We start from the raw sequence: 225,296 nt of genomic DNA, 5'->3' as shown, positions 1-225,296 counted from the left end.
TGGGCGTCGGCAAGGTGTGTGCGGTCTCCGGGAAGCCGTGGCGCGACAAGCTGAAGCGCCATCCGCAGAACTATGTGGTGCTGCCCCGCCAACCTTGGCTGGACGGGATCAACTCGGGCAAGGGCACGGTCCGGCAGTTCGTCGCCGTACCCCTCGGGCTCGGCGCCACCGTCGAGGGCCAGGTCACCGGCGAGGAGCACTGGGGCGGCGTACAGCTCCAGTCGTTCACGCTGAACGAGCGGGCGCTGGAGCGGTGGCGCGAGGAGCAGCGCCGCCTGGCGGCCGAGCGCTCGGCGCGCATGCGGTCCGCGGGTTACGGAGGAGCCGTGCCGCAGGCTGCCGGGGCACCGCCGATGCCGTTCGCCGCCGCGGCGCCGGCCGGCGGGGCGCCCGTCCCCGCCGCCGCGCCCGCGATGGGCCTGGGCGTGGGCGGTTCGATGCGCCAGGAGGTCTACAAGGACGACCGCCCCGACTCCGACTGGTCGCCGACCCCGGCGGCCCGCGTCTTCGTCCACCTGGTGACTCCGCCCCAGTGGCGCCGTATCACCGGCGAGGCCCCGCCGCCGTCCCCCGTCGACCGGGCCGCGTACAACAGGGCCGGGCTGCCCTGGTTCGACTACTACGACGAGGACGGCAAGGACCTCGCGCCCACCGACACCCTCGAAGGAGTCAAGCCGGTGGGGGAGTGGCTCGGCGACGACCACGAGCCCTGGGAGCCGACGAAGCCGGGCCAGGTCCATCCGCTGGGCGACCCGGGCAAACCCGTGTCCGACGGCGACTGGTGAGACAGCACCCGTCTCACCACCCCGATCACCGCCCCAAGCGCCATGGGACCGGCGCCTGAACCACCGCCGATACGGCCGGAGGTGTGCGAGTCCACCCGCACACCTCCACCGGCCCTCGAGGGGGAGCCCTTCCACCCGGTCGCTCTCACACGCTGTCGTCCACTTCCCCGACGCGCGTGGCGAGCACCTGCCATCCCGTGGCGTCGTCGTGCACCCAGGTCCGCGTGCACAGGACCCGCGCCTCGAACGGCTTGCCGTCACAGGTGCCTTGGGCCGCGAGGACGGTCCGCGTGACCCCTGTCGCGCCGACCACCGTCGCGACCGTCTCCTCCGGCTCGATCCGGTCGACGACGAGGGTGCCCTCGCCCAGCGCCGCCGCCTCGTGGTCCCCGGCGTGGCAGCGCCCGTCGGGACGCACCGACACCAGCTGCGGGTGGAGCAGACCGCGTAACGCCGCCAGATCGCCGTCCCGTACGGCATGTCTCAACTGGCGCTCGGCCGCGAGGAGATCCGCGGCGGGGAACTCGTCCCCGCGCTGCTTCGGTACGCATCCGATCTGTTCCACAGCCCACCTCTTGTGTCGGGTGGCGCACTGTATCCGGCGCGCCACCCCAGGCCGAAGTCGCCCACGGGGGCGCGCAGATGCACGGGGGCGCCTCATGCCTCGGATGCGTCATTGTGGCTGATCAGACCGCCCGCCGCAGCCGGATCGGGGTCGCTTCCCCTGGGAGTGGACTCGAACCCGGCCGCACGGGTGAGGCGCCGCCGGTTCCGGGTGCCGTGTGGTCAGCGAGGCCCGGCGGGACGTGCTGCCACGGCGACGGGGCGTGCTGCCACGGCCAGCACCATGAGCACCGCGGCGCAGCCGCCGAGCACCATGAGCGCGGACGGCGAGGTACGGTCCAGGACGAGTCCTCCCACGAGCGCGCCCATGGAGATCGTCGCCTGGAACGAGGCCGTGAAGAGGACGGATGCCGCTTCCGGGGCCTCCGGAGCCGCCTTCGCGAACCAGGTCTGCGACGCGACCGGTACGGCGCCGTACGCGACGCCCCACACGATCAGGAGCAGCAACGCGCCGGCCTTCCACCCGCCCAGCACAGGAAGCAGGAGGGTCACCGCGGCGATCAGGGCGGCCGCGAGTCCGAAGACGGCCCGCGGATGACGGGTCACCCAGGCCCCGCCCAGGAAGTTGCCGAGGATGCCGGCGGCACCGTAGAGCAGCAGGAACGTGGTGATGAGTCCGCTGCCGGCGTCGGTGACCAGTTCCAGGAACGGTGTCACGTAGGTGTAGGTGCCGAAGTGGGCCAGCACGACGAGGAACGTCAGCAGGAGGGCGAAGCGGGTGTGCGTGCTGCGGAGCATGCCGCCGAGCACGCTCAGCCGGGTGGCCTGTACGGGAGGAAGCGGCGGCACGAAGACGAGCAGCATGACCAGCACGCCCGCGGTCAGAACTCCCATGACGGTGAAGGCCGTTCGCCATCCGGCGAGGTCACCGATGAGGGTGCCCGCCGGGACACCGAGGACGGAGCCCAGCGGAACGGCGGAGAAGATCACGGCAGTTGCTCTGCCGACCGAGGCGGGCGGCACCAGCCGAGCCGCCAGCCCGGCCCCGATCGACCAGAAGCCGCCGATCGTGATCCCGACCAGGATCCGGGAAACCAGGACGAGCCAGTAGGCGGGTGCCGCGGCGGCGAGGAAGTTCGCCAGCGCCAGCAGGAACATGAAGACGCAGAGCATCACCCGGCGGTCGAAACGTGCCGTGGCCACGGTGACGAGGGGAGCGGCGACCGCGGCCAGGAAGCCCGGCATGGTCATCGTCAGCCCGGCCATCCCGTCCGAGACGGTGAAGGCGGAGCCGATCGAGGTGAGCAGTCCGATCGGCAGGATCTCGGTGGTGACGATGACGAAGATGCCCAGCATGACCGAGACCACGGCCGCCCACCCCCTCAGCGGGGACCGAGGAGGTGGGCGGTGGTCGTCGACCGGCGTGGCCGTGGTTGCCTGCATGGCGTCCCGTCCTGTGGAGGCGGCGGATGTCGCGATCAGTCCAGCAACTCCCGGTGAGAGGTGGCTGGCGGATTCGCGACCGCACCCTTGGCTTCCACGGGTGACGTCGGATTCCCGCCGACGCCGGTGGCCGCCGTGGTGCGGCGCCGCGGCCCCGGCTGCGGCGAGGCTCAGACGGACCGGTGGTACTGGTCCGGCACGTGCACCTCGCCCCCCAGCTCGCGGGCCGCGAGGCGGGCGAAGGACGGGTTGCGCAGAAGTTCGCGGCCCAGGAGCACCGCGTCCGCCTCGCCGTTGGCGATGATCTTCTCGGCCTGCTCCGGCTCGGTGATCAGGCCCACCGCGGCGACGGGCAGCCCGGCCTCCTCCTTGACTCGGGTCGCGAACGGCACCTGGTACGAGGGGCCGACCGGGATGCTGACCTTGGGTGCGAGGCCGCCCGTGGACACGTCGAGGAGGTCGACGCCGTGCTCCTTGAGGACCGAGGCGAAGCGCACGGTGTCGTCCGCGGTCCAGCCGCCCTCCTCCAGCCAGTCGGTGGCGGAGATGCGGAAGAACAGCGGCTTGTCCTCGGGCCAGACCTCCCGTACGGCGTCCACGACTTCGAGGGCGAAGCGGGTGCGGTTCTCGTACGAGCCGCCGTACGCGTCGGTGCGCTTGTTGGCGTGCGGGGAGAGGAACTCGCCGATCAAGTACCCGTGTGCGCCGTGGATTTCGACCACCTCGAAGCCGGCGTCCAGGGCGCGCAGGGCCGCCGCGCGGAACTGGCCGACGATCTCCTCGATCTGCTCCACGGTCAGTTCGGCGGGCGTGCGGTCGTCCGCGGCGAACGGCACCGGGCTCGGCGCGAGCGGCTGCCAGCCGTGCTCGGACTCGTCCACCTGCTTGCCGCCCTTCCAGGGCTGCGCGGTCGAGGCCTTGCGGCCCGCGTGGGCGATCTGGATACCGGGCACGGTGTGCTGCGACTTGAGGAAGTCCGTGATCCGGCGCAGCGCCGCGACCTGCGTGTCGTTCCAGATGCCCAGGTCGTGCGGGCTGATCCGGCCCTCGGGGCTGACGGCGGTGGCCTCGACGAGGATGAGGCCGGTGCCGCCCGCGGCGCGGGCCGCATAGTGCGCGAAGTGCCAGTCGTGGGCGACGCCCGCGTTCGGGCCGAAGACCTCCGCCGAGTACTGGCACATCGGCGCCATCCACACGCGGTTGGGAATGGTCAGCGACCGCAGGGTGTAGGGCTCGAACAGTGCGCTCACGGCGGGCTCCTTCGGCAGTGGGGCGGAGATCGGGTGGTACGTACGGGACGGCCGGAGGCGGGTGCCGCCCGGCTGCTTCGTACGATACTCACCGTACTACGAGAGATGTCAAACTACGAGACCTCTCGTACAATGAACTCCGCAGCGACCGCCGGACCGGGCGGCGCCCACGGATCGGGAGGCAGCGTGACCACCGCGACGAGCAGCCGAGAGCTCGCCCACCCCGAGCGCGACGAGATCCGCCTCGAGGCCGTCCTGCACGCCCTTTCGGATCCGATGCGGCTCCAGGTGGTGCGCGAACTGGCCGAGGCCCAGGGCGAGTTGTCCTGCTCCTACTTCGACCTGCCGGTCACCAAGTCCACCACCACGCACCACTTCCGTGTGCTGCGCGAGAGCGGGGTGATCCGGCAGGTCTACCGCGGTACGGCGAAGATGAACGGGCTGCGCCGCGAGGATCTAGCCGCGCTCTTCCCCGGACTTCTCGACAGCGTTCTCGACGCGGCTGCCCGGCAGGAGCGGCGGCTCACCGGCAGCTGAGCCCGCGTCCGAGACCGCGGCCGCACCCTCGGGCGGACCGGCCTCGCCTTCGCCCCGCCCGGGATGGATCGCGCGGTCCGAATCGCCTCCCGGCCGGTCGTCACGCGGCTTGCCCCCGGGCAGGTGGTTGAAGAGCAGGTTCAGGGCGATCGCCGTGAGGCAGCCCGCGCTGATCCCGCTGTGCATGACCGTCTGGAACCAGTCGGGGAACTCCTCGTAGATCTCCGGCACGCCGACCGGCAGCATGCCCACGGCCACCGACACCGCGACGACCGTGAGGTTGTGGTTGCCGCGGAAGTCCACGGTCGCGAGCGTGCGCAGCCCCGTGGCGGCCACCGTCCCGAACATCACCAGCCCCGCACCGCCGAGCACCGGCGCGGGGATCGCCGCGACGACCGCGCCCAGCTTCGGCAGCAGGCCGAGCAGCACCAGGATCACCCCCGAACAGGCCACGACCCAGCGGCTGCGCACCCGCGTCATGCCCACGAGCCCCACGTTCTGCGCGAACGCGGTGTACGGGAAGGTGTTGAACACACCGCCGAGCACCGTCGACAGACCGTCCGCGCGCAGACCGTCCGACAGGTGTCGCGGCTCCACCTTGCGGCCGGTCATCTCGCCCACCGCGATCATGTCGCCGGTGGTCTCGGTCATGATGACCAGCGCGACCACCAGCATCGACACCACGGCAGCCGCCTCGAAGGTGGGCGCACCGAAGTGGAAGGGCGTGCTGATCCCGAGCCAGTCGGCCTGGCCCACGCCGCCGAAGTCCGTGAAGTCCAGCGGTATCGCCACCAGGGTGCCCACGAGGATGCCGACGAGGACCGCGATCCGGCTCAGGAACGGCGGTGCGTACCGCTGCACGCCCACGACCACCACGAGCACGAAGGCCGCGAGGCCGATGTTCTTCGGCTCGCCGAACGAGGGTGATCCCGCGCCGCCCGCCACCCAGCGCCCGGCCACCGGCAGCAGGGTGACGCCGATGATCAGGATCACCGTGCCCGTGACCAGCGGCGGGAAGAACCGCAGCAGTCGCCCGAAGATCGGCGCGAGCAGCACCATCGCGAGCCCGGAGACGATCACCGCACCGTAGATGGCGGGCAGTCCGCCACCCTCCGTGCCGATCAGGACCATCGGCGACACGGCCGCGAACGTGCAGCCCTGCATGATCGGCAGCCGCACGCCGAAGCGCCACACCCCGACGCACTGGAGCAGAGTCGCCACCCCGCAGATCAGCAGATCGGCCGTGATGAGATACGCGAGATCCGCGGGCGGCAGCTTCATCGCGCCGCCGACGATCAGCGGCACGGCCACCGCGCCCGCGTACATCGCGAGCACGTGCTGGAGACCGAAGGCGATCAGCTTGCCGCTGGGCGGCACCTGATCGACGGGGTGCTTCTCGTTCGCCGCGGCGGATGAGGGAGCAGAAGCCATAGGGCACTCCTGAACTGGCAGAGGGGACAAGGCTGTTCATGTGCAGGGGGAGCGGTGCACGCGAGTGGGGAGGCGGGACGCCTCGCGTGAGTGGGGGTGCACGAGACCGTAGGCGGCCTGAACAGTTTGTTGATTACGCGGATGTTGCCGCGCTGTGTCGGCGATCGCCAGACCCTTGCAGCGAGTTCGGGGGACGAGCGGTGGGGGCGGTGCGGCGAAGGCGGGGCCGGAGACCCGGGATCAGCCGGCCCGGTCCTCGCGGGCCGCCGCCAGCAGCGCGTCCCACTCGCCGATCTTCACCGGGCCGCGCCCGAGCGAGGCCCCGAGCGCGGCCTCGGCCCGCTCGATCGCCTGCCACCCGGTCCACTCCACGGGCCGCAGACCGGCGGCGCGCAGCCCCTCCAACGGGTCGGTCCTGACCGCCTGTTGTACGAGGCCGGGGGCGTCCTCGAGCAGGGAGCCCACGGTCTCCTTGGCGCAGGGACGGTTGGTGCCGATGACCCCGGTCGGGCCGCGCTTGATCCAGCCGGCGACGTACTCCCCGGGCGAGGGCACGCCCTCGCGCAGCACGCGCCCCGCGGCGTTCGGCACGACGCCGCGCTGCTCGTCGAAGGGGAGTCCGTCCAGCGGGATCCCGCGGTACCCGACCGAGCGCAGGACGAGTTGCGCGCCGATCTCCTCGTACGCGCCCGATCCCGTCACCCCGCCCAGGCCGTCGGGCAACGTCCGTTCGAAACGCACCGCACGCACCCGGCCGCCTTCGCCGAGGAGCTCCACCGGCCGCAGGAAGAACCGCAGATGGATCCGCCGGGACCGGCCCTGCGCCGGGCGGTCCGCGAAGGCGCGCAGGGCCTCGACGTTGCGCCGGCCGGCGGCGGGCAGCCCCGACGGGTCCGCGAAGTGCGGGTCGAGCGCCAACTCGGCCGGATCCACGAGCACATCGGCGTCCGCGAGCGAGCCGAGCTCGCGCAGTTCCTTCGTGGTGAACTTCGCCTGAGAGGGCCCGCGCCGCCCCACCATGTGCACATCGCGCACCCGGCTCGCCGCCAGCGCGGCCAGCGCCGCGGCCGGCATGTCCGTCCCCGTCAGCTCGTCGGCGCCGCGGGCCAGGATCCGGGTGACGTCCACCGCCACGTTGCCCACGCCGATCACGACGGCGGACTCGGCCGCGGCGAGCGCACCGTTCCAGTGCGCGTCGGGGTGCGCGCTGTACCAGGACACGAACTCGGTCGCCGACCAGCTCCCGGCCAGCTCCTCACCGGGCACGCCCAGATGCCGGTCGGTCGCCGCGCCCACGCAGTACACGACCGCGTCGTACAGCCGCAGCAGGTCGCGCGCCGCGATGCCGCCCGGACCGATCTCCACGGCCCCGAGGAAACGGACCCGTTCGTCCTGGAGCACCGTCCGCAGGTTGTTCTGCAGGGACTTGATCTTCTCGTGGTCGGGGGCGACGCCGTACCGGACCAGACCGTACGGGCAGGGCAGCCGGTCGAGTACGTCGACGCGTACCGGCACGCGGTCCTGCTGGACGAGCGACTGGGCGCTGTACACCCCGCTCGGTCCCGATCCGACGACAGCGACATGAAGCACGGTGAGGCTCCTCCCGCGGGATGCCTTCAGCATCGCACTCCCGTACGGGAAGGGGGAGATGTGCGCGGCGCCTCGGGGGAGGTGTGCGCCACGGCGCGGGCAAGGCGTCGGGGGAGATGTGCGGGGACGCGCGGCGAACGAGGGTGAAGGCTCGCGTGCCGTCACTGACCGAGAGTGATCGTCCAGATACGGTTCTGATGTGCTCAATGGATCATTTGACCCGGAATTTGATCAGAATCGTCCGCATCAGGTGACCTCCGTGCAGCCCGCGTGGGAGGTGCGCGGGCACGGCACCGCATCCACGGGACGGCAGCGGGGGGAGGCGGGCGAGGCAGGACCGGCTCGCGAAGAGGCCGGGCAAGCGGCCGGACAAGGACCGGCCGAGGGCGCGCTGCCCCCGTGGTTCGACGTACGCGTGACCTTCGGGGAAGGCGCGTACATCGATGTGCTCGCCGTGGCGGGCGAGACCGGCATCTCGATCGAGGACATGCGGGCCAGGCCGCCGCTGCCCCTGGGCGGTTTCGCCGCCCTGACCGACTGGCTGTCCGGCCCGCTGGAGGAGGCCTGTCGCGCCGTGGTCGCGGACCCCGCGCCCCGCCCGCCCGCCGCGGAACCCCGGCCGGCGGCGGACGGAGGCCGGCGCGATCACCGCAGGTCACGCCGTACGCAGCCACGTGGCAAGGACGCCCGGCTCGTGGCGGCCGAGGCCTACCGGGCGGCGCAGGCCGAGAGCCGCGATCCGGTGCTCGCGGTGATGGCCGCGACCGGACGCAGCCGCCGCCGGGCGCTGCGCCTGATCGCGGGCGCACGCGACGCGGGCCATCTCGCGCCGCGCCACAACCGCCGCTGACCAACACGCCGTACATGCAAGGGCGTTGGCGTCAGGCCATCCCGCGCATCCGGTCGACCTCGCTGGCCTGCTGGGCCATCACGTCGGCGGCCATCTCCTCCAGCTGAATGTTGTTCCCGCCGGAGAGCAGCTCCTCCGCCATGGTGATCGCGCCCTGGTGGTGCGTGATCATCAGCTTGAGGAAGAGTTCGTCGAAGGCCGCGCCCTTGGCCGCCTTCAGGTTCTTCATCTGCGGTCCGGAAGCCATGCCCGGCATCGTGTGGTGATCGTGGCCCTCGGTCTCGCGCGGACCGCCGTTGTTCTTGACCCAGGCCTCCATGGCCTCGATCTCCGGCCCCTGCGCCGCGTGGATCCGCTCGGCGAGCTTCTTCACCGCGCCCGACTTCGCCTGCTTCGGGGCCAGTTCGGTCATCTCCAGCGCCTGCCGGTGATGCACGATCATCATCTGCGCATACGTGAAATCGGCCGAGTTGGGCGTATCGTCCTCGGCCCGCTTCTTGGCCTCCTCGGGCGAGATCTTCTCGGACTTCTCGCCCGGCTTGCCCGGCGCGATCACCGAAGCCCCGCCCCTGTCACCGGACTTGGCCTCGTCCTCGCCGCCACCGGAGTCGCAGGCTCCGAGCAGCAGTGCACCGGCGAGCGCCACCGCGGCCGCGGCGCTGATACGCCGGTGCGGGGATCTGTGACGAAGCAGCACGGCAACCTCCTGGAACAACGGGAACGTTGGCGTCCGTCCTAGCACGAGCGCGGGCGCCGAAGATCAAAAACTTCTATTACAAGTGCGTTGCCATCTGTTGAGATGTGCATGGCGAGCACGATACTGCCGTTGTCCGTGAACCGTTCAACTACGAACGGCGACTTGGGAGGACAGAGTGAGCCAGCAGAACCGACCCCGTGCCCGGCACAGACGCCTCGGCGTCGCAGCCGCCGCATTCGGGCTTGTCGCCACCCTCCTGACCGCAGGTCAGGCCGGCGCCACCCCCGACCCGGGCGACACCCCCGCCTCGCCGAAGGGGGTGTCCAAGAGCGATGCCGCGGACACCCGCGAGGCGATAGCCAGCGGGGACATCCCCGGCCAGGACGAGATCGTCCACTCCGACAACATCGAACACGTCACGAACATCCCGAAGGACCTGCTGCCGGGTACGAACTCGGACCTTGCCTTCCAGGGCAAGTACGCGTTCGCCGGCAACTACGACGGCTTCCGGATCTTCGACATCTCGAACCCGAGGAAGCCCGAGACGGTCGCCCAGGTCCTGTGCCCCGGTGGTCAGAACGACATCTCGGTCTCCGGCAACCTGGTCTTCCTCTCCACCGACTCCTCGCGCAGCGACGACTCGTGCTCCAGCACCTCGCAGCCCGCGACCGAGAAGTCGTCGTGGGAGGGCATGAAGATCTTCGACATCAGCAACATCCGCGAGCCGCAGTACGTGGCCTCCGTGGAGACCGCGTGCGGTTCGCACACGCACACGCTGGTGCCGGAGCGCAAGAACGTCTACGTGTACGTCTCCTCGTACTCGCCGAGCACGACGTTCCCGGACTGCCAGCCGCCGCACGACGGCATCTCGATCATCAAGGTGCCGCGCAAGGCTCCCGAGCAGGCCAAGGTCATCGACTTCCCCGTCCTGTTCCCCGGTGAGGGTCCGGACGGCGGCGGCAACCCGGGTGCGCCCACCAACCCGGGTGTCTCGAAGACCACCGGCTGCCACGACATCACCGTGCTGCCCTCCAAGGACCTCGCGGCGGGCGCGTGCATGGGTGACGGCATCCTCTTCGACATTGAGGATCCCGAGCAGCCGAAGATCATCGACCAGGTCCAGGACAACGTGAACTTCGCGTTCTGGCACTCGGCGACCTTCAACCAGAAGGCCAACAAGGTCGTCTTCACCGACGAGCTCGGCGGCGGTTCCGGTGCCACCTGCAACGCGGCCATCGGGCCGAAGCGCGGTGCCAACGGCATCTACGACATCGTCGGCAAGGGCGACAAGCGCAAGCTGGTCTTCCGCTCGTACTTCAAGATCGACCGCCACCAGGCCGACACCGAGAACTGTGTCGCCCACAACGGCTCGCTGATCCCGGTCAAGGGCAAGGACCTCATGGTCCAGGCCTGGTACCAGGGCGGCGTCTCGGTCTGGGACTTCACCGACTCGAGCAAGCCGAAGGAGATCGGCTACTTCGAGCGCGGTCCGCTGTCGACCACCACGCTCCAGACGGCCGGTTCGTGGTCGGCGTACTACTACAACGGCTATGTCTACTCCAACGACATCGCCAAGGGCTTCGACGTCCTGAAGATCAACGACCGTCGTACGGATCCGGCGAAGCGGATCCGGCTGGACGAGCTCAACGTCCAGACGCAGCCCGACTACTTCGACCGGGACTAGCGGTCCCGCTCAGGACGCGGACGGCCCCAGCGCCGACCGCTCTCTGAGTCCGGTTCCGCCGGGCGCCTCGCCGCCCGGCGGAACCCCCAGCTCCCACGCGAGCCCGTAGCGGCGGAACAGTTCGGCCCGCAGCGGCTCCAGCGGCATCGGCGCCCCCGGCAGCAGCAGGGCGAACACGGCGCCCATCAACTGCGCCCGCAGCAGCGGGTACTCGCGGTCCACGTCGAGCGCCCCATGCCGTACGCAGGTGTCGCGCAGCAGCTCCGCGAGCCGCTGCTGCTCGGGGCACTGCACGAACCCTTCGGCCTGGAGAATCCCGGCCATGTGCGTACGCATCAGCACGGGCCGGTCGGTCGCCAGGCCCAGGATCGCGTCGATGGCACGGGCCAGGCGCTCGTCCCCGTCCGTCGTGACCGGCTCGCGCTCGAGCGCCGCGGCGAGCGTGCGATGCATCAGCCGGTGCACCGCGGACTGGAGCAGCTGCCGCTTGCCGGGGAAGTAGTACGAGACGAGCCCCCGTGCGCAGCCGGCCCGGTCGGCAATGTCGCCGAGCGTCGTGGCCTCGTACCCGCGCTCGCCCACCAGCTCGACGGTCGCCTGCAGCAACCGCTCGCGGGAACGCCGCCGCAACTCCTCGTTCACGGCTGCGCTGCGCGGGGACAAACGGAAACTCCTGCGTTGACTGGCTCGGAGCCAACTATACTCAGCGTGCACTGAACGGGCCCCTGCGTGGGCTCCCCAGTGCTGCCGTCCGCCCGGGCGACGCGGGGGATCGTCCGGACGGGCGGCATTGCCTTGTCCGGGACGCGTGTCACCCCAGGTCAGGCGGAGGGCGAGGCGTCAGCCGCCCGTCGGGTACCGCACCCCGGTCGCCCGCTCCGACTCTTCCCACAGCCGCCGTGCCGTTTTCGTGTCGTGCGAGCGCACGCTCGTGGCGACCGTCTCCGGGTGGCCGTTGCGCTGGAAGAGGCCGTCCGGCCCGATGCAGGTGCCGCCCGCCGCATCCGCGGCCGTCGCCGCGTACAGCAGCGGGAGTGCTCCCATCGCCGGCGGCTGCGCCCGGCCGCCCGCGAGGAGCCTGCCCTGGAACGAGGTGTCGCGCCGCTGCCCCTCGGTGGCGGCCACGCCCGGGTGGGCCGCCAGTGAGATCGGGCCTGGCGTCCGGGATTCCGGGTCAGGAGGCGGGGGCCCTGCGTTGTCGAAGCGGCGTTCCAGCTCGTATGCGAAGAGCAGGTTGGCCAGCTTGGACTGGGCGTAGGCGAGCCAGCGCTGATAGCGGCGGCGGGTGAAGTGCAGGTCGTCGGGGCGGACCCGGCCGAGGCGGTGCAGTCCGCTGGTGACCGTCACGACCCGGTCGCGGACGCGGTCGAGGAGCAGGCCGGTGAGGGCGAAGGGGCCCAGGTGGTTGGTGCCGATGTGGCGCTCGAAGCCGTCGGCTGTCACGGAGTGCGGGACGGCCATCACGCCCGCGTTGTTGATCAGTACGTCGACCGGCTCCGTCAGGCCTTCGGCGAAGGTGCGTACCGATGCGAGGTCCGCCAGGTCGAGGTGCCTGACCTGCACCGGGCCCTGCGCCGCCGCGGCCACCGCACGACCACGCTCCTCGTCCCGGCACGTGAGGATCACCTCCGCACCGGCCGCGCACAGCGCAAGGGTCACCTCGGCGCCCAGTCCGCTGCTCCCGCCCGTGACGAGGAAGACACGGCCTCTTTGGGGCGGAATGTCCGCTGCTGTCCAAGGAGGCATGGCCGGTCTCCCCTCGCCGCGACGCCGGTTGCCGCCAAGTCCCCAGTCTCTTCCTGCCGGGACGGTGCGGCTAGCGGCCGCGGGGGACCGCCTGCGGGGGAGTGCTGTCGGGAGTGCTGGCGGAGGTGCGTGCGGTGCGGGCGAGGCGTCGGCGGGCCCCGCGGTACATCAGCCAGGCCGAGAGAACGCCCGGCAGACAGTGCACCGCCAGTACGCCGATCACATGCGGTCCGCCCCAGTCGTCGGCGTACGACGAGGGGTCGCCGAAGTCGATCACGAAGGGCTCGACGACGGCGCGGGCGATGAGGAAGGTGCCGAGGAGCACACCGAGGGCGAGGGCGATCTTGCGCATGAGGACTCCTGGTCTCGCGGCGCATCGGAGCGCGCCGACTCTTCGACGTTAGAGTCCGTCGATCACCGGCAGAACCCGGCTGACCAGGAGCTTTCCCTGGGGGAAAACCCCCGGGGCGGGCGCCTCAGGCCGCTTCGAGCACACCGCCGCGCACGGCGGCCGCCCACTCGACGACCAGGCCCGCGTACTCCTTGCGCTGCTCCTCGCTCAGCCGGCCGCCGGAGCACAGCATCAGCCGCCGTATCTGCTCATTGAGCTCTTCGGCGGACCGAGTGGGGCGCGGACGTGGAGTGGAGGACATGTGAACGAGCTTAGGGGTCGGGTATGACAACGCGCTGAGAAAACTCTGGGTTCGCCACCTGTGCAAGAGCCGCCCAACCGCCTCTGACCTGCTGATTCGAGCCTGAGAGGGCTTTCAGGCGCGGGAGTTGTGATGTTCGCCTCGCCACCCGGGATCAACGCCCGCTCCGCTGCGGCCGTCTCCATCAGGTCTCCATAAGGGACAGGTGAGTTGTCCCCGGTCGTCCCAGGGTGAGTCCGCTGCGTCAGACCGGTTCGGTCACGTCGCCGCGTACGGCTGCCGCCCAGGCGGTGACCAGCCGCTCGTACTCCGCGCGCTGCTGCTCGTCGAGCCGGCCGCCCGCACGCGCCCACAACGCGCGGATCTGCTCGTTGAGTTCGGCAGACCGCACGGAGTGCGTGGCGGCTTCGCGGGACATGCCACCACCTTAGGGCCTGGCGCGACGGGCGCCGTGGGCCCAGAGGCCGGGTGGACCGCGAGCGGTGCCAGGGGCCAATGAGTCCCGCGGGGTTCGGTCCGCGGAATCCCGCGGGTTCAGGCCGCCGACGCATCCACCAGATCGAGCACGGGCAGCAGCTGACCGGGACGCTCATGCGCGGGCAGGTGGTCCACGAAGTGCACCGCGCAGCCGAGTTGGGCCGCACCGCCGTCCGCGCGCCGGTCGTCCCCGACCATGAGGGTGTCCGCGGGCGCGACACCCAGCCGTTCCAGCGCCACGGCGAACAGCCGGGGGTCGGGCTTCTGGATCCCGTGTTCGTACGAGAGGACATAGGCGTCGACATACGGGTCGAGGCCGTGCTCGCGGAAGACCGGCCGCAGGTCCCAGCCGATGTTGCTCACGACCCCCACGAGCACCCCGCGCTCCCGCAGCCCTTCGAGCACCCGCACCGTGTCGGGGTACGGGCCCCACGCGGGCGGTGTCCTGTGGCGGTCGTAGAGGGCCTCGTGCAGGTGCGGCGCCGGCAGACGCACGACGTTGGACAGGCCCGTGTATGCGGCGCGGTGCTTCTCCGCGCTCTCGTCGCGCACCTCCCACAGCTCGCGCAGATGCTCCGGCACGCGAGGGTGCGCGGTGCCGCCGGGCAGTGCGCCCACGTGGTCCAACTCCGCGGCGCAGCGCAGGAACTCCGCCTCGGACAACTCCGTCCCCGTCTCGTCGAGCACGGCCCGCAGCCAGGCCTCGGTGCTCTCGATCCGCAGCAGGGTCCCGGAGAAGTCGAAGAGCACGCCCTTGATCGCCATGAGACCGATCCTCGGCCGCGGCCGGCGCCACGGTCAAGCAGGAGGCGCAGAGGCCCACGCCCGTGCCCGTCAGCCCCGAACGTCCTCGCGCCTGCCCACGCCCGTGTGCGTCAGGCCCGCTCCTCCGTGCGCCGGTACACCCCCACCGCGACCACCACCGTCAGGAGCCCGAGCAGCCAGCCGCCCACGACGTCGCTCGGCCAGTGCACGCCGAGCCAGATCCGGGTGAGGCCGACACCGATCACGGACACCAGCGCGAGGGTCACCGCCGCCACCCAGGCGGCACCTTCGACCCCGTGGCGCCGCAGCAGCCACAGGAGCAGCCCGCACGCGACCGCCGCGGTCATCGCGTGGCCGGACGGGAACGAGGCGTAGTGCGCACTGTCGAGCGGCTCGCGCCACTGCGGCCGGTCCTTGCCGACCAGGGCCTTGAGTCCCTGCTGGACGAGCGTGCCCGCCGTGCACGTCACCGCGAGCAGCACGGCAAGGCGCCGCGCTCCGCGCAGCCACAGCCACACGGTCACGACCGCGCACAGGGTTCTGAGCGTCCAGGGATCCCAGACCCAGTCCGTCATCACGCGGTTGAACTGCGTCACTCCGTCGAAGTCGTGCGCCCAGCGGTGGACGGTCCGCGAGAGTCCCGTGTCGAAACTCTCGAGCGGAGGCCAGGCGAACACCACGAGGGCGAGCAGGACGGCCGAGAGCGCGGCGAGGAGCCCCGCGAGCGGGGCGGGACGGATGAGGTGTGGGGGACGACGTGACATGGGCTGATCTTTCCCGAGTACCCCTGGTGAGGGCTAGCCCAGCGCGCTGAGCCCCGGCACGAAGGCCACGAGAAGGGGGATCACGGGCACGAGCGCACCGGCCGCCGTCAGCCGCAGCCGACGGCCCGCGGTCAGCCGGGGTTTGGCCGACAGCAGCCGGTTCACGCGCTGCGGCACCTCGGCGTGCGCGGTCGGGCAGGGGCCGAACACCCCACGGTGTTCGTTGAGTTCGACGAGGGCGAGCGCGATCGTGAGCCGCCCGAAGCGGCGCGAGGCCACGTCGTCCGCGGCCAGTTCCACCAGGCGGTGCATCTCGTCGCGGAAGGCGGCGAACACCGGCACCTGCGGGAACCCGTTCGCGAGCGCCGAGGAGCAGTGCAGCAGCCAGTCGTGGCGCGCCGTGACATGGCCCTGCTCGTGCGCGAGCACGGCATCGAGCTGGCGCCCCTTCAGGCGCCGCAACGCGGCCGTGGTGATGGCCAGTTGAGGGGCCGTGCCCGGCAGCCACCAGGCGTCGGGGCGCTCGCCCTCGATCACCACGAGCGGGTCGCTGCCCGGCTCCTCGCCCGGCAACAGCGGGGCGCGCAGCCGCAGTTCGGTCCGTGCCGCGCGGCGCCGCGCCCGCGCCCGCAGCACTTCGCGGGTCAGCATCGCCCCGGTCCACAGGCCGCCGCACGCGAGCAGGACCGCGAGCCCGGCCGCCCACGGACCGCCGGCCCCGAAGGCGTACGCCTCGACCACGCCGGTCGGCGCGGGGGCGAACACCCGGCCGCGCACCTGGTGCCAGGCGCCCGAAGCGCTCAGGAGCATCGAGAGCAGACAGCACAGAAGCACCGCGGCCACCACGCACTGCCATATCCACAGCGCCACCACCGGCTCGCGTTCCGGCCACTTGGCCCGGGCGAGCAGACGGGGCGCCAGCACGGCGGTGAATGCGCCGAGCAGCAGGAGGACGGCAGGGACCATCATGCCGCCCAGCCTAGGAGGGGGCGGCTACCCGGCGGTACGGGCCGCGCGGCCAAGTGACGGACGCCACGGAGTCGTATGCCGGAAACGTCCGTTGTGACCCCGTCGCGGTGCCGGGCCCGCCCCGGATCCGGCTCCGCGGGCACTCCGGAACCGCTCCGCAGTCACTCCAGAGCCACTCCACAGCCACTCCGGAACCCCTACATCGTCAGCAGCATCGCGAACATCGCGATCCCCATGGACAGCCGGCAAGCCATCGCCAGCTCTGTCCGGTCACCCCACCCCGTGCCCGCGCCCGGCCCCCCGCCCGCCGCTGTGGCAGACCCCGGCACCGGACTGCCGGCCGCCCCCGCCGGCATCAGCCGCACCCCGGAGCGCAGTACGTACGCGGCGTAGTAGACCAGCAGCGCGCCGGTCAGGAGCGGCACGCCGCCCGCGCCGTGGTGCCCGCCGGACGCCATGGCCAGCGCCATGTAGACCATGGCCAGGGCCCCGACGAGATGGTGCAGATGGTGGGCGGCCCGGCGCGCGCGGCCCACCTCGTACGCGGCCGCGGCGCCGAACACCGCGACGTACGCCCACCACAGCGCGGCGGGCTGCGTGAGCACGGCCGCGGGCACCGCCATGAGGGCCATGCCGAATCCCATCAGTGCCTCACCGCCCGCGCCGGTCCGCTGTGCGGTCACCGGACTGCGCATCCGCAGCAGGCAGTACGCCCCCATCGCGGCACATAACGCGACAAGCAGCCAGCCTGCCGACGCCGGTCCGTGCACGGGCACCTCCCAGTTCGACGGTGTCGTGAGGTCGATGCCCGCAGTCGGGGGGTCGTACGCGGCGCACGGGTGTACACAGGGGAGCGCAACGGGGAGCCCGGTGGGCCACGGGGACGGCGCGAGCGGCGGTGGGGGAAGCGGTGGGGACGGAACCGTTCGGGTTGCTGATCGTGGCGGCGGGGGTGGTGCTGATCCTGTTCGGGCTGCTCTGGCGCGGACGGGTCCGGCGGCCGTTCGCACCACTGCGCGCCCTGGAGGCGCAGGACCGTATCTTCGCGCGTGAGCTGCGCAGAGCTGCGGACATGGCGATCGCGGCGGCCCGCCGCCAGGCCGCTCCCGACGAACCGGCGATCATCCGCGTGGACGATGTGATCCGCGTGATGACCGCCCAGTTCGGCCACTACCCGGTGCCGCGCGAGCAGGCCGCCGCCGCACTGCGCGAACGCTTCGAGGCGGGCGCCTGCCGCACGGACTGCCTGACGGACGCGTACGACTAGGGCGCCGGGCGCGAGACGTCGTACGTGACCTCCGGGACCGCACCGGACCGCGCCGGCCGCCTCGCCGGACCCGCACGGAAAAATCGGATGCCAACGGGCGATCCCGTACAGCTAAGTTGGGCCCGTGGACGAACTCGCCCTCCTGAAGCTCTCCAACGGCCCCGTCACCCGCACCCGTCTCGTGCGCGACCTGAGCGCCCTCGGACTCGGTCCCGGGGACAGCGTGATGTTCCACACGCGGCTCTCCGCCCTCGGCTATGTGACCGGCGGCTCGCAGACCCTCATCGACGCGCTGCGCGAAGTCGTCGGCGACCAGGGGACGTTGATGGTGACCTGCGGGTGGAACGACGCCCCGCCGTACGAGTGGACCACCTGGCCGCCCGACTGGCAGGAGGCGGTGCGCGCGGAGCACCCGGCGTTCGACCCGGAGCGCGCCGAGTGCGACCACTCCTTCGGCCGGCTGCCCGAGGCCCTGCGCCGGCAGCCCGGAGCCGTGCGCAGCCGCCACCCCGACGCGAGTTTCGCCGCGCTGGGCGCCGCGGCGCACCGACTGATGGACGACCACCCCTGGGACGACCCGCACGGACCGGACAGCCCGCTCGCGCGCCTGGTCGCACTCGGCGGCAAGGTCCTGGTGCTCGGCGCGGGCCTCGACTCGCTGACCGTGCTGCACCACGCGGAGGCTCTGGCCGATGCGCCGGGCAAGCGTTTCGTGGACTACGAGCAGCCCATCCTCGTGGACGGCCGGCGCGAGTGGCGGCGCTTCCACGACATCGACTCGGCTGAGGGCGCGTTCGACTACACGCCCGTGGTCGGACCGGAGCGCGACGCCTTCGAGGTCATCGGGCAGGAGTTCGTGGCGTCGGGCGGCGGTGTGCGGGGCCTGGTGGGGGCCGCCGAGAGCCACCTGTTCGACGCCCGCGAACTCACCGCCTTCGGCGTGGCATGGATGGAGGACAAGCTGCGCCGCTGAACGGCCCGGGCGCCCGGCGGTTGTTTACTGGGCCCATGACCGACAAGCGCAGCGCGGGCCTGCTGCTCTTCCGCGAGACAGGCGGGCGCATCGAGGTGCTGCTCGGGCACATGGGCGGACCGTTCTGGGCCCGGCGCGACGCCGGTGCCTGGTCCGTCCCGAAGGGCGAGTACACCCCGGACGAGGAGCCGATGGCCGCGGCCCGGCGCGAGTTCCAGGAGGAGCTCGGACTGCCGCCGCCCGAGGGCGCGTTCCTGCCGCTGGGCGAGGTCCGGCAGTCGGGCGGCAAGACCGTCACCGTGTGGGCGGTCCGCGCCGACCTCGACCCGGACACCGTGGTGCCCGGCACCTTCCGGATGGAGTGGCCCAAGGGGTCGGGCGTGCTGCGGGAGTTCCCCGAGCTCGACAGGGTGGCGTGGTGGTCACTCGACGACGCGGCGGACAAGCTCGTGAAGGCGCAGACCGTCTTCCTGGCCCGGCTTGCCGACCTGCTCGCCTGACGGGCGGCCCGTCACGTCGGGGGTGCGCCACCGCCCGCAGCGCACCCCACCGGCGGGGCCCGTCAGGTGGCCTTGATACGGAACACGCTGCCGCTCTGCGCGAGCACGTACAGCGCACCGTCGCAGCCCTGCGCGAACGAGACGACCTCGCCGCCGCTCACCCCGAGGTCGGTCACGCCGGTCACCTTGCCGCCGTCCACCGTCAGGGCCCGCAGCGTGCCGTCGCAGTAGTCGCTGAACACATACCGGCCCTTGAGCGCCGGAATGTCCTTGCCTCGGTACACGTACCCGCCGGTCACCGAGCAACCGAGACCGGTGCGGTCGTACTCGTACACCGGCGGCACATGGTTCGCGGGCTCGGTGCCGCCGCGGAACGGGTGCGTGCCCTCCATCTGCGACCAGCCGTAGTTCTCACCGCCCTTGCTGCTCGCGGGCGCCCGGTCGATCTCCTCCCAGTCGCTCTGCCCGACGTCCCCGATCCACAGGTCGCCCGCGGTCTTGTCGAAGGAGAACCGCCACGGATTGCGCAGCCCGTACGCCCAGATCTCCTCCTTCGCGCCGGGCTCGCCGACGAACGGGTTGTCCTCGGGGATCGCGTACGGTGTGCCGCCGCGCGGGTCGATGCGCAGGATCTTGCCGAGCAGCGTGCCGAGGTTCTGGCCGTTGCCGTGCGGATCGCCGCCCGAACCGCCGTCGCCGAGCGCGATGTAGAGGAGGCCGTCGGGTCCGAACGCGATGTCGCCACCGTTGTGGTTCGCGTACGGCTGCGTCTGGGTGAGGACGGTGCGCCGTGTCTCCGGCCGGAGCCTGCCGTCCCGCACCGCGAACTCGTCGACGGTGCTGGTGCCTTCTAGATCCGTGTACGAGATGTAGAAGTGCCGGTGGCCGGGGGAGAAGGCGATGCCGAGCAGCCCGCGCTCCCCGTCGGTGGTGGTCTCGGCGGAGATGTCGAGCACGGGCGTGCCGAGCCCCTGCTTGCCCAGGATGCGCACGGTGCCCGCCCGTTCGGCGATCCAGAGCTGTCCGCGGGGTCCCGCGGCGCCGGCGATGGGGTTCTGCGCCTTGGCCACTTCTTCGAGTGCGACGGCCGGGGCGCGGTGGGGTGCGACCATCGAGGCGCTGGAGGGAGCGCCCGCCGGGGCGGCGGACAGGGCGGGGTGGGACGAGAGGGCCAAGGACGCGGCGAGTGCGATGGTGCCGATGACCGCCGAGGTTCTGGTGCGTACGTTCACCGTGATCCTCCAGGAGCGACGAGGGGGCACCTGGCTGCTCGGGCAGGGAAGAGGTGGTGTCGACCGTGCCGGCACGCAACGAGGTGGGGGGATTGAGTGCTACTGGCCACGGGAGAGGATACGGGGAAGGGCGTGATTGGTGTAGACCAAGAGGCGTATGGCGCGTAATTCCCGCCGGAATGGCGGGAATTGAGGGCCGGTCCGAGGCGTCGGCAGGAACCGGCCCCGCACCCGCCCGCGTCAAGGCGGGCATGCGCCGACTCACACGCACCCTGCCCGCGGCCGCCCTCGCGCTGGCCGTGGGCGGATGCGGCTTCCTCGTGGACACGGCCGACGACGGCCCGGGCGAGCGCACGGCCTTCGTCGAGCTCGGCCCGCTGGCCATGAGACCGGACCACGACCTCCGCGGCACGCGGCTCGGCCCCCGGGGCGAGGCCGAGCGGCTGTACGCCGCCCTCGAAGCGGCGGAGGCCGGCAAGCTGCCGCAGGTCCGCAAGGCGCTGACCGTGACACCGGCCGACGGCGAGGTGGGCCTCGCAATCGTCCTGCCCGGGTGCCGCAACACCGGAGCGCGCCTGGCGGTGAAGGGTCGTACGGTGTCGGCCGAGCTCACCGGCGGCGAGAACGTCAACTGCGGCCAGGCGGAGTACTTTCTGGCCACTTTCGAGATCCCCGCCGGTGACCTGCCGGACAACTGGACCTCGGGCGCCACCCCCTAGCACCCGCAGCTCCCTCAGGGCCGGTACCGCAGCGGATGGTCCGCAGGCACCTCCACGACGGCGATGCGCACCCCGTCCGGATCGGCGACCCACATCTCGACCAGCCCCCACGGCTCCCGCACGGGCTCGCGCAGGATCTCGACGTCGCGGGCGCGCAGCTCCTCGTGCACGGCCCGGACGTCGGCCACCTGGAGCCACAACTGGAGCCCGGGCGCAGGCGGTTCGGGTGACCGGCCCGCGACCTCCAGGAACCCACCGCCCAGGAAATACACAGTGCCGCGCTCGGGCCCCGTACCGAACTCGCGGTAGATCTCAAGACCCAGCGCACCGCCGTAGAACGACCGGCTGCGCTCGGGATCGGTGGGACGCAGCAGCACGCGGCTGCTCAATACATGGACCATGCTCGTCGAGGCTAGCCCCCGCGGGTTACGCTCACGGCCTCGCTGCAACTCCTCCTGAAAGGCCCGCCCGCATGGACACCCGCCCCGTCTCCGGTGACCTGGCCTTCCGCGACGCCACGTACGCGGACGTGGACGCGCTCGTCGCGCTCGTCGAGTCCTCGTACCGCGGCGATGCGAGCCGCGCGGGCTGGACCACCGAGGCGGACCTCCTCGACGGACAGCGCACCGACCCCGACGGCGTGCGCGCGGTCATCGACCAGGAGGGCAGCCGCCTCATGGTGGCCCTGCGCGAGGGCGAGCTGGTGGCGTGCTGCCAGCTGGAGAACCGCGGCGAGGCCGCCTACTTCGGGATGTTCTCCGTGCGGCCCGGGCTGCAGGGCGCGGGCCTCGGCAAGTCCGTGCTCGCCGAGGCCGAGCGCTTCGCGGCCCAGGAGTGGGGCGTGCGCGAGATGCAGATGACCGTCATCGCGCAGCGCGAGGACCTGATCGCCTGGTACGAGCGGCGCGGCTACCGCCGTACGGGCAGCTACACCCCGTTCCCGTACGGCGATGAGCGCTTCGGCATCCCGCGCCGCCCGGACCTCAAGTTCGAGCTTCTCGTCAAGCCGCTCGCGTGACCGTGCGCGCGGCCTGCCGCTGCACGCCCCGACAGCGCGGCGGTTCCGTGGCGGGATCGCTCAGGCCGTGAAGCGGCCCGTGCGCTTGATCTCCGGGTAGTCGGTGGTCGCGCCGTCGAGTTCCAGGGCGCGCACCAGCCGGAGGTGGTCCTGGGTGTTGACCACCCAGCCGATCACGCGCAGGCCCTCCTTGCGGGCCAGTTCCACCGTCTCCAGCGTGAGCCGGCGGATGTTGAGCACCAAGGCGCCCGCGCCCACGGCGACCGCGCGCTCCACCACGTCGGTCCCGTAGCGGCTGGCGACCAGCGCCGTGCGCACCCCGGGGACCAGCTTGGCCATCTCGGCCAGCGCCTCGTCGTGGAAGGACAGCACCTCGACGCGGCCCACGAGGTCGCGCCGGTGCATCACCTCGGCGAGCGCCCGCGCGGCCGCGACATCCTTGATCTCGGCCTGGAGCGGCGCCCGTACGGCGTCGAGGACCTCCTCGAACACCGGGATGCGCTCGCCCTTCCCCGCGTCCAGCTCACGCAGCTCCGCGAGCGTCTTCTCGGCGATCGGACCCCTGCCGTCGGTGGTGCGGTCCACCTCCGCGTCGTGCATGACGACCAGGGCGCCGTCCTTGCTCAGATGCAGATCGAGCTCGACGACGTCCAGGCCGGCACGCTGTGCGGCGATGAAGGAGCGGAGCGTGTTCTCGGGTTCCACACCCATGATTCCGCGATGACCGATGGTGACGAAGTTCAAGGTTCACTCGCTTCCGTCGACGGGCGGCTCTCGTGCTGCACGGGCAGCAGCCGCGTGTCAGCAGTCCCGTACCCCACGCGGCAGCCCGCAGCCTAACGGCCCGCCACGGAGATGAACCCGGACGTGCGGGGCGGAACGGAGGCGTCCGCTCGGGCTCCGGCGATGCCCAGGATGAGGCCGGTGATCACGGCGGCGACAAGAACGGCACGGGTACTCACGGTGGCGGCGCTCCGACGGCGGACGGGGACGGGATCCCCTGTCCTAGCGCCGCGCGGCCACGCCCGGCCAATCCGCGTCACCCGTGGGTGGGCGAGTCCCGCGCACTTTGACGCGGGCGCGCGGAGGCGGTCGCGGCGCGGTGGCTACGAGGGCAGCTCGTCCAGGTCCGTCAACATCGCCTCGGCCAGCTCCAGTTCGGAACGCAGCCGCCGCTCGGTCCAGCGCAGCGCGATCTGCGGATGCGCCCAGGCCTCCACTCCCTCGGCCTGCGCGGCGGCGTCCGTCACCTCTTTCAGCTCGCCCTTGGTGCGCGCGATGTGCTCCACGACCAGCTCCCGCAGATGCGCGGGAGACGTCAGATGCCCCAGCCACACCCTCAGGAGCAGCGGATGCTTGAGCACCGCGGCGCCCGCGTCCTGGGTGGTGCCGGCCCAGTCCGCGAGTGCCTCCCGGCCGGCGGCGGTGATGGCGTACGTGCGCTTCGTGCGGGGCGCCTCCGCGCCCGAGCGGCGCGAGGTCACGTAACCGAGCGACTCGAGCCGTCGCAGCTCGGCGTAGATCTGGCTGATCGCGGGGGACCAGTAGAAGAACCGCAGCGAGGCGTCGGCCCACTTCTTCAGCTCGTACCCCGTCCGCTCACCGGGGAAGGAGAGCAGCCCGAGCACGGCCCAAGCGGTCGGCGGCAGGGCGCGGCCGGCCTCCGGGGTGCGGTCCGGCGGCGAAAGGTGCTGATCAGCCATGCGCGCATTCAAGAGGGGCCGGTGCCCGGATGCAATCCCTGTGTCGTATCCCTTGCCACTTCGAGACCTGACGGCTAGTCATATAGCTATTAGGCATACGGCGCCGGGTCCCGCTGCGTGGGCCCAACTCCCAGGAGGAACCGTGAAGTTCTCCGTGATCTTCGAGGCCCAGCTGGCGGACCCGACGGTGGAGCGCGAGCACCAGGTGATCCGTGACTGCGTGGAACAGGCCGTCTACGCCGAGGAGATGGGGTTCGACCGGATCTGGGCCGTCGAGCACCACTCCCTCAAGTGGTACGCGCACATGAGCGCCCCGGAGATCTTCCTGACCTGGGTGGCCGCGAAGACCAGCACCATCCGCATCGGGCACGGTGTGGTGTGCATGCCCTTCAACTTCAACCATCCGGCGCGCGTGGCCGAACGGGCCGCCATGCTCGACCTGCTCTCCGGCGGCCGGCTCGATCTCGGCGCGGGCCGCGGCGGCACCGAGCAGGAGACCTCGCTGTGCGGAGTCGACAAGGAGCGCACCACGCAGGAGGTCGAGGAGGCACTGCGGATCATCGGCAAGGCCTGGCAGGAGGACGAGCTCGAGTACCACGGCGAGCTGATCGACATCGACCCGCACCCGATCCTGCCCCGCCCGCAGCAGACCCCGCACCCCCCGCTGTTCCTGGCGTGCAGCCGCGCCGACACCCTGCGCCAGGCCGCCGAGCTCGGCATCGGTGCGCTGGTGATGGGCTTCGCCGGGCCGCAGTCCATCAAGGAGATGCGCGAGGCCTACGACAGCGCGTTGGCCGGCCGGGACAGCTCGCGCTTCGTCTCCTCTGTCGTCAACGATCATTTCTCCGTACTGTGTCCGACGATCGTTCTCGACGACCGGGAGACGGCGCAGCGGATCGGCATCCGCGGGCAGCGATTCTTCGCCCAGTCGATCGGTCACTGGTACGGAGGGGCGGGCATCCCGGATGAGGCCGTGGTCGAGGGCGCCGACGAGGCCGCGGCCATGCGCGAGGCCGCCGAGCAGGTCGTGGCCCGGCTGCACGAGCACAACATCCCCGTACGCCCCACCGCCACCGCCACCTTCAACGCGGACCACGCCTACGGCACCGCCGAGGACGCCATCGCCTACGTCGAGCAGCTCCGCGACGCGGGCGCCGACGAGATCATGTGCCTGATCCAGATGGGCACGGTCCCGCAGGAGGCCTGCATGGAGACCATTCGGCAGTGGGGCGAGAAGGTCATCCCGCACTTCCGCTCCGAGCGGACCCCGCGGCCCCGGAGTGGGCAGGCCTCGCTTGAGCGCCGCGAAGAGCAGCCTCCGCGGCACCGCGAAGTGCAGCCTCCCCAGCACCGCGAAGAGCAGACCCCGCAGCAGCGCCAGAAGGAGAACCGATGAGCGCCGAACCCGAGACGGCCCCCGCCGACCCGCACCGCCAGGTCGTCGGCGAGGACGGGCTCAGCCCCGAGGCCCGGGTGTTCGCCGACCTGATGACGGCCGCCGTACCGCCGCTGGGCCGCGAGGTCACCGACGCGGCCGAGGCCCGCCGCCTCCTGGCCGCCAACCCGAAGCCGGACGTGCCGCCCCTGGAAGTCGGCTCGGTCGAGAACCGCACCGTCCCGGGCCCCGAGGGGGCGCCGGAGATACCCGTACGCATCTATCTGCCCGATCCGGTCGAGGCGCCCGGCCCCCGGCCCACCGTCGTGTTCTTCCACGGCGGCGGGTGGACGATCTGCGACCTCGATTCCCACGACGGGACCGCCCGCGCGCTGTGCCGGGGCGCGGGCGCGGCGGTGGTGTCCGTGGACTACCGGCTCGCCCCGGAGAACCCCTTCCCCGCCGCCGTCGACGACGCCTGGGCGGCGCTGGAGTGGGCCGCCGGACACGTGGCCGAACTGGGCGGGGACCCGGACGCGCTGGTGGTCTGCGGAGACAGCGCGGGCGGGAACATCGCGGCCGTGACCGCACAGACCGCACGCGACCGCGGACTGCCCCTCGCGCTCCAGGCGCTGGTCTACCCGATCACCGACGTCTCGCGGACCTGGGACTCGTACGAGCGCTACGCCACGGGCTACTTCCTCACCAAGGCCTCGATGCTGTGGTTCAAGGAGCAGTACGTGGCGCCCGGCTCCGACCCCGCCGACCCGCGGGTCTCCCCGCTCCGTGGCGACCTGGCGGGCCTCGCCCCCGCCCACATCGTGACCGCCGGCTGCGACCCGCTCGCGGACGAGGGCCGGGCCTACGCCGAAGCCCTGCGCACCGCCGGCGTGACGGTCACGGCGGGCCATTTCCCCCGGATGTTCCACGGCTTCTTCGGCCTCGCGGACCATCTCGACGACGCCCGCACCGCACTGGCGGGGGTCGTGGACTCCATCGCCGCCACAGTGTCCGACAGGAAGAATTCCGGTGGCGACGGGGGTGACGCAGGATAATTTCCCGAGGCCCCTCTTGTGGTGGAGAACCTCGCATGCATACGGTGTCTTTACGCGAGGTTCTCCCGTGGAGGAAGTGGCATGACGGAAATTCTTGTGCAGGACGCAATCGGGGGAGTCGTTCCTCCCGCGGACCGGGTGGTGGAGCACCCGGCCTGGCCCATGCTCAAGGATGCGGTCGAGACGCTCAGGGTCTGGCAGTCCGCGGACGGTTCCGTCGACTTCACCGCCGCGGGCGCTCCCTCGAAGGGCGAGGTCGACTCCCAGGTGGAGCGCATCGTTTCGGGCGTGGAGCAGCTCGCCCCGCTCCTGCCGCACGACGCCGCGTACCTGACGGCCCTCACCGCGGATCTGCGCCGCTGGGTGGCCGGCGGCTGTGAAGTCCCGGACTTCCTGGACTCGTTGCTGGCCTTCCAGCCCGCGGCGCACCGCGCCGACGGCCTGCAGCACCTCGTGGTTTTCCCGATGTACACGCAGAACGGGAACCCGGACCGCAACTTCGAGGCGGTCGTCCTCAAGATGGTCTGGCCCGAGTGGCTCGCCGAGCTCGAGCGGACCCGCTACGACAACCCGCTGTTCTGCGGCATCACCTTCGAGGACTTCACCTCGGGCTACGACACCAACTCCGCTGTGCTCTTCCCCGAGACCATCGCCGTGCGCGAGGCCCCCGAGCGCTTCAGCTGGGGCGGCATCTTCTGCGACCGCGAAGCCGCCCGCTTCCGCAAGGTCACCGAGGCCGCCGTCGGCATCCTCGGGCTCGAACTGCCCGCGGACATCCAGGAGATGATCGGCGACCAGGAGCGCTGCCAGGAGGCCTTCGTCCTGTGGGACATGGTCCACGACCGCACCCACAGCCACGGCGACCTGCCCTTCGACCCCTTCATGATCAAGCAGCGCCAGCCGTTCTGGATGTACGGCCTGGAGGAGCTGCGCTGCGACCTCACCGCCTTCAAGGAGGCCGTGAAGCTGGAGGCCGAGGGCGTCCCGCAGGCGCGCGACGTGCAGTTCGCGGTCCTGTTCGACCGGATGTTCCGCTTCCCCGTCACCGGTGAGCGCGTGCGCAACTACGACGGCCTCGGCGGCCAGCTGCTCTTCGCCTACCTCCACCAGCACGACGTGCTGCGCTGGACGGACAACAAGCTGCACATCGACTGGCAGCGCGCCCCCGAGATCACCAACCAGCTGTGCACCGAGATCGAGGACCTCTACCGGGCCGGCATCGACCGCCCGAAGCTGGTCCACTGGTTCGCCGCGTACGAGCTGGTCTCGCGCTACCTCTCCCCGCACCCGGGCTCGCGCTGGGCCAAGGGCCCCGACGCCCTCGACACCAGCCTGCCGCCGCGCAAGCTCGTCGACGAGGTGCTTCCGGACGAGTTTCCGCTGAGCATGTTCTATGAGGCGCTGTCGAAGAAGCTGAAGTCCGTGATCGCCTCGACCAAGGGGATCACCGCGTCGAGCGTCGAGCAGGTGGCCGCGTGAGCCATCCGCGCGCGGAGGTGAGGGCCATGAACGGAAACGGGAACGGGACGCTGAACGGCGCCGTGATCGCCGTGGCGGGCGCCGCCGGAGCGGCCGGCCGCGCCACCCTGCTGCGCCTGGCCGAGGCCGGCGCGACTGTGGTGGCCGCCGACGCGGACGCCGCGAAGCTCGCCGAGGCCGTGGACGCCGCGCGCTATGCGCACGGCGGCGCCACAGTTACGGGCGACACGGTGGACCTCCTCGACCTGGAGGCGGCCAAGGCCTGGGCCGACCGCACCGAGAAGGAGTTCGGCCGGATCGACGGCCTCGTGCACCTCGTCGGCGGCTGGCGCGGCAGCTCCTCCTTCATGGAGACCGACCTCGACGACTGGACCTTCCTCGACCAGCTCCTCATCCGGACCGTCCAGCACACCTCGCTGGCCTTCCACGACGGACTGTTGCGCAGCCCCATCGGGCGCTATCTGCTGATCAGCGCGGCCGGCGCGAGCAAGCCCACCGCGGGCAACGCCGCGTACGCCGCCGCCAAGTCGGCCGCCGAGGCCTGGACCCTGGCCCTCGGCGACGCCTTCCGCAAGGCGGGGGGCGAGGAGGGCCCGACGGCGGCGGCTGTCATCCTGATCGTGAAGGCGTTGGTGCACGACGCGATGCGCGCCGAGCGGCCGAACGCGAAGTTCGCGGGCTTCACGGACGTCAAGGAGCTGGCCGAGGCCATCGCCGGAGTCTGGGAGCGGCCCGCCCCGGAAGTGAACGGAAAGCGCCTGTGGCTGACCGAGCAGCCGTGACCAGCCCCACCAACCCGCCGAGAACCGACGCCAAGCGCCACCATGATCCGGAGATACGCGGCTTCGCGAGCGACAACTACGCGGGCGCGCACCCCGAGGTCATGGCGGCCCTCGCCCTCGCCAACGGCGGCCACCAGGTCGCCTACGGCGAGGACGACTACACGGCGCACCTGCAACAGCTGATCCGCGCGCACTTCGGCGCGAGCGCCGAGGCCTACCCGGTCTTCAACGGCACGGGCGCGAACGTCACGGCGCTCCAGGCGCTGACCGACCGCTGGGGCGCAGTGGTCTGCGCCGAGAGCGCGCACATCAACGTGGACGAGGGCGGAGCGCCAGAGCGGGTCGCCGGCCTGAAGCTGCTCACCGTCCCGACGCCCGACGGCAAGCTCACCCCCGAGCTGATCGACCGGCAGGCGTGGGGCTGGGAGGACGAGCACCGCGCGATGCCGCAGGTCGTCTCGATCACGCAGAACACCGAACTGGGCACCGTCTACACGCCCGAGGAGATCCGCGCGATCTGCGAGCACGCCCACGAGCGCGGCATGAAGGTGCACCTCGACGGCGCCCGGATCGCCAACGCGGCCGCCTCGCTCGACGTCCCGCTGCGCACCTTCACCTCGCGCGCGGGCGTGGACATCCTGTCCTTCGGCGGTACGAAGAACGGGATGCTCTTCGGAGAGGCGGTCGTTGTCCTGAACCCGGACGCGGTCAGGCACATGAAGCACCTGCGCAAGATGTCCATGCAGCTCGCCTCCAAGATGCGCTTCGTCTCGGTGCAGTTGGAGGCCCTGCTGGCCAAGGACCTCTGGCTGCGCAACGCACGGCACTCCAACGAGATGGCCCAGCGCCTGGCCGAGGGCGTGCGGGCCGTGCACGGCGTGGAGATCCTCTACGAGGTCCAGGCCAACGCGGTGTTCGCGCGGCTCCCGCAGGAGGTCAGCCGCCGCCTCATGGAGCGCTACCGCTTCTACTTCTGGGACGAGACCGCCGGCGACGTGCGCTGGATGTGCTCCTTCGACACCCGCGAGGACGACGTGGACTCGTTCGTGGCGGCGCTCAAGGAGGAGATGGCGCGCTAGCCGCCCCTTCTCACTAGCTGCATAGGTATGCGATCGACCGTAAATACATTGACCCTCGGTCGATCGCTTACCTATGCTCGCGTGCCATGGAGCTGATCCAGCAAAACCCAGACCTCTCTGCGTACTTGGCGGCGGACGACGTCATCGACCTTCACCATCCGCTCGTACGGGAGACCGCGGCGCGTCTCGCGAAAGAGGCCGCCGATTCATACTCATACGCCCAGGCGGCCTTCGAGTTCGTTCGGGACACGATCCCGCACTCGGCCGACACCGGTGATATGCGTGTCACCTGGCGCGCGTCCGACGTCCTGGAGCAGGGCACCGGGATCTGCCACGCCAAGGCCCACGCGCTCGCCGCACTGCTGCGGGCCGAGGACATCCCGACCGCGCTCTGCTATCAGCGCCTCACCTGTGACGCCGGTACGGGCTGGTGCGTGCACGGCCTGATCGCCGTCCGCTTCCACGGGGCGTGGCACCGGCAGGACCCTCGCGGAAACAAGCCCGGCGTCGATGCGCGGTTCTCCCTCGACGGCGAGCGGCTGGCGTGGGTGCCGGACGCAGAGTCCAGTGAGGTGGACTATCCGGTACTGTTCGATGTACCGCATCCGGCGGTGCTCGACATTCTGCGCAGCGCCCCGGACCGGCCGTATCTGTGGGAGAACCTCCCGGACTCGCTCACTCTCTAAGGCAGGTCATGCCCGTCCAGCTCACGGTCGCCGACGAGGTCCGCAGCCTCGCGCCCGGCTTCCACCACGTCGTCGTCGAAGCGTACGGCCTCGTCAACACGCCCAGTACGCAGGCCAGTTCGGACCTGCTCGACGAAGCCACCCGCAGGCTCACCGAGCGGCTCGGCGGCCGCGCACCGCACGAGGATCCGCACATGGCGGCCTGGCGCGCGGCCTACACCGCGTTCGGCGCCAAGCCCAGCCGCACCAGGAACTCCGCGGAGGCGCTGGCCAAGCGGGCGCTGAGCGATGCGGGGTTGCCCCGGATCAACACGCTCGTCGATGTCTACAACGCGATCAGCGTGGCCCATCTGATCCCGCTCGGCGGCGAGGACCTGGACCGCATCCAGGGCGGCATGCGGCTCATCCGCGCGAGCGGCACCGAGGACTTCGTGACCGTCGCCGGCGGCGAGCAGGTCGTGGACCATCCCGAGCCGGGCGAGGTCGTCTGGTGCGACGCTGAGGGAGTCACCTGCCGCCGCTGGAACTGGCGGCAGGGCCCGCGCACCTGCCTCGACGACACCTCCGTCAACGCCCTGTTCCTGCTGGAGGGCATGGGGGAGCACGCGGGCCTCGAAGCGGCCGCCGCCGAACTGGCGGAGCTGCTCGAGAAGTTCAGCCCCGGCGTCCGCCTGACCGTGCACGACCGGGCGTAATCGCGCCTTCGCTCAGCCGGCCTCGGCCTCGCGCGCCTTCGCGGGGGCCGGGGCCGTGCCGCCCAGGTGGGCGGGCACCCACCAGGTGTCCTCGGCGTCCTTGGGGCGCACGGGGTAGGCGCGCTGAGCCGCCTCCAGAAGCTCCTGGACCCGGTCCTTCAGGCGCCGCGTGATCGCGCCCGCGAACTGGTCCTTGGGCGCCTCCACCGGCTCGCCCACGCGGATCGTCACCGGGATGTGGGAGCGCTTGAAGTTGCGCGGCCTGCCCTTGGTCCAGATGCGCTGCGTGCCCCACAGCGCCACCGGGATCAGCGGCACCCCGGCCTCCTGCGCCAGCCGCGCCGCACCCGACTTGAAGCTCTTCAGGGTGAACGACGTGGAGATCGTGGCCTCCGGGAACACCCCGACGACCTCGCCCTTGCGCAGCGAGTCCAGCGCGTGCGCGTAGGCCTGCTCGCCCTGCGCGCGGTCCACCGGAATGTGCTTCATCCCGCGCATCAGCGGCCCGGACACCTTGTGCCGGAACACGGAGTCCTTCGCCATGAACCGCACCAGGCGCTTCTGCGGCCGGGCGGCGAGCCCGGCGAAGATGAAGTCCATGTAGCTGATGTGGTTGCTGACCAGAACGGCGCCGCCGGTCCGCGGAATGTGCTCCGACCCCTTCAGGTCGATCTTCAGATCCAGCGCCTTGAACATGGTCAGCGCCGCTCCGATGACCGGGCGGTACACGAGTTCTGCCATGGGTGTCGGAGACCCTTCCGTAGGCCAGGGGCGGGTCGCCCGGGCTCGAAGTTACGCGCCCGTAGGTTTGAGGGCTTGGCGAGATCGTGCCCCATGGGGACCGGTTCAGCCACCCTGAACGCCCCCGGTGGCGAGAGATTCTCATCACGTACGCGGGCGGAACTCTCGCCGTACACCGGCAAAACACCCTGTGAGCTCGGGAATCTTCGCGGCGCCGAGCGCGCTGCACCAGGCAGCGGCGGCAAGGAGGATCAGGTGGAAACAGGGCGAACGACGCTCACGGCCGGGCAGTTGGGGGCGGAGCTCGGGGAGCGGCCACCCTCGTGCAGTTCTCCAGCGCGTTCTGCCAGCCGTGCCGCGCCACCCGGCGGATCCTCGCCGACGTGGCCGCGATGGTCCCGGGGGTGAGGCACATCGAGATCGACGCCGAGGACCACCTGGACCTGATGCGCGCCCTGGAGATCGACCGCACACCGACCGTCCTGGTCCTCGACGCCCGCGGTCAGGTCGTACGCCGGGCCGGCGGCCAGCCCCGCAAGGCGGACGTGATCGCCGCGCTCGGGGCGGCGGTGTGACGAGGGACGGGCACCGCGTGAGTCTTCTCCCAGATACCCGGGGCGACTTGACTGCATCGGGCACCTATCGAAAGCCTGAGGTCATGCCCGACCTCGCCGACCTGCAGCGCGCCCTGCCGCATCCCGCCGCACCCGTGCAGCCCGGTTCGCCCGAGCTGCTGCGGTCGGTCTTCCGGCGCCATGCCGCGGGGGTCGCGGTGATCACCGCCCAGGGGGAGCGGCCCGTCGGCTTCACGGCCACCTCGCTCACCTCGGCCGCCGCCGAGCCGCCGCTGGTCTCCTTCGTCGTGGGCACGGGCTCCTCCAGCTGGCCCGTGCTCGCCGAGGCCGAGCACGTCGGCGTGCACATACTCGGCGAGCACCAGCGCGAGCTCGCCGCGCGCTTCGCCCGCACCGGCGCCGACCGCTTCGCGCCGCCCACGGCCTGGCGCCCGGGCCCGCACGGCGTGCCCGTCCTCGACGGCGTCCTCGCCTGGCTCGGCTGCCGGATCCTCACGCGCGTCCCCGCCGGCGACCACCGCCTCATCGTGGCCGAAGTGGTGGCGGGGGACGCGTCCGGTGAAGGGCTCCCGCTCCTGTACCACGGGGGCGGGTTCAACGGCCTGCGCGACACGTGAGACGCGACCTGTCCGCAGTGTGACCAACCTCCGCCGCGCGTGCCTGGGCACTCGCGGCCCCAGCCCATACGATCCGTTGGCAAGGTCACAGTTCCAAGCGCTTGCTCAGCGGGTAAGTGCAAGGTGTACTGACTAGTAACATTCCGAGCGGAGCACAGGGCGCCCCGTCCGGGAACCGCCGCTCCAGGCGCCTATGCTGCCTGGTACGAGGCAGCAGCCAGCCCAGTTCAAGACGATGCAGTAGGAGAGCCGGCGTGAGCTTGAGGATCGTTGTCTGTGTGAAGTACGTGCCCGACGCCACCGGCGACCGGCACTTCGCCGATGACCTGACCGTCGACCGCGACGACGTCGACGGCCTCCTTTCGGAGCTCGACGAGTACGCGGTCGAGCAGGCGCTGCAGATCGCCGAGGACGCGGACGACGCGGAGATCACCGTGCTGACCGTCGGTCCCGAGGACGCCAAGGACGCGCTGCGCAAGGCGCTGTCGATGGGCGCCGACAAGGCCGTCCACGTCGAGGACGACGACCTGCACGGCACCGACGTCATGGGCACCTCGCTCGTGCTCGCCAAGGCCATCGAGAAGACCGGCTACGACCTGGTCATCTGCGGTATGGCCTCCACCGACGGCACCATGGGTGTGCTGCCGGCGATCCTGGCGGAGCGGCTGAACGTCCCGCAGGTCACCCTCCTGTCCGAGGTCTCCGTCGAGGACGGCACCGTCAAGGGCCGCCGTGACGGCGACACCGCCTCCGAGCAGCTCGAGGCCGCGCTGCCGGCCGTCGTGTCGGTCACCGACCAGTCGGGCGAGGCCCGTTACCCCTCCTTCAAGGGGATCATGGCCGCCAAGAAGAAGCCGGTCGAGGCGCTCGACCTCGACGACCTGGACATCGACGCCGACGAGGTCGGTCTCGAGGGTGCCTGGACCGCCGTGGACTCCGCGGCCGAGCGTCCGGCCCGCACCGCCGGCACGATCGTCAAGGACGAGGGCGAGGGCGGCAAGCAGCTGGCCGAGTTCCTCGCGGGCCAGAAGTTCATCTAGGCCTTACGAGGTCATGGCTCGCAGAGCCCGGTAACCGCCCCCAAAAGCTTCGTACTTGCAGGAGAGAAGAAGTCCCATGGCTGAAGTTCTCGTCTACGTCGACCACGTCGACGGCGCCGTCCGCAAGCCCACCCTGGAGCTGCTGACCCTGGCCCGCCGCATCGGCGAGCCGGTGGCCGTGGCCCTCGGCAACGGCGCCGCGGACACCGCCGCCGCGCTCGCCGAGCACGGTGCCCCCCGCGTCCTGACCGCGGACGCCCCGGAGTTCGCCGACTACCTCGTCGTACCGAAGGTGGACGCGCTGCAGGCCGCGCACGCCGCCGTCTCGCCGGTCGCGGTCCTCGTGCCGTCCTCCGCCGAGGGCAAGGAGATCGCGGCCCGCCTCGCGGTCCGTATCGGCTCCGGCATCATCACCGACGCCGTCGACCTCGAGGCCGGCGACGAGGGTCCGGTCGCGACGCAGTCCGCGTTCGCCGCCTCCTTCACCACCAAGTCCCGTGTCTCCAAGGGCACCCCGGTCATCACGGTCAAGCCCAACAGCGCCGCCGTGGAGGCCGCCCCGGCCGCGGGCGTCGTCGAGGCCCTCGAGGTCTCCTTCTCGGCCGGTGCCACCGGCACCAAGGTCGTCTCGCGCACCCCGCGCGAGTCGACGGGCCGCCCCGAGCTGACCGAGGCCGCGATCGTGGTCTCCGGCGGCCGCGGCGTCAACGGCGCCGAGAACTTCGCGATCATCGAGAAGCTGGCCGACTCGCTCGGTGCCGCCGTCGGCGCCTCGCGTGCCGCCGTCGACGCCGGCTGGTACCCGCACTCCAACCAGGTCGGCCAGACCGGCAAGTCGGTCTCGCCGCAGCTGTACATCGCCTCCGGCATCTCCGGTGCGATCCAGCACCGCGCCGGTATGCAGACCTCGAAGACCATCGTGGCCATCAACAAGGACGCCGAGGCCCCGATCTTCGACCTGGTCGACTACGGCGTGGTCGGCGACCTCTTCGAGGTCGTCCCGCAGCTGACCACGGAGATCGAGTCCCGCAAGGGCTGAGCTCGCGTGTGAGGGCCCCTGGATCCGTTCCGCGGATCCGGGGGCCCTCGGTCTGTTCACGGCAGGGACAGGCGCGCCTGGACGGGCAGATGGTCGCTCGGGAACTGTCCGTCGAGGCGGAAGGTGTCGATCTCGGCAGCGTGCGTGCGGACGCCGGGCGAGGTGAGGATCCAGTCGATCCGGTCGCCGTCCGGCACGAGCGGTTCGTAGCCGTGGAAGGTGGCGTACTGCTTTCCTCGCTGTCCGGCCGCGTCCCACGTGTCGACGAGGCCCGCGGCGAGGAACGCCTCGTACACGGGGTCGGCGTGTGCCGGGACGTTGAAGTCGCCGGTCAGCACCACCGGCAGCGAGGGATCGAGGTCGCCGAGGCGACGCAGGATCAGCTCGGCGGAACGCTCGCGGGCCACGGCGCTCGACACATCGAGATGCGTATTGACCACGTAGAACTCCCCGCCCGTCCACAGATCCCGCAGCCGCACCCATGTCACCATGCGGACCGAGCTGCCGCCCCAGGTGTTGGAGCCGATGACGTCCGGGGTGCCGGAGAGCCAGTAGTGCTCGTACTCCACCGGGGCCAGGTGCCCGGTGTCGTAGAACACCGCCATGAACTCGCCGCGGCTGCCGCCCTCGCGGCCCGTGCCGATCCACGCGTAGCGCCCGCCGAGGTCCGCCTCGATGTCCCGCAGCTGCTGGAACAGCCCCTCCTGGGTGCCGATCACGGCGGGACGGGACGTGCGGAGCAGTGCGGCCAGGGCCGGGCGGCGCTCGGGCCAGCTGTTCGGGCGCCTGTCGCTCGCGTAGCGCAGGTTGAAGGTCATGACATCGGTCGGCACGCGGACTCCTTGCGTAGCGGTCACCATGGCTCCATGGAGACGATGCCCCGTATCCCGCGGGCGGCAAGAGGGTGTTGACCGGCGGGAAGCTCGCCGGATAACTTCGCTATACGGATTGTTGATTCCGTGGAGCGGAAACTCGCAGCCCCGTCGGCCCGACCGGCGAGGCCGACGGAATCGACGGGACAAGAAAGCGGAGGGTGCGGGAATGGGTCAGCAAGAGCAGGTGGCGACGAGCCTCGCGGGTGCGTTCAGCGAGGAGATCAGCGCTTCCCTCGCCCCGGTGGACGCGGAGCTCGAGCGCCGCTACCCGGGAGACCCCGGCACCCGCCAGCCCGTGCACACGGTCTACGTACCCGGTGAGGTGTTCCAGGCGGACACCATACGTTCCTGGGGCGACCAGGCCCTCGCCTCCCTCGACGAGCACGCCCCCGACGCCGAGACCTTCGCCAAGGTCCTCGGCCTGAGCGACGAGCTCGCCGCGCCGGTCTACGACCGCGTGCGCGCCAAGCTGGAGCGCGAGCCCGTCGAGGACCTGCGCGTGGACTTCGAGGACGGCTACAAGGGCAAGGACGAGGACGGCGACGCCGCCCGCGCCGCGCAGCTGATCGCCGACGCGTACAAGAACGGCACCGCAGCCCCGTACATGGGCATCCGTATGAAGTGCATGGAGGCCCCGGTCCGCGACCGCGGCATCCGCACCCTCGACGTCTTCCTCACCGGCCTCATGGAGGCCGGCGGCCTGCCCGAGGGACTGGTCCTCACGCTGCCGAAGGTCACCTACCCCGAGCAGGTCACCGCGATGGTGCGCCTGGTCGAGCAGTTCGAGAAGACCCGCGGCCTGAACCCCGGCCGGATCGGCTTCGAGATCCAGATCGAGACCAGCCAGTCCATCCTCGGCGCCGACGGCACCGCCACCGTCGCGAAGATGATCGACGCCGCCGAGGGCCGCGCCACCGGTCTGCACTACGGCACCTTCGACTACAGCGCCTGCCTCGGCGTCTCCGCCGCCTACCAGGCCAGCGACCACCCGGCCGCCGACCACGCGAAGGCCATCATGCAGGTGGCCGCGGCCGGCACCGGCGTGCGCGTCTCCGACGGCTCGACCAACGTGCTGCCCATCGGCACCACCGAGCAGGTACACGAGGCCTGGCGCCTGCACTACGGCCTGACCCGCCGCGCCCTGGCCCGCGCGTACTACCAGGGCTGGGACATGCACCCGCGCCACATCCCGACCCGCTACGCGGCCGTGTTCGCCTTCTACCGCGAGGGCTTCGAGGCCGCCGCCAAGCGCCTGGCCGCCTATGCCAACCACGTGGACGGCGCCGTCATGGACGAGCCCGCCACCGCCAAGGCCCTCGCCGGCTACCTGCTGCGCGGCCTCGACTGCGGCGCCCTGGACACCGGCGAGGTCACCCGCCTCACCGGCCTGACGCTGGCCCGCCTGCAGACCTACGCGGGCCCGCGCCGCGCGGACCTCACGGCCTCCGCGAAGTAACTCCCGCGCCCGGCAGGGCCACTGGGACGCAACTCCCGCAGCCGGCATGGCTGTCACCGCTGCCCCGTAGTCTGTACGCGACGTGTCGCAGGTGTACGGACGGACGGGGCAGTGGTGTCTTCGGGGGACTCGGGCCGCTCGACGGGGGAGAACGCGGGCGAAGGGCGGGTGCTCGCCGGCAGATACCGGGTGCTGGCGCAGCTCGGGCGCGGTGGCATGGGCGTCGTGTGGCGCGCGTACGACGAGATCCTCGGCCGTGAAGTCGCCGTCAAGGAGCTGCGCACCTACTCGGACGCCGCGGCCCCCGAACTCGACGCCCTGCGCGTCCGGATGCAGCGCGAGGCCCGCGCCGCGGCCCGGGTGCGGCACCCCGGAGTCGTCGCCGTGCACGACGTGGCGGAGGCCGACGGCCGCCCGCTGATCGTCATGGAGCTGATCGACGGGCCCTCGCTCGACGCCGTGCTGCGCGAGCGCGGCCCGCTGACCCCGCGCGAGGCGGCCGGGATCGGCGCCGAGGTGATGGAGGCACTGGCCGCGGCCCACCGCGCCGGAGTGCTGCACCGCGATGTGAAGCCGGGCAACATCCTCCTGGCCGCCGACGGCCGGGTGCTGCTCACGGACTTCGGCATCGCCACCATGGAGGATCCCGGCGACGGCTCCTCCACGCACCTCACGCGCAGCGGCGAACTGGTCGGCTCCCTCGACTACTTGGCGCCCGAGCGCGCCCAGGGCCAGGACCCCGGGCCCGCTTCCGACGTCTGGGCACTCGGCGCGACCCTGTACGGAGCGGTCGAGGGCTCGGTGCCCTTCCGCCGCACCTCGACCTGGTCGACCCTGACGGCGATCGTGGTCGAACCGCTGCCGGAACCGGTGCGCGCAGGCCCGCTCACCCCCGTACTGCAGCAGCTGATGGCGAAGGACCCGCAGGCGCGCCCCGACGCCGAGACGGCGGCCCGGCTGCTGCGAGAGGTCGCCGAAACGGCACCCGACGACGTACCCACCACGTCCTTGCGCCCGATGCCAAGCGCCCCTGCCGGGGGACCGGTGCCGACCGAGGTGAACCGGCCCGGTCCCGTGCCGCAGGGGTTCGGGCCGCCGGAGCCCTGGCAGCAGCCGGTGCCCGTCGTGTCCTCGACGGCCGGCCCCGCGCCCGCCCCCGCGTCCCGACGCCGGGGCCGGGCGGCCCTGGTGATCGCGGCCGCGGTCGCCGTGCTCGGCGCGGCGGGCGGTGGCTATCTGCTGCTCAACAGCGCGGACAAGCCCGGGAGTTCGGCCTCACGTCAGGGAAGCGCGGGAGCCGGGAGCGAGCCCTCGGGCGACAGGAAGCCGACCAACGGCAGCGCATCGCCCCGCGGCAGCGGCTCACCGAAGCCCGACGCCTCGAAAGGCGACGGCAAGGACTCGCCCGCGCCCTCGAAGCCCGGTGCCGAGGGAGGCACCACGGGTGGCGGGTCGGACGACTCAGGTACGGGCAACGGCGGGTCGGATACGGGAGGTTCGGGGAGCGGTGGCTCCGCGTCCGGCGGGTCAGGGTCCGGCTCCGGTGGCACCGACGGTGGTACGGGCGGTGGGTCCGCGACCGGGGGCGGCGGCCCCGCGCCGATGTGCGAGCCGATCGGCGGCGGCAAGTACAACTGCCGGGTGTGGCGCACCGCGAAGTCCTATACGGCATCGGGCAGCGAGGCGGGCATCCTCAACGCCGGCACCAACTACTTCTACTGCCAGTCGAATCTGGGCCGCCGCGAGACGCACGGCGAGTGGACCAACGTGTGGTGGGCGAAGACGGACGACGACAGCGGGAACACCGGCGTATGGGTCAGCGACGTCTACATCGAGGGCGGCGACAACGACGCTCCGGTGCCGGGGCTGCCTGTTTGTCCGTGAGACTCGTCTGTCCGTGAGGTCTGCCTGTCTGGGAGGCCCGTCTGTCCGTGAGGCCTGCCTGTCCGGGAGGCCCGCCTGCCCTTGCGGCCCGCCTGTCCGAGGCCGGCCGGGACGCCCGTGTGCCGCCTGACGCCGCTTGCCAGTTCGGCCCGCCGGCCTGTGCAGCTCGCCTGCGTGTGACGTCCACCTGCGTGTGGAGCTGACCGGACCGTGAAGCGCGCCTGCCCGTGGAGCTGGCCGGACCGTGCAGCCCGTCCGGCCGTGGTGTGCGGCTGACCGGAGGGCTGGTCGTCGACCGGTGCGGGGGGTCGGTCCGCCCGGGACGTCCGCGTACCGCAGGCGCCCTTCGCGCGTCCGTACGGTACTCGGCCGTACGTAACCCATGACGCCACGTGCCCGTGGGCGACTCCCGCCAACAGCCGCCCCCAGTACGTGACTTCGGGTCGCGCCGCCGCCCACGGGGCGCAGTCGGAGCGCCTCGTGGCCCGCCCCCTCACTCCGCCGGCGGCAGCTCCCCCGAACCGCGGGTGATCAGGCGGGTCGCCAGCTCGATGCGTTCCGGCGCCGCGTCCTGGCCGCCGTCGAGGCGCCGGAACAGACGTTCCGCCGCGGTGCGGCCGAGCGCCGCCGCGTCCTGGGCGATGACGCTCACGCCCGGCTGCAGGAGGTCCGCGAGCTCGAAGTCGTCGAACCCGACGAGGGCGACCGGCCGGGACAGGCCCGCGAGGACCCGTACGACCGTGACGGTCACACGGTTGTTGCCCGCGAATACGGCCGTCACCGGAGCGGGACCCGACAGCATCGCCTCGGCCGCCGCGCGTACCCGCTGTGCGTCCGTCGTGCCGAGCGACTCCCACGCCTCGTCGACGGGCAGGCCGGCGTCCTCCATCGCCGCGCGATAGCCGCGCAGGCGCTCGGCCGCGGTGTGGATGCGCGGCTGGTCGCCGATGAACCCGATCCGCCGGTGCCCGTGCGCGATCAGATGGGCCACACCGTCGCGCGCCCCGCCGTAGTTGTCGGACAGGACGGTGTCGGCGTCGATGCGTCCCGCCGGACGGTCCACGAACACCGTGGCGACCCCGGCCTTGATCTCCGGCTCCAGATAGCGGTGGTCGTCCCCGGCGGGGATCACCACCAGACCGTCGACCCGGCGCGCGCACAGCGCGAGCGCCAACTCCTGCTCACGGTCCGGGTCCTCGGCGCTCGAGCCGTTGATGAGCAGCGCGCCGTGGGCCCGCGCGACCTCCTCGACCGCACGGCTCAGCGGCCCGTAGAACGGGTCGGCGAGATCCTCGAGGACGAGACCGATGCTGGCCGTGCGGCCCTTGCGCAGCACGCGTGCGCTGTCGTTGCGCCGGAAGCCCAGCGCCTCGATGGCCTCCTGGACGCGCCGCTCGGTGTCCGGGGTCACGCCCGACTCGCCGTTGACGACACGGGAGACCGTCTTGAGCCCGACTCCCGCGCGTGCGGCCACGTCCTTCATCGTCGGCCGGTTGCCGTAGCGGCTCTCGGTCCCCCTGGCTGTCTCCGCCACGAATGCCGTCCTGTCCTCAAGTGCTCGGTGCGCATGCTGTTCCGTCGTATGCGGACCCATGACCCGGCCCCCGCCGCCCCGCCGGCCGGTGCGCGCCGCAGAAGGGCGGGCACCGCGGTCACGGAGCGGGAACCGGGCGTGCACCCCGGTCAGGGGCTGAACACCGAGGCAGGGGCTCACGGTCTCGCATACGTGTGGCGTCGAGCATAGAGCCTAGACAACGTTGTCAGCGCGGGAGAGACTGTCGATCTGCCTCTGCGACCTGGAGAACCTGCCTCTCCGGGCGTCAGACGAGCTCTCACCGACCTGGAGACGGACCGTGACGCAGAACGAACTGGTGGCCGCGCTGGACATCGGCGGCACCAAGATCGCCGGCGCCCTCGTGGACAGCGCGGGCCGGATCCTGGTCCGGGCGCAGCGCCCGACGCCCGCCCGGGAGGACGGCGACACCGTGATGCGCGCCGTCGAGCAGGTGCTCGGCGAACTCACCGGCTCGTCCCTGTGGTCCCGCGTGCGGGCGGTGGGCATCGGCAGCGCGGGGCCCGTGGACGCCTCGCGCGGCACCGTCAGCCCCGTCAACATCCCCGGCTGGCGCGGCTATCCGCTGGTCGACCGGGTGCGCGGCCTCAGTGGCCGGCTGCCCGTCGAGCTGATCGGCGACGGCGTCGCGATCACCGCGGCCGAGCACTGGCAGGGCGCGGCCCAGGGGTACGACAACGCGCTGTGCATGGTCGTCTCGACCGGGGTGGGCGGCGGCCTGGTGCTCGGCGGCAAGCTGCACCCCGGCCCGACCGGCAACGCGGGCCACATCGGACACATCAGCGTGGACCTGGACGGCGACCCCTGCCCGTGCGGCGGGCGCGGCTGCGTGGAGCGGATCGCGAGCGGCCCGAACATCGCGCGCCGCGCCCTGGAGCAGGGCTGGCAGCCGGGCCCCGACGGGGACACCACGACGGCGGCGGTGGCCGCGGCGGCCCGGGCCGGCGACCCGGTGGCGCTGGCCTCGTTCGAGCGCGCGGCGCAGGCCCTCGCCGCGTCGATCGCCGCGACGGCCAGCCTGGTCGAGATCGAGATCGCGGTGATCGGCGGGGGAGTGGCCAAGGCCGGCGACGTCCTGTTCACGCCGCTGCGCCGGACCCTGCGCGACTACGCGACCCTGTCGTTCGTGCAGAACCTGACGGTGACGCCGGCGATGACCGGCACCGACGCGGGTCTGGTCGGCGCGGCCGCGGCGGCGCTGGGGAGCGGTACACGCATGAAGGCGGGCGCACCCGCCTAGGGGTCGAGGACGACTGACGGTTTGCCAGCGCTCCGATCATTTCCCGGCAGGTGATACGGCCGGGAATGCCGGACGCGGTCAACTTCCCTGGCGGCGGCGCCGGTTGGGAATTGTCATATCCGTGACATGCCGCGCGTTTCCGGTAGGCGCTGTTGGAGTCTGTTGGAAGAGAAGCGATAACAGTTCTCCCGTGTCCTGTCGGAAGCCTTGACCAACCCGCAGGTTGGCAGTGTGATCCAAGCCTCACGTTCGGTTGTGTTGGGTTCGCCCGGCCGTTGTACGCGTCCGACGAGGAGAGGGTCATGGCACAGTCATCGCTCACCGATCACGGGACCTTCGGCAGCACACCCGGCCATCGCGCAGAACATCGGATGTCCCGGCGAACTCTGCTGCGGGGCACGGCGATCGGGGCCGGCGCGGTCGCCCTGCCGTCGCTCCTCACGGCGTGCGGCGGCGGCCCGGCCGACGCCGGCAAGACCATCGCCCTCGGGTCCAACGCCTCGGACCCGGTGCCGAAGAAGGCCTTCGCGGAGGCCTTCAAGGCGTACGAGGAACAGTCGAAGGACGACCGCAAGGTCAAGGTCAACACCGTCGACCACAATTCGTTCCAGGAGAACATCAACCGCTATCTGCAGAGCACGCCCGACGACGTGTTCATGTGGTTCGCCGGCTTCCGCATGCAGTTCTTCGCGAAGAAGAATCTGCTGCACGAGATATCCGATCTCTGGTCCGGCTTCGACGGCTTCTCGGACGCGATCAAGGACCAGTCCACGGGCGAGGACGGCAAGCAGTACTTCGTGCCGTATTACTACTACCCGTGGGCCGTCTTCCACCGGAAAAGCGTCTTCCAGAAGTACGGCTACGAGGTGCCGAAGGACCTCGACGCCTACGTGGCCCTGGCCAAGCAGATGCAGAAGGACAAGCTCGTCCCGATCGCGTTCGCGGACAAGGACGGCTGGCCCGCGATGGGCACCTTCGACTACCTGAACATGCGCATCAACGGCTACGCGTTCCACAAGTCCCTGATGGCCGGCGAGAAGGCCTGGAACGGCAAGGAGGTCAAGGAGGTCTTCGACACCTGGCGCCGCCTGATGCCGTATCACCAGGAAGGCGCCAACGGCCGTACCTGGCAGGAGGGCGCGCAGTCCCTGCAGAAGGGCCAGGCCGGCATGACGGTGCTCGGACTGCCGCACCCGGGCCAGCAGTTCCCCGACGCGGACAAGGAAGACCTCGACTTCTTCGCCTTCCCGGAGATCGATCCGGAGCACGGCCAGGACGCGGTCGAGGCGCCCATCGACGGCTTCCTGCTCGCCCGCAAGGGCAAGAACCTCAAGAACGACAAGGGCATGGCAGCGGCCAAGGACCTGCTGAAGTTCCTCGCCACGGCCGAGGCCGAGAACATCTACCTCCAGCACGACCCCAACAACATCGCGGTGCACGACGGCGCGGACACGGGCAAGTACTCCACGTTGCAGAAGAAGGCCGTCGATCTGGTCTCCGGCGCCAAGCAGATCTCGCAGTTCCTGGACCGCGACACCCGCCCCGACTTCGCCTCCACGGTGATGATCCCGGCGATCCAGACCTTCATCGGCAACCCCCAGGATGTCGACGGGCTCGTCAACGACATCGAGCGGCAGAAGAAGACCGTCTTCGCCTCCGACTGACCCTCAGTGCCGGGGCTGCGGCGGCATCCGCCGCGGCCCCGGTGCGTGACGTTCCGGGAGTCCCCACCCGTGTCGCTCACCACCACGCGGGGCGGCCGACGGCAACGGCCGCGCGGTACACGGCGGTTCAACCGCCGCGACCGCATCGTGCTCGGCATCCTCCTCGGCCTCGCCGTCCTGGTCGACCTGTTCATCGTCTGGGGCCCGACCCTCGCCTCCGTAGGCCTCTCCTTCACCAGCTGGGACGGCATCAGCGAGATCAGCTGGGTCGGCCTGGACAACTACCGGACCGCGTTCACCGAGTACCCGCAGTTCTGGCCCGCCGTGCGGCACAACCTCATGTGGCTGGGCTTCCTCGGCCTCGTGGCCACGCCGTTCGGGCTGTTCCTCGCCGTGCTCATCGACCGGGGCGTGCGCTTCAGCCGCTTCTACCAGTCGGCGATCTACCTGCCGGTGGTCCTGTCGCTCGCCATCGTCGGGTTCATCGCCCAACTGGTCTTCTCCCGCGACCAGGGCGCGCTCAACGCGCTGCTCGGCCGCCAGGACAACCCCGTCGACTGGATCGGCGACCCGGACCTCAACATCTGGATGGTGCTGCTCGCCGCGGCCTGGCGGCACACCGGTTACGTGATGATCCTCTACCTGGCCGGTCTCAAGGCGGTGGACTCCTCGCTCAAGGAGGCGGCCGCGATCGACGGGGCGAACGAGCGGCAGACCTTCTTCAAGGTGGTCTTCCCGACGCTCAGGCCGGTCAACGTCGTGGTCATGGTGATCACGGTGATCGAGGCGTTGCGCGCCTTCGACATCGTCTACGCCATCAACCGGGGCAGAAACGGCCTGGAACTGCTCTCCGTGCTCGTCACCGACAACATCATCGGCGAGGCGAGCCGGATCGGCTTCGGTTCGGCGATCGCCGTGGTGCTGCTCGTCGTCTCCCTCGGCGTCGTCGTCACGTACCTGGTCCAGGAGCTGCGAGGGGAGAAGGACCGATGAGCGTCGCACCCGCCCCCGCGCCGACCGCCGCCACCGAGCGGGTCTCCGCGCCCGAGTCCCGGCCGCGTCGCCGCGGCCGCTGGGGCACGCAGATCTTCCTCACGGCCGTCTCGCTCGGCTTCCTCGCCCCGCTGCTGCTCGCCGTGTACGCCTCCTTGCGGCCGTACGACGAGACGGCCGAGGAAGGCTACTTCTCGCTGCCGAAGTCCCTGTCGTTCGACTACTACCGGCAGGCGTTCACCGACTCGGAGATGACGAAGTACTTCGTCAACACGCTGCTCATCGCGGTGCCCGGGGTGCTGATCGTGCTCTTCCTCGCCTCGTTCGTGGCCTTCGCGGTGTCCCGCCTGAACATGCGCGGCGGCATCGTCCTCGTCATGGTCTTCACGGCGGGCAACCTGCTGCCCCAGCAGGTGATCATCACCCCGCTCTACGCGGTCTTCAACAAGATCGAACTGCCCTACTGGATGTCGGACTCCTACCTGATGTACGACTCCTACTGGGCCGTGCTCGCCGTCCAGATCGGATTCCAGCTCGGCTTCTGCGTGTTCGTGCTCGCCAACTTCATGCGGACCCTGCCGAAGGAGATCGTCGAGGCGGCGATCGTGGACGGCGCGGGCGTGTGGACCCAGTACTGGCGGATCACCCTGCCGCTGTGCCGCCCCGCCCTCGCGGCCCTCGGCACCCTCCAGTTCACCTGGATGTACAACGACTTCCTCTGGGCACTCGTCTTCATCAACACCGGCGACAAACTCCCCATCACCTCGGCCCTCAACAACCTCTCGGGCCAGTTCTTCACCGACTACAACCTCCTGGCCGCCGGCTCGGTGATCGTCGCCGCCCCGACCATCATCGTGTTCCTGCTGCTCCAGCGGCACTTCATCGCGGGGCTGACGTTGGGGTCGAGCAAGGGGTAGGGGCGGTGTGCGGTGCGGTCGGCCGTTTTCCGGTGCGCGATCACGGCCGCCACTCGTCGCGACAGCCGGGCCGGTCCGCGTAGGACAGGGCGAGGTCGCGAAGGTCCGGACAGGGCCAAGGCTCACCGTCGTACAGGCAGTCGTCGGCGTCGTCCCAAGGGCGCCCGGGATCTCCTTCGGCGGGGCTCAGGACGTGCCGTGCCAGGATGCGCCGCTTGGCCTCGATCTCGCGCAGCACCCGCGCCGGATCGTGCGCAGCGATATGACATGCCGCGGCAACCGGAACCTCCATGGCGTGCGCGATGGCGAACTGCGGCAGGAGGCCGACGTGTTCCGTGGGGAACCGTTCCACGCTGCGCAGCGAGAACCCGAAATTCTCTGCCTCGTCGGTGAGGAACTCGGACCGGGACGGGTCGGGCGTCACCGGTGTGTCCGACTCGGGATCCACCCAGTGCCAGTGCACGCCGCCGGCAACCGGTGCACTCTCGAATCGGCGGCTGGCCTCGGTCGCGATGCGGGCGTCTTCGTCGATCTGGCGGCCGAGCCACTCCACGAGATCACTCATCCTGCGCTGTCTCCCTCTCGAGCCTGGGGCCGCAGAGGCCTCACTAAGCGGGTCACAGGCTGGACAGAGCGATCCATGCACCGAGACCGAATGTGAGCAAGGGAGCGCAGAACAGCAGCAGCAGGCTCGCGCCGTTGTCCTTCGCGCTGAACAGCAGCCCGGCGCCGAGCCGCACCAGCGGCGTGCCCACGAAGGCGATCAGCACACCGATCAGGATCCCCATCATCCCCACCCCTCAACGGCCGCTCCCCAGCGGCACTTCGGCAGATCGTAGACGACATGCCACCGCCCGCACGGAGCGTGACTTCCGCATCGTCGAAGGCGCCGGCTGACCCCGGTCGGGAGGTGGGGGAGGGCGTCCGGCGGCCCGGCGTGTACGGCTCGGCGACAATGGCTGCGCAGAGCAGTGACCGTCAGCCGGTGCCGACGCGCCGGTGAGGAGAGAGGCAACGGGTGTCAGAGCGCCGGCGGACGATTCTGGAAGCGGCCGTGAGGACCATCGCCCGCTCGGGCGTGCGCGGCCTGCGGGTCGAGGAGGTCGCAGCCGAGGCGGGCGTGTCCACGTCGCTGCTCTACTACCACTTCAAGGACCGGGCGGGTCTCGTACGGAGCACGCTGGAGTTCGTCAACGACCGCGTCGGCTCCGCCACCGACCCCGGCGCCGCGGCCGACCCGAGCCCGCGCGGCATGCTCGAACACCGGCTGCTCGCGGAGATCCAGGACACCCCTGCCGTGCGCGAGGACTCCACCGCCTGGGGGGAGTTGCGCGCGGCGGCCGTGTTCGAACCAGGGCTGCGGGAGACCCTGGCCCGTTCCACCGGGGTGTGGGTGGAGGAGATCGCCGCGGACATCGAGACCGCGCGCCGGGCCGGGCAGGTCCGCGACGACCTCGATCCGCAGGCGGCGGCCGAGCGGCTCACCGCCCTCGTCGAGGGCCTGAGCGAGCGCTGGCTGAGCGGATCCCTCACACAGGAGCGGGCGTCTGCGCTGCTGCGCGGGGCGATCGAGCTGGAGCTCGGGCCGCATTCTGAATGACCCGCGGCTCGGGACCCGTCCCGAGTGGCCCGCAGCCCGCAGCCCGCAGCCCGCAGAGCACAGAGCGCACAGCCCGCAGCCCGCACCCGTGATCCTGTTACGCGCCGCCCCGCGGGAGCTTCGGCAGCTGCTGGGTCGCGCAGTGGACGCCGCCGCCACCCGCCGCGACATGGCGGATCGGCACCTGCACGACCTCACGGTCCGGATACAGCTCCCGCACGAGGGCCCGCCCGTCGCGGTCCGTCCGCCGGTCGCCGAGCCCGGGGAAGATCACCGCGCCGTTGCACACGTAGTAGTTCACGTAGCTGCCGAGGAAGTCCGCGCCGACGTCGCCCACGGCGGCGGCCTCGGGCAGCCGGACGATCTCGAGCCGCTTGCCGCGCGCGTCGGTGGCCTGCTCCAGTACGCCGCGGGCCTGCTCGTACGCCCGCCACCAGACATCACGGGGCGCGTCCGCGGGCGGGGTGCTCAGGACCACGAGCCCCGGCTCGACGAACCGCGCCAGCGCGTCGATGTGGTAGTCCGTGATGTCGTGCCCCTTCACCCCGTCCACCCAGATCACCTTGGTGACGCCGAGAAGGGCCCGCAGATCCTGCTCGATGTCGTCGCGCGACCGGCCCGGGTTCCGGTTGTCGTTCACCCATGAGCTCTCGGTCGCCAGCAGGGTGCCTGCTCCGTCGATCTCGATCGAGCCGCCCTCGCCGACGACCGGCGCCCCGATCCGCTCGATCTTCTCGAGCCCGAGGACCTTGCGCGCGACCTCGCTGTCGTTGCGGTGGGTCTGCTTGCCGCCCCACCCGTTGAAGTTGAGATCGATTCCCGCGATCCCCTGCGGACCGAGGACGAAGGTGGGGCCCGTGTCCCGTACCCACAGGTCGTCGACGGGGACCGGGACGACCTCCACGCCCGAGCCGCAGGCCCGCTGGGCCGCCTTGACGTCCCGCTCGCCGGCCAGCATCACCACCGGCTCGAAGTCCGCGACGGCGCGGGCGACGGAGGCGATGTCCTCATGGACGTACGGGAGGTCCGCGCCCCAGATCCGCCGGGTGGGCCATGCCATGTAGGTCAGCTCGTGCGGCTGCGCCTCCTCCGGCATGCGCCATCCGCCGCCGGACGGTGACCCGGACGGAGCAGGGGCGGCGGCCCCGCGCTCCGGGCGGCAGGCGGCGAGGATGCCGGCGGCCGCCGCGCCGAGGGCTGCCTGAAGGGTCTGACGTCGGGACATGGGCACCGTGATCTCCTGACTGAAAATTTAGTCAGGATTCACGATACGGGACCGGAGTGGTGCCCGAGGGGACGGTGGTGGCGGAGGGCAGTGCCTGCGGGGACTCCGGAGACGGCTGTGGCCGAGCCCGCGCCGGGACGTCTCAGTCCGCGGAAACCCGGTGAGATCCGCGGGCGCCCCTGCCTAAGGTTCCGGCATGGCCGACTCACCCGCGTACCACCTCGCCCAGGTCAACGTCGGACGCCTCCAAGCGCCGCTGGATTCCGCCCAGTTGAAGGACTTCACGGAAGGGCTCGTGCCGGTGAACGCCGTGGCGGACCGGTCCGACGGGTTCGTGTGGCGGTTGCAGGACGAGTCCGGGGACGCCACCGACTTCCGGATACTCGGCGACCCCGAGCTGCTGATCAACCTGTCCGTGTGGCGCGACGTCGACGCGCTCAACACGTTCATGTACTCCGGCCGCCACCGCGAACTGCTCAAGCGGCGCCGGGAGTTCTTCCACCGCCTGGAGGAGGCCGTGACCGCGCTGTGGTGGGTGCCCGCCGGGCACCTGCCCTCGGTCGAGGAGGCCGGGGAGCGGCTGCTGCACCTGCGCGAACACGGGCCGAGCGCGTACGCGTTCTCGCTGCGGAGGTCCTTCCCGCCCCCGGCGGAATGAGCCGCCTCACACCCGGTGCTCGCCTCACACCCCGTGCGACCCCGGCTCGATGATCTCGTCCAGGACATTGCGCACCGCCTGGAACGCGCACCCGTAGACCTGTGCGGTCAACTCGTCGTCGGGGTCGGCGCGTTGGAGATCCTTGCCGTGCTCGCGCCAGGACTGTTCCTGGCGCGCGGCCCAGTCGCGGGCGCGCAGGATACGGCGGAGCAGTTCATCCGAGTCGACAATGTCGGTCATACCCCACGCGTACCCGGCCGACGGCGGACCAGACGTCCAGGTCAAGCCATGCCGGGTTACGTGGCAGGGTGGAGCGGGCAGGCCTCAGGGGGCCAACAGAAGAGGGGGAATCGTGATCGTTTGGGTCAACGGCGCGTTCGGCGCGGGGAAGACCACCACCGCCCGCGAACTGCTCGACCTGATCCCGAACAGCACGCTCTTCGAACCGGAGGTCATCGGCGCCGCCCTGCCCCGGCTGCTGCCGCCCAAGCACCTGGCCGAAGCGGGCGACGACAAGGATCTCGGCATCTGGCGGCGGCTGGTGGTCGACACCGCCGCGGCGCTGCTCGCAGAGGTGGGCGGAGTCCTGATCGTGCCCGTGACCTTGCTGCGCCAGGAGCACCGGGACGAGATCTTCGGCGGGCTCGCCTCGCGCCGTATCCCCGTGTGCCACGTGGTGCTCGCGCCGGCCGAAACGATCCTGCGCGAGCGGATCGCCGCGCGAGAGGCGGCAGACGGCCAGGACGGTGAACTGCCGGTGCGCCAAGAGGCGTCGGCGCACATCGAGCCGTACCGCGCGGCGCTCGCCGACTGGCTGACGGCCGACGCGTACCTGGTCGACAGCACCGCCCTGAGCCCGCGCGAGACCGCCGAGCGGATCGCCGAAGCCGTACGGACCGGGGCGGCCGGCGTCTGCGAGATCGTGCAGACACCGCAGCCGTCCGCGGAGACCCTCGCCGCGGGGGTGCTGCTCTTCGACGAGGAGGACCGCGTGCTCCTCGTCGATCCCACGTACAAGCCCGGCTGGGAGTTCCCCGGCGGCGTGGTCGAGCCGGGCGAGGCGCCCGTCGCGGCCGGCGTGCGCGAGGTCGCCGAGGAGACAGGCCTGCAACTCTCCGTGCAACCACGCCTGTTGGTGATCGACTGGGAGCCGCCGGTGCCGCCCGGCTACGGCGGGATACGGCTGCTGTTCGACGGCGGCCGGCTCCCCTCGGACGCGGCCGCACGCGCCCTGCTCCCCGGCCCCGAACTGCGCGCCTGCCGCTTCGTGGCGGAGACGGAGGCAGCGGTACTTCTGCCGCCGCTGCGTTACGAGCGCCTGCGCTGGGCCCTGCGGGCCCGCGAACGGGGCGCCCCGCTGTATCTGGAAGGCGGTGTGCCCGTCGGATAGCGGCCGAGTCGGGGCACCGCACGCCGTCGCGCGGCCCCGTCAGTCCACGTACGACTGCAGCGTGCCCCTGCGGCGCACGTCCAGGGTCGCGCAGTGGAACGAGCCGCCGAACGGCGCGTAGTGCAGCAGGTCGCAGGGGACCGGTTCGAAGCCCCAGCGCTCCAGGGCCCGCAGCATGCCGGTGTGGTGGCGTTCCGCGATCACCCGCTTCTCGTCCAGCATCAGCACGTTCATGCTCAGCCACTTCCCGCACATCGACGTGACCTTGAGCAGGCGCTCGTCGATCGGGTCGGGTTCGGGAGCGACCAGGACGTCCCAGGAGCGCAGCACCTCGGGCAGCTTGCCGGGGTCGACGTACTCCGGGTTGATCAGCACCTTGCCGGGGGCGAGCGGCATGAACGTGGTGTCGATGTGCATCGGCGTACGGCAGCTGCTGGTGATCTCGTGGATCCGGTAGCCCGGGCCGAGATGGCGGCGCAGCCACTCGATGCCCGTGCGGTTGGTGACATTGCTGCGGGTGACGAACAGGTCGCGGCCGGCCCGTACGAAGTCGGCGGCGTCGAAGACGGGCTCGAACTCCGTGAGGATGTAGCGCATCGGCTCGTCCGCGCCCGGAGTGCGGAAGCCGGGCTCGTACAGCTCGTCGGTCAGCTGCGGCTTGGGCGCGGAGGTCCAGCGGGCCCCGCGCCGGAAGTAGTCCTTGAGCAGCGGCCGGTAGGAGTGGGTCTCGAAGTAGCGGCACGGCCAGGCCATCGGCGTCTCGATGATCTCGTCACCGATGACGAGCATGCTGTCGCGCGGACAGGTGTTGCAGAAGCCGCGCGAGGACCAGTCGGGCGTACGGAAACGCTGCTTGTGGTCGACGGCTTCGGGCCGGCGCACCGTGATGCCGAGGGACTCCAACAGCTCGACGAATCCGTCCAGTTCGTCCTGTGCCTGGCCGATCAGGCGGCGCGGGTAGCGCAGCCCCGCGGCGAGACCCTGAAGGCGTCCGGCCCACGACGGGACATTGCAGGTGACGACCGGGTGGTCGGAGGGGATCGTGGCGCCTTCGAGGCGGCCGACGATCACCTCCTCCAGGGGGTCCCATTCGTTGAACGAGTTCACCGGGGAAGTCCGGCCCTGCGCCAAGGTGTCGGGCCGCGCGGCCGGGCGCGGCGCACAGACCGGGCTGTCCGCCGCCGTTCTGGTGCCGAGGCTCTGTTCCATGGAACGACTTCCTCACCTGTGTCCAGGGTGCTCCGGGAGGCCCGGGCGATCAAGCCGGGCAGGTCCGGGTACCCCTGGAGATCGCGGTCACGCCTGGGCCCTGACCAGGCGGCCGAAAGCCGACGGTCCCGGTCCCCGGGCGGGGAGCGGGACCGTGCGGCCTATCGGAGTCGTGCCGTGCGGAAGGTCAGGCCTTCGACGCCGCGTAGTTCTGGAGGAACAGGGCCTCGGTCACCGACAGCTGACGCAGCTCCTCGGGCGAGACCGACTCGTTCGGTGCGTGGATCTGCGCCTCCGGCTCGCTCAGGCCGATCAGCAGGATCTCGGCGTCCGGGTAGAGGGAGCCGAGGGTGTTGCACAGCGGGATCGAGCCGCCCTGGCCCGCGTACTGCATCTCCTGGCCCGGGTAGGCGAACGCCATCGCGTCGGCCATCGCCTGGTACGCGGGCGAGTGCACGTCGGCACGGAACGGCTGGCCCTGCCCGACCTGCTCGACCCGCACCCGGGCGCCCCACGGGGTGTGCGCCTCGATGTGGGCCCGCAGCAGCTTGGTGGCCTCGGCGGCGTCCACGCCCGGCGGCACGCGCAGGCTGATCAGGGCGCGTGCGGCCGCCTGGACGGAGGGCGTCGCGCCCACGACGGGCGGGCAGTCGATGCCGAGGACCGTGACCGCCGGGCGGGCCCAGATGCGGTCGGCCACCGTGCCGGAGCCGATCAGCTCCACGCCGTCGAGGACCTTGGCGTCCCGGCGGAAGTCCTCCTCCGGGTACTGAAGACCCTCCCAGGTCTGGCCTCCTTCGAGACCGTCGACCGTGGTCGAGCCGTCCTCGGCGCGCAGCGAGTCCAGGACGCGGATGAGCGCGCCGAGCGCGTCCGGGGCGGCGCCGCCGAACTGCCCGGAATGCAGGTTGCCTTCGAGGGTGTCCATCTCGACGCGCAGCATGGTCATGCCGCGCAGCGTCGAGGTGACCGTCGGCAGACCGACCCGGAAGTTGCCGCTGTCGCCGATCACGATCGCGTCCGAGACCAGCAGCTCCGGGTGGGCCTCGGCGTACCGCTCGAGACCCCCGGTGCCCTGCTCCTCGGAGCCCTCGGCGATGAACTTCACGGAGACCGGCACACCGCCGTTCGCCTTCAGGGCGCGCAGCGCGAGCAGGTGCATGATCACGCCGCCCTTGCAGTCCGCCGCACCGCGCCCGAACCAGCGGCCGTCCCGCTCGGTCAGCTCGAACGGCGGGGTCACCCACGCCTGCTCGTCCAGCGGCGGCTGCACGTCGTAGTGCGCGTAGAGGAGCACCGTCGGCGCGCCCTCGGGGCCGGGCAGCAGGCCGTACACGGACTGGGTGCCGTCCGGGGTGTCCAGGAGCGCCACGTCGGTGAAGCCCTCGGCGCGCAGCGCGTCGGCCACCCAGTTCGCCGCGGCCTCGCTCTCGCTCTTCGGGAACTGCTCGAAGTCCGCCACCGACCGGTACGCCACCAGCTCGGCCAGCTCCTGCCGCGCCTCGGGCATGAGGCCGGCGACGGTCTCGGCGATCCGCTCCTGCGGCGTGTTCGGCGACATGGGCACGCTCCTGAAGGCTGCGACGTTGTACGGGTGCACGTCTTACGGGGTCTTACGGGTCCTGCGTTACGGGGCTTGCGGGTCCGGCGGACCCTGGGGGCCCCACGGTTCCGCGGGCGGTTCTTCGCGGGCCGGCGGCCTTGCACAGATGTGCGGAGGTTGCGCACGGATCCGCGAGCCGATCTTCGCACAAGCGGAGACGCCCTGTTCCTGCGGCGGGGGCGATCCGTGCCCGCCGTAGGATCTCCCTGGACAAGTGCCAGTCGGCAGCCGCAGACAGCCGGATCGGAGCAGCAGGCCATCGTGAGCAGCGAGAACCCGGACCGTAACGAGCCGGACGAGACCCCCGAGGTGTGGGACGTCGTGGTCGTGGGCGCAGGCCCCGCCGGCGCCTCGGCCGCCTATGCCGCGGCCGTCGCCGGACGGCGGGTGCTGCTCCTGGAGAAGTCCGTACTGCCGCGGTACAAGACCTGCGGCGGCGGCATCATCGGCCCCTCGCGCGACGCCCTGCCGCCCGGCTTCGAACTGCCGCTGAAGGACAAGGTGTACGCGGTCACCTTCTCCCTGGACGGCAAACTCGCCCGCACCCGGCGCTCCAAGAAGATGCTGTTCGGCCTGATCAACCGGCCCGAGTTCGACCAGCAGCTGGTCGAGTCCGCCCAGAAGGCCGGCGCGGAGCTGCGCACGGGCGTCACCGTCTCGCGCGTGGAGCAGCACGGGCCCGAGGTGCCGGACCGGCGCACGGTCGCGGTGGTCCTGAACGACGGGGAGACCGTCCTGGCGCGCGCGGTCGTCGGCGCGGACGGCAGCGCAAGCCGCATAGGAGCACATGTCGGCGTGCAGCTCGACCAGGTCGACCTCGGGCTCGAGGCCGAGATCCCGGTGCCGCCGACGGTCGCCGAGGACTGGAAGGGCCGCGTCCTCATCGACTGGGGCCCGCTGCCCGGGAGTTACGGGTGGGTGTTCCCCAAGGGCGACACCCTCACCGTCGGCGTGATCTCGGCCCGGGGCGAAGGGGCCGCCACCAAGCGGTACTTGGAGGACTTCATCGGGCGCCTCGGGCTCGCCGGCTTCGAGCCGGCGATCTCCTCGGGCCACCTCACCCGCTGCCGCACCGAGGACTCCCCGCTCTCGCGCGGCCGCGTCCTGGTGTGCGGGGACGCGGCAGGGCTCCTGGAGCCGTGGACCCGCGAGGGCATCTCGTACGCGCTGCGCTCGGGACGGCTCGCGGGGGAGTGGGCGGTGCGCATCGCCGAGTCCCACGACGGTGTGGACGCCCGCCGCCAGGCGCTCAACTACGCCTTCGCCGTGAAGGCGGGGCTCGGGGTCGAGATGAACATGGGCCGCCGCGTCCTGACGCTCTTCGAGCGCAGGCCCGGACTGCTGCACGCGGCGATCACCGGCTTCCGGCCGGCCTGGAACGCGTTCGTGCGGATCGTGCAGGGCCACACCTCGCTGGCCGAGATCGTCCGCACGCACCCGATGGCACGCCGCGCGATCAGCACGCTCGACCGGCACTGACGACGGGCGCTGACGACCGGCACAGGGCGGGCCGGGGGTGCGCGGAACCCGTGGGCTCCGCGCACCCCGGCCCGCCCTGTGCGCCGTCAGCCCGTCGTCGCGTACTTGATCATCGGTGCGTCCCGGGAGATCGGGCGGAAGCCGACGCCGTAGTACAGGCCGCGCGCCGCGGGATGGCCCGGCGCGCCCAGGCAGCACACGGTCATCTGTACGGCGCCCGCCGCGCGTGCCAGGTGCATGCCGTGCACCAGCATCGTCCGGGCCAGTCCCCGGCGCCGGTGGGCCGGATGGGTGCCGACCGGTTCGAACTCCGCCGTCTTGTTCGCCTCGTCGAGCCACATGATCGTCGAGCAGGCCATCGTCCCGTCGGGCGACTCGACGAGCAGATGCAGATCGCTCCGGTAGCCCGGCGTGCGCCGTACGCCCTCGTACCCCTCGACGGTGTAGGGCGAAGGGCTCCAGGCGTCCACATGCGCGCGGACTGCCGCCTCGGGCCCGGCCTCGTCCGCGGTACGGAAGCGGAAACCTGCCGGCAGGGTTGGGTCGCCGAGGTCCGTGAGATCGGTGAGCTCCCGGACGTTGCACTGCATCCACGAGCCCGCGTCGCCGAGCGCGGACGGGTCGGTCACGTAGCCGTGCGCCGCCCAGCGCTCCAGGGCGAACGCGTCGCCTGCGCCCGGCAGCACCGTGCGCTCAAGCCCGGCGGCCACGTCGTCGAACCACTCGATCACCTCGTCGACAAGACCGGCGTGTGCGGGATGGGCCTGGTAGGCGAGATACGCGCCGGCGAGATGCTTCTCCGTGCCGTCGCTCAGCCGGTACGTGCGCGGCAGATGGGCCCACGCCCACGCGGTGAGTTCGCCCTCGTGGAACCAGAGCCTGCGCCGCCAGTGCGCCCCGAGCGCGGCATGGTTCCTGCCCCAGTTCCAGGCGAGTTCGCCGTACGACGCATCGGCGTTGAGGAGGTCCTGCCGCACGGCGGTGACGCGTTGCGCGAGTCCCTGCATGAGCACGATGTCCGCATGCGTGAGCAACTCAGAATCGGTCATGGTGGGCCACTCTGACAGGGGCGCGGGCCTGCGGTCGATTGGATTACGGGTGGGCGTCGCACCGACTGTGGAGCCGATGGGCGGGCCCGCACCACCCGTCGCGTACTTCACCGGGAGTACGCCCGCTCACCTCCCACGGCGGACGTCGCCGCACGTCCGCCCGGTCTAGCGTGGCGGTATGGAAGAGCAGCACAGCACCGCCAGGCCGATGCGCCCCTGGGGCGGACCGCCCTGGCACGACGGCCCGCCCGGCCCCTGGAGGTGGGCGGCGCGCGGCGGGCTGCCGTGGTTCTCGACCGCCGCGGTGACCGTGTTCGTCCAGGTCGGCAGCACCTTCGCCGCTCACGGTCAGACCGAGTACCGGGCCGGCCTCGACGTGTTCGCCCGCCTCCTGCTGCTCCTCGGCACGGCGCTGCTCCTGTGGCGCGGCAGGCACCCCGTGGCGGTGGTGTTCGGCGTGGCCGCCACCACGATGCTCTATCTCGGCGCCGGCTATCCGTACGGCCCGGTCTTCGTCACGGTCGCACTCGCCGTGTTCGCCGCGATCGTCGCCGGACACCGCAGATCCGCCTGGGCCGCCATCGGCATGCTGTGGCTCGGGCACCTGCTCATCTCGCACTGGCTGTACCGCTGGCTGCCGCCCTCCGGGGACACGGCGGCGTCCTGGGGCGGTGAACTGGTCGTCGCCGCCTGGGTGGTGGCGATCGTCGCGGTGGCCGAGCTCGCGCGGATGCGCCGCGAACAGTGGGCCAAGGAGCGCGCCGAGCGGGCCGAGGCGGCCCGGCGCCGCGCGGACGAGGAGCGGCTGCGGATCGCCCGCGAACTGCACGACGTACTCGCCCACTCCATCTCGGTCATCAACGTCCAGGCCGGCGTGGGCCTGGCCCTGCTGGACTCCGACCCGGAGCAGGCCCGTACGGCCCTGACCACCATCAAGTCCGCGAGCAAGGAAGCGCTCGGCGAGGTGCGCCAAGTCCTCGAATCGCTGCGCACGCCCGGCGACGCACCCCGGGCCCCCGCGCCCGGCCTGGACCGGCTGCCGGAACTGGTCGACCAGGCGGCGAGCGCGGGGCTCACCGTCGAGGTGACCCGCGAGGGCAGGGCGGTCGGCCTCGCGCCCGGCGCCGACCTCGCCGCCTTCCGCATCGTCCAGGAAGCGCTCACCAACGTCGTACGCCACTCGGGCTCGCGACGCGCACGCGTCACCATCGGCTACGGGGCCGGCGCGCTGGATCTGCGCATCGAGGACGACGGACCCGCGACCCAGGCCGATGCCGGGGGCAGCGGCAACGGACTCGCCGGGATGCGGGAGCGCGCGGCCGCGCTGGGTGGCACGATCGAGGCGGGCCCGCGACCGGACGGAGGCTTCCGCGTCCGTGCCTCGATCCCGCTGCGCCCCAAGGAGACCCCGTCTTGATCCCGTTGATTCCGTCGATCCCGTCGATCCAGGAGGCCGCTTCATGATCCGGGTCCTGCTCGCCGACGACCAGTCGCTGGTCCGTGCCGGGTTCAAGGCGCTGCTCGACGCGCAGAGCGACATCGAGGTGGCGGGCGAGGCCGCGGACGGCGAGGAGGCGCTGCGGCAGGTGCGCGCGCTGCGCCCGGACGTGGTCCTGATGGACATCCGGATGCCGCTGCTGGACGGCCTCGCCGCGACCCGCCGTATCACCGAGGACGAGGGCCTTGCCGACGTGAAGGTCGTCATGCTGACCACCTTCGAACTCGACGAGTACGTCTTCGAGGCCATCCGAGCGGGCGCCTCGGGCTTCCTGGTCAAGGACACCGAACCCGAGGAACTCCTGCGTGCGGTACGGGCGGTGGTGGACGGGGACGCCCTGCTCTCACCCGGCGTGACGCGCCGTCTCATCGCCGAGTTCGCGGCCCGCTCCAAGGAGCCCGCGCTCGAACAGAGCCTCGGCGAACTCACCGAGCGCGAGCGGGAGGTGATGGCCCTGGTCGGGATCGGCCTGTCCAACGAGGAGATCGCCCGCCGCCTGGTCGTCTCGCCGCTCACCGCGAAGACCCATGTCAGCCGCACGATGGTCAAGCTGGGCGCCCGCGACCGGGCCCAACTCGTCGTCCTCGCCTACGAGTCGGGGCTGGTCCGCCCGGGCTGGCTCGGCTGACGCGACGCGCTGCGGAACCGCCCCAGGACGCCGACCACCCGTACGACGAACGTGACGGCGGCGAGGATCACTCCCGCTGTCACCAGCACCTGGCGCACACCCGCCGACAGGTCGAACGCCCAGCCGGGCCCGGCCACGACGGCGAAGACGAAGGCCGCGACGAGAACCGCCGACACCAGCGCGTAGACGATCTCCACGGTGGCGGCGTCCCGTTCGGCCTGTGTCCGAGTCCCCATGGGCACCAGTGAACCAGCGGGCCGTGCCGCCCTGCCACCGGAATGACGGCCATTGTGTGCCCTGCCCACCCCGGGAGGAGTCACTACACAGCCGAGGTCTCCCGCCACAGCCGGGCCACCGTGGCGTCGCCGGTGATCGGCGGTGTCGGGAGACGGTTCCACAAGGCCAGGTACAGGCGCGCCGCCGGGCCGCTGATCTCGCAGTCGGCAGGGCCCTCGGCATCCCGCGTGGTGACCGGGACCTTCTCGGAGATGTGGACGGTCCACACCGCGTCCGCGTCGGTGGCGCGCACGCGGAGCACCTTGGGCTCGTCGCTGCGGACGCGGCTCTTCTCGCGGGCGTGGAATCCGCACAGCAGCTCGTCGATGCCGTCGACGGCGAACTCGGGGGTGAGGGCGGTGCGTTCGGCCGCGTGCAGTGCGGACTCCGAGTCGACCCGGTGGATCGCGGTCTCGTGCGCCTGGCGGCGCGCCCAGAACGCCCGCGCCGAGGGAGCGGGCAGAAAGGCCCAGCACTCCAGGTCGTCCGGCGCCTGCTCGAGCGCCTCGACGAGCAGCCCGTGCCCTTCCCGGAACCAGGCGAACAGCTCCGCGCCGTCCAAGTCCGGCTCCCCGGCGTCCGGTTGGTAGCGCTTGTGCCCCTCCACCACGAACGCGGCGGCCCAGCGGTGCACCGTCCCGGTGTGCCGGACGAGATCGCGCACCCGCCAGCCGGGACAGGTCGGGACGGCGGCGTCGGCTCCCGCGGCCTCGGCGTTGTCGGCCAGCAGCTGCCCCTCGGCGCGCAGAGCCGCGATGTGCGTGGCGATGTCCATGGCCCGGGATCCTAGGGAGCGGGTCGGCCCTGTGACCAGGGGATTCCGAGGGGTGGATACGGGTGCGGGGGAAGGGGCCGGCTCGGTGACCATGCCGACGGTGACCACCGGCATGCCGTGGGCCGCCCGTGCCAGGCGGTTACCAGCCGAACATCTGCGTCCAGGTCCAGTCGCCCGTCGTCACGCCCAACCCCATTGTCTTCAGGCCGCAGTTGAGGATGTTGGCGCGGTGGCCCGGCGAGTTCATCCATGCGTCCATCACGCTCTGCGCCGAGCCCTGGCCGCGCGCGATGTTCTCGGCGCCCGCGTTGTCCACGCCCTGCGCGGCGGCCCGGTCGCTGAACGTGCGGCCGTCCTGGCTCGTATGGCTGAAGTAGCCGTTCGCCGACATGTCCTCGCTGTGCAGCTGGGCGGCCCTGGACAGGCGGCTGTCCATCGTCACGGGCGCACAACCCGCCTTCGCACGCTCGGCGTTGACCAGCGCGAGCACCTGTTGCGCGTGGCTGCCGCCGGGGTTTGCGGGCGGCTGCGGGGGAGGCTTGGGCTTGGTGGTCCGCGTCTTGGTCGGCTTCGGCTCGGGTTCGGCGGGCTTCGTGGTCGTCGGGGACTTCGACGGCTTGCTGCTCGGCGACGCCTCGGGGGACTTCGAGGTGGAGGCGCTGGGCGAGGCGGACTCGGACGTCGCGGCCGAAGCGGGCTCACTCGTCGGCTCCGGCTCGGTGGCCGAGGCCGCCCGCACCTTGTCGCTGTCCTCGTCCGGCGCCATCAGATCGATGCCGACCACGCCCGCACCGGCGACCAGCGCCACCACGGCGGCCGCGGCCACGGCGGTACGGCGCCGCTTGCGCAGCCGCAGCTGCCGTTCCTGCATCCGGGTCGGAACGTTCGGAGTGATCGGACCGTTGGGAGTGCTCGGCCCGCTCGGCCCGCTCGGTCCGCCCGGACTGGTCGGGGTCACATCGGCGCTTGGGGCGTCGCCCGGTCCCGTCAGCTCGTACATGCCGATGCGGTCGTACGTCTCGGCCCCGCTGTAAGCATCCGGCCCGCTGTAAGCGTCCGGCCCGCCGTAAAACTCGGAGCCGCCGTACGCCTCACTGTCTCCGTACGCCCCGGGACCGGCCTGTGACCCGGGACTGCCGTACGGAGGCACCGGAGCCGAGGCGAAGGCGACCGTCTCGGATGCGTGTTCCCCGTACAGTCCGAGCGCCGCGAGCAACCCGGCCCCGGCGGCACCCGCCACCGGCACCATGCCGAATCCCACGAGGAGCCCCTCGGCCGGCCAGAGGTCGGCCGTGTGCTGCGCGCACCGGCCGCACTCGCGTATGTGCCGGGCTATGCGCTTGCGCCACAGGCCCGACGGCACGCCGTCCCATATCCCGACCACCGCGCCGAGCCCCGGACACGGCGGCGCGGCGAGGGCGCGCACCACCACGCGCGCCGTCTCCAGCTGCCCCTTCATCCGCTGCACCCGCACCGCCGCGTGCTGCTCGGAGATCTCCAGGGCGGCGGCCAGCTCGGATCGTGTCAGTTCGCCCGCCGCCTCCAGCCACCACAGCGCGAGCAGCTCGCGATCGTCCTGCTCCAGCCAGCGGGTGGCCTCGGCGACCTCGCGCCGCTGTCCCTCGAGGCCCAGGCGGACGATCGTGGCGTCCACGAAGTCCCCGGCGGGATCGGGCAGATCCAAGTCCTCCCGCGCTCCGAAGGGGTCGGGCGCCGACCGGCGCGCCTGGTGGTGGCCGCGGATCTGGTTCATCGCGATCGCCACGAGCCAGGACCTGAAGCGCGTCGGATCCTGGAGCCCGCCGATGCCGCGCAACGCCCGCAGCATCGTCTCCTGCACCACGTCGTCGACATCGGCATGACCGTTCAGCGCGCGGCCCACGATGCTGTAGACCAGCGGCAGGTACGCGGTGACCAGCTCGCCCTGCGCCCTGCGGTCACCGTGCCGCGCCGCGATCACCAACGCGCCGCTGTCTCGGCTCACACCCACGTCCGTCCACTCTCCCTCTCGCTCGCCGCCTCACCGGGCCGGCACTGGGGAGACCTCGGGGGCGGCGGCGGATAACAGGAATCGCGTCACCTTTGCGCGAGCGGGTCGCGGGACACAAGGGTCCAGGGGTGTGGGATATGCCTTACGCGGCCGGAGCGGCCGGAGCGGCCCGGGCGTGCGGGGAGGCCGGAGCGGCCGGGCCGGGCAGGCGGCGCGCTTCTCGACAGAGCCCCGGCCGGGTAGGTTGCACGTGTAACCAACCGCACGGGAAGTCCTGGAGGGGCGCCGAGATGAAACTGCACGTCCATGAACGCGGCGACGGTGACAAGGTCGCACTGCTCGTGCACGGCGGGATGTCCGACCACCGGACCTGGCACGCGGTCGAGGAGCACCTCGTCGGGCGCGGGTATCGCGTCCTCGCGCCCGACCTGCGCGGGCACGGGCTCAGCGGCCGCGGCGCCTACCGGCCGGAGCTGCTTGCGGGCGACCTGGTGGAGAGCCTGCCGGCCGGGGCGGACGTGGCGATCGGCCACTCCCTCGGCGGGCTGTCCCTCGCCCTCGCCGTTCCGGAGCTGCGGCCGCGGCGCGCGGTCTACTCCGACCCGGGCTTCCAGCTCGGCAACGTGCCGGCAGGTGCGACGGGCGCGATGCGGGCCATGGTCGCGTCGGCCACGGCCGATTCCGTACGGGCCATGAACCCGCGGTGGTCCGAGGCGGACATCGCCGCCGAGCTGGCGGGCTTCGCTCTGTTCGACGCCGAACTGCTCACCGCCATGGGCGACTTCGAGCAGGACTACCTGCCGCCGTCGGCCCTCGTCCCCTCGCTGGTCCAGCTCGCGGACCCGAGCCTGTGCGTCGATGCGAAGGGGCAGGAGCTGTTGCGGGAGCGCGGGTTCGAGGTGCGGGTGGTGCCCGGCGCCGGGCACTGCATCCACCGCGACGACCTCGGGGGATTCCTCGCCTCGCTCGACGGCTGGATCTGACACCCGCCGGACGTGCAGTGAGCGGGACGGGTGCTCGTCCACCCGTCCCGCTCACGGGAGTTGGCACGGGCTCAGCAGGCCCGTCGGCCGCTCAGCGCACGCCGCGCACGCGCAGCACTCCCACCGCGCCGACGAGTGACACCACGGCCGCCACGGGGAACAGCGCCTCGTAACCCCCCGCCGCAACGATCCAGCCCGAGATGGTCGGGGCCAGGATCTGCGGCCCGGCGTTCGCGATGTTGATGACGCCCATGTCCTTGCCGGCGTCGGCGCCGCGCGGCAGCACCTTCGTGATCAGCGCCATGTCGACCGCGAGATAGACGCCGAAGGCCATGCCGCCGACGATGTTGTACGCCAGCATGCCGCCCTCGGTCGGCGACAGGATCGGGATGGCGAGGGCCAGCGCCGCGGCCACGCCCGAGACGAAGACGAACGGCTTCACCTTGCCGACCCGGTCGGCGATGGGACCGATGAGGACCGAGGCGACCACCGTGCACAGGGCGTTGACGATCATCAGGAAGCCGGCGGTGGGCAGCAGGTCCGCGGGCGCGATCTTGATGTGGTCGGCGAGCAGGTACAGGTTGTACGTGAGGATGATGAAGTACCCGAGCATCACGCCGAGCCGCGAGAGGAAGGCCCAGCCGAAGTCCGGGTGATCCTTGGGGCTGACCCAGAAGTTGGCGAGGAAGCGCCGCAGCGAGAAGGGCTCGCGCGGCAGGTCGCGGGAGTCCTGGTCGGGGGAGATGACCACGAACAGGACGGCGGCCACGAACACCGCCGCCGCGATCAGGTAGTAGCCCTTCTCGCCGGCGAACGCACCGTCGAAGCCGCCGATCACCCCGTCGAGGCCGAACTTCGTGCCCGGGATGCCGCCGATGACGAGGGCGGCGACGATCGTGCCGAGCGGGACACCGAGGCCGACCAGGGCCGAGAACGTGCCGAGCTTCGGGGCGGGCACCCGGTCGGGCAGCGCGGCGGTGAGGGCGGCCTGGTAGCCGTTCATGATGAACTGCACGACGCCCCAGCTCAGTCCGAGCATCGCGATGCTCGCGGCCTGGGCCTGTGCGACCAGGGCGAGCGCGCCGAGTGCGGCGCACAGCAGGATCCAGGGGGCGCGCCGGCCGAACCGGGACCGGGTCCGGTCGGAGAGCTGACCGAAGACCGGGTTGCCGACCGTGGCGAGCACGGCGCCGATGGTGCTGGCCGTGGACAGGGCGGTCGTGTCGTTGTGGCCGGTGATCTCGGCGACCTGGATCGGCAGCAGGAAGCTCCCCACCCCGAGCCAGAGCAGGTACAGCGCGACGTTGGCCATCGGCAGCGTGACGTAGAGCCGGGCGAGACGGGAGCCGGTGGCCGGGCCTGCGGCAGCGGGGCCGCCGGCCGGGAGGACGTCGACCGTGGTCGACGCGGTCTCTTCAGGAAGTGAACGAGTCATGTGGGCCCCTAGGAAGGCGTGCCGAAGAAGCGGATGCGCGTGGGGTCGCGTTCGGCAGGAGCGTAGATGACACGTGTAACCTTGTGAAGATGCTGGAACCGACGGATGTCCGGCGGATTTCCGCGGGCGTGCTTCGAGGGCCGGGTCGCGGACCGTCCGCGGGGAGGTGCGAGAGGCGTCCGTGGCGCTGGTGTTCAGGGTTTGGCCGCCCTGGCGCCGTGATCCGCCTGTTGCCTTCGGCGCCCGTACGTTGTGGCGTACGTCGCGTCGTACGTCGTGGCGTACTGCGCGGTCCCGGGGCTCGTTCGCCGAGGGCAGCGGGCGGCCACCCGGCCGGCACACCGTCCGCCGAGGTCCAAGATCCGACGCGTGTAACCTCGGCCCTGCAAGGCGTCGGGGGCGAGCGAGCGGGAGAACGTACGCACATGGCGGACAGCACGCCGGAGTCCCGGACGGTGACCAGCGCCGACGTGGCGCGGCTCGCGGGCGTCTCACGCGCCACCGTGTCCTTCGTGCTCAACGACACCAAAGGCGCACGGGTCAGCGCGGCCACCCGTGAGCGGGTGCTCGACGCCGCGCGCCGGCTCGGCTATGTGCCGCACGCCGCCGCGCGCTCCCTGCGTGCGGGCCGCAGCAACCTGGTCCTGATCCCCGCCTCCGTGTCCGCGATGGGCCGGCTCGCGAGCGAGTGGATCGACGACCTCCATGAGGCGCTGCACCGGCGCGGATACGTCACCGTGCTGCACGCGGGCCGCTTCGGCGACCCGGCCGAGGCCGCGCGCGCCTGGGCCGAGCTGCGGCCGGTGGCGGTGCTCGCGCTCGACGGCGACCGGTACACCGCGCCGACCGCCGACGTGCTCGCCCGCGCGGGGGTGCGGGCCCAACTCGCCTTCGCGGCGCGGCCCGTGCCCGGCACGTACACCATCGCCTTCGACCACCGCGATCTCGGCGCGGCGGCCGTGGAGCACCTGATCGCCTCGGGCCGTACGCGGATCGGCGTGATCATGCCGAAGGAGCGCGGCCTGGCCGCGTTCGCGGAACCCCGTCTGGCCGGCGCCGGTGAGGTGGCCGCCCGGCACATGGCGACGGTGGTCCCGGTGGAGCTCGCGTACGCGCACGAGGACGCCGCTGCGCTGGCCCGCCGCTGGGCGGAGCTCGGCCTGGACGGCGTGTTCGCGTACAACGACGAGTACGCCGCGCTGCTGCTGCACGCCCTGCGCGGCCAGGGCATCGCGGTGCCCGGGGAGGTCGCCGTGGTCGGCGCCGACGACCTCGTGCTGGCGGGCCTTCAGGACCCGCCGCTGACCACGGTGCGGATCGACATGCCCTCGGCCGAGGACATCGCCGCCCGGCTGGAGGAGCTCGTCGAGTCGGGGAGCGCCGAGCCCGCACCGCGTATCGAGGTGCGCCTGGTGCGCCGGGGGAGTGCCTGAGGGTCTGCGCGTCCGTAAGCGACTACCGCACGCACCGGCAGAGGCGGACGCAGGCGGTACCGGGTCCGCGCCGGGCCGGAGCCGGGCGCGGACCGTGCACCGACGTCAGGCCGAGGCGAACTTCCGTACCGCCGCCGCCACTTGCTCCTCGTCGACGGGAAAGCCGGGGAACCGGACCAGGCGGGAGAGCGGAATCGCGCGCATCATCGGGCCGTTGCGCGGATCCGACAGCATCGCGCCGAAGCCCTCCGTGCCCAGCGCCTCGCGCAGCCACGCACCGGCCGCCGGGTGCGCCAGCCAGTGCTCGGCCGAGGCGTCGGCGGTGAGCGGCACGGTGAACCCGTCGCCCGCGAGCTCGACCGTGGTCTCCAGGCGGATGTCCCGCGAGGACGCGCCGACCCGCAGCCCGAAGGTGCCGCCCTCGACGACCCAGCGGTGCGCGGACTCGTGCCAGAACGCGAAGGCGCGCGGGCCGAGGGTCAGCGTGACGGGGGCGCTGCGGCCGGGCTCGAGCGTGACCCGCGTGAAGGCGCGCAGTTCCTGCTCGGGACGCCGGACCGACGCCTCCGGGTCGGTCACGTACAGCTGCACGGTCTCGGTGCCGGTCCGCTCACCGGTGTTGGTCACGATGAAGGTGACGTCCACCTGCGGGTCGGCGCCGTCCCGCCGCACGGTGACCCCCAGTCCGCTGTACGCGAAGGACGTGTACGACAGGCCGTGCCCGAACGGGTAGGACACCTCGGCCCGGCGCGCGTCGTACCAGCGGTACCCGATGAACAGGCCCTCGCCGTACCGGACTTTGCCGCCCTCGCCGGGGAACGCGGTGTACGCCGGGGTGTCCTCCAGGCGCACGGGCAGTGTCTCGGCGAGCTTGCCGGAGGGCGTGGCCGCGCCGGTCAGGAGGTCGGCGACGGCCGAGCCGCCGGCCTGGCCGGGCAGCCAGGTCTCCAGGACGGCCTGCGCGCGGTCCTGCCAGGGGGCGAGGGTCACGGCGGAGCCGTTGGACAGCACGACCACCACGCGCGGGTTGGCGTCGGCGACGGCGTGCAGCAGCGCGACCTGCTGGGCGGGCAGATCCATGTGCGCGCGGTCGAAGCCCTCGGACTCGTAGTGCGTCGGCAGGCCGAGGAAGACGACGGCCACGTCGGCCGCGGCCGCGGTGCGCACGGCCTCGGCGACGAGCTCGGAGTCGGCCTCCTCGGAATCGACGACGTAACCGGGTGCGAAGGAGACCTCGCGGCGGCCCTCGAAGGCGCCGCGCAGGGCGTCGAGCGCGTTGTCGAGGCGGGCCGGGTTGACCTGCGAGGACCCGGAGCCCTGGTAGCGCGGGTTGCGTGCGAATTCGCCGATGACGGCCACCGTGCCCCCGGCCGCGGGGTCGAGGGGGAGCAGACCGTCTTCGTTCTTGAGGAGGACGGCGCTCGCGGTCGCGGCCTCGCGCGCGAGGGCGTGGTGGGCGTCCACGTCGAAGGGGCGGCCCGCGTCCTCGGCGGCGAGGGCGGGCTGCGCCCGGTCGACGAGGGTGAGCACGCGTGTGACGGCCAGATCGACCGCGGACTCGTCCAGTTCCCCCGCGGCCACCGCGTCGAGGATCAGCTTCGCGCCCGCGCCGCTGGACGAGGGCATCTCCAGGTCGTTGCCCGCGGCCACGGAGTCGGGGCGGTGGTTCACGCCGCCCCAGTCCGAGACGACCAGGCCCTCGAAACCCCACTCGCCGCGCAGGATGTCGGTGAGCAGTTCACGGTGCTCCGAGGTGTACGTGCCGTTGAGCCGGTTGTACGAGGACATCACGGTCCACGGCTGCGCCCGGGTCACCACGGTCTCGAAGGCCGCGAGGTAGATCTCGCGCAGGGTGCGCCCGTCGACCTCGGCGGAGACGGTCATGCGCTCCGTCTCCTGGTTGTTCACGGCGAAGTGCTTGAGCGAGGCGCCGACCCCTTGGCTCTGCACTCCCTCGACCCAGGCCGCGCCGAGCTCGCCGGTCAGGTGCGGGTCCTCGGAGAAGTACTCGAAGTTGCGGCCGCACAGCGGCGTGCGCTTCATGTTGATGCCGGGGCCGAGCAGTACGGAGACGCCCTCGGACCGGCATTCGCGGCCGAGCGCCGCGCCGACCCGTGCGAGCAGATCGGTGTCCCAGCTGGAGGCGAGGCCGGCGGCGGGCGGGAAGCAGGTGGCGGGGACGCTGTCGAACAGGCCCAGGTGGTCGCCGGTCTCCGGCTGCTTGCGCAGACCGTGCGGCCCGTCCGAGACCATCACGGAGGGGATGCCGAGGCGTTCGTTGGGCTCGGTGTGCCAGAAGTCCGCGCCGTCGAGCAGCGCGGCCTTCTCCTCCAGCGTGAGTGCGGCGAGCAGGGCGGGTATGTCGAGGCGCCGGGCGTCACTCGTCATGCGTCAACTCCAGGGTGGTGGCGGGAGGTGGGGCGGTGCGGGGTGTGGGCACCCGTGACCGCCGCTTGCATCGTACGCGCGAAAACCGAGTGAGTGATAGGTATTCGCGGGTGGCGGTGGACCGCGGTCGGTGGAGGAGGTGGCGAGCTCGGGCCGTACGGGCGTGGCAGGGCTCAGGTCGTACGGCGGCGGAAGAGCTCAGGTCGTACGGAGGTGAAAGGGCTCAGGCCGTACGCGGCGGAAGGCTCGCCCCGGTGGGGGAGAGGAAGCGGTAGAGCCGGTCCAGGTAGGTGTGCAGGCGCTTGCGCATGTCCACCGCGTCGGGGGTCAGTGCCCACTGGATCTGGATGCCGTCCATCACGGCGAGCACCTCGCGCGCCAGGGCGGCGCAGTCGGTGTCGGAGCGCAGCTCGCCCCGCTCGACCCCGTCGGCGAGCGCCCGTGCGAGCTGGTCCGCGACCCGCTCGTAGCGGCGGGCGAAGAACGCGTGCGCCGGGTGTCCCGGGTCGGAGGACTCGCCGATCAGGACGTTGAACATCCGGGTGCGGCCCGGGCGTTCGCTGTTGTGCGCGACCAGGTCGCACAGGCGGAGCAGACAGTCGGCGGCGGAGGCGAACTCGGCCGTGAAGAACCGCTCGATGTCGTGTTCCTCGCTGCGCTCGAGCACCGAGACGAGCAGGTCCTCCTTGCTGCGGAAATGGTGCAGCAGCCCGCCCTGGGTCACGCCGACGTCCTTGGCGATCCGGGCCAGCGAGGAGGCGTGGAAGCCCCACTGGGAGAAGTGCTCCACGGCCGTGTCCAGGATGCGGCGGCGGCGCTCGTCGCCCACCGCGTACGGACCGCGCGCCTGCTTCTTCGCGGCGCGCTGCTTCGGCGCGGGCTTCGTTGCGGGTGTGGCTGCGCGCTCCGACCGGTCCATGGGCAGCACCCTATCCGGCCGCCGATCTTGCCGGACGGCCGAGTGACTCAGGCCACATTTCCAAAACCTACTTGTTACTCGGTTTTCATGGTTCTCTTCTGCGAGCCACTGCGGTGCGCGTCCCCCACCCCGCCGCCTCACCTCTCTTCGCCGCACGAGGAGGTCCGGCCATGTCTCCCGCCGGAACCAGCAGTCCTTCCCCAGAATCCCTGGCCCCTCGCCTGTCCGCCGCCGCGCCGTCACATGAGTCGCCCCGCGAGCCGTCACCCGGGCCGTCCCCGTTCGGGCCCCGGCCCGCCGGCGGCGGACTCGGCAGGCTCCTGACGCTGCTCGCGCTCGGGCACACCGCCATGTTCATGGTCTACATGGGCGTGGGCCAGGTACTCCTGCCCGTGCAGATCGAGGCGCTCGACCCGGCCGACAAGGTCGCCAACCTCGGCCTGGTGTCAGGGATCTCGGCGGTATTCGCCACGCTCTTCAACCCGCTGGCCGGTCTCCTTTCGGACCGCTCGCGGCGCCGCAACCCCTGGATCCTCGGCGGCGGCATCGCGGCACTCGGCGCGCTCGCGCTGCTCGGCGCGATGCGCACCCTGCTGCTCGTCACCATCGGCTGGTGCCTGGTCCAGGCGATGATGAACGTCTACCAGGCCGCGATCACCGCCGTCGTCCCCGACCGCGTGCCGACCGAGCGCCGGGGCCTCGCCTCCGCCATGGTCGGCATCGGCACCCCGCTCGGTGTGATCGCCGGCGTCACGCTGGCCGCGTCCTTCGTGCCCGGCTCCGTCACCACCGGCTATCTCGCGCTCGGCGCGGTGATCGCGCTCGCCGCGGTGCTCTTCACCGCGCTCGTACGGGAACAGAAGCTGCCCGCCGTCGAATCGGTGCCGCTCGCCCGGCAGTTCGCGGCCTTCGGTGCCGCGCTCAAGGCGCCCGACTTCCGCTGGGCGTTCATCGGCCGCTTCCTGATGATGCTGGGCTACTTCTCGGTCGCGCTGTTCCAGCTCTACATCGTGCAGGACCACATCAGCCTGCCCGCAGGACTCGAACCCGCCGAGGCCGTGGCGATCCTGTCCCCGGTCAACGCCCTCTGCATGCTGCTCGCCACGGTCGTGGGCGGGGTGTTCTCGGACCGCATCGGCCGGCGCAAGCCGTTCATCGCCGTCAGCTGCGTCCTGACCGCGGTCGGCATGGCGGCCCCCGTGCTCAGCAGCACCTGGACGGGCATGCTGGTCTTCGCCGCCGTCACCGGCCTGTCCTTCGGCTGCTTCATGGCCGTCGACACCGCCCTGGTGACCCTGGTCCTGCCGAGCGCCGACGACGCGGCCCGCGACATGGGCGTGCTCAACATCGCCAACGCCGGACCGCAGATCATCGGCCCCTTCCTCGCCTCGGTGGTCGTGGCCCAACTCGGCGGCTACACGGGCCTGTTCGTCACCGGCGCGGTGATCACCATCCTCGGCGCGCTGTCCGTCGTCCCGATCCGCGGCGTGCGCTGAGCCCGTCACGGGCCTCGCGAAGCGCCGCCCGCGGCCTGGCGAAGCGCCCCTCTCGGCCTCCCGAACGCGCCACCCGTACACCCCTCCTGGAGAACGCACCATGCTTCCCGCACCCCGCAACGACGGCCACCCGTACCAGAATCCCGCCCTGCCCGTGGACGAGCGGGTCGACGACCTGCTCGCCCGGATGACGCTGGAGGAGAAGGCGGGCCAGCTCTTCCACACCGTGCTGCCCCTGCACGAGGACGGCCGTACGGTCGAGGCGGGCGACGCCACCGCCATGGTCGCCGCCGACACCTCCGGCCTCATCGGCACCCGCCAGCTGACCCACTTCAACCTGCTCGGCGGCGCCGGGCCCCGGCAGATGGCCGAGTGGCACAACCGGGTCCAGGAGCTGGCCGCCGCCACCCGCCTCGGCATCCCGGTCACGGTCTCCACCGACCCGCGCCACTCCTTCACCACCAACATCGGCGCCTCGTTCAGCGCGGGAGCCTTCTCCGCCTGGCCCGAGCCGACCGGCCTCGCCGCCGTGCGCGACCCCGAACTCGTGCACCGCTTCGCCGACATCGCCCGCCGCGAGTACCTGGCCGTGGGCCTGCGCGTGGCCCTGCACCCGCAGATCGACCTCGCCACCGAGCCCCGCTGGGCCCGCCAGTCCGGCACCTTCGGCGCGGACGCGGCCCTGACCGGCGAGCTGGTCGCCGCGTACATCCGCGGCTTCCAGGGCGAGGAGCTCGGCGCCGGCAGCGTGGCCACCATGGTCAAGCACTTCCCCGGCGGCGGCCCGCAGAAGGACGGCGAGGACCCGCACTTCCCGCACGGCAAGGAGCAGGTCTACCCGGGGGGTATGCGCGACCACCACCTGGAGCCGTTCAAGGCCGCCATCGCCGCGGGCGCCTCGCAGATGATGCCGTACTACGGGCAGCCCGTCGGCACCGACTGGGAAGAGGTCGGCTTCGGTTTCAACAAGGGCGTGGTCACGGGCCTGTTGCGCGAGGAGCTCGGCTTCGAGGGCATCGTGTGCACCGACTGGGGCCTGCTCACCGACCAGCCGATCTTCGGCGAGCTGCACCGGGCGCGCGCCTGGGGCGTGGAGCACCTCTCCGTCGCCGAGCGCGCGGCGAAGGCCCTGGACGCGGGCGCCGACCAGTTCGGCGGCGAGGCCTGCCCCGAGGTGATCGTGGACCTGGTCCGCTCCGGCCGGATCGGCGAGGAGCGCATCGACGCCTCGGTGCGCCGGCTACTGCGCGAGAAGTTCGTGCTCGGCCTCTTCGACCAGCCGTACGTCGACCCGGAGCGGGCCGAGGAGATCGTCGGGAACAGCGAGTTCCGCGGCGCCGGGGAGGCCGCCCAGCGCCGCTCGCTCACCGTCCTCGTCAACCGCGACGCCACCCTGCCCGTCGCGAGCGAGCGGCCGAAGCTGTACGTGGAGGGCCTCGACGAGGAGGTCGCGGCCCGGTACGGGGAGCTGGTCGGCACACCTGCCGAGGCCGACCTGGCGCTGCTGCGGCTGCACACCCCGTACGAGCACCGCGCCAACAAGTTCGAGGCGCTCTTCCACACCGGCCGGCTGAACTTCACCGAGGAGGAGCTCAAGCCTCTGCTCGCGGTGCTCGACGCCGTGCCCACCGTGGTGCTCCAGCATCTCGAACGGCCCGCCGTCATCCCGGAGATCGCCGAGCGCGCCGCCGCGGTGGTGGCCGACTTCGGTGCGAGCGACGCCGCCCTCCTGGACGTGGTGTTCGGCCACGCACGCCCCGAGGGCCGGTTGCCCTACGAACTGCCCCGCTCCATGGCCGCCGTCGAGGCCTCGCCCAGCGATGTGCCGAACTCCACCGAGGACCCGCTGTTCCCGTACGGAGCCGGCCTCGACCTCTGACGAACCGGCGGACGCTGCACGACTGAGCCACCAGACGCGGCACGACTGAGCCACCGGAGGCGGCACATCACAAGCCCCGCCCGGTGCCGCCTCCGGTTTCCGTCTCCCGCGTCGCCCTGTCCGTACCGACAACACATCAGCGCCTCATCAACTCCACAGCCATCAAAGGGGATTCACCGCCATGAACCGCCCTCGCCGACCCGCCGTCCGCACGTGCGTCACCGCCGCGGCCGCGACCGTCCTGGCCTGCACCGGCATCACCGCGTCCGCGGCCTCCGGCACGGCACCGTCCGCGGCGGACGCCACCTCCGGGCGTCCGCTCGCGGGGCTGCGCGTCCTGCTCACCAACGACGACTCCATGCAGGCCGCCAAGGCCTCCGGCTCCGACGGGCTCGGCCTGTACGAGCTGCGCAAGGGCCTGTGCGCCGCGGGCGCGGACGTTGTCACCCTCGCGCCCTGGCAGGTGCAGTCCGGCAAGGGCACCGCCGTCACCAACGGCGGCACCCTCTCGCTGAGCCGGCGCGCGGAACTGCCCGCCGGATACGGCGGCGACTGCTCGGGCACGCCCTCCGGTTCCCCCGTCTACGGGATCTGCCTGGCCACCGGACCCTGCGGCCCGGACTCGCCGAGCGCCACCCCCGCCGACACCGTCAAGTTCGCCCTGCGCGGCGGGCTCGCCGCCAAGGCGGGCTGGAAGGACGGCCCCGACCTCGTGGTCACGGGCATCAACTCGGGCCCGAACGTGAGCGCCCAGGTCAACGACTCCGGCACCGTCGGCGCCGCGCTCTCCGCGCTCGACGAGGGCGTCCCCGCCCTCGCCTTCTCCTCCTCCGGCGACAGCAGCCAGTTCACCTTCCCCGTCGCCAACTACCGTGCCCACGCCCGCTTCGCCGCCGGATTCATCGCCGGGCTGCGGGAACGCGACCTGTTCACCGACCGGTTCGTGCTCAAGGTCGACTACCCGGACGTGAGCGCCGGACAGCGGGCGAAGCCGCCGGTGTGGACGAGCGTGGGCCACGGCAAGGTCGTCTGGCACGCCTACGAGGCTCGCAAGCCGGGGGAGCAGGGCGGCGACCTCTACGACATCACCTTCGGCCTCTGCGACAACAAGCCCGAAAGCGAGTGCACCGAGACCGTCAGGGACGCCGACTCCACCGCGCTCTTCGAGCGGGGCCACATCACCGTCGCGCCCGTCACCGCCGACCGCACCTACGGCGTGCGCACGAGTGGCGCCGGACAGCGTGAGCTGGCCCGCGTGAAGTGGTACGTGGAGCACCGCGCTCCGCGTTCCTGACCCCCAGCCGGCCGGCCGCGGACCTCACCCTGACCCGGAGCCCGCGGCCGGCCTCCCCGTACCGTCGGAACGCCCCCACCCCCGTCAGCTCGCATGAACACCCCGTCCCACCGCCCGGAGGCCCGCCCATGACCCCGTCGTCCCACCCCGTCGTCCGCACGAGCGCGGGTCCCGTCCGCGGAGAGCGGCGCGGTGACAGCGTGCGCTTCCTGGGCCTCCCGTATGCCCAACCCCCGGTCGGTGAGCTGCGGTTCGCCGCTCCCGTGCCGCCCGTCCCCTGGACGGAGGTGCGCGAGGCGACGGCGTACGGGCCGACCGCGCAGCGCCGCCCGCTGTTCGAGGTCACGACCATCCCCGAGCCGAGCATCCCGGGCGACGGCACCCTCAACCTCAACGTCTTCACCCCCGACGCCGCGCCCGGCGCGGCGCTGCCCGTCCTGGTGTGGATCCACGGCGGCGGCTTCCTCGCGGGCAGCGCGGCCAGCCCCTGGTATGACGGTGCCGCCTTCAACCGCGACGGGATCGTCGTCGTGACCATCGGCTACCGGCTCGGCATCGAAGGATTCCTGCACCTGTCCGACGCCCCCGACAACCGCGGCGTCCTCGACTGGATCGCCGCGCTCGAATGGGTCCAGGAGAACATCGCGGCCTTCGGCGGCGATCCCCGCAAGGTCACGGTCGCCGGCCAGTCGGCGGGCGGCGGCGCCGTGCAGACCCTGCTCGCCACGCCCGGGGCCCGCGGACTGTTCCGCGGCGCGATCTCGATGTCCGGCGCCGTCATGAGCCCGCAGGAGCGCGAGACCGCCGAAGCGGTGAGCCGGCTGTTCACGGCCCGCACGGGCCTTGCCGCCACGGCCGCCGCGCTGCGGGGCCGCACCGAGGACGAACTGCTCGCCCTCCGGGACCAGTTGACCGCCCCCGGACCGGACCGCGACGCCCTGCCGATGCTGGCCCTCGCCCCGTTCGCCGACGGCAAGCTCATCCCGCAGGCCGTGCCCGACGCACTCGCCCACGGCGGCGCGGGCACGGACATCCCGCTGCTCGCCGGATCCACGACCCACGAGTTCAACGCCATCCCGCACCCCGGCGCCACCCACACCGACCTCCGCGCCCTGCTCACGGGCCTCGGCCTGGGCGAGGAAGGCATCCGGCGCTTCCTGGATCTGTACGAGGCCCCGACGGAGGCCGACCCCGCCGCCCTCATGGGCCAAGCCGTCACGGACGCCACGTTCCGCGCGCCGGCGCTGCGGCTGGCCGAAGGACGCGCCCGCGCCTCGGCGCCGACCTGGCTCTACGAGTTCGGCTGGACCGGCACCGTCCTGCCGGGGCTCGCCTACCACTGCACCGACCTGCCGTTCGCCTTCGACCTCCTGGACGCTCCCGGCGTCGCCGCCGCACTCGGTGACACAGCGCCGCAGCTGCTCGCGGACGCGATGCACGGCGCGTGGGTGTCGTTCGTCCGCGACCTCGACCCGGGCCGCCACTGGCCGCCGTATACGACCGGGGGCCGCGCCACGATGCTGTTCGGCGCCGAGGCGCGCGTGGACGAGGATCCGCTGCGCGCCGTCCGGGAGATCTGGCAGGGGTGAATCCGGCTTCCGGCCCCGGTCGAAGGCCCGGCGTGACCGCCGCGCCGGGAGACCGGGGCCGACGAGATTTGTTAACGCCATTGACGTAAGCCCTCCGCGTCCCTACCTTCCTCCGTCGAAGCGTTTCGACGCCGTTCATCGAATCGATTCGACGGCGCAACGCACATCCCTTGCGGACCCACCAACTCCCGCGGAGGCAGTCGATGTTGAAGGCACGGAGAAGGGCGCGCCTCCTGGCGGCTGCCCTGGCAGGGATCCTCTCGATGAGCACGCTCGCCGCGTGCGGCGACGACGCAGGCGGAGGAGGAGACGGCAAGACGCTCAGGCTCTGGCACTACGAAGCGCCCGAGAGCGCCATGGGGAAGGCGTGGAACGAGGCCATCGCCGAGTTCAAGAAGAAGAACCCCGACGTGAAGGTCGAGTTCGAGGCCAAGGGCTTCGAGCAGATCCAGAAGACCGCGCCCCAGGTGCTCAACTCCGACGAGGCCCCCGACCTCCTCGAATACAACAAGGGCAACGCGACGACCGGCCAGCTGTCCAAGCAGGGGCTGCTCACCGATCTGAGCACGGTGGCGAAGGAGCGCGGCTGGGACAAGGCGATCCCGCCGACCGTCGCCGTCACCAGCCGCTACAACAAGGGCGTGATGGGCTCCGGTCCCTGGTACGGGGTCCCGAACTACGCCGAGTACACCCTCGTCTACTACAACAAGGACCTCTTCGCCGAACACGGCGTCGAAGTGCCCACCACCGTCGACGAGTTGGAGCAGGCGCTCGCCACCTTCAAGGAAGCGGGCCTCACCCCGTTCGCGAACGGCGGCGCCGAGTACGTCGCCCAGCAGTACGTCTACCAGCTGGCCCTCTCGCAGGCCGACCGCTCCTGGGTCGAGTCCTTCCAGATGAAGGGCGCCACCGACTTCTCCGACGCGGCGTGGACGTATGCCGCCGAGACCTTCGCCGACTGGGTCGACAAGGGCTACATCGCCAAGAGCTCCAGCGGAGTCAAGGCCGAGGACGCCGGGGTCTCCTTCATGCAGGGCAAGCATCCGCTGTTCTTCTCCGGCAGCTGGTGGTTCGGCCGGTTCGGCACCGAGATCAAGAAGTTCGACTGGGACACCTTCATGTGGCCCGGCAGCAAGATGACGCTCGGCTCCGGCGGCAACCTCTGGGTGGTGCCCGAAGGCGCCAAGAACAAGGAACTCGCCTACGACTTCATCGACATCACGATGCAGAAGGGGATCCAGAACACCCTCGGCAACGCCGGCGGTGTGCCGGTCGCCGCGGACCCCTCGGGCATCACCGACGCGCGGTCCAAGAAGCTCATCGAGCAGTTCGACTCGCTCGCCGGGAACGACGGCCTCGCGTTCTACCCCGACTGGCCCGCCAACGGCTTCTACGACAGCCTCACCTCCGAGGTGCAGAAGCTCATCACCCAGAGCGCCGAGCCCGCCGACGTCCTGAAGGCCTTGCAGGCCGAATACGACGAGAACGTGCTCAAGTAATGGCGGCCGTCCTCACCAAGACGGCGACCGACGCCGGCGGGAGCCCTCCCGGTCCCCGCCGGCGCCCGGCCCGGGCCGGCCGCCCCCGGTCGGAGGGCTCGTACGCCCTGTACCTGCTGCCCGGTGCGCTGGCCTTCCTCGTCGTGATCGTCGTGCCGTTCCTGATGAACACCGGGATCAGCTTCACGGAGTGGTCGGGCGTCGGCACCCCCGAGTTCACCGGCCTCGACAACTACGAGAAGCTGCTCGGCGACGAGGACTTCTGGGAGTCCTTCCGGCACAGCCTCGCGATGGTCGTGGCCATGGCGGTGCTGCCCACCGCCCTCGGACTCGTCCTCGCCACGGCCCTGTTCGACGTCGTGGCCAAGCATGCGGGAGCCCGCTGGGCCTCCGTGCTGCGCGCCTGCTTCTACCTGCCGCAGGTGCTGCCCATCGCGGTCGCCGGCATCGTGTGGAGCTGGATCCTCGCCCCCGAGAACGGCTCGCTCAACGACCTGCTCGGCGCCCTAGGCCTCGACGGCCTGCAACAGGACTGGCTCGGCGACCCCGACTGGGCCCTGTACAGCGTCATGGCCGTCATGGTCTGGGTGCAGATCGGCTTCCCGCTGGTCATCTTCATGTCCGGGCTGCAACGCCTCGACCCGGCCCTGCACGAGGCGGCCGAGCTGGACGGCGCCGGCTGGTGGCGGCGCCTGTGGCACATCACACTGCCCCAACTGCGCCCGGAGATCGCCGTGGTGCTGCTGTGGTGCACCATCGCGGCCCTGAAGGTCTTCGGCATGGTGTACGTGCTGACCGGCGGCGGACCCGGCGGATCCACCAACGTGCCGTCCTACTTCGCGTACCAGAACTTCTTCGAGAACTTCCAGGCGGGCTACGGAGCAGCGATCTCCACCGTCCTCACCATCCTGATCATGGTGCTGGCCGTCGTAGCCCTGCGCCTGCAGACCAAGGCGGAGGACGAGACCTGATGACCGCCGTCAAGAAGTACCCCGTGCTCGCCGCGCTCGTACTCGGCGCGCTCTTCATGGTGCTGCCGTTCGCGGTGGTGCTCATGAACGCGGTGAAGTCGCCCGACGAGTACTCCTCCGACGGGCCGCTCAGCCTGCCGGACGGGCTCCACCTGGACGGGATCACCACGTTCTGGGAGCGCGTCGACTTCGGCGAGAAGCTGTGGAACTCCGTGCTGATCTCCGGCTCGGTGGCGCTGCTCGCCGTGGTGCTCTCCGTGTTCAGCGCGTACGCCATCGGCATCGGCCGGATCAAGGGGCGGCCCTGGGTGCTCGCCTTCTTCGTGCTGGCCAACATGCTGCCGCAGGAGGCCCTGGTCTACCCGGTCTACTACCTCTCCAAGGAGGCCGGTCTCTACGACACCAGGCTCAGCGTGATCATCGTCTTCACGGTGATCCAGTCGGCCTTCGGCACCTATCTGCTGGCCTCGGTGCTCTCCGGCTTCCCACGGGAGGTCATCGAGGCGGCCCGGATCGACGGTGCCACCAAGTGGCAGGTCCTGTGGCGGGTGGTCGTGCCGGTCAGCAGGCCCACGATCGGCGTCCTGATGGTGCTGTTCTTCATCTGGACCTGGAACGAGTTCCTGCTCCCGCTCGTGATGCTCGTCTCCGACGACGTCCAGACCGTGTCCGTCGCCCTCGGGGTCCTCCAGGGCCAGCGCGACATGGACGCCACGATGACCAACGCCGCCGCCCTCCTCGGCGTGCTGCCCGCTCTCGCCTTCTTCCTCGTCTTCCAGCGGACGCTGACCCGCGGCATCGCCGTGGGCGCCGTCAAATAGCCCTGAAAGGCAGCCGCATGAAGTTCACCGACGGCTACTGGCTGCTGCGCGGCGGCGTCAACGCCGCGTACCCGGTCGAAGTGCTCGACGTGACCGGCACCGATGCCGGCACTCTCGAGATCCATGCCCCCACCCAGCCCATCCGGCACCGTGGCGACCTCCTGAAGGGCCCGGTCATGACCGTCTCGTGCCACTCCCCGCTGCCCGACGTGATCGGCGTGACGCTCAAGCACTTCGACGGGGAGGTCGACCGCGGCCCGCACTTCGCCCTCGCCGACGGCGACACCCACGCACGGATCTCGTACGACGACGACCACGCCCTGCTGATGTCCGGCAGCCTCGCCCTGCGGGTGCCCCGCAGCGGTCCCTGGCAGCTGGACTTCCTCACCGCGGACGGCCTGCGCCCGCTGACCTCCTCCGGCCCGAAGGCCATGGGCATCATGCAGACCGACAGCGGAGAGCACTATCTGCGCGAACAGCTGAGCCTCGGTGTCGGCACGCATGTCTACGGCCTGGGGGAGCGGTTCGGACCGCTGGTCAAGAACGGCCAGGTGGTCGACATCTGGAACGCCGACGGCGGCACGGCCACCGAACAGGCGTACAAGAACGTGCCGTTCTACCTCACCGACGCCGGCTACGGCGTGTTCGTCGACCACCCCGGCCGGGTCTCCCTGGAGGTCGGCTCCGAGGCGGTCTCGCGCGTGCAGTTCAGCGTCGAGGACCAGGAGCTCACGTACTACGTCATCCACGGACCGACCCCGAAGGAGATCCTGCGCAAGTACACCGCGCTCACCGGCCGGCCCGCACTGCCACCCGCCTGGTCGTTCGGGCTGTGGCTGTCCACCTCGTTCACCACCTCCTACGACGAGGAGACCGTCACCTCCTTCATCGACGGCATGGCCGAGCGCGAACTGCCGCTGTCCGTCTTCCACTTCGACTGCTTCTGGATGCGCGAGTTCAACTGGTGCGACTTCCAGTGGGACCCGCGCGTCTTCCCCGACCCGGCCGGAATGCTCGCCCGCCTCAAGGAGAAGGGGCTGCGCATCTGCGTCTGGATCAACCCGTACATCGCACAGCGCTCCCCGCTGTTCGCCGAAGGGCGCGAAGGCGGCTATCTGCTCAGGAAGCCGGACGGCAGTGTCTGGCAGTGGGACCTGTGGCAGCCGGGCATGGCGCTCGTCGACTTCAGCAACCCGCAGGCCAGGGCCTGGTACGCGGCCAAGCTGGAGGCGCTGCTCGACATGGGCGTGGACTGCTTCAAGACCGACTTCGGCGAGCGGGTCCCCACGGACGTGGCGTACTTCGACGGCTCCGACCCCGAGCGGATGCACAACTACTACACGTACCTCTACAACCAGACCGTCTTCGACGTCCTGACCAAGCACCGCGGCGAGGGCGAGGCCGTGGTCTTCGCGCGCTCGGCGACCACCGGCAGCCAGCAGTTCCCGGTGCACTGGGGCGGGGACTGCGAGTCCACGTACGAGGCGATGGCCGAGTCGCTGCGCGGCGGACTCTCACTCGGCATGTCGGGCTTCGGCTACTGGAGCCATGACATCGGCGGCTTCGAAGGCACCCCGTCCCCGGCGCTCTTCAAGCGCTGGATCGCCTTCGGTCTGCTGTCCTCGCACTCGCGGCTCCACGGCTCGTCCTCCTACCGGGTGCCCTGGCTCTTCGACGAGGAGGCCGTGGACGTCCTGCGCACCTTCACCCGCCTCAAGCTGCGCCTCATGCCGTACCTGGACGCCGTCTCGCGGCAGGCGCACACCGAGGGGGTCCCGATGATGCGGGCGATGGCCCTCGAATTCCCCGAGGACCCGGCGTGCACCCACCTGGAACGCCAGTACATGCTCGGCCCCGACCTCCTCGTCGCCCCGGTGTTCTCGGACGAGGGAGACGTCTCGTACTACGTGCCCGAAGGGACCTGGACTCATCTGCTCACCGGTGAACAGGTGCAGGGCCCGCGCTGGGTGACGGAGCGTCACGGATTCGACAGCGTGCCCGTCCTGGTGCGCCCCGGCGCTGTGCTGCCGGTCGGCGCCGTCGAGGACCGCCCGGACTACGACTACGCGGATGGGGTCACCCTGCACGCGTACGGACTGCGCGGCGGCGAACGGGTACAACTCGCCGTCGGCGGCGTGGACTTCACGGTGGTCTGCGAAGGTGCCACGGTACGGGCGTCGGCGAGCGACGCGAGCCGCCCGTGGGCGCTGCGGGTGGCGGGCGGACCCGTGGTCCGGGCCGAGGCCGGCACCGCGGTGCTCGTGGCGGAGCTCAGCTGAACGACGTCGGACACCAGCACCGGAACGGCCGGTCGCCGAGGGGGAGTTGATGGTCAAGATCACCGATGTGGCACGGCATGCCGGGGTGTCGCCGAGCACGGTCTCGTACGCCCTCAGCGGCAAGCGGCCGATCTCGGAGGAGACCCGGCTGCGCATCGAGGCCAGCATCCACGCACTCGGCTACCGGCCGCACGCGGGCGCCCGCGCCCTGGCCAGCAGCAGGTCCAACGTGCTGGCACTCGTGGTGCCGTTCCGCGTCGGCATGCATGTGCCGGTCGTCATGCAGTTCGCCGTGTCGGTGGTGACCGCGGCACGGCGGCACGACCACGACGTGCTGCTGCTCACGCAGGAGGAGGGGGAGGAGGGGCTGCGGCGCGTCGCGGACACCGCGCTGGTCGACGCGCTGATCGTGATGGACGTCCAACTGCACGACGCCAGACTGCCGTTGCTGCGCGTGCTCGACCGGCCGTCCGTGCTCATCGGCTTCCCCGCCGAACCGGCCGGACTCACCTGCATCGACCTGGACTTCGAAGCGGCGGGCGCGGCCTGTGTGACGCATCTGGCCGAACTCGGCCACCGGTGCGTGGCCCTGGTCGGCTCGCCGCCCGAGGTCTATCTGCGCGAGACCGGCTTCGCGCAGCGCGTCGCCCACGGATTCACCGCCGCTGCGGACGAGCGCGGGCTCGTCTCGATGGTCCACCCGTGCGGCGCGACCCAGGCGGCGGCCCGGGAGATGGCGCAGCGGCTGCTCACCGAACACCCTGAGCTGACCGGTCTCGTCGTGCACAACGAACCGTTGGTGCAGCCGCTGATCGAGGCCTTCCAGGAGCTGGGGCTGCGCGTGCCCGAGGACCTGTCCCTGGTGGCCATCTGCCCCGACGAGCAGGCCGAGCAGGCGCCGCTCCCCGTCACGTCCGTGGCGGTGCCCACCGCGGAGATCGGCGCGGAGGCGGTGGAGCTCCTGATGCGCAAGCTGGACCGACTCCCCGTACCGGAAGCCACGTTGCTGCCGCCCCGGCTGACGCGCCGGGCGACCACCGCGCCGCGGGGCCTGCACGGCTGAGCGTCCGTCCGTGCGGACGGCTGAGCGTCCGTCCGTGCGGACGGCTGAGCGTCCGTCCGTGCGGACGGCTGAGCGTCCGTCCGTGCGGACGGCTGAGCGACCCGGCCGCCCGCACGGCTGAGCGCCCGGCCGCCCGCACGGCTGAGCGCCCGGCCGTCGTACAACTGCACCGCACCACCTTGTGCAGCACCACCCGCTCCATGTCCTGACCCACCCCTGCCGTCGAACCGCTTCGACCGAAGCGGTCCGGCACGATCGGAAGGAGTCACGTACGTGAGACGCAGAACCGTTCTGACCGTCCCCTTCGCCGTCGCCCTGGCGGGCGCCGCGGCCCGGCCCGCCGCGGCCGCCGGAGCCCCGGCTTCGAGCGCCACGGCCGCCTCTCCCGCGGCCCGCGCGCTCGCCGGCCGCGTGGAGGAGCTGCTCGGCCAGCTCACCCTCGACGAGAAGATCTCCCTGCTCCACCAGTGGCAGCCGGCGATCCCGCGGCTCGGCATGAAGGCCTTCCGCACCGGCACCGAAGCCCTGCACGGTCTCGCCTGGCTCGGCCCCGCCACCGTCTTCCCGCAGGCCGTCGGCCTCGGCTCCACCTGGAACCCGGAGCTCATCGAGCAGGTCGGCTCCGCCGTGGGCGACGAGGTGCGCGGCCTCCAGCACGAGCGGCCGCCGGGCTGGGGTCTCAACGTCTGGTCGCCCACGGTGCAGCTGCTGCGCGACCCGCGCTGGGGCCGCAACGAGGAGGGCTATTCCGAGGACCCCTACCTGACCGGCGTCATCTCGACCGCCTACGCGAAGGGGCTGAGCGGCGGCGACCCCGACCACCTCAAGACGGCCCCGCTGGTCAAGCACTTCCTCGCGAACAACAACGAGATCCGGCGCGACCAGACCTCCTCGGACATCAGGCCCCGCATCTACAGGGAGTACGAGGAGCCGGCGTACAAGGCCGCCATCTCGGCGGACGCGGCCTGCGGCGTGATGACCGCGTACAACCTGGTCAACGGCCGCCCGTGCACGGTCACCGACCTGAACGGCTCGGTGCGCACCTGGACCGACCGCGCGCTGATGAACGTCACCGACGCCTGGGCGCCCAACAACCTCCCCGCCACCGGCTCGCAGAAGTACTTCGACACCCTGGCCGAGGCCGACGCCGCCATCCTCAAGGCCGGTCTCGACAGCTTCACCACGGACGACGCGAACCCGGCGAACACCGTCGCCGCCGTCAACACCGCCCTGAAGGAAGGCCTGTTGGCGGAGTCGGACATCGACACCGCGGTACGGCACATCCTCGACATCCGGTTCCGGCTCGGCGAGTTCGACGAGGGCGGCGGCCCGTACGGACACATCGGCAAGTCGGTGATCGACAGCCCCGAGCACCGGCGGCTGGCCCGCCGCGCCGCCACCGAGGCGGTCGTGCTCCTGAAGAACGAGGGCGGCGCACTGCCTCTGGAGGCCCGCGGGCTGCGCAAGGTGGCGGTCCTGGGCCCGCTCGCGGACACCCTGTACGCGGACTGGTACTCCGGTGAACTCCCGTACAAGGTCACGCCGTTGGCTGGCATCAGGAAGCGGCTTGGCGCGGGCGCGACCGTCACGTCGAGCGAGGGCGTGGACCGGATCGCGCTGAAGAACGCCGCCACCGGCGCGTACGTGACGGCGGGCACGGGTGCGGCCGGGGCGGCGCTCAAGGAGACCACCGGAGAACCCGGCGAGACAGCCCACTTCGACCTCTTCGGCTGGGGCCAGGGCGTGGTCACACTCCGCTCGGCCGCCAACGGCAAGGTCGTCGGCCTGCGCGACGCCGACGGCGGCGGGCCCGAGGGCAATCAGTTCTTCAACGACCAGGAGCAGCCCAACGGCTGGTTCGTCTCGCAGCTGTTCAAGCTGGAGGAGCAGAGCGACGGGACGGTCCTGCTGCGCTACTCCGGCTACGAGAACTGGTTCGGCGAGGAGGTCTACCTGCGCGCCCGCCCCGCGGACGGCGTGCTCGTGCTCGGCCCGGCCGCCGGCGCGAGCCGCTACACGCGCGAGGTCGTCCGCGACGGCACGCAGGAGGCGGTGGCGCTGGCCCGGGACGCGGACCGGGTGGTCGTGGTGGTGGGCTCCATGCCCTTCATCAACTCCCGCGAGACCGACGACCGCGAGGACATGGGCCTGGCCGAGACCCAGTCGGCCCTGATCAAGGCAGTCCTGGCGGCCAACCCGGACACCGTGGTCGTGGTCGAGAACAGCTACCCCACCACGCTCACCTGGGAACAGGAGCACGTACCGGCCCTTGTCTGGACCACGCACGCGGGCCAGGAGACCGGCACCGCGCTCGCCGACATCCTCTTCGGCGACGCCGACCCCTCCGGCCGCCTCACCCAGACCTGGTACCGGACCGAGGACGACCTGCCCTCGATCCTCGAATACGACAACATCAAGTACGAGCGCACCTACCAGTACTTTAAGGGCGAGGTCCTGTACCCCTTCGGGCACGGCCTGTCGTACACCACCTTCCGCTACGGCCGGCCGAAGGCGGTCCGCGGCGGCATCGAGGTCGCGGTCACGAACACCGGGCGCCGCACCGGAACCGAGGTCGTCCAGCTCTACACCCGCCAGCGCAGCTCGCGCGTCAAGCAGCCCCTGAAGAAGCTCCAGGCGTTCCGCAAGCTCACCCTGAAGCCCGGGCAGACGCGCACGGTGACGCTGCCGCTGTCCCGCGACGCCCTCGCGCACTGGGACGTGACCCGCTCCCGCTGGGTCGTGGAGCGCAGCACGTACGAGATCATGGTCGGCTCCTCCGCCGGCGACATCCGCGGCCGCACCACCCTGGACATCGAGGGCGAGACGGTCCCGCCGCGTGATCTGTCGCGCACCACGCGCGCGGAGAACTTCGACGACTACGAAGGCGTACGGCTCGTGGACGAGACCAAGCCGCGCGGCACCGCGGTCGGCGCCGAATCCGCCCGCGCCTGGCTCCTGTTCGCGGACGCCGATCTGCGCTCGGGCGCGCGCCGGCTGACGGCGCGGGTGGCGAAGGAGAGCGCGGGCGACGGAGCGGTGGAGGTGCGCCTGGGCGCGCCGGACGGGCGCCTCGCGGGCCGGGCGACGGTGGCGAGCACCGGCTCCCGCTACACGTACCAGGAGGTCACAGCCACGCTCTCGGGCGCCGCCCGACGCCAGGACGTGTGCCTCGTGTTCACCGAAGGCGTGCGGCTGGCGACCTTCTCCTTGCGCTGAGGTCGGAGCAGGACTCCCGGACGGCGGGGCGAGGTCGGCCCCGCCGTCCGGGAGTCTTCCGTGTGCTTCAGCGCGTGTACGTGCGGATCCGGTAGCGCAGCCCCGAGGCGGCCACCTGCCAGCCGTGGTCCTCGGCGACCTGCCATGTGGCGTCGAGCGCCGGGGCGTAGGTGTCGCCGGCCACCGCCACGTCGACCTCGGTCACCGAGAGCATCGACGCGCGCTCCAGACAGGCGCGGTAGATCTCCCCGCCGCCCATCACCCAGACCGACTCCGGCTCGCTGTCGCCGTACGGCTTGGCCGCGAGCTCCAGCGCCTCCGCGACCGAGCCGGCGCGGTCCGCGCCCTCGGCCGCCCAGTGAGGATCCCGCGTCACGACGATGTTGCGCCGTCCGGGCAAGGGCTTGAAGCGCGCGGGCAGTGAGTCCCAGGTCCTGCGCCCCATGACCACCGGGTGTCCGAGCGTGGTGGCCTTGAAGTGCGCCAAGTCCTCCGGCAGCCGCCACGGGATCGTGTTGTCCGCGCCGATCACACCGTCGAGGCTCTGCGCCCAGATCAGCCCGACGGCGGGCGATCCGCCGTCCGTACGCGCGGTCACACCGCCACCGGCGCCTTGATCGCCGGGTGGTGCCGGTAGTCCACCACTTCGACATCGCCGTACGCGTAGTCGAAGAGGGACTCGGCCTTGCGCAGGTTCAGGCGCGGGAAGTCGTACGGGCTCCGCGACAGCTGCTCCGTCACCTGCTCGACGTGGTTGTCGTAGATGTGGCAGTCGCCGCCGGTCCAGATGAAGTCGCCCGGCTCCAGGCCGACTTGCTGCGCCACCATGTGGGTGAGCAGGGCGTAGCTCGCGATGTTGAACGGCACGCCGAGGAACAGGTCCGCGCTTCGCTGGTACAGCTGGCAGGAGAGCTTGCCGTCGGCCACGTAGAACTGGAAGAACGCGTGGCAGGGCGCCAGCGCCATCTTGTCCAGCTCGGCCACGTTCCACGCGGAGACGATCATCCGGCGTGAGTCGGGGTTGTGGCGCAGCGTGTCGAGTACCTCGCTGATCTGGTCGATGTGCCGTCCGTCCGGCGCGGGCCACGAGCGCCACTGCGCGCCGTAGACCGGTCCCAGGTCACCGTTCTCGTCGGCCCACTCGTCCCAGATCGTGACGCCGTGCTCCTGCAGCCACCGCACGTTCGCGTCGCCGCGCAGGAACCACAGCAGCTCGTAGACGATCGATTTGAGGTGCACCTTCTTCGTCGTGACCAGGGGGAACCCCTGCGAGAGGTCGTAGCGCAGCTGGTGCCCGAAGACACTCCGGGTCCCGGTCCCCGTCCGGTCGGCCTTGGCCGTCCCGGAGGTGAGCACATGTCGCAACAGGTCTTCGTACTGGTTGTCCGCCACGGGCGTCGAGTCTACCGATCACGTACGGCCCGATGACCTCGCGGCTTGCGGCGACGTCCCGGCGCGCGCCACCGGGCCCGGCGCTCGCGTTCCGCCCGGGAAAGGACCTTCGGCCCTCCCTCTGGGTGAACAAGGTCCCGGTAGTGGGCCCGGTGTGCGCGGAACGACTCTCCCGACCGTGTGCCAGGGAGGGAGATTGGTGAACAGAAGCCGATACGAGGAGTCCACGCAGAGCACAGCCGGCGCGCCGCCCCCGGGCCGCCCCCGCGCGGTACCGAGGCCGCCGCTGCGGCGTCGCGTGGCGTCGTACCAGCGGAGGGAGGGCACCCATGAGCCGGCCGACGGCACGGCCGATGTGGACGAGGCGGCAGGGCCGCCCCGGGCGGCAGAGGGCGAAGCCGGACTGCTGCCTCCAGGCGGCGGACTGCTGCCCCCGGGAGACGGACTTCCGGCAGCGGGGGAAGGGCTGCTGCCTCCGGGCATCGAGCGCGCCGACGAGGTGGCGCCGAAGGACGCACGGGACCTGACGAAGGTGCTCCTGGCGCGGCTGGCCGAGCTGGAGGAGGGCTGTGCCGAGTACCTGTACACGCGCAGGACCTTGATCGAGATGAACGTCTCCCTGGTCCAGTACGTCGCGGGGCGCTACCGCAACCGTGGAAACGGCCAGGTGGAAGACATCGTGCAGGTCGGGACCGTGGGCCTGATCAAGGCCATCGACCGGTTCGACACCGGCCGCGGCGTCGAGTTCGTCTCCTTCGCCGTCCCCTACATCCTCGGCGAGATCAAGCGTCATTTCCGGGACACCAGTTGGTCCGTGCACGTACCGCGCAGGCTCCAGGAGCTCCGGATCCAGCTGGCCAGGGCCCAGGAGCGGCTGGTGGCCGAACTCGGCCGCGAGCCGACGGTGCGGGAGCTCGCGGCCGCACTCGACGTCACCGAGGAGCAGGTCATCGAGGGCATCGTGGCGGCCAACGGCTATACGGCCGGGTCCCTGGACACCACGCAGGACGAGCGGGACGCCGGCGGAAGAGGCCGGCAGAACCGGCCGCTCGCCGAAGTGACGGGCGAGGTCGACCCCTGCTTCGAGACCTTCGAGAACCTGCACAGCCTGGCCCCGCTCCTGGCCGGACTCGGGGACCGCGAACGGCACATCATCGAGCTGCGGTTCGGCCAGGAGATGACCCAGGCGGAGATCGGCGAGGTCCTGGGCATCTCGCAGATGCATGTGTCCCGGCTGCTCTCGCAGACCCTGGGCCGGCTGCGCAGGGGTCTGCTGTCCGAGGAATGAGACGGCGCGCGCGGGGCAAGGAAGCGGAGCCGACCCGGCCGCCGGCCGGAGAGAGGGGAGGACGCCGGACCATGCGAACGATCAGGCGCACAAGGCGCCTGCTGTACAAGGCGATTTGCCTGCCGAGCGGGGAACGGGACCGTGCGGCCAAGCGGCCGGCGGGTGCCGGCCCTGCCGCACAAGGCGTCACCTTCGGGTCGCGTACCCGATGACCCCGGCCACTCCCGCGAGCACGGCCACGCTCGTCAGCGCGACCGGCAGGGTGAACCAGTCCGCCATGAAGCCGATCGCCGGCGGGCCGAGGAGCATGCCGCCGTAGCCGAGGGTGGAGGCGGTGGCCACGCCGCTCGGTCCCGCGAGGGCACCGGCGCGTTCGACGGCCACGGGGAAGAGGTTGGCGAGGCCGAGGCCGGTGACGAGGAAGCCGGCCAGCGCGAGCCAGACGGTGGGGGCGAGGGCGCCCAGGAGCATGCCGGCCGCGGCGGTGGCGCCGCCGGCGACGATGATCGGGGTCTGGCCGAGGCGCTCGAGGAGCGTGGTTCCGCTCAGCCGGCCCAGCGTCATGGCGAGAGCGAAGGCGGAGTAACCGGCGGCCGCCAGGCCGGGGTGCGCGTTCAGATCCTGTTCGAGGTGGAGGGCGCCCCAGTCGGCGAGCGCTCCTTCGCCGAAGGCCGTGCACAGGGCGATGAAGCCGAAGATCAGGACCAGGCGGCGGGTGCGGGAGTCCAGGCGGCGCGGGCCCGTGGCCTTGTCCGGCTGACCGGTCGGGGCCGCCGGAGGCGCGAGACGCAGCAGGGCGGGGCCCGCCACGGCCGTGACGAGCAGGCCGATGAGGGTGAGTCCGAGCAGGTGGGTCGTGGGGGAGAGGGAGCCGGCTATCAGGCCGCCGAGTCCGGCGCCGACCATGCCGCCCAGGCTGAAGGCGGCGTGGAAGCTGGGCATGATCGGGCGGCGCAGGGCCGCGACGAGGTCCACGGCGGCGCTGTTGAAGGCGACGTTGATGCCTCCGTACGCCGCACCGAAGACCAGAAGGACCGCCGCCAGCGCCATGGCCGAGTGCGTGAGCGGAGGCAGGGCCACGCTCAGGGAGAGCAGCACCGCGCAGACCACGGTCACCGGATGGCTGCCGAAGCGGCGGCAAAGCCGCCCGGTGAACACCATCGTCACCACCGCGCCCACCGAGACGCCGAGCAGCGCCAGGCCGAGCGCGCTGGACGAGGCGCCCGTCTGCTCTTTGATCGCGGGGATGCGGACGACCCATCCGGCGAAGATGAACCCGTCCAGGGCGAAGAAGACCGTCAGGACGACGCGCAGGCGTCGCAGGGCGGAGGGCGTGGTGGTGTCGGCGGATCCGGACCGGAGTTTGTTCAGTGTCGGCACAAAATGAGCGTAGGGGTGCGGCCGCGGTCCGGACAAGGGGGATTCGGTCACGTTCGCGCGGCCTCGTGCTCAGGTGCTCGGCCGATGTGTGCCCTCGAGGCGTCGAAGCTCCACGCCGCCATCACGTGTTCGTCAAAATGGAATACCAAAGACTCGAAGCGGTAACGATCATCCGGAATGCGGACGCGGCTAATGCTCCTGTTTGGGTCGGAAATAAGGGGCAGTCAGGGATCTAACGACAGGGTTGTCCAATGGGTGGAATGGCGCTGCGGTATACCGTGACGCCACTCCGCGCGGCCCGACCGGGCCTGCGCCCCTGCTCGTGTAAGGAGGTGTGGTCCCGTGCGTCGCCTACCTGCCGCGCTCGCGGCGGCCGCATTGCTGACGCTGGCCACCGCATGCGGGTCGCTCGCCCCGCCGGGTCAGCAGACCGCCGCAGAGCCCCGGCTCCAGGACTCCCGTCCGGTACGGGACGGCGGAACGGCCGTGATCGGCCTCAAGTCGGACCCCGACATGCTCGACCCGTCCCTGACCGGCACCCTGGTCGCCCGGACCGTGTTCACCTCCATGTGCGAGCAGCTCTACGACGTGGACCAGCGCAACCGGTTCGTGCCCCAACTCGCCGCTTCCCTGCCGAAGATCACCGACGGCGGGAAGACCTTCACCTTCGATGTGCGGCGCGACGCGCGCTTCAGCGACGGCGCCAAGCTGGACGCGAAGGCCGTGAAGACCTCGCTGGACCGGCATCTTCACCTCAAGGGTTCGGGCCGCGCCTCGGAGATCGACTCGGTTCAGAAGGTCGAGGCGATCGGCCCGTACACGGTGCGGCTGACCCTGAAGCACGCCGACACCCCGCTGCTCGGGCGGCTCGCCAACACGGCGGGCCTGATCATGTCGCCCAAGGCGATAGCCAAGTACGGCAAGAACTTTGCGGCCCACCCCTCCTGCGTCGGCCCGTTCAAGTACCACAAGCGCGTCATCGGCGACCGGATCGAGCTCAAGAAGGATCCGCTCTACTACGACGCGGACAAGGTCCACCTCGACGGCGTCACGTACAAGACCATCACCGACGGCAACATCCGCCTTGCGAACCTGCGCTCCGGAGATGTGCAGATCGGCGACCAGATGGGCCCGGTCGAGGTGAAGAGCGCCCTCGCCGACAAGGACCTCCAGCTGCTCAACACGCCCTCGCTCGGCTACATGGCGATCACGCTCAACGTCGGCAACACCGACGGGATCGACCAGCCGCCGGGCAAGCTGGACACCCCGTTCGGGCGTGATGTGCGCGTCCGCGAGGCCTTCGACCTGGCCCTCGACCGCAAGCTGATCAACAAGGTCGTCTTCCAGGACATGTACGCGCCGGCCTGCGGGCCCGTGCCGCCCGGCACCCCGCTCAGCACACCGGTCACCTGCCCGGAGCGCGACGTCGAGAAGGCCAGGAAGCTCCTGAAGGAAGCCGGGGTCGACACCCCGGTGCCCCTGGAGCTGATGATCAACACGACGCCGGAGGACAACCGGCTCGGGCAGGTCGTGCAGGCCATGGCCAAGGAGGCGGGCTTCGACGTACGGCTGCGGCCCACCGAGTTCGCCACCGGTCTCACGCGCACGCTCGCCGGGGACTTCCAGGCCCGTACCGGCGGCTGGGGCGGACAGCCCGACCCGGCCGGCAACATCGACAGCCTCGTCGGCACCGACGGCAGCAACAACCAGGGCAAGCTCTCCGACCCGGAGATCGACCGCCTGATCACCGCGGGCCGCTCCACGGCCGACGTGTCCGAACGCCGGGAGATCTACCGGAAGTTGACCGAGGCCATCAACAAGCAGCACTCGGTCATCTACCTCTACCGCAACATCAACTACGCCGTGGCCGCACAGGACATCAGCGGTATCGCGCTCTCCGGCGACGGCCTCATCCGCGTCAAGGAAGCCGGATACGTGAAGGGGGCGCAGGGATGACCACCGCCCGCAAGTGGCTCACCTCCTACCCCGGCCGGCGCCTGGGCCAGGCGCTGCTCACCATGGTCCTGGTCAGCATCACGGTCTTCGCCGGGGTGCGTGCCATGCCCGGCGACACCGCGCAGGCCATGGCCGGCGAACAGACCGACCCCGCGGTGCTCGCGGCGATCCGCGAGGAGTACGGGCTCAACGACAACATCGCGGTCCAGTACTGGAACTACATCACCCACGCGGTCACCGGCGACTTCGGCACCTCGGCCCGCAGCGGCCTGCCCGTCCTCGACTCCATCCTCGACGCGCTGCCCATCACCCTCGAACTGGCGGCGCTCGCCCTACTGTTGGCCATCGTGCTCGGCATCGGGGCCGGTGTGGTCGCGGCCGTGCGGCGCGGAAAGCCCGAGGAATGGCTCGCGAACGGCATCGCGCTGCTCGGCATGTCGGTGCCGACCTTCTGGCTCGGCATGCTGCTCGTGCTCGCTTTCGCCATCGCCATCCCGGTGTTCGCGGCCTCCGGTTTCGTCCCGTTCGGACAGGACCCGGTGGAGAACCTGCGCCGGCTCATCCTGCCCGCGATCGTGCTCGGCAGCGGACTCGCCGCCGTGGTCATGCGGCAGACGCGGGCCGCGATGCTGGACGCCCTGTCCTCGGACTACGTGCGCACCGCCCGCGCCAAGGGCCTGTCCCGGCGCGCGGTCATCGGCTCGCACGCCCTGCGCAACTCGCTCGTCACCGTCATCACGGTGCTCGGTCTCCAGCTGGGCCAGCTGATCTCCGGAGCTGTCGTCACCGAGCAGGTCTTCGTCCTGCCGGGCTTCGGCAAGCTCACCATCGACGCGGTGTTCACCCGTGACTACGCCATGGTGCAGGGCGTCGTGCTCTTCACCTCGGCCGCATACATCCTGATCAATCTCCTGGTCGACCTCCTCTACTCGGTGGTCGACCCGCGTATCCGACTGGGAGGCTCGCGATGACGGCCGCCGTCGACACCGCTCCCGTCGCGCCGGCCGCCGTGGCGAAGCCCCGCGGCCGCGCGTCCGACGCCTGGCGCAGGCTGCGCCGCAACAAGCTGGCCCTGACCGGCGCGGTCCTCGGCGCGCTCTTCGTGCTCGTCGCCGTGTTCTCCACGCTGCTCACGCCGTACGACCCCGCACAGCCCGACTTCGACCACGTGCTCGCCGCCCCGAGCTGGACACACTGGCTCGGCACCGACGACCTCGGACGCGACCAGCTCTCCCGTGTCCTCGTCGGTGTCACCGCGTCGATGCAGGTGGGTGTGCTCGCCGTGGCGCTCGCCTTCGTGGTGGCCGTGCCCCTGGGGCTGCTCGCGGGCTACTACGGGAAGTTCGCGGACACCGTCGTCTCGCGCCTGACCGACACCATGCTGGCGTTCCCCTTCCTCGTGCTCGCGGTCGGCCTGGCCGCCGTGCTGGGTCCGTCCCTGAAGAACGCCACCATCGCGATCGGCATCTCGCAGATCCCCGCGATCGTCCGGATCACCCGAGCCGAGACCCTGCGGCTGAAGCACCTCGACTACGTGGGCGCGGCCGTCGCCAACGGCGCCGGTGACGGCACGATCCTGTTCCGGCACATCCTGCCCAACGCCACCTCGGCCCTGATCGTGCAGGCCACGGTCGGCATCCCCTCGGCGATCATCGGCGAGGCGGTGCTCAGCTTCCTCGGTCTCGGCGTGCAGCCGCCGTCCCCGTCGCTCGGCGTGATGCTCTCCAGCGCGCAGCCGTTCATCGCCAACGCCCCCTGGATGGCGGTCTTCCCGGGCCTCGTCATCGTGCTCGCCACGCTGGCGTTCAACCTGCTCGGCGACGGCGTACGCGACATCCTCGACCCCCGTGGAGGCTCCCGGTGACCACCACCGCACCTTCCCCCGCAACCGGGGCGGCCAGGACCGGACCGGTCCTCAGCGTCCGCGACCTGACCGTCTCCTTCGCGGGCCCCGACGACACCGTGCACGCCGTGGACGGCGTCTCCTACGACCTCGCGCCCGGCGAAGTCCTCGCCGTGGTCGGCGAGTCGGGCTGCGGCAAGTCCGTCACGTCCATGGCCGTCATGGGACTGCTGCCCCCGACGGCCCGCATCGGCGGCTCCATCACCCTCGACGGGCAGGAACTCGTCGGAGCGGACGAGCGCACCTGGCGCCCGCTGCGCGGCCGCCGTCTGTCGATGATCTTCCAGGAGCCCATGACCTCGCTGAACCCGGTCCTCACCGTGGGCCGGCAGATCGCCGAAGTCCTCATCCGCCACCAGAAGTTGAGCAAGAAGGAAGCCCGCGCGCGGGCCGTCGAGCTGCTCGACCTCGTCGGCATCCCGGCGCCCGACCGCCGTGTGGACGAGTACCCGCATCAGCTGTCCGGCGGTATGCGCCAGCGCGTGATGATCGCCATCGCGGTGGCCTGCGACCCGGCGGTGCTCATCGCGGACGAGCCCACGACCGCGCTCGACGTGACCGTCCAGGCGGGCATCCTCGACGTCCTGAAGAATCTGCGGGACCGGCTGGGCACGGCCATCGTGCTCATCACGCACGACCTGGGCGTGGTCGCGGAGACTGCCGACCGCGTACTCGTCATGTACGCGGGCCGACCGGTCGAACAGGCCCCGGTGGACGAGCTGTTCGCCGCGCCCTCGCACCCGTACACCCGTGGTCTGCTCGGCGCCGTGCTCCGCCCCGGCAGCCGTACGAAGGACGGCCGGGCCCGGCTCAACGAGATCCCGGGACTCGTGCCCGACCTGCGCAGCCGGCCCGACGCCTGCACGTTCGCGCCGCGCTGCGCCTTCGCCGAGGACGACTGCCGCGGTGGACGGCCGCAGCTGCGCACCCTCGCGGGAGGCCACCGCATCGCCTGCCACCACCCCGTCACCCCGCAACCCGAAGAGGAGGTCTCCGCATGACCGACCGGGTGACCACCCCCGTCCTGGACGTCCGCGGCCTCCGGCGTCACTTTCCCGCGCCGTCCGGCAGCGTGCGCGCCGTCGACGGCGTCTCGCTCACCATCGGACCCGGCGAAGTCGTCGGCCTGGTCGGGGAGTCGGGCAGCGGCAAGTCGACCGTGGGCCGCTGCGTGGTCCGGCTCGACACCCCGACCGGCGGTGAGGTGGTCATCGACGGTACGGACGTCACCTCGCTGTCCGCCCGGCAGATGCGGCCGCTGCGCAAGAAGGTCCACCTGGTCTTCCAGGACCCCTCGTCCTCCCTGAACCCGCGCATGACGATCCGGCAGATCATCGCCGAACCGCTGCGGCTGCACGGACTCGCGAGCCGCGCCGAAGCCTCGGCCCGCGTGGACGAGCTCCTGCGCCAGGTCGGCCTGCGGCCCGAACTGGCCGACCGCACACCGCACCAGCTCTCGGGCGGCCAGCGCCAGCGCGTCTCCATCGCGCGCGCCCTGTCCGTGGAGCCGGCGCTGCTCGTCGCCGACGAACCCACCTCGGCCCTCGACGTGTCCGTGCAGGCCTCGGTGCTCAACCTGCTCGCGGACCTGCAGAAGGATCGCGGGTTCGGCTGCCTGTTCATCACGCACGACCTGGCGGCGGTGGAGTATCTGGCCGACCGGATCGCCGTGATGTACCTGGGCCGCATCGTCGAACAGGCCCCGGCCGGCGAGCTGTTCGCGGATCCGAAGCACCCGTACACGCAGGCGCTGCTCTCCGCGGCGCCGGTGCCGGACCCGCGGGCGGGGCGGGAGCGGATCGTGCTCGGCGGCGACCTGCCGAGCCCGCTGGATCCCCCGCCGGGCTGCCACTTCCACACCCGCTGCCCGCTCGCCACCGACCGCTGCCGCACCGAGGCCCCGGAGCTGCGGGTCCTGCCGGCCGCCGAGCCGGGCGGGGCGCCGCGCGAGGTCGCCTGTCACCTGGTGGGCGAGGACGGGAAGGCGCCGGACGCGCGGGCGGCGGCCTGAGGTGTCCGGCGTGCGGGCGGCGGCCTGAGACGTCCGCATACGAGGAGGCCCTCACCCTGATCATTCAGGGTGAGGGCCTCCTCGTATACGTACGCCCGGCACGGTCAACGCCCTTGCCCGGAAAGCGAGGTCCCGGGCAAGGGCCCACGGCGCTACGGGACGCGCGGCCAGACGAGCCGCAGCTGGTCCGCCACCACACGGCCGGCGCGCAGCACCGTACGGTCCGAGCCGCGGTCCATGACGGCGGCCGCCACCGTGTCGCCCTCGACCAGGATCAGGTCCGCCGCGTCGCCGACGTCCACGCCCGGACGGTCGGCGGTGGAGGTGAGCCGCTGCTGCGACGGGTCGAGGATCGCGTGGCCGCCGCGGCTGGCCACGGCCCAGGCGTGCTCGATCAGTTCGTCGGCGCGGAAGCGGCTGGTGAAGGCCAGCTGCCAGGTGCGGTCGAGCATGTCGCCGTTGCCGTACGGGGACCAGAAGTCGCGCTGGCCGTCCTCGCCGAGTCCCACGCGAACGCCCGCCTTGGTGAGGTCGACCAGGGGCAGCGCGGTGAGCTGCTGGGCCGGCGCGATGGTGGCCATCGAGATGTCGAGCTCCGCGAACTCCTCGATGAGGCGGCGCGTGGTGGCCTCGTCGACGGTGCCGAGTTCGTAGGCGTGCGAGAGCGTCACCTTGCCCTGCATGCCGAGCGCGCGCGTGCGCTCCAGGATCAGGTCGGTGCTGAACACGCCCAGGTGGCCCGGCTCGTGGAGGTGGATGTCCACCGGAGCCTGGTGGCGTTCGGCGAGGTCGAAGACGATGTCCAGGTGCCGCACCGGGTCGCGGTCGAGCGTGCAGGGGTCGATGCCGCCGACCACCGCGGCGCCCGAGGCGAGCGCCTGGTCCATCAGCTCCGGCACCCCCTTCTCCAGGAGGAGACCTGCCTGCGGGAACGCGATGATCTCCACCTCGGCGCGGTCCTTGTGCGCCTCCTTCGCGGCGAGTACGCCCTCGAAGCGCTCGAGACCGCAGTCCGCGTCGATCTGCGCGTAGCTGCGCACGCGCGTGGTGCCGCGCTCGATCATGCGACCCAGCAGCCGCGTGGTGCGGTCGGCGACGGGGCCGTCCTCGCGCCAGTGCTCCCGGTCGTTCATCGTCATGCCCCACACGCCCGGCTTGCCGGTGTGCGGGCGGAACGGCAGTCCGACGCGGTTGGAGTCCAGGTGGCAGTGGACGTCCGAGAAGGTGGGCAGGGCCAGCCGGCCGCGCCCGTCCACCGACTCGCCGGTCGCGGCACGCGCCGGGTCGTGCGGCAGCACGGCGGCGATCCGGCCGTCCTGGAGCTCGATGTCGGAGGCCTCGCCGCCCCACGGGCGGACGTTCCTGATGAGCATGGGTGGTGACTCCTTGGGTCGGTGCGGGGGGAGTTGGTTCAGTGCCGGGGAGAGGAGGGCGGTGAACGCCTCAGCGGGCCTCGTCGAAGGCGGGGAAGCTGGGCGGGAAGAGCTCGTCGGCGCTGCGGCCCTTGTGGTCCCGTTCGCCGTACGCGGCCCGCATCGTGGCGAAGAGTGCCTGGGCCTCGGCGCGCAGCGCCTCGATGTCCACACCGGGCAGCGTGCCGTCGACGAGGACGGGCCGGCCGTCTACCACGGAGTGCGTGGCGTTGCGGGCCGTGCCGTTGAGCAGCAGGGTGCGCACCGGGTCGTCGAGGACGCCGTCGCGGATGTCGTCGAGGCGGAAGGCGACGAGGTCGGCGCGGGCGCCGGGCGCGATCCTGCCGAGGTCGTCCCGGCCGAGCGCCCGGGCACCGCCCAGGGTCGCGGCCTCCACGTACGCCTCGGCCGGTGCGGCGTCCGCGCGGCCGTCGACCACCTTCGCGAGGTGCACGCCGAGATCCATGCCGCGGATCAGGTCGGGCGGGAAGGAGTCCGTGCCGAGGCACAGGTTGAGGCCCGCGGCGCGGTAGTCGCCGAAGGAGTGCAGGACGTCGCCGTAGCGCAGCGAGGTCTGCGGGCAGTGGATCACCGAGACCCCGGCCCGTACGAGCGTGTCGAGGTCGCCGGTGTCCTCTCCGGACACGGACGGGTGCCGGTCGATGACGATGCCGTGCGGGATCAGCAGATGCGTGTCGAACAGGCCGCTGCGCTCGATCAGTTCGAGCGGCGTGCAGTCGTGGAGCCGATGCACCAGTTCACGCTCGACGGTGCCCTGAAGGCAGTGCAGCCGGACCGGGACACCGCGCCGGCGCGCGAGCTCGGCGGTGGCGCGCAGCAGCTCCGGAGTCATGGTCTCGACGCGGCAGGGCAGCAGCGCGGCCTGCACCAGCGGATCGGCCAGCGCTTCGGAATGGTCGAGGAAGCGCTCCGCGTCGCGCAGGCCCGCCCGGCCGCGCTCCTCGTCGAAGTACAGGTCGCGGCGGCCGTCCTCGTCGACGATGTTGACCGCGGAGCGGTAGCTCGGGCCGAGGTAGCCGCGCAGACCGATCCGCCGGGAGGTCTCCGCCATGTCGGCGAACTCCTCGAAGGTCTCCGCCCAGGAGCTGTGCACCTCGGAGGCGATCGGCATGTACGTGGTGATGCCGTGCAGGGCGAGCTGCACGAGCGCGTACTCGCGGACCACCTTGCGCTGGGCGCGGGTGAACACGTCCCTGCTCCGCGCGGCGTACGCACGCGACCACTGAAGGCCCGGGCCCGTCTCGGCCGAGGCCCAGGAGTCGAGGATCAGATGGTCGATGTCGGTGAGCGCGTCGAGGTCGATGAGGCCCGGCAGGACGAGACGGTCGCCGAGGTCCACGTCCCGGTCGACGGGCCCTTCCCAACCGCGGCCCACATGGACGATGGTGTCGTTCTGCCACACCACTTCGCCCTCGCGCAGCAGCGCATGGTGCCCGTTCTGATACGCCAGCACATGGGCGGCACGCCAGCGAGTGTGCACAAGAGCCTCCTGCGGGGGTGGGCAACTCCCGGACTCTAACACTTGGGATACCAAATGAAGTGGGCCCACTTGGCCTCTGATGTGGAGGTTCGTCTGAATCTCGCGGCGATCCGAGTGGTGGGAAGTGGTAACGGTATACAAACTTTGACGCTTCCGGCGCTGTCCGGGGCGGCTGCGGCGATCTCGGATGCGAAAATGACGCCATGGCAACGGCTGAGGAATTCACCCCCGAGTCGGAGCGGGTCATGAACACCCTGCGCGACGAGATCATCGACGGCACGCGTGCTCCCGGCAGCAAGCTGGTCGAGCGCGAGATCGCCGCCGAGCTGGGCGTCAGCCGGCTGCCCGTGCGCGACGCGCTGCGCAGCCTCGTCAGCGAAGGCCTGGTGACGCCGCGGCCCCGCACCTGGGCCGTGGTGCGCGAGTTCAGCCAGTCCGATGTCTCCGACCTCAACGAGGTGCGCTCCGCCCTGGAGACCCTCGCCTTCCGCCTTGCCGCCGAGCGCCGCACCCGCGCCGGGCTCGCCAAGCTCCGCGCCGACCTGGACGAGCAGCAGGCCGCGTCGGCGAAGGGCGACGGCGGCACGGCGCGCCGCAAGGCCGCCGACTTCCACCAGACGGTCACGGAACTGGCCGACAATGCGCTGCTCAGCGAGCTCGACGGGATCCTGCAGAGCCGGATGCGCTGGCTGCTCGGCCAGCACGACGACTTCGACCTCTTCGCGCACGAGCACGAGGAGCTGTACCTGGCCATCGAGGCGCGGGACGTGGACCGCGTGGACGAGCTCGCCGCCCAGCACCTGGCGACCAGCCGCGCGAAGATCGCGGCGCACCGGCGGAACGCGGGCGCGGAGTAGGCGGGTCCCTGGCGGCGCGCACCACCTGAAGCATCCCGCGCCACACGGCATGAAACGGCGGCGGCCGCGGACCTGAAGGGGTCCGCGGCCGCCGCCGTTCGTGCTCCCGCCGTGCCGCGGCACGGTTGCCGCCATCCCGTGCCGCGGCACGGCCGCCGTCATCGGCCGACGTACTCGATCCCGCCCGGCACCTCGGCCCGGATCTCCGTGCCCACCTTGCGCGCGAGCAGGTCGTCCAGGCGCTCCAGCGGGCCGATCAGCGTGCGGCCGCCGGCCTGCGCGACGCGTATCGCCGCGTCCACCTTGGGCTTCATCGAGCCCTCGGCGAAGGCGAGCTGCGCCAGGCCCTCGGGCGACGCGGTGAGGATGTCGCGCTGCTCGGGCGTGCCCCAGTTCTCGCTCACGAAGTCCCCGTCGGTGAGCATGATCAGCATGTCCGCGCCGAGGTCCGCGGCGAGCGTGGCGCTGGCCGCGTCCTTGTCCACGACGGCCTGCATCCCGATCTGCCGGCCCTTGGAGTCGGTACGGACCGGGACACCGCCGCCGCCCACGCACACCACGAGCGTGCCGCCGTCGAGCAGCCGGCTGACCAGCGGGGCCTGCATGATGCGGAGCGGCTCGGGCGAGGGGACGACCCGGCGGAACGCACCGCCGTCCTTCGCGATCGTCCAGCGGTACTCGGCGGCGGCCTCGGCCGCGTCCTGCGCGGAGTAGGTCGGGCCGATCAGCTTCGTGGGGCGCTCGAAGGCCGGGTCGGACTCGTCCACCTCGGTCGTGGTGATCACGGCGGCCACCTCGCGCTCGCCGACGAGCGCGTTCGACAGCTCCTGCTGGATCACATAGCCGATCATGCCCTGGGTTTCGGCCCCGAGGATGTCCAGCGGATACGCGGCCACGTCCTGGTATGCCAAATTCTGCAAAGCGAGCAGGCCGACCTGGGGCCCGTTCCCGTGCGTGATGACGACCTCGTGCTCGCGCGCGAGACCGGCCAGGGCCTGGCAGGCTCCGCGCACGTTGGCGCGGAGATGGTCGGCCGTCATCGGCTCGCCGCGGCGGGCCAGTGCGTTGCCTCCGAGGGCGACGACGATGCGCATGTGATGTCCCTTGCTCTGTCGGCTGGATGCTTGCGTTCGCTGATGAGGTCACGAATGGTATACCAATAAGTGTGCGGGCCCGCGGGAGCCGGACGCCCTTCGGGGCGAGGGCCGTGACCCGCACGTACGGACCACGCGACCGGGCCGCACGACCGGACGCAGGACGGACGAGAGGAGGAGCCGAGGATGTCTCCCGAGGAGTCGATACCCGGTGCGCGGGGCTGTGCCGTCCTGCCCGTGAGGTCGGGTGATGCCGCACTCCTGCGCTCCCTGCGCTCCACCGTCGGCGAGGGCGTCGTCCACTCGGTCTTCTCCCGCGTCGTGAACCTCCTCACCCCGCAGGACCGGCTCATCGCCCTGGCCGTCCGGGGCGCGGGCCACGCCCCCCGCACGCTGACCGCGGACGTCACGGACTGGACGGGTTACGGCATCGAAGCGGGCCGGCGCGTGCGGTTCGCCCGCGGCTCCCTCACCCTCGAACTCCCGCACAAGCGCCTGCGCCTGACCCTCGACGGCGCCCGCCTCTGGTGCCCGGACACGCCGTCCCTCGCGCACCTCGCCCCGGCCGAACTCGCCGCCGCAGCCGCGCACTTGGACCGCCTCAACCGCGCACACGGCGCCCTCGGCGGCATGCTCGGCGCCACCCCCGGTGCGGGCCCGATGGAGGCGGCCGTCGCCACGGCACTCGCGAAGGGCCGTACCGGATTCACGGCCGCCGTTCCTACGGGAGACCCCGCCCGGATCCGTACCGCGGTCCTCTCCCTCCTCGGCCTCGGACCGGGACTCACCCCCGCCGGCGACGACTTCCTCACCGGCGCGGCCCTGGTCGCCGCCCTGCCCGGCAGCGCACTCGCCGCGTTCGTGCCCGTACTGAAGGACGTACTCGACGCGCACCCCGGGCGCACCACCGACCTCTCCCTCGCCACCCTGCGCGAGGCGGCGGACGGCCGGGCGCGCGCCGAACTCCTCGACCTGCTGCGGCTGTTGGCCGAGCGCGCCGCACCGCGGCAGCTAGACGTTCCTGTCCGCAAGGTGCTGGCCGCCGGCCACACCTCGGGCAGCGACACCCTGTCCGGCCTGACCGCCGGGCTCCACCTGGAAGAAGAACTGCGAGGTTCGCTGTGAGCACCACAGCAGTCGTACGGAAGAACACGTACTTCGACTCCGTGTCCCTGATGTCCGTCTCGACCAAGGCCAACGGCCTGGACGGGGTGGAGCAGGCGTTCACCGCCATGGGCACCGAGATGAACAAGGGGGTCCTGGGCAATCTGGGACTGCTCACCGACGAGCTGCGCGCAGCGGGCAGCGGTGACCTCATGATCGTCCTGGTCGCCGAGGACCGCGCCGACACCGAGGCGCTGCTCGCCGAGGTCGAGGACCTGCTGCACCGCAAGGCCCCCGCCTCCGCCGAGGCCGGCGCGGTCACCTACCGCACCATCGCGGGCGCGGCCGAGGGCATCGCGGGGGCCAACCTCGCGGTGATCGCCGTCAACGGCGCCTACGCCGCGCGCGAGGCCCGCAAGGCCCTCGAGAACGGCCTGCACGTCATGCTGTTCTCCGACAACGTCTCCGTCGAGGACGAGGTCGCCCTCAAGGAACTCGCCCACGACAAGGGCCTGTTCATGATGGGACCCGACTGCGGCACCGCCATCATCAACAACGTCGCCCTGTGCTTCGGCAACAAGGTGCGCCCCGGCTCCGTCGGCATCGTCGCCGCCTCCGGCACCGGCTCGCAGGAGGTCAGCGTCCGGGTGCACGCGCTCGGCGGCGGCATCTCGCAGCTGATCGGCACCGGCGGCCGCGACCTCAGCGAGGAGGTCGGCGGCATCATGATGACCGACGGCATCCGCGCCCTCGCCGCCGATCCGGCCACCGAGGTCATCGTCCTCGTCTCCAAGCCGCCGGCCGCGTCCGTGGAGAAGAAGGTGCTCGCCGAGGTGGCCGCCGCGGGCAAGCCCGTCGTCGTCTACTTCATCGGCGGCTCCGAGGAGGCGGTCACCGCCGCCGGCGGGCACTTCGCCTCCGGCAGCCTCGACGCCGCACGCCAGGCCGTCGCGCTCGCGGGCGTCGAGACCGCCGGCACCGAGGAGTTCGACGCCGCGCAGGCCGCCGCCGACGTGGTCACCCGCCTCGCCGAAGGCCAGCGCTACGTGCGCGGCCTGTTCTGCGGCGGCACGCTCTGCGACGAGACCATGTACGCGGTCAAGGACGCCGGGCTCGACGTGTGGAGCAACATCCAGAAGGATCCCGCGTTCCGCCTGACCGCCGCCGCCGGCAGCAAGGGGCACACCTTCCTCGACTTCGGCGACGACGACTTCACCAACGGCCGTCCGCACCCGATGATCGACCCCACGCCGCGCCTGGAGCGCCTGGTCGCCGAGGCCCGCGACCCCGAAGTCGCCGCCGTGGTCATGGACTTCGTGCTCGGCTTCGGCTCCCACGAGGACCCGGTCGGCACCACGCTGCCCGCCATCGAGGAGGCGCAGCGCATCGCCCGCGAGGCCGGCCGCCACCTGGAGATCGTCGCGTACGTCCTCGGCACCGACCTGGACACCCCGTCCGTCGCCGCCCAGACCGCGGCCCTCGAGGCCGCCGGCGTCACCGTCACCCGCAGCAGCACCGAGACGGGCCGGTTCGCCCGTGAGATCGCACGGAAGGCCCAGCAGGCATGAGCACCCTCCCCGAAGCCACCTCCTCCGCAGCCACCGCCTCCGTGGCCGAAGGAGCCGAACTCACCCCCGCCGCCGCCCTGTTCGGCGGTGACCTGAGCGTGGTGAACGTCGGCCTCGCCATGTTCGACGCCGACATCAGCGCCCAAGGCGCCAAGGTCTCCACGCTCGACTGGACCCCGCCCGGCGGCGGCGACCTCGAGGCCGCCCGCGCCCTGGACGTCCTGGAGCGCCCCGACCTCGCGGAGAAGATCGAGGCCGCGAACGCCGAGGCCGTCGAGCGGATCATGGCGGCCCGCCCGATGCTCATCGGCTTCGGCCGCGCCCTCGACGTGGTCCCCGGCATGACGCCGACCACGATCCTGCACTCCGGGCCGCCCATCACCTGGGACCGCATGAACGGCCCGATGAAGGGCGCCGTCACCGGCGCGATCGTCTTCGAGGGCCTTGCGAAGGACCTGGACGAGGCCGCCGAGGTGGCCGCGTCCGGCCGTATCACCTTCAAGCCCTGCCACGAGGCGGACTCCGTCGGCTCGATGGCCGGTGTCACCTCCGCGTCGATGTACGTGCACATCGTGAAGAACGAGACGCACGGCAACGTCGCGTACACCAACCTGTCCGAGCAGATGGCCAAGATCCTGCGGATGGGCGCCAACGACCAGAGCGTCATCGACCGCCTGGTGTGGATGCGGGACGTCTTCGGCCCGATGCTCAAGGAGGCCGTCGAGTTCACCGGTCCCATCGACCTGCGGCTGCTGCTCTCCCAGGCCCTGCACATGGGCGACGAGTGCCACAACCGCAACGGCGCCGGCACGCTCCTGCTCTTCCAGGCCCTCGCGCCCGGTCTGCTGCAGTCCTCCTTCACCACCGAGCAGAAGAAGGAGGTCTTCGACTTCGTCGCGTCCTCCGACTACTTCTCCGGTCCTACGTGGATGGCGATGGCGAAGGCCGCGCTCGACGCCGCGAACGGGGTCGAGAACTCCACCGTCCTGACCACCATGGCCCGCAACGGAGTCGAGTTCGGCATCCGCGTCGCGGGGCTGCCCGGCCAGTGGTTCACCGGCCCCGCGCAGAAGGTGGTCGGCCCGATGTTCGCCGGGTACAAGCCCGAGGACTCCGGCCTCGACATCGGCGACAGCGCCATCACGGAGACGTACGGCTTCGGCGGGTTCGCCATGTCGGCGGCGCCCGCGATCGTCGCCCTCGTCGGCGGCACCGTGGCCGAAGCCCTGCAGTACACGCGGGACATGGGCGAGATCACCACGGCGGCGAACCCCAACGTGACCATCCCGGCCCTCGACTTCCAGGGCCTGCCCACCGGCATCGACGTCCGCAAGGTCATCGACACCGGCATCCTGCCGATCATCAACACGGCCATCGCCCACAAGGACGCCGGCATCGGCATGATCGGCGCGGGCATCACGCACCCGCCGGCCGAGGCCTTCACCAAGGCGGTCACCGCCCTCGCCGACACCCTCGCGTAAGCCGCGAGCGCCGACCCGGAAACCCGGAAGCCCACCATGAACACTGAGCACCACACCGCCGCGGAGCAGGACCCCGCCCAGGGGCACGCCGCCACCACGGAGCCGGACCCCGCCACGGGGCACGACACCTCCGCGGCCCGGGAACTCGACCCCGAGTACGAGCACTCCCCGGTCCCGGCGACAAGCCGGAAGTCGCTGTTGACGGTCTCGGCCGTCTGGTTCGGATTCCCGATGATCCTGACCAATGCCGTGCCCGGCGGCGTGGTCGTCGCCATGCTGGGCTTCTGGCGCGGGCTCGCCGCCATCGCCGTGGCGAACCTGGTGATGCTGCTTTACGTGGGCATCCTCAGCCACCGGGCCGGCAAGACGGGGGAGTCCTTCTCCCTCCAGGCCACCCGCACCTTCGGCCGCGCGGGGTACGTCGTCGCCTCGGCGTTCCTCGCGACGGTCGTGGTCGGCTGGTTCGCCTTCAACACCGGCGCCACCGGCGCCACGCTGCACCAGGCCTTCGGCTGGCACGAGCAACTGGTCGCGGTCCTGGCCGGGTTGGGCTTCATCGCCCTGACCTACCTCGGCATCAAGGCCCTGTCCTGGCTCGGCGCCGTGGCAGCGCCCCTCTTCGTGATCGCGGGCGTCATCGCGCTCGTCATCGTGGCCCGCGACCACGATCTGGGCGCCGTCTTCTCGTACGAAGGGGTCGGCGGCAACGCGGCCCTCACCTTCGGCGCCGCGGTGTCGATGATGATGGCCACGTTCGCCGACTCGGGCACGATGACCGCCGACTTCACGCGCTGGTCGAAGAACGGCCGCCAGGCCGTGTACGCCACCATCAGCGCCTTCCCGGTCGCCAGCGTCATCGCGCAGGTCACCGGCGGCGTGGTGGTGGCGGCCGGCGCGGTGGCCGCGCCGGCGACCGCGGGCGGCGACTTCCTGCCCATCCTCACGGGCGAGAACGCGGGCATCCTCAATGTCCTCGCGGCGGTCTTCGTCTTCGTCAACCTCGGCTCGGTGTGCAGCCACTGCCTCTACAACGGCGCACTCGGCTGGTCGCACCTGACGGGCCGCACGATGCGGACGATGACCCTCGTGCTCGGCGTCATCGGCACCCTGGCCGCCCTCGCGGGCGTCTGGAACCACTTCCTGGACTGGCTGGTCATCCTCAGCGTCTTCGTGCCGCCGCTCGGCGGCGTGCTGATCGCCGACCAGTTCTTCGCCCGCGGCGGCCGCACCGCCATGGACGAACGGCCCACGGCCACGGTCCGCCCCACGGCCTTCACGGCCTGGGCGATCGGAGCCGCAGCCGCCGGCATCGCGCACTGGTGGGCCCCGCAGCTCTCCGACGCGGTCACCGGCCTCGTCGTCGCGGTCCTCGCGTACGCCCTCCTGGAACGGGTCGGCCCCCGCACGGCCTGATCCCGCTCCCCGAGGACGGGCGGGTCCCGCACGACCCGCCCGCGGAGCACCCGGGCCCCGCCCGGCCCCGCGCTCCGCGCTCCGCACCCACGATGCGCCTCTGCCTCCCTCGGGCAGGGGCGCATCGTCGCGTTGCGGAGCGGGTGACCGGGAGCAGCCCCGCCCCCCCCGACTGCGCCGGCCTCCTGGTCCACCCGAAGGTGCCCGAACACCGGACGTGAACGCTCGCGCGGTGCTCTACTCCCTGTCATGACCACTGCGACGACGCTTCAGCCGGGACCCGTGATCGCCGAGACGACCCGTCTCCTCACCGAGCACTACGCCTTCCCCGAGATCGCCGAGCGGCTCGTCGGCCTGCTGCGACGACGCCTGGCCGAGGGCGCGTACGACGTCGGCGGCCCCGCGGAGCTCTCCCGACTGGTCACGGAGGATCTGCAGTCGGTCAACGGCGACCGGCACCTCCGGCTGAAACACCACACCGACCCGGTGCCGCCGCGTAAGGGCGCGGCGAATCTGGAGGCCATGCGCCGGAAGTTCGACACGTCGCTGGGGGGTGTGCCGCGGGTGGCACTGCTGGACGGCGGCGTCGCCGTGGTGGAGCTGGCGCCCATGCTGTTCCCTCTGGAGTGGGCAGCCGAACCGCTGAGTGCCGCCCTCACCCTGGCATCCCGCGCCCGGGCGCTGATCGTCGACCTCCGCGCCAACCTGGGCGGCGCCCCGGACTCCGTCGCTTTCGTCTGCGGCTATCTCCTGGACGAGCGCACCCACCTCAACACCATGCACTGGCGCGCGGGCAAGCGCATCGAGCAGTCCTGGAGCCCGGCGCACGTTCCCGGCGCACGCTTCGGCGGCTCCAAGCCGTTGTACATACTGACCAGTGCCGACACGTTCTCGGCGGCCGAGGAACTGGCCTACGACCTGCAGCAGCTCGGCCGTGCCGTCGTCGTCGGCGAGACCACCCGCGGCGGCGCCCATCCCTGCGACGGCTGGACCGTGCACCCGCACCTGGAAGTCACCATCCCGGTCGGACGGGCCGTCAACCCGGTGTCCGGTGCCAACTGGGAGGGCAGCGGCGTGCAGCCGGACATCTCCTGCACCGCTGCCGACGCCCTCGACCGCGCGCACGCGCTGATCCTGGCCGGGCCGGCGCACTGACGCTCCGCGCGAGGACGCATGATGGAACCATGAGCGAGCTGTTCCCCCGGGACCGGACGGAAGTCGCCCCAGGCGCCGTGCACGTTCCGGACTGGCTGGGCCCGGGAGAGCAGCGGCAGCTGGTGGAACACTGCCGCACCTGGGCCCGGCCGCCCGCCGGACTGCGCGAGGTCACCACGCCCGGTGGCGGGCGGATGTCGGTGCGCCAGTTCGGCCTCGGCTGGCACTGGTTCCCGTACGGCTACGCGCGCACCGCCGTCGACGGTGACGGCGCACCGGTCAAACCGATGCCGCCGCTGCTCGTGGACCTCGCCCGGCGCATCGCCACGGCGGCCCTGGACGAGGACTTCGCCACCGCCGCGTACGACATCGCGCTGATCAACTTCTACGACGCCGACGCCCGGATGGGCATGCACCGCGACCAGGACGAGAAGTCCCCGGACCCGGTGGTGTCGCTCAGCCTCGGCGACACCTGCGTGTTCCGCTTCGGCAACACCGACACCCGCGCCAAGCCCTACACGGACGTGGAGCTGCGCAGCGGGGACGCGTTCGTCTTCGGCGGCCCCTCCCGGCTGGCCTACCACGGCGTTCCGAAGATCCTGCCCGGCACGGCCCCGCCTGCACTCGGCCTGACCGGAAGGCTCAACCTCACGTTGAGGGTGAGCGGCCTCGCGTGAGGCTCACCGCTGCGCCCAGGCGCGGAGCTTCTCGGGGTTGCGGACGACCCAGATGTGCGTGATCCGGTCATCCGTCACCTCGAAGGCGAACACCGTGACCGTGACCCCGCGCTGCACCGCCACCACCCCGGGCTGACCGTCGATCATCCGCTCCACGAACACCATGTCGCCGGGCACGCGGCCCGCGATGTCGGCCCAGGTGTGCGCGATCGGTTCGGCGCCCTCGATGGGGTGCGGGAAGGTGACGGCGAGACCTCCGCCGTCGGCGACTGCCGTCGCGTCCGGGTCGAGCAGGGCGATGAGGGCCTCGATGTCCTGTGCCTCCCACGCCTGCTTGAACTCGCGTACGACACCGGCGCCTCGGGCCGCCGGAGCGGGAGAGGGACGGGCGTCCCGGACGCGGCGCCGCGCCGAGGACGCGAGCTGGCGGCAGGCCGCAGGGCTGCGGCCGACGATCTCCGCGATCTCGGCGAAGGGGTGGCAGAACACGTCGTGCAGGATGAACGCCACGCGTTCCGCCGGCGTCATCGCCTCCAGCACGACCATGAAGGCCAGACCGACCGACTCGTCCAGCGTGACGCGGTCGGCCGGATCGGCACCGGGGCCGCCCGGCCGCCCCTCGCCCCACACGCCGTGGCCGGGCAGCGGCTCGGGCAGCCACTCGCCGACGTAGGTCTCGCGCCTGGCCCGCGCCGACCCGAGCACGTTCAGGCAGATCCGGCCGGCGACCGTCGTCAGCCAGGCACCAGGGGACACGATGGCGTCCCGCTGCTCGCGGGACAGGCCGTACCAGCGCGTATACGTCTCCTGCACGGCGTCCTCGGCCTCCGCGAGCGAGCCGAGCAGCCGGTACGCGAGGTGCAGCAGCTGCTTCCGCTCGCTCATGATCGCGTCCAGGCCCGGGTCGGGATCAGTGGTGGTCATACGGCGGCAGCTCCCTCGATCGCGATCGGCTCTCCCAGGACCGACAGGACGGCCCTCCCGAATGTGAGGCGGACGCGTCATGCGGTGACGGGCGGACGCGGATCCGGTGACGGGTGGGCGCACTTCGCAACGGGTGGGCGCACCGCCTCACATTGTGCGGGCCTGCGCTGTCGGACCCCCTGAGCCCACCCGATCCGACGACTGGGAGCAGACCCGACATGACCACCTCGACGCCGATGCCGACCGGCACCGAAGCCTTCCGCACCCCCGCAACCGCCGAACGCCTCGAACGGACGGCAGCCGCCCTCACCGCACACGGCTTCACCGTGGAACTCCTCGACGACGCCGCAGCGGCACGCACTCGCGTGCGGGAGCTGATCCCCGAGGGCGCCACCGTGTTCACGGGTGCCAGCGAGACCCTGCGCCTGTCCGGCATCGCCGAGGACATCAACACCGGCGGCCGCTACGACGCCGTCAAACCCCGCATCCTCGCCATGGACCGCACCACGCAGCACGACGAGATGCGCCGCCTGACCGCGAGCCCGGACGTCATCGTGAGCAGCGTCCAGGCGGTCACCGAGACCGGCTCGCTGGTCCTCGCCTCGGGCAGCGGCAGCCAGCTGCCCGGCCATGCGGGCGGTGCGGGCCGCGCGATCTGGGTCGTGGGCGCGCAGAAGGTGGTGCCCGATCTCTCCACCGCCCTGCACCGCATCGAATCCCATTGCCTGCCCCTGGAAACCATCCGCACGCAGGAGGCGTACGGATGGCCGAGCGCCGTGAACCGGCTGCTGATCCTCAACGCGGAGTACGCACCGGGACGCGGGACGGTCCTTCTGGTGCGCGAGGCCATCGGCTACTGATCTCAGGGGCAGCGTCCCGCGTGCGCAGGGCCCGTCTAAGGTGACCGCAACGCAGACGGCAAGATCGCCTCTGCCGTCGCGGACTCGGGGGGAGTCATGCGTATCAACGTCCTCACGGGACTCGCCGTCAATCCGGCGGCGCCCGCCGATGTGCTGCTGCGGCTCCTGGAGCCGGAACACGCCGAGGTCTGGCCCGCGTTGGCGGGCCGCCGCGCCTCCTTCCCCGAGGAGGTCGCGGCGGCCGTCGTCGCCCACCCCGACGTGCGCGTCCGCAAGGCCCTGGCCCGCAATGCCTTCGTGGACCCCGAGGTGCGAGGGCTCCTGGTCGACGACTCCGAGTGGATCGTGCGAGCGTGCCTTGCCGGACGCCCGGACCGGCACCGGCCGGTGCGCCCGCTTCCCGACGGGGTGATCGAGCGGATGCTCCTGACGTACGACCACGACTGCCTGTCCGAGCTGTACTCGTCCGGCCAGATTCCCTACCGCGTACGGCAGTTGCTGCACCGCCACCCCGCAGCGTCCGTGCGCCGCCTGGCCGTGCGCGGCTGGGGCGTGCTCTCCGCTGACCAGTTGGCCGAACTCGCCGCAGACGACCCGGACCCCGAGGTGCGCTCCGACGCGCGCGAGTCCATCCGGCATGCAAGCGAGGCCGACGACGCTGCGGCGATGGAACGGGCACTCGGCCCGCTCCCGCCACCCCTCAACCACGGCACCACACACATCCTCGTGAACTGCCGGCTGTCCCGTGCGGTCGTCGACTGGCTGGCGGGTTCGCCCGATGTCGACGACGCCTGGGTCCTGGCCGGGAATTACAGCACGCCCCCGGACATCGTGGAGTCGCTGCTCGGCCATCCGGAGGCCAAAGTGCGGCTACGGCTCGCGGCCCGTGCCGACCTGCCGCCCGCAGCGGTGCGCCTGCTCGCCCGGGACGAGGACGCGGCCGTTCGGACGGCGGTGTCCCTGCGGCCCGAACTGACCGAGGAGGAGCGGGCGTCGATCGACTACGTCGTGGAGCGGGACGAGTACTTCGGCCCGGACGAGCACCACGCGCGACAGGCTCCCGACCCCGCCCGGACCGCCGCGTACGCCCGCTCGGGCCACCCCCTGCTCCGGCGCCTCGCCGCCAGCGACCCCGGGCTGCCGGCCGAGCTGGTCGGCCTTCTCGCGCACGACGAGGACGAAGGCGTACGGCTGCGCCTCGCGCACCACCATCCGGCACCGCCCGCGGAGCTGCTCCTGGACTGCTACCTCGCGCATCCCGGTCCGCCGCACGTGCGTGAACTCCTGACCGAGCACTCGGGCTTCCCACGCACCGGCCTCGCAGCCCGCTTCGCCGACGCCGCCGATCCCGCCGCACGCCGGCTGGCCCTGCTCGACCCCGGTCTCGCACCGGAGACGGCCGACCGTCTCACCCGGGACACGGACGAGGAGGTACGAGCCGGGGCGGCACGGCACCCCCGCCTCCCGGCAGGCCGCCTCCGCGAACTCCTCGACGACAGCGCACTCTGCGAGACCGCGGCGGCGAACCCGGCGCTGCCCCCGCAGGTGATGCGCGCCCTGCCCGACCTGCTCGCGCTGACCGACCCGCTCGACCGGCCCGCCTCCGCCGTACCCGAGCGCGCCTGGCGCACGAACGGCGAGGCGCACGGGGATACCTGACCGGTGCACCGGCCGAACCTGTGCCCGATCATGGGAGACTCGCCCCCATGAACGGCAAGGCAGCCTCCAGCGAAGCGCGGACCGGCTCCATGCGTTCCCGGCTCGACCGGGGGCGCGGGGCGCTCGGGCCCGCGCTGGAGCTGGTGCACACCGGGCGCGCCCCCACCCGCTCCGTCCTCACCGCCGAGCTCGGGGTCACCCGCGCCACCGCGGGCGTGGTGGCCGCCGAGCTGGAGTCGCTCGGCCTGATCACCGTCGAGCCGGGCGCCGCCGGCGGATCGCAGGGCCGCCCCTCGCACCGGCTCCAGGTTGCCGAGGACGGCCCCGTGGTGCTGGCCGCGCAGGTGCACGCCGACGGCTACCGCGCCGCGCTCGTCGGGCTCGGCGGACGGATCGTCGCGACCGCACCCGGATGCGAGATCATCGACGCCGACGCCGTGCAGGTGATCGGCTCCGTGGTGGACACCGGCGCCGAACTGCTCGCCGCCTCCGGACGCAGATGCGCGGGCGCCGGCCTCGCCGTGCCGTCCGCCGTCGAACACCCCGAGGGCCTCGCCCTCAACCCGCTGCACCTGGCCTGGCCCGCGGGCGCCCCCGTACGCCGGATCTTCGCCGAGCGCATCGCGGCCGCCGGCCTCGACGTGCCCGCCTTCACCGGCAACGACGTCAACCTCGCCGCACTCGCCGAGCACCGGCACGGCGCGGGACGCGGAGCGGCGCACCTGCTCTGCGTGGCGACCGGGCACCGCGGCGTCGGCGGCGCCCTCGTGCTCGACGGCCGACTGCACACCGGCAGTTCGGGCCTCGCGCTCGAAGTCGGCCACCTCACCGTGAACCCCGAAGGGCGCCCCTGCCACTGCGGCAGCCGCGGCTGCCTGGACGTCGAGGCCGACCCGCTGGCCTTCCTGACGGCGGCCGGCCGCGACCCCGGACCCGAGGTCTCGCTCCTCCAACAGGCCAGGGACCTGCTGCGCTCGGCGTACGACGACACGCAAGTGCGCATGGCGGCCGAGGAGTTGATCGACCGGCTCGGCCTCGGTCTCGCGGGCCTGGTGAACATCCTCAACCCCGACCGCATCATCCTCGGCGGCCTGCACCGCGCGCTCCTCGAAGCGGACCCGGACCGGCTGCGCGCGGTCGTCGCGGACCGCAGCCTGTGGGGCCGCAGCGGCGAGGTGCCGATCCTGTCCTGCACCCTCGACCACAACTCCCTGGTCGGCGCGGCGGAGTTGGCCTGGCAGCCGGTCCTCGACGATCCGATGCAGTTGGCAGGATGAAGGCGTCCGGACGGAAGCGGGCGACGGCGCCCTCGCGTCCGGCGAGAACCGAGAACAACGACGGTGAGAACGTGTACGAAGAGAACGGCAGCAGTGTGAACGGGTACGAACAGAACGGCGGCGCCTTCCACCAGGTCACCGACGGCGTCTACGTGGGCCAGGCCGACCGCGACGCCGCACTCGACCGCGGCTGGCTCCTGGGCCACTTCAAGGACCCCGCCGATCCACGGCACTGCGCCGAGCTGGAGATCAAGTGGGGTGTGCACCCGCAGGGTGACACCCGCGCGGCCTGGGCGACAGGTGAGGTCCGCACGGCCCTCCTCGTCCTCATCAGTGGCCGCTTCCGGCTCGAGTTCCCCGGCCACGACGTCGTCCTCAAGGAGCAGGGCGAGTACGTGATGTGGGGCAAGGGGGTCGACCACTCCTGGTACGCCGAGGAGGAGTCGGTCGTCCTGACCGTGCGCTGGCCTTCCGTGCCGGGATACCGGGTGGACGCGCCGGAAGCCGACTGACGGCCGACCGCCGCACGCCGGCCGCACGCCCCGCGGAGCGCACCCCTACGCCCCGCACAGCAGGGCCGGGGCCGCCCCCGTACTCCCCACGGAGCAGACGAACAGCCGCTGGCCGTACGACGACCCCGACCCCTCCCCGGCGGGAGTCTCGATGCATCGACAACGCATCGCAGACCTCGAGGACCTCCTCGAGCACTCATCTGGGAGATGGTTCGGATGCAGACCCTGGCACACTTCGGCGACGGCGGGCCCGGCCCGTGGATCCTGCTCTTCCCGCTGATCTGGGCGGCCGTCGTGATCGGCGGGATCACGCTCCTGCGCCGCACCGTGTGGCGCGGCCGCGGCCCGCGCGGACCCTGGCGCGGGCGCCCCGACGCGCAGAGCCCCGACGCGCAGAGCCCGATCACTGTCCTCGGCCACCGGTTCGCCTCCGGTGAGATCGACGAGGACGAGTACTGGCGCCGCCTGACCGTGCTCGACGAGGAGTTCGGCCGGCACACCGCCAAGGGCCGCAAGGGCGGTGCGGCATGAGCACCGCCACCGGCACGGCCACCGCGGCCCGCGTCGTGGACGCCGTCAAGGTCTACGGCGCGGGCGACACCGCGGTACGGGCCCTGGACGGGGTGAGCGTCGACTTCGCGGCCGGCCGCTTCACTGCGATCATGGGCCCCTCCGGCTCCGGCAAGTCCACCCTCATGCACTGCGCCGCCGGACTCGACACCCTCACCTCGGGCTCCGCGTTCATCGGCGGCACCGACCTGAGCGCCCTCGACGACAAGCGGCTCACGCTGCTGCGCCGCGACCGGGTCGGCTTCGTGTTCCAGGCGTACAACCTGCTGCCCACCCTCACCGTCGCCGAGAACATCACGCTGCCCATCGACCTGGCGGGCGGCCGCGTGGACCAGCAGTGGATCGACGCGCTCGTCGACGTCGTCGGTCTCGGCGACCGGCTGCACCACCGGCCGGCGGAGCTTTCCGGCGGACAGCAGCAACGCGTCGCCGTGGCACGGGCGTTCGCCGGCCGGCCAGAGGTCGTCTTCGCCGACGAACCGACCGGCAACCTGGACTCCCGCGCGGGCGAGGAAGTGCTCGGCCTGCTCGGCCGCGCCGTCCGGCAGACGGACCGCACGGTCGTCATGGTCACCCACGACCCCGTCGCCGCCGCCCACGCCGACGAGGTGGTCTTCCTCGCGGACGGGCGCCTCGTCGACCGCATGGCCGCGCCCACCGCCGAGAAGGTCCTCGACCGCATGAAGGCCTTCGACGCACGGACGACCGCCGACACATCCCGGGGAGGCACCCCATGAACGGCGCCACCGCACGGATCAGCCTCTCCTCGCTGCGCGCCCACAAGCGCCGGTTCGCCGGCACCTTCACCGCGGTCCTGCTCGGCGTCGCCTTCCTCGCGGGCACCCTCGTGATGGGCGACACCCTCAAGGCCGGCTTCAACGCCATGTTCGGCAGCGCCGCCGCCGGCACCGACGCCGTCGTGCGCAGCGCCGACACCATCACCACCCCCGGCGAGAGCCAGGGCATCCGCGACTCCGTGCCCACGTCGCTCGTGGACCGCATCGAGCAGCTGCCCGGCGTGGCCGCCGCCGCGCCCAGCATCCAGGGCGCCGGCCAGCTCGTCGGCAAGGACGGCGACCCCGTCGGCGGCGCCGGGCCGCCCACCCTCGCCGGCAACTGGATCGACGACCCGCAGCTCAACCCGTACCAACTCGCCGAAGGGCGCGCCCCGCAGAAGTCCGGCGAGGTCGTCGTCAACCGCGGCGCCGCCGAGACCGGCGGCCTGAAGCTCGGCGACACGACCACCCTGCGCACCCCCGACCCGGTCGAGGTCACCATCGTGGGCCTCGCCACCTTCGGCGGCGCCGACGGCATGGCCCAGGTGACCTTCACGGGCATGACCCAGGCCGACGCGGAGAAGTACCTCACGCCCGAGCCCGGCCAGGCGTCCACCATCTCGGTGCGCGCCGGGCCCGGCGTCGGCCAGCAGGAGCTCGTCGACGCGCTGAATCCCGTACTGCCCAAGGGAGTTGAAGCGATCACCGGACAGGCCTCGGCCGCGGAGAACACCGACATGATCTCCGGGCAGTTCCTCGACCTGTTCACCACGTTCCTGCTCGTGTTCAGCGGGATCGCGCTGCTCGTCGCCACCTTCTCGATCCACAACACCTTCGCCATCGTGGTGGCCCAGCGCACCCGCGAGAACGCCCTGCTGCGCGCCCTCGGCGCCTCGCGCCGCCAGGTCGTGCACGCCACGCTGATCGAGGCCGCGGCCGTGGCCGTCCTCGCCTCGGCCGCCGGGCTCCTCGGCGGGATCGGCGTCGCGGCCGGACTCCAGGCGCTGTTCCCGGCGATCGGATTCCCTTTCCCCGAGGGCGACTTGGTGATCACCATTCTGTCGATGGTGCTGCCGCTGGCCGTGGGCGTCCTCGTCTGCCTCGGCTCGGCGCTGCTGCCTGCCGTACGGGCCGGACGCACCGCGCCCCTCGCCGCCCTGCGCGAGAGCCAGACCGACGACTCCGGCGCCTCACGTCGGCGCGCGGTCATCGGCGGCGCCTTCGGCGCGCTGGCCCTCGGCATCACCCTCGTCGGCGTGCTGGTGAGCCCGTCCCTGGTCCTGGCCGGCACCGGCGCCGTCCTCGCCCTCGTGGCCTTCGTGGTGCTCGGGCCGGTGGCGTCCCACCGCGCGGTCCGGATCCTCGGCGGCCCCCTGGACCGGCTGCGCGGCGTCACCGGAGGCCTCGCCCGCCGTAACGCCCTGCGCAGCCCCAAGCGGACCGCGGCCACCGCGAGCGCGCTGATGATCGGGGTCGCGGTGGTCGGCCTGTTCACCGTGTTCGCCGCCTCCCTGAAGGCGACGATGGACCAGACCGTCTCACGCTCCTTCGCGGGCGACGTCGCGGTCAGCGCCCCGGCCTTCGGCGCGGGCGGCAGCGGTCTGAGCCCCCGCCTTGCGCCCGCGCTCGCGGACCTTCCCGAGGTGGAGAACGCCGTCGGGCTCGGCAGGGGAGTGGCCGAAGTCAACGGCGCGGGCCGCCAGTTGACGGTCACCGACCCGGCGGGCCTCGCCCGGGGCTTCGACCTCGGCACCGTCGACGGCTCGCTCACCTCCCTCGGCGGCGACGGCATCGCGCTCGCCCGCGACGAAGCGGACCAGCGCGGCCTGGAGGTCGGCGACACCGCCCGGCTCGCCTTCACCGACGGCACACAGCAGCCCTTCACCGTACGGGCCGTCTTCGACCGGTCGGAACTCGCGGGCGACTACGTCATCACCCGGGAAGCCTGGGCGCCGCACCGCACCCAGGACTCCGACACGCTCGTCGCGGTCACGTTCAAGGAGGGCGTGGGCTCCGACGACGGACGCGCCGCGGTCGAGAAGGCGGCCGCCGTGTACGGCGGGCCCGAGGTGCAGACCCGCGAGGAGTACGCCCAGTCGGCGGCCGGAGGCATCGACATGATGCTCACGCTCGTCTACGCGCTGCTGGCCCTCGCCGTGCTCATCGCCCTCCTGGGCATCGCCAACACCCTCACCCTGTCGGTGCACGAACGCACCCGCGAACTCGGCCTGCTGCGCAGCGTCGGCCAGACCCGCGCCCAGCTGCGCGCGATGGTCCGCTGGGAGTCGGTGCTCGTCGCGGCCTTCGGCACCGCCGGCGGCCTCGCGCTCGGCGGCTTCCTCGGCTGGATCCTGGTCAAGGCCTCGGACGGCGCGAGCGACAGCGCGTTCGCCTTCGCGCTGCCGCCCTTGCCGCTCACCGTGGTGGCGCTCGTCGGCCTCCTGGCCGGCGCGGTCGCGGGCCTCAGGCCGGCCCGCCGCGCGGCCCGCCTGGATGTGCTGCGGGCCATCGCCACGGAGTGAGCCCGGCGGGTGGACGGGGTAGCGGCGCCCGCCACCCCGCGCAGCAGCGGCGCCCACCGCCCTCGTACGAGAAAGGGATCACCGCCCGGTCAGCCCACCACGGCCGACCGGGCGGGAGTCTTCACCACCGTGTGGTGCGCGGGCCCGTCCGCGAGCGCGGGGTCCGCATACCGCCCCGCACCGCCCTGGACCTCGGTGAACGGCATCGCACCGTGCAGCGGATACGCCGGCAGCGCCACGGCGGGCGAGGGCGCGGGCAGCGAGAACCACACCGTCTTTCCCGCGGGTCCGTCCGGCCGCACGCCCCAGCTCTCGCTGACGGCGGCGATCATCGCGAGCCCGCGGCCGCAGGTGGCCAGCGGATCGGCGGCGCGCACTTCGGGCATACGGGGGTCGTGGTCGTGCACGGACACCGTCAGGCGGTCGAGCAGCAGCTCGATCTCGACGGTGCACATCTTGTCCGGCTGGGCGTGCCGGTGGACGTTCGTGAGCAGTTCGGTGACGCCGAGCGCGGCAGGGTCGATCAGGGGATCGAGATGCCAGTAGCGCAACTGCGCCGAGACGATTCTGCGGACTTGCCCGATCCGCGACGGCAGGGCCTGGAGCTCCACCGTGCAGTGCCTGCTTGGCTGGCTGATCACGGCTGCGACTCCTCGGATTGAGGCGAGGAAGAAGAAGGCTGAGAAGGCTGAACGGATCCGGAGCAAGGCCCGGATGTGTCCCACGATGACTGCCTGCTGGGCGGTGCTGGGTCGCAGCGTGACCGCCGTTGAACCCTGAGTAGTGAGGTGCCTCCAGCGTGACTCAGGGGGTTCGGCTGTGCAACTTGCGTGACATCCGCCCAGCGCCGCGGGCGTGGCGCGGGCGGCCGGGTCAGCCGCTGCGGAAGCGGGCGGTGGCCTCGCGTACGGCCTCTATGAACCGGCTGGCGGCCGGGGGACCGGACTTTCCGGGAGGCGGGTCGAGTTCACCGAGGGTCAGCGAGTACCGGGTGCCGTTGACCGTCGCGAGCGCCTTGTCCTCGGGCACGTACCAGGGGCGCTCGGCGCTGACCTCCGCCAGCGGGGCGCTGTCGATCTCCCGCCCGTAGCTCGTGAGCAGTTCGAGACGGCCGCCCTTGATCCGCACCTGCCCGGCCCGGGTGAGCGAGCGCAGTCGCCGGCCGATCCTGACGCCCGTGGCCCTGAACTCCGTCTCCGCCATCACGTTCGCCCCCAAGCTGTCCGCATCGGCGTGGTCCGTCCACCGCCACCGTACGTCGGTCCGCCCGCCTGCCGCGGCGCGGACCGTGCTGGCAGTCTGCCCGCGACCGGGGCTCGGCACCAGTGTTCCTCCGGACGCCGCACGGACGGGCCCCGGTTGCGGGCGCCCGGGGCTGCGAACTGGGCGCCCCAAGGACGCCTTTGGGGCGCTCAAAGCCTTGTTTGTGCAGGTGAGAAGCGTGCGTCGGCTGTCTATGCTTGAGGCGGACCCGCGGTCCGGCAGCACTGTTCGCCCGTGGGCCGCAAGCGCCTGCGGTCGATCCTGCGGGCACGGGCCAGGTAAGGGAGCGGCGCGGTGAGCACGGCACAGAAGCCTCAGACCCCGGCGGTCATGTCGACCGTCGACGTGGACCGGAGCGATCTCGCGTACCGCCACTGGCTGAAAGAAGCCGTGCGCAAGGTGCAGGCGGACGCCAACCGCTCCGCCGACACCCATCTCCTGCGCTTCCCGCTGCCCGAGCAGTGGGGCATCGACCTGTACTTGAAGGACGAGTCGACCCATCCGACGGGAAGTCTCAAGCACCGTCTGGCCCGTTCGCTGTTCCTGTACGGCCTGTGCAACGGCTGGATCCGTCCCGGCGCACCGGTCATCGAGGCGTCCAGCGGCTCGACCGCCGTCTCGGAGGCCTACTTCGCGAAGCTGATCGGGGTGCCCTTCATCGCGGTGATGCCGCGTACGACGAGCGCCGAGAAGTGCCGGCTGATCGAATTCCACGGCGGACAGTGCCACTTCGTGGACGACCCGCGCGCCATGTACGAGGAGGCGGCCGCGCTCGCGGCGCGCACCGGCGGCCACTACATGGACCAGTTCACGTACGCGGAGCGCGCCACCGACTGGCGCGGCAACAACAACATCGCCGAATCGATCTACCAGCAGCTGAAGTTGGAGCGCTACCCGGAGCCCGCGTGGATCGTGGCGACGGCAGGCACCGGCGGCACGTCGGCGACGATCGCGCGCTATGTGCACTACATGCAGCACGACACGCGCATCTGCGTGCCCGACCCGGAGAACTCCTGCTTCTTCGACGGCTGGGTCAACGGCGACCCGGGCTGCACCAGCGACTGCGGCTCGCGGATCGAGGGCATCGGCCGGCCCCGCATGGAGCCGAGCTTCGTGCCGGGCGCCATCGACCGCATGATGAAGGTCCCCGACGCGGCGAGCGTCGCCGCCGTACGCGCCCTCGAATCCGCCATCGGCCGCAAGGCGGGCGGCTCCACGGGCACCGGCCTGTGGAGCGCGCTGAAGATCATCGCGGAGATGGTCGCGGCGGGCGAGAAGGGCAGCGTCGTCACGCTGATCTGCGACCCGGGGGACCGCTACCTCGACAAGTACTACTCGGACGCGTGGCTGGCCGAACAGGGCCTGGACATCGCGCCGTACAGCGCGGCGATCGAGTCCTTCCTCGCGACGGGGGTCTGGCCCGCCTGAGGCGCAGCGTGCCAGGGCCGGACGGGGGTCAGTGCCGTCCGCCGCGGCACCAGCGCGTGGTGGTCACGGTCGTCCCCGCGCCCGCCACGCGACCGGTGAACTCCTCGACCACCGCCTCCGACAGCGTCCGCAGGACGGCGACGAACCCGGTGGACTGCGCGGCCTCGTCGTCGACGAGGAGTCCGGTGAAGGCCAACACCTGCTCGGGAGCGCCGAGTTCGATCGGCCCGTCCGTCAGCGGCCGAGGGGGGCGGCGCACGCACACCAGCGTCATGTCCTGCTCGCGGCCGATCTCCCCGTGCCGCTCCACGAGCATGCGGTCCGCGCGGAACTCCCGGTACAGCCCGGCCTTCCAGTACGGCTCCTGCGTCGCGAACCGCTCGGCCGCCGTCCGGTCCGGGACGTCCACCACATGCACGCTGCCGGTGTGCTCCTCGCCGTCCGCGGACAGCGTCGGCCCGCGCAGCACCAGCCGGTCGGCGAAACCGTCCATGTACGACCAGTGCTCCTCGGCCCGGTCGATCATCCGGTCCTGCACACCCGGCGCGTCTTCGGCGTATACGTAGAACAGCATGCGCCGAACGTACAGGTCGAGTTTTGCGCGCTCGGCGGCCGCCCCAAGTCCTGGGGGCGCGGCGGTTATCGCGCCCGGCTCTTCGCGAGCAGCTTGTCGAGGGACGCCACCGCCCCGCGGAACGCCGTCCCCAGACCCGGTCCGGCCACCTTGAAGAAGGCGCGCAGCGGGGCCGGGCCGTCCACGGCGAACGTCCACTGGATCCGGCTCCCTGTGCCCGCCGGGGTGATCCGCCACTCCTCGACGAGATGCCGCACCCCGGGGGCGTTCGTCTCGTCCACGCGGTACGCGTACACCTCGTCCGGCTGCGCGGCGAGGATCGTCTCCTCGAACCGGATCCCGCCCTGCAGCACCACGGTGCGCCGGGCGCCCTCGTCGTGCGGCGTGGCCCGCTTCACCGAGCGGAACCACCGGGGCAGGGTCGGCACCTGCTCGGCTATCGCGTGGTACGCCTCGGCGGGCGGCGCCGCGATCTCGCGCGCGAACACCAGGCGGACCGGGGCCGCCTCCAGGAAGTCGAGCCCCACCGGGGTCAGTCGGCGTGCCATGGGAATCCCCCCAAGTCGAAACGGCAGCTCACCGCCCGGCGCCCGGGCCCGGTCACCATAGCTGAGGGGGTGTCAGGTGCGGAAGGCGGGTCCGGTGAAGGTGTGCGCGGGCGGCGACGCGTGCCTTGCGGATGCCGTCACGTGCCGCGCGGATGGCGGGCGGTGGTCTTTTCGTACGCAGGCGGGTCGGCGCATCGTGGAGGGGACGGAGAGGACCGGACCCCAGGGGAGTGCCGCATGTCCAAGGAACCCGAACTGCACCTGTGGCTGCGCCCCACCCACGGCGAGCCGCTGACGATCCGGACCCGGAGCTTCGGCTCGGCCGAGGAGGCGCTGGCGAAGCTGAGCGGCGCGATCGAGCACGGATACCCGGTGAGCTGCGAGCTCAGCGGCCCCGACGACGCGGAAGGCGCGGTCGTGCTCATCAACCCCGCGGCCGTCGCGGCGGTCAAGGTGTGGCCCGAGCCGGCGGGGGAGACCGGCGACGGCAGCTACTTGTGAGGCGAGCGCACCTCTACGAGTGGGGCGAGCGAACCGGGCTCAGCCCTCGGCCGCCGTCTCCTCGCCCGCGACCACGAGATGCCGCACCCGCTCCGTGATCTCCTCGCGTACCTCGCCGGGGAGCCCCGCGTCCGTCACCCAGGTGTCGACCTGCTCCAGCTGGGCGAAGGAACTCAGGCCCACCGTGCCCCACTTGGTGTGGTCGGCGACCACCACCACGCGGCGGGCGGACTGCACCAGCCGCCGGTTGGTCTCGGCCTCGGCGAGATTCGGCGTGGACAGACCGGCCTCCAGCGATATGCCGTGCACACCGAGCAGCAGCAGATCGAAGTGGAGCGTGCCGATCGCCTGGTCCGCGACCGGGCCGACCAGCGAGTCCGACGGGGTGCGCACGCCCCCGGTCAGGACCACCGTCGCCGAGCCCTGCGCCTTGCCGTCGCCGCGCTGCGCGGAGTGGAACACGTCCGCCACGCGCACCGAGTTGGTCACCACGGTCAGGTCGGGCACGTCCAGGAGATGCTGCGCCAGCGCGTACGTGGTCGTACCGCCGGAGAGCGCGATCGCACTGCCGGGCGCCACCAGCTGCGCGGCCGCGCGGGCGATGTCCTCCTTGGCGCTGAGCTCGAGCCCCGACTTGGCCTCGAACCCGGGCTCGTGCGTGGACGCCTCGACCACCGGAACGGCCCCGCCGTGCACCTTCTCCAGGACGCCCTGGCGCGCGAGCGCGTCGAGGTCGCGGCGCACCGTCATGTCGGAGACGCCCAGCTTGCGTGTGAGTTCGTTGACCCGGACCCCGCCGCGCCGCCTGACTTCGTCGAGGATCAAGGCGCGGCGCTGCTCCGCGAGGAGGTTCTGGTTCTCGCTCACGCCCGCTCCCGTTCCTGGTGCCGTCACGTCGCCGCCCGCCGGATCCGCCGTCTCCCGCCCGCTGCGAAAGAGTCCTCATCTTTGCATGTGACACCGCATTCGGGACCCGGCGGTCCGGCGGAGTACGGGCGAACCCGCACACGTCGGGGAGATTCCGTGACGAGGGGTGCACACGCGGTGCCCGGGGCGGGATCCTGATCTGCGCAGGATCGGCTCGATGCGTATCCGTACGCAGGGGACTCACGGGGGAGCTGCTGACCGGTGCAGCGTGCCATGGCGGACAAGACCGCTCTCGAACTGCTCGTCCACGGGGTCGGCGGTGCCACGCCCGAGAAGATGCTCGGCGACCCGCGCACCGTGCGGATCACTGGCGACGACACCGCCGCCGTCTATCGCCGCACGGACGACGCGGACGCCGAGGCGCGGCCCGACGACTACCGGGGCAAACCCGTCCAGGAGGCCTACGTCTGGTGCGGCCTCACCTCGGGCAACGGTGCCCGTGCCCTGTGGCTGCTGCTCCTGCCGTTCATGGTGGCCAACCTCGCGCACTGGATGCGGCCCAGCGCCCGCGGCCGCGCGCGCACCGTCCGTCTCTACGGCGTGCTGGTCCGGCTGCTCGGCCTGACCCTCACCGTGCTCCTGGTCGCAGCCGCCTGCGAGGTCGCCCTCGACCTCACCGCCTGGCAGTGCGCCGGCACCCCCTCCTGCGCCGAGGGCCGGGCCTGGCTCGGCTTCCTCTCGCCGGAGGTGTCGGGCGGCGGCTGGTGGAGCCAGCCCGGGCGCCGGCTCGCGCTGGCCGCGCTCGTGCCCGCCGCGCTCACCGGTCTCCTCTGGTACCTGTCGCACCGCACCTGGAGCGCCTACGAGTCCGTGGAGCCGTATCCGCACCAGGCCGAGCAGGAGGAGGAGCCGCAGCTCAGCGGGCTCAGCAGGCCCGGATTCTGGTATGGGCGGCGGTTCGTGGCCCGGCTGCGCGCCGCGCACACCGCCGCCGGGCTGCTCACGGTCGCCGCCGCCGTCGCCACCTCGGCGGCCCGCCACGACCGCGCGAGCGGCGGACCCGCGCTGCTCGACGTCACGGGTCGCGTCGTCGAGGGCGTCCTGGTCGCCGGCGGCCTCGTGGTCGTCTACGTGGTGTGCCGCCGCGGCCGCAAGGACCAGACCCTCGACGAACACACCGACCGTTTCGCCGTCACCGTCCTGCCGCTCGCCGCCCTGGCCGTGCTCGCGCTCTGCCTCGTGTACGCGGGGTGGGACCGGCCCGACTGGGTCTCCTCGGGCCGCCTGCCGGGCGACCAGACCTTCGGCGCCATCGCACTGGTCCAGGGCCTCCTGGTCGTCGTCCTCACCCTCGTGGCACATGTCCTCTTCCGCAGCGACCCGTTGGCGAGCACCGCGCTGCGCGGACTCGGCGGCCCCTGCGTGGCGCTGCTCGCCTGCGCCCTCGGCGGGGTGATGTCCGGCGGTGTCGCCCAGCGCGTCGGGGACTGGCTGGACCGCGGCGCCACCCCGGGCGAGGCCGAAGGACCGCTGCCGGGACCGCCCGTCCTGCTGTCCTGGCAGGCGGCGGTGATCCCGCTCCTGCTCGTGGTCGTCGCCCTGCTCGCCCTGCTGTTCGCCGCCCGCACCCTGCGCCGCCGCCGCCTCGAACAGACCCGTGTGGAACGGGACTACGCGGAGGAACGCCCGCAGGAGTCCCGTACACGAAAAATCGCCGGAGCCCGAGCGACCGCCGCACTCACCGACAGCGCACCGGTGCTCATCGGCTGGGTCGCGGCCATAACGTTCCTGCTCGGCGCCGGAGCCCTCGCAGGCGCCTGGATGAGCGGCGAGGTGCCGGGCGTCGCCGCGGCCGGCGCGCCTGGCTTCATCGGAGGCGCCGCGGAAACCGCGCAGGCACTCGGCTCCTGGCTGATCGGCTTCGGCTTCATACTGTTCGTGACCTGGGGCCGGCGCGCCTACCGCGACGCCTCCGCGCGGCGCACCATCGGCATCCTGTGGGACGTCGGCACCTTCTGGCCGCGCGCCGCCCATCCCTTCGCCCCGCCCTGCTACGCGGAGCGCGCGGTTCCGGACCTGACCTGGCGGATGGCCACCTGGACCCGGCAGACCGGCGGCCGCCTGGTCATCTCCGGTCACTCCCAGGGCAGTGTCCTCGCGGCGGCCGCGGCCTGGCAGTTGAGCCCGGCGGTACGGTCACGGGTCGGCCTGCTCACCTACGGCTCCCCGTTGCAGCGCCTCTACGGCCGCTGGTTCCCGTCCCACTTCGGCCCCGCCTCACTCACCGCACTGCACCGCGAGGTCGACTGCTGGCGCAACCTGCACCGCCCGACGGACCCCATCGGCGGCCCCATCTCCCTGGCAGGCGAATGCGGCCCCGCGGTCGACCACCCACCCCTGAAGGACCCTCTGGCCTACGGCCGCACCCCGGCCCACCCCCTGCCGGCCCCGATCCTCGGCCACTCCGACTACCAGGCCGACCCGGCCTTCAACGAGGAACGCGCCGAACTCCTCCACCGCCTCCGCCCCACCACCGAACCCCTGGGCGCCGTCCCGACGCAGCCGGGGCCCGACTCCGAGGAGAACCAAGGCACGCCGGGCTTGGCGCCGGGCTAGCCCGGGTCTAGTCCCACCAGAACGACCAATGGGTCCGCCCCACGAGGCGCTCCGCGTATTCCGGGAAGGGTGTGGGCGGATCGTCAACGATGTTGTGGGCGGTCGTGAGCACATGCTCCACCGCGAGCAGGCGAGCGTGCTCCGCACTGACGGGAGGCCGCGCGACCGCAAGGTGCACTTCGCTGCCGGAGACGGCCACGAGCTGCGCACCGAAGCGCTCCTCCCAGCTGCGCAGCAGCGCGCACAGAAGCGCCAGCGGGGCGTCCGCGGTCCAGCCGAGCGCGGCCAGGGCATCGGCGGCACGGCGGGCGCGCACGAGGGCGAGGCGGTACGCCGGCTCGGGGCCTGTGACCTCGTCGAGCAGAGCCGCCGCCTGTGATGCCGGAGCCGTCGCGGGGGACTCGGACTGCACCGCGGGTGCGAAGCCGGGCCACTTCGCGTAAGGCGGCCCGGGGTCGTGCGGCCAGGGCTCGACGTCGTCGGGAGTCGGGACCGTACGCGGGGCGGTCCAGAACGGCAGCCGGGCGCGGCGGTACGCGGCAAAGGCGGCGGGCAGCACCTCGTGCAGACAGACGGAGTCCACGCGGTCGAGGCCGAGCGGACTCCCGATGACATCAGGCCGGACCAGCAGCGGCACCAGGCCGCTCGATGCCTGGCCGTACCGCAGCCGCGACCACAACTGCCCGACGTCGTCCGGGAATTCATCCGATACCCACACGGGCATTGGACCGGACAGGATCCGGCCGGGCGGCAGACCATGGGGAAGGGCAGGCGACATGGGCGCACCGTAGCCCGCTCCACTGACAGGCCGGCCCGGACTGTCCTGCCGAACAGCTTCCCCAGGGCGACACCGTCACCGCGATCGACGCGCAGGCACCGTGACGCCGGAACCGTCACGGCAACTCCGGCAGATCCTCCGGATACAGCAGCGTCAGGTCGTCCGTGTCCACCTCTTCGAGCTGGGCGACACGGCCCGCGTGGCGTTCCAGCATCGCCTCGAAGGTCTGGCGGGCCGTGCGGCCGTTGCCGAAGCCCAGGCCCTTCGGGAGGACCGTGAAGTACTTCGTGAGGGCCTCGCCCGTGCCCGATGCGAGGCGGTACTCGTGCTCCTCGGCCTGCTGCTCGACGATGCGGAGCAGCTCCTCGGGGGTGTAGTCGCCGAAGGTGATGGTGCGCGAGAAGCGGGAGGCGACGCCGGGGTTGACCGAAAGGAAGCGCTCCATCTCCGCGGTGTAGCCCGCGACGATCACCACCACGGCGTCGCGGTGGTCCTCCATCAGCTTCACCAGCGTGTCGATCGCCTCGCGGCCGAAGTCGCGGCCGGAGTCCTCGGGGGAGAGCGCGTACGCCTCGTCGATGAACAGCACACCGCCGCGGGCCCTGTCGAAGGCCTCCTGGGTGCGGATCGCCGTCGAGCCGATGTGTTCGCCGACCAGGTCGACCCGGGACACCTCGACCAGGTGGCCCTTCTCCAGGACGCCGAGCGACGCCAGGATCTCGCCGTACAGCCGCGCCACCGTCGTCTTGCCGGTGCCGGGGGAGCCCGTGAACACCAGGTGCCGGCGCGCGGAGGCCGCCTTGAGGCCGGCCTGCTGCCGCTTGCGGCCCACCTCGATCATGTCGGTGAGCGCCCGCACCTCGCGCTTGACGCTCTGCAGCCCGACCAGCTTGTCGAGTTCGCCGAGCACGGCCTTGGATGTACGGGCGGGCGGCGCGGGTGCGGACTCCGCCTCCGTGGTGCGCTGGCCGGGGATCGAGCCGAGGAGGCCGGTGGTCCGGGTGGCGGTCTGGACGACCGTCTCCTGGGCGACGGGCCGGACCCCGGCGCTCTCGTCGCTCGTGCAGTCCTCGACCAGGGGGCCGTCCTCGGCGAACTCGTAACCACCGCGCGCACAGCGCTCGGTGCGGCACTTGCGCAAGGTCGTACGGCAGCCGTCGAGCACATGGAAGCCATACCCGCCGCTACCCGTCACGCGGCAGCCGTGGAACGAGCCGCGGCCCTCCGCCGACACGTAGAACCCCGCCTCCGTGGGCGAGGTCACCGTGCAGCGCTCGATGGACGGATCGGCGCCCTTGGTCACGATCACACCGGTCTGCGCCCCGTCGATGGTGCAGCCGTTCAGCGTGCCGCCGCTGCCGTGGTCACGGAACCAGGCCCCCGTGGCGGCCTCGCGGATCCGGCAGTCGTCGAGCTGGGCGGTGGCGCCGTCGCTCACCGACACGGCGGTGTTGCGGACCTGGGAGAGATCGGAGTCGACCACGTCGGCGCGTGAACCGCGGTCGAGGACGAAAAGCGCGTCGGGTACGTCGTGCACGCGGCAGGCGTCGAGCACGGCCGTCGCGCCGTCGCTGACCCAGACCGCCGGATAGTCGCCCGTACTGTCGTGGATCTCGCACTGGTTGGCGTCCACGCGCGTGCCCGGGTCCCACACCGAGAGCCCGTTGCGGCCGAAGCGGCTCACGGTCGAGCGGGTCAGCGTCAGAACCGAACGGGAGCGCAGATCCACCGCGTTCTCCGGGATGTCGTGCAGCCGGCAGTCGGCCAGCGTGAGCACCGCGTCCGTGTCGAGCGTGACCCCGTCGGCCGTGGTGCGGTGCACATCGCAGTCGGTGAGGTGCGCGCTGGCCCGCGAACTGACCTGCACCCCGGAGCCCTTGATCTCGTACACCTCGCAACCCGTCGCCTCCAGCGCCGAGTTCTCGCCGGTCACGCCGAACCCCGCGCCCGAGGCGTGGTGCACCCGGCAGCGCTCCAATCGCGGATGCGCACCGCCGCGCACGGCCACGCCCACCTGCCCGGCCGCGACCACCTCGCACTCCTCGAACACGCCGCCCGCGCCGTCGAGTACGGCGATCCCGATGCCGGCCGGATTGTCCACGGTGCAGCGCCGCACGGTGGGCCGCGCGCCCCCGCGCACCTCGAGACCGCTGGCCGAACGCGTCACGATCCGCAGATCGGCGAGCTCCGGCGCCCCGTCCTCCACGAGCAGCGCGGGCGCTGCCGCGTCCTGCCCCTCGACCTGCAGATCCTGGACGATCGCGGAGGCCCGCACCGTCAGCGGCACCCCGTCCGCGGGCGCGAGCCGCACGGAGCCGGGGGAGCCCTCGGGACCGCGCAGGGTCACCGCCCGCTGCACCACAAGGTTCTCGCGGTAGGTGCCAGGGGCGACGGTCAGCACGTCACCGTCGCCCGCGGCCTCGAGTGCGGCGGCGAGCGAGGCGTACTCGCCGGTGCGGCGCCGCCACCTCGACGTGCCGGTGTGCGTCACCTGGACCGTGCCCTGAGCCATGGCGCTGCTTAGCCCCCACCTCTGCGTGTTCCTCGCGTCCGACGCACCGCTCCGCGTGGCGCGCACCCTGCGGCCGCACACCCGCGCCGCGCGCCGTACGTGCCGCGCGCTGCGTATCCGCGTATGCAGCGCATTCCGCGTCCGACGCACCACCGTAGCGTGCGCGGGCCGGCCGTATTGACCGGTCGGGCAGGTCTCGACCGTGAGGAGGAACGCACCGTGCCGCGTGCGAGCGGCCCGTGCGGCGCCGGCTCAACTACAGCTGCCGGTACGCCCCGGCTGCATGCAAGGGCTCAACTTCCAGTGCCGGTACGCCCCCAGTCGGGTCCGGCCTGGGCCCACTCGGTGTCCCAGCGGGCATAGCGGCGGCGCAGGAGCTGCCAACGGGCCAGCCGCCGCAGGCCTTCGATCAACGCCACGGTGGCCGCCGCCGCCCCGATACCCGCGAGCCCTGCGTGCACGCCCGCGGTACCGGTGGCCATGGGCTTGCGCACCGGCTCGCCCCGCTCGTCCACCCACAGGGTGAACGTGTCGCCGGGACGGGGATGCGTCATGCCGCTGGGCACGGTCCCGTGGTGCCAAGTGCCGTCAGGGGCCTGCCAGTCGGCCACCACGCGGGCGGTGCGGTCGCGCTCGGAGGCGGTCTCGGGGTCGGGGTCGATGCGGGCCTGACCGGAAATTTTGTCGACCGTCGCCTGTACACGATGCCGGGTGTCGTGCTGGACTTGTACCGCACGATTGAGCGCGGCGCTGCTCGATGCCCCCACCGCGGCCCCGACCATGGGCGCCACGAGCACCATGGCAAGCAGCGCGGACAGAGCCACCCAAGCCTCGAGGAGGTCGGTCGCGCGGCGCAGCGGATTGCCCCGCCAGCGCCACAATCCTGTGATCGTTCGCATGACTGCGCACCCCTTCCGTGACCGCGGTGACGGCACGGCACGGTTCAGCACCACAGGTGCCCACCACAGGCGTCATCAATCCCATGTGATGACGCCCCTTCGGAGCGCCCCGGACCCGCCACGGCCGTGGAGCGTGTTCCCCTGCCCGTGATTGTTCCCCGTATTCCTGTGGAATCCCAGCGGTCCGCAGCGGCCGACGGCCGAGGATCGCGCGTCGGCGGCCTGCCGGCAGTCGAGGCGGGGCAGCGGCGGTCAGTCCAGGATCTCGAACGGATCGCCCACGCGGATCGTGCCGGTGGTCTCCGGGATCAGGTTCTGCCCGAACACCAGCTCGCTCCCGAAGCGGCGGTGGCGCGCGAGCGTGCGCAGCGGCTCCTTGCCGCGCGTGGCCGTCAGCTGGTCGGTGGTCGTCACGACGCAGCGCCCGCACGGCTTCGCCACACGGAACACCGCCTCACCGATCGCCACGCGCTTGAAGTCGTCCTCGGCCCACGGCTCGGTGCCCTCGATGACCACATTCGGCCGGAAACGGTTCATCGGCAGCGGCCCCTCGTCGGGGTGGTCGCCCTGCGCGATCAGCGAGTTGAGGGCGTCGAGGGAGGCGGTCGTGGCGAGCAGCAGCGGATACCCGTCGGCGAAGGACACGGTCTCGCCGGGCCGCGCGAACTCGGGGTCGATCGGCCGGCGGACGGCCGGCTCGTCGAGATGCACCAGGCGGGCCTCGGTCCCGAGATACGCGCTGAACCACGCGTGTGCCTCGGCGGCGGCCTCCACCGCCTCGATGTCGTCCTGCCACACGCCCACCGTCACGGTCGCTCCGGGCTCGGGCACCGCGACCGTCAGCGGATCGCGCCCGGGCGCGCGGAAACGCACCCCGTCGGGCAGCAACTCCGGTTCGACCAGGGCGAGTCGGGCCTGTCCCCGCTGGGTGATCAGGCGTCCGGCGGCGTCGACGAGCAGCCAGCGGCGGTCCCCGGCCAGGCCCCAGGGCTCCACGACGGCCTCGGACGGCGCGAAACCCCGCGCCGCCTTCAGCGGATGGACGTGGATCGAGTGCAATATCGCGGTCGGCATGGGCCCATCCTGCCAGTCCGCTCCCAGGACCCCCTCGGCCGGTCGGTCCGCACCCGCGGCCGGGGCAGTGCCCGCGACCGCCGCCCGGTCAGTAGCCGCGACCGCCCGGGTGCTGGCGGTAGTACGGGTCCTCGTACGGCATCGGCGCCGCCGCGGGGCGCGGGGCGGCCGGGCGCATCGCCTCGTAGCCGGAGTTCGCCACGGGGCGCTGGGGCTGCGGCATCGGCTGCGCTGCCGCGTACCCGCCGCGCTGGGCCGAGGGCTGCTGCGGGATGTACGGGGCGGGCGCGTGCTGCAGCGGCGCCTGCTGCCCGTACGCGTACGAGTGCGGGGCGGGCTGCGGCGAAGGCGCGGCCGGCAGCGCGGGAAGGGCGGCCGGCAGGGCGGGCAGGTGGCTGCCCGGCTGGTCGTACGCAGAAGGCACCCGGATCGGGGCGATCTGCGGCGTGCCCCGCTCGGCGACGAGGGAGTCGTAGATCGGGGTGTCCGGGAAGGACGGCGCGGAGTGGTAACCGCCGCCGTAGGTGGAGCGGGGGGAGGTCATGGCACATAAGTTAAGCCCACGATGTGCTGGTTGGATAGCCCTGACATCGGTGGGGCTCATGTGGAAAACATCAGAACTTGACGCTCCTCTTTCCCTTTGCGTGCCTTCGGCTCAACTCGACGGCCCGCAAGGCGTATACGAACGGTCAAATTGTCGCTCAATTGTCCAGTTTGTTTTCCGGGACGGGGCGGTCGGCGGTGCCTCCCGCACCACCTCGGGCGCGGGTCAGGCACGCGGAATGAACTTCCGGTGAACCGCGGCGCGCGCCCTGTTCGAAAGGCCGGTGTCCGGCGGCGGGAGCACGGCGCGTGCCGGGGGCGCGCGGGGCGGCCCCGGCTGCCCCCTGCGGGCGCCGAGCAGGTTCACCCGGGACGGTGAGGCCAACGTCCGCCCTGAGCTGGTGAGTTGACGCGTATCGGGGCTGTAGGAGGCTTGGGTGGCGGTACGCGGTACACGGCAGGAACGGTGGGCCGCCGTGACGGAGCGCAGGCGGCACCGGCCTCGTGCCGGCCGTGAAGACACCGCGCGCCCCGGGCGACGGGCGGGCTAAGTTGAGCGGGTACACCAGGGGGGCCTCACCGGCGACGATGTCCGGGGCCCCGGACTTGGGGACCTATCCGAAGCGCTTGTGGGGGCAGAATGTCCATGCAGTCCATGCCCAAGGGGTCGAACGTCGCGGTGCCCGCGCCGGCTGTGCGGGTCGAGATCGGCTGGCGGTCCGGCCCCGGCGTACCCGATGCCGACGCCTCGGCGCTGCTGCTCGCGGCCGGCAAGGTGCGCAGCGATGCGGACTTCGTCTTCTACAACCAGCCCGCGCACACCTCCGGCGCCGTGCGCCACGAGGGCAAGCGCGCCGCGGGCGGCCAGACCGTGGACAGCCTGGCCGTCGACCTGAACCGGATCGAGCCGGACATCGAGCGCGTGGTGCTCGCGGCCTCCGCGGACGGCGGTTCGTTCGGGCAGGTGCCCGGACTGCACATCCGCGTGGTGGACGCGGCGGGCGGCGCCGAACTCGCCCGCTACGAGAGCGCGGACGCCACGGTCGAGACCGCCTTCGTCCTCGGCGAGCTCTACCGGCGCCAGGGCGCGTGGAAGTTCCGCGCCGTCGGCCAGGGCTACAGCAGCGGACTCGAAGGGCTGGCGACGGACTTCGGCATCACGGTCGACGAACCACAGCAGTCGGCCCCCGTCGCCACGCCTGCCCCGGCTCACGCGCCCGCACCGCCCGTCGCCCCGCAGGCCCCGGCGTACGTGCCCGCGGCCGCACCGCCGCCTCCGGCCGCCCCGCCCGCGGCCCCCGTCCAGCTGACCAAAGTGACGCTCACGAAGAGCGCGCCCACCGTCTCCCTGACGAAGCAGGGCGGCATCTCGGGCGGCATGCGCATCAACCTCAACTGGGAGGTGCGCAAGCAGTTCAAGGGCTGGGGCGCGAAGCTCGGGCGCGCCGTCGCCATGCACTCCGACCTCGACCTCGACCTCTGTGCGCTCTACGAACTCGCGGACGGCCGCAAGGGCGTGATCCAGGCGCTCGGCAATGCCTTCGGGGCGCTCGACCGTCCCCCGTTCATCCACCTCGACGGCGACGACCGCACGGGCGCCAACGCCTCGGGCGAGAACATGTCGATCAACCTCGACCACAAGAACGCCTTCCGGCGCATCCTCATCTTCGTGACGATCTACGAGGGCGCCCGCAGCTTCGCCGACCTGAACGCGAAGGTCACCCTGACCCCGCAGCACGGCGCCTCGATCGACTTCTCGCTCGACGAGTGCACCGTGCCGTCCACGGTGTGCGCCCTCGCCCTGCTCACCAACGAGCACGGCGACCTTCTGGTCCGGCGCGAGTCGCGCTTCCTGGTCCCCGAGCGCGGCGTCAGCCCGCAGCGCACGGTCGACTACGCGTACGGCTGGGGCCTGGACTGGACCCCGGGCCGTAAGTAAGCGGGCCGCTGACACGGGGGGGCCGCTTCCCTGGGACGGCGGTCTCACCGGTCGGGCGCGGGCTCGGCGCGGTCCGGCCGCGTATACGTCCGGCCCTTCCACGCCGCCCCGCGCCCGCGGTAGTGCTGCACCGCCGAGTCCACCGTCATCAGGAGATAGAGGGCCGCCGTCACCGGCAGCAGCGGCGCGAGCCACAGCGGCTGCCGGTAGTAGCGGAGCATCGGCCCGTACGTCGCGGTCATCACCAGCCAGGCGAGGCCCGCCGCCCAGGCGGCGGGTCCGTCCCCGGCCGCGAGGCCCAGGACCAGCCCGGCGGGCGGGACCACGTACACGAGCAGCAGCCCCGCCACCGTCCCGAGCAGCAGCAACGGCTGGTGGCGCAGCTGCGCGTACGCACTGCGCGAGACCATCCGCCACAGGTCGCCGAGGTGCGGATACGGGCGGACGCTGTCGACCTTGTCGGCGAGACCCAGCCACACGCGGCCGCCGGACGCCTTGACGGCCCGGGCGAGCGCCACGTCGTCGATCACCGCGTGCCGGATCGCGTCGGGCACCCGGGCGCGGGCCGCGGCCTCGTCCCGAAGCAGCACACACCCGCCCGCCGCCGCGGCGGTGCGCGAGCGGTCCCGTGAGATCCGGCGGAACGGGTAGAGCTGCGCGAAGAAGTACACGAAGGCCGGGACGATCATCCGCTCCCAGCCGCTCGCCACCCGCAGCCGGGCCATCTGCGACACGAGGTCGAACCCCGAGCCGTGCGCCGCCGCCACCAACTCCCGCAGACTGTCCGGCTCGTGCGCGATGTCCGCGTCTGTGAGAAGCAGGTACTCCGGCGCCTGCGCCGTCCTCGCCTGCGCGATGCCGTGCCGCACCGCCCACAGCTTCCCCGTCCACCCCGCCGGCGGCTCACCGGGCGTGGTCACCGTCAGCGGCAGCCCGCCGTGCTGTGCGGACAGGGCGCGGGCCAGGTCGCCGGTGCCGTCCGAGCTGGAGTCGTCGACGAGGAAGATCCGGGCGGGGCCGGGATAGTCCTGCGCCAGGAGCGAGGGCAGGCTCAGCGGCAGCACCGAGGCCTCGTCGCGCGCGGGCACGACCACCGCCACCGAGGGCCACGCGTCCGGATCGCGGCGGGCCGGCAGACGGACGTCGGTGCGCCAGAAGAAGCCCTGGCCGAGCAGCAGCCACAGCCAGGCGGCGAGCGACAGGAAGGCGGTCCAGGCGAGTGCGCTCATCCCCGCGATGATGCCCCACGTCAAGGGCGTGGGGGTCCGATCGTCTATGGTGACCGGGTGAAGATCGCGCTCGTGGACTCCGGAATCGGCCTCCTCCCCGCCGCCGCCGCGGTACGGCGCCTGCGGCCCGACGCCGATCTCGTGCTCTCCAACGACCCCGAGGGAATGCCCTGGGGCCCGCGCACCCCCGAGGACCTGACCGGCCGCGCCCTGGCCTGCGCCCAGGCAGCCGCCGCGCTGGACCCGGACGCGCTGATCGTCGGCTGCAACACCGCCTCGGTGCACGCCCTGCCCACGCTGCGCGCCCACCTCGAACCGGGTCTGCCCGTCATCGGCACGGTCCCGGCCATCAAGCCGGCCGCCGCGGGCGGCGGTCCCGTCGCGATCTGGGCCACGCCCGCCACCACCGGGAGCCCCTACCAGCGCGGTCTGATCGCCGAGTTCGCCGCAGGGGTGGACGTCACCGAGGTGCCCTGCCCCGGTCTCGCCGACGCGGTGGAGCACGCCGACGAAGCCGCCATCGACCGCGCCGTCGCGGCCGCCGCCGCCCTCACCCCGCGCAACGTCCGCGCGGTCGTCCTCGGCTGCACGCACTACGAACTGGTCGCGGAGCGCATCCGCGCCGCCGTGCAGCAGCCCGGTCAGCCGCCGCTCGTCCTGCACGGCAGCGCGGGCGCCGTCGCCGCCCAGGCCCTGCGCCGTACGCACATCGAGCCCGCCCCCGACGCTCCGGCCACCGGCACCCTGACCGTGCTGCTCACCGGCCGTGAGGGCGAGCTCCCGGCAGCCGCCCTCGCGTACGCGGAGGGCCGCGGCCTGAGCGCCGCCCGCGCCGCGTACTGAGCACCGCGGCCGCCGGACACCGGTCCGGCCCACGCCTCATGCCCCTACTGGTATGACTGGGGCATGCAGGAAGAGACGGCGCGTTCCGCGATCGACACGTTCATCTCCGCCTTCAACGCCTCCGAGGACGGCTACGTGACCGGGCTGCTCGCCCAGGCCCTCACTTCGGACGTGGTGTTCTGGGGGCCGCTCGGCCGCAGTGAGGGGATCGAGGCGGTCGAGCAGTTCGTGCTCGACATCCGCCGCCACCCGGCCGGAGCGGGCACGATGGTGCGCTGTTCAGAGGTGGACATGCCCGGTGAATGGGCCCGCTACCAATGGGTGTTCACGACGCCGGACGGGGGTCCGCGCCTGGCGGGCACCGACGTGGTCCATCTGCGCCGCAGCCTCATCGACCAGATCATCGTGTTCGCCGGGGAGATCAAGTCCGGCGCGTAGGCGCACCGGAAGAAGCACGTACGCGTACCGGAAGAAATACGTGGATCCCCCACCTGAAGGTCACGCTCCGCGATCCCGTGCCTTCGGAGCGGAACACGAGTAGCCTTCACGGCATGAGGGACCAACCCCACGACGACGCAGAGCGGGGCACTGATCCGCACCCCGACATCTGGACCGGCCGCGCCACGAACCGTGTGCAGTGGCTGCTCGCCTGTGCCGGTGCGGCCTGCATGGCGCTCGGCATCGAGTTGGCCGTGGACTCGCCGTGGACGTCGGGAATCGCACCCCTGGTGATGTCCGTCGTCGGCTGCGTCGCCGCCGGCCTCCTGATGCTCTTCGGCACCCTCGCCTTCGTGCACGTGGCGGTACGGGTGGACACCGAGGCCCTCGAAGTGCGCTGCGGACACATGGGCCTGCCGCGTCGCCGCATCCCGCTCAGCCATGTCGTCGGCGCCGAGTTCGCACCGAAGATCACCCCGCAGCAGTGGGGCGGCTGGGGCTGCCGCTGGCGCCCCGAGAAGGGCACCGCCGTCGTCGTACGACGAGGTGAGGGACTGGTCCTGAAGCTGGGCGACGGGCGGAAGTTCACCGTCACCGTCGACGACGCACAGACCGCCGTCGACTTCATCCGCAAGCGCCTGATGCTGCCCACCGGCGGGACCGCGCAGGGCGCCTGAAGCCCTGGGAGCCGCAGGTCGGGCCCGGCTTTCGCCGGACGCCCTTTCCCTGGTCACAGCCGCGCGCCGTAGACTCCGCGGCGTGACAGCCACCATCACGCCGACCGGCGAGCAGACCCCGCCCGCACCCGAGCCGCGCGGGCTCCGGCTCCTGCGCCGGCTCGTTCCGCTCGCGGTCGCGGCGCTCAGCGGCGTGCTCCTCTACGTCAGCTTCCCGCCGCGCACCCTGTGGTGGCTCGCGCTGCCCGCGTTCGCCGGGCTCGCCTGGTCGCTGCGCGGCCGCGCCTGGAAGAGCGCCCTCGGCCGCGGCTACCTGTTCGGCCTCGGCTTCCTGCTGCCGCTGCTCGTATGGACCGGGGTCGAGGTCGGGCCCGGACCGTGGCTCGCGCTCGTCGCGATCGAGGCCCTGTTCGTGGCGGTCACCTCAGTCGGCATCGCCGCCGTGTCCAAGCTGCCCGGCTGGCCGCTGTGGGCCGCAGCCGTGTGGACGCTGGGCGAGGCGGCCCGCGCCCGAGCCCCGTTCAGCGGCTTCCCCTGGGGCAAGGTCGCCTTCGGCCAGGCCGACAGCGTGTTCCTGCCGCTCGCGGCGCTCGGCGGCACCCCGGTGCTCGGATTCGCCGTGGTGCTCTGCGGGTTCGGTCTCTTCGCGGCCGTACGGGAGTTCCTCGCGTACCGCCGGACCCGCACCCTCCGGCGGGGCACCGCAGCCGTCGCGCTCGCGGCCGTGGTCGTGCCCGTCGCCGGCGCGCTCGCCTCGCTGCCGCTGGTCTCCGACACCGCCGAGGACGGCACCGCCACGGTCGCCGTGATCCAGGGCAACGTCCCGCAGGCGGGGCTCGACTTCAACGCCCAGCGCAAGGCCGTGCTCGACCACCATGTGAAGGAGACGCTCCGGCTCGCCGATCGGGTGCGCCAAGGCAAGGCGAAGCAGCCCGACTTCGTGCTCTGGCCGGAGAACTCCTCCGACATCGACCCCTTCCGCAACGCCGACGCGTACGCCGACATCGACGCCGCGGCCAAGGCCGTGGGCGCGCCGATCTCCGTGGGCGGCGTCGTGGAGCACGAGGACGGGCGGCTGCTCAACGAGCAGATCCTCTGGGACCCCGAGAAGGGCCCCACCGAGACGTACGACAAGCGGCAGATCCAGCCCTTCGGCGAGTATCTGCCGCTGCGCTCCGTGGTCGACATGATCAACCCCGAGTGGGGTTCGATGGTCCGCAAGGACTTCAGCCGCGGCAGCGAGCCCGGAGTGTTCACCATGCCGGGCGCGAAGGTCGGCCTCGCCACCTGCTACGAGGCGGCCTTCGACTGGGCCGTGCGGGACACCGTCACGCACGGCGCCCAGCTGATCTCCGTGCCCAGCAACAACGCCACCTTCGACCGCAGCGAGATGACCTACCAGCAGCTGGCCATGTCGCGGATCCGCGCCGTGGAGCACAGCCGCACCGTCACCGTCCCGGTCACCAGCGGCGTCAGCGCCGTGATCATGCCGGACGGTGAGATCGTGCAGCGCACCACCTGGTTCACGGCCGACACCCTGGTCGCCGACGTACCGCTGCGCTCCTCGCAGACCCCGGCCACCAAGCTCGGCACCGTGCCCGAACTCGCCCTGGTCGCCGTGGCGGTGGGCGGCTTCGCCTGGGCCTTCGTACGCCGGAACCGGACGAAGGACACGGCCGCTGCCCCGACGGAGTGAGCCGGTCGGGCGCGCCCGTGCGGAGATCGGCCGCGGGTTAGGGTCGTGGGCATGGGCACCCCCGACTTCATCCGCGCGATCCGGGCCACTGCGGGCCACCAACTCCTGTTCCTGCCGGGCGTGACGGCGCTCGTCTTCGACGACCAGGGCAGAGTGCTGCTCGGCCGGCGCGCCGACACCGGCCAGTGGTCCGTGATCGGCGGCATCCCCGAGCCGGGCGAGCAGCCCGCCTCCTGCGCGGTGCGCGAGGTGTACGAGGAGACGGGCGTGCACTGCGTACCGGAGCGGATCGTCCTGGTGCAGACCCTCGATCCGCACACGTACCCCAACGGTGACCAGTGCCAGTTCATGGACATCACCATCCGGTGCCGTGCCGTGGGCGGCGAGGCGCGGGTGAACGACGAGGAGTCGCTCGAAGTCGGCTGGTTCTCCGTGGACGCGCTGCCGGAGCTGCACGAGTTCGGGGTGTTCCGGATCAAGCAGGCCCTGCTCGACGAGCCGACCTGGTTCGATCCGACGCTCTGACGCAGGCTCTGCCCCCGGGGGGCCATGTGCCGCCGTTGGTCCTAGATCCACACGGTGCCGAGCCAGACGGCCGCCGCCGCGAGCACGATCAGGGCGATGTTCAGGCCGGTCTCGCGCACCTCGCCGCGGGACAGGTGCAGACGCATCGCCCCGATCTGCAGCACGACGAGACCGGCGGCGGCCGCGAGGGCCAGCCACGGGGCGATCCCCGTCAGCGGGGGCAGCAACAGGCCCAGCGCGCCCAGGACTTCGACCGCACCGAGCGCGCGCAGAGCGGGCCGCGGCACCGTGTCGACCCAGGCCATCATCGGCTTCAGGCGCTGCGGGTCCCGGACGGCCTTGATGCCGCCGGAGTAGAGGTAGAACAGACCGAGCAGCACGGCGACGATCCAGTAGGCCACGGACATGGCGGTCCCCCTGAAGTGTGGTGACGGGTGGGAAGTGGCCTCATGATGAGTCAGCGCCGAAGGGCTTACAAAAGGCACACGGATGTGCGCAACGCACAAGGAGCTGTCATGTCGGAATCGGGATCGGGCGGCGCCTCGCAGCAAGCGGGACCCGGTGGCACGTCGCAGCCCGGCACGCCGTACGCGCACACCTGCATGATCCGCGGGGACGGCGGCCGGTCGATCCGCGCCGTCCTCGACCGCATCTGCGACAAGTGGACGCTGCTGATCGTCGCCACACTGGAGGAGAAGCGGATGCGCTTCGGCGAGCTACAGCAGCACGTGCCCGGCATCTCCCAGCGCATGCTGACTCTCACGCTGCGGAACCTGACCCGCGACGGCCTCGTCTCACGCACCGCGTACGCAGAGGTGCCGCCGCGCGTCGAGTACGCGCTGACCCCGCTCGGCCGCAGCCTCATCCCGCCCGCCCTCGCGCTGGCCGCCTGGGCGGTCGAGAACAACGCCCGGATCCTCGAGAGCCGCGCCGCGCACGAGGAGGCCGGGCGCAAGGGCGCCGGCCCCGCGGACCCCGCACCTGCCGCCTGACCTGCGGAATAATCCGGTCCCTGGCGCGCTTGGATCTTCTGGACGAGCACGGCCGCCGGGTGCGGCCGCGTACGGGAGAAGCGAGGAGCAAGCACCATGACCGCCGTACCGTCGGTGACCCGGCACACTCTGGACAACCCGACGTACGACGCGCTCCTCGGCCCGCACGCCCACTTCGCCGAGCGTCGCGGCCGCGCCGTGCGCTACCCGGTGGACGTGGCACCGTGGAGCGCGCTGCCGGACGAGCCCGACGCCCAGGACTGGGCCGACCTCGCGGAGCTCTCCGGCCCCGGCACGGAGGTCGCCCTGCCCGGTCTGCGGTCGCGGCCGCCGGCGGAATGGAAGATCAGCTGGGAGGGCCTCGGGGTGCAGCTCATCGACGAGTCGGTCGACGCCCGCCCGGACCCGGAGGCCGTGCTGCTCGGCGCGCAGGACGTCCCCGAAATGCTCGACCTGGTGAGCCGTACGAAGCCGGGGCCCTTCCTGCCGCGCACCGTCGAGCTCGGCACCTACCTCGGCATCCGCCGGGAGGGCCGCCTCGTGGCGATGGCGGGGGAGCGGATCCACCCGCCCGGCTACACGGAGATCAGCGCGGTCTGCACCGACGAGGACTTCCGCGGCCAGGGCCTCGGCACGCGCCTGGTCCGCGCGGTGGCGCACGGCATCCGCGAGCGCGGCGAGATCCCGTTCCTGCACGCGGCCTCCGACAATGAGGGCGCGATCCGCCTGTACGAGGCCCTCGGCTTCCGCCGACGGGGGCGGACGCGGTTCCTGGGGGCCAAGGTGCCGTATTCGACGGCCGGTTGAGGGACGCACGCCGACACGTGAACAGAGACATGGAACGCGCCCCGTCGTGTGACGGGGCGCGTTCGGTCGTTCGGGAGTGGTCGGTTGGTCCGGCACTGAAGGTCACGGGACCTGAGCCGGTGCGGCCCTGACGGTCAGGGCGCGATCTCCTCCAGCTTGCGGCCGCTCGTCTCCTCCGCGCCGAAGCCCGCCGTCAGCGAGCCGATCACGGCGACGGCTGCCAGCGTGATGAAGACGGAGCCCAGGGCGCCGCCCGCGTAGATCGCGCCGACCACGATCGGGCCGAGGATGATGCCGAGGCGGTTCATCGCGCCGCCGACGGAGGAGCCGAGGGCGCGCATCCGGGTCGGGAACAGCTCGGGGGAGTACACGTACAGGCAGATGTTGGAGCCGAAGAAGAAGACGGCCGCGAGCGAGGTCCAGAGCAGGACGGCGTTCGCCGAGCCCCCGCTGAACAGGCCGAGCAGGAGCAGGCACAGGGCCGCCGATGCCATGCAGACCGTGATGACCTTGCGGCGGCCGGCCCTGTCCACGGTGAGGGCGACCACCAGGCAGCCGAGCAGGCCCGCGCACGAGGTCACGGTGGAGTACAGCAGGGCCGTGGAGAGGTCGAGGCCGAAGCGGGAGTCGTAGATCGTCGGCAGCCAGGATGTGATGCCGTAGTTGACGAAGTAGCCCGTGAACCACAGGACGCCGATCACCAGGGTCCGCTTGCGGTAGCGGCCGGAGAACAGTTCGCGCAGGCCGCCCCGGCCCGCCGGGGCGGGGGAGACGGCAGCGGTGGCCGGTTCCGGTGCGGGCAGGGGCCGGCCGGTGATCCGTTCGACGTCGGCCTCGATCGCGGCCATCGTGCGCAGCGCGTCCTCGTGCCGGCCGTGCTCGGCGAGCCAACGGGGGGACTCCGGCACGTACTTGAGGACGACGTAGCAGAGCACGCCCGGAATCGCGGCGAGGGCGAACATCCAGCGCCAGCCGAGCAGCGGCACCAGCCAGGCCGCGAGCAAGGCGCCCGCGGTGAGTCCGGCCGGGAAGACCAGCTCGTACAGGAGGACGAAGCGGCCGCGCTTGTGGGAGCGGGTGATCTCGGCGATGAACGTGGCGGCGACGGGGACTTCGCCGCCGATGGCGAGGCCCTGCACGAAGCGGACGGCCATGAACGGTTCGGGCGAAGTGCACAGGGTCAGCAGCAGGTTGCAGAGGCTGGAGACCGCGATGCACGCGGCGATCACCCTCACGCGGCCGAAGCGGTCGGCCAGCCGCCCCGAGGCGACGGCGCCGATCAGCATGCCGATCGAGCCCACCGTCATCAGGGCCGTGGTGTTGGTCGTGGTCAGGTGCCATTCCGTGCGCAGTTGGGGCAGGGCGTAGGCGATGAGGAGCTGGTCGAACGCTTCGAAGAAGGTCACCACGCCGACGATCAGGCGGACGGTGACATGCCAGCGGCACAGCGGCAGGCGCTCGAAGCGGGCGCCGATCGAGGCGGCGCCGGCCGCCGGAGCACCGGGGGAGGCATCGGGGCGCAGGTCGGACGCTTCTGTCGTCATGGAGTTGACCTCCTGCTCCGGCACACCGGGACGGGGGTGCGCGCGGGAGCGCTGGGGCCGTGCGGGCAAGGGTCGTGGACCACCCGGGCGGCGGACGAGGGGACAGGTTCGCGGAAGAGACAGCAGGTGAGGCGTAATCAAGCCTCTTAGGGCTTAAGTTCTACCGGCCGACGGTAGGGGGCCGTCAAGGGTTCACGACGAGCTCGCGGAAATTCATCGGGGGGAGGGTCTTGCGGCCAAAATAGTTAAGCCCTTAGATTTCAAGCACTTCGGCGAGTCCGGTGCGGGCCGTCGCGGTTCCCCCATTCCCCTGCCTGTGGAGGTCCTTCATGCCTCGCATCCCCGCCGACGAACTGCTCGTCGCCGGCGTCTGGCGGCGCGGCCGGGGCGCGCCCTTCCGGGCCGTGGACCCCGCCGACGGCTCGGTGCTCACCGAGGTGCACGCCGCCACCGCCGAGGACGTGGACGAGGCTGCCCGCGCCGCGGCCGAGGCTGCCGCCGACCCCGCCTGGCGCGATCTCCTGCCCCATCGGCGGGCGAGGCTGCTGCACCGGATCGCCGACCTCGTCGAGCGCGACGCGGAGGAACTCGCCGCCCTGCAGACCGCCGACACCGGCAAGGCGCTCGCCGAGACCCGGGCCCTCGCGGCCTCGGCCGCCGGCACCTTCCGGTACACGGCAGCCGCGCTGGAGACGATGGAGGACGCGCTCACCCCGTCCCGCGGCCCGTACGTCACGCTGAGCGTGCACGAGCCGATCGGCGTGGTCGGCGCGATCAACCCGTGGAACTCGCCGATCGCCTCCGACGCCCAGAAGACCGCACCGGCCCTGGCCGGCGGGAACGCCGTCCTGCTCAAGCCCGCCGAATGGACCTCGCTGGTGTCGCTCGCCTTCGGCCGGCTGGTCCATCAGGCCCTCACCGAGGCCGAGTTGCCGACCGCGCTCTTCTCGGTCCTGCCCGGCAGCGGCCGGGTCGTCGGCGACGCCATCGTCAAGCATCCGCTGGTCGGCCGGATCGGCTTCACCGGCGGTACGGCCACCGGCCGCACCATCGCCCGGCATGCCGCGGACAAGCTCATCCCCGCCTCACTCGAACTCGGCGGCAAGTCCCCGACGATCGTCCGCGAGGACGCCGACCTCGAACAGGCCCTCGCCGGCGTGCTGTTCGGGATCTTCTCCTCCTCCGGCCAGTCCTGCATCGCCGGTTCGCGCCTCTTCGTCCACCGCAGCCGGTACGAGGAGTTCCTCGGCGCGCTCGTCGAGCGGGTGCGCAAGCTGCGGGTCGGACCCGGCACCGACCCGGACACCCAGGTCGCCCCGCTCGTCCACCACAAGCACCGCGACACCGTGGCGGCCTATGTGGACCTGGCCCGCTCCGAGGGGGGCCGTGTCCTGTGCGGAGGCGCGGCCCCCGGCGGGGCGGCCCACGCGGACGGCGCCTACTACCTGCCGACCGTCATCGACGGACTGCCCAACTCCGCCCGCACCTGCCAGGAGGAGATCTTCGGGCCCGTCCTGGTCGCCCTGCCGTACGAGGACGAGGACGACCTCGTCGCCCAGGCCAACGCCTCCGACTACGGCCTGGCCTGCGGCATCTGGACCAGGGACGCCCGCGCCGCCTGGCGGATCGCCCGGCGGATCGAGGCAGGCACGGTGTGGATCAACACGTACAAGCAGTTCTCCATCTCCACCCCCTTCGGCGGGATGAAGGACTCGGGCCTCGGCACCGAGAAGGGCCGCGACCTCATCCGCGCCTACCAGCGCCAGAAGTCCGTCTACTGGGGCACCGACACCGCGCCCCTGCCCTGGGCGAACTGAGCCCACGGCCCCGACCGACGCCGCTTCCAAGGGAGTTCCCCGCCATGCCACAGCCCGCCATGCCGCAGCCCGCCATGTCACCGCCGTCCACGCCGCGGTCCACCGCGCCGCAGCCCCCCGTCGCCCGGCTGCGCGCCCTGCGCTCCGTCGAACTGCTCACCCCCGACTTCGCCGAGGCCACCGACTTCTACGAGGAGGCCTGGGGCCTCGAGGTGGTCGAGAGCGGGCACTCCGGCAGCTGGCTGCGCGGCACCGGCGAGGAGCACCACGCACTCCAGCTCACCCGCGCCGACCGGATCGGCCTGGGCCGACTCTCCTTCGCCGTCGGCACGCCCGCCGAGATCGACGAGGCCGCCCGCCGGCTCGAAGCACGCGGCATCACCCCGCTCACCGGGCCGGGCGCCCTCGACCAGGCCGGCGGCGGATACGGGCTGCGCTTCCACGACCACGAGGGCCGGCTCATCGAACTCTCCGCCGACACCTGGGCCGTACCCCCGCGCGGCCGCGACGCCGCCGTACCGGTCGGGGTGACACACGCCGTGCTCAACACCACCGACATCGACGCCTCGGTCGCCTTCTACACCGATGTGCTCGGCATGCGCGTCTCCGACTGGTCCGAGCATCAGATGGCGTTCCTGCGCTGCAACGCCGACCACCACTGCATCGCCTTCAACCAGGCGCCGTGGGTCTCCCTCAACCACGTGGCGTACGAGATGAGTTCGGTGGACCACTTCATGCGGGGCCTCGGCCGGCTGCGCCACCACGGGATCACCCCGCAGTGGGGGCCGGGGCGGCACGGGCCCGGCAACAACACCTTCTCCTACTTCACCGACCCGACCGGTCTGGTCTGCGAGTACACCTCCGAGGTCGCGCAGGTCGTCGAGGACCGGTGGATCTGCAAGGTGTGGCGCCGCGTACCGGAGCTGTCCGACCTGTGGGGGACGGCAGGACCGCCCTCGCCGCTGATCCGCGCCCACATGGCGGGTACCGCCGACGGCAGCCGCGTCCAGGTGCCGGCGGCAGGCGTCCCCGTGCAGGCCCCCGTCGACGCCGAAGGAGTGCACGCGTGAACACCGTACGGACCACGAAGGTCGGGCTGGTCGGCTGGGGCGCCATCGGCCGGGTCGTCGGCGGCGCGCTCGCCGAGGGTGCGGTCCCCGGAGCCGAACTGACCTGCGTAGTCGACAACCGGCCGCTCGGCGACGCGGTGCCCGCCCCGCAGCGCACCTTCGAGCAGGCCGTCGACGCCTGCGACCTCATCGTGGAGGCCGCCGGGCAAGGGGTGGTGCGCGAGTGGGGCGAGCGAGTGCTCGCCGCCGGCACCGATCTGCTGGTCGCCTCGACCGGAGCTCTCACGGACGAGGACCTGGCGAAGAAGCTGCTCGCGGCCGGTCCGGGCCGCGTGTACTTCACCGGCGGTGCCGTCGGCGGCCTCGACCTGTTGCAGGCTGTACGGGCCATGGGTCCGCTCACCGAGGTTCGGCTGACCACCACGAAGCTGCCCGCCACCCTCGAACAGCCCTGGATGGACGAGGAGTTGCTGGGCCGGATGCGGGGCGCGACCGGACCCGTCGAGGTCATGACGGGCACCGCGCGCGATGTGCCGGTCAAGTTCCCCAAGTCCACCAATGTGGCGGCCTCCGTGGCCCTCGCCGTGGGCGACCTCGACTCCGTGCGCGTCCGGGTCGTGGCGGACCCCGGCGCCGTCCACACCTCGCATGTGGTCGAGGCGGCGGGACCGCACGGCACCTACCGCTTCGAGGTGCGCCACCGCCCCGACCCCGTGAACCCCGCGACCAGCCAGGTCGTCCCGTACGCGGTGCTGCGCTCGCTCGGCGCGGTGGTCGGCCGGACGGGACAGATCCTGTGAGCGCGACCTCGTACGCCGTCGAGGCCCTGCACCTGGAGGAGGCGGGCGACAAGGACGCCCCGGTCGCCCTGTGCCTGCACGGCATCGGCTCCTCGTCCGCGGCCTTCGCCTCTCAGATGGACGCCCTGGCCGCCGAGTTCCACGTCCTGGCCTGGGACGCGCCGGGCTACGCCAAGTCGGCCGATCCGCAAGGCCCGTTGACGATGGACGACTACGCCGATCTCGCGGCCGAGATCATCCGTCCGTACGGCGGAGCCCATGTCCTCGGGGTCTCCTGGGGCGGTGTGATCGCGCTGCGCCTGGCGGCCCGCCATCCGGAGCTCGTCGACTCGGTCATGGTCGTGGACTCCACGCCCGGCTCCGGGACTTCGCCGGAGAAGGCGGCCGGCATGCGCGCCAGGGTGGCCGAGCTGGAGCGGCTCGGGCCGCAGGAGTTCGCCGCCGCCCGCGGCCCCCGGCTCGTCTCCGCGCAGGCGCCCGCCGAGCTCGCCGAACGCGTCACCGCCACCATGGCCGCCTCGGTCCGTATGCCCGGATACGGCTACGCGGCCGAGTCCATGGCCACCACCGACCTGCGCCGCGAACTGCAGCACATCACCGCACCCGCACTCGTCCTGTGCGGCGCCGAGGACCGGATCACCGGACCCGACGCCTCCCAGGTCCTGGCCGGCGGTCTGCACAAGACCGCCTACGTGATCGTCAAGGACGCCGGTCACCTGGCCAACCAGGAGCAGCCCGCGCATGTGAACGACTGGCTGCTCTCCCATCTCGACATCGTCGCGCAGCTGCGTGCCGACCGGCTGAAGGGCTGAACCACCATGCCTCTGACCAACACCGAGTACGACAACGGCGGCGACCTGGCCGCGTACACCGACTCGCTCATCGCGACGAAGGACTCCCGCGCCGTCGACTTCGACACTCTGTCCTTCCAGGAGAAGGCCGGCCCCCAGTACCGCCGCGGCCAGATCCGCTACGTGGGCTCCGGCGCCACCGGCAACCACGAGGGCGACAAGCGCATCATCCCCTCCGGCGGGTTCACCTTCTCCAACATGCTGCTCCCGCCCGGCGCGGAAGGCCCGGCGCACACCCACCACGACGTCGAGGAGGCCTTCTTCGTCCTCGAAGGCCAGGTCAAGGTGGGCATCCACCGCGGCCCCGACGAGGTCGAGTACCGCACCCTCGGCTACCGCGACATGATCGTCGTGCCGGCCGGTGTGACCCGCTCGCTGAAGAACGAGGGGGACACCGACGCCCTGTTCTGTGTGGTCATCGGCACGCAGAAGCCGCAGGTCCCCTCGTACCCCGAGTACTCGCCGATGCACGGCGTCACCCGTGACTGACACGGCGCACGCGGAGGTCCGGACGGACGCGGCGCACGCGGCGGTCCGGACTGACGCGGAGGTCCGGACGGTCGTCGTGACCGGTGCGGGCCGTGGCCTGGGGGAGGCCATGGCCCGCCGGGCCGCCGGCGACGGGTTCCACGTCGTGGTGGCCGAGCTGAACGAGGAGTGGGGGCGACGCACCGCGGCTGCCATCCAACAGGCGGGCGGCAGCGCCGAGTTCAGGGCGCTGGACGTCGCCGACCCCGAGTCGGTCGCCTCGTTCGCCGCCGCCCTCGACCGGCCCGTCTACGGACTGGTCAACAACGCGGCCCTCGCCAACGGCGTCGGCGGCAAGGAGTTCCAGGACATCGACGTCGAGGCGTGGGACCGCCTGATGACGGTCAACGCCCGCGGACCCTGGCTGGTCGCCAAGCACCTACTTCCGCTGATGACCCGGCCCGGCCGGATCGTCAACATCGCCTCGGACGCCGCCCTGTACGGCTCCCCGCGGCTCGCCCACTACATCGCCTCCAAGGGCGCCGTCATCGCGCTCACCCGGGCGATGGCGCGCGAACTCGGGGAGCAGGGCATCACGGTCAACGCGGTAGCGCCGGGCCTCACCGAGGTGGAGGCCACCGCGACCGTGCCCACCGAGCGCCACGCGCTCTACGCCGGGAACCGGGCGATCTCCCGGCCCCAGCAGGCGGAGGACCTCACCGGGTTCGTCTCCTTCCTCCTCAGCGAGGAGTCCCGGTACGTCACCGGTCAACTCACCGCCGTCAACGGCGGCTTCACGATGCACTGACCCGCACTCATCCCCACGGAGCTCCCATGGATCTCGGCCTCGCCGACCGCACCGTCGTGGTCACCGGAGGCAGTTCGGGCGTCGGCCTGGCCACGGTCCGCGCCCTGCTCGACGAAGGCGCCCGGGTCGCCACCTGCGGCCGCGACGCCGACCGCCTTGCCAAGGCCACCGCCTCCCTCGACCCCGAGCGGCTGTTCACGGCGCCCTGCGACGTCCGCGACGCCGACGCGGTACGGCGCTTCCTCGACGCGGTCACCGACCGCTTCGGCCCCGCGGTCGACGGCCTCGTCAACAACGCGGGCCAGTCCCGGATGAAGCCGCTCGACGCGACCACGGAGGAGGACTGGCGCGACGAGCTGGAGCTCAAGTTCGCCGGCGTCCTGCACCCCCTCGCCGCCGCCCGCGCCGCCCTGCGCGCCTCGGACGCCGCGAGCATCGTCAACGTCAACGCGGTCCTCGCCAAACAGCCCGAGACCCGCCTGATCACCACCTCCGCGGCGCGCGCCGGCATCCTCAACCTCTCCAAGTCGCTCTCCGCCGAACTCGCCGGCGAGGGCATCCGCGTCAACTCGGTCTGCCTCGGCCTCGTCGACACCGGCCAGTGGACCCGCAGGCACGCCGCCGCGGGCAGCGGACAGCCGTACGAGGAGTGGCAGGCCGCACTCGCCGCCGACCGCGGCATCGCTCTCGGCCGCCTCGGCCGCGCCGAAGAGGTGGCCTACGCGATCCTCATGCTCCTGTCGCCGCGCGCCTCGTACATCACCGGAACCAGCATCGACGTCTGCGGCGGAGTCGGCCGCGGCATCCTGTGAGGAGCACCGCCATGCCCTACGAGAACGGTGGCGACCTCCTCGTCGCCCACCTCAAGTCCCTCGGCATCGACACGGTTTTCGGCATCGTGTCGGTGCACAACCTGCCCCTGGTCGAGGCCGTCGACCGCGAACTGCGCTTCGTGCCCGTACGGCACGAGGCCACCGCCGTCAACGCCGCCGACGCCTGGGGCCGGGCCCGCGGCACCCTCGGCTGCGCACTCACCTCCACCGGCACCGGCGCGGGCAACGCGGCCGGCTCCCTGATCGAGGCCCTGGCCGCCGGCACCTCGGTGCTGCACATCACCGGCCAGGTGGAGTCGGAGTTCCTCGGCTCGGGCCGCGGCTACATCCACGAGACCAAGGACCAGCTCGGCATGCTGAGCGCGGTCTCCGTATACGCGGCCACGGTGCCCGACGCCGCCTCCGCCGGGCGGATCCTGCGCGAGGCCACGGCGGCGGCCCTCGCCGCACCGGGCGGTCCCGCGAGCGTGGAGTGGCCCGTCGACCTCCAGTTCGCCCGGCAGACGGATGAGGGCGGGGAGGTCGCGGTCCCCGCCGCGCCCGTACCGGATCAGGCCGAACTCGCCGCAGCGGCAGACCTGTTGGCCGCCGCGCGCCGTCCCCTGATCTGGGCGGGCGGCGGCGCCACCCGGGCCCGCGCCGAGCTGCTCGCGCTCGTCAAGGCGACCGGCGCCGGACTCCTCACCTCCAACTCCGGCCGGGGCTCCGTACCCGAGGACCACCCGCTCGTCATCGGCAACTTCGCCACCACCCCGGCAGTCCGTGCACTCCTCGCCGACGCCGACGTCCTCGTCACGATCGGCACCCACTTCCGCTCCAACGAGACCGCCGACTACGGGCTCGAACTACCCGCCGCCCACGTCCAGATCGACGTGGACGCGGCCGCACTCGGCCGCGTGTATCCGGCGCGGCACGCCCTGCACGCGGACGCGGCGGCCGTCCTGCCCGCGCTGACCGCCGCGGCCGTGCGCGCCGACGAAGCCTGGTCGCGGCGCGTCACCGAGGTGCGCACGCAGGTGCGGGCCGCCCTCCACGACTCCATCGGCCCCCAGGCGGCACTCTGCGACGCCCTCGCCGAACTCCTGCCCCCCGGCGCCGTGGTCGCCCGGGACGTCACGATCCCCTCCTCCTCCTGGGGCAACCGCCTGCTCCCGGTGCACGATCCGCGCGGCAACGTCTTCCCGCGCGGCGGCGGCATCGGACAGGGGCTCGGCATGGGCATCGGCGCCGCCCTCGCCCGCCCCGACGAGCCCACCGTCGTCATCGCCGGCGACGGCGGCCTCGCCGTCCACCTCGGCGAACTCCTCACCCTCGCGCAGGAACGGCCCCGCCTCACGCTGCTCGTCTTCAACGACGGCGGATACGGCGTGCTGCGCAACATGCAGGACAAATACGCCGACCGCCGCTCGGGCGTCGACCTCGTCACCCCGGACTTCGGCAAGCTCGCCGAGGCCGCCGGCCTCCCGTACGCGCGTATCGCCGCCGAGGACGAGGCGCGTCCCGTGCTCGCCGAGGCGCTCGCGAGCCGGGGCCCCGTCCTCGTCGAGGTGGATCTGCACGCGCTCGGACCCATGAAGAACCCGTTCACCCCGCCCGTCAAGATCTACACCGCGTAGGGAGGCCGCCGGCCATGACGACCCACCCCGAAGACCCACGCACCCTGCTCGTCCGCCGGATGACATGGGAGGCCGACGGTGTCCTGTCCGTCGAGCTGGTGCACCCGGACGGCAAGCCGCTCGCCCCCTGGTCGCCCGGCTCCCACCTGGACCTGCACGTCGGCGGCCACATCCGCCAGTACAGCCTGTGCGGCGACCCCGCCGACGCCACCCGCTACCGGGTGGCCGTGCTCAACGAGCCGTCCTCGCGCGGCGGTTCACGGCACGTCCATACGAAGCTGCGCCCCGGCCAGAGCGTCACCGTCGCCGGACCGCGCAACCACTACGCCCTCGAACCGGCCGGCTCGTACCTCTTCATCGCCGGCGGCATCGGCATCACGCCGATCCTCGCCCACGCCCGCCAGGCCGAGCGCGAGGGCATCCCGTACCGGCTGATCCACGGCGGACGCAGCCGCGCCTCGATGGCCTTCGGCACGGAACTGGCCGCGCTGGACGGGGGAGAGGTCACCTTCGTACCGCAGGACGAACAGGGCCACATCGACCTGGCCGCCGCGCTCGCCGGACTCCCGGCCGACGCCCTCGTCTACTGCTGCGGCCCGGCCCCGCTGCTCGACGCCGTCGAAGCGGCCTGTCCGGCAGGGCAGTTGCGCACCGAACGGTTCGCGGCACCCATCGTCGAACGCACCGGTGACGACGCCGCGTTCGAGGTCGAGTTCCGCGCCAGCGGTACGACGGCCACCGTGCCCGCCGGCCTCTCGATCCTGGAGGCCGCCGAACGCGCCGGCGTGCAGGCGGCCTCCTCCTGCCGCGACGGCATCTGCGGCACCTGCGAGACCCGCGTCCTGGCCGGCACCCCCGACCACCGCGACTTCCTCCTCAGCGACGCCGAGAAGGAGAGCGCCGAGACCATGATGATCTGCGTCTCGCGCTGCTCCTCGGACCGTCTCGTCCTCGACCTCTGAGACCTCTGAGACCACTCAGACCACTCAGATCTCTCAGATCTCTCAGACCTCCGAGCCCTTCAGGAGCATTCCATGACCGCCACCGACACCTGGCCCTACCTCGACCGCCACCAGTCCCGGACGCACGAGCCCACCCCGTACGAGACCAAACTCGCCCGCACCCTCGAGGACATCTTCACCCTCGAGGGCCACGAGCTCACCGATGTGATCGCCGGCCTCAACGCCCGCCAGGTCCGCACGCCGGACGGGGCGCCCTGGACCGAGGACACCTTCCGTGCCGAGATGAAGCGCCTGGGGGCCTGACGACCATGACCCTGACCACCCAAGCCACCGCCGAGCACATCTACGCCACCGGGCTGCGCAACCAGTGGCACCCCGTCGTCCCCTCGCGCTTCGTGAAGCCGGGCGCGATGCGCAAGGTGACCGTACTCGGCGAGAACTGGCTGCTGTTCCGCAAGTCCGACGGCACCCTCTCGATGCTCGCCGACCGCTGCCCGCACCGCGGCGCACCCCTCTCCCTCGGCAAGCACCTGGGCGACCGCGTCGCCTGCTGGTACCACGGCGTCGAGGTCGACACCACCGGCACGGTGACCTCCGTGCCCGGCCTGCCGGGCTGCAACCTGGAGGGCAAGGCCCTGGTCACGGCCCTGCCCGTACGGGAGATCGGCGGCGCGGTCCTCGCCTACTTCGGCGACGAGGAGCACCCCGAGTCCTGCGAACTGACCCTGCCGGAGCCGCTCCTGGACGACGCGATCGACGCGTTCCTCTGCTACGCCGAGTGGGACTGCAACTGGCGCTTCGGCATGGAGAACCTGCTCGACCCCATGCACGGCGCGTTCCTGCACCACGAGTCCCACACCATGTTCGACGGCGAGTCCCAGGCCAAGTTCCGCATCCGCGAGACCGAGCGCGGCTACTTCTTCGAGAAGACCGACCAGCGCGGTGTGAACTTCGACTGGGTCGAGCTCTGCCGCACGGGCGTCGACTGGGTGGACCTCTCCATCCCGTACCCGCCCTCCGCGGGACCGGGCGGCGCCTTCGGCATCGTCGGCATGGCCTGCCCGGTCGACGAGGGGCGCACCGGCGTCTTCTTCTGGCGCTACCGCAAGGTCTCCGACTGGCAGCGCGACACCTGGCGCTTCCTCTACAAGACCCTCATCGAGGCCCGCCACTGGGAGGTGCTCGAACAGGACCGCGTCATGCTGGAAGGCCTGCCCGAGGACGCCGACCAGCACGAGAACCTCTACCAGCACGACCTGGGGGTAGTCCGGCTGCGCCGCCTGTACCAGGCGCAGGCGAAGGCCCAGTCGCGGGCCCAGGAGCAGACCCGGGCCTAGGTCCGGTCCCGGACCCAGATGCAGTCCCGGGCCTGGGTCTGGTCCCGGGCCGGGTGGCCCGTCCCGCGGGTACGGGCGCGACGGTCACTCCGGTGTCGCGCCCGCCCTGCCGGTCTCGCCGGCGTCATCCGCCCCGTCCGAGTCGTCCGCCGTGACGATCGAGTGCTCCAGGTGGGACAGGAGCTTGGCCAGCTGGCGGCGCTGGGCGGCGGAGAGGCCGGCGAGCATGGCCCGTTCGTTGTCCAAGTGGGAGGCGAACACCTCGTCCACCACCCGCAGGCCCTCGTCGGTGAGCCGCGAGTAGACGACGCGGCGGTCCTCCGCGTCGCGCTCGCGGACCAGCAGGCCGTCCTTCTCCAGACGGTCGAGGCGCAGGGTCACACCGGCCGAGGACACCAGGCCGGAGGCCGCAAGCTGGCCCGCGGTCAGGCGGTACGGGGCGCCGGCGCGGCGCAGCGCGGTGAGCACGTCGAACCCGGCGACGGACAGGCCGAATTTCTCGATACGGCTCGTCAGGCGCGAGTTGTAGTGCAGATACGCGCGGTGCAGCCGGGCGAGGACCTCCAAGGGCGAGGTGTCCAGGTCCGGCCGCTCCCTGGCCCAGTCCTCGACGATCGCCGCGACCGCGTCCTTGCGGCCGGTTCGTGCCCGCTGCGCCATGACGACCGTTCGTCCCCTCGTGGTGATGTGCCGACCCCGGTAAGGGGACCCTTAGCTGAATAACATCTTAGCGCTCAACGATCAAGTGCCCGAGGGGGCCCGGGGTCCGCGGGTGTCTCATTCCTTGCGGTACGCGTACGCCTCGTGCGCCGCCGCCTCCACGGCGTCCAGATCCGCCCCGGCCGACGCCGTCACCACCGCGGCGACCGCGCCCTCGACGAAGGGGGCGTCCACCAGACGGGAGTCCGGCGGGAGTTCGTCGCCCTCGGCGAGCAGCGCCTTGACCGTGAGCACCGCGCTGCCGAGGTCGACGAGGAGGGCGACCCCGGCGCCGCGGTCCACCGAGCGGGCCGCGGCGGCGATCAGATCGGCGCTGGTGCCCAGGCCGCCGTCCTCCGTGCCGCCCGCCGGGGCGACCGGGGCGGTGGCCTTGCCGCCGGCCAGGCCCGCGGCGAGATCGGCGACGGAGGTCGCGACGGGGCCGCTGTGCGAGACGAGGACGATGCCGACCAGCGGGGAGTCGGTCATCCCTCGGCTCCGTCCCCGGCCGCTTCCGCGAGCGCCGCGAAGAGCAGGGCGGTCGAGGTCGCGCCCGGGTCCTGGTGCCCGGCGCTGCGTTCACCGAGATAACTCGCCCTGCCCTTGCGGGCGATGAGCGGCACGGTGGCCTCGGCGCCCCGGGCGGCCGCCTCGGCCGCCGCCCGGAACGAAGTGGCCAGCTCCGCGACCGCCGGCTCGAGCGCGTCGACCATCGTCTTGTCCCCGGGCACCGCGCCGCCCAGCTTGGCCACCGCGTCCACGCCCGCCCGCAGCGCGTCCGCGAACTGCGCCTCCGACACCTCGGCGGCCTCCCCGAGCTCCTTGCCGGTGCGCCGCAGCAGCGTCCCGTACAGCGGGCCCGAGGCACCGCCGACCGTGGAGATCAACTGCCGTCCCGCGAGGGTCAGGACGGCACCGGGCGTGTCCGGCGGGTCCTTCTCCAAGGCGGCCGCGACGGCGGTGAACCCCCGGCGCAGGTTGCTGCCGTGGTCGGCGTCGCCGATCGGTGAGTCCAGTTCGGTCAGCCGCTCCGCCTCGCGGTCGACGGCGGCGGCGGTCGCCGTCATCCAGCGTCGGAAGAACTCGGCGTCGAGCACAGGGCCTCCAGAGGAAGGGGGAACGGGAACGCTTGCCGCGCGGTGCTCACATACCCCAGCGCAGCGCGGGCGTACGCACGGGCGCGTCCCACAGGCGGAGCAGCTCCTCGTCGATCTGGCACAGCGTGAGGGAGGCGCCGGCCATGTCGAGCGAGGTCACGTAGTTGCCCACCAGGACGCGTGCGACGGCGACATCGCGTGCGGCGAGCACCCGGGTGACCTCCGCGTGGAACCCGTAGAGCTCCAACAGCGGGGTGGCGCCCATGCCGTTGACCAGGAGCAGCACCGGGTTGCGCGGCCGCATGTCGTCGAGGATCGCGTCCACGGCGAACTCGGCGATCTCCCCGGCGGTCATCATCGGACGCCGCTCGCGGCCCGGCTCGCCGTGGATGCCGATGCCCAACTCCAGCTGCCCGGCGGGCAGATCGAAGGTCGGGCTGCCCTTGGCGGGCGTCGAGCAGGCGCTGAGGGCGACGCCGAAGCTGCGGGAGTTCTCGTTGACCTGGCGCGCCAGAGCCTCCACGCGCTCCAGCGGCATGCCCTCCTCGGCGGCCGCGCCCGCGATCTTCTCCACGAACAGCGTCGCCCCCGTGCCGCGCCGGCCGGCCGTGTAGAGGCTGTCGGTGACGGCCACGTCGTCGTCCACGAGGACCTTCGCCACCTGGATGCCCTCGTCCTCGGCGAGCTCGGCGGCCATGTCGAAGTTCATGACGTCGCCCGTGTAGTTCTTGACGATGAACAGCACGCCCTTGCCGCTGTCCACGGCCGCGGCGGCCCGCACCATCTGGTCGGGCACGGGACTCGTGAACACCTCGCCGGGGCAGGCCGCCGAGAGCATGCCGCGCCCCACGAACCCGCCGTGCAGCGGCTCATGACCGCTGCCGCCGCCGGAGACGAGCCCCACCTTGTCGTCCACCGGCGCGTCCCTGCGCACGATCACCCGGTTCTCGACGTCCACCGTCAGTTCGGGATGTGCGGCCGCCATACCGCGCAGCGCGTCCGCGACCACTGTCTCCGCCACGTTGATGAGCATCTTCATTCGGGCCGCCTCCGTAGGTCGGGTGTCGGTCGCCTCCGGTCTGCGCCCAGTATCGGCCAGCCACCCGGCCAGGTCACGGGTGCGGGACGCCCCGCGTGGCATCCGGTACGGCGATGGCGCGCCCGGAGCCCGGACGCGCCATCGTGGTGTCGTGCGGCGGTCACCTCGCGGTCACCACCGCGCCCGTGCGGATCAGATCCCGCAGCTGGGCGCGGACCAGAAGCGGCTGGAACGGTGGTCGACGTGGGTGTGGTCGTTGTGGCCCGGATACCCGGGGCCCAGGATCCCGTTGAAGCCGTGGTTGCGGGCCTGCTGGGCCAGCCTGCACAGCGAGTGCGGTCCGGAGCCGAGGTCGGCCGCGTCCCCGTACAGGTGGCGGCTGTTGGAGGCGCCGCCGACCGCGTCGTTGCAGGCGTGCGAGCGGAACCCGCTGGTCACCCGGATCGGCTGGTCACCGAGCGCGTGCCGGAGCGCCTCCAGCTTCCACATCGTGCGCAGGGCGTTGGACTTCGCCGTGGCCGCGCTCACGGCGCCGCCCGACCAGGTGGAGTTGCAGGTGTTCAACTCGGCGTAGGAGAAGTGGACGGGCGTGCAGTCGTCGTCCTGCAAGGCGTAGATCTTGCTGAACGTGGCCGGTCCCGCCACGCCGTCGGCGGCCAGGCCGTAGGCCGACTGGAACCGTTGGACCGCGGCCGCGGTCGCCGGCCCGTACGAGCCGTCGATGGCGAGGACGCCGCCGGAGCCCGGGTACCCGGCCACCCGGATCTGGAGCTGGGTGACGTCGGCGCCGGAGGCGCCCTGGGACAGGGTGCGGGACCAGGTGTAGCAGCCGTCGGCCTGCGCGGGGCCGGCCGTGGCGAGCACACCACCCAGCGAGGCTGCTATGAGCATGACAATCGAGAGAAGAAGTCGTGCGGCACGTCTGGACAACGGGCCCTCCAGGGGGGGATGGGGAGTCCGGTACGGGGGATCGCGCGTGCACCGCCGAGCGTGACGGGCGGGTCGACGCGCGTCAACGGGGCGTGGACCACCGTCATTTGTCCGCCCAATGACGGCGGCCCTCGCCCCGTGTGCCCCCTGTCCCCGATCTGCGGCCGGCCCCCGTCCGGCCGGTCAGGCCGGCGCGTCCACCGGCAAGCGCGGACACACCTGATGCACGAGCTCGAACAACCGCCGCTCATTTCCCGCGAGTCCGGCCGCGGCGAGCGCCTGGTCCGCCTCGGCCATGGGCGGTGCGAGCACGGTGAGCGCCGTCGGGGCGCTCTGCGGGTCCTCGAGCGCGGCACGTGCCGTCTGGAGAAGGCGGATGTAGGCCTGGGCCGCGACAAGTTCGAGCTCGGTCATCTCAACTGCCCTTTCGTGCAAGGTCTCGGGCCTTCCCCCTGAAGGCCTCGGACCGACCAGTCTTGCGTACGGCACTGACAACGCCCCGCGACCTGCGCCGTTGCCGCGGTGTCCGGCACCCGGGCGGCCGATCGCCGTGAAGCGGCCGCCCGTCATACTGAGCGCTCCCGAAGATCACTCGGGTGGGCGCGACGGACACCAGGCACACGTGACAAGGAGCGAGCGATGAGCGAGCAGAACGGCACCCACACCGAGGCCGGGTACCGCACGGTCCACGAGATACAGCCGTCCGGTGACGTGCCCCTGAAGGAGGTGGCCGACCGTTTCGGCGAGGCACTCGCCGCGCCCCGCGCCGAGGTGTTCGGACGCGTGCAGCGGGCGGCGCGCAACCTGCCCGGCAGCCGCGTCGTCCGGGTCATCCCCGGCTTCGGGCTGCAGGAGAACGCCCCCGTGCACGTCATGGTGCTCACGCTGAAGGAAGGCGTGCGCCAGGCACTGGTCGACACCTTCACCAACGAGCGGTTCTGGAGCCGGGTGGAGACCGCCCTGGAGGAGCTCGTCACGGGCCTCGGCACCCAGGAGGGCGCACCGCACCTCCGGTTCCAGACCGAGGGCCCCGACGCGACCTCATACACCTACGACCTGCTGTTCGCGCTCCAGGACGAGGAGACGGAAGGCGCGCTGTACGCGATCTCCTTCTGTGTACGCGTCGACGTCGGTCTGCCCAAGGACCGGCTGCTCGCCCTGGGCCTCGAGGACACGGCCCCGTTCGCGATCCGGCTCGACGCGGTCAGCGTGCGCCGGGAGGTCTGAGCGCGGCCGTCATGGTGGAAGGCCACACCTTCCTGCCGCGATATGTGGGCGCGCGACACATGGGCCGGACGGTCGTGTGTCCCTACCGTTTCCAGCCATGACGAGCCAACTTCCCGGGCCGGCGGGATCACCCGCTGCCGCCGTCCGCCTCACGGGGCGCACCGCCCTCGTGACGGGCGGCGGCAGCGGCATCGGCCGGGCCTGCGCCCTCGCCCTGGCCGAAGCGGGCGCCCTGGTCCATGTCGTGGACCTGGACGCCGAATCGGCCAAGGACACCGCCACGGCGGCCGGCGGGATCGCGCACGCCGTGGACCTCGCCGACCGCACCGCCCTCGGCGGTCTGCCCCGCGACATCGACATCTTGGTCAACTGCGCGGGCCTGCAGCACGTCGCCCCCATCGAGGAGTTCGCCCCCGAGCGCTTCGAGCTGATTCAGCAGGTCATGGTCACCGCGCCGTTCCTGCTCATCCAGCGGTGCCTGCCGCACATGTACGCGCAGGGCTGGGGCCGGCTCGTGCACATCTCGAGCATGCACGGGCTGCGGGCCAGCGCCTACAAGTCCGCGTACGTGACGGCCAAGCACGGCCTCGAAGGGCTCAGCAAGGTGGCCGCGCTCGAAGGCGCCCCGCACGGTGTCACCAGCAACTGCGTCAACCCCGGTTACGTCCGCACCCCGCTCGTCGAGGGGCAGATCGCCGCGCAGGCCGAGGCCCACGGCATCGCGCCCGAAGCCGTGGTCGGCGAGGTGCTCCTGGACCGTTCGGCGATCAAGCGCCTCATCGAACCCGAGGAGGTGGCGGCCGCGGTGCTCTGGCTCTGCGGCCCGCACACCGGCTTCGTCACCGGCACCTCACTGCCGCTGGACGGCGGCTGGGGCGCCAACTAGCCCGCGCCGCCCCGGAAAACCCGTACCCCCGCGACAACCCGTACCACCGGAATCACCCGTACCCCCGCAAGCCCGTGTATCCCCAGCACCACCCGCACCCCTCCCCGGCAACACCCGCACCCCCGTCCCCGCACAGCCGACCGAAACGGTGGCCTCACCATGACCAGCGTCAGCTCCGCACCACCCAGCTCCCGCTCGATCCGCAGGATCGTCGCCGCGAGCCTCGTCGGCACCACCATTGAGTGGTACGACTTCTTCCTCTACGGATCCGCCGCGGCCCTGGTGTTCAACACCCTGTTCTTCCCCGACAGCGACCCGCTCGTCGGCACCCTCCTCTCCTTCCTCACCTACGCCGTGGGCTTCGCGGCCCGCCCGCTGGGCGGCGTGGTCTTCGGGCACTTCGGCGACAAGGTCGGCCGCAAGAAGCTCCTGGTCATCAGCCTCCTGATGATGGGCGGCGCCACCTTCGCGATGGGCCTGCTGCCCACGCACGCCACCATCGGCGTCGGCGCGCCGATCCTGCTGACCCTGCTGCGCCTCATCCAGGGCTTCGCGCTCGGCGGCGAGTGGGGCGGCGCCGTGCTCATCGTCTCCGAGCACGGCGGCCCCAAGCAGCGCGGCTTCTGGGCCTCGTGGCCGCAGGCCGGCGCGCCCGGCGGCAACCTGCTCGCCACGGGTGTGCTGGCGCTGCTCGCCGCGGTGCAGTCGGACGCCGCCTTCCAGGCCTGGGGCTGGCGCATCCCGTTCCTGCTGTCCGGTGTCCTGGTCGTGATCGGTCTGTGGATCCGTATCTCCGTCTCCGAGTCCCCGGTGTTCCTCGAGGCCCAGGCCAAGGCCGCGGCCCGCGCCGAGCAGGGCGTCAAGGACGAGGCCCCGGTCGTCGAGGTGTTCAAGCGCAGCTGGCGCGAGGTGCTCACGGCGATCGGCACGCGCTTCGGCGAGAACATCTCGTACTACGTCCTGACGGCCTTCCTGCTCGTCTACGTCACCACGCACCTCGAACTCCCCAAGTCCACGGCCCTCAACGCGGTCCTCATCGGCTCGGCCGTGCACTTCGTGACGATCCCCCTGTGGGGAGCCCTGTCCGACCGGATCGGCCGCCGGCCGGTGACCCTGGTCGGTGCCGTGGGCATGGCGCTGTGGGCCTTCGCGTTCTTCGCGCTGCTCGACACCGAGTCCTTCGCGGTGATCACCCTCGCGGTGACCGTGGGGCTGCTCTTCCACGGTGCGATGTACGGTCCGCAGGCGGCGTTCATCTCGGAGATGTTCGACACCAAGGTCCGCTACTCCGGCGCCTCCATGGGCTCGCAGCTGGCCTCGATCATCGGCGGCGCGCTCGCCCCGATCATCGCCGTGGAACTCCTCAAGGACTACGGCAACTCCACCCCCATCGCCCTCTACCTCGCCTTCGCGGCCCTGGTCACCGCCGTGACCGTGTGGATCGCGAAGGAGACCCTCGGCCGCGACCTCGCCAAGGACGGCGCCGCCGAGGACACGGCGGTGAAGGTGACCGCCTCGGTGCACGGCTGACCCGGTCCTCCGGTACGCCGCCCCTGCACACCGCCCGGGCCCGCCGTGCACGTCACGGCGGGCCCCCGCCTCGTACGGGAAACGTATGCTCCCCACCATGAACGGTCCCGGCGACGACCCCCTGGCCCGCACCGACGCCCCGGCCCGTACGGACCCACTGGCCTGCACCGCCGCCCTGCGCCGCCTGCTCGACCTGCTGGCCGACGGCGCCGGGGCCGAGGAGTTCGCGAAGCCCGCCGAGCAGGCCCGTGCGGCGGGCGCGGGCGCCGCCGAACTGGCGGAGATCACCGAGGCCACCGAGGTCGCCCTGCGCATCCGGCGCACCCTGAGCCAGCACCGGCGCCGCGAGACCGAGCTGACCGCGCTCTTCGACACGGCCAGCGACCTCGCCGCGCTCCGCAACCTCGACGCGGTCCTGCGCGCCATCGTGCATCGCGCCCGCCTGCTCCTCGGCACCGACGTGGCGTACATGTCCCTCAACGACGACGTGGCCGGCGACACCTACATGCGGGTCACGGACGGTTCGGTGTCGGCGGCCTTCCAGCAGCTGCGGCTCGGGATGGGGGAGGGGCTCGGCGGACTCGTCGCGCACACCGCCCGCCCGTACGCCACCGGCGACTACCAGGACGACCCGCGCTTCCGGCACACGCTCACCATCGACAGCGCGGTCCGCGAGGAGGGCCTGCACGCGATTCTCGGCGTGCCGCTGCGGCTGGGGCCGAAGGTGATCGGTGTCCTGTTCGCCTCCGACCGATCCCCGCGCACCTTCTCGCCGCAGGAGGTCAACCTCCTGTCCTCGCTCGCCGACCACGCCGCCATCGCCATCGACAGCGCACGGCTCCTGGAGGAGACACGGGCGGCGCTCGACGACCTGAACGCCGCCTCCGCGACCATCAGCGCGCACAGCGCCGCCACCCGCCGCGCAGAAGAGGCCCACGACCAGCTGACCGACCTCGTGCTGCGCGGCGGCGGCGCCGATGAGGTGGCCGCCGCCCTGGCCGCCATCCTCGACGGCGGGATCGTCCTGCACGACGCCGACGGCGCCGAACTCGCCGCCACCGCGGGCCAGTCGGGCGCGCTGCCCGTCCCCGACGTCACCGTCTCCGCGCCCGACATCACCGCCTCGCGCACCAGCGGCCGCGCCGTCCGGCGCGACGGCGTCTGGGTGTGCGCCGTGCTCGCCGGACCCGAACTGCTCGGCTCCCTCGCCCTCACCGGACGCCCGGACCTGTCGGATGCGGACCGGCTCCTGTTCGAACGCGCTGCCGTCGTCACCGCGCTGCTGCTCCTGCTGCGCCGCTCGGTGGCCGAGGCGGAGGAGCGGGTGCGCGGCGAGCTTCTGAGCGACCTGCTCTCCTCGGCCGGCGACCCGGCCGCCCTCACGGCGCGGGCGCGCCGCCTCGGGGTGTCCCTGGCCCGGCCGCACGCGGTGTTCGTGCTGCACGCGGAGTCCGCCCCGCGCCACCGGCTGCTCGCCGCGGGTGCGCGGCTGGCCGAGGGCGGGCTCGCCGGGATCCACCACGAGCACGTGGTCCTCGTGCTGCCCAGTGATCAACCCGGACCCCGTGCACAGGTATTGGCCGACCAGCTCGGCCAGACCCTCGGCACCGCCGTCACGGTCGGCGCGGCGGGACCCGCACCGGGACCCGCGGGCCTCGCGGCCGCGCACACCGAGGCCGCCCGCTGCCTCTCCGCCCTGCGCGCCCTCGGTCACTCGGGCCAGGGCGCGGCCCTCGCCGACCTAGGCTTCGTCGGCGTACTCCTCGGCGACCAGGCCGACTTGAAGGGGTACGTGGAGCGCACCCTCGGTCCGCTTCTCGCCTACGACGCCCAGCGCGGCACGGCGCTCGTCGCCACGCTCGACGCGTACTTCACGGAAGGCGCGAGCCTCACCCGCACCAAGGACGCCCTGCACGTCCACGTGAACACGGTCGTGCAGCGCCTCGAACGGATCGGCCGCCTGGTGGGAGAGGACTGGAACAGTCCGGCGCGTGCCTTGGAGTTCCAACTGGCGCTGCGGCTGCACCGGTTGAGCCGCACGTCCTGACTTCGCCGGCTGCTCCGGGGTCCGACGGGCACCGCGTCGTCTCAGCCTTCGCTCGGCCCGGGCCCCTCGAAGTGGCCGCGCAGCGCGGCCAGTACGGGCTGCGGGGTCTCGGCGACCGCGAGGTGCGAGGCGGCCGGGAGTTCGATCAGGGTCGAGCGGGCGATCCCGTCCGCGAGTTCCCGCAGGTGGGCGGGCGGTGTCGCCGGATCCTCGCGGCCGGCCACGAGGAGCGTCGGCGCGGTGATCGCCCCCAGGCGGCCGCGCAGGTCGAAGGAGGCCAGCGCGGAACAGCACGCCGCGTACGCCTCCGGATCGGTGGCGCGGTGGTCGTCGAGCAGCCGCTGCACCGTGAACCCCGGGGTGAACCAGCGCTCGGGCGCGGACCCGGCCACGGACTCCAGGCCCTCGCGCCGTACCAGCGCGGCCCGGTCGAGCCAGCGCTGCGGTTCGCCGAAGTGCGCCGAGGAACAGAGCACGGCGAGCCGGTCGATGCGGTCGGGCCGGTGGGCCGCGAGATGCAGCCCGATCGCACCGCCGATGGACACCCCCGCGTACGAGAACCTCTCGATGCCGAGCGTGTCCGCGAGGGCCAGCACGAGATCCGCCAGCTCGCCCACGCTCGTCTCAGGCCCGATCAGTGCGCCGGGCGAGCGGCCGTGGCCGGGCAGGTCGAAACGGATGACGCGGAAGGCGGCCGACAGCCCGGGCGCGACGGCGTCCCACAGGGCGGTCGAGGTGCCGAGCGAAGGGCCGAGCAGCAGCGGGGGAGCCGTGGGGGAGCCCTCGGTGGTGTGGTGCAGGGTGGTCAAGGTCTCGCTCCTGTGCGCGGTCATTGGGGGTGGGTCGTAGCGTGCGTTCGCTCCGGTCGGCCGGTAGGTGTCGGGCCCCAGGGCCGGTGCTCTGACTCCTACCGTCGTTCCAGTGCCCGGTCGGTGAGGGCCGCCGCCGCTCCCGTATAGGCGGCCGGGTCGGTCAGGTTCGCGAGGTCGAGGTGCGCGAACTCCGGGATGTCGGCGAGGAGTTGCGCGAGCGTGCCTTCGCCGTCGCGGACGCGGGCCGCGACCGCGGTGAGGAGGTCCGTCGCCCGGGCGCGGCCGACGACGGCGCCGAGTGCGGCGGTGAGGCGTTCGGAGACGATCAGTCCGTCGGTGAGCTCCAGGTTGCGGCGCATCGCGGCGGCGTCGACGGACAGGCCGGAGACGAGAGCGAGGGCGTTCTCGGCAGCTCCGCCCGTGAGCCGCAACAGCGCACGCAGGGGCTCCCATTCGGCATGCCACGCGCCCGCAGGCCGCTCATCCTCGGCCGCCAGCGACGCGTACAGGACCGAGGCCAGCGCCGGCGCCTGCCGCGCGGCGGCCGCGACCAGCGTGGCCCGTACCGGATTGGCCTTGTGCGGCATCGCCGATGAGCCGCCGCCTGCGCTCTCGCGCACCTCGGAGATCTCGGTGCGTGACAGGGTGAGGACATCCGCGGCGAGTTTGCCCAGCCCGCCGGCCGTGAAGGCCAGCGCCCCGGCCAGATCGGCGACCGGGGTGCGGAGGGTGTGCCAGGGGAGTACGGGCTCGGTGAGGCCGGTCTCGCGGGCGAAGGCCGCGACCAGCTCACGGGCATGCTCCGGCGGCCCGAACGCGGCCAAGGTCCCTGCCGCGCCGCCCAGTTGGGCCGGCAGCGCGTCGCGTACGGACCTCAGCCGGTCCCTGCTGTCCAGGACCAGCGACCGCCAGCCTGCCGCCTTCAGTCCGAACGTGGTCGGCACCGCGTGCTGTGTCAGGGTGCGGCCTGCCATCACCGTGTCCCGGTGCTCCGCCGCCAGCACGGCCAGCTCCTCCGCCGTATGCGACAAATCCGCGAGCATCAGCTCCAGCGCGCGGCGGGCGACCAGCATCGTCGCCGTGTCCACGATGTCCTGGCTGGTGGCGCCCCGGTGGACGAACTCCCGGTGCCGCGCGGGAAGTGCGGCCTTCAGGTCCGAGACCAGGGCGAGCACCGGATTTCCGGCGGCGCGGGCCCGCAGCGCGAGCGTCCGCAGATCGCATCCGTCGGCGCGGGCCGCCGCGGACACCGCCTCGGCCGCCTCCGCGGGCACCCCGCCCAGCGCGGCCTGCGCGCGCGTGAGGGCAGCTTCCGCGTCCAACAGGCCCTGCACATACGCGAGATCGCCCACCACCTCGTCGACCCGCGATCCGGCCGACCCGGGCGAGAGCAGCCCGCCGTCCTCGTACGCAGTCATCCGCCTTCCTCGTACGCCGTCATCCGCCGTCCCGGCCCCGCCTCATCCGAAGTCCAGGAAGACCGTCTCGCCCGGACCCTGGAGCCGGATGTCGAAACGGTAGGTCCCCGGCCGCTCCTCCACCGCGAGCAGCGTGCCGCGGCGTTCGGCGGGCACCGCCGACAGCAGGGCATCCTCCTCCGCCCGCAGATAGGCCCGGGTGTACAGGTGGTGCAGCAGACCGCGCGCGAACACCAGGACGCAGAGATACGGGACACCGCCCGGTGGCAGCGTGCGCACCGCATAGTGCCCGTCCGCGTCCGTGGCGATCCGCCCGAAGCCGGTGAAGGTGACACCGTCGCGTCCGACGATCCGCCCCGTCACGGGATCGCGCCGCATCGACCCGGGCGCGCCGCCGCGCGACCCGTCGGGCGCGGGCTGCCAGGTTTCCAACAGGGCGTCGGGCACGGGCTGTCCGGCCCCGTCGTACACATACCCGTGCACCGTGATCAGGTCCGGGTGCCCGACCGGCGCGACCTCCGCGCCGCCCGGGAACGGCAGCGCGTACCCGTAGAACGGTCCGACCGTCTGCGAAGGCGTGGGCACGAGGGACATCAGCGGTCCTCCTCGAAGAGGGTGGCGGACGGACCGTCGAGCACGATGTCCCAGCGGTAGCCGAGCGACCACTCCGGCACGGACAGACCGTGGTCGTACGCGGCGACGAGCCGGGCGCGGGCGGCCGGGTCCGTCACCGACTGGAGCACCGGGTCGTGGGCGAAGAGGGGATCGCCCGGGAAGTACATCTGGGTCACGAGCCGCTGCGTGAACGCCGTCCCGAACAGCGAGAAGTGCAGATGTGCGGGCCGCCAGGCGTTGACGTGGTTGCGCCATGGATAGGCGCCCGGCTTGATCGTGGTGAAGGAGTATCTGCCCTCGTCGTCGGTCAAGCAGCGGCCGAACCCGGTGAAGTTGGGGTCGAGCGGGGCCGGGTGCTGGTCCAGCTGATGGGCGTAGCGTCCCGAGGCGTTCGCCTGCCACAGCTCGACCAACTGACGCCGTATCGGCCGTCCTTGACGGTCCGTCACCCGGCCCGTGACGGTGATGCGTTCACCGAGCGGCTCGCCCGCGTGCTGCCGGGTGAGATCGCGGTCGAGCGCGGTCACGTCGGTGAGGCCGAACGCGGGGCCGGACAGTTCCACGGCCTCGGGGTCGCGGACCGGGATCAGCGGCTGCCGCGGATGGCGCAGCGTACTGCTGCGGTACGGCGGGAAGCCGCGCGGCGGATGCACCGCACCGTCCGTGCCGGCCTGCACTTTGGCGACCTCGGCGTCCATCTGTTCCTGCGACAGGCCGTCCGGGAGGGGCGCGGCGACGTGGGTCATGAGTGCTCCGGAGGTCGGGAAGACGGGAGGACGGGAGAGGCACGAGGGCCCGGGCCGAGGAGTCGCGTACGAGAGTCATGAGTGCGGCCCGAGCCCTCAACGCGTCAGCGTTCGAGCACCAGAGCCAGGCCCTGGCCCACGCCGATGCACAGCGTCGCGACACCGACCCCGCTGCCGCGGCGGGCGAGCTGATGGGCCACGGTGCCCGCGAGCCGGGCGCCGGACATGCCGAGCGGATGGCCGAGTGCGATGGCGCCGCCCTGCGGGTTGAGGACCGCCGGGTCGAACTCGGGCCATTCGGCCACACAGCCCAGCACCTGAGCGGCGAACGCCTCGTTGAGCTCAAGGGTGTCGAGATCGGCGAAGGAGCGGCCCGCCTTCGCCAGCGCCCGCTCGACCGCCGGCACCGGCGCGAGTCCGAAGTACTGCGGATCCACCGCGGCCACACCGGTCGCCGAAATCCGCGCCAGTGGCTCACGTCCGGTGGCCCGCAGCCCCTCCTCGTCGGTCAGGAGCAGCGCGGCCGCACCGTCGTTGAGCGGGGAGGCGTTGCCCGCCGTGACGGTCCCGCCGTCCTTGCGGAACGAGGGCTTCAGCTGTGCCATCGCCTCCAGCGACGCGGTCTCGCGTACGCACTCGTCGCGCTCGTACGCCACCGGCTCGCCCTTGCGCTGCGGCACCGGGACGGGCACGACCTCGGCGTCGAACAGGCCGTTCTTCCACGCGGCCGCCGCCTTCTCGTGGGAGGAGAGGGCGAACGCGTCCTGCTGCTCGCGCGTGATGCGGTGCTTGTCCGCGATCAGCTCGGCCGACTCGCCGAGCGGAATGGTCCACTCGGGAGCCATCTGCGGGTTCACCATGCGCCAGCCGAGCGTGGTCGAGAACATCTCGGTGTGCCCGGCAGGGAAGGCCTTGTCGCTCTTCGGCAGCACATAGGGCGCGCGGGTCATCGACTCGACGCCGCCCGCGAGCGCGATCGACGCGTCGCCGAGCGCGATGGCCCGGGCCGCCTGGATCACGGCCTCCAGACCCGAGGCGCAGAGCCGGTTCACCGTGACGCCGGGCACCGAGGTGGGCAGGCCCGCGAGCAGCCCCGCCATGCGGGCCACGTTGCGGTTCTCCTCGCCGGCGCCGTTGGCGTTGCCGAAGTACACGTCGTCGATGCGGGCCGGGTCCAGCTCGGGGGAGCGGCCGACGAGCTCCCGTACCGCGTGGGCGGCCAGATCGTCGGGCCGTACGCTCGCGAGCGCACCGTTGTACCGCCCGACCGGCGTCCGGACCGCGTCCACGATGTACACATCGCGCGTGCTCATGCCTTGCTCCCCACTGTGTCTGCGATGGTGACCGGGGCGCCGGTCGCGGCGATCACCTCGGCCACGGACACCCCCGGCGCAGTCTCCACCAGGAGCAGCCCGTCCGGTACCACGTCGAGGACCCCGAGATCCGTGACGATCCGGTCGACACAGGCCTTTCCGGTCAGCGGCAGCGTGCACTCCGGCACGATCTTCGGCGAGCCGTCCTTCGCGGTGTGCGTCATGACCACGATCACGCGCCGCGCGCCGTGCACCAGATCCATGGCCCCGCCGATCCCGGTGACCAGCTTGCCGGGCACGGCCCAGTTGGCGAGGTCGCCGCCCGCCGAGACCTGCATGGCCCCGAGCACCGCCGTGTCGATGTGCCCGCCGCGGATCATCCCGAAGGACAGCGCGGAGTCGAAGAAGGAGGCGCCCGGCAGGACCGTCACGGTCTCCTTGCCCGCGTTGATCAGATCCGGGTCGACCTCCTCGTCCGAGGGGTACGGGCCGGTCCCGAGGATCCCGTTCTCGGACTCCAGGACCACCTCGACGCCCGGCGGCAGATGGTTCGGGATCAGCGTCGGCAGGCCGATCCCGAGGTTCACGTAACTGCCGTCCGCCAGCTCGCGCGCGGCACGCGCCGCGATCTGCTCGCGCGACCAGCTCATCGGTCCTCCCGCCGCGGCACACGCACCGTGCGCCGCTCGATCCCCTTGTCGGCGGCCTGCTCCGGCGAGAGCGCCACCACACGCTGGACGAAGATCCCCGGCAGATGCACTTGGTCCGGGTCGATCGCGCCGGGCTCGACCAGCTCCTCCACCTCGGCGATCGTGATCCGGCCCGCCATCGCAGCCGGCGGGTTGAAGTTGCGGCTCGCCTTGTTGAAGACGAGGTTGCCGTGCCGGTCGCCGCGGGCCGCCCGCACGAGGGCGAAGTCGGTGCGGATCGCCCGCTCCAGGACGTACGCGACGCCGTCGAACTCGCGCACCTCCTTGGGCGGCGAGGCCAGCGCGATCCCGCCCTCCCCGTCGTAGCGCAAGGGCAGTCCGCCGTCGGCCACCTGCGTGCCCACCCCGGCCGGCGTGTAGAAGGCGGGGATGCCGGTGCCGCCGGCGCGCAGCCGCTCGGCGAGCGTGCCCTGTGGGATGAGCTCGACCTCCAGCTCGCCCGCGAGGTACTGCCGGGCGAACTCCTTGTTCGCCCCGATGTACGACCCGGTGACGCGGGCGATCCGGCCCGCCGCGAGCAGCACCGCGAGCCCGGAGTCCAGTGCTCCGCAGTTGTTCGACACGACACCGAGACCGGACACACCGCGCTCGAGCAGCGCCTGGATCAGCACGTTCGGGACGCCGCTGAGACCGAAGCCGCCGACCGCGAGCGTGGCACCGTCGGTCACGTCGGCCACCGCCTCCGCGGCCGTGGCGACCACCTTGTCCATGACCAGAGCTCCTCTGCCGGCCGTGCGTTCCGCGTACGCAGCCGCCGCACGGAAGTAGTCAGTGCACTGATGAATATCGCCCGGACGGTCATGCTGGCAGTAGTACGGAGGGACGTCAACAACTTGCCTGATGCGTGCGGTTGTTCAGGTCGATGAAGGTGTGTGGCGGTAGCCCTCACGTCAGTATCGTGCAGTGCACCAACGAACTCGCGGGCCTGTGAGCCGGCGGAGGAGCGGCGGGAGACGACGCATGGCGGCCGTGGATCTGAGCACCCACCCCGGGCACCTGGCCCGCAGGCTCCAGCAGGCCCACTACCTGCTGTGGACCACGATGGTGTCCGAGGAGATCACCTCGCCGCAGTACGGGGTGCTGAACGCGCTGATGGCCGAACCGGGCCTGGACCAGCGCACTGTGGGGGAGCGGGTGGGCCTGGACCGCTCGACCGTCGCCGAGGTGGTCGGGCGGCTCGGGCGGCGCGGCCTGATCGAGAAGGTGCGCGACACCGAGGACGGCAGACGCTTCTCGCTGCGGCTCACGGGTGAAGGCGCAGGCGTCCACCGCAAGCTCACGGTCCGGACCGCCCGGATGAACCACGTCTTCCTCGCACCCTTGTCGGAGGCCGAACAGGCTGTGTTCCTCGACCTGTTGCGGCGGGTCTCCGACGCCGCCGAGCAGTTGCGCAGTCCGGTGGGGGTGACGGGAGCAGGGGACGGCGATGCGGCTCACCGCCCCTGGTGACAACCTGGTACGGACGCCGCGCAGGCGCCGTTTCCCACCCGAGCCGACTTCCCCGCGAGGAGTTCGATGATCTTCATCACCGCGAAGTTCCGCGTGCTGCCCGAGCACGCGGACCAATGGCCCGAGATCAGCCGCGAGTTCACCGAGGCGACCCGCGCCGAGCCGGGGTGCCTGTGGTTCGACTGGTCGCGCAGCCTGGACGACTCCGCCGAGTACGTCCTGGTGGAGGCGTTCCGCGACGAGGACGCCGGGGCCGCCCATGTGACCTCCGCCCATTTCAAGGCCGCACAGCAGACCCTGCCGCAGTACCTCGCGCAGACGCCGAGGATCGTCAACACGACCGTGCCGCAGGACGACTGGTCGCTGCTCGGCGAAATGGCCGTGGACAGCGACTGATCCGGCCCCGCGGGTGTGCGGACGGCTCGGGCCGTCCGCACACCCGCGCGCGGCGTCCGCCCGCTTCCCGCTCCCCGGGATCCTGCTTGCCCCGCCCGGGGCCGGATGTTGGGATGGGGCCCGTGACAGCTCAGCAGGGTGAGGCGACCGCCGCCGTCGAAGCGGTCTTCCGGATGGAGTCCGCGCGGATCATCGCCAGCGTGACGCGGGTGGTGCGCGACGTCGGCATAGCGGAGGAACTCGCGCAGGACGCGCTGATCAGCGCCCTCGAACAGTGGCCGCGCGACGGCGTGCCGGACAACCCGGCCGCATGGCTGATGACCGCCGCCCGCCGCAAGGCCATCGACCTCGTACGCCGCAAGGAGACGTACGCGCGCAAGCTCGCCGAGGTCGGCCGCACCCTCGAGGACGTGCCGCCGCCCGAGCCCTCGGACCCGGACGACATCGACGACGACCTGCTGCGCCTGATCTTCACGGCCTGTCATCCGGTGCTGTCCGCGAAGGCGCGTATCGCCCTCACCCTCCGGCTCCTCGGCGGCCTCACCACCGAGGAGATCGCCCGCGCCCTGCTCACCACCGAGCCGACCGTCGCCCAGCGCATCGTCCGGGCCAAACGCACCCTCGCCAAGGCCGACGTCCCCTACGAGGTGCCCGGCGCCGGCGAACGCCCGGCACGCCTCGCCTCGGTGCTCGAAGTCATCTACCTGATCTTCAACGAGGGCTACAGCGCCACCGCCGGCGAGGACCTGCTGCGCCCCGCGCTGTGCGAGGACGCGCTGCGGCTCGGCCGGGTGCTCGCCGCCCTCATGCCGGACGAGCCCGAAGTGCACGGACTCGCCGCCCTGTTGGAGTTCCAGGCCTCGCGCCTGCCGGCCCGCACCGGACCCGACGGCGAACCCGTGCTGCTCGCCGACCAGAACCGCACCAGGTGGAACCGCATGCTGATCCACCGCGGCGTCGAGGCGTTCCAGCGCGCCGGGACCGGCCCGTACTCCGTGCAGGCCGCCATCGCGATGTGCCATGCGCAGGCGCTGCGGTACGAGGACACCGACTGGCAGACGATCGCCTCCCTGTACGGCCGCCTCGCCCAACTCACCTCCTCGGCCGTGGTCGAGCTGAACCGGGCCGTCGCGGTCTCCATGGCCGAAGGACCCGCGCAGGCCCTGAAACTGGTGGACGCGCTGGCCGACGAAGAGGCGCTCAAGGGCTACCACCTGCTGCCGAGCGTGCGCGGCGACCTTTTGCAGCGCCTGGGCCGCACCGCCGAGGCGCGCGCGGCGTTCGAGGAGGCGGCCGCACTCGCGCGCAACGCCCGCGAACAGGAACTGCTCCTGGCCCGCGCCCGCGAACTGGATTCCGGCTCCGCCTAGACCAGCGCCCGCCTCGGCGAAGCCACTGGTGCCGTACGGAGGCCGAGGCCGTGCGCGACCTATAGTTGCCGCGTGCCCGCCCACGCGGCACGACCAGCGACAACCGCTCCGGGCAAGGAGGCGCCGTGACGGACTTCGACGCGATCGACGCGCTCCTGGCCTCGGTCCAGGAGGAGGCCGCGCTGCCGCCGGCCGCCGAACGCAGGCGGCTGCGGGAGGCCCTCGGCCTGTCCCGTACCCAGGTGGCGACGGCACTCGGCGTCTCGGCTTCGACCGTCGGCGGCTGGGAGAGCGGGCGCGACCCGAGCGGCGAGATCCGCGCCAAGTACGGGTATTTCCTGGAAGGCGCGCAGACGAAGCTCGCCGAGCCGTCCTCCGCTTCCGAGACGCCCGGGCCCGATGCTTCGGCTGCCGAAGCATCGACATCCGAAGTGTCGACATCCGAAGTGTCGGCTCCCGAGACCCTTGCCACCGAGCCCGAGGCGCCCGAGGACGCGGCGGAGACCCACGGGGGCGTGGCACTCGCCTCCCCTGAGCCCTGCGTGCTGTGCGGGGGCCCGGCTCGGCATCAAGTCGAGGGTTTCCCCCAGCACTTGGATGCCGCCGACTGCCAGGGTGCGCAGAGCGTACGGGAGGATCGGGCACCCGCTCCCACGTCCGCCCAACGCGCACCCGCGCCCACCGCCGCCGCCGCACCCACGAAGATCGTCCCCGCGGGCCGCCGCGCCGAGGAGGCGGACACCCCCGACCTCATCGCGCGCGCCGTCGAGGCCGCGCTCGCCGCGCACGGCGGTGACGTGGAGACGGCCACGGCCGCTCTGGTCAAGCGGGCCATCCCCGACGCCATGGCGCTGCTCGACGAGACCCGCAAGGGCGCCCGGTACCAGATCATCGCCCACCCGCCGATGCCCGACGTCCTGCGCCGCAAGAGCGCGCGCGGTCCGGACGACATCTGGGAGGCGCGCCCGAACTGGACCCGTCCTGAACTCCCGCCCGGCGCCCACGAGGTGACCGCGCTCGACATCAACGGCGCCTACCTGTCCGCCCTCAAGACCCACCTGCCGATCGGTGCCCTCGAACACTCGACGGGCGACGTGCACGACCGCCGGCGCGCGGGCGTCCACCTGATCACCCCGCCCCGCTGGGACCTGGAGCACCTCCTGCCCAACCCCCTCGGCAACCGCGAGGAGTCCGGGGAACTGTGGGTGACCGAGCCGACGCTGCGCCTGCTGCTTCGGCTCTCCGCGGATCCGTACGGACTGTGCGAGCCGCCCGTGATCCACGAGTCGTGGACCTCGGGCGCCACCGAGGGACTGCTCGAGAAGTTCCGTATCGCCCTGAAGGACGCCCGTGACCGCGCCATCGCCGAGGACGACACGGTCACGCTCGAATACGTGAAGGCGATGTACGCCAAGTTCGTCTCGACGATGGGGGAGTCCAACTACAACCGGGAGCTGTACCGCAGCGACTGGATGCACCTCATCCGCTCCCAGGCCTTCGCCAACCTCTGGATGAAGGCGTACAAGTGCTTCGACGAAGGCCTCGTCCTCGTCCGCGCGATGGGCACGGACGAGCTGCACGTGAGCGGCGATTGGCGCGCGCTCTTCACCGAGGGCCGTGGGGTCACCGAGGTGAAGGTGAAGGACGTGTACACCCTCGGCCAGGACCACGCCGAGTTCCCGGCGGACAGCTGACCACGACGCTCGGCGGGACCTGCGTCCCGGTCAGGCGGTGAGGCGCGCGAGCTCCGCGTTCGCCCGCTCGGTGACCAGAGCGAGCACCCGCCCCGCGGCGGCCAGGTCCTCCTCCGGAATCCCGCCCCAGATCCTGGCCGAGACCGGAGCGGTCTCGGCGCCGAGCGTCTGCTGGAGCGCACGCCCCGCGTCGGTCGGCCGCACCTGGCCGCCGTCCTCGGCGAGCAACTCCTTGGCCAGCAGCGCGTCGACCGTGGCCCGCAGCGCCGCGGGCTCGGCCTTCAGCGAACCCTGGACGGTCGCGACCAGGTCGTCCCGCGTCTGCTCGGAGCCGGCGGTGACCGCGGCGCGCAGGGTCACCGACTCCTGGAAGGTGATCCCGTGCCCGGTGAGCACTTGCTCGAGGACGCCGCGAGCGGCGTAGTGCGCGAGCGCGAGGTCGCGGGGGTTGGCGAGGGGTGCGGTGGCGGTCATGGTGTGCCCTCCTGCGTGCTCTCGTCGTGCGGATCGGATGCGTCACGGCGTACGGATGGATCTCGGCTCACGGCTGGATCGAGGCGTACGTCGAGCAAGGTCCTGAGCTCCTGCGTCAGCACGTGGGTGCGCTCGCCCTCGAGCCCGCCGAGCGGTTCGAGCAGCTGCTGGTGCAGCTCCTGGACCACCTCGATGGCCTTCCGGGTGACGGCCTGTCCCTGTGGGGTGAGGGTCAGTTGGACGGCGCGCGGGTCGCGCGGGTCGCGGGTGCGCTCGATGTGCCCGGCCGCTTCGAGCGCCCGCGCCAGCTTCGACACGTACAGCGCTTCGAGACCGGTGTGATCGGCGAGCTGCCGCTGGCTGGGACGCACGCCGGTGCGCTGCATGCCGTGCAGCGACGCGACCAACGCGTACTGCGCGTGCGTCAGACCCAGCGGTGCCACCGCGCGGTCGACGGCGACCCGCCACTTGTTGGCGAGCCGCCAGACCAGGAAACCGGGAGTTGGCCCCGGCGTACCGTTGCTCATGGAAAATAGAGTACATAGCTACTATGTACATGGCTACTGTTTTTCGCGCGCTCTATGCGGGAGCGGCGAAGGGCCCGTCCGCGGCGAAGGCGTGACGCGCGAACCGTTCCCCGATCCGCCGGTGTGCCGCCGCGTCCGGGTGCAGGTCGTCCGGCAGGGGCAGTTCTGCTGCGTCCTCCGCGCCGTACAGAGCGAGACCGTCCAGGTGGTGGAGCTGCGGGTCGTCGGCCGCGCGCTGGGCCACGATGCGGGCGAGCTCGTCGCGGATCACGCGCAACGTGAGCTTCCCTGCGGCCACTTCGGCGGGGTCGCCGGTGGCCTTGAAGCGCAGCGTGCCCGTTGCCAGGGCGTCGAGGTCGAAGGCGCCCGGGCCCGGTGTGTCCTCGTGGATCGCGCAGTGGATCGGTGACACGACGAGCAGCGGCGTGGTGGGGTGGCCTTCGCGGATCGTGTCGAGGAAGCCGTGCACCGCCGGGCCGAACGCGCGCAGCCGCATCAGATCCAGGTTGACGAGATTGATGCCGATCTTGACGCTGATGAGGTCCGCCGGGGTGTCCCGCATGGCGCGTGCGGTGAACGGATCGAGCAACGCACTGCCGCCGAACCCGAGGTTCACCAGGTCCGCGCCGCCCAGCCGCGCCGCGAGCGCCGGCCAGGTCGTGCTGGGGCTCGCCGCGTCCGAACCGTGGCTGATCGAACTGCCGTGGTGCAGCCAGGTCCTGCGGCCCTCCTGCGGTACGGGCTCGACCGGGGCGTCGGTGCGCAGCGCGACCAGCTGCGTGGTCTCGTTGTGCGGCAGCCAGACCTCCAGGACCTTGTCGCGGTCCGGCAGTCCGGCGAAGCGCAGGGTGCCCGCGGATCCCGGGGTGTGCTCGGCGGATCCGGTCGACATGTCGATGGTCACGGTGTCGCCGCCCGACACGCTTGCCTGCCCGGCCAGTTCGCCGTCCACGAGCAGGTCGTACAGGCCGTCGGGACGCGGCGGGGCGCCGGCGTACACGCGCTTGGTGGGCAGGGTGTCGAGCTCCAGCGCCGTGGCGCGGGTGCGCAGGGCGATCCGTACCCCCGAAGGCTGCGACTCGGCCATGGCCAGCTGGCCGTCGGCGCACTGCGCGCGGGCCCGGGCGGGCAGCCGGTGCGGCAGGACGCCGCGCCCGGTGGCTTCGAGTTCGAGGGCGCCGCGGACGATCGCGGGCGTGAGCGGGGTGGTGATCCAGCCGCGGTCGGCGGGGGCGTTCATGGTGGTTCAGGCCTTTCGTTCTTCGCGGTCCGGCTCGTCGGGCCAGGTGCGCAGCAGGGCGTCCAGCGCGTCGATGATCCGCGCCCACGACACCGAGGAGTCCGGGGCGCTGTGGCTGAAACCGCCGCTCAGCTCCAGGCTCACGTAACCGTGGAAGACGCTGCCGAGGAGCCGTACGGCGTGGGTCTGCGCCGGCTCGGCCAGGTCGTAGCCGCGCAGGATCGCCCGTGTCATCTGCGAGTGGCGCACTCCGGCGCCGGCCGCGGCGGTCTCCGGATCGAGGCGCAGCTGCGCGGCGGCGTAACGGCCGGGGTGCTCGCGCGCGTAACCCCGGTAGACCTCGGCGAACGCGGCCAGTGCGTCCTTGCCGGAGCGGCCCGCGAGCGCCTGCGCGGCGCGGTCGGCCATCTCCTCCAGGGCCAGCAGGGCGATCCGGGTCTTCAGGTCGTGCGAGCTCTTCACATGGGAGTAGAGACTCGCGACCTTCACGTCGAAGTGCCGGGCCAGCGCCGACACGGTCACGTGTTCGAATCCGACCTCGTCGGCGAGTTCCGCACCGGCCTGCGTGAGCCGCTGCGGCGTCAGCCCTGCCCTTGCCATCCCGGTCTCCTCGCCTCGCCCTAAGGCCATTATTCATTTGCCTACAGGTTTTAGGCAACTTACGATCGCCGGCATGAAGCCACTGACCGAATCCGAGATCCGCGCCTCCTTCGTGAACTGCTCGAAAGGGGAGGCCAAGCGCATGAACCTGCCGCGTGACCTGGCGGAGCGCCCGTGGGAGGACCTGGACTACCTGGGCTGGCGCGATCCGCAGGCGCCCGACCGCGCCTACCTCGTCGCCGAACTCGACGGACGCCTCCAAGGCGTGGTCCTGCGCGCCGGAGCGCGCCGCACCGGACAGGCGCGGCCCAGCATGTGCCGCATCTGCCTCACCGCCCACGAAGGCGGAGTGCCGCTGATGGTCGCCCCGCGCGCCGGCGAGGCGGGCAAGCAGGGCAACTCCGTGGGCATCTACATGTGCGACGAGCTCGACTGCTCGCTCTACACCCGCGGCATCAAGCAGGTCAGGCCCGCCATGCGGCTGGGCGAGACGCTCACGGTGGAGGAGCGGATCGCGCGCACGGTCACCAATCTGGAGGCCTTTCTGACGAAGGTCACCCACTGACCGGGCAGCGCCCCGCGCTCGCCTTAAACTCGCCGGATGGCAACGTACTTCGACGTCCACCCGGAGAATCCGCAGCGGCGCACCATCACCACGGTGGCCGAGAGTATCCGCAAGGGCGCGCTCATCGCGTATCCGACCGACTCCTGCTACGCGCTGGGCTGCCAGCTCGGCAACCGTGACGGCATCGCCCGGATCCGCACCATCCGCCAGCTCGACGACCGGCACCACTTCACGCTGGTGTGCCAGGACTTCGCGCAGCTGGGCCAGTTCGTGCACATCGACAACGACGTGTTCCGCGCCATCAAGGCCGCCACGCCCGGCAGTTACACCTTCATCCTGCCGGCCAGCAGGGAAGTGCCGCGGCAGCTGATGCACCCGAAGAAGAAGACCGTCGGCGTCCGCATCCCCGACCACGTCGTCACCCAGGCGCTCCTCGAAGAGCTCGGCGAGCCGCTCCTGTCCAGCACGCTGCTGCTGCCCGGCGAGGGCGAACCGCTCACGCAGGGCTGGGAGATCAAGGAGCGGCTCGACCACGTCGTCGACGCGGTGCTCGACTCGGGCGACTGCGGCACCGAGCCCACCACGGTGATCGACTTCTCCAACGGGGATGTCGAGATCATCCGGCGCGGAGCAGGGGACACCTCCCGCTTCGAGTGACCTTCGCGGGCTTCAGATGCCTGTCGGGCGCCTCGGGTTGCTGTCTCGCACGCACGCGATTGCCGCGTCAGCGGCGCCCGTAGTGGAGCGTGCCGCGTGCGGTGTCCGGCAGGTACAGCACGTCGTTGCCGTCCGAGTCCCGCCGCACCGCGAGGCGGTCCGCGGTGACGCCCGGCACGACGGACTGGGGCTGCCAGGCGCCGCCGACGGCGTGGGCCGCGAACACGCGGTCCGTGCCGGACGCGGTCACGTAGTAGACCCGCTCGCCCTCCGTCCCGTCCCGTGTGATGCCCAGCGCGGCCATGGTCTGTCCGCCCGCGTATACGGTCTGGCGCGCCCAGCCGCCCGAGCCCGGGGCGGCGTAGTACACGCGGAAGACGCCCGCGCTGTCCTCGGAGCGGTAGCGGTAGGCGACCCGCGGCGCGGATCCGTTGAGCGTCAACTTGGCGCTCTGCACGGCCGGTCCGGTGTAGCCGGTGTTGTCGGTGCTCCACTGCTCGCCGGCCGTCAGGTCCTGGATGACGTCCGCGGTCGCCGGGGTGGCCGGCACGGTGGCGGCCGCTCCCGTGCTGTCGGCGAAGGTGCCGGTGGCCGGGTCGTACCGGAGATACGAGAGCTGGTGGCGGAAGGCGGAGGACGGCGCCTTGGACCACTCGTACAGGATGTGCACCCGGCCCGCGGAGTCCACGGCGAGATCGTCCGGGTATACGGCGCGGTACTGGGCCGCGGCGAACGTGGCGACCGTGCTCCAGCGCGAGGCGGCGTTGTCCCAGCGGTACAGCTTCCCCGGGCGCTGGTCGTTGCCGCAGCCGACCCTGGCCGTCAGGTAGAGGTCGCCGTTGGGTGCGGTGGTCAGCACCGGATACGTGATTCCCTGGCCCGCGTCCGGCAGTTCGGCCGCGTGGTCCGTGACGCTGCCGCCGGGGCTCTCGGTGCGGAAGTAGCGCCAGGGGTTGCAGTGCATCGAGGTGAACACGTGCAGCCGGCCGCTGCCGTCGCGCGCGACGGACGGCTGGTTGTGCCCGAGGTCGTCGGTGAACTCGGCCTGCGTTCCGGAGCTGTTGAGCAGCGGAAGTCTGCTCCAGCTGCCGTCGGGGGCGCGCCGGGCGATGGCCGGCCGGTGCGTGGACGCGCTGGAACCGGGCTCGTTGAACGCCATGTAGGTGTACTGGCCCGCGCCCTTGTACGTGGCCAGGGGCGTCCACCAGGCGGCCTGGTTGGAGGAGTCCATGGCGTACGGGACCTTCTCGACGGTGGTGGTGGCGGCTGCTGTTGGGGCTCCGGCCCTGTCTGCGGCTTCGGCTTCGGCGGAGGCGGTCGTGGTGGTGGCCGGGGTGGCGGTCGCGGTGGCTCCGGTGCCGGTGAGTGTCAGCAGGCCGGCGACGGCGGCTGCGGTGACGGCGTACGTGCGTGCGCCGAGAAGCCTCATGGAGGTGACTCCTTGAAGGGAGGGGCCGGTTCGGCCCGGAACCTACCCGAGATCCCACAGTCTGAATAGGCTGTGCACAATATGGGACCTCAATGCTTTACTGGCGCTCCTGGGTGTGGCTGCTTGAGCCGTACGCGACCCGACTGCGATGTCCGAATGTGACAGACAGCCGTCATTGCGGCCATCGAGCGGCCCGGGCGAGGATGAGGACATGCCCCTCAAGCACCGAGTCGTCATCGCGGTCTTCCCGGATGTCGACCTCCTCGACGTCACCGGCCCGGCCGAGGTCTTCGCGCTCGCCAACCGCGAGACCTCGGGCCGCGCCGGATACGAGGTGAAGCTCGCCGGACCCTCGGCGGGCGAGGTGCGGACCTCGGCGGGGGTGCGGGTCGTCGCCGACCTGGGCTTCGACGAGGTCGACGGGCAGGTCGACACGCTGCTGGTGCCCGGTGCGGTGGACTTCACCGAGGCGGGCCCCGTGGCCCGCGTCGACCCGGACATCGTGGCGTGGCTCGAACGCACCGCGCCGCGCTCGCGCCGCGTCGCCTCGGTCTGCGTGGGCGCCCATCTGCTGGCGGCGGCGGGGCTCCTGGACGGCAGGACGGCCACCACCCACTGGTCCACCGCCGCCCAGCTCGCCGCCGACCACCCGGCGGTCACGGTCGACCCGGACCCGATCTTCGTCCGCACTGACCGCGGCCGGCTCTGGACAGGTGCGGGCATCAGCGCCTGCCTCGATCTCTCCTTGGCCCTCGTCGCCGAGGACCTGGGGGAGAAGGCCGCGCTGGCCGTGGCCCGGCAGCTGGTGATGTACCTGAAGCGGCAGGGCGGGCAGAGTCAGTTCTCCGTCCCGCTCAGCCGGCCGGCCGCGGCCCGGCGCGACATCGACGAGCTGCGGGTGTGGATCGCCGACCATCTCGACGAGGACCTGTCCGCCGAGGTGCTCGCGGCCCGCATGTGCCTGAGCGAGCGGCACTTCGCGCGGGTCTTCAAACAGGAGACGGGGCAGAGCCCGGCCGCCTATGTGGAGGCCGCCCGCGTGGAGACGGCCCGCCGTCTCCTGGAGACCACGGACGACGCGCTCGACCGCATCGCCGCGGCGGCCGGACTCGGTTCGGCGGAGACCCTGCACCGCGCGTTCAAGCGGCAGCTGGCGACGACTCCGGCGGGTTATCGACGGCGCTTCCGCACCAGTTCCACGTGAAACATTCCACCCTTCCATCCCTTCTACTCTCTCTGCTCTTTTCGTCTCTCAAGTCCTCTCTCTCCAGTCACCAACCTGTCCCGGTCCGCTGCGGCGTGTGGCTGCGCCCTGCCCGGAACCCGATGAAAGGCATCCCATGACTCAGCACGCGAAGTCCCTGCGCGAGGTCGTCGGACTCGGCGACGAGCTGCCCAAGCTGGCCGACTCGATCGTCGTGCTCATCGACTTCCAGAACACCTACCGCTCCGGCGTCATGGCACTCGAAGGCGCCGAGGAGGCCCTCGCGGCCGGCGCCCGCCTCCTGGAGCGCGCCCGCGCCGCCGGTGCCCCCGTGGTGCATGTGATGAACGACGGCGGTGAGGGCACCCCGTACGACATCCGTGCGGAGATCGGCGCGATCAGCGACGAGGTCGCCCCGGTCGAGGGGGAGGCCGTCGTGGTCAAGGGCTTCCCCAACTCCTTCCACGAGACGGACCTGGTCGAGGTGCTCACGGGCCTCGGTGCCGGTCCGGGCAGCGGCAAGGACCTGGTGCTCGCCGGTTTCATGACGCACATGTGCGTCAACTACACGGCGCAGGGCGCCTTCAACCTCGGCTACCGGCCCACGGTGGTCGCGGAGGCGACCGCCACGCGCAGCCTCGCGGCCCCCGACGGCTCCGTCGTTCCGGCCGCCGCCCTGCAGTCGGCCGCGCTGACCACGATCGGCGACCTGTTCGCCGTGGTGGCCCCGAAGGTGGACTCGCTCGAGGACTGAACGCCCGTATGAGGTAGGGGATTTGATCGAGGCGAGAACGCCCCGGGCTCAACTCCCGTATGACGAAGGGCGGGACGGCCGATGCGCCGTCCCGCCCCTTCGCGTGCTCGCGGGCCGGTCAGCCCGTCTGCTCGCTGATGTTGACCATCCACGGAACCCCGAACCGGTCCGTGCACATGCCGAACACATCGCCCCACATCTGCTTCTCCAACGGCACGGTGACCGTGGCGTTCGCCGCCAACTTCTCCCAGTAGCCGCGCAGTTCGTCCGCGTCGTCGCCGCTCAGGCTCACCGAGAAGTTCGCGCCGGACTGCTGCGGCATGTCCGGGTGCTGGTCCGCGCCCATCAGCGTGTAGCCGCTCGCGGTCTCCAGCATGCCATGCATGATCTTGTCGGCCATCGGCGTCCCGGCCATCCCGGACTCGCCGTAGGTGTTGAGCAGGAGCGTGCCCCCGAAGACCTGCTCGTAGAACTCCAGGGCCTCGCGGGCGTTTCCGTCGAAGCTGAGATACGGGTTGAGACGGGAACTCATGGCATGCTCCTCGGTCGGTGAGAGCTCCGCAGGGACGCCGGCGCCCGCGGGGGCCCGGCCCTGTTCCACCGTAGCCCCGCGGACAGGAGGCCGCCCGGCCTGCGGATCGCCACCCGGCGCGCTCGGCGCGGGATGGGTCGCAGCCCTTGTGGAGCTCAGCGCCGGATCAGCCCCAGCTCGGTCGCGGCCGCCACCGCGGCAGTACGGGAGTCCACGTCGAGCTTGGCGTAGACGCGGGCCAGGTGGGACTTGACCGTGCCCTCGGTGAGGTGCAGGTGGCGGCCGATCGCCTGGTTCGACAGGCCCTCCGCGACGAGGGCGAGCACTTCGGTCTCGCGTCGGGTCAGGGTCGTGGCGGGGGTACGGAGGCGGTTCATCAGCCGGTCGGCCACCGCGGGGGCGAGGATGGTGCGGCCTGCCGCGGCGGTGCGGACGGCGGCCGCCAGGTCCTCGGGCGGTGCGTCCTTGAGGAGGTAGCCGGTGGCGCCGGCCTCGATGGCCGGCAGGGTGTCCGCGTCGGAGTCGTACGTCGTGACCACGAGGACCCGGGGCGCATCCGGCCGCGCGGTGATCAGGGCCGTGGCCTCGGCGCCGCCCATGCCCTTGCCGAACTGCAGGTCCATCAGCACCACGTCGATGTCTCCCGCGGCGGCCCGCGTGACGGCGTCCTCCGCGGTGGCGGCCTCGGCGACCACGAGGAGCCCCGGCTCGGTCTCCAGAACGGCGCGCAGTCCGGCCCGTACGACGGGGTGGTCGTCGGCGAGCAGCAGGCGGATGGGCGAGTCGGTCACGGGCGGGCCTCGGGCTCGGGTGCGCGGGTGGAGTGAGGAGGGGCGGCCGCCTTCGTCGCGGGTGGCGGGTCGACGGGGAGCCGGGCTGTCACCGTGGTGCCGCGGCCGGGCGCGGAGGCGAGGGTGAGGGTGCCGCCGAGGGCCCGCAGGCGGGAGCGCATGGCGGCCAGTCCGAAGCCGCCCGTCATCGGGTCGGGCGCGGGCAGTTCACCGGGGACGAAGCCGGCACCGTCGTCGGCGACGTCCAGCGTGACCTCGCCGGCGTGGCAGGCGAGCGTGACGTCCACCCTGGTGGCGCCGGCGTGCCGGACCGTGTTGCCGATCGCGGACTGGGCGATGCGCAGCAGCGCCACCTCGTGTGCGGTCGGCAGCGGCAGCGCGGGGCCGGCGAGGTGGAAGCGCGCCGTGATGCCCTCGCGTGCGGAGGTGGTGGCGCAGAGCCGCTCCAGGGCGCCGGCCAGGCTGGTGCCGTCCAGGGCGGGCGGGGCCAGGGCGGCGACGAAGCGCCGGGCCTCGGCGAGGTTGTCCACGGCGGCGAGCCTGGCCTGACCGATGTGGCGTACGGCCTTTTCGGGGGCGTGCGGCAGGGCGCGCTCGGCGGCCCGCAGCAGGAGCTGGATGCTGGACAGGCCCTGGGCCAGGGTGTCGTGGATCTCGCGGGCCAGCCGCTCGCGCTCGGCCGCCACGCCCGCGGTGTGCTGGGCGGCGGCGAGGTCGGCGCGCGCGGCGGTGAGTTCCTCGATGAGCCGGCGGCGCTGTTCGCTCTCCCGGTACAGGGCCTGATAGCCGCGCACCACCGCGACCGCGACCGCCGCACCGAGCGCGGGCCCGATCGCCATCGCCGCGCTGAACGCGCCCTGATGCGCGGAGAACCCGGCCACCGCCGCCACCGCGGTCACGCCCACGCAGACCAGACCGCCGCGCTGCGGCAGCAGGTGCAGTTGCAGGAAGTACAGCGGGAACGCCAGCCAGACTCCGTCCGGCGTGAGGGCGAGCAGCGCCAGCCATACGGCGCCGAGTGCGAGCAGCCACCAGGCCGCGGCCCGGCGTGAGCCGCGTATCCCCGGCAGCAGCGACCCGGCGGCGTAGACGAGCGCGCACAGCACCGCCACGGCGACGATCACGCCCGGGTACGCGCGGCCGTCGGCCACCGCCCGTACGGCGGCGAGCACCAGCAGGCCGAGGACCAGCAGGTGCAGGCACCAGGTGAGGGCGCGGGTGGTCGGGGTGAGGGGGAGGGCGGCGGCGTTCACAGTCCTCCCAGCCTAAGGAGCCGTGCGCGCTCGGGCCTCCATCGAAAGTTACAAGCCGGTCCGTACCGGACGATCCGTGAAGTCACCCCGCTTGCCAGATGTCCGAGGCCGCGCGGGCGACGACTGTGGGGGACACCGCCGGATCACTGCCGGATCACCGCCGGATCGCCGTCGGGGCGCCGGCGGGACACCCCGGGGACCGCGCCGGAGGAGCCACCGGTCCCTCCGCAGATCCCACCATCGTTCCCATCACCCGAAGGGGCAGCCAGCACCGTGTTCGTCGCCTGGAGAGACCTGAGATTCGCCAAGGGCCGGTTCGCCCTGATGGGCACGGTCATCGTGCTGATCACCCTGCTCGTCGGCCTGCTCTCCGGCCTGACCGCAGGACTCGGCCGGCAGAACATCTCGGCGATCACGGGACTCCCTGCCGACCGGATCACCTTCGCGGCGCCGAGCGGGGGCCAGGACCTCTCGTACGCCGATTCCGCCGTCACCGCCGAGCAGGTGAGGCGGTGGGAGAAGGCCCCCGGCGTGACCACCGCCGAGCCGCTCGGCATCACCACCACGACGGCGGCCGCCGAGGACCGGAGCACGGGGGTGTCCGCCCTCGGCGTCCGGCCGGGCTCCGCGCTCGCCCCGGACAGCCGCGCAATCGACGACCGTACGGCGGTGCTCTCCGCCACCGCCGCCCGCGAACTCGGCCTGGAGCCGGGCGGCACCTTCACCCTCGCCGGCCAGGAGCTGACCGTCGCGGCGGTACGGGGCGACGCCCACTTCAGCCACACGCCCGTGATCTGGACCAGCCTCACCACCTGGCAGCACACCGCACCGCCCTTGTCCGGCGGAGACAAACCGGCCGCGACGGTGATCGCGCTCACCACCACCGGGGACGCGGATCCCGCGGCCACCGACGAAGCCGCGGGCACCCGGACCGTCACACGCGACGCCTCGCTCGCGGCGATCGGCTCCTACACCTCCGAGAACGGCTCCCTGCAGCTGATGCGCGGCTTCCTCTTCGCCATCTCGGCCCTGGTCATCGGCGCGTTCTTCACCGTCTGGACCATCCAGCGCAGCGCCGACGTCGCCGTACTGAAAGCACTCGGCGCCTCCACCGCCCACCTCCTCAAGGACGCACTCGGCCAGGCCCTCGTGCTGCTCACGGCCGGCGCGGCCCTCGGCACCGGACTCGCCGCCGCCTTCGGAGCCCTGCTCGGCGGCACCGACGTACCGTTCGTGCTCACCCCGGCCACCGTGCTCGTCCCGGCAGCCGTCATGATCGTGCTCGGTGCACTGGGAGCCGCCCTGTCCATCCGCCGCATCACCTCCGTCGACCCGCTGACCGCCCTGGGGAGCGCCCGATGAGCATCGACCTGACCGGCATCACCCTCACCTACCCGGACGGCGACTCCCGCCTCACGGCACTCGACGAGGTGACGCTGCACGTCCCCAAGGGCCGCCTGACCGCGGTCGTCGGACCCTCGGGATCCGGCAAGTCCAGCCTCCTGGCCGTCGCCGCCACCCTGATCACGCCCGACCACGGCACGGTGCGCATCGACGGCACCGGCACCGCGGGTCTGAGCCGGCGGGACCTCGCCGAACTGCGCCGGCGCACCATCGGCATCGTCTTCCAGCAGCCGAACCTGCTGCCGTCCCTCACCGCGGCCGAGCAACTCCAGGTCATGGCCCACCTCGACGGCCGCCGCCCCGCCCGCTCCCGCACCCGCGCCCTTGAACTCCTGGACGCGGTGGGCCTCGCCGACCAGGCCCACCGCCGGCCCCACGAGCTCTCCGGCGGCCAGCGTCAGCGTGTCAACATCGCCCGCGCCCTCATGAACGACCCGACGGTCCTCCTGATCGACGAACCCACCAGCGCCCTCGACCACGAGCGAGGCGCCGCGGTCATCGACCTGATCACCGGCCTCACCCACGACCGCTCCACCGCCACGATCCTCGTCACCCACGACCGCACCCACCTCGCCGCCGCCGACGAGACCGTGGAGATGCGCGACGGGCGGGCGCTGGCCCGGGCGGCGGGCGAGGGGCCCGCGGCGGGTCAGGAGCCGGTGGTCACCTGACGGTGCCGCGCGGCCCAACTGCCGCGCGTGGTCCCGAGCGCGTGCTCCGCCAGGCGCAGATGCTGGATGTCCGTGGTGCCGGCGGGCGCCAGCGTGTGGTGCGCGTCGCGCAGGTACCGCTCGATGGGACGGTGCGTGAACAGGCCCGTCGCGGCGTGGATCTCCATCGCGTTGCGCGCGCTGTCGAGCGCGGACTCCACGTTCACGGCCTTGGCGTTCATCAGCTCCGCGTCGCACGGATGGCCCCGGTCGAGCAGATGCGCCGCGTGGTACGCGGTCAGCCGGGCCGTCATGAGGCGTGACTGCATCTGCCCCAGCTTGATCTTGATGTTGGGCAGCGCGTGCAGCGGCTCGCCGTACCGCTTGCGCTCCGTGCAGAAGCGCGAGGTCTCGTCGAGCAGCGCCTGGTGGATGCCGAGCGATACGGCGGTCAGGTTGGCCCGGCCGTACAGGACGCTGGAGGAGTACGCGACCGACAGACCGTCGCCCTCCTCGCCGAGGCGATGGGAGGCGGGAACACGGCAGTTGTCGAAGATCAGCTCGCCGAAGCTGAAGCCGTGCAGGCCCAGGGTCGGCTGCTCGGGTGCGAGCCGGCAGCCGGGGCGGTCCGCCTCGACGAGGAACGCGCTGAGCCCGCGGGAGCCGGGTCCGGTGCGCACCACCACGCCGTGCAGATCGCCCACATGACTGTTGCCGACGTACACCTTGCGCCCGTTGAGCACGTAGTCCTCGCCGTCGCGCACAGCGGTGGCGGTCATGCCGAGGACGTGGCCGCCCGACTCGTGCTCGGTGACAGCGATCGTGGGCAGACAGCGGCCGGCCGCGATCGCCGGCAGCCAGGTCTTCTTCTGGGCGTCGTCGCCGTAGTGCAGGATCTTGGCGACCCCGAGCTGGGAGGCCTGCACCATCGCGCCCATGGCGGCGCTCACGCGGGACAGCTCCTCGATGATGATCGTCTTCGCGAGGTGCCCGGCGCCCATGCCTCCGTACTCGACGGGGATGGTCGCGCCGAGCCAGCCCTGGCGGGCGATCAGGCGGGACAGGCCGTGCTCGACGGTGCGCGCGCTCTCCATCTCGGCGATCTTCGGACGTATCTCGCGTTCGGCGAAGCCGCGCACCTCCTCACGGAGCTGCTCATGCCGTGCGCTGGTGAACCAGTCACTCATCCTGGGGCCCTCCGGTAACTGAGCTCGCGCCAGTATCAACAGAACTCCCTTGCGCACAGGGGGATTTGAACCGTGCCGCAGTCATGGTGCGGTCCCGTTCGTACATCTGCAAGCACGCCTGCAAGAACGCGTGCAAGCACAGCTGCAAGTGCAGCGGAAGCCGTGCTGGTGGGCGTGGTGCGACCGGGGTCGGTGGGGCCCGCCTCGGGTGCGGTGGCGGGCCTCGCGACTCAGGGGCGGCGAACGGATGTACGGCCCGACGGCAGGCCCGGCGCGGGCGCTGTCACGTGCACCGGCGCAGCGCCACGGGCGCTCTCACGCACACCGGCGCAGCGCCAGGACCGCGTTGTGCCCGCCGAATCCGAAGGAGTTGCTCAGGGCCAGATCGCCCCGCGCGGGCAGTGGCCGCGGCGCCGAGGTGACCACGTCGAGGGCGATCGCCTCGTCGAGGGTGTCGCAGCCGATCGTGGGCGGAATCACACCGTGGTGCAGGGTGAGGACCGTGGCCACGGCCTCCACCCCGCCCGCCGCGCCCTGCAAGTGCCCGAAGTTGCCCTTGAGCGCCGTGACGGGGACGCTGCCCTCGCCGAGCACGGCACGCAGCGCCTTCGCCTCGGCCAGGTCGCCCTCGACGGTGGCGGTCGCGTGCGCGTTCACGTGCACGACGTCGACCGCGTGCGCGCCCGCGTCCCTGATCGCGCGGCGCACCGCGCTGGCGACGCCGGAGCCGGTCGGGTCGGGCGCCGCGATGTGGTGGGCGTCCGCGGACAGGCCCGAACCGGCCGCCTCGCAGTAGATCCGGGCGCCGCGGGCCCGGGCGTGCTCCTCGGACTCCAGGACGAGCAGCCCGGCGCCCTCGCCGTTCACGAAGCCGTCCCGGTCCGCGGCGAAGGGGCGCGAGGCGCGGCCGGGTTCGTCGTTACGGGTGGACAGGGCCCGCATGCTGCTGAACGAGGCCATCACGGCCGGGGTGATCACCGCCTCGGCGCCGCCCGCCACAGCGACGTCCAGATAGCCGTGCCGGATCCGGTCGATGGCTGCACCGATCGCCTCCGTGCCCGACGCGCAGGCGCTCACGACGGTGCGCGCCTCGCCGGTGATGTGCAGGTCGAGGGAGATCTGCGAGGAGGCCTGGGAGGGCACGGTCATGGGGGCGGTGAGCGCCGGCACGGCCCGCAGCCCCTTCTCGCGCAGCTTGCGGTCGCCCTCGATCATCACGGGCGTGCCGCCGATGATCGTGCCGACCGAGACACCGACGCGCTCGGGGTCCAGGCCGCTCTGCGCGGTGCCGGCCGGATCGAACCCGGCGTCCTGCCAGGCCTCGCGTGCGGCGAGCACGGCGAACTGCGCGGACCGGTTCATCCGCCGGGCCTGCACCCGCGGCAGCAGCTCGGCCGGGTCGGTCTCGACGGTGCCGGCGATCCGTGCGGGGTGGTCGGCGAACTCCTCGTCGGTCAACTCCCGTATCGCACAGCGCCCTTCGAGCAGCCCGTGCCAGAGCTCGGGCACGCCGTAGCCGAGCGGGGTGATCGCGCCGAGCCCGGTCACCACCACGCGTCGGCGTCCGGACGTGCTCGCAGCGGCCGCCTGGCGCGGTATGTAGCGGACTTGGTCGCCTCGCTCGGACCGCGCGCCCTGACCGATTTGTCCGATCTCGCCGACCTTCCCGACCGCCCCGGCCAGGTCGGCGATGGCGGCGAGCAGTTCGGCGTCGGACCAGGCCCGGTCGCCCGGCTGCTCCACGTCCGCGTGCCAGACGCCCCAGCGCCGCACGCGGGACTCCACCGAGCCGTCGTGGCGGGTCACCAGGACGAGGTCACCGTCCCGCAGGCGCGCCCCGTCGAGAGTCGACGGGCCCGCGGACACCGGTACGGACGGGTTCGCGTCGGAGGCGGCGGGCGCGGTGGAGGGGGCGGCTTCGGTGTGCTGCGCGGCAGGGGAGCCCGGCTCGAGGTGCATGGGGGGAGTGATTGCTTTCTGCTTCCGGACGAGGTGATCAACGCGGCCTGGGCGCTTGATCATTGCCTGCCTGATGGACTTTGTACCCCTTCATGCCTACATGCGTTTTTGCGGTCCGCACAAGGACTGAGATGCGGCTCACGCCCGGCGTCCGCTCCGTGGACGTCCCCGCGCCCGGCGCTCCGCACCGCGGACCGACCCGCGCCCCGCACTCCGCTCCCGCGCTCACGTCACCGGTCGCCGTGACGTGGCTCACGGGCGCGGGCGGACCGGAGCTGCGGCGGGTCGAACAGGTGCGTGGCCGCCCCCGCGATCACGAGCCCGGTGGCGATGAGCAGCCCCTGGCCCACCGCGACGCCGTAGGCGAAGCAGCCCGCCGCGGCCCCCGCCACCAGCCAGGCCCACCGCCTCCGGCACTCCCGCGGGCGCCGCGGCCGGCCACGGGCCAGGGCGCGCGCGAACTGCGGGTCGTCCAGCTCCAGTTGGGCCTCCAGGGCGCGCAAGTGGCGCTCGTCGGCAGGTGACATGGCGCTTCTCCCTTCCCCGGCGGGCGGGAACCTCGTGCCTTCCACGGTGACCGCGTGCACCCGCCGTACGCCATCAGGCCGCCCACCCAAGACGTCTGGCCTCTGACCTGGGCGCGGGCGGTGGGATGGGTGCCGGACCCGATGGACGGCCCCGGCCCTACCGGCGGAAGCTGACAGGGACAGCGATCGCGTACGGCCCCCGCCGAGCGGTCCTCGTGCCTCAGCGCGTACGAGGACGGGGAACGGGCCGCGGACACGAGGACGGAGCGCACGATGGCCGAGCCGGGGACGACGCGGATCCTGCTCGCCGACGACCACGCGCTTGTACGGCGCGGCGTGCGGCTCATCCTCGACGGCGAACCCGGCCTGACCGTCGTCGCCGAGGCCGGCGACGGCGCGGAGGCCATCGACCGGGCCCGCGCCGACCGGCCGGATCTCGCCATCCTCGACATCGCGATGCCACGCCTGACCGGGCTCCAGGCGGCCCGTGAACTCGCCCGGCTCCGGCCGGACCTGCGCATCCTCATGCTGACGATGTACGACAACGAGCAGTACTTCTTCGAGGCGCTCAAGGCCGGGGCCTGCGGCTACGTCCTCAAGTCGGTGGCCGACCGCGATCTGGTCGAGGCCTGCCGTGCCGCCATGCGGGACGAGCCCTTCATCTACCCGGGGGCCGTGAACGCGCTGATCCGCAACTACCTGGAACGGGCCGCCGGGAATGCGGACTCCGGGAACGCGGGCAGCGATCCCGGCCCGAGACCTGTGACTCCTCGCGAGGAGGAGGTGCTCAAACTCGTGGCCGAGGGCCACAGTTCACAGGAGATCGCCCGCCTGCTCGTCCTCAGCGTCAAGACCGTGGAGCGGCACCGCGCCAACCTGCTGCAGAAACTCGCCCTGCGCGACCGCCTCGAACTCACCCGCTATGCCATCCGAGTCGGGCTGATCGAACCGTAGGCGCACGGTGAGGGTGCTTGATCGAACCGTAGGCGCACGCAGAGGCGGCCTGTCCATCCGTGGAGGCCCCCATGTTTCGCAGCCCTGCCGGATGACAGGATGGCCGGATCGCGGCGGGTCGATGTGTCGACATGCAGGGGTGGTCATCCGGATGCACAGGGTGCTCGTCCCTTGCGTGCGGTCATTCCTCCCGCCCGGCCGAAGAGTTCGTGAGCTGCGATGAGGAGGGACGGGCTGTGCCCGCTCCACGGATGAGTACGACCCCGCTGCCGGGGATCGGTGTCCAGTACGACCTGACGACGCGAGAACACCGCCACCTCTCGGTGGTGGCCCACCGCGACGGCACCCGCACCGTCAACGTCTACCGGGGCGACGACCCCGACGCCTGCGCCCAGTCGGTGCACCTGACCGGAGCGGAGACGGCCTCGCTGATCGACGCGTTGATGCCCTCCCACCACAGCCCGAACCTGCTGCACACCACGGACCTCGGCCTGCTCGCCGAACGCGTGGAGATCTCGGCCCACTCGTACTGGAACGGGCGCGTCCTCGGCGAGACCCGGCTGCGGACGGAGACGGGTGTGTCCGTCGTCGCCGTGCTGCGCCGCGCCGACGCGATCCCCTCGCCGACCCCCGACTTCCGGCTCGCCGGCGGGGACACGCTGATCGTCATCGGCACCCGCGAAGGTGTCAGCGCCGCCGCCTCGATACTCGGACGTGAGTGACGTATGCACTCTGCCGTCTTCCTCATCGAGTTCGGTGCGATCATCCTCGGCCTCGGCCTGCTCGGCCGCCTGGCCGGCCGGCTGCACTTCTCGCCTATCCCGCTCTACCTCCTGGCCGGGCTCGCCTTCGGCGAAGGCGGGCTGCTCCCGCTGGGCGCCAGCGAGGAGTTCGTCGCCATCGGCGCCGAGATCGGCGTCATCCTGCTGCTGTTGATGCTCGGCCTCGAATACACCGCGAGCGACCTGGTCTCCAACCTCAAGACGCAGTACCCGGCAGGACTCGTCGACTTCACGCTCAACGCCCTGCCCGGCGCGGTCGCCGCGCTGCTGCTCGGCTGGGGACCCGTGGCCGCGGTCGTCCTCGCCGGCGTCACCTGGATCTCGTCGTCCGGCGTCATCGCGAAGGTGCTCGGCGACCTCGGCCGGCTCGGCAACCGTGAGACCCCCGTGATCCTCAGCATCCTGGTGCTCGAGGACCTGGCGATGGCGGTGTATCTGCCCATCATCACCGCCCTGTTGGCCGGGGTGAGCCTCGCCGCCGGAGCGGTGACGCTCGCCATCGCCCTCGCCGTGGCGGGCGGGGTGCTCTTCGTCGCCCTGCGCTACGGCAGGCTCATCTCCCGCTTCGTCTCCAGCGACGACGCCGAGAAGTTGCTCCTGGTGGTGCTCGGCCTGACCCTGCTGGTCGCGGGCATCGCCCAGCAGCTCCAGGTGTCGGCCGCGGTGGGCGCGTTCCTCGTGGGCATCGCGCTCTCGGGCGAGGTCGCCGAGGGCACGCACGTGCTGCTCTCGCCGCTGCGCGACCTGTTCGCCGCGGTCTTCTTCGTCTTCTTCGGCCTGCACACGGATCCGGCCAGCATCCCGCCGGTGCTGCTGCCCGCCCTGGTCCTCGCCGTGATCACCGCGTGCACGAAGGTCGCCACGGGGTACTGGGCGGCGCGCCGCGCGGGTGTGGGCGTCAAGGGGCGCTGGCGTGCGGGCGGCACGCTCGTGGCCCGCGGCGAGTTCTCCATCGTCATCGCCGGACTCGCCGTCACCGCCGGCATCGAACCGGCGCTCGGCCCGCTGGCCACGGCGTACGTCCTGATCCTCGTCGTGATCGGACCGCTGACGGCCCGGTACGCGGAACCGCTGGCCATGCGCCTCACGAAGCACCGTACGACCACGGCCGCACCGCAGACCCAGGTGCCCGCCGGTGTCTCCGCGCCCGGCATCGACGCCGGTGGTCTCGGCACGCCCGTTCCCGACGCGTCCGGTCCCGACGCGTCCGGCGACCACCGCGGCCACGGGTAAGTGCGGCACGCGACCGGACGGACGGGCCGCCGGAGCACCTCGAACGAGGAAGGCGCCGGCGGCCCCGGCGTGCGGAGCTCGCGGGATGGGTGCCGGCACGGATGGACGCGCGGCCACCGCCCCGCCACGATCTACACCGGACAGCAGGAAGTCGAGGGGCGAGGCCCCCGAGGAGGCCGCGCGTACGTGTCGTTGTTCTGGCGGATCTTCCTGCTCAACGCCGCCGTGCTGGTCGTGGCGACCGCCCTGCTCCTGCTCGGGCCCGCGACGGTCTCCACACCGGTCCTCTTCACCGAAGTCGTGATCGCGGCCGGCGGGGTGGGCGTGATGCTCGCGGCCAACGCCGTCCTGTTCCGGATGAGCCTCGCCCCGCTGCGCCGGCTCACCCGCGCGATGACCACCACGGATCTGCTCCGGCCCGGGCGGCGCCTCGACGCCTGCGGGCAGGGCGAGTTCGCCGATCTCATCACCACCTTCAACACGATGCTCGACCGCCTCGAGGCCGAGCGGGCGGCGAGCAGCTCGCTCGCCCTGTCCGCGCAGGAGGCGGAACGGCGCCGTATCGCCCAGGAGTTGCACGACGAAGTGGGGCAGACCCTCACCGTGGTGCTGCTCGACCTCAAGCGGGTCGCCGACCAGGTGCCCGAACCCCTGCGCGAGGACCTGCGGCGCGTGCAGGAGACCACGCGGGCGGGACTCGACGAGATCCGCTGGATCGCCCGCCGCCTGCGCCCCGGTGTCCTCGACGAACTCGGCCTGACCAGCGCCCTCACCGCCCTGGCCCACGAGATCACCGCCCACGCCGGACTCACGGTCCGCCGCAGCTACGCACCCGACCTGCCCGCACTGGACGAACGCACCGAACTCGTCCTGTACCGCGTGGCCCAGGAGAGCCTCACCAACGCGGCCCGGCACGCCCGCGCCACCAAGGCCGACCTGAGCCTGCACCGCACCGCGGACGGAGTGGAACTGGTCGTGGCCGACGACGGCCGGGGGACGGGCGGCGCACCGGAAGGCTCGGGCATCCGCGGCATGCGCGAACGCGCCCTGCTCATCGGCGCCCGCCTCGCGCTGGGACCCGCGCCCGGCGGCGGGACGCGCGTCCGGATGACCGTGCCGTCGCACACCGCGCCCCGAGCAGACGCGCCCCCGCACACCGCGCCCCCAGCAGACGCGCCCCCGCACACCGCGGCCCGAGGAGATGACCCCCTGCGTACCGCAGCCGAAGGAGACACCTGACATGGACGCGGACACCACCGGCGGCCCGAACCCCGGCGCGGCCCCCATCCGCGTCCTGCTCGCGGACGATCACGCCCTGGTACGGCGCGGCGTGCGGCTCATCCTCGACAGCGAACCGGACCTCGAAGTCGTGGCCGAAGCCGACAACGGCGCCGACGCGGTCGCCCTGGCCCGCACCCACGAGCCCGATCTCGCCGTACTCGACATCGCGATGCCGCGGATGACCGGACTGCAGGCGGCGCGTGAACTCGCCCGCGTCCAGCCGGGCCTGCGCACGCTGATGCTGACGATGTACGACAACGAGCAGTTCTTCTTCGAGGCGCTCAAGGCCGGCGCCAGCGGCTACGTCCCGAAGTCCGTGGCCGACCGCGACCTGGTGGACGCGTGCCGGGCGGCGATGCGCGGCGAGCCGTTCCTCTACCCGGGCACCATGACCACCCTGATCCGCAACTACCTGGAGCGGGCGCACAGCGGGGAGCCGTTGCCGGACCGCCCGGTGACCGAACGCGAGGAGGAGGTGCTGAAGCTGGTGGCCGAGGGCCACACCTCGAAGGAGATCGCGGACCTCCTCTACATCAGCGTGAAGACCGTCGAACGCCACCGCGCCAACATGCTCCAGAAGCTGGGCCTGCGCGACCGCCTGGACCTCACGCGCTATGCGATCCGCACCGGGTTGATCGAGCCCTGAGCCCGCAGCGCCCAAGCCTTTCTAAGAGGCCGTCTCATCCAGGTCGAGGACACTTCCCGTGCACGGACCACCGCGGCGGCAAGGAGGGCCTCATGCTGAGCGAACGGGCCAGACGCCGGCTGCTCGCGGCGGCCGCCGTCTGCGTGCTCGCGGCGACGACCGGTGCCGCCTACCCGGACCGCCCGCCGCATGCCGCGCCGCATGTCGCGGCCGGGGCCCTCGCGCCCGATCCGGCCGACCACGGCCCGCACCCACTCATCCGCGACCAGATCGACATCGATCTCGACCCCGATCCGGACACGGGTGCGGACGCCGCTACGCAGCGGTTCACCGGTCGAGCGACGCCAGCCAGCCGGTCAGAAGACGGTTGACCTCGTCGGGACGCTCCTGCTGGACCCAGTGACCGCAGCCGTCGAGGATGTGGGACCCGGTCAGGCCGGGGAGCGTGGCCGGGTAGGCGTCGATCGCGGCGGCCATCCACGTGATGGAGGCGTCCAGGGCGCCGCCGATGAACAGCGACGGCTGCTTGAGCGGGGCGCCTTCGTGCGGCGCGAGGTCCTCCCAGTCGCGGTCCATGTTGCGGTAGCGGTTGAGGGCCCCGGTCATCCCCGTACGCTCGAACTCCCCTGCGTACACGTCGAGATCGGCCTCGCTCAGCCAGCCCGGCAGCATGCCCTGCGGGAAGCGGTCCCGCAGCCGGCCGCCCGCGCGGGTCACGAAATGCGGATCGGGCGCGCCCTCGCCCGGCATGGTGTCGGCCGAAAGGGCCGCGTAGAAGCCCGCGAGCCAGCCCCGCACGTCGGGCTCCATCTCGGCTTCGGCCCGGCCGGGCTCCTGGAAATACGAGACGTAGAACTCCTCGTCGCCGCCCATCTGCGCGAAGACCTCCGTCGGGCGGGGGCCGCCGGGCGGCGCGTAGGGCACGCTCAGGAGCCCGACGGCGCGGAACACCTCGGGGTGCAGCAGCGCGGAGGCGGCCGCGATGTTGGAGCCCCAGTCGTGCCCGACGACCACCGCCTGCTCCTCGCCGAGCGCGCGGACCAGGGCGACGTTGTCCTCGACCAGATCGAGCATGCGGTACGCCGAGGCCGCGGCCGGCTTGGAGGAGCGGCCGTAACCGCGCACGTCCATCGCCACCGCCCGGTAGCCGGCCGCCGCGAGGGCGGGGAGCTGGCGGCGCCAGGAGTACCAGGACTCGGGGAAGCCGTGCACGAGGAGCACGAGGGGACCGGTGCCCTGCTCGACGAGGTGGAGGCGCCCGGTGGGCGCGTCGACGGTGTGATGGCGCGGCTCGGCGGACGGTGCGGGACGCTGCATCGGAACTCCTCGGTCGCGGGTGGCGGTGCTCGCGCACCGATCATGCGGCGGTACGGGCCCGGGCGGCGAGGACACTTGCCGAACCGGCAAATCTGCAGGTCTCTCGGTGGCGCGCATTCCGCACGGGGAGCGCGCCCGGAGCCGCCCTGCTCACCGGCCGTCGGACCGCGGCGCCTCGAGCGGAGCCAGCGTGGAGCCGTCGGACAGCCGCGCGCGAACCCGTACCCGGACATCGGACGCGGAGATTTTCCGTGCCAGGGTGCGGCCCTCGGCCGTGGCCTCCACGGCGCCCGTGACCTCGATGGACGTCACGTGCCTGCTGCCCGCGGCAAGCAGATGCCGCGCGCCGGAGGGCGCGACCCACTGGGTGGTGGCGAGGACGTGCTGCCCGAACCGGCTGCACGCGGCGGTCGACTCGGCCCGTGCGACCACCGGAGCGGACGTGCCGCGCTCATCGGAGGGCGCCTTGAACTGCACCAGCACACTGCCGGGCCCGCGCCACGTGGTCGCCCGGGCGCAGGACCACACCGCGCTGCCGCCGCGTTCGGGCAGATCCTGCCGGGCGAAGTCCCAGACATTGACCGCCCGTACATCGTGCCCGCGGAACGCGCCCAGACGGCAGGCCGAACTCGCCCAGCTGGTCAGGGCGTTGGCGCTTGTGGCCTCACGGGGCTGGCGGGCCGGCGCGCCCTGCCCGGGCAGCGGGGTGTAGCTGAGATGCGCTGCCGTGAGCCCGCCGAGATCGGTGACGAGGAAGGCGTGCTTCTCGACGATCCGGTCGGAGGAGCGCAGTTGGAGCACCGGCCAGGCGTCACAGGAGGACCCGGCCGAAGGTGCCTCGGTGGGCTCGGTGATCCCGTCCTCGTCCACCTTGAGCGGACGGGCCGGGTCGTCGGGGCGCAGCAGGTCGCGGTGGCCCGCCTCGGCGATCCACGGCGCCAGCAGGTAGCGCGTGCCCTCACGGCCGCGGTCCAGCACCACGGCCGCGGCGGTGGTGACATCGGAGTCGTCGGCACGGGCGAAGTCGAGCGCGGCGACGCCGTCCCGTTCGGTGTAGCGCACAAGCCGCTGCCCGTCGTGGAACAGGACCGTGGCCCGGCCGTCGGTCGCACCGGCGTACAGCAACTGCGGTGCACCGGTGGGCGGTTCGGCCCGAACGCCCGCGTTCTCGGTCACCCGCGTGCCCTCGGGTGGCGACGCCCAGGTGGCCAGCGCCCGCGTGAGCAGCTCCTCGTCCCGCGTACGGTTGCCGCGCGGCGGCCAGGCGCTGAAATCGACCCGGGAGGTGTCCGCCCACGCTTCACCCGGCACGCGCACGAGTCGGTCCGGTCCGGGCGCCGAGTCCGGCAGGCGGGCCGCGGGCACCTCGTCGTCCCCAGCGAGGGAGCCGCCCACGAGAACGAGAGCCACGAGGGCCGCAGCGACAGCCCACAGAATCCCGAAGCGACGCCGCCGGCGCAGCAGATCGGTGGGCCTGGTCTGCACGGAACAGGCGTCGAACTCCTGGGAACGCAGCAGGGTTTCGGCCGTCGGGCCCGCCGTGGTGTCCAGACCGCGCGAGGCATGCAGCGCGGCCCGCGCATCGGGCACGCCCGCCGCCCCGAGCAGCTCGACGATCCGGCCGTCGGGCAGATTCTCCAGGTGGCGCAGTACGAAGCCGGCCCGCACCGGCGCGGGCACCGACGCAAGGGCGTTCCCGAGCGCGATCTCCTCGGCCCCGCCGGCTCGCGGAAACAGCCGCAGCCCCCACACCACCGGCAGCCGCGCCGGCAGAGCACGCGGCACGGGCAGGCGCTGCGGCCAGCCGCGAGGCCTGCGTTCATACGCCAGCGCGGCCCGCAGAACCCGCACCCGCAACTGGTCGGGGACGGGAGCGGCGGCACCAGCCCGCTGGCCAGGCACCCGCTCCGGACGCTCGCGGCCCCGCCCGAGACCGCCGGGCCGGGGCAGGGCGCGCTGCACGATCCCATGGGCGAGCAGCACCCGCCGGTGCCGGGTCAACGTGGCGGGCAGCGTCAGGTAGGCCAGGCTCACCAGTCGCGTGTACTGATCGACCAGGTGCGCCTCGGCCTGGACGACGGGGCGCGAGCGCCGGCCCAGAGCGGTGCGGAGGGGGGAGTGGGACACGGGACCAGACGCCTTCCGGGGCTTGTCACATGACACGTTCTTCGCTCCGCCAAACGAGTGAAGTGGCCTGTGGTTACCGCCCGTTGACGCACGTCGAGTCCCGTCGTACGCGCCCTCGGCCCGGCGGAAGATCTCCGCCGGGCCCGCGCCGGTCTACTTCCAGGGGGACGGAGCCGGCGGAGACACCACCGGCGGGCGGTCCTCGCAGGTGATCGTGTTGGGCAGCAGCCAGGGCGCCAGCCAGGAACCGGCCGCCGTCCCGCCGTCGTTGCCACCGCGGTCGGTGAGCGAGAACTCGGACCCGGTGGGCGGGAAGTTGAAGGCCCCGCAGTTGTTGACCCCGACCGCACCGACGTTGCGGGCATCGACGTTCTCGAAGGTCGCCGACCCCTTCACCCGGGCACTGAGCACCGACGTGCCGGTCCCGTCCACGCGGATGTCCTTGAAGTGGGCCGCGGGGATGGCGTACTTGTCCTTCACGCTCCACTCGCTGACCATCATGATCGCGTTGTAGGTCGAGTCCAGGTAGTGGTCCCCGGTGACTCGGATGTCCGCGTCCACGTCGCGGTCGAGGGCGTAGAGCCAGATCGCGCCGAGCCCGATGTTCCAGTTGAGTTCGTACGTGCCGGCCCGCGCGGTCGTGTTGTTCCTGAACTCCAGCTTCCCCGCGAAGGGTTCGGCCCCGAATCGCGCGCCCGCGTGCAGCGCACTGCCCTCGCGGACCGGGTCGGCGACGAGGTTGTGCGCGACGGTGTTGTCCGTGCCGCCGTAGAGCGCGATGCCGTTGGCCAGGACGGGGGACTGGACGGTGTTGTGGTGGAAGGAGTTCCGGGCGTTCGCCTGCTTCTCCGACCACATCGCGAGGCCGTCGTCACCGGTGTTGCGGACGAAACTGTTCGAGACGCTGGAGTCGGTCACGCCGGTGTGGAAGTTGACGGCGTCCGCGATCTGGTCCACCACGATGGTGTCGCTCACGTGCAGGTTGTCCATCGGTCCGTCGAACCACAGCCCGACCTTGGTGTGCCGGATGTGCAGCCCGCGGACGGTGGAGTCGCTCATCGCGCCTCCCACGCCGTTGACCTGGTCGGTGTCGATGCGCTCGCGGACGTCGCCCTCGATCGCGAAGCCGGACAGGTGCACATTGCGGCTGCCGCCGTCAGCGGCGTCGCGGCCGTAGAAGCCGACGCCGGTGTGCAGCGATCCGTCGGGAGCCGGCCGGTCGAGCTTCACCTCCTTGCCCTTGAAGACCGTCCACCAGTTGCCGGCGCCCTCGATCGTCACGTCGTCCACGATGATGTGCCGGTTGACCTGGTACGTCCCCGGCGGCACGTACACCGGCAGGTCGAGGCGCTTGGCGCGCGCGATCGCGCGGTCGAGGGCGGGCGCGGAGTCGCGTCGGCCGGTGGGGTCGGCCCCGTGCAGAAGGACGTTGACGGCCTTGGTGCGCACGTGCGGGGGAGCGACCAGTTCCGAGTCGAGCAGATCGATCACGGTCCAGTCCGCCTTGCTGCCGGCCGGAACGGTGAGCCGGACCTTGTCCCCGGCCCGGTAGGTGTGCGGCAGCCGCATCCGCTGCTCGTCGTAGAAGTGCATCGGCCGGAACGGCTTCTCGATGCGCGGTGCGGGGCTGGTCGCGCTGGGGACGCAGGCGCACTCGGTGATCCACCAGTCGGGGTGCAGCAGGTCCGCGCCGGGGTCGTTCGTGAACGGGTACTGGTTGTACAGCCAGGAGTACTCGGAGGTCAGGGTCATGGTGCGCCGGGACTTGCCGTTGACCGTGACATCGAGCGGCGCCTGGATGCCACCGCCGCCGGGTGCGTCGGGGATGCTGTAGCGCACCGTGATCGCGTTCGCGGCCTTCGGCAGCGTGAACTCGACGTACTCACCGCGCCGGAGCTTCACGGCACTGCGCCCGGAGGCCTCCGCGGGCAGGGTGTACGCGGTGCGGTCCGGGCCGATCCGCTCGCCGTCGGTCACGGCGTTCTCCGCCTCCTGCTCCAGGAACCGCACCTCGGCGCCGCGCCCGCCGGTGAGCGCCGGGTCGAGAGCCGCACGGGTCACCGGAGTCGGGGCGGCCACGGGCCGTTCGGCTGCTGCGGGCGCGGCGGCGCCTGAGGCGGCCGTGAGTCCCGAGGTGGTGAGGGCCAGGACGGTCAGGACGATCAGTGGCCCGGGTCTTCCGGTACGGGCGCGGGAGACGGTCCGTCGGATCAGCGGCATCGGGGCGACTCGTTTCTCTTATACGGCCGGGTGGCTGGGGCCGAGAGGGCCGGCCGGGCGAAGGTGAGGGCGACAGTAGAGCCGCCGGGAACGTGGCGACAAGGGATCTGGTCGCAAAATGTCGCCTTGATGTCTCTGAATTGCGTGTCAAGGCGAGCAAATTGCATCTTGGGCTCGGGTCCGCATCGAACCGCATCGCCAGGACGGACGGCGGCTTTGAGTGGTGCAGGCTCGCTCCGCTGCGGAGGCTACTTCCGTCCCGCCTGTAGCCACAACGACATTTCTCTGCAACTCTCCTGCAAAGCGAGGGCAATTGGGCATCAGGAGAGAGCAAAGGAGTCACCGGACCCATGAGTCTGTTCAGACCCGCACCCAGCGCACCACCCGGACGCGAGGCGGTGTGGCGTGCGCCGCGCATGTGGCGGACCCTCGCCGCCGGTCTCGCCGCCGCCCTGATCCTGCTCGGTCTGCCCGGCCTCGGCGCCATGGCGGCCGGCGGGCCCGACCTCGCCGCGGGCAAGCCCGCAGCCGCCAGCAGCTCCAAGGGCGGATACGGCGCGGCCAACGCCACCGACGGCAACTCCGGTACGTACTGGGAGAGTTCCGGCAGCGACTTCCCGCAGTGGGTGCAGGTCGACCTCGGCCGCACCGTCCGCGTGGACGAGGTGGTCCTCAAGCTGCCGTCCGCCTGGGAGGCCCGCACCCAGACGCTCTCCGTCCAGGGCAGCCAGGACGGCACCGGATTCAGCACGCTCGCCGCTTCGGCGGCGCGCTCCTTCACACCTGGTGACGGCAACACGGTGAAGGTCGGATTCCCCGCCGCCCAGGCGCGGTTCGTCCGCGTGCACGTGACCGCCAACTCCGGCTGGCCCGCCGCCCAGCTGTCCGAACTGCAGGTGTTCGCCGCCGAGGAGACCTCCGCCAACCTGGCGGCCGGCCGCACCCTCAAGGCGAGCAGCCACACCGAGACCTACGCCGCCGCCAACGCCAACGACGGCAACCGCGCCAGCTACTGGGAGAGCGAGAACAACAAGCTGCCCCAGTGGATCCAGGCCGACCTCGGCGCCTCGGTCCGCGTCAACGAGGTGGTCCTGCGTGTGCCCGAGACCTGGGGTGCCCGCAACCAGACGCTGAAGATCCAGGGCAGTGAGAACGGCACGGACTTCACCGATCTGTCCGCGGCCAAGGCGTACCCCTTCTCGACCGCCTCCGGCCACACCGCGACCATCGCGTTCGACACCGCCACCACCCGCTACGTGCGCGTCCTGATCTCCGCGAACGACAGCCAGCCGGCGGGCCAGCTCTCCGAGCTGGAGATATACGGTCCGGCCGGCGGCGACACCCAGGCACCGACCGCGCCCGCCAACCTCGCCTACACCGAGCCGGCGACCGGCCAGATCAAGCTCACCTGGGACGCCGCCACCGACAACACCGGCGTGACCGCGTACGACGTGTACGCGAACGGGGAGCTGCGCAGCACGGTCGGCGGGAGCATCCGGACGTACACCGACACCCAGCCCGCCGACGCCACCGTCACCTACCACGTGCGCGCCCGAGACGCCGCCGGCAACACCTCGCCGAACAGCAACTCCGTGACCCGCAAGGCGGATTCGGGCGACACCCAGGCGCCGACCGCGCCCGCGAACCTCGCGTACACCCAGCCCGCCGCCGGCGACATCAAGCTGACCTGGGGCGCCTCCACGGACAACGTGAAGGTCGCCGCGTACGACGTGTACGCGGACGGCAAGCTGCTCAAGTCCGTCGCCGGTGACATCACGACCTACACCGATCAGCGGCCGGCCGGTGAGACGGTCACCTACACGGTACGGGCGCGCGATGCTGCCGGGAATGTCTCCGGGTTCAGCAACGCCGTGACCCGCCCGGGCACCCTCGAAGGCTCCAACCTCGCGATGGGCAAGCCGATCAGCGCCTCCTCGGTGATCCACACGTACGTCGCCCAGAACGCCAACGACGGCCAGACCTCCACCTATTGGGAGGGCGCCGCCGGCAGTTATCCGAACACGCTCACCGTGAAGCTGGGCGCCAACGCCGACGTGGACGCCGTCGTCGTCAAGCTGAACCCGGACACCGCCTGGAGCGCCCGTACGCAGAAGGTGGAGGTGCTCGGGCGTGAGCAGAAGGCCACCGCCTTCACCTCGCTGGTGGCGGAGAAGGAGTACTCCTTCAGCCCGTCCGGCAACAAGAACACCGTCACCATCCCGGTCTCGGCGCGGGTCGCCGACGTACGGCTGCAGTTCACTGCGAACAGCGGGTCGACGGCCGGCCAGGTCGCCGAGTTCGAGGTCGTGGGCACGCCCGCACCCAACCCTGACCTGCAGATCACCAAGCTGACGCACGCCCCCGAGGCCCCGGTCGAGACCGACGGCCTGACGCTCACCGCGACCGTCACCAACGCGGGAGCCGAGGCGTCCGCCGCGAGCGAGGTGGCCTTCCGGCTGGGCGGCGAAACCGTCGCCACGAAGCCGGTGGCGGCGCTCGGCGCGGGCGAGTCGGCCACGGTGAGCGCCACCGTCGACCCGCAGGACGCGGGCTCGTACCCCCTGAGTGCGGTCGTCGACGAGAAGAACCAGGTCATCGAGGAGAACGAGGGCAACAACAGCTACACCGCCCCAAGTCCCCTCGTGGTCAAGCCGGTTCAGTCCTCCGACCTGGTCGCCTCGCCGGTGAGCTGGTCGCCCTCCGCGCCCTCCGCGGGCAAGGAGGTCGCGTTCAGCGTGGCGGTCAAGAACCAGGGCAGCCAGGCCTCCGCGGCCGGCGACCACGCCATCACGCTGACCGTGCAGAACGCCCAAGGCGACACGGTCAAGACGCTCACCAAGCCGTACACGGGCACCATCGCGGCGGGCGACACCACCACGCCGGTGCAGCTCGGCACCTGGACGGCCGCGAACGGCAAGTACACCGTCAAGACCGTCATCGCCGCCGACGCCAACGAACTGCCGGTCAAGCGCGAGAACAACACCAGCACCAAGCCCCTGTTCGTCGGCCGCGGCGCCGACATGCCGTACGACACCTACGAGGCGGAGGACGGCGTCCTCGGCGGCGGGGCGAAGGTCGTCGGCCCCAACCGCACCATCGGCGACCTCGCCGGCGAGGCCTCGGGGCGCAAGGCCGTCACACTCAACTCCACCGGTTCCTCCGTGGAGTTCACGGCCAAGCAGGACACCAACACCCTGGTGACCCGCTTCTCCATCCCGGACGCGGCGGGCGGCGGCGGCACGAACGCCACCCTGAACGTCTACGTGGACGGGGTCTTCCGCAAGGCGCTCGACCTCACCTCCAAGTACGCCTGGCTGTACGGCGCCGAGGCCTCACCCGGCAACTCGCCCGGCGCGGGGCCGGCCCGGCACATCTACGACGAGGCGCACATCCTGCTCGGCGAGACCGTGAAGGCCGGCAGCAAGATCCGGCTCCAGAAGGACGGCGCCAACACCTCGCAGTACGCCATCGACTTCGTCGACCTGGAGCAGGTGGCACCCGACGCGAACCCGGACCCGGCCTCCTTCGTCGTGCCGGCCGGCTTCTCGCACCAGGACGTGCAGAACGCCCTGGACAAGGTCCGCATGGACACCACCAACACCTTCAAGGGGGTCTACCTGCCGGCCGGTGACTACGAGACCGGCGGCAAGTTCCAGGTGTACGGCAAGAAGATCCAGGTCGTCGGGGCCGGGCCCTGGTTCACCCGCTTCCACGCGCCGAAGTCCCAGGAGAACACCGATGTCGGATTCCGCGCCGAGGCGAGCGCCAACGGCTCCTCCTTCAGCGGGTTCGCCTACTTCGGCAACTACACCTCGCGGATCGACGGCCCGGGCAAGGTGTTCGACTTCCAGAACGTGGCCGACATCACCATCGACAACATCTGGAACGAGCACATGGTCTGCCTCTACTGGGGCGCCAACACCGACCGAATGACCATCAAGAACTCCCGGATCCGCAACATGTTCGCCGACGGCGTCAACATGACCAACGGCTCCACGGACAACCTCGTCTCCAACAACGACGCCCGGGCCACCGGCGACGACAGCTTCGCGCTGTTCTCCGCCATCGACGCGGGCGGCGCGGACATGAAGAACAACGTCTACGAGAACCTGACCACGACTCTGACCTGGCGCGCGGCGGGCATCGCCGTCTACGGCGGCTACAACAACACCTTCCGCAACATCCGTATCGCCGACACCCTGGTCTACTCCGGGATCACGGTCAGCTCCCTGGACTTCGGCTACCCGATGAACGGCTTCGGCACCCAGCCCACCACGCTCGAGAACATCTCGATCGAACGGGCCGGCGGGCACTTCTGGAACGGCCAGACCTTCCCCGGCATCTGGCTGTTCTCCGCCTCGAAGGTCTTCCAGGGCATCCGCATCAACAACGTGGACATCACCGACCCGACGTACAGCGGAATCATGTTCCAGACCCAGTACCTGGGCGGTCAGCCGGTGAACCCGATCAAGGACACGATCCTGCGGGACATCACCATCACCGGGGCCCGCAAGAGCGGTGACCAGTTCGACCACAAGTCGGGCTTCGGGCTCTGGGCCAACGAGATGCCGGAGGCGGGACAGGGGCCGGCCGTCGGTGAGGTCACCTTCCACAACCTGAAGCTGAGCGACAACGCGGAGGACATCCGCAACACGACCTCCACGTTCAAGATCAACATCCAGCCCTGACCATCACCCACCCGGCCCCGGCTGTCCGCCCCAACGGACGGCCGGGGCCCCTTTGGGTTATGGGCAGGGTGTCCGCGACCCGAGACGGCCCCCATGTCGATTCAACAAGTTGTTTAAGGTTGATCGGTTACGCCCGCCCCACCTGCCACCTCGGAGCACGCATGACCGCCCCGCCCCAGCCTGCCCGCCGGGATTTCCCGCACCTCATACGGGTCACCGCCTTCGCCATCGGTGCTCTGCTGGTGCTCGTCACCGTCGGCGGCATGCTGCACCAGCCGCTCCTCATCCCGCCGCTTGCGGCCAGCGCGGCCCTGGTGCACGGCGCGCCGGGGCTGCCCCTGGCCCAGCCGCGCAACGTCGTGGGCGGCCACCTGCTGTCCGCCGCCGTCGGCTTCGGCACCCTCGCGGTGGCCGGCAGCAGCACCTGGAGCGCGGCCGTCGCGGCGGGACTCTCGCTCGGCGCGATGATGCTGACCCACGTGTCCCACTCGCCGGCCACGGCCACCGCGATGATCGTGGTGCTCCAGACCCCCGACCCGGCGCCCTTCCTGGCCCTGCTGACCCTCGGTGCGGGCCTCATCGTGGCGCTGGGGATGCTCCCGGGACGGATCGGACGGCACCCTGTGCGGTACCCGCTGAGCTGGTGAAGGGGCGCCTCGAACGGTTGGCCCCGCAGCGGACCGTCACAGGTGGCGCGGCGGCGCGTTCCGTAGGGCCGAGCGCCGGGCCCACAGCGCGGCGCCGAGGAGCAGCAGGCCCGCCAGTGCGTAGGCCAATCCGTCCACCGCTCCGCTGATCCACCCGACGGCCCAGGCCAGCGACCACACGGCGGCCAGGACCGCGAGTGCCGTCCAGGCCTGCACCCACATGTGCTGACGTGCGGCGAGCCGCTGGGATGTGCCGCGTTCCATCGGGCCGAGGCCCGGATCTGTCTCTCGGCGCTCCTGAGGATTCATGCCGATCCGGGTACCCATCCCTCCGGCGGCATGGCAACCGATCACCTCCGCCGCCGCAGCGAGGAGAGGGCGGAACCGTGGACGCGTTCATCGACCGGCTCGACTACCCCCTGTACGTGGTCACGGCGTCCGCGGACGGCGAGCGCGCGGGCTGCCTGGTGGGCTTCGCCTCCCAGTGCTCCATCGAGCCTGTGCGCTTCATGGTCTGGCTGTCCAAGGCCAACCGGACCTGGCGGGTCGCACGCACGGCCGACCACCTGGGCGTGCACCTGCTCGCGCCGGAGCAGAAAGAACTGGCCGAGCTCTTCGGCGGCCGTACCGGCGACGAGGTCGACAAGTTCGCCCGCACCGCCTGGGCCGCGGGCCACGCCGGGGTGCCCGTCCTCACGGAGGCGTCGGCCTGGTTCGTCGGCCGGGTCGAGCAGCACCTCGACGGCGGCGACCACGTCGGATGCCTGCTCTGCCCCGTCGACAGCGGAACGCGGCCGGACGCACCGCACAGCACACTCCGTCTCAGCGACGCCGGGGACATTTCCCCAGGCCATCCAGCCGACTGACCCGGACCCGGCTATGCGCCGAGCGGGGACGGGTCGCACCCCGTGGCGTTCCGTCCGATGATCGAAGAGAACCGGCGCCGTCGCTCCCGAAGCGGATCCCGTCTGTTTGAGCGCCGCCGGACCGGTCACGCGGGAGTGGTCGAGGGCCCCGACGCGGCCCGGGACAGACGCCAGGCACACGGAAGGAACTTTCTCGTGGACGAGCCCATCACCCAGGCGACGACCACCGACTCGGGCGCCCCGGCCGAGAGCGACGAACACTCGCTGACCCTGGGCCGCGGGGGACCGATCCTGTTGCAGGACTCGTATCTCATCGAGCAGATGGCGCAGTTCAACCGGGAACGGATCCCCGAGCGTCAGCCGCACGCCAAGGGCAGCGGCGCCTTCGGGCACTTCGAGGTCACCGCCGACGTCAGCCGGTACACCAAGGCCGCCCTGTTCCAGCCCGGCACACGGACCGATCTGCTCATCCGGTTCTCCACCGTCGCGGGGGAGCGCGGCAGCCCGGACACCTGGCGTGACCCGCGCGGCTTCGCGGTGAAGTTCTACACCTCCGAAGGCAACTACGACATGGTGGGGAACAACACGCCGGTCTTCTTCGTGAAGGACCCGATGAAGTTCCAGCACTTCATCCGCTCGCAGAAGCGCCGCGCCGACAACAACCTGCGCGACCACGACATGCAGTGGGACTTCTGGACCCTCTCACCCGAGTCCGCGCACCAGGTCACCTGGCTGATGGGGGACCGGGGCATCCCGCGCACCTGGCGCCACATGAACGGCTACACCTCCCACACCTACATGTGGATCAACGAGCAGGGCGAGCGCTTCTGGGTGAAGTACCACTTCAAGACCGACCAGGGCGTCGAGTTCTTCACGCAGCACGAGGCCGACCAGATGGCCGCCGCCGACACGGACTACCACACCCGTGATCTCTTCGAGCACATCCGGGACGGCGACTTCCCGAGCTGGACGCTGTACGTGCAGGTCATGCCGTACGAGGAAGCGGCCGGCTACCGCTTCAACCCCTTCGACCTGACGAAGGTCTGGCCGCACGGCGACTACCCGCTCATCGAGGTCGGCCGGATGACCCTCGACCGCAACCCCACCGACAACCACGCCGAGATCGAGCAGGCGGCCTTCCAGCCGAACAACTTCGTGCCCGGCATCGGCCCCAGCCCGGACCGGATGCTGCTGGCGCGCCTGTTCTCGTACGCGGACGCCCACCGGTACCGGATCGGCGCCAACTACCAGCAGCTGCCGGTCAACGCGCCGGTGGTGCCCGTCCACACGTACTCAAAGGACGGGGCGATGGCGTACCGGAAGACCACCGACCCGGTCTACGCGCCGAACTCGAAGGGCGGCCCGGCCGCCGACACGACGCGGTACGGGACGCCGCCGAGCTGGTACGCCGACGGCCACATCACCCGGGCCGCGTACGTGGACCACCCCGAGGACGACGACTGGGGGCAGCCCGGAACACTGGTGCGTGAGGTCCTCGACGACGCCGCGCGCGACCGGCTCGTGGACAACGTGGTCGGCCATCTGCTCAACGGGGTCAGCGAACCGGTCCTCGAACGTGCCTTCGCGTACTGGTCGAACATCGACAAGACGATCGGCGAGCGGATCGCCGCGGGCGTACGCGCCAAGGCGGACGAGAAGGACCCCAAGGCGGCGGAGCAGGCCAACCCGGCGCGCACGAGCATGCAGGAGAAGGCCTGACCTTCGGGTCGGGTTACCGGGTGAGCGGTGGGTGCGGTCCCGCTGACGCCGGCGGGACCGCACCCTGCGCGGGACTCACCCCAGCAGATCGGGCGAACGCAGCATCTCCGGCGGGATGTTCCACGCGTCGACGAGGCCGGACGCGAGGGGACGGACCTTGCGGCACAGGTCGTTCACCTCGCGCCGGATCGCCTTCGAGCGCTGGCCCGACAGGCGGCCGTGTTCCATGAACCAGGCGCGGTCGTTCTCGATCGTGCTCAGCGCGAAGAGGTCGAGGAGCAGGCCGAGCGCCACCTTCTCGTCCCCGTCGGGAAGTTGCCGCACGCGCTCGACGAAGGCCTCCAGGACCAGCCGCTCCACGTGCGCGCCCGCCACCGCGATCACGTGGTCCTGCACCTGCGAAAACACGTTGCCCGGGTGCGCGCCTTGGTCCACGCCGCGCTTGAGGCGGCGCGCCACACCCGCCAGCATGTGCTCCTCGCGGAAGCGCAGCATCGCCAGCTGGTACTCCGAGTCGAGCAGACCGGCTTCCTGGTCCCACTTGTCCTCGCCCGGCAGCAGATCGCGCACGCGCTCCAGGAGCTTGTGCGCCGAGGTCCGCTCCAGGAGCGTCTCGATCGCCAGCCCCGTGACGTAACGGACCATGCCCCGCTGGTCGAGGTCCTCGAACTCACTCGCGTAGTGGGTGAGAAGACCCTTCGCCACCAGTTGCAGCAGAACGTGGTTGTCGCCCTCGAACGTCGTGAACACGTCACTGTCGGCCTTGAGCGCGGCGAACCGGTTCACCCCGAGATACCCGGCGCCCCCGCAGGCCTCGCGGCACTCCTGGATCGTGCGGGTGGCGTGCCAGGTGGCGAGCGCCTTGAGGCCCGCAGCCCGTGACTCCAGCTCCCGCCGGGCGAGTTCGTCCTCCGCACCTCCGGAGAACACCTCGTGCAGCCGCGTGCGCACCGCGTCCTGGGCGAAGTGCAGCGCATACGTCCGTGCCAGGAGCGGCAGCAGCCGGCGCTGGTGCACCCCGTAGTCGAGGAGCAGCTGCTCCTCGGTGTCCGAGGCCGCCGTGAACTGCCGCCGCCGGTCCGCGTACTTGACGGCGATCGCCAGGGCCACCTTGCTCGTGCTCACCGCCGCGCCGGCCACGCTGACCCGCCCCTGCACGAGCGTGCCGAGCATCGTGAAGAAGCGCCGCCCCGGGTTCTCGATCGGGCTGCGGTACACGCCGTCCGGGGTGACCTCGGCGAAGCGGTCGAGCAGCGCCTCGCGCGGCACCCGTACGCCGTCGAACCACAGGCGGCCGTTGTCCACGCCGTTGAGCCCCATCTTGCGCCCGTCGTCCTCGATGCGGACCCCGGGCGCCGGCTGCCCGCCGCTGCGCACCGGCACCACGAAGGCGTGCACGCCCTGCTGCTCCCCGCCCACCTCCAGCTGCGCGAACACCACGGCCAGTTCGGCGTGCCGGGCCGCGTTGCCGATGTAGTCCTTGCGCGCCTGGTCGTCCGGCGTGGTGAGGACGAACGACTGGCTTTCTGCGTCGTAGCGGGCCACGGTCCCGATCGACTGCACGTCGGAGCCGTGCCCCGTCTCCGTCATCGCGAAGCAGCCCATCAGCTCGCCGGTGACGAGACGGGGGAGGTAGACCTCGTGGTGGCGCTCGGTGCCCAGGTGCAGGATCGCCCCGCCGAACAGTCCGAACTGCACACCGGTCTTCACGAGGACCGACAGATCGCCGAAGGCCAGCGTCTCGAACGCGGCGATCGACGCGCCGACGTCACCGCCACCGCCGTACGCCTTCGGGAAACCCATGCCGGTCTGCCCGGTCGCGGCCAGCTCGACCACGACGTCCCGCACGCGTTCGCGGAACGCGTCCATGCCGAGCCGCTCGGCGTCCTCGAGGATGTCCGCGTACGCCGTGAGGTTCGTGCGGACCAGATCGCGGACCGGGGCGTACTCGCCGTCGAGGAGAGCGGCGAGCGCCTCGACGTCGACGGTGGGCTGCACGTATCCGGTCGGGGAAGCTGTGTCTTCGGTGGCCATGTGGTCCGGCTACCCGCCGGTAGCGCGATCGACGCGTGACGCGCGCCGCAACAGCCCGGACCGGTCGGCCCGATACGCCGAATGCCGCGGAGACCGGATCGGCATCCCCGTCGTCGTCCGCACCGGGGTGTGTCTTGACTTCACAAGACCCTCGCGCCAACCTCACCGGGCACTTGCTCACACCCCGTGAGCCTCCGGCCAGTTGCTCCGCACGCGCACCGCCCGTACTTGCACCGCGCACCGCTCGTCCCCGTACCCCACACCCCGCAGGGAGCGATACGCCATGCCCGAAAACACCTCGGCCGAGCCGCCCGTCAGACCCTCCCGCCGCACCTTTTTAGGTGCCTCGGCCGCCGCGTCCGTCGCCGTCGCCACCGGACTGCCCGCCACGGCGCAGGCGGCCGCGCCGCCGGTGGCGGGGGAGTTCGACGTGGTCGTCGTCGGCGCCGGCGCGGCCGGCATGACCGCCGCGATGACCGCGGCCGCGCGCGGCCTGAGCTGCGTGGTGGTGGAGAAGGCGGGCACCTACGGCGGCTCCGCGGCCCGCTCCGGAGCCGGCATCTGGATCCCGAACAACTCGGTGATCCGCGCGGCGGGCGTCCCGGACACCCCGCAGAAGGCCGCCACCTACCTCGCCGCCGTCGTCGGGGACGAGGTGCCGCGCTCCCGGCAGCAGGCCTTCCTCGACCACGGTCCCGCGATGCTCGACTTCGTGATGGCCCGCAGCCCGCTGAAGTTCCGCTACATGGAGGGCTACAGCGACTACTATCCAGAGCTCCCCGGCGGCCTGCCCGGCGGCCGGTCCATCGAGCCCGACCTGCTCGACGGCCGCGTGCTCGGCGCCGAACTCGACCGCCTCAACGGCGCCTACATGCCGGTCCCCGACGGCATGGTCGTCTTCAGCGCCGACTACAAGTGGCTCACCCTGTCCCTGGTGAACGCCAAGGGCTTCGCCGTCGCCAACGAATGCCTGGCCCGCGCCACGAACGCGGCCCTGCACGGCGTCAAGCCGCTGACCATGGGCCAAGCGCTCGCCGGCGGTCTGCGGGCCGGGCTCCTGCGGGCGAACGTACCGGTCTGGCTCAACTGCCCACTCACCGACCTGCACCTCGAGAACGGCGCCGTACGCGGCGTCATCGTCACAAGAAACGGCGCTCCCGCCCTGGTCAGGGCCCGGCGCGGGGTCATCGTCGGCTCCGGCGGCTTCGAGCACAACGCGGCGATGCGCGCCCAGTACCAGCAGCAGCCCATCGGCACCGACTGGACGGTCGGCGCCAAGGAGAACACCGGCGACGGCATCCGCGCCGGCGCACGGGCCGGCGCCGCGCTCGGCCTGATGGACGACGCCTGGTGGGGTCCGGCGATCCCGCTGCCGAACGAGCCGTACTTCTGCCTGGCCGAACGGACCCTGCCCGGCGGCCTGTTGATCAACCAGGCCGGCGCGCGCTTCGTCAACGAGGCCGCACCGTACAGCGACGTCGTGCACGTCATGTACGAGAAGAACCCCACCGCACCCGACATCCCGGCCTGGCTGATCGTCGACCAGAACTACCGCAACCGCTACCTGTTCAAGGACATCGCGCCCACCTTCGTCTTCCCCGACTCCTGGTACGAGTCCGGCGCGGTGCACAAGGCCTGGACCCTCGACCAGCTGGCGCGCGACATCGGGGTGCCCGGGGCGGCCCTCAAGTCCACCGTGCACCGCTTCAACTCCCTTGCCAGGGACGGCAAGGACCCCGACTTCCACCGCGGCGACAGCGCGTACGACCACTACTACACCGACCCCGGCGTGACCCCGAACTCCTGCCTGGCACCGCTGTGGCTCGCCCCGTTCTACGCCTTCAAGATCGTGCCCGGCGACCTCGGCACCAAGGGCGGGCTGCTCACGGACGCCCGCGCGCGGGTGCTGCGCCCCGACGGCTCGGTGATCCCCGGTCTGTACGCGGCAGGCAACGCGAGCTCCGCCGTCATGGGGCGCAGCTACGCCGGTGCCGGCTCTACGATCGGCCCGGCCATGACCTTCGGCTACATCGCGGCCAACGACCTGGCCGCCTGAGCCCCCGCGACCCGGACACCTGACCTCCCACCCGAACTCCGCCCGCCCGGCGCGCGTCGCAGGGCGGGCGGCTGTCGTACGGGCGGCTGGCTGCGGTACGGGCGGCTTCGTTACGGCGGCGCACACGCTCCGAACTTCCTCTGCTGTCACACCTCTTGCGGAGCAGCCACCGCTGCCAATAGAAAGGAAAGGTTCCTATCAATCAATGGGGGTAGGGACGACCGGGGTTCCGCACCTCTCCACCCACGGTTCCGCACGTCATGTAGCGCCGAACTTCCCTGCCGGGCACGGCATTTGGGCTGCCCGGCCAGACGAGAAACCGGAGAAGCACATGCCACTCCCCACTCCGCGACGGCGATCCGCGCCGTCCGGATCGCGGCACCGCACCACAGAACACCGAAGGCGCCGCAGGTCCGGCATCCGGATCGCGCTCGCCATGGTCCTCGCCGCCGTCCCCGCGGTGATCCTCCTGAACACCAGTCAGGCGGCGGCTCCCACCGGGCTCGACGACCCGGTGAAGAAGGAGATCGCGATGCAGCTGGTCTCCAGCGCCGAGAACTCCTCGCTCGACTGGAAGGACCAGTACGACTACATCGAGGACATCGGAGACGGCCGCGGCTACACGGCCGGCATCGTCGGCTTCTGCTCCGGCACCCACGACATGCTCGAGCTCGTCGAGTACTACACCTCCCAGGTGCCGAACAATCCGCTCGCGAAGTACCTTCCGGCGCTGCGCGAGGTGGACGGCTCCGACTCGCACGAAGGCCTCGATCCCGGCTTCACCGACGCGTGGCGCGAGGCCGCGCAGACCACCGCGTTCAAGGAGGCGCAGCACCACGAGCGCGACCGCGTCTACTTCAACCCGTCCGTCGCGCAGGCCAAGAGCGACAAGCTCCAGGAGCTCGGCCAGTTCATCTACTACGACGCCATCGTCATGCACGGCGAGTCGGGCTTCGAGTCCATCCGCGCCGACGCGCGCTCGAACGCGGACACACCTGCCGAGGGCGGCAACGAGACCGAGTATCTGCACGCGTTCCTCGACGCCCGCGTCGAGGAGATGAAGAAGGAGGCCGCGCACGAGGACACCAGCCGCGTCGACACCGCGCAGCGCGTTTTCCTGAACAAGGGCAACCTGCGCCTGAACACCCCGTTGTCCTGGCACGTCTACGGCGACCCGTTCGAGATCACGAAGGACCCCGTCCCGTCGGATCCGGGCCCCTCGCCGAGCGAACCGGGAGGCCCGCAGCTGATCTCGCGGGGCAAGCCCGTGGCGGCCTCCTCCAGTGAGGACGCGACCCTGACCCCGGACAAGGCGGTCGACGGGAACACGTCCACCCGCTGGGCCAGCCAGGAGGGCGTCGACCGCCAGTGGATCCGTATCGACCTCGGTGAGGGCTCCACGGTGAACCGTGTGAAGCTGCTCTGGGAGGCCGCGTACGCGAAGACCTACCGCGTGGAGATCTCCGCCGACCGTACGACGTGGACCCGCCTGGCCACCGAGACCGCCGGCAACGGCGGCACGGACGACTGGACGAACCTGAACGGCAAGGGCCGCTATCTGCGCGTGTACGGCACGGTGCGCGGCACCCCTTACGGCTACTCGCTGTTCGAGGTCGAGGTGTACGGCAGCAGCGGCTCGGGCCCGGGCCCGACCGACCCGCCCACCGGAGCGTTCACCGTCGTGGGCGCGGGTGACATCGCCGACCAGTGCACCCAGAGCGACGCCAACTGCCAGCACTTCAAGACGGCCGCGCGGGCCGAGGCGATCAATCCCGCCTTCTACATCACCATGGGCGACAACCAGTACGACGACGCCCACATCGAGGACTTCGAGAACTACTACGACAAGTCCTGGGGCCGCTTCAAGGCCAAGACGTATCCCGTGCCCGGCAACCACGAGTCGTACGACGACTACGAGAACCGGGACGAGAAGGCCTACCGCGAGTACTTCGGCTCCCGCGCCACCCCGCAGGGCAAGATGTGGTACTCGTACGACCGCGGCAACTGGCACTTCATCGCCCTCAACTCCAACCGGTTCGACGAGGACGAGCAGATGGACTGGCTCGCGGCCGACCTCGCCGCGAACACCAAGAAGTGCGTGGCCGCGTACTGGCACGAACCCCTCTTCTCCTCCGGCGACCACGGCAACGTGCCGGTCAGCAGGCCCGTCTGGGAGCTCCTCGAAGGCGCCGACGTGGAGCTCGTGCTCAACGGCCACGACCACCACTACGAGCGGTTCGCCCCGCAGACCCGCGACGCGCAGGCCGACCCGAACGGCATCGTCGAGATCATCGGCGGCGCAGGCGGCAAGGACCTGTACGGGCAGGGCGACACGGTCCAGCCCAACTCCGCCAAGCGGATCTGGGACAAGTTCGGCGTCGTGAAGCTCGACTTCACCGACACCGGCTTCCGTTCGCAGTTCGTCGAGACGAACGGCACCGTCCTCGACACCAGCCCCACCTACTCCTGCCACTGACCGCCCCCCACCGGTGTCCCGGCCCCGCCTTCGCGGTGCGTGCGAAGGCGGGGCCGGGACGCCCTCCAGGAGTCCCCATGTATCTCGCCGCCGGCAGGGGCGGCCCGGCACCCGCTCCCGCCCCCTCCGCTCCCGCGCGCCAGGCCCGCACCCGCGTCGGCTCGACCGTGGTCGCCCTCGGCGCGGTCAGCCTCGTGACCGACATCTCCTCGGAGATGGTCACCGCCGTCCTGCCCCTCTACCTGGTCCTCGGACTGGGCCTCAACCCCCTCCAGTTCGGCTTCCTCGACGGCCTCTACAACGGGGTCACCGCCTTCGTCCGTCTCGCCGGCGGGCACCTCGCCGACCGCCGCGGCCGCCACAAGCTGGTGGCCGGCTGCGGCTATGCACTGTCCGCCGTGTGCAAGTTGGGCCTGCTCGCCGCGGGCGGCTCCACCGCCGCCCTGACGGCCGCACTCGCCGCCGACCGGATCGGCAAGGGCGTGCGCACCGCGCCACGCGACGCGCTGATCACGCTCTCCTGCGCCGAACGCGACCTCGGCCGGGCCTTCGGCGTGCACCGGGCCATGGACACCACCGGCGCGCTGCTCGGCCCGCTCGCGGCCTTCGCCCTGCTCTGGCTCACCGCCGACGCCTACGACGCGGTGTTCGTCGTCAGCTTCTGCCTCGCCCTCTTCGCCGTCCTGCTCCTCTACGCCTTCGTGCCGGGCCGTACTCCGGGAGCACCGTCCAACTCCCGCGCACCGAAGCTGCGATCGGTCTTCCGGCTGCCCGCCGACCGCGCCTTCCGCCGGATCCTGGTCACCGCGACCCTGCTCGGCCTGGTCTCCGTCGGCGACGGCTTCCTCTACCTCGTCCTGCAACAGCGCCTCGACCTGGACACCGCGTACTTCCCGCTGCTGCCGCTCGGCAGCGCGGCCGTCTACCTCCTGCTCGCCGTGCCCGTGGGCCGTATCGCCGACCGCACTGGCCGCCGCGTCCCCTACCTCCTCGGGCACGCGGCCCTGCTCGGCGCCTACCTCGCCCTGTGCTCCCCGGCCACCGGCTGGCCGCTGACCATCGGGGTGCTGCTCCTGCTCGGCGCGTTCTACGCCGCGACCGACGGGGTCCTCATGGCCCTCGGCGGCCCGGTGGTGCCCGCGGACCGGCGCGCGGCCGGTCTCGCCCTGCTCCAGTCCGGCCAGGCGGTCGGGCGGCTGCTCGCCTCCGTCCTGTTCGGCGCCGCATGGACGCTCTGGAGCATGCACACCGCCCTGGCCCTCGCCGCCGCCGCGCTGACCCTCGCCCTGCTCACCGCCTGCCGCCTGCTGCCCGCCCGCCCGACGGAGCCCCGATGACCCCCACCCTGTCCCTGCGCACCCGTATCGGCGCCGTCGCCCTCGCGGCGGCCGTCCTCGCCGCCCTCGCCGTCGTGTACACGGTCCGGGCCACCGACCGCGCACAGCCGGGCGCCGCCGCGTCGGGCGTCACCCTCGCCAACACACCCGGTCTGTACGCCCGTACGGCCGAGGGAACCGTCGCGGCCGTCCACGGAGACCGGCGGAAGGACACCGGCCTGACCTGCCGCCGCTTCTACGCCGCGGGCACCTCCGCGGTCTGTCTCACCACCCGGCCCGGCATCCCGCCCCGCTCCGAGGCGATCGTCCTCGACCGCGACCTGCGCCCGCGCCGCACCGTGACCTTCGGCGGCACCCCCAACCGGGCCCGGGTCTCCCCGTCGGGCCGGATGGTCTCCTGGACGGTGTTCGTCAGCGGCGACTCGTACGCGGGCAACGCCTTCTCCACCCGCAGCGGCATCCTCGACACGAAGACCGGATACCTGATCAAGAACGTGGAGACCCTCCAGCTCACCCTCGGCGGCCGCCGCTACAGCGCCTCCGACGTGAACTACTGGGGCATCACCTTCGCCCGCGACGACAACCGCTTCTACGCCACGGTCTCCACGCGCGGCAAGACCTACCTGGTCGAGGGCGACCTCAACGCCTGGACGGCCCGCACCCTGCGCGAGAACGTCGAGTGCCCCTCGCTGTCCCCGGACGGCACCCGACTCGCGTACAAGAAGCGTGTCCGCCAGGGGAGTTCGGACCCGTGGCGCCTGCACGTCCTCGACCTGAAGACCATGCAGGACACCCCGCTCGCCGAGACCCGCAGCGTGGACGACCAGGCGGCCTGGCTGGACGGGGCCACGCTGGCCTACGCCCTGCCGGGCCGGGGCCGCGGCACCTCGGACATCTGGTCCGTGCCGGCCGACGGCACCGGCACCCCGGTGCGCGTCGCCCGCGACGCGTCCTCACCGAGCATCAACGCTTCCTGAGGACGCGACCGGCGCGGGCTGCGCCCAGCGGCGCGGCGGGCGGGCGCACCCTGGGGCATCGGACTCGGCCCGCCGCCCCGCGCACGCCTGCCGCCGTCCGGCCCCGCTCGCGTCAGCGCTCCGGGCCGAGGCCCCCCGCAGCGCTCGCGGTACCGCTCGCCTCAGCGGCGCGCGGCCCGCCTGCGTGCCATCCGCAGGATCCCGACCGCGAGGAGGCCGGTGCCGGCCGCCACCGCGGAGGCGATCAACAGCCTCTTGTACGCGAAGGGTTCGTCCTCGACCGCGGCGGCCCGCGGCGCGGACTCCACGGCGGCGTGCTTGCCGTCGCTGCCGTGGTCACCCGCCGCCGGTGCTCCGGCCGCTCCGGGCGCACCGTGCGCGGCATGCGGCTGCCCGGAGTGCTTCTTCAGCGGGCGCTCGTCCGCACCGCAGCCGCTGAAACCGGCCGCGGTCTCCACCCGCACGCACACGGCGCTGCGCGAGCGCGGCGCATCGGCGTCGTCGGACTGCGGGACCATGACCGTCGAGCGCAGCGTCCTGCTCTCCTTGGCGTCGAGCCCCAACTGCCAGACCAGCCACTCCTGGTCGACGAATCCTTCCGGCGCGGAGGACAGCACCTTCGCGCCGCCCGCCAGCATCTGCACGATCTCGGCCTGCGGGAAGTCCTGAGCGGTCCTGTTGCGCACGACGATCTCGTACGAGACGCGCTCGGCCGCACCGTCGCCCGCCGACCGCTGCCCCTCGCCGACCGCACGGACCTGCACGCTGAACACGTCGGACCCGGCCTTGCCGTGCGGGCGTACCTTCACGGTGGGGCCCGCGCCGTGCTGGGCGTGCGGGTCCCATTCGGGCTGGGGGTCCCCGTCGCCGGGAACGGTGGCGAGGGCGGGGACGGCCGCCATCACGCAGGCGGCGGACGACAGCAGTCCGCACGCCAGGAGGCGCCGTACGCGCCGGGAGTTCTTACCCATGTGCCTGACCTCACGAAGTCACCAGGCCCCGGCACCCTGTGACTCGCACCGACCGGTCCTGGAAAGGGAACAGATCGAGGTGCATCGTCACCACACCCGCCCGCCCGGGGCGCGTACCACCGGCGCGCCTCCGAGGCCACCACCGGTATGGCCACCCCCGGCCACACCAATGGCGGAAGCCGCGCACGGCTGCGGTGGCCCGGCGGCACCATGGGGGCGGAGCGGCCCCTTCCGTGCGGGCCCATGGCGGATGCGGGAGTGCGCGTGCCGGAGTGGGTCGCACAGCAGCAGGGGGACGTCGAGGTCGACTTCTTCGGATTCTCCTTGCAGGACGCGGACGACACCGCGGTCCCGCTGCCGTATCCCGAAGGCCGCAGCGGCCGCGGTTTCGTGTCGCAGCGCGAAGGGCGGATCGACGTGGAGAGCGCCGGACACACCCACACCGCCCTCCTGGACGTGGAGGTGTGGGACGGGCCCGCCCCGCCGGCGGAGGACCGCGCCGCGTGGGAGGAACGGGCCGAGGCCGAACTGTCCTGCACGAGCGGCGAAGTGGCGGTGTGGGCGACGGCCGCAGGGCCCATGCCCGACCGGATCCGGCTCGCCGACGGTCCCGGGCGCTGGGCGGTGCGGCTGTACTGCGCGGGGCGCGCGGCGGTACGGCCCCTCGCCGAACAAGGCGTCCCCGAGGGCGTCGAACGGTACCTGGCCCAGTTCTGGCCTCTCCCGCCGTCGCACACCGGACCGGCGCGACGCGGGGCGTGATCCGTGCCGGACCGGCTACTTGTTCTTCCGGGCCAGGGTCTCGACCTGTCCTTCGTGGATGGAGTTCACCCACTCCCAGCCCGGCTCGACCGACGCCCCGAGCCGCGGGTCGCCCTCGGGCTCGCGGCCGTCGCGCAGCGCGTGCAGATACGCCCGGTCCTGGGCGATGCGGGTACGGATCCGGTCGGTGCCTTCGGCCACACTTCCGTGCCCGGGGACGACGACGGTCGTGCCGTGCGCCGCCTCCTCCACGAGCCGCAGCCCCGCCAGGTACTCCTCGACGGGATCGTCGCTGTCGTCCAGCATCGGGACGAAGAGGTCGGAGAGCATGTCGCCGGCGATGAGCACGGCGCTGTCCTCCACCACCAGGGCGGCATGCCCGGGGGAGTGCGCCGGGTGCTCGACCACCCGCACCCGTGGCCCGTCCCAGGGAACGTGCGTGGCCCCTTCGGGCAGGCCGGTGATCTGTCCGTACCCGTCGAGCGGTGTCTCCCCGGCGATCTCCGGCGGCAGCCCTTCCGCCACGCGGTCCTGCCAGTCCGCCTGCGACAGGAATGTGTCGAGGAAGGCGGCGCAACCTGCGGTGCCGTAGCGCGGCACCTGGCCGAACGCCGGGTGCCAGAGCACGTGGTCCCAGTCCGGATGCGTCGAGAACCCCGCCACGACGCGCTGCCCCGCCGCGCGCAGGTCCTCCGCGAGACAGGCCATCTCCGCACCGGTGATCCCCGCGTCGACGAGCAGCACGCCGCTCGCGCCCTGCACCACCACGGAGTTGTTCCGGAGCAACGGACTGCGGTGGACCTGCACACCTTCTGCGACCCGGGTCAGCATGGGGCTCCTCCTGCGGTGATGGGCGCTGTGTCCGGGTGACGGTAGTGCCGCGAGGGGAGTCCCGGCGGGGGGTTCGGAGAGAAAGCCCGGGGGTTCAGTTCCGCCGGACCCGCATCCGTCCGTGGGCCGCGACCGCCGAGACGGCGCGCGCGAGCTCGCGGTCGACGGCCTCGGCCTGCTGCGGCCCGCAGGTCACCCGGGCTTCGTCGTACGCGCGCTGCCGGGCGAGCGCGAGGCGCAGATGGGTCGGCGGATGCGTGTCGTCCTCGTAGTGCCACCTCAACTGGCTGAGCCGCAGCAGGCGTTCACGCTCGTGGTCGGGAAGGTCGAGTGCCGCGCGGGCGGCGTCCTTCCACGGTGCCCGGCGCCAGTCGAGCACGCCGTCCGCGAGGAGCGCGTCGAGGGCCTCGACCGCGCGGTCGGCGTGCAGCAGGCGTTCGGCCAGGCCGTACGCGGCTTCGCTGGAGGCGACGCGGGCGGCCAGCTCGTCGGCGAGGAACTCCGCGCGGGTCGCGTCGCGCAGGCTCAGCCGGTCGATCAGCCGCAGCAGGCCGTCGGCCGCGTACCACGGCCAGCGCAGCACACCGTGCCCGAACCAGTACCGCAGCCGGCCGCCGCGCCACCGCCCCGGGTCGAGCACGTCCCGCCAACAGGCCAGCGTGGTCAGCGCGTTGCCCACGACCAGACCGTGCCGGGTGTCGCCGTTGGTGAAGTGGCCGAGCTCATGGCCGAGCAGGGCGACCCGCTGCTGCGGGGTGAGGGTCTCCCAGAGCGTGAGCCCGAGGGTCAGCACCCGCTGCCGGGGGCGGCGCGAGGTGACGTACGCGTTGAAGCCAGGCACCAGGACGACCAGGTCCACGCCGCGCGTGCCGACCTCCCGTGCCACCTTGTCGACGAGCGCGAACAGACGGGGCGCGGACTTCCGGTCCAGACGCGGCAGTTGACGCGGCAGAGGCGGCACCCAAGGACGCAGCACCGCCGAGAAGAGCAGCAGGGCGAGCCCGAGCGCGAGACTCAGCGGATTCCACCAGCCGGTGACGAGCAGCGCCACCGCACCGGCCGCGACCGCCACGGCCGCGCCGGTGACACCGCAGGACAGGGCGTACGCGGCGATCCGCGCGGCCGTCCAGCGCGAGCGGCGGCCGAAGTCCCCGGTCCTGACCAGCTCCTGGTACACCTGCTCGGCCCGCTGCCCGGCGACCTCGGCGCGCCGCTCGGCGGTGCGGTCGAGGCCGAACACGAACAGTTCCGGCGCCACGTTCCAGTCGCAGGCGCGGCACCACACCACATGGCCGGCGTGCACCGGCATCCCGGCGCCGCACTGCGGACACGGCTCGGTCTCGACGCGCTTGGTCTCCATCCGCGGCCCCCGCTCTCAAGTCCCCCGGGACGAGGACGCGTTGACGGTCCGGCGCGGTTGCGGCTCTCCCGGCCATCCCGCGGTCGCGCCATACGGGCAGCGCGCGCGTCAGCGCAGCGCCCGCGCCACCGACCACAGCAGCCCCGCGTTCTCCGGGGCTGCGCCACCGGGGTAGGCGTAGCGGCGACGGGTGTACGCGTACGCGAAGCCCTGCCGCGGATCGGCGAAGGCGAGCGAGCCCGCGGCGCCGCTGTGCCCGAAGGAACCGGCGGCGACGGAGGCGAAACTGCCGGCGATGGTGTTGAAGCCGAGACCGAACTGCTTCACCGAGTCGCTCACCAGATCCGTACCGGCCGAGTGGATCCGGGCGAACTCGGCGGCGGTGTTGGGCTCCAGGAGCGGGGCGCGCCCGTCCAGTCCGAACGCTGCCGCCGCGTACATCCCGGCCAGGCCGCGCGCGGACCCGATGCCGCCGCACGACGCCTGGCCCTTCGCCCGCACCGGACGCGCGTTCACGAACTCCTCCAGTTCGACGGCGTCGGGCGCGTGCTCGTTGAACGCGATCCCGCCGAGGCTGAACCTGCTGTACGGGGCGGCGTCCAGCTCGGCCTGCTGCTCGGGCGTGGTCAGCATCGGCAGCGTGCTGAGGAACCGCGGCTCCTCCGACTCCGGCAGCCCCAGCCACAGGTCGAGCCCGTACGGGGCGCGGATCCGCTCCTCGTACCACTCCTGAAGGGTGCGCCCCGTCGCGCGGACGATCACCTCGCCGACCAGCGCGCCGATCACATAGCCGTGGTAGCCGAAGAACTGCCCCGGCTGCCAGAACGGGCGCTGATCCGCGAGCAGTTCGGCGATCCGCCGGTCGTCGGCCAGCTCCTCGCGGGTGAACCCGCGGTCGATGCCGACCAGCCCGGCCCGGTGCGCGAGCACCTCGCGCAGGGTGATGCCGTCCTTGCCGCGGCCGGCGAACTCCGGCCAGTACGAGGCCACCGTGCGGTCCAGGTCGAGCACGCCGTCCTGCACGAGGAGCGCGGCCACCAGGGCCATCGCGCCCTTCGTGGAGGAGAACACAGCCAGCAGCGACTCGGCCGTGACGCCTGCCGACCACAGATCCACGACCCGCTCGCCACCCCGGTACACCACCAGCTGTGCCCCGGGGTCGTGCTCCTCGCGCTCCAGGAACGACGCGAACTCCTCGCATACGCCCTCGAAACCGGCGGCCACCGTGCCGTGGACTGCCATGCACCCTCCCCGTATCGCCTCAGGATCTTGTGCGCGGAACTGTACGCCCGACCTGCGGATTTCCGGCAGCTTTCCGGCCCGGGGAGGGGCCAGGGCCCTCGGCGTCAGCGGGCGGCGAACTGGGCGCGGGTCGCCTGGACGGTGTTCGGCCGGATCGCGATCCCGGTGAACACCAGCCGCTCGCCGTAGATGTCGGTGAGCCGGATGTCGCCCCCGCAGCCGCGGCCGTCCTCGGCGAGGAAGTAGTTGTAGTCCGTACGGGGCAGCGCGCGCCACACGCCGCCGGTGCGGACTTCGAGGCGGGCCACCGGGTTGCGGTGGCCGAGTGCCTGGATCCCGCACCAGTACCGGCTCGAACCCGTCTTGTACCGGAGCGACAGCGGCTGGGCCGCGCCGGGGCTCACCAGCTGCCAGGTGACCGGGATCTGCCCCTTGACGGGTGCGGCGAGCCGCGCGAACGCCGCGGCGCTGAGGTCGAGTTGGCCCGTGCGGCAGGTCGGGCACTCGTTGGTGATCCTGACCGTGACGGTCGCGCCGTTCGCGGCGCGGACCCGGACGTGGGCGCCGCACGCCTTGGCCGTCTCGTAGTCGGTGCTGTTCATGGCCGCGGTCAGCACCTCGCCCGCGGGCCCGAACGAGCAGGCGCCGTCGCCGTCCCCGGCGTCGTAGAACGTGGCGGATCCCTGGTAGGCGACCCCCGGCCTGATCCGCCCGGCGAGGGCGGCTGCGCTTCCCGCGGCGGGCTTCCCGGCCGCAGGTGTCGTGGCGGAGGGGCGCTTCGAGGTGCGGCTCGCGGTCGGCGTCGGAGTCCTGCTGCCCGCTGTGACCTTGGGCGACGGGGTGGGCGATTCAGTGGCGCGAGAGGTGACGGCGGGTGGGCTCGCGGGCCCGGTGGCTGCCGCAGAGCCGGCGGAGGAGGTGTCCCGCCCGGGGCCGAGCGCCATGACGACGGCCGCGAGGACGGCCACGGCGCAGACGGTGGCGACGCCGAGAAGAGCGGGCCGCAGGGCGGGGCGTCGTATGGAGGACGTCCGTCTCCTGCGCTGCGCGCGCCGTCTGCGGGACGGGCCGCGATGCGAACGAGGGGTCACTGATGGGTCCTTCGAGGTGAGGGGGACTCCCGTGCGGGGAGAGCCTGCCACTCCTCGGTTGCCGCCGGGACGGGAACGGTTGCCTCGCTCGGTCCGCGACCGAGAGCCTTACTGGACTTGGAGTGAGGCCAAAATTGCAATGCCTTAAAGTTCATGGGTGGCCTCCTTCGGCCACACCACCGAACCTCAAGGTCAGGAGCCTGCGCATGGCAGCGACGGACGAGCACGACGCGGCGGTGCGGCGCGCCAACGCCGCACTGGAGACGTACACCCTCTCCGCCGACGGCTGGCGGCACAGCCCGAGCGAGTCCCTGCGCCGGGTGCTGACCGATCTCCTGCACTGGTGCGACGACACGCAGCGGGACTTCGACGCCGCCCTCGCGGCGGCGCGCAGCCGGCATGCCGCGGACTCGGAGGCGACTCCCTGAGGATCCGTGCGCCTACCGGTCGAGGCCAAGCGCCGGCGCCGCGGTGCTCGGGGCGCTCGGCGTGCGCATGCGGAGATACGCGTACACACAGCCCGCCAGCGCCAGGTCCGACAGGAGCATGAAGCCGATGGAGTACGAGTCCTTGGCGCTGTAGATGGCGCCCATCAGGAGTGGTGGCACGAAGCCGCCCAGGCCGCCCATCGCGCCCACGATGCCGGTCACGCTGCCCACCTGGGGCTGCGGGGTGACCTGGGCGACCAGGGCGAAGACGCTGCCGCCGGCGGCGCCGAGACCCGCGGCCATCACCAGGAGCGCGATGGTCGCGAACGGCGCGAGCGGCGGGTCGAAGGCCTGCACCACGGCGAACAGGGCGACCACGGCCAGGGCTCCCGCGGTTACGACGGCGGGGTGGAAGCGGTCCGACAGGCGCCCGCCGATCGGCCGGAAGATCACGGTCACCAGCGCGAAGCCCGCGGCCTTGGTCCCCGCGTCGGTGGGGGAGAGGTCGTACCAGGTCTTGAGGTAGGTGGGGAGGTAGACGCCGAAGGCGACGACCCCGCCGAAGCCGATGGCGTAGAGCGCCGACAGCTCCCAGGTGACCCGCAGCCCGCCCGCCTGGCGCAGCCGGGAGCCGAGCGAGGCGGCGGGGACCTTCCGGTCGGGATGGTCGGTGATCAGCAGTGCGCCGAGGACGGCGAACGCCGCCAGCGCGCCGGCGACGACGAGGAACGGCAGGTTCTCGCCGTGCGCGGCGATCCGCGGCGTGAAATACCCCGACAGCGCCACGCCGCCGGTGCCCATCCCGAACACGCCGAGGGCGAACCCCCGGCGCCCGGGCGGAAACCAGGAGTTGACCAGGGGCACGCCGATGGCGAACGTCGTGCCGCCGAGCCCAAGCAGCAGCGCGGTCACAAGCAGCAGGCCGTAGCTGTCCTTGACGGGGATGAGCAACAGGACGGGAACGATGGTGAGCGCGGAGACCAGCGGGAACATCAGCCGGGCCCCGTACCGGTCGGTCAGCGCGCCCGCGGGGATCCGCCCGACCGATCCGACGAGTACTGGGATCGCGACCAGCAGCGACTGCTGGAAGGAACTCAGGCCGAGCCGGTCCCGGTACCCCGACGCCAGGGGCGCGATCAGGTCCCAGGCCCAGAAGGTGAGCGTGAACCCGACGGTCGCCATGACCAGGTTCCGGTACGCGGCGGCGGGGGTCCGCTGATCAGTGTCCACGGCACCAGTCAAGACAGCCCGGGTCCGGCGGGCGCGCTGCACTGCGCCGTACGGGGCGGCCGTCGATGCGGGTCAGGAGGTGAACAGGCCTGTGGTGCGAGGTCCTTCAACCGCTGACAGAGGGTGCGTGTGTGCGCGGCCACGGCCTGCCGTCAGGCCGCGAGTGCGGCCTCCTCGCCGAGGTGGCCCGCCGCCCTGCGCCACGCAGCCGTCACCGCGGCGTGCGCCCGCTGTGTGCGGACGGCACGGTGACCGGACCCACCCGCGGCGAGTGGCGCCCCCACGTGGACGTGCAGCTCCGGACGCCGCAGCGGGGCGGTGGCCAGACCTGCCAGTTGCTTGGCCACGCTCCCCGACGTGACCCGGCGCGCCCCCGCCTGTCCGACCGGGACGATCGGGGCGCCGGTGCGCTCGACGAGGCGGGCCACGCCGCTGCGGAAGGCCTCGGGCGCCTGTTCGGCGGCGTCACGGCGCGTGGGCAGGCGGCCTTCGCCGTAGACGAGGACGAGCCGGCCGGCGTCGAGTGCGGCGGCGGCGAGGTCGAGTGCCTCGGCCGCGCGCCGGTCTCCGCGGTGTACGGGAATGTGCCCTCCGCGGGTGAGGAGTCCGCCGAGGAGCGGGATGCGCCACAGGCCCGCGGTGGCCATCACCACCGGCCGGACGCCGAGGCGTTCCAGTGCGGCCAGCACGATCGCGGGGTCGGCCATCGACGTGTGGTTCGCGACGAGCAGGCTGCCCGGGGCGAGCGAGGCGCCGGGGTCCGCGGTCACCCTGAGGTGTCCGACGGCGGGGACGAGGGTCCGGGCGAGGCGGCTGAGCAACGGGCACTCCTGTGGTCGGCGGCGAACGATCTCCATCGTCCGCGCCGGACGGTGCCGTGACTTGAGTGCGGATACTCATTTCCGCCTGGGTGCGGGTGAGGTCACTCCTGAGGGCTTGATGCGGTCCGGGTCCCGGTCGGGGCCGTGCGTCAGGCGGAGCCGTGCGCTCCGGATTGTCAGTGGTCAGCGGCAGGATGGTGCCCATGACGACGACTTCTGCCGTACTCGCCGACGCCTCCGCCTACGCCGACGCGGTCGCGACCGCCACCAAGGCGGCCGCCGCCTACTACGCCGGTGGCGACAGTGCTCTGGACGACGACAGCTACGACCGGTTGGTGCGCGCCATCGAGGCGTACGAGAAGGAGCACCCGGACGAGGTCCTCGCCGACTCGCCCACCGGCAAGGTCGCGGGCGGCGCCGCGGTGGGCGACGTGCCGCACTCCGTGCCGATGCTCTCGCTGGACAACGTCTTCTCGGCCGAGCAGTTCGCCGCCTGGGCCGCCGGGGTGGAGCGGCGGATCGGCCGCGAGATCACGGCATGGAGCGTCGAGCCGAAGCTGGACGGCCTGGCGATCGCCGCCCGTTACGTCAAGGGCCGGCTCACCCGCATCATCACCCGCGGCGACGGCACGGCCGGCGAGGACGTCTCGCACGGCATCGACAGCATCGAAGGCCTGCCCGCCGAGCTCGCCGAACCGTACACGCTGGAGATCCGCGGCGAAGTCCTCATGACCACGCGGCAGTTCGAGGCGGCCAACGAAGCGCGCACCGCCCACGGCGGGGAGCCGTTCGCCAACGCGCGCAGTGCCGCCGCCGGCAGCCTGCGCGCCAAGGACCGCGCGTACAAGGTGCGCATGCTGTTCTTCGGATACGGCGCGATCCCCGCCGAGCACACGGCGGAGGAGCTCGCGGAGCGGCTGCGCACCCGGCCGCACGGCGAGCTGATGACGCTGGTCGGCGCGCTCGGTGTGCACACCGCGGACGCCACCGAGGTCCCGAACCGGGTGGTGGCCACCATCGACGAGGTGCAGGAGCGCATCGCGGAGATCGGGGCGCTCCGCGCCGAGCTGCCCTTCGGCATCGACGGCATCGTCGTCAAGGCGGACCTCGCCACGGACCAGCAGGACGCGGGCTTCGGCACCCGCGCCCCGCGCTGGGCCATCGCCTACAAGCTGCCCGCCGTGGAGAAGATCACCAAGCTGGTGGGGGTGGAGTGGAACGTGGGGCGGACCGGCGTCATCGCCCCGCGCGCCGAGCTCGAGCCGGTGGAGATCGACGGTTCCACCGTCACGTACGCCACGCTGCACAATCCCGCCGACATCGCCCGCCGCGACCTGCGGATCGGCGACCAGGTGATGGTCTACAAGGCGGGCGACATCATCCCGCGCATCGAGGCACCCGTCGCGCATCTGCGCACGGGTGACGAGCAGCCGATCGTATTCCCCGAGGTGTGTCCGCAGTGCGGCTCAGGGATCGACACCAGCGAGCAGCGCTGGCGCTGCGAGCGCGGCCGCAACTGCCACCTCGTCGCCTCCCTCAGCTATGCCGCGGGACGCGACCAGCTCGACATCGAGGGCCTCGGCGCCTCGCGCGTCGTCCAGCTCGTCGACGCGGGCCTCGTCGCGGACCTCGCCGACCTGTTCACCCTCACCCGCGAGCAGCTGCTCGCCCTCGACCGGATGGGCCCGACGAGCACGGACAACCTGCTGGCCGCGATCGAGCGGGCCAAGGCCCAGCCGCTCTCGCGCGTCCTGTGCGCGCTCGGCGTGCGCGGCACCGGACGCTCCATGTCCCGCCGGATCGCCCGGCACTTCGCCACCATGGACGCGATCCGCGCGGCCGACGCGGAGGCCGTCCAGGAGGTGGAGGGCATCGGCCCGGAGAAGTCCCCGGTGATCGTGGCCGAGCTGGCCGAACTCGCGCCTGTGATCGACAAGTTGGCGGCGGCCGGGGTGAACATGACGGAGCCCGGCGCCACCGGCCCGGCCCCGAAGGGGGAGGCGGAGGAGGCGGACGAGCGGCCCGCCGGGCCCCTGGACGGCATGACCGTGGTCGTCACCGGCGCGATGACCGGAGCGCTGGCGGACCTCAGCCGCAACCAGATGAACGAACTGGTGGAGCGGGCGGGCGGCAAGTCCTCCTCCAGCGTCTCCAAGCGCACCTCGATGGTGGTGGCCGGCGAGGGCGCGGGCTCCAAGCGGACCAAGGCGGAGGACCTGGGCGTGCGGCTTGTCACGCCGGACGAGTTCGCGGAGCTGCTGGGCGATCTGCTGGCGTGAGGGTGGGCGGCTTCCTGGTGTGAGGTCGGGCGGAGGCCGGTGGCCGTGCGCCGGCCTCCGTCCCGCCATGGGCACACAACGAGCGTGTCTCGCCCCGACCAGGGAACTCGGTCTCCGACAGAGCGGCCCGCCGCCCCGGCGGGCCCGACGACCGGAAGGCCCGTCCATGCTCGGATTCGCTGCGGCAGCGTTCTTCTTCCTCGCGTTCATCTTCAACGCCGCGGAGGTCGACACGAACGACGTCTTCAGCTCCACGAACCTCATGCTGCTCGGCCTGACCCTCCTGGCCTTGCACGTCGCGGGACTTGGCACCACCTGGTCCAGCCGTCGCCGTCGCCGGTGAGCCGCACGCCGGCCGAGGCTGCGCCGGCCGGGTGACGGCGGGAGGCGGGGCGCCGGGACCACAGGCCGGGCGGGGTAGGCCTCCCTGCATGCAGACAGCCCCCACCCCCCGTTTCACGGTCCTCCTCAAGCCCCAACTGACCGACAGCCATGACCACGTCGACCACGGCGGAGTGCTCCGCTCGGCCACCGTCGAAGCCACCGGCAAGACCGGGGCGAGCGGATTCCCCCGCTACGTCGGCGAGGGCATCGAGGCGGACATCGATCCGCAGACCCGGACGGTCGAGGCGATCACGGTCGACGGCGAGGAACTGCCGTACGGCTGGGTCGCCGAGATCGGCTGACCGGAGTTCCCGGACGAAGATTCCCGTACCGCCGACCGCCGGGCCCGCCCGGCGGTTACGGCGTGCCGGCCGCTGGCGCCCGCAGGACCAGCAGCGTGATCTCGCTGGGCGCGAAGACGCGGAACGGCGGCCCCCAGAAGCCGGTCCCGCGGCTGGTGTAGAGCAGCGTGCGGTCGCCGTGCCGGCTGAGACCCGCCACTGCGGGCTGGTCGAGCCGGACCAGGTAGTGGAAGGGCCAGATCTGGCCGCCGTGTGTATGGCCGGACAGCTGGAGATCGACACCGGCGGCCGCCGCCCGGTCGATGAACTTCGGCTGGTGGGCCAGGAGCA

The 225,296-nt window shown here is 72.0% G+C and carries 210 protein-coding genes and 3 pseudogenes (2 of these 213 running past the window's edge); 120 read left to right on the top strand and 93 right to left on the bottom strand.

Annotated features, from left to right (window positions below; genetic code table 11):
- A protein-coding gene (locus BLT97_RS01315) for a hypothetical protein (protein ID WP_093606765.1) crosses the window boundary here: on the top strand, window positions 1–785 show its 3' portion. 271 nt of this gene lie to the left of the window's left edge; 785 of the gene's 1,056 nt are visible here — the last part of the coding sequence; the start codon falls outside the window, past its left edge; the stop codon is at window positions 783–785.
- Window positions 786–930: 145 nt separating this feature from the next.
- Here BLT97_RS01315 and BLT97_RS01310 read toward each other — a convergent pair whose 3' ends face one another.
- From BLT97_RS01310 to BLT97_RS01300, 3 genes are all read right to left on the bottom strand, one after another.
- Window positions 931–1,350, bottom strand: coding sequence for a nuclear transport factor 2 family protein (locus tag BLT97_RS01310; RefSeq protein ID WP_176953592.1), 420 nt, complete (start codon window positions 1,348–1,350; stop codon window positions 931–933).
- Between the two features lie 221 nt (window positions 1,351–1,571).
- Window positions 1,572–2,792 (bottom strand): MFS transporter, encoded by a 1,221-nt coding sequence (locus BLT97_RS01305; protein WP_176953591.1) that lies wholly within the window; start codon window positions 2,790–2,792, stop codon window positions 1,572–1,574.
- 170 nt (window positions 2,793–2,962) lie between these two features.
- Entirely contained in the window at window positions 2,963–4,042 is a 1,080-nt protein-coding gene (locus tag BLT97_RS01300) for an NADH:flavin oxidoreductase/NADH oxidase (protein ID WP_093606763.1), read from the bottom strand.
- A 186-nt stretch (window positions 4,043–4,228) separates the two neighbouring features.
- Between BLT97_RS01300 and BLT97_RS01295 the strand changes: the two genes are divergently transcribed.
- The gene (locus BLT97_RS01295) at window positions 4,229–4,579 is read left to right on the top strand and encodes an ArsR/SmtB family transcription factor (protein ID WP_093606762.1); all 351 of its coding nucleotides are present in this window, start codon (window positions 4,229–4,231) and stop codon (window positions 4,577–4,579) included.
- Here BLT97_RS01295 and BLT97_RS01290 read toward each other — a convergent pair.
- Both BLT97_RS01290 and BLT97_RS01285 read right to left on the bottom strand, forming a co-directional pair.
- On the bottom strand, window positions 4,499–6,010 hold the full coding sequence (locus BLT97_RS01290) for a nucleobase:cation symporter-2 family protein (protein ID WP_093606761.1): 1,512 nt from the start codon (window positions 6,008–6,010) through the stop codon (window positions 4,499–4,501). The genes BLT97_RS01295 and BLT97_RS01290 overlap by 81 nt on opposite strands.
- 240 nt (window positions 6,011–6,250) lie before the next feature.
- Complete coding sequence (locus BLT97_RS01285; protein ID WP_093607683.1) at window positions 6,251–7,600, bottom strand: FAD-dependent oxidoreductase; 1,350 nt, start codon at window positions 7,598–7,600, stop codon at window positions 6,251–6,253.
- 259 nt (window positions 7,601–7,859) lie between these two features.
- Between BLT97_RS01285 and BLT97_RS01280 the strand changes: the two genes are divergently transcribed.
- A complete protein-coding gene (locus BLT97_RS01280; protein ID WP_342742679.1) occupies window positions 7,860–8,450 on the top strand; it encodes a DUF6214 family protein in 591 nt (196 codons plus the stop codon).
- Between the two features lie 31 nt (window positions 8,451–8,481).
- On the opposite strand, the gene BLT97_RS01275 is transcribed toward BLT97_RS01280, so the two are convergent.
- Window positions 8,482–9,147 (bottom strand): DUF305 domain-containing protein, encoded by a 666-nt coding sequence (locus BLT97_RS01275; RefSeq protein WP_245769082.1) that lies wholly within the window; start codon window positions 9,145–9,147, stop codon window positions 8,482–8,484.
- Window positions 9,148–9,322: 175 nt separating this feature from the next.
- Here BLT97_RS01275 and BLT97_RS01270 point away from each other — a divergent pair, with 175 nt between their 5' ends.
- Window positions 9,323–10,831 carry a hypothetical protein gene (locus tag BLT97_RS01270; protein ID WP_093606759.1) on the top strand — a complete coding sequence of 503 codons (1,509 nt, stop codon included), beginning with the start codon at window positions 9,323–9,325 and terminating at the stop codon, window positions 10,829–10,831.
- Between the two features lie 9 nt (window positions 10,832–10,840).
- Here BLT97_RS01270 and BLT97_RS01265 read toward each other — a convergent pair whose 3' ends face one another.
- From BLT97_RS01265 to BLT97_RS01225, 9 genes are all read right to left on the bottom strand, one after another.
- Window positions 10,841–11,494, bottom strand: coding sequence for a TetR/AcrR family transcriptional regulator (locus tag BLT97_RS01265; RefSeq protein WP_093606758.1), 654 nt, complete (start codon window positions 11,492–11,494; stop codon window positions 10,841–10,843).
- Between the two features lie 177 nt (window positions 11,495–11,671).
- On the bottom strand, window positions 11,672–12,577 hold the full coding sequence (locus tag BLT97_RS01260; RefSeq protein WP_093606757.1) for an oxidoreductase: 906 nt from the start codon (window positions 12,575–12,577) through the stop codon (window positions 11,672–11,674).
- A gap of 70 nt (window positions 12,578–12,647) precedes the next feature.
- Entirely contained in the window at window positions 12,648–12,929 is a 282-nt protein-coding gene (locus tag BLT97_RS01255) for a hypothetical protein (RefSeq protein WP_093606756.1), read from the bottom strand.
- 124 nt (window positions 12,930–13,053) lie between these two features.
- Window positions 13,054–13,230, bottom strand: a complete 177-nt coding sequence (locus BLT97_RS37710) for a hypothetical protein (protein WP_093606755.1) — start codon at window positions 13,228–13,230, stop codon at window positions 13,054–13,056.
- Between the two features lie 244 nt (window positions 13,231–13,474).
- Window positions 13,475–13,648 carry a hypothetical protein gene (locus tag BLT97_RS37705; protein WP_093606754.1) on the bottom strand — a complete coding sequence of 58 codons (174 nt, stop codon included), beginning with the start codon at window positions 13,646–13,648 and terminating at the stop codon, window positions 13,475–13,477.
- 116 nt (window positions 13,649–13,764) lie between these two features.
- Window positions 13,765–14,472 (bottom strand): HAD family hydrolase, encoded by a 708-nt coding sequence (locus BLT97_RS01240; RefSeq protein WP_093606753.1) that lies wholly within the window; start codon window positions 14,470–14,472, stop codon window positions 13,765–13,767.
- Between the two features lie 110 nt (window positions 14,473–14,582).
- Window positions 14,583–15,236 (bottom strand): phosphatase PAP2 family protein, encoded by a 654-nt coding sequence (locus tag BLT97_RS01235; RefSeq protein WP_093606752.1) that lies wholly within the window; start codon window positions 15,234–15,236, stop codon window positions 14,583–14,585.
- 33 nt (window positions 15,237–15,269) lie between these two features.
- Window positions 15,270–16,205 carry a M56 family metallopeptidase gene (locus BLT97_RS01230; protein WP_093606751.1) on the bottom strand — a complete coding sequence of 312 codons (936 nt, stop codon included), beginning with the start codon at window positions 16,203–16,205 and terminating at the stop codon, window positions 15,270–15,272.
- Window positions 16,206–16,402: 197 nt separating this feature from the next.
- Window positions 16,403–16,975: a DUF5134 domain-containing protein gene (locus BLT97_RS01225; protein WP_176953590.1), complete on the bottom strand. Its 573-nt coding sequence runs from the start codon at window positions 16,973–16,975 to the stop codon at window positions 16,403–16,405.
- A 140-nt stretch (window positions 16,976–17,115) separates the two neighbouring features.
- Here BLT97_RS01225 and BLT97_RS01220 point away from each other — a divergent pair, with 140 nt between their 5' ends.
- From BLT97_RS01220 to BLT97_RS01210, 3 genes are all read left to right on the top strand, one after another.
- Complete coding sequence (locus BLT97_RS01220; protein ID WP_093606749.1) at window positions 17,116–17,472, top strand: hypothetical protein; 357 nt, start codon at window positions 17,116–17,118, stop codon at window positions 17,470–17,472.
- Between the two features lie 124 nt (window positions 17,473–17,596).
- Entirely contained in the window at window positions 17,597–18,445 is an 849-nt protein-coding gene (gene aac(3), locus BLT97_RS01215) for an aminoglycoside 3-N-acetyltransferase (protein WP_093606748.1), read from the top strand.
- 35 nt (window positions 18,446–18,480) lie between these two features.
- Complete coding sequence (locus BLT97_RS01210) at window positions 18,481–18,945, top strand: NUDIX hydrolase (RefSeq protein WP_093606747.1); 465 nt, start codon at window positions 18,481–18,483, stop codon at window positions 18,943–18,945.
- Window positions 18,946–19,007: 62 nt separating this feature from the next.
- Here BLT97_RS01210 and BLT97_RS01205 read toward each other — a convergent pair whose 3' ends face one another.
- Window positions 19,008–20,177, bottom strand: a complete 1,170-nt coding sequence (locus tag BLT97_RS01205; protein WP_093606746.1) for a PQQ-dependent sugar dehydrogenase — start codon at window positions 20,175–20,177, stop codon at window positions 19,008–19,010.
- A 251-nt stretch (window positions 20,178–20,428) separates the two neighbouring features.
- Between BLT97_RS01205 and BLT97_RS01200 the strand changes: the two genes are divergently transcribed.
- On the top strand, window positions 20,429–20,896 hold the full coding sequence (locus BLT97_RS01200) for a hypothetical protein (protein ID WP_093606745.1): 468 nt from the start codon (window positions 20,429–20,431) through the stop codon (window positions 20,894–20,896).
- 14 nt (window positions 20,897–20,910) lie between these two features.
- On the opposite strand, the gene BLT97_RS01195 is transcribed toward BLT97_RS01200, so the two are convergent.
- Window positions 20,911–21,297 (bottom strand): VOC family protein, encoded by a 387-nt coding sequence (locus tag BLT97_RS01195; RefSeq protein WP_093606744.1) that lies wholly within the window; start codon window positions 21,295–21,297, stop codon window positions 20,911–20,913.
- A 71-nt stretch (window positions 21,298–21,368) separates the two neighbouring features.
- Here BLT97_RS01195 and BLT97_RS01190 point away from each other — a divergent pair, with 71 nt between their 5' ends.
- Window positions 21,369–21,914 (top strand): GNAT family N-acetyltransferase, encoded by a 546-nt coding sequence (locus BLT97_RS01190; protein ID WP_093606743.1) that lies wholly within the window; start codon window positions 21,369–21,371, stop codon window positions 21,912–21,914.
- A gap of 60 nt (window positions 21,915–21,974) precedes the next feature.
- Here BLT97_RS01190 and BLT97_RS01185 read toward each other — a convergent pair whose 3' ends face one another.
- From BLT97_RS01185 to BLT97_RS01180, 3 genes are all read right to left on the bottom strand, one after another.
- A complete protein-coding gene (locus BLT97_RS01185) occupies window positions 21,975–22,658 on the bottom strand; it encodes a glycerophosphodiester phosphodiesterase (RefSeq protein WP_093606742.1) in 684 nt (227 codons plus the stop codon).
- 92 nt (window positions 22,659–22,750) lie between these two features.
- Window positions 22,751–22,876, bottom strand: a complete 126-nt coding sequence (locus tag BLT97_RS38860) for a hypothetical protein (RefSeq protein WP_281251108.1) — start codon at window positions 22,874–22,876, stop codon at window positions 22,751–22,753.
- Between the two features lie 144 nt (window positions 22,877–23,020).
- Window positions 23,021–23,617, bottom strand: a complete 597-nt coding sequence (locus BLT97_RS01180; RefSeq protein ID WP_093606741.1) for a PadR family transcriptional regulator — start codon at window positions 23,615–23,617, stop codon at window positions 23,021–23,023.
- Window positions 23,618–23,759: 142 nt separating this feature from the next.
- Between BLT97_RS01180 and BLT97_RS01175 the strand changes: the two genes are divergently transcribed.
- The 7 genes from BLT97_RS01175 (at window position 23,760) to BLT97_RS01145 (ending at window position 30,768) form a co-directional block, all read left to right on the top strand.
- Entirely contained in the window at window positions 23,760–25,013 is a 1,254-nt protein-coding gene (locus BLT97_RS01175) for an LLM class flavin-dependent oxidoreductase (RefSeq protein WP_093606740.1), read from the top strand.
- 92 nt (window positions 25,014–25,105) lie between these two features.
- Window positions 25,106–26,047 carry an alpha/beta hydrolase gene (locus BLT97_RS01170; RefSeq protein ID WP_425442654.1) on the top strand — a complete coding sequence of 314 codons (942 nt, stop codon included), beginning with the start codon at window positions 25,106–25,108 and terminating at the stop codon, window positions 26,045–26,047.
- An 81-nt stretch (window positions 26,048–26,128) separates the two neighbouring features.
- Entirely contained in the window at window positions 26,129–27,526 is a 1,398-nt protein-coding gene (locus BLT97_RS01165; protein WP_093606738.1) for a DUF6421 family protein, read from the top strand.
- Between the two features lie 26 nt (window positions 27,527–27,552).
- Entirely contained in the window at window positions 27,553–28,308 is a 756-nt protein-coding gene (locus tag BLT97_RS01160) for an SDR family NAD(P)-dependent oxidoreductase (RefSeq protein WP_093606737.1), read from the top strand.
- Window positions 28,305–29,387, top strand: a complete 1,083-nt coding sequence (locus tag BLT97_RS01155) for a threonine aldolase family protein (RefSeq protein WP_093606736.1) — start codon at window positions 28,305–28,307, stop codon at window positions 29,385–29,387. Before BLT97_RS01160 ends, BLT97_RS01155 begins: the two co-directional genes overlap by 4 nt.
- Before the next feature lie 86 nt (window positions 29,388–29,473).
- Entirely contained in the window at window positions 29,474–30,073 is a 600-nt protein-coding gene (locus BLT97_RS01150; RefSeq protein ID WP_093606735.1) for a transglutaminase domain-containing protein, read from the top strand.
- An 8-nt stretch (window positions 30,074–30,081) separates the two neighbouring features.
- On the top strand, window positions 30,082–30,768 hold the full coding sequence (locus tag BLT97_RS01145) for a B3/B4 domain-containing protein (protein ID WP_093606734.1): 687 nt from the start codon (window positions 30,082–30,084) through the stop codon (window positions 30,766–30,768).
- 12 nt (window positions 30,769–30,780) lie between these two features.
- Here the strand turns inward: BLT97_RS01145 and BLT97_RS01140 are convergent, their stop codons facing one another.
- Window positions 30,781–31,509 carry a lysophospholipid acyltransferase family protein gene (locus tag BLT97_RS01140; protein ID WP_093606733.1) on the bottom strand — a complete coding sequence of 243 codons (729 nt, stop codon included), beginning with the start codon at window positions 31,507–31,509 and terminating at the stop codon, window positions 30,781–30,783.
- 215 nt (window positions 31,510–31,724) lie between these two features.
- On the opposite strand from BLT97_RS01140, the pseudogene BLT97_RS01135 reads away from it, so the two are divergent.
- From BLT97_RS01135 to BLT97_RS01120, 4 genes and pseudogenes are all read left to right on the top strand, one after another.
- Window positions 31,725–32,084, top strand: a pseudogene (locus BLT97_RS01135) (TlpA family protein disulfide reductase); the annotation flags it as partial.
- An 83-nt stretch (window positions 32,085–32,167) separates the two neighbouring features.
- Window positions 32,168–32,701, top strand: a complete 534-nt coding sequence (locus tag BLT97_RS01130) for a flavin reductase family protein (protein ID WP_093606731.1) — start codon at window positions 32,168–32,170, stop codon at window positions 32,699–32,701.
- Window positions 32,702–32,955: 254 nt separating this feature from the next.
- The gene (locus BLT97_RS01125) at window positions 32,956–33,741 is read left to right on the top strand and encodes an electron transfer flavoprotein subunit beta/FixA family protein (protein ID WP_093606730.1); all 786 of its coding nucleotides are present in this window, start codon (window positions 32,956–32,958) and stop codon (window positions 33,739–33,741) included.
- 76 nt (window positions 33,742–33,817) lie between these two features.
- Window positions 33,818–34,780: an electron transfer flavoprotein subunit alpha/FixB family protein gene (locus BLT97_RS01120; protein ID WP_093606729.1), complete on the top strand. Its 963-nt coding sequence runs from the start codon at window positions 33,818–33,820 to the stop codon at window positions 34,778–34,780.
- A 56-nt stretch (window positions 34,781–34,836) separates the two neighbouring features.
- Here the strand turns inward: BLT97_RS01120 and BLT97_RS01115 are convergent, their stop codons facing one another.
- Window positions 34,837–35,712, bottom strand: coding sequence for an endonuclease/exonuclease/phosphatase family protein (locus tag BLT97_RS01115; RefSeq protein ID WP_425442653.1), 876 nt, complete (start codon window positions 35,710–35,712; stop codon window positions 34,837–34,839).
- Window positions 35,713–35,821: 109 nt separating this feature from the next.
- Here BLT97_RS01115 and BLT97_RS01110 point away from each other — a divergent pair, with 109 nt between their 5' ends.
- Together BLT97_RS01110 and BLT97_RS01105 are read left to right on the top strand one after the other, a co-directional pair.
- Entirely contained in the window at window positions 35,822–37,111 is a 1,290-nt protein-coding gene (locus tag BLT97_RS01110; protein WP_093606727.1) for a DUF6986 family protein, read from the top strand.
- 114 nt (window positions 37,112–37,225) lie between these two features.
- Window positions 37,226–38,995, top strand: coding sequence for a serine/threonine-protein kinase (locus BLT97_RS01105; RefSeq protein WP_093607681.1), 1,770 nt, complete (start codon window positions 37,226–37,228; stop codon window positions 38,993–38,995).
- 493 nt (window positions 38,996–39,488) lie between these two features.
- On the opposite strand, the gene BLT97_RS01100 is transcribed toward BLT97_RS01105, so the two are convergent.
- On the bottom strand, window positions 39,489–40,529 hold the full coding sequence (locus tag BLT97_RS01100) for a LacI family DNA-binding transcriptional regulator (RefSeq protein WP_093606726.1): 1,041 nt from the start codon (window positions 40,527–40,529) through the stop codon (window positions 39,489–39,491).
- Window positions 40,530–40,848: 319 nt separating this feature from the next.
- On the opposite strand from BLT97_RS01100, the gene BLT97_RS01095 reads away from it, so the two are divergent.
- From BLT97_RS01095 to BLT97_RS01080, 4 genes are all read left to right on the top strand, one after another.
- A complete protein-coding gene (locus BLT97_RS01095; RefSeq protein ID WP_093606725.1) occupies window positions 40,849–41,808 on the top strand; it encodes an ROK family protein in 960 nt (319 codons plus the stop codon).
- 371 nt (window positions 41,809–42,179) lie between these two features.
- Entirely contained in the window at window positions 42,180–43,472 is a 1,293-nt protein-coding gene (locus BLT97_RS01090; RefSeq protein ID WP_093606724.1) for an ABC transporter substrate-binding protein, read from the top strand.
- Window positions 43,473–43,541: 69 nt separating this feature from the next.
- Complete coding sequence (locus BLT97_RS01085) at window positions 43,542–44,465, top strand: carbohydrate ABC transporter permease (protein ID WP_093606723.1); 924 nt, start codon at window positions 43,542–43,544, stop codon at window positions 44,463–44,465.
- Window positions 44,462–45,382 carry a carbohydrate ABC transporter permease gene (locus BLT97_RS01080; protein WP_093606722.1) on the top strand — a complete coding sequence of 307 codons (921 nt, stop codon included), beginning with the start codon at window positions 44,462–44,464 and terminating at the stop codon, window positions 45,380–45,382. The genes BLT97_RS01085 and BLT97_RS01080 overlap by 4 nt, the downstream gene beginning before the upstream one ends.
- A gap of 40 nt (window positions 45,383–45,422) precedes the next feature.
- Here BLT97_RS01080 and BLT97_RS38360 read toward each other — a convergent pair whose 3' ends face one another.
- Both BLT97_RS38360 and BLT97_RS37700 read right to left on the bottom strand, forming a co-directional pair.
- Window positions 45,423–45,947 (bottom strand): DUF6221 family protein, encoded by a 525-nt coding sequence (locus BLT97_RS38360; protein ID WP_245769081.1) that lies wholly within the window; start codon window positions 45,945–45,947, stop codon window positions 45,423–45,425.
- A 52-nt stretch (window positions 45,948–45,999) separates the two neighbouring features.
- Complete coding sequence (locus BLT97_RS37700; RefSeq protein WP_176953588.1) at window positions 46,000–46,173, bottom strand: hypothetical protein; 174 nt, start codon at window positions 46,171–46,173, stop codon at window positions 46,000–46,002.
- 227 nt (window positions 46,174–46,400) lie between these two features.
- On the opposite strand from BLT97_RS37700, the gene BLT97_RS01070 reads away from it, so the two are divergent.
- Window positions 46,401–46,982: a TetR/AcrR family transcriptional regulator gene (locus BLT97_RS01070; protein WP_093606721.1), complete on the top strand. Its 582-nt coding sequence runs from the start codon at window positions 46,401–46,403 to the stop codon at window positions 46,980–46,982.
- 97 nt (window positions 46,983–47,079) lie between these two features.
- Here the strand turns inward: BLT97_RS01070 and BLT97_RS01065 are convergent, their stop codons facing one another.
- Window positions 47,080–48,207 (bottom strand): agmatine deiminase family protein, encoded by a 1,128-nt coding sequence (locus BLT97_RS01065; RefSeq protein WP_218137273.1) that lies wholly within the window; start codon window positions 48,205–48,207, stop codon window positions 47,080–47,082.
- A gap of 196 nt (window positions 48,208–48,403) precedes the next feature.
- Here BLT97_RS01065 and BLT97_RS01060 point away from each other — a divergent pair, with 196 nt between their 5' ends.
- The gene (locus tag BLT97_RS01060; RefSeq protein ID WP_093606719.1) at window positions 48,404–48,865 is read left to right on the top strand and encodes a DUF3291 domain-containing protein; all 462 of its coding nucleotides are present in this window, start codon (window positions 48,404–48,406) and stop codon (window positions 48,863–48,865) included.
- A gap of 24 nt (window positions 48,866–48,889) precedes the next feature.
- On the opposite strand, the gene BLT97_RS01055 is transcribed toward BLT97_RS01060, so the two are convergent.
- Window positions 48,890–49,105, bottom strand: a complete 216-nt coding sequence (locus BLT97_RS01055; RefSeq protein ID WP_093607680.1) for a hypothetical protein — start codon at window positions 49,103–49,105, stop codon at window positions 48,890–48,892.
- Between the two features lie 109 nt (window positions 49,106–49,214).
- Between BLT97_RS01055 and BLT97_RS01050 the strand changes: the two genes are divergently transcribed.
- Window positions 49,215–50,255: an NUDIX hydrolase gene (locus BLT97_RS01050; protein ID WP_093607679.1), complete on the top strand. Its 1,041-nt coding sequence runs from the start codon at window positions 49,215–49,217 to the stop codon at window positions 50,253–50,255.
- Window positions 50,256–50,294: 39 nt separating this feature from the next.
- On the opposite strand, the gene BLT97_RS01045 is transcribed toward BLT97_RS01050, so the two are convergent.
- Together BLT97_RS01045 and BLT97_RS01040 are read right to left on the bottom strand one after the other, a co-directional pair.
- Window positions 50,295–51,464: an amidinotransferase gene (locus BLT97_RS01045; RefSeq protein ID WP_245769079.1), complete on the bottom strand. Its 1,170-nt coding sequence runs from the start codon at window positions 51,462–51,464 to the stop codon at window positions 50,295–50,297.
- Window positions 51,465–51,651: 187 nt separating this feature from the next.
- On the bottom strand, window positions 51,652–53,025 hold the full coding sequence (locus BLT97_RS01040) for a dipeptidase (protein WP_093606718.1): 1,374 nt from the start codon (window positions 53,023–53,025) through the stop codon (window positions 51,652–51,654).
- Between the two features lie 303 nt (window positions 53,026–53,328).
- Here BLT97_RS01040 and BLT97_RS01035 point away from each other — a divergent pair, with 303 nt between their 5' ends.
- On the top strand, window positions 53,329–54,546 hold the full coding sequence (locus BLT97_RS01035; protein WP_093606717.1) for a geranylgeranyl reductase family protein: 1,218 nt from the start codon (window positions 53,329–53,331) through the stop codon (window positions 54,544–54,546).
- A gap of 86 nt (window positions 54,547–54,632) precedes the next feature.
- On the opposite strand, the gene BLT97_RS01030 is transcribed toward BLT97_RS01035, so the two are convergent.
- Entirely contained in the window at window positions 54,633–55,595 is a 963-nt protein-coding gene (locus tag BLT97_RS01030) for a GNAT family N-acetyltransferase (RefSeq protein WP_093606716.1), read from the bottom strand.
- A gap of 178 nt (window positions 55,596–55,773) precedes the next feature.
- Here BLT97_RS01030 and BLT97_RS01025 point away from each other — a divergent pair, with 178 nt between their 5' ends.
- Both BLT97_RS01025 and BLT97_RS01020 read left to right on the top strand, forming a co-directional pair.
- Complete coding sequence (locus BLT97_RS01025) at window positions 55,774–57,012, top strand: sensor histidine kinase (RefSeq protein WP_245769078.1); 1,239 nt, start codon at window positions 55,774–55,776, stop codon at window positions 57,010–57,012.
- A 43-nt stretch (window positions 57,013–57,055) separates the two neighbouring features.
- Window positions 57,056–57,721 (top strand): response regulator transcription factor, encoded by a 666-nt coding sequence (locus BLT97_RS01020; RefSeq protein WP_093606714.1) that lies wholly within the window; start codon window positions 57,056–57,058, stop codon window positions 57,719–57,721.
- Here the strand turns inward: BLT97_RS01020 and BLT97_RS01015 are convergent.
- From BLT97_RS01015 to BLT97_RS01005, 3 genes are all read right to left on the bottom strand, one after another.
- A complete protein-coding gene (locus BLT97_RS01015) occupies window positions 57,682–57,957 on the bottom strand; it encodes a DUF6332 family protein (RefSeq protein ID WP_093606713.1) in 276 nt (91 codons plus the stop codon). The two genes, BLT97_RS01020 and BLT97_RS01015, sit on opposite strands and share 40 nt — an antisense overlap.
- Window positions 57,958–58,040: 83 nt before the next feature.
- The gene (locus tag BLT97_RS01010) at window positions 58,041–58,772 is read right to left on the bottom strand and encodes a maleylpyruvate isomerase family mycothiol-dependent enzyme (protein ID WP_093606712.1); all 732 of its coding nucleotides are present in this window, start codon (window positions 58,770–58,772) and stop codon (window positions 58,041–58,043) included.
- Between the two features lie 139 nt (window positions 58,773–58,911).
- On the bottom strand, window positions 58,912–60,762 hold the full coding sequence (locus BLT97_RS01005) for a sigma-70 family RNA polymerase sigma factor (RefSeq protein ID WP_342742678.1): 1,851 nt from the start codon (window positions 60,760–60,762) through the stop codon (window positions 58,912–58,914).
- 290 nt (window positions 60,763–61,052) lie between these two features.
- On the opposite strand from BLT97_RS01005, the gene BLT97_RS01000 reads away from it, so the two are divergent.
- Window positions 61,053–61,745 carry an alpha/beta fold hydrolase gene (locus BLT97_RS01000; RefSeq protein ID WP_093606711.1) on the top strand — a complete coding sequence of 231 codons (693 nt, stop codon included), beginning with the start codon at window positions 61,053–61,055 and terminating at the stop codon, window positions 61,743–61,745.
- A gap of 91 nt (window positions 61,746–61,836) precedes the next feature.
- On the opposite strand, the gene BLT97_RS00995 is transcribed toward BLT97_RS01000, so the two are convergent.
- Window positions 61,837–63,180: an MFS transporter gene (locus tag BLT97_RS00995; RefSeq protein ID WP_093606710.1), complete on the bottom strand. Its 1,344-nt coding sequence runs from the start codon at window positions 63,178–63,180 to the stop codon at window positions 61,837–61,839.
- Window positions 63,181–63,605: 425 nt separating this feature from the next.
- On the opposite strand from BLT97_RS00995, the gene BLT97_RS00990 reads away from it, so the two are divergent.
- Window positions 63,606–64,613: a LacI family DNA-binding transcriptional regulator gene (locus BLT97_RS00990; RefSeq protein ID WP_093606709.1), complete on the top strand. Its 1,008-nt coding sequence runs from the start codon at window positions 63,606–63,608 to the stop codon at window positions 64,611–64,613.
- Window positions 64,614–64,718: 105 nt separating this feature from the next.
- Here BLT97_RS00990 and BLT97_RS00985 read toward each other — a convergent pair whose 3' ends face one another.
- Together BLT97_RS00985 and BLT97_RS00980 are read right to left on the bottom strand one after the other, a co-directional pair.
- Entirely contained in the window at window positions 64,719–67,001 is a 2,283-nt protein-coding gene (locus BLT97_RS00985; RefSeq protein WP_093606708.1) for a glycoside hydrolase family 3 C-terminal domain-containing protein, read from the bottom strand.
- A gap of 223 nt (window positions 67,002–67,224) precedes the next feature.
- Window positions 67,225–67,920, bottom strand: a complete 696-nt coding sequence (locus BLT97_RS00980; protein WP_093606707.1) for a TetR/AcrR family transcriptional regulator — start codon at window positions 67,918–67,920, stop codon at window positions 67,225–67,227.
- Between the two features lie 170 nt (window positions 67,921–68,090).
- Between BLT97_RS00980 and BLT97_RS00975 the strand changes: the two genes are divergently transcribed.
- The 10 genes from BLT97_RS00975 to BLT97_RS00930 all read left to right on the top strand — a co-directional run bounded on the left by BLT97_RS00975 (window position 68,091) and on the right by BLT97_RS00930 (window position 84,027).
- On the top strand, window positions 68,091–69,416 hold the full coding sequence (locus tag BLT97_RS00975) for an MFS transporter (RefSeq protein ID WP_093606706.1): 1,326 nt from the start codon (window positions 68,091–68,093) through the stop codon (window positions 69,414–69,416).
- 100 nt (window positions 69,417–69,516) lie between these two features.
- Window positions 69,517–71,295 (top strand): glycoside hydrolase family 3 protein, encoded by a 1,779-nt coding sequence (locus tag BLT97_RS00970; protein WP_093606705.1) that lies wholly within the window; start codon window positions 69,517–69,519, stop codon window positions 71,293–71,295.
- A 181-nt stretch (window positions 71,296–71,476) separates the two neighbouring features.
- Window positions 71,477–72,589 carry a 5'/3'-nucleotidase SurE gene (surE, locus tag BLT97_RS00965; RefSeq protein ID WP_093606704.1) on the top strand — a complete coding sequence of 371 codons (1,113 nt, stop codon included), beginning with the start codon at window positions 71,477–71,479 and terminating at the stop codon, window positions 72,587–72,589.
- A 128-nt stretch (window positions 72,590–72,717) separates the two neighbouring features.
- Window positions 72,718–74,178 carry a carboxylesterase/lipase family protein gene (locus BLT97_RS00960; protein WP_093606703.1) on the top strand — a complete coding sequence of 487 codons (1,461 nt, stop codon included), beginning with the start codon at window positions 72,718–72,720 and terminating at the stop codon, window positions 74,176–74,178.
- Between the two features lie 203 nt (window positions 74,179–74,381).
- A complete protein-coding gene (locus BLT97_RS00955; RefSeq protein WP_093606702.1) occupies window positions 74,382–75,677 on the top strand; it encodes an extracellular solute-binding protein in 1,296 nt (431 codons plus the stop codon).
- Complete coding sequence (locus BLT97_RS00950) at window positions 75,677–76,648, top strand: carbohydrate ABC transporter permease (RefSeq protein WP_093606701.1); 972 nt, start codon at window positions 75,677–75,679, stop codon at window positions 76,646–76,648. The genes BLT97_RS00955 and BLT97_RS00950 overlap by 1 nt, the downstream gene beginning before the upstream one ends.
- A complete protein-coding gene (locus BLT97_RS00945) occupies window positions 76,648–77,469 on the top strand; it encodes a carbohydrate ABC transporter permease (RefSeq protein ID WP_425442625.1) in 822 nt (273 codons plus the stop codon). The genes BLT97_RS00950 and BLT97_RS00945 overlap by 1 nt, the downstream gene beginning before the upstream one ends.
- 17 nt (window positions 77,470–77,486) lie before the next feature.
- On the top strand, window positions 77,487–79,748 hold the full coding sequence (yicI, locus tag BLT97_RS00940) for an alpha-xylosidase (protein WP_093606700.1): 2,262 nt from the start codon (window positions 77,487–77,489) through the stop codon (window positions 79,746–79,748).
- Between the two features lie 49 nt (window positions 79,749–79,797).
- Entirely contained in the window at window positions 79,798–80,811 is a 1,014-nt protein-coding gene (locus BLT97_RS00935; RefSeq protein ID WP_093606699.1) for a LacI family DNA-binding transcriptional regulator, read from the top strand.
- 273 nt (window positions 80,812–81,084) lie between these two features.
- Window positions 81,085–84,027: a glycoside hydrolase family 3 protein gene (locus BLT97_RS00930; protein WP_093606698.1), complete on the top strand. Its 2,943-nt coding sequence runs from the start codon at window positions 81,085–81,087 to the stop codon at window positions 84,025–84,027.
- 67 nt (window positions 84,028–84,094) lie between these two features.
- On the opposite strand, the gene BLT97_RS00925 is transcribed toward BLT97_RS00930, so the two are convergent.
- Together BLT97_RS00925 and BLT97_RS00920 are read right to left on the bottom strand one after the other, a co-directional pair.
- Complete coding sequence (locus BLT97_RS00925) at window positions 84,095–84,625, bottom strand: dihydrofolate reductase (RefSeq protein WP_093606697.1); 531 nt, start codon at window positions 84,623–84,625, stop codon at window positions 84,095–84,097.
- Window positions 84,622–85,419: a thymidylate synthase gene (locus BLT97_RS00920; protein ID WP_093606696.1), complete on the bottom strand. Its 798-nt coding sequence runs from the start codon at window positions 85,417–85,419 to the stop codon at window positions 84,622–84,624. The genes BLT97_RS00925 and BLT97_RS00920 overlap by 4 nt, the downstream gene beginning before the upstream one ends.
- Window positions 85,420–85,843: 424 nt before the next feature.
- Between BLT97_RS00920 and BLT97_RS00915 the strand changes: the two genes are divergently transcribed.
- On the top strand, window positions 85,844–86,707 hold the full coding sequence (locus tag BLT97_RS00915; RefSeq protein ID WP_425442652.1) for a SigB/SigF/SigG family RNA polymerase sigma factor: 864 nt from the start codon (window positions 85,844–85,846) through the stop codon (window positions 86,705–86,707).
- Between the two features lie 186 nt (window positions 86,708–86,893).
- On the opposite strand, the gene BLT97_RS00910 is transcribed toward BLT97_RS00915, so the two are convergent.
- A complete protein-coding gene (locus BLT97_RS00910) occupies window positions 86,894–88,087 on the bottom strand; it encodes an MFS transporter (protein WP_176953587.1) in 1,194 nt (397 codons plus the stop codon).
- A 342-nt stretch (window positions 88,088–88,429) separates the two neighbouring features.
- Here BLT97_RS00910 and BLT97_RS00905 point away from each other — a divergent pair, with 342 nt between their 5' ends.
- Genes BLT97_RS00905 through BLT97_RS00885 form a run of 5 tightly spaced genes read left to right on the top strand, consistent with a single transcriptional unit; the run spans window position 88,430 to window position 93,957 of the window.
- The gene (locus tag BLT97_RS00905) at window positions 88,430–90,043 is read left to right on the top strand and encodes an ABC transporter substrate-binding protein (RefSeq protein WP_093606695.1); all 1,614 of its coding nucleotides are present in this window, start codon (window positions 88,430–88,432) and stop codon (window positions 90,041–90,043) included.
- Entirely contained in the window at window positions 90,040–91,014 is a 975-nt protein-coding gene (locus tag BLT97_RS00900; protein ID WP_093606694.1) for an ABC transporter permease, read from the top strand. The genes BLT97_RS00905 and BLT97_RS00900 overlap by 4 nt, the downstream gene beginning before the upstream one ends.
- Complete coding sequence (locus BLT97_RS00895; RefSeq protein WP_093606693.1) at window positions 91,011–91,907, top strand: ABC transporter permease; 897 nt, start codon at window positions 91,011–91,013, stop codon at window positions 91,905–91,907. Before BLT97_RS00900 ends, BLT97_RS00895 begins: the two co-directional genes overlap by 4 nt.
- Window positions 91,904–92,947 carry an ABC transporter ATP-binding protein gene (locus tag BLT97_RS00890; protein WP_093606692.1) on the top strand — a complete coding sequence of 348 codons (1,044 nt, stop codon included), beginning with the start codon at window positions 91,904–91,906 and terminating at the stop codon, window positions 92,945–92,947. Before BLT97_RS00895 ends, BLT97_RS00890 begins: the two co-directional genes overlap by 4 nt.
- Window positions 92,944–93,957 (top strand): ABC transporter ATP-binding protein, encoded by a 1,014-nt coding sequence (locus BLT97_RS00885; protein ID WP_093606691.1) that lies wholly within the window; start codon window positions 92,944–92,946, stop codon window positions 93,955–93,957. Before BLT97_RS00890 ends, BLT97_RS00885 begins: the two co-directional genes overlap by 4 nt.
- A 152-nt stretch (window positions 93,958–94,109) precedes the next feature.
- Here BLT97_RS00885 and BLT97_RS00880 read toward each other — a convergent pair whose 3' ends face one another.
- Together BLT97_RS00880 and BLT97_RS00875 are read right to left on the bottom strand one after the other, a co-directional pair.
- Entirely contained in the window at window positions 94,110–95,330 is a 1,221-nt protein-coding gene (locus BLT97_RS00880; protein ID WP_093606690.1) for an amidohydrolase family protein, read from the bottom strand.
- A 70-nt stretch (window positions 95,331–95,400) separates the two neighbouring features.
- A complete protein-coding gene (locus tag BLT97_RS00875) occupies window positions 95,401–96,870 on the bottom strand; it encodes a chlorohydrolase family protein (protein ID WP_093606689.1) in 1,470 nt (489 codons plus the stop codon).
- 203 nt (window positions 96,871–97,073) lie between these two features.
- On the opposite strand from BLT97_RS00875, the gene BLT97_RS00870 reads away from it, so the two are divergent.
- Window positions 97,074–97,727: a GntR family transcriptional regulator gene (locus BLT97_RS00870; RefSeq protein WP_176953586.1), complete on the top strand. Its 654-nt coding sequence runs from the start codon at window positions 97,074–97,076 to the stop codon at window positions 97,725–97,727.
- Window positions 97,728–97,885: 158 nt separating this feature from the next.
- Here BLT97_RS00870 and BLT97_RS00865 read toward each other — a convergent pair whose 3' ends face one another.
- Window positions 97,886–98,821, bottom strand: a complete 936-nt coding sequence (locus tag BLT97_RS00865) for a carbamate kinase (RefSeq protein ID WP_093606687.1) — start codon at window positions 98,819–98,821, stop codon at window positions 97,886–97,888.
- 186 nt (window positions 98,822–99,007) lie between these two features.
- Between BLT97_RS00865 and BLT97_RS00860 the strand changes: the two genes are divergently transcribed.
- From BLT97_RS00860 to BLT97_RS00835, 6 genes are all read left to right on the top strand, one after another.
- Window positions 99,008–99,946 carry an oxamate carbamoyltransferase subunit AllH family protein gene (locus tag BLT97_RS00860; RefSeq protein ID WP_093606686.1) on the top strand — a complete coding sequence of 313 codons (939 nt, stop codon included), beginning with the start codon at window positions 99,008–99,010 and terminating at the stop codon, window positions 99,944–99,946.
- Window positions 99,943–101,493 (top strand): acyl-CoA synthetase FdrA, encoded by a 1,551-nt coding sequence (fdrA, locus tag BLT97_RS00855; RefSeq protein ID WP_093606685.1) that lies wholly within the window; start codon window positions 99,943–99,945, stop codon window positions 101,491–101,493. The genes BLT97_RS00860 and fdrA overlap by 4 nt, the downstream gene beginning before the upstream one ends.
- A complete protein-coding gene (locus tag BLT97_RS00850) occupies window positions 101,490–102,974 on the top strand; it encodes a YlbE family protein (RefSeq protein WP_093606684.1) in 1,485 nt (494 codons plus the stop codon). Before fdrA ends, BLT97_RS00850 begins: the two co-directional genes overlap by 4 nt.
- Window positions 102,975–103,010: 36 nt before the next feature.
- On the top strand, window positions 103,011–104,387 hold the full coding sequence (locus BLT97_RS00845; protein WP_093606683.1) for a cytosine permease: 1,377 nt from the start codon (window positions 103,011–103,013) through the stop codon (window positions 104,385–104,387).
- A gap of 249 nt (window positions 104,388–104,636) precedes the next feature.
- Window positions 104,637–105,542, top strand: coding sequence for a S41 family peptidase (locus tag BLT97_RS00840; protein WP_093606682.1), 906 nt, complete (start codon window positions 104,637–104,639; stop codon window positions 105,540–105,542).
- Window positions 105,543–105,571: 29 nt separating this feature from the next.
- Window positions 105,572–106,219, top strand: a complete 648-nt coding sequence (locus tag BLT97_RS00835) for an alpha-ketoglutarate-dependent dioxygenase AlkB family protein (RefSeq protein WP_093606681.1) — start codon at window positions 105,572–105,574, stop codon at window positions 106,217–106,219.
- 3 nt (window positions 106,220–106,222) lie between these two features.
- Here BLT97_RS00835 and sigJ read toward each other — a convergent pair whose 3' ends face one another.
- Entirely contained in the window at window positions 106,223–107,143 is a 921-nt protein-coding gene (gene sigJ / locus BLT97_RS00830) for an RNA polymerase sigma factor SigJ (protein WP_093606680.1), read from the bottom strand.
- A gap of 218 nt (window positions 107,144–107,361) precedes the next feature.
- Here sigJ and BLT97_RS00825 point away from each other — a divergent pair, with 218 nt between their 5' ends.
- The 7 genes from BLT97_RS00825 (at window position 107,362) to BLT97_RS00795 (ending at window position 115,319) form a co-directional block, all read left to right on the top strand.
- Window positions 107,362–108,003 (top strand): LUD domain-containing protein, encoded by a 642-nt coding sequence (locus BLT97_RS00825; RefSeq protein ID WP_245769077.1) that lies wholly within the window; start codon window positions 107,362–107,364, stop codon window positions 108,001–108,003.
- A 96-nt stretch (window positions 108,004–108,099) separates the two neighbouring features.
- The gene (locus tag BLT97_RS00820; protein ID WP_107406980.1) at window positions 108,100–109,662 is read left to right on the top strand and encodes a translation initiation factor 2; all 1,563 of its coding nucleotides are present in this window, start codon (window positions 108,100–108,102) and stop codon (window positions 109,660–109,662) included.
- Window positions 109,663–109,709: 47 nt separating this feature from the next.
- The gene (locus BLT97_RS00815) at window positions 109,710–110,939 is read left to right on the top strand and encodes an ROK family protein (RefSeq protein WP_093606679.1); all 1,230 of its coding nucleotides are present in this window, start codon (window positions 109,710–109,712) and stop codon (window positions 110,937–110,939) included.
- A 95-nt stretch (window positions 110,940–111,034) separates the two neighbouring features.
- A complete protein-coding gene (locus tag BLT97_RS00810) occupies window positions 111,035–111,451 on the top strand; it encodes a cupin domain-containing protein (RefSeq protein ID WP_093607672.1) in 417 nt (138 codons plus the stop codon).
- Between the two features lie 216 nt (window positions 111,452–111,667).
- The gene (locus tag BLT97_RS00805) at window positions 111,668–111,982 is read left to right on the top strand and encodes an SHOCT domain-containing protein (protein WP_093606678.1); all 315 of its coding nucleotides are present in this window, start codon (window positions 111,668–111,670) and stop codon (window positions 111,980–111,982) included.
- A complete protein-coding gene (locus BLT97_RS00800) occupies window positions 111,979–112,758 on the top strand; it encodes an ABC transporter ATP-binding protein (protein WP_093606677.1) in 780 nt (259 codons plus the stop codon). The genes BLT97_RS00805 and BLT97_RS00800 overlap by 4 nt, the downstream gene beginning before the upstream one ends.
- Complete coding sequence (locus tag BLT97_RS00795; protein ID WP_093606676.1) at window positions 112,755–115,319, top strand: ABC transporter permease; 2,565 nt, start codon at window positions 112,755–112,757, stop codon at window positions 115,317–115,319. Before BLT97_RS00800 ends, BLT97_RS00795 begins: the two co-directional genes overlap by 4 nt.
- Window positions 115,320–115,408: 89 nt before the next feature.
- On the opposite strand, the gene BLT97_RS00790 is transcribed toward BLT97_RS00795, so the two are convergent.
- Both BLT97_RS00790 and BLT97_RS00785 read right to left on the bottom strand, forming a co-directional pair.
- A complete protein-coding gene (locus tag BLT97_RS00790) occupies window positions 115,409–115,960 on the bottom strand; it encodes an ATP-binding protein (RefSeq protein ID WP_093606675.1) in 552 nt (183 codons plus the stop codon).
- Between the two features lie 232 nt (window positions 115,961–116,192).
- Window positions 116,193–116,522, bottom strand: coding sequence for a hypothetical protein (locus BLT97_RS00785; protein WP_093606674.1), 330 nt, complete (start codon window positions 116,520–116,522; stop codon window positions 116,193–116,195).
- A 390-nt stretch (window positions 116,523–116,912) separates the two neighbouring features.
- Between BLT97_RS00785 and cds1 the strand changes: the two genes are divergently transcribed.
- Complete coding sequence (cds1, locus tag BLT97_RS00780; RefSeq protein WP_093607671.1) at window positions 116,913–118,010, top strand: L-cysteine desulfhydrase Cds1; 1,098 nt, start codon at window positions 116,913–116,915, stop codon at window positions 118,008–118,010.
- 28 nt (window positions 118,011–118,038) lie between these two features.
- Here the strand turns inward: cds1 and BLT97_RS00775 are convergent, their stop codons facing one another.
- Complete coding sequence (locus BLT97_RS00775) at window positions 118,039–118,584, bottom strand: YciI family protein (RefSeq protein ID WP_093606673.1); 546 nt, start codon at window positions 118,582–118,584, stop codon at window positions 118,039–118,041.
- A gap of 65 nt (window positions 118,585–118,649) precedes the next feature.
- Entirely contained in the window at window positions 118,650–119,132 is a 483-nt protein-coding gene (locus tag BLT97_RS00770) for an SRPBCC family protein (protein WP_093606672.1), read from the bottom strand.
- A gap of 237 nt (window positions 119,133–119,369) precedes the next feature.
- Here BLT97_RS00770 and BLT97_RS00765 point away from each other — a divergent pair, with 237 nt between their 5' ends.
- Window positions 119,370–119,633 (top strand): hypothetical protein, encoded by a 264-nt coding sequence (locus BLT97_RS00765; RefSeq protein WP_093606671.1) that lies wholly within the window; start codon window positions 119,370–119,372, stop codon window positions 119,631–119,633.
- A 39-nt stretch (window positions 119,634–119,672) separates the two neighbouring features.
- On the opposite strand, the gene BLT97_RS00760 is transcribed toward BLT97_RS00765, so the two are convergent.
- Window positions 119,673–120,500 carry a DeoR/GlpR family DNA-binding transcription regulator gene (locus BLT97_RS00760; RefSeq protein ID WP_093606670.1) on the bottom strand — a complete coding sequence of 276 codons (828 nt, stop codon included), beginning with the start codon at window positions 120,498–120,500 and terminating at the stop codon, window positions 119,673–119,675.
- A gap of 273 nt (window positions 120,501–120,773) precedes the next feature.
- On the opposite strand from BLT97_RS00760, the gene BLT97_RS00755 reads away from it, so the two are divergent.
- Window positions 120,774–123,116: a hypothetical protein gene (locus BLT97_RS00755; RefSeq protein WP_093606669.1), complete on the top strand. Its 2,343-nt coding sequence runs from the start codon at window positions 120,774–120,776 to the stop codon at window positions 123,114–123,116.
- 7 nt (window positions 123,117–123,123) lie between these two features.
- Here BLT97_RS00755 and BLT97_RS00750 read toward each other — a convergent pair whose 3' ends face one another.
- From BLT97_RS00750 to BLT97_RS00730, 5 genes are all read right to left on the bottom strand, one after another.
- A complete protein-coding gene (locus tag BLT97_RS00750) occupies window positions 123,124–123,894 on the bottom strand; it encodes a DUF4253 domain-containing protein (protein WP_245769076.1) in 771 nt (256 codons plus the stop codon).
- A 115-nt stretch (window positions 123,895–124,009) separates the two neighbouring features.
- A complete protein-coding gene (locus BLT97_RS00745) occupies window positions 124,010–126,406 on the bottom strand; it encodes a right-handed parallel beta-helix repeat-containing protein (RefSeq protein ID WP_093606667.1) in 2,397 nt (798 codons plus the stop codon).
- 293 nt (window positions 126,407–126,699) lie between these two features.
- A complete protein-coding gene (locus tag BLT97_RS00740) occupies window positions 126,700–127,305 on the bottom strand; it encodes an Rv1733c family protein (RefSeq protein WP_093606666.1) in 606 nt (201 codons plus the stop codon).
- A gap of 252 nt (window positions 127,306–127,557) precedes the next feature.
- Window positions 127,558–128,379: an MOSC domain-containing protein gene (locus tag BLT97_RS00735; protein ID WP_093606665.1), complete on the bottom strand. Its 822-nt coding sequence runs from the start codon at window positions 128,377–128,379 to the stop codon at window positions 127,558–127,560.
- A gap of 88 nt (window positions 128,380–128,467) precedes the next feature.
- Window positions 128,468–128,923, bottom strand: a complete 456-nt coding sequence (locus tag BLT97_RS00730) for a DUF6643 family protein (RefSeq protein ID WP_093606664.1) — start codon at window positions 128,921–128,923, stop codon at window positions 128,468–128,470.
- A 654-nt stretch (window positions 128,924–129,577) separates the two neighbouring features.
- On the opposite strand from BLT97_RS00730, the gene BLT97_RS00725 reads away from it, so the two are divergent.
- Entirely contained in the window at window positions 129,578–130,861 is a 1,284-nt protein-coding gene (locus tag BLT97_RS00725) for a TerD family protein (RefSeq protein ID WP_093607670.1), read from the top strand.
- 44 nt (window positions 130,862–130,905) lie between these two features.
- Here BLT97_RS00725 and BLT97_RS00720 read toward each other — a convergent pair whose 3' ends face one another.
- Window positions 130,906–132,090 carry a glycosyltransferase gene (locus BLT97_RS00720; RefSeq protein ID WP_093607668.1) on the bottom strand — a complete coding sequence of 395 codons (1,185 nt, stop codon included), beginning with the start codon at window positions 132,088–132,090 and terminating at the stop codon, window positions 130,906–130,908.
- A 57-nt stretch (window positions 132,091–132,147) separates the two neighbouring features.
- Between BLT97_RS00720 and BLT97_RS00715 the strand changes: the two genes are divergently transcribed.
- From BLT97_RS00715 to BLT97_RS00695, 5 genes are all read left to right on the top strand, one after another.
- Window positions 132,148–132,933, top strand: coding sequence for a glutamate racemase (locus BLT97_RS00715; RefSeq protein WP_176953584.1), 786 nt, complete (start codon window positions 132,148–132,150; stop codon window positions 132,931–132,933).
- A 63-nt stretch (window positions 132,934–132,996) separates the two neighbouring features.
- Window positions 132,997–133,371 (top strand): hypothetical protein, encoded by a 375-nt coding sequence (locus BLT97_RS00710; protein ID WP_093606663.1) that lies wholly within the window; start codon window positions 132,997–132,999, stop codon window positions 133,369–133,371.
- A 113-nt stretch (window positions 133,372–133,484) separates the two neighbouring features.
- The gene (locus tag BLT97_RS00705) at window positions 133,485–134,048 is read left to right on the top strand and encodes a hypothetical protein (RefSeq protein ID WP_093606662.1); all 564 of its coding nucleotides are present in this window, start codon (window positions 133,485–133,487) and stop codon (window positions 134,046–134,048) included.
- A gap of 82 nt (window positions 134,049–134,130) precedes the next feature.
- Complete coding sequence (lnt, locus tag BLT97_RS00700; protein ID WP_093606661.1) at window positions 134,131–135,744, top strand: apolipoprotein N-acyltransferase; 1,614 nt, start codon at window positions 134,131–134,133, stop codon at window positions 135,742–135,744.
- Between the two features lie 51 nt (window positions 135,745–135,795).
- Window positions 135,796–136,269 carry an NUDIX hydrolase gene (locus tag BLT97_RS00695; protein ID WP_093606660.1) on the top strand — a complete coding sequence of 158 codons (474 nt, stop codon included), beginning with the start codon at window positions 135,796–135,798 and terminating at the stop codon, window positions 136,267–136,269.
- Between the two features lie 41 nt (window positions 136,270–136,310).
- On the opposite strand, the gene BLT97_RS00690 is transcribed toward BLT97_RS00695, so the two are convergent.
- Entirely contained in the window at window positions 136,311–136,676 is a 366-nt protein-coding gene (locus BLT97_RS00690) for a DoxX family protein (protein ID WP_093606659.1), read from the bottom strand.
- A gap of 195 nt (window positions 136,677–136,871) precedes the next feature.
- On the opposite strand from BLT97_RS00690, the gene BLT97_RS00685 reads away from it, so the two are divergent.
- Window positions 136,872–137,261, top strand: a complete 390-nt coding sequence (locus tag BLT97_RS00685) for a winged helix-turn-helix transcriptional regulator (RefSeq protein ID WP_218137286.1) — start codon at window positions 136,872–136,874, stop codon at window positions 137,259–137,261.
- 96 nt (window positions 137,262–137,357) lie between these two features.
- Window positions 137,358–138,068, top strand: a complete 711-nt coding sequence (locus BLT97_RS00680; protein WP_093606657.1) for a GNAT family N-acetyltransferase — start codon at window positions 137,358–137,360, stop codon at window positions 138,066–138,068.
- A gap of 134 nt (window positions 138,069–138,202) precedes the next feature.
- Here BLT97_RS00680 and BLT97_RS00675 read toward each other — a convergent pair whose 3' ends face one another.
- Window positions 138,203–139,612, bottom strand: coding sequence for an MFS transporter (locus tag BLT97_RS00675; RefSeq protein ID WP_093606656.1), 1,410 nt, complete (start codon window positions 139,610–139,612; stop codon window positions 138,203–138,205).
- A 329-nt stretch (window positions 139,613–139,941) separates the two neighbouring features.
- Here BLT97_RS00675 and BLT97_RS00670 point away from each other — a divergent pair, with 329 nt between their 5' ends.
- From BLT97_RS00670 to BLT97_RS00620, 11 genes are all read left to right on the top strand, one after another.
- On the top strand, window positions 139,942–141,429 hold the full coding sequence (locus BLT97_RS00670; RefSeq protein ID WP_093606655.1) for an aldehyde dehydrogenase family protein: 1,488 nt from the start codon (window positions 139,942–139,944) through the stop codon (window positions 141,427–141,429).
- A gap of 74 nt (window positions 141,430–141,503) precedes the next feature.
- Complete coding sequence (locus BLT97_RS00665; RefSeq protein WP_093607667.1) at window positions 141,504–142,499, top strand: VOC family protein; 996 nt, start codon at window positions 141,504–141,506, stop codon at window positions 142,497–142,499.
- On the top strand, window positions 142,496–143,299 hold the full coding sequence (locus tag BLT97_RS00660; RefSeq protein ID WP_093606654.1) for an aspartate dehydrogenase domain-containing protein: 804 nt from the start codon (window positions 142,496–142,498) through the stop codon (window positions 143,297–143,299). Before BLT97_RS00665 ends, BLT97_RS00660 begins: the two co-directional genes overlap by 4 nt.
- Window positions 143,296–144,111, top strand: coding sequence for an alpha/beta fold hydrolase (locus tag BLT97_RS00655; RefSeq protein WP_093606653.1), 816 nt, complete (start codon window positions 143,296–143,298; stop codon window positions 144,109–144,111). Before BLT97_RS00660 ends, BLT97_RS00655 begins: the two co-directional genes overlap by 4 nt.
- 6 nt (window positions 144,112–144,117) lie before the next feature.
- Window positions 144,118–144,639 carry a cupin domain-containing protein gene (locus BLT97_RS00650; RefSeq protein ID WP_093606652.1) on the top strand — a complete coding sequence of 174 codons (522 nt, stop codon included), beginning with the start codon at window positions 144,118–144,120 and terminating at the stop codon, window positions 144,637–144,639.
- A gap of 76 nt (window positions 144,640–144,715) precedes the next feature.
- A complete protein-coding gene (locus BLT97_RS00645) occupies window positions 144,716–145,426 on the top strand; it encodes an SDR family oxidoreductase (RefSeq protein WP_281251113.1) in 711 nt (236 codons plus the stop codon).
- A gap of 26 nt (window positions 145,427–145,452) precedes the next feature.
- The gene (locus tag BLT97_RS00640) at window positions 145,453–146,238 is read left to right on the top strand and encodes an SDR family oxidoreductase (RefSeq protein WP_093606650.1); all 786 of its coding nucleotides are present in this window, start codon (window positions 145,453–145,455) and stop codon (window positions 146,236–146,238) included.
- 11 nt (window positions 146,239–146,249) lie between these two features.
- Window positions 146,250–147,875 (top strand): thiamine pyrophosphate-binding protein, encoded by a 1,626-nt coding sequence (locus BLT97_RS00635; RefSeq protein ID WP_093606649.1) that lies wholly within the window; start codon window positions 146,250–146,252, stop codon window positions 147,873–147,875.
- A gap of 14 nt (window positions 147,876–147,889) precedes the next feature.
- Window positions 147,890–148,837 (top strand): PDR/VanB family oxidoreductase, encoded by a 948-nt coding sequence (locus BLT97_RS00630; RefSeq protein ID WP_093606648.1) that lies wholly within the window; start codon window positions 147,890–147,892, stop codon window positions 148,835–148,837.
- Window positions 148,838–148,909: 72 nt separating this feature from the next.
- Window positions 148,910–149,140: a recombinase-like helix-turn-helix domain-containing protein gene (locus BLT97_RS00625; protein ID WP_093606647.1), complete on the top strand. Its 231-nt coding sequence runs from the start codon at window positions 148,910–148,912 to the stop codon at window positions 149,138–149,140.
- Between the two features lie 5 nt (window positions 149,141–149,145).
- Entirely contained in the window at window positions 149,146–150,174 is a 1,029-nt protein-coding gene (locus BLT97_RS00620) for an aromatic ring-hydroxylating oxygenase subunit alpha (protein WP_093606646.1), read from the top strand.
- An 84-nt stretch (window positions 150,175–150,258) separates the two neighbouring features.
- On the opposite strand, the gene BLT97_RS00615 is transcribed toward BLT97_RS00620, so the two are convergent.
- The 6 genes from BLT97_RS00615 to BLT97_RS00590 all read right to left on the bottom strand — a co-directional run bounded on the left by BLT97_RS00615 (window position 150,259) and on the right by BLT97_RS00590 (window position 154,353).
- Window positions 150,259–150,834, bottom strand: a complete 576-nt coding sequence (locus tag BLT97_RS00615) for a MarR family winged helix-turn-helix transcriptional regulator (protein ID WP_093606645.1) — start codon at window positions 150,832–150,834, stop codon at window positions 150,259–150,261.
- Window positions 150,835–150,951: 117 nt separating this feature from the next.
- The gene (locus BLT97_RS00610) at window positions 150,952–151,362 is read right to left on the bottom strand and encodes a PTS-dependent dihydroxyacetone kinase phosphotransferase subunit DhaM (protein ID WP_093606644.1); all 411 of its coding nucleotides are present in this window, start codon (window positions 151,360–151,362) and stop codon (window positions 150,952–150,954) included.
- On the bottom strand, window positions 151,359–151,970 hold the full coding sequence (gene dhaL, locus BLT97_RS00605; protein ID WP_093606643.1) for a dihydroxyacetone kinase subunit DhaL: 612 nt from the start codon (window positions 151,968–151,970) through the stop codon (window positions 151,359–151,361). Before dhaL ends, BLT97_RS00610 begins: the two co-directional genes overlap by 4 nt.
- Window positions 151,971–152,016: 46 nt before the next feature.
- Window positions 152,017–153,009 (bottom strand): dihydroxyacetone kinase subunit DhaK, encoded by a 993-nt coding sequence (gene dhaK / locus BLT97_RS00600; protein ID WP_093606642.1) that lies wholly within the window; start codon window positions 153,007–153,009, stop codon window positions 152,017–152,019.
- 192 nt (window positions 153,010–153,201) lie between these two features.
- Window positions 153,202–153,939 (bottom strand): D-Ala-D-Ala carboxypeptidase family metallohydrolase, encoded by a 738-nt coding sequence (locus BLT97_RS00595; protein WP_093606641.1) that lies wholly within the window; start codon window positions 153,937–153,939, stop codon window positions 153,202–153,204.
- Between the two features lie 183 nt (window positions 153,940–154,122).
- A complete protein-coding gene (locus tag BLT97_RS00590; protein ID WP_093606640.1) occupies window positions 154,123–154,353 on the bottom strand; it encodes a hypothetical protein in 231 nt (76 codons plus the stop codon).
- Between the two features lie 225 nt (window positions 154,354–154,578).
- Between BLT97_RS00590 and BLT97_RS00585 the strand changes: the two genes are divergently transcribed.
- The 4 genes from BLT97_RS00585 to BLT97_RS00570 all read left to right on the top strand — a co-directional run bounded on the left by BLT97_RS00585 (window position 154,579) and on the right by BLT97_RS00570 (window position 159,629).
- A complete protein-coding gene (locus BLT97_RS00585; protein ID WP_093606639.1) occupies window positions 154,579–155,166 on the top strand; it encodes a hypothetical protein in 588 nt (195 codons plus the stop codon).
- Between the two features lie 97 nt (window positions 155,167–155,263).
- Entirely contained in the window at window positions 155,264–156,052 is a 789-nt protein-coding gene (locus tag BLT97_RS00580) for a 3-hydroxybutyrate dehydrogenase (protein ID WP_093606638.1), read from the top strand.
- Between the two features lie 159 nt (window positions 156,053–156,211).
- Window positions 156,212–157,582: an MFS transporter gene (locus tag BLT97_RS00575; RefSeq protein WP_093606637.1), complete on the top strand. Its 1,371-nt coding sequence runs from the start codon at window positions 156,212–156,214 to the stop codon at window positions 157,580–157,582.
- A gap of 97 nt (window positions 157,583–157,679) precedes the next feature.
- Window positions 157,680–159,629: a helix-turn-helix domain-containing protein gene (locus BLT97_RS00570; RefSeq protein ID WP_093607666.1), complete on the top strand. Its 1,950-nt coding sequence runs from the start codon at window positions 157,680–157,682 to the stop codon at window positions 159,627–159,629.
- Window positions 159,630–159,691: 62 nt separating this feature from the next.
- On the opposite strand, the pseudogene pcaD reads toward BLT97_RS00570, so the two are convergent.
- The 7 genes and pseudogenes from pcaD to BLT97_RS00535 form a co-directional block, all read right to left on the bottom strand.
- Window positions 159,692–160,462, bottom strand: a pseudogene (pcaD, locus tag BLT97_RS00565) (3-oxoadipate enol-lactonase); the annotation flags it as partial.
- A gap of 74 nt (window positions 160,463–160,536) precedes the next feature.
- Complete coding sequence (gene pcaB / locus BLT97_RS00560) at window positions 160,537–161,859, bottom strand: 3-carboxy-cis,cis-muconate cycloisomerase (protein WP_093606635.1); 1,323 nt, start codon at window positions 161,857–161,859, stop codon at window positions 160,537–160,539.
- A 42-nt stretch (window positions 161,860–161,901) separates the two neighbouring features.
- Window positions 161,902–162,453: a protocatechuate 3,4-dioxygenase subunit alpha gene (pcaG, locus tag BLT97_RS00555; protein WP_093606634.1), complete on the bottom strand. Its 552-nt coding sequence runs from the start codon at window positions 162,451–162,453 to the stop codon at window positions 161,902–161,904.
- A complete protein-coding gene (gene pcaH, locus BLT97_RS00550) occupies window positions 162,453–163,220 on the bottom strand; it encodes a protocatechuate 3,4-dioxygenase subunit beta (RefSeq protein WP_093606633.1) in 768 nt (255 codons plus the stop codon). Before pcaH ends, pcaG begins: the two co-directional genes overlap by 1 nt.
- Before the next feature lie 104 nt (window positions 163,221–163,324).
- Window positions 163,325–164,533 carry a thiolase family protein gene (locus BLT97_RS00545; protein ID WP_093606632.1) on the bottom strand — a complete coding sequence of 403 codons (1,209 nt, stop codon included), beginning with the start codon at window positions 164,531–164,533 and terminating at the stop codon, window positions 163,325–163,327.
- Window positions 164,530–165,183, bottom strand: coding sequence for a CoA transferase subunit B (locus tag BLT97_RS00540; RefSeq protein ID WP_093606631.1), 654 nt, complete (start codon window positions 165,181–165,183; stop codon window positions 164,530–164,532). Before BLT97_RS00540 ends, BLT97_RS00545 begins: the two co-directional genes overlap by 4 nt.
- On the bottom strand, window positions 165,180–165,953 hold the full coding sequence (locus tag BLT97_RS00535; RefSeq protein WP_093606630.1) for a CoA transferase subunit A: 774 nt from the start codon (window positions 165,951–165,953) through the stop codon (window positions 165,180–165,182). The genes BLT97_RS00540 and BLT97_RS00535 overlap by 4 nt, the downstream gene beginning before the upstream one ends.
- Before the next feature lie 250 nt (window positions 165,954–166,203).
- Here BLT97_RS00535 and BLT97_RS00530 point away from each other — a divergent pair, with 250 nt between their 5' ends.
- The 4 genes from BLT97_RS00530 to BLT97_RS00515 all read left to right on the top strand — a co-directional run bounded on the left by BLT97_RS00530 (window position 166,204) and on the right by BLT97_RS00515 (window position 170,152).
- Complete coding sequence (locus BLT97_RS00530; protein ID WP_093606629.1) at window positions 166,204–166,692, top strand: MarR family winged helix-turn-helix transcriptional regulator; 489 nt, start codon at window positions 166,204–166,206, stop codon at window positions 166,690–166,692.
- Window positions 166,693–166,758: 66 nt separating this feature from the next.
- Window positions 166,759–167,088: a putative quinol monooxygenase gene (locus BLT97_RS00525; protein WP_093606628.1), complete on the top strand. Its 330-nt coding sequence runs from the start codon at window positions 166,759–166,761 to the stop codon at window positions 167,086–167,088.
- Between the two features lie 113 nt (window positions 167,089–167,201).
- Entirely contained in the window at window positions 167,202–168,458 is a 1,257-nt protein-coding gene (locus tag BLT97_RS00520; RefSeq protein ID WP_093606627.1) for an RNA polymerase sigma factor, read from the top strand.
- A 125-nt stretch (window positions 168,459–168,583) separates the two neighbouring features.
- Window positions 168,584–170,152, top strand: coding sequence for a helix-turn-helix domain-containing protein (locus BLT97_RS00515; RefSeq protein ID WP_093606626.1), 1,569 nt, complete (start codon window positions 168,584–168,586; stop codon window positions 170,150–170,152).
- A 30-nt stretch (window positions 170,153–170,182) separates the two neighbouring features.
- Here BLT97_RS00515 and BLT97_RS00510 read toward each other — a convergent pair whose 3' ends face one another.
- The 4 genes from BLT97_RS00510 to BLT97_RS00495 are packed head-to-tail and all read right to left on the bottom strand — an operon-like array spanning window position 170,183 to window position 172,993.
- Complete coding sequence (locus BLT97_RS00510; protein ID WP_093606625.1) at window positions 170,183–170,626, bottom strand: MarR family transcriptional regulator; 444 nt, start codon at window positions 170,624–170,626, stop codon at window positions 170,183–170,185.
- Window positions 170,623–171,153 carry a MarR family winged helix-turn-helix transcriptional regulator gene (locus tag BLT97_RS00505; protein WP_093606624.1) on the bottom strand — a complete coding sequence of 177 codons (531 nt, stop codon included), beginning with the start codon at window positions 171,151–171,153 and terminating at the stop codon, window positions 170,623–170,625. Before BLT97_RS00505 ends, BLT97_RS00510 begins: the two co-directional genes overlap by 4 nt.
- 52 nt (window positions 171,154–171,205) lie before the next feature.
- Window positions 171,206–172,393, bottom strand: coding sequence for a GDSL-type esterase/lipase family protein (locus BLT97_RS00500; RefSeq protein WP_093606623.1), 1,188 nt, complete (start codon window positions 172,391–172,393; stop codon window positions 171,206–171,208).
- Between the two features lie 6 nt (window positions 172,394–172,399).
- On the bottom strand, window positions 172,400–172,993 hold the full coding sequence (locus BLT97_RS00495) for a TetR/AcrR family transcriptional regulator (protein WP_093606622.1): 594 nt from the start codon (window positions 172,991–172,993) through the stop codon (window positions 172,400–172,402).
- A 73-nt stretch (window positions 172,994–173,066) separates the two neighbouring features.
- Between BLT97_RS00495 and BLT97_RS00490 the strand changes: the two genes are divergently transcribed.
- Complete coding sequence (locus BLT97_RS00490) at window positions 173,067–173,558, top strand: FBP domain-containing protein (RefSeq protein ID WP_093606621.1); 492 nt, start codon at window positions 173,067–173,069, stop codon at window positions 173,556–173,558.
- A gap of 36 nt (window positions 173,559–173,594) precedes the next feature.
- Entirely contained in the window at window positions 173,595–174,215 is a 621-nt protein-coding gene (locus BLT97_RS00485) for an L-threonylcarbamoyladenylate synthase (RefSeq protein WP_093606620.1), read from the top strand.
- Between the two features lie 67 nt (window positions 174,216–174,282).
- Here BLT97_RS00485 and BLT97_RS00480 read toward each other — a convergent pair whose 3' ends face one another.
- Entirely contained in the window at window positions 174,283–175,644 is a 1,362-nt protein-coding gene (locus BLT97_RS00480) for a BNR-4 repeat-containing protein (protein WP_093606619.1), read from the bottom strand.
- Window positions 175,645–175,855: 211 nt separating this feature from the next.
- Between BLT97_RS00480 and BLT97_RS00475 the strand changes: the two genes are divergently transcribed.
- Window positions 175,856–176,848, top strand: coding sequence for a GlxA family transcriptional regulator (locus BLT97_RS00475; protein WP_093606618.1), 993 nt, complete (start codon window positions 175,856–175,858; stop codon window positions 176,846–176,848).
- Between the two features lie 136 nt (window positions 176,849–176,984).
- Complete coding sequence (locus tag BLT97_RS00470) at window positions 176,985–177,602, top strand: isochorismatase family protein (RefSeq protein ID WP_093606617.1); 618 nt, start codon at window positions 176,985–176,987, stop codon at window positions 177,600–177,602.
- A 118-nt stretch (window positions 177,603–177,720) separates the two neighbouring features.
- Here the strand turns inward: BLT97_RS00470 and BLT97_RS00465 are convergent, their stop codons facing one another.
- The 3 genes from BLT97_RS00465 to BLT97_RS00455 form a co-directional block, all read right to left on the bottom strand.
- Window positions 177,721–178,134: a VOC family protein gene (locus BLT97_RS00465; protein ID WP_093606616.1), complete on the bottom strand. Its 414-nt coding sequence runs from the start codon at window positions 178,132–178,134 to the stop codon at window positions 177,721–177,723.
- Window positions 178,135–178,289: 155 nt separating this feature from the next.
- Window positions 178,290–178,925: a response regulator gene (locus BLT97_RS00460; RefSeq protein WP_093606615.1), complete on the bottom strand. Its 636-nt coding sequence runs from the start codon at window positions 178,923–178,925 to the stop codon at window positions 178,290–178,292.
- The gene (locus BLT97_RS00455) at window positions 178,922–180,178 is read right to left on the bottom strand and encodes a sensor histidine kinase (protein ID WP_093606614.1); all 1,257 of its coding nucleotides are present in this window, start codon (window positions 180,176–180,178) and stop codon (window positions 178,922–178,924) included. The genes BLT97_RS00460 and BLT97_RS00455 overlap by 4 nt, the downstream gene beginning before the upstream one ends.
- 273 nt (window positions 180,179–180,451) lie before the next feature.
- On the opposite strand from BLT97_RS00455, the gene BLT97_RS00450 reads away from it, so the two are divergent.
- Together BLT97_RS00450 and BLT97_RS00445 are read left to right on the top strand one after the other, a co-directional pair.
- The gene (locus tag BLT97_RS00450) at window positions 180,452–181,540 is read left to right on the top strand and encodes an ABC transporter permease (protein WP_093606613.1); all 1,089 of its coding nucleotides are present in this window, start codon (window positions 180,452–180,454) and stop codon (window positions 181,538–181,540) included.
- Window positions 181,537–182,253, top strand: a complete 717-nt coding sequence (locus BLT97_RS00445; RefSeq protein WP_093606612.1) for an ABC transporter ATP-binding protein — start codon at window positions 181,537–181,539, stop codon at window positions 182,251–182,253. The genes BLT97_RS00450 and BLT97_RS00445 overlap by 4 nt, the downstream gene beginning before the upstream one ends.
- On the opposite strand, the gene BLT97_RS00440 is transcribed toward BLT97_RS00445, so the two are convergent.
- From BLT97_RS00440 to BLT97_RS00430, 3 genes are all read right to left on the bottom strand, one after another.
- Complete coding sequence (locus tag BLT97_RS00440) at window positions 182,232–183,419, bottom strand: acyl-CoA dehydrogenase family protein (RefSeq protein ID WP_093606611.1); 1,188 nt, start codon at window positions 183,417–183,419, stop codon at window positions 182,232–182,234. The genes BLT97_RS00445 and BLT97_RS00440 overlap by 22 nt on opposite strands.
- Before the next feature lie 315 nt (window positions 183,420–183,734).
- Window positions 183,735–185,378, bottom strand: a complete 1,644-nt coding sequence (locus tag BLT97_RS00435; protein WP_107406979.1) for a beta-ketoacyl-[acyl-carrier-protein] synthase family protein — start codon at window positions 185,376–185,378, stop codon at window positions 183,735–183,737.
- 230 nt (window positions 185,379–185,608) lie between these two features.
- Window positions 185,609–185,905 (bottom strand): DUF3040 domain-containing protein, encoded by a 297-nt coding sequence (locus tag BLT97_RS00430; protein WP_093606609.1) that lies wholly within the window; start codon window positions 185,903–185,905, stop codon window positions 185,609–185,611.
- Between the two features lie 273 nt (window positions 185,906–186,178).
- On the opposite strand from BLT97_RS00430, the gene BLT97_RS00425 reads away from it, so the two are divergent.
- The 6 genes from BLT97_RS00425 (at window position 186,179) to BLT97_RS00400 (ending at window position 191,172) form a co-directional block, all read left to right on the top strand.
- Window positions 186,179–186,859, top strand: a complete 681-nt coding sequence (locus BLT97_RS00425) for a response regulator (protein WP_093606608.1) — start codon at window positions 186,179–186,181, stop codon at window positions 186,857–186,859.
- Between the two features lie 251 nt (window positions 186,860–187,110).
- Window positions 187,111–187,581: a cation:proton antiporter regulatory subunit gene (locus tag BLT97_RS00420; RefSeq protein ID WP_093606607.1), complete on the top strand. Its 471-nt coding sequence runs from the start codon at window positions 187,111–187,113 to the stop codon at window positions 187,579–187,581.
- A 3-nt stretch (window positions 187,582–187,584) separates the two neighbouring features.
- The gene (locus BLT97_RS00415; RefSeq protein ID WP_245769075.1) at window positions 187,585–188,874 is read left to right on the top strand and encodes a cation:proton antiporter; all 1,290 of its coding nucleotides are present in this window, start codon (window positions 187,585–187,587) and stop codon (window positions 188,872–188,874) included.
- Window positions 188,875–189,060: 186 nt separating this feature from the next.
- Complete coding sequence (locus BLT97_RS00410) at window positions 189,061–190,113, top strand: HAMP domain-containing sensor histidine kinase (RefSeq protein WP_093606606.1); 1,053 nt, start codon at window positions 189,061–189,063, stop codon at window positions 190,111–190,113.
- A gap of 1 nt (window position 190,114) precedes the next feature.
- Window positions 190,115–190,801 (top strand): response regulator, encoded by a 687-nt coding sequence (locus BLT97_RS00405; RefSeq protein WP_176953582.1) that lies wholly within the window; start codon window positions 190,115–190,117, stop codon window positions 190,799–190,801.
- 92 nt (window positions 190,802–190,893) lie between these two features.
- Window positions 190,894–191,172: a hypothetical protein gene (locus tag BLT97_RS00400; protein WP_093606604.1), complete on the top strand. Its 279-nt coding sequence runs from the start codon at window positions 190,894–190,896 to the stop codon at window positions 191,170–191,172.
- On the opposite strand, the gene BLT97_RS00395 is transcribed toward BLT97_RS00400, so the two are convergent.
- The 3 genes from BLT97_RS00395 to BLT97_RS00385 form a co-directional block, all read right to left on the bottom strand.
- Window positions 191,129–192,118: an alpha/beta fold hydrolase gene (locus BLT97_RS00395; RefSeq protein WP_093606603.1), complete on the bottom strand. Its 990-nt coding sequence runs from the start codon at window positions 192,116–192,118 to the stop codon at window positions 191,129–191,131. The genes BLT97_RS00400 and BLT97_RS00395 overlap by 44 nt on opposite strands.
- A gap of 150 nt (window positions 192,119–192,268) precedes the next feature.
- Complete coding sequence (locus BLT97_RS00390; RefSeq protein WP_093606602.1) at window positions 192,269–194,245, bottom strand: hypothetical protein; 1,977 nt, start codon at window positions 194,243–194,245, stop codon at window positions 192,269–192,271.
- A gap of 153 nt (window positions 194,246–194,398) precedes the next feature.
- Complete coding sequence (locus BLT97_RS00385) at window positions 194,399–196,465, bottom strand: glycosyl hydrolase family 28-related protein (RefSeq protein ID WP_093606601.1); 2,067 nt, start codon at window positions 196,463–196,465, stop codon at window positions 194,399–194,401.
- A 416-nt stretch (window positions 196,466–196,881) separates the two neighbouring features.
- Between BLT97_RS00385 and BLT97_RS00380 the strand changes: the two genes are divergently transcribed.
- Window positions 196,882–201,153, top strand: coding sequence for a discoidin domain-containing protein (locus BLT97_RS00380; protein WP_176953662.1), 4,272 nt, complete (start codon window positions 196,882–196,884; stop codon window positions 201,151–201,153).
- Between the two features lie 161 nt (window positions 201,154–201,314).
- The gene (locus BLT97_RS00375) at window positions 201,315–201,800 is read left to right on the top strand and encodes an HPP family protein (protein WP_093606600.1); all 486 of its coding nucleotides are present in this window, start codon (window positions 201,315–201,317) and stop codon (window positions 201,798–201,800) included.
- 36 nt (window positions 201,801–201,836) lie between these two features.
- On the opposite strand, the gene BLT97_RS00370 is transcribed toward BLT97_RS00375, so the two are convergent.
- Window positions 201,837–202,109 carry a hypothetical protein gene (locus BLT97_RS00370; protein WP_093606599.1) on the bottom strand — a complete coding sequence of 91 codons (273 nt, stop codon included), beginning with the start codon at window positions 202,107–202,109 and terminating at the stop codon, window positions 201,837–201,839.
- A 77-nt stretch (window positions 202,110–202,186) separates the two neighbouring features.
- On the opposite strand from BLT97_RS00370, the gene BLT97_RS00365 reads away from it, so the two are divergent.
- Window positions 202,187–202,666 carry a flavin reductase family protein gene (locus tag BLT97_RS00365; protein WP_245769074.1) on the top strand — a complete coding sequence of 160 codons (480 nt, stop codon included), beginning with the start codon at window positions 202,187–202,189 and terminating at the stop codon, window positions 202,664–202,666.
- 195 nt (window positions 202,667–202,861) lie between these two features.
- On the top strand, window positions 202,862–204,385 hold the full coding sequence (locus BLT97_RS00360; RefSeq protein ID WP_176953581.1) for a catalase: 1,524 nt from the start codon (window positions 202,862–202,864) through the stop codon (window positions 204,383–204,385).
- Window positions 204,386–204,460: 75 nt separating this feature from the next.
- Here BLT97_RS00360 and BLT97_RS00355 read toward each other — a convergent pair whose 3' ends face one another.
- Window positions 204,461–206,419: an acyl-CoA dehydrogenase family protein gene (locus BLT97_RS00355; RefSeq protein WP_093606597.1), complete on the bottom strand. Its 1,959-nt coding sequence runs from the start codon at window positions 206,417–206,419 to the stop codon at window positions 204,461–204,463.
- 283 nt (window positions 206,420–206,702) lie between these two features.
- On the opposite strand from BLT97_RS00355, the gene kstD reads away from it, so the two are divergent.
- The 5 genes and pseudogenes from kstD (at window position 206,703) to BLT97_RS00335 (ending at window position 213,265) form a co-directional block, all read left to right on the top strand.
- Window positions 206,703–208,475, top strand: a complete 1,773-nt coding sequence (kstD, locus tag BLT97_RS00350) for a 3-oxosteroid 1-dehydrogenase (protein WP_093606596.1) — start codon at window positions 206,703–206,705, stop codon at window positions 208,473–208,475.
- Window positions 208,476–208,806: 331 nt separating this feature from the next.
- Window positions 208,807–209,664, top strand: a pseudogene (locus BLT97_RS38355) (chitosanase); the annotation flags it as partial.
- A gap of 78 nt (window positions 209,665–209,742) precedes the next feature.
- Entirely contained in the window at window positions 209,743–210,951 is a 1,209-nt protein-coding gene (locus BLT97_RS38350; protein ID WP_245769160.1) for a discoidin domain-containing protein, read from the top strand.
- A 77-nt stretch (window positions 210,952–211,028) separates the two neighbouring features.
- Window positions 211,029–212,288 (top strand): MFS transporter, encoded by a 1,260-nt coding sequence (locus BLT97_RS00340; RefSeq protein ID WP_093606594.1) that lies wholly within the window; start codon window positions 211,029–211,031, stop codon window positions 212,286–212,288.
- Window positions 212,285–213,265 (top strand): TolB-like translocation protein, encoded by a 981-nt coding sequence (locus tag BLT97_RS00335; RefSeq protein WP_093606593.1) that lies wholly within the window; start codon window positions 212,285–212,287, stop codon window positions 213,263–213,265. Before BLT97_RS00340 ends, BLT97_RS00335 begins: the two co-directional genes overlap by 4 nt.
- Before the next feature lie 161 nt (window positions 213,266–213,426).
- On the opposite strand, the gene BLT97_RS00330 is transcribed toward BLT97_RS00335, so the two are convergent.
- Complete coding sequence (locus tag BLT97_RS00330) at window positions 213,427–214,236, bottom strand: hypothetical protein (RefSeq protein ID WP_093606592.1); 810 nt, start codon at window positions 214,234–214,236, stop codon at window positions 213,427–213,429.
- A gap of 243 nt (window positions 214,237–214,479) precedes the next feature.
- Between BLT97_RS00330 and BLT97_RS00325 the strand changes: the two genes are divergently transcribed.
- A complete protein-coding gene (locus BLT97_RS00325; RefSeq protein ID WP_245769073.1) occupies window positions 214,480–214,998 on the top strand; it encodes a hypothetical protein in 519 nt (172 codons plus the stop codon).
- A 15-nt stretch (window positions 214,999–215,013) separates the two neighbouring features.
- On the opposite strand, the gene BLT97_RS00320 is transcribed toward BLT97_RS00325, so the two are convergent.
- The 4 genes from BLT97_RS00320 to BLT97_RS00305 all read right to left on the bottom strand — a co-directional run bounded on the left by BLT97_RS00320 (window position 215,014) and on the right by BLT97_RS00305 (window position 219,399).
- Window positions 215,014–215,829, bottom strand: coding sequence for an MBL fold metallo-hydrolase (locus BLT97_RS00320; RefSeq protein ID WP_093606591.1), 816 nt, complete (start codon window positions 215,827–215,829; stop codon window positions 215,014–215,016).
- A 94-nt stretch (window positions 215,830–215,923) separates the two neighbouring features.
- The gene (locus tag BLT97_RS00315; RefSeq protein WP_093606590.1) at window positions 215,924–217,189 is read right to left on the bottom strand and encodes a M48 family metallopeptidase; all 1,266 of its coding nucleotides are present in this window, start codon (window positions 217,187–217,189) and stop codon (window positions 215,924–215,926) included.
- A gap of 108 nt (window positions 217,190–217,297) precedes the next feature.
- Complete coding sequence (locus BLT97_RS00310; RefSeq protein ID WP_093606589.1) at window positions 217,298–218,431, bottom strand: serine hydrolase domain-containing protein; 1,134 nt, start codon at window positions 218,429–218,431, stop codon at window positions 217,298–217,300.
- A 104-nt stretch (window positions 218,432–218,535) separates the two neighbouring features.
- Window positions 218,536–219,399, bottom strand: a complete 864-nt coding sequence (locus tag BLT97_RS00305; protein ID WP_245769072.1) for an expansin EXLX1 family cellulose-binding protein — start codon at window positions 219,397–219,399, stop codon at window positions 218,536–218,538.
- A gap of 329 nt (window positions 219,400–219,728) precedes the next feature.
- On the opposite strand from BLT97_RS00305, the gene BLT97_RS00300 reads away from it, so the two are divergent.
- The gene (locus BLT97_RS00300) at window positions 219,729–219,950 is read left to right on the top strand and encodes a hypothetical protein (RefSeq protein WP_093606588.1); all 222 of its coding nucleotides are present in this window, start codon (window positions 219,729–219,731) and stop codon (window positions 219,948–219,950) included.
- Between the two features lie 12 nt (window positions 219,951–219,962).
- On the opposite strand, the gene BLT97_RS00295 is transcribed toward BLT97_RS00300, so the two are convergent.
- Window positions 219,963–221,132: an MFS transporter gene (locus BLT97_RS00295; protein WP_093606587.1), complete on the bottom strand. Its 1,170-nt coding sequence runs from the start codon at window positions 221,130–221,132 to the stop codon at window positions 219,963–219,965.
- 200 nt (window positions 221,133–221,332) lie between these two features.
- Window positions 221,333–222,001, bottom strand: coding sequence for a lysophospholipid acyltransferase family protein (locus BLT97_RS00290; protein WP_093606586.1), 669 nt, complete (start codon window positions 221,999–222,001; stop codon window positions 221,333–221,335).
- 203 nt (window positions 222,002–222,204) lie between these two features.
- On the opposite strand from BLT97_RS00290, the gene ligA reads away from it, so the two are divergent.
- The 3 genes from ligA to BLT97_RS00275 all read left to right on the top strand — a co-directional run bounded on the left by ligA (window position 222,205) and on the right by BLT97_RS00275 (window position 224,966).
- On the top strand, window positions 222,205–224,280 hold the full coding sequence (gene ligA, locus BLT97_RS00285; protein ID WP_425442624.1) for an NAD-dependent DNA ligase LigA: 2,076 nt from the start codon (window positions 222,205–222,207) through the stop codon (window positions 224,278–224,280).
- Window positions 224,281–224,446: 166 nt separating this feature from the next.
- Complete coding sequence (locus tag BLT97_RS37695; protein WP_093606584.1) at window positions 224,447–224,623, top strand: hypothetical protein; 177 nt, start codon at window positions 224,447–224,449, stop codon at window positions 224,621–224,623.
- Between the two features lie 88 nt (window positions 224,624–224,711).
- Window positions 224,712–224,966, top strand: a complete 255-nt coding sequence (locus BLT97_RS00275) for a hypothetical protein (protein ID WP_093606583.1) — start codon at window positions 224,712–224,714, stop codon at window positions 224,964–224,966.
- A 55-nt stretch (window positions 224,967–225,021) separates the two neighbouring features.
- Here BLT97_RS00275 and BLT97_RS00270 read toward each other — a convergent pair whose 3' ends face one another.
- On the bottom strand, window positions 225,022–225,296 hold the final stretch of the coding sequence (locus tag BLT97_RS00270; protein ID WP_093606582.1) for a metallophosphoesterase. The gene runs 943 nt beyond the window's last position; only the last 275 of its 1,218 coding nucleotides appear in the window; its start codon lies off the right edge, out of view; it ends in the stop codon at window positions 225,022–225,024.

The sequence above is a fragment of the Streptomyces indicus genome (genome assembly GCF_900100315.1).
GTDB classification, from domain to species: Bacteria; Actinomycetota; Actinomycetes; order Streptomycetales; family Streptomycetaceae; genus Streptomyces; species Streptomyces indicus.
Note: the sequence above shows the minus strand (reverse complement) of the source record. Positions and strands in the feature narration are given on the sequence as shown.

Excerpts from the sequence above, each read along its gene's own strand:
- BLT97_RS01305 (WP_176953591.1), bottom strand. The coding sequence starts at position 2,792 with ATGCAGGCAACCACGGCCACGCCGGTCGACGACCACCGCCCACCTCCT.
- BLT97_RS01290 (WP_093606761.1), bottom strand. The coding sequence starts at position 6,010 with ATGGCTTCTGCTCCCTCATCCGCCGCGGCGAACGAGAAGCACCCCGTC.
- BLT97_RS01260 (WP_093606757.1), bottom strand. The coding sequence starts at position 12,577 with ATGCCTCCTTGGACAGCAGCGGACATTCCGCCCCAAAGAGGCCGTGTC.
- BLT97_RS01255 (WP_093606756.1), bottom strand. The coding sequence starts at position 12,929 with ATGCGCAAGATCGCCCTCGCCCTCGGTGTGCTCCTCGGCACCTTCCTC.
- BLT97_RS37710 (WP_093606755.1), bottom strand. The coding sequence starts at position 13,230 with ATGTCCTCCACTCCACGTCCGCGCCCCACTCGGTCCGCCGAAGAGCTC.
- BLT97_RS37705 (WP_093606754.1), bottom strand. The coding sequence starts at position 13,648 with ATGTCCCGCGAAGCCGCCACGCACTCCGTGCGGTCTGCCGAACTCAAC.
- BLT97_RS01240 (WP_093606753.1), bottom strand. The coding sequence starts at position 14,472 with ATGGCGATCAAGGGCGTGCTCTTCGACTTCTCCGGGACCCTGCTGCGG.
- BLT97_RS01235 (WP_093606752.1), bottom strand. The coding sequence starts at position 15,236 with ATGTCACGTCGTCCCCCACACCTCATCCGTCCCGCCCCGCTCGCGGGG.
- BLT97_RS01230 (WP_093606751.1), bottom strand. The coding sequence starts at position 16,205 with ATGATGGTCCCTGCCGTCCTCCTGCTGCTCGGCGCATTCACCGCCGTG.
- BLT97_RS01210 (WP_093606747.1), top strand. The coding sequence starts at position 18,481 with ATGACCGACAAGCGCAGCGCGGGCCTGCTGCTCTTCCGCGAGACAGGC.
- BLT97_RS01200 (WP_093606745.1), top strand. The coding sequence starts at position 20,429 with ATGCGCCGACTCACACGCACCCTGCCCGCGGCCGCCCTCGCGCTGGCC.
- BLT97_RS01195 (WP_093606744.1), bottom strand. The coding sequence starts at position 21,297 with ATGGTCCATGTATTGAGCAGCCGCGTGCTGCTGCGTCCCACCGATCCC.
- BLT97_RS01190 (WP_093606743.1), top strand. The coding sequence starts at position 21,369 with ATGGACACCCGCCCCGTCTCCGGTGACCTGGCCTTCCGCGACGCCACG.
- BLT97_RS01180 (WP_093606741.1), bottom strand. The coding sequence starts at position 23,617 with ATGGCTGATCAGCACCTTTCGCCGCCGGACCGCACCCCGGAGGCCGGC.
- BLT97_RS01170 (WP_425442654.1), top strand. The coding sequence starts at position 25,106 with ATGACGGCCGCCGTACCGCCGCTGGGCCGCGAGGTCACCGACGCGGCC.
- BLT97_RS01165 (WP_093606738.1), top strand. The coding sequence starts at position 26,129 with ATGACGGAAATTCTTGTGCAGGACGCAATCGGGGGAGTCGTTCCTCCC.
- BLT97_RS01160 (WP_093606737.1), top strand. The coding sequence starts at position 27,553 with ATGAACGGAAACGGGAACGGGACGCTGAACGGCGCCGTGATCGCCGTG.
- BLT97_RS01150 (WP_093606735.1), top strand. The coding sequence starts at position 29,474 with ATGGAGCTGATCCAGCAAAACCCAGACCTCTCTGCGTACTTGGCGGCG.
- BLT97_RS01145 (WP_093606734.1), top strand. The coding sequence starts at position 30,082 with ATGCCCGTCCAGCTCACGGTCGCCGACGAGGTCCGCAGCCTCGCGCCC.
- BLT97_RS01140 (WP_093606733.1), bottom strand. The coding sequence starts at position 31,509 with ATGGCAGAACTCGTGTACCGCCCGGTCATCGGAGCGGCGCTGACCATG.
- BLT97_RS01130 (WP_093606731.1), top strand. The coding sequence starts at position 32,168 with ATGCCCGACCTCGCCGACCTGCAGCGCGCCCTGCCGCATCCCGCCGCA.
- BLT97_RS01120 (WP_093606729.1), top strand. The coding sequence starts at position 33,818 with ATGGCTGAAGTTCTCGTCTACGTCGACCACGTCGACGGCGCCGTCCGC.
- BLT97_RS01110 (WP_093606727.1), top strand. The coding sequence starts at position 35,822 with ATGGGTCAGCAAGAGCAGGTGGCGACGAGCCTCGCGGGTGCGTTCAGC.
- BLT97_RS01090 (WP_093606724.1), top strand. The coding sequence starts at position 42,180 with ATGTCCCGGCGAACTCTGCTGCGGGGCACGGCGATCGGGGCCGGCGCG.
- BLT97_RS01080 (WP_093606722.1), top strand. The coding sequence starts at position 44,462 with ATGAGCGTCGCACCCGCCCCCGCGCCGACCGCCGCCACCGAGCGGGTC.
- BLT97_RS38360 (WP_245769081.1), bottom strand. The coding sequence starts at position 45,947 with ATGAGTGATCTCGTGGAGTGGCTCGGCCGCCAGATCGACGAAGACGCC.
- BLT97_RS37700 (WP_176953588.1), bottom strand. The coding sequence starts at position 46,173 with ATGATGGGGATCCTGATCGGTGTGCTGATCGCCTTCGTGGGCACGCCG.
- BLT97_RS01065 (WP_218137273.1), bottom strand. The coding sequence starts at position 48,207 with ATGTCCCGACGTCAGACCCTTCAGGCAGCCCTCGGCGCGGCGGCCGCC.
- BLT97_RS01060 (WP_093606719.1), top strand. The coding sequence starts at position 48,404 with ATGGCCGACTCACCCGCGTACCACCTCGCCCAGGTCAACGTCGGACGC.
- BLT97_RS01055 (WP_093607680.1), bottom strand. The coding sequence starts at position 49,105 with ATGACCGACATTGTCGACTCGGATGAACTGCTCCGCCGTATCCTGCGC.
- BLT97_RS01045 (WP_245769079.1), bottom strand. The coding sequence starts at position 51,464 with ATGGAACAGAGCCTCGGCACCAGAACGGCGGCGGACAGCCCGGTCTGT.
- BLT97_RS01040 (WP_093606718.1), bottom strand. The coding sequence starts at position 53,025 with ATGTCGCCGAACACGCCGCAGGAGCGGATCGCCGAGACCGTCGCCGGC.
- BLT97_RS01030 (WP_093606716.1), bottom strand. The coding sequence starts at position 55,595 with ATGACCGATTCTGAGTTGCTCACGCATGCGGACATCGTGCTCATGCAG.
- BLT97_RS01025 (WP_245769078.1), top strand. The coding sequence starts at position 55,774 with ATGGAAGAGCAGCACAGCACCGCCAGGCCGATGCGCCCCTGGGGCGGA.
- BLT97_RS01020 (WP_093606714.1), top strand. The coding sequence starts at position 57,056 with ATGATCCGGGTCCTGCTCGCCGACGACCAGTCGCTGGTCCGTGCCGGG.
- BLT97_RS01015 (WP_093606713.1), bottom strand. The coding sequence starts at position 57,957 with ATGGGGACTCGGACACAGGCCGAACGGGACGCCGCCACCGTGGAGATC.
- BLT97_RS01010 (WP_093606712.1), bottom strand. The coding sequence starts at position 58,772 with ATGGACATCGCCACGCACATCGCGGCTCTGCGCGCCGAGGGGCAGCTG.
- BLT97_RS01000 (WP_093606711.1), top strand. The coding sequence starts at position 61,053 with ATGAAACTGCACGTCCATGAACGCGGCGACGGTGACAAGGTCGCACTG.
- BLT97_RS00995 (WP_093606710.1), bottom strand. The coding sequence starts at position 63,180 with ATGACTCGTTCACTTCCTGAAGAGACCGCGTCGACCACGGTCGACGTC.
- BLT97_RS00990 (WP_093606709.1), top strand. The coding sequence starts at position 63,606 with ATGGCGGACAGCACGCCGGAGTCCCGGACGGTGACCAGCGCCGACGTG.
- BLT97_RS00985 (WP_093606708.1), bottom strand. The coding sequence starts at position 67,001 with ATGACGAGTGACGCCCGGCGCCTCGACATACCCGCCCTGCTCGCCGCA.
- BLT97_RS00980 (WP_093606707.1), bottom strand. The coding sequence starts at position 67,920 with ATGGACCGGTCGGAGCGCGCAGCCACACCCGCAACGAAGCCCGCGCCG.
- BLT97_RS00975 (WP_093606706.1), top strand. The coding sequence starts at position 68,091 with ATGTCTCCCGCCGGAACCAGCAGTCCTTCCCCAGAATCCCTGGCCCCT.
- BLT97_RS00970 (WP_093606705.1), top strand. The coding sequence starts at position 69,517 with ATGCTTCCCGCACCCCGCAACGACGGCCACCCGTACCAGAATCCCGCC.
- surE (WP_093606704.1), top strand. The coding sequence starts at position 71,477 with ATGAACCGCCCTCGCCGACCCGCCGTCCGCACGTGCGTCACCGCCGCG.
- BLT97_RS00960 (WP_093606703.1), top strand. The coding sequence starts at position 72,718 with ATGACCCCGTCGTCCCACCCCGTCGTCCGCACGAGCGCGGGTCCCGTC.
- BLT97_RS00955 (WP_093606702.1), top strand. The coding sequence starts at position 74,382 with ATGTTGAAGGCACGGAGAAGGGCGCGCCTCCTGGCGGCTGCCCTGGCA.
- BLT97_RS00950 (WP_093606701.1), top strand. The coding sequence starts at position 75,677 with ATGGCGGCCGTCCTCACCAAGACGGCGACCGACGCCGGCGGGAGCCCT.
- BLT97_RS00945 (WP_425442625.1), top strand. The coding sequence starts at position 76,648 with ATGACCGCCGTCAAGAAGTACCCCGTGCTCGCCGCGCTCGTACTCGGC.
- yicI (WP_093606700.1), top strand. The coding sequence starts at position 77,487 with ATGAAGTTCACCGACGGCTACTGGCTGCTGCGCGGCGGCGTCAACGCC.
- BLT97_RS00935 (WP_093606699.1), top strand. The coding sequence starts at position 79,798 with ATGGTCAAGATCACCGATGTGGCACGGCATGCCGGGGTGTCGCCGAGC.
- BLT97_RS00900 (WP_093606694.1), top strand. The coding sequence starts at position 90,040 with ATGACCACCGCCCGCAAGTGGCTCACCTCCTACCCCGGCCGGCGCCTG.
- BLT97_RS00895 (WP_093606693.1), top strand. The coding sequence starts at position 91,011 with ATGACGGCCGCCGTCGACACCGCTCCCGTCGCGCCGGCCGCCGTGGCG.
- BLT97_RS00885 (WP_093606691.1), top strand. The coding sequence starts at position 92,944 with ATGACCGACCGGGTGACCACCCCCGTCCTGGACGTCCGCGGCCTCCGG.
- BLT97_RS00880 (WP_093606690.1), bottom strand. The coding sequence starts at position 95,330 with ATGCTCATCAGGAACGTCCGCCCGTGGGGCGGCGAGGCCTCCGACATC.
- BLT97_RS00870 (WP_176953586.1), top strand. The coding sequence starts at position 97,074 with ATGGCAACGGCTGAGGAATTCACCCCCGAGTCGGAGCGGGTCATGAAC.
- BLT97_RS00865 (WP_093606687.1), bottom strand. The coding sequence starts at position 98,821 with ATGCGCATCGTCGTCGCCCTCGGAGGCAACGCACTGGCCCGCCGCGGC.
- BLT97_RS00860 (WP_093606686.1), top strand. The coding sequence starts at position 99,008 with ATGTCTCCCGAGGAGTCGATACCCGGTGCGCGGGGCTGTGCCGTCCTG.
- BLT97_RS00850 (WP_093606684.1), top strand. The coding sequence starts at position 101,490 with ATGAGCACCCTCCCCGAAGCCACCTCCTCCGCAGCCACCGCCTCCGTG.
- BLT97_RS00845 (WP_093606683.1), top strand. The coding sequence starts at position 103,011 with ATGAACACTGAGCACCACACCGCCGCGGAGCAGGACCCCGCCCAGGGG.
- BLT97_RS00840 (WP_093606682.1), top strand. The coding sequence starts at position 104,637 with ATGACCACTGCGACGACGCTTCAGCCGGGACCCGTGATCGCCGAGACG.
- BLT97_RS00835 (WP_093606681.1), top strand. The coding sequence starts at position 105,572 with ATGAGCGAGCTGTTCCCCCGGGACCGGACGGAAGTCGCCCCAGGCGCC.
- sigJ (WP_093606680.1), bottom strand. The coding sequence starts at position 107,143 with ATGACCACCACTGATCCCGACCCGGGCCTGGACGCGATCATGAGCGAG.
- BLT97_RS00825 (WP_245769077.1), top strand. The coding sequence starts at position 107,362 with ATGACCACCTCGACGCCGATGCCGACCGGCACCGAAGCCTTCCGCACC.
- BLT97_RS00820 (WP_107406980.1), top strand. The coding sequence starts at position 108,100 with ATGCGTATCAACGTCCTCACGGGACTCGCCGTCAATCCGGCGGCGCCC.
- BLT97_RS00815 (WP_093606679.1), top strand. The coding sequence starts at position 109,710 with ATGAACGGCAAGGCAGCCTCCAGCGAAGCGCGGACCGGCTCCATGCGT.
- BLT97_RS00805 (WP_093606678.1), top strand. The coding sequence starts at position 111,668 with ATGCAGACCCTGGCACACTTCGGCGACGGCGGGCCCGGCCCGTGGATC.
- BLT97_RS00800 (WP_093606677.1), top strand. The coding sequence starts at position 111,979 with ATGAGCACCGCCACCGGCACGGCCACCGCGGCCCGCGTCGTGGACGCC.
- BLT97_RS00795 (WP_093606676.1), top strand. The coding sequence starts at position 112,755 with ATGAACGGCGCCACCGCACGGATCAGCCTCTCCTCGCTGCGCGCCCAC.
- BLT97_RS00785 (WP_093606674.1), bottom strand. The coding sequence starts at position 116,522 with ATGGCGGAGACGGAGTTCAGGGCCACGGGCGTCAGGATCGGCCGGCGA.
- cds1 (WP_093607671.1), top strand. The coding sequence starts at position 116,913 with ATGTCGACCGTCGACGTGGACCGGAGCGATCTCGCGTACCGCCACTGG.
- BLT97_RS00775 (WP_093606673.1), bottom strand. The coding sequence starts at position 118,584 with ATGCTGTTCTACGTATACGCCGAAGACGCGCCGGGTGTGCAGGACCGG.
- BLT97_RS00770 (WP_093606672.1), bottom strand. The coding sequence starts at position 119,132 with ATGGCACGCCGACTGACCCCGGTGGGGCTCGACTTCCTGGAGGCGGCC.
- BLT97_RS00765 (WP_093606671.1), top strand. The coding sequence starts at position 119,370 with ATGTCCAAGGAACCCGAACTGCACCTGTGGCTGCGCCCCACCCACGGC.
- BLT97_RS00755 (WP_093606669.1), top strand. The coding sequence starts at position 120,774 with ATGGCGGACAAGACCGCTCTCGAACTGCTCGTCCACGGGGTCGGCGGT.
- BLT97_RS00750 (WP_245769076.1), bottom strand. The coding sequence starts at position 123,894 with ATGTCGCCTGCCCTTCCCCATGGTCTGCCGCCCGGCCGGATCCTGTCC.
- BLT97_RS00745 (WP_093606667.1), bottom strand. The coding sequence starts at position 126,406 with ATGGCTCAGGGCACGGTCCAGGTGACGCACACCGGCACGTCGAGGTGG.
- BLT97_RS00740 (WP_093606666.1), bottom strand. The coding sequence starts at position 127,305 with ATGCGAACGATCACAGGATTGTGGCGCTGGCGGGGCAATCCGCTGCGC.
- BLT97_RS00735 (WP_093606665.1), bottom strand. The coding sequence starts at position 128,379 with ATGCCGACCGCGATATTGCACTCGATCCACGTCCATCCGCTGAAGGCG.
- BLT97_RS00730 (WP_093606664.1), bottom strand. The coding sequence starts at position 128,923 with ATGACCTCCCCCCGCTCCACCTACGGCGGCGGTTACCACTCCGCGCCG.
- BLT97_RS00725 (WP_093607670.1), top strand. The coding sequence starts at position 129,578 with ATGCCCAAGGGGTCGAACGTCGCGGTGCCCGCGCCGGCTGTGCGGGTC.
- BLT97_RS00720 (WP_093607668.1), bottom strand. The coding sequence starts at position 132,090 with ATGAGCGCACTCGCCTGGACCGCCTTCCTGTCGCTCGCCGCCTGGCTG.
- BLT97_RS00710 (WP_093606663.1), top strand. The coding sequence starts at position 132,997 with ATGCAGGAAGAGACGGCGCGTTCCGCGATCGACACGTTCATCTCCGCC.
- BLT97_RS00705 (WP_093606662.1), top strand. The coding sequence starts at position 133,485 with ATGAGGGACCAACCCCACGACGACGCAGAGCGGGGCACTGATCCGCAC.
- BLT97_RS00695 (WP_093606660.1), top strand. The coding sequence starts at position 135,796 with ATGGGCACCCCCGACTTCATCCGCGCGATCCGGGCCACTGCGGGCCAC.
- BLT97_RS00690 (WP_093606659.1), bottom strand. The coding sequence starts at position 136,676 with ATGTCCGTGGCCTACTGGATCGTCGCCGTGCTGCTCGGTCTGTTCTAC.
- BLT97_RS00685 (WP_218137286.1), top strand. The coding sequence starts at position 136,872 with ATGATCCGCGGGGACGGCGGCCGGTCGATCCGCGCCGTCCTCGACCGC.
- BLT97_RS00680 (WP_093606657.1), top strand. The coding sequence starts at position 137,358 with ATGACCGCCGTACCGTCGGTGACCCGGCACACTCTGGACAACCCGACG.
- BLT97_RS00675 (WP_093606656.1), bottom strand. The coding sequence starts at position 139,612 with ATGACGACAGAAGCGTCCGACCTGCGCCCCGATGCCTCCCCCGGTGCT.
- BLT97_RS00670 (WP_093606655.1), top strand. The coding sequence starts at position 139,942 with ATGCCTCGCATCCCCGCCGACGAACTGCTCGTCGCCGGCGTCTGGCGG.
- BLT97_RS00665 (WP_093607667.1), top strand. The coding sequence starts at position 141,504 with ATGTCACCGCCGTCCACGCCGCGGTCCACCGCGCCGCAGCCCCCCGTC.
- BLT97_RS00650 (WP_093606652.1), top strand. The coding sequence starts at position 144,118 with ATGCCTCTGACCAACACCGAGTACGACAACGGCGGCGACCTGGCCGCG.
- BLT97_RS00640 (WP_093606650.1), top strand. The coding sequence starts at position 145,453 with ATGGATCTCGGCCTCGCCGACCGCACCGTCGTGGTCACCGGAGGCAGT.
- BLT97_RS00635 (WP_093606649.1), top strand. The coding sequence starts at position 146,250 with ATGCCCTACGAGAACGGTGGCGACCTCCTCGTCGCCCACCTCAAGTCC.
- BLT97_RS00630 (WP_093606648.1), top strand. The coding sequence starts at position 147,890 with ATGACGACCCACCCCGAAGACCCACGCACCCTGCTCGTCCGCCGGATG.
- BLT97_RS00625 (WP_093606647.1), top strand. The coding sequence starts at position 148,910 with ATGACCGCCACCGACACCTGGCCCTACCTCGACCGCCACCAGTCCCGG.
- BLT97_RS00620 (WP_093606646.1), top strand. The coding sequence starts at position 149,146 with ATGACCCTGACCACCCAAGCCACCGCCGAGCACATCTACGCCACCGGG.
- BLT97_RS00615 (WP_093606645.1), bottom strand. The coding sequence starts at position 150,834 with ATGGCGCAGCGGGCACGAACCGGCCGCAAGGACGCGGTCGCGGCGATC.
- BLT97_RS00610 (WP_093606644.1), bottom strand. The coding sequence starts at position 151,362 with ATGACCGACTCCCCGCTGGTCGGCATCGTCCTCGTCTCGCACAGCGGC.
- dhaK (WP_093606642.1), bottom strand. The coding sequence starts at position 153,009 with ATGAAGATGCTCATCAACGTGGCGGAGACAGTGGTCGCGGACGCGCTG.
- BLT97_RS00590 (WP_093606640.1), bottom strand. The coding sequence starts at position 154,353 with ATGACCGAGCTCGAACTTGTCGCGGCCCAGGCCTACATCCGCCTTCTC.
- BLT97_RS00585 (WP_093606639.1), top strand. The coding sequence starts at position 154,579 with ATGAGCGAGCAGAACGGCACCCACACCGAGGCCGGGTACCGCACGGTC.
- BLT97_RS00580 (WP_093606638.1), top strand. The coding sequence starts at position 155,264 with ATGACGAGCCAACTTCCCGGGCCGGCGGGATCACCCGCTGCCGCCGTC.
- BLT97_RS00575 (WP_093606637.1), top strand. The coding sequence starts at position 156,212 with ATGACCAGCGTCAGCTCCGCACCACCCAGCTCCCGCTCGATCCGCAGG.
- BLT97_RS00570 (WP_093607666.1), top strand. The coding sequence starts at position 157,680 with ATGAACGGTCCCGGCGACGACCCCCTGGCCCGCACCGACGCCCCGGCC.
- pcaB (WP_093606635.1), bottom strand. The coding sequence starts at position 161,859 with ATGACTGCGTACGAGGACGGCGGGCTGCTCTCGCCCGGGTCGGCCGGA.
- pcaG (WP_093606634.1), bottom strand. The coding sequence starts at position 162,453 with ATGTCCCTCGTGCCCACGCCTTCGCAGACGGTCGGACCGTTCTACGGG.
- pcaH (WP_093606633.1), bottom strand. The coding sequence starts at position 163,220 with ATGACCCACGTCGCCGCGCCCCTCCCGGACGGCCTGTCGCAGGAACAG.
- BLT97_RS00545 (WP_093606632.1), bottom strand. The coding sequence starts at position 164,533 with ATGAGCACGCGCGATGTGTACATCGTGGACGCGGTCCGGACGCCGGTC.
- BLT97_RS00540 (WP_093606631.1), bottom strand. The coding sequence starts at position 165,183 with ATGAGCTGGTCGCGCGAGCAGATCGCGGCGCGTGCCGCGCGCGAGCTG.
- BLT97_RS00535 (WP_093606630.1), bottom strand. The coding sequence starts at position 165,953 with ATGGACAAGGTGGTCGCCACGGCCGCGGAGGCGGTGGCCGACGTGACC.
- BLT97_RS00530 (WP_093606629.1), top strand. The coding sequence starts at position 166,204 with ATGGCGGCCGTGGATCTGAGCACCCACCCCGGGCACCTGGCCCGCAGG.
- BLT97_RS00525 (WP_093606628.1), top strand. The coding sequence starts at position 166,759 with ATGATCTTCATCACCGCGAAGTTCCGCGTGCTGCCCGAGCACGCGGAC.
- BLT97_RS00520 (WP_093606627.1), top strand. The coding sequence starts at position 167,202 with ATGGGGCCCGTGACAGCTCAGCAGGGTGAGGCGACCGCCGCCGTCGAA.
- BLT97_RS00510 (WP_093606625.1), bottom strand. The coding sequence starts at position 170,626 with ATGACCGCCACCGCACCCCTCGCCAACCCCCGCGACCTCGCGCTCGCG.
- BLT97_RS00505 (WP_093606624.1), bottom strand. The coding sequence starts at position 171,153 with ATGAGCAACGGTACGCCGGGGCCAACTCCCGGTTTCCTGGTCTGGCGG.
- BLT97_RS00500 (WP_093606623.1), bottom strand. The coding sequence starts at position 172,393 with ATGAACGCCCCCGCCGACCGCGGCTGGATCACCACCCCGCTCACGCCC.
- BLT97_RS00495 (WP_093606622.1), bottom strand. The coding sequence starts at position 172,993 with ATGGCAAGGGCAGGGCTGACGCCGCAGCGGCTCACGCAGGCCGGTGCG.
- BLT97_RS00490 (WP_093606621.1), top strand. The coding sequence starts at position 173,067 with ATGAAGCCACTGACCGAATCCGAGATCCGCGCCTCCTTCGTGAACTGC.
- BLT97_RS00485 (WP_093606620.1), top strand. The coding sequence starts at position 173,595 with ATGGCAACGTACTTCGACGTCCACCCGGAGAATCCGCAGCGGCGCACC.
- BLT97_RS00480 (WP_093606619.1), bottom strand. The coding sequence starts at position 175,644 with ATGAGGCTTCTCGGCGCACGCACGTACGCCGTCACCGCAGCCGCCGTC.
- BLT97_RS00475 (WP_093606618.1), top strand. The coding sequence starts at position 175,856 with ATGCCCCTCAAGCACCGAGTCGTCATCGCGGTCTTCCCGGATGTCGAC.
- BLT97_RS00470 (WP_093606617.1), top strand. The coding sequence starts at position 176,985 with ATGACTCAGCACGCGAAGTCCCTGCGCGAGGTCGTCGGACTCGGCGAC.
- BLT97_RS00465 (WP_093606616.1), bottom strand. The coding sequence starts at position 178,134 with ATGAGTTCCCGTCTCAACCCGTATCTCAGCTTCGACGGAAACGCCCGC.
- BLT97_RS00445 (WP_093606612.1), top strand. The coding sequence starts at position 181,537 with ATGAGCATCGACCTGACCGGCATCACCCTCACCTACCCGGACGGCGAC.
- BLT97_RS00440 (WP_093606611.1), bottom strand. The coding sequence starts at position 183,419 with ATGAGTGACTGGTTCACCAGCGCACGGCATGAGCAGCTCCGTGAGGAG.
- BLT97_RS00435 (WP_107406979.1), bottom strand. The coding sequence starts at position 185,378 with ATGCACCTCGAGCCGGGCTCCCCTGCCGCGCAGCACACCGAAGCCGCC.
- BLT97_RS00430 (WP_093606609.1), bottom strand. The coding sequence starts at position 185,905 with ATGTCACCTGCCGACGAGCGCCACTTGCGCGCCCTGGAGGCCCAACTG.
- BLT97_RS00425 (WP_093606608.1), top strand. The coding sequence starts at position 186,179 with ATGGCCGAGCCGGGGACGACGCGGATCCTGCTCGCCGACGACCACGCG.
- BLT97_RS00420 (WP_093606607.1), top strand. The coding sequence starts at position 187,111 with ATGAGTACGACCCCGCTGCCGGGGATCGGTGTCCAGTACGACCTGACG.
- BLT97_RS00415 (WP_245769075.1), top strand. The coding sequence starts at position 187,585 with ATGCACTCTGCCGTCTTCCTCATCGAGTTCGGTGCGATCATCCTCGGC.
- BLT97_RS00405 (WP_176953582.1), top strand. The coding sequence starts at position 190,115 with ATGGACGCGGACACCACCGGCGGCCCGAACCCCGGCGCGGCCCCCATC.
- BLT97_RS00400 (WP_093606604.1), top strand. The coding sequence starts at position 190,894 with ATGCTGAGCGAACGGGCCAGACGCCGGCTGCTCGCGGCGGCCGCCGTC.
- BLT97_RS00395 (WP_093606603.1), bottom strand. The coding sequence starts at position 192,118 with ATGCAGCGTCCCGCACCGTCCGCCGAGCCGCGCCATCACACCGTCGAC.
- BLT97_RS00385 (WP_093606601.1), bottom strand. The coding sequence starts at position 196,465 with ATGCCGCTGATCCGACGGACCGTCTCCCGCGCCCGTACCGGAAGACCC.
- BLT97_RS00380 (WP_176953662.1), top strand. The coding sequence starts at position 196,882 with ATGTGGCGGACCCTCGCCGCCGGTCTCGCCGCCGCCCTGATCCTGCTC.
- BLT97_RS00375 (WP_093606600.1), top strand. The coding sequence starts at position 201,315 with ATGACCGCCCCGCCCCAGCCTGCCCGCCGGGATTTCCCGCACCTCATA.
- BLT97_RS00370 (WP_093606599.1), bottom strand. The coding sequence starts at position 202,109 with ATGAATCCTCAGGAGCGCCGAGAGACAGATCCGGGCCTCGGCCCGATG.
- BLT97_RS00355 (WP_093606597.1), bottom strand. The coding sequence starts at position 206,419 with ATGGCCACCGAAGACACAGCTTCCCCGACCGGATACGTGCAGCCCACC.
- kstD (WP_093606596.1), top strand. The coding sequence starts at position 206,703 with ATGCCCGAAAACACCTCGGCCGAGCCGCCCGTCAGACCCTCCCGCCGC.
- BLT97_RS00340 (WP_093606594.1), top strand. The coding sequence starts at position 211,029 with ATGTATCTCGCCGCCGGCAGGGGCGGCCCGGCACCCGCTCCCGCCCCC.
- BLT97_RS00335 (WP_093606593.1), top strand. The coding sequence starts at position 212,285 with ATGACCCCCACCCTGTCCCTGCGCACCCGTATCGGCGCCGTCGCCCTC.
- BLT97_RS00330 (WP_093606592.1), bottom strand. The coding sequence starts at position 214,236 with ATGGGTAAGAACTCCCGGCGCGTACGGCGCCTCCTGGCGTGCGGACTG.
- BLT97_RS00325 (WP_245769073.1), top strand. The coding sequence starts at position 214,480 with ATGGCGGATGCGGGAGTGCGCGTGCCGGAGTGGGTCGCACAGCAGCAG.
- BLT97_RS00320 (WP_093606591.1), bottom strand. The coding sequence starts at position 215,829 with ATGCTGACCCGGGTCGCAGAAGGTGTGCAGGTCCACCGCAGTCCGTTG.
- BLT97_RS00315 (WP_093606590.1), bottom strand. The coding sequence starts at position 217,189 with ATGGAGACCAAGCGCGTCGAGACCGAGCCGTGTCCGCAGTGCGGCGCC.
- BLT97_RS00310 (WP_093606589.1), bottom strand. The coding sequence starts at position 218,431 with ATGGCAGTCCACGGCACGGTGGCCGCCGGTTTCGAGGGCGTATGCGAG.
- BLT97_RS00300 (WP_093606588.1), top strand. The coding sequence starts at position 219,729 with ATGGCAGCGACGGACGAGCACGACGCGGCGGTGCGGCGCGCCAACGCC.
- BLT97_RS00295 (WP_093606587.1), bottom strand. The coding sequence starts at position 221,132 with ATGGCGACCGTCGGGTTCACGCTCACCTTCTGGGCCTGGGACCTGATC.
- ligA (WP_425442624.1), top strand. The coding sequence starts at position 222,205 with ATGACGACGACTTCTGCCGTACTCGCCGACGCCTCCGCCTACGCCGAC.
- BLT97_RS37695 (WP_093606584.1), top strand. The coding sequence starts at position 224,447 with ATGCTCGGATTCGCTGCGGCAGCGTTCTTCTTCCTCGCGTTCATCTTC.
- BLT97_RS00275 (WP_093606583.1), top strand. The coding sequence starts at position 224,712 with ATGCAGACAGCCCCCACCCCCCGTTTCACGGTCCTCCTCAAGCCCCAA.